Here is a 219,650-nt window from a genome sequence, read left to right as displayed (position 1 = left end):
ACAGCGATACCTTTGATTTGGCGGCCCAGCAGGGCGCAGAAGCCTTGCCCGCGGCCTGGCAGGGCTGGCTGGCCACACAACATGACTTGCCGGTGCTGGACGGCGGCAGCGCCATGAGCTGGGACCAGGCTTTGCAAGGCGATGTCGACACCTTGCCGGCGCATACCGCCACGCCTCAGGATCTGGCCGTGTTGCCTTACACCAGCGGCACCACCGGTTTGCCCAAGGGCTGTATGCACACCCATGCCAGCATCATGCACAACGCCGTTGGCAGTTGCCTGTGGGGCAACGCCACCTTTGAAAACGTGGTGTTGTCGGTGGTGCCCATGTTTCATATCACCGGCATGGTGTCGGTGTTGCATGCGTCGATTTACGGCGGGGCCACCCTGGTCATCATGCCGCGCTGGGACCGCGAGCTGGCCGGGCGGCTGATCTCGCGCTGGCGCGTGACCCACTGGACCAACATTCCGACCATGGTGATAGACCTGCTGGCCAGCCCGAACTTTGCGAGTTTTGACCTGAGCAGCCTGGTAGCCATCGGTGGCGGCGGTGCGGCCATGCCGCAGGCCGTGGCCCAGCGCCTCTGGGAGCAGTACGGCCTGCGTTTTGCGGAAGGGTATGGCCTGACGGAAACCGCCGCGCCGTCCCACAGCAACCCGGCTGATGCGACCAAGCAGCAGTGCCTGGGCATTCCTTTTGTCAGCACGGATTCCCGCGTGATCGACCCGCTGACCCAGCAGGAAATGCCGCAGGGCGAGCAGGGCGAAATCATCATGTGTGGGCCGCAGAATTTTTCGGGCTACTGGAAACAACCTGAAGCCACGGCGGCGGCGTTTATCGAGTTCGAGGGTAAACGCTTTTTCCGTTCGGGCGATTTGGGGCGGGTGGACGAGGACGGCTATTTCTTCATCACCGACCGGCTCAAACGCATGATCAATGCGTCGGGCTTCAAGGTCTGGCCGGCCGAGGTGGAGTCCCTGATGTTCAAACACCCGGCGGTCCAGGAGGCCTGCGTCATCTCGACAAGTGACGCCTACCGTGGCGAAACCGTCAAGGCCGTGGTGGTGTTGCGCGCCGCAGCCAAAGGCCAGACCAGCGAAGACGACATCATCAACTGGTGCAAGGACAACATGGCGGCCTACAAATACCCGCGTGTTGTGCAGTTTGTCGATGCATTGCCGAAAAGCGGCTCGGGCAAGGTGATGTGGCGCACCTTGCAGGAAGCGGAAGAGGTTCAGGGTTAAGTCGTTTTTGCAGTTGCAGCTTTCGAAATCTTGTCTTTGATCTTGTTCCTGTTGTTGGCCAGCAAGCCGGGTCTCGCCCCGGCGGGCGACTTACTTTTCTTTGCTTCGCCAAAGAAACCTAAGGAAAAGAAAGGCGACCCGACTGTCCGGGTCCCTTCGCTGCGCTGCGGGCAGCCTGCGGTTCTCGCCAAAAGCGGGGTCTCGCTCGAACTCGGCTTCGCCTCAGACAATCGCGAGCCCTGATCCGCTTTTGCCTGCGCTCCTCGGCCCGGCCAAACGGGGTGACAAAGAATCAGAATACCAATACGGGGAGACATGACGCGCTAAGCGCGTCATGTCGACACACAAGTGGCCGTCATTCATGCACGCGCTTGCAGCACACAAGACCAAATGAAGTCCCCCTCCATCGCCCAGCGGGGCGAGGGAGGGGCTAGGGGTGGGAGTGGGGAGTCAGGCCTACTGTCCAGAACAAGCCACAGGTGCAGCGTGACGCTTGAAGCTAGGCACATCAAATTCTTAAGCAAAAAAAAGCCTCTAGCCCTTATCTGGAAAGCGCAAGCAGCTATCCAATTCATAGCGAATGGTGAGGGTGATTGTTTTCCTGCAGGCCGCAGACGGCCCGCCAATTCCTGTAGGGGGCGGAACTCGGGTAAGGTGTGCCTCCAACAAATTCAACAACTGCGTCGCCTTCCCGCGCGTCCCGGCAAACATGGCCAAACCACTTCCTCCCCCCCATTTGCCCTCGATCGACAAGCCGCTGGACGGCTGGCGCTTGCATTTGTACACGATTATTTTCGAGGCGGACACCCGCGCCGGGCGCCTGTTTGACCTGAGCCTGATCGGGCTCATCCTGCTCAGCATTGCCGTGGTCATGGCCGATAGCGTGCAGTCTTTGCATCTGGCCTATGGCCGGGTGTTCACGGTGCTGGAATGGATGTTCACGCTGCTGTTCACGGCCGAGTACGTGGTGCGTCTGCTGTGTGTGCGCAGGCCGCGTCAGTATGCGGGCAGCTTCTTCGGCGTCATCGACCTGATTGCCGTGTTGCCGACTTACCTGGCGCTATTTTTTCCGGGGCTGCATGCACTCATCGACGTGCGGGTCTTGCGCCTGCTGCGCGTGTTCCGGGTGTTCAAACTCGCCGCTTATGTGGCCGAGTACCAGTTTTTGGGCCGTGCGCTGGCGGCCAGCGGCCGGAAAATCCTGGTGTTTTTATCGGCGGTGCTGATGGTGGTGCTGGTCATGGGCACGGTGATGTACGTAATCGAAGGCCAGACCAACGGCTTCACCAGCATTCCCACCTCGGTGTATTGGGCCATCAGCACGGTGACAACGGTAGGTTATGGCGACATCACACCCCAGACCGACCTGGGGCGGCTGATTGCGTCTTTCATGATGTTAATGGGCTGGGGCATTCTGGCCGTGCCCACCGGCATCGTGACGGCGGAGATGGCGGCGCAGCGGCAGATGCAGGTCTCACAGGCGCCGACCACACGCACCTGCCATGAATGCCTGACCGAAGGCCATGGCCCGGGCGCTGATTTTTGCTTTAACTGCGGCGCGCGCCTGCCGCCTTACCAGCAGCAGACCGGCCCAGCGTCCTGACGGTTTAGCTGCCGGCCGTCAGCCGGCGCGGTGTGATTTCGACGGAACCAAGCGCCGTGCTCATCCACACCGTTCCGTCCTGCACCGTCACCTGTAATTGCATGCTGCGCTCGGCCAGTTTGGCCAGCGCCTGGCTTTCGGCGGCCTCGATCTGCCAGACCACCAGGTTGGAGGCTCGGGTGAGTTTGGTTTCGATGTTTTTCCACCAGACCGGCGTGCTGCTCGCAAAGCTGTATACGCTGACCCGCTCGGCGCGGCCAGCCGCACGCATCAGGCGTTTGTCATCGGGCTGGCCCACGTCTACCCAGTGCAGGATCTGCTCGGTGTAGTCCTTGTGCCAAAGCGCGGGTTCGTCCACGTCCCACAAGTCCTTGGCGAAGTCGAGTTTGCCCTTGTTGTCGTCGGCGGGCACATTGAGCGCAAAGGCCAGCAGGCGGATCATCATGCGTTCATCGGCCTCGGACGGGTGGCGGGCAATGATGACGTTGTGATCCGCATAGACGCCGCGGTCCATGTCGGAGAGTTGCAACTGGGCTTTGTAGATGGTGGCTTTGAGTGCCATGGTGATTTTTCTGGTTGGTGGCTGGCGTGAACCCTCTATTGGAACAGACCGGCGCTGGCGCTGTACTCTGGCTATAGTCAGGCCATGATCCGACTCTCTGTTCTTGACCAATCCATCGCCGTGACCGGCCGCAGCGCCGACACCGCCATCCGCGAAACCCTGTCCCTGGCCCAACACTGCGAGGCCCTGGGTTACGAGCGCTTCTGGCTCAGCGAGCACCACAGCCACCCCAGCATTGTCGGCAGCGCCCCCGAGGTGCTGATGGCCGCCATCGCTGCGACCACGCAGCGTATCCGCATCGGCAGCGCCGGCGTGATGTTGCCGCATTATTCGGCGCTGAAAGTGGCCGAGCAGTTCCGTGTGCTGGAGGCGCTGGCGCCCGGGCGTATCGACCTGGGTGTGGGCCGCGCGCCGGGTTCGGACGGGCGCACGGCGCAGCTGCTCAATCCCCAGGCCCACCATGCGGCCGATCGTTTTCCCTTGCAGGTGCGCGAGTTGCAGGCCTGGGTGGGCGGCAGCGAGCTGCCTGAAGGCCATCCGGGCCGTGGTGTGGTCGCCCAGCCCACAGGCCCCAGCACGCCCACCTTGTGGATGTTGGGCAGTTCCAACTACGGCGCACAACTGGCGGCCCACTACGGCCTGCCTTATGCGTTTGCCTATTTCATCACCGATGGGCAGGGCGCCGAAGAAGCGCTGGCCACCTACCGTGAGCTGTACCGTCCCAGCCCGCAACACCCGACGCCGCAAGCCGCGCTGTGTGTCTGGGCGCTGGCCGCCGACAGCGAAGACGAGGCCTGGCAGCATTTTTCAAGCCGTGAACGCTGGAAAATAGACCGCAACCAGGGCGTGTTGGGCCCACTGCAGTCGCCGGCCGAAGTGGCTGCCAGGCCCTACACCGCAGCGGAACAACAGGCGGCCGACAAGCTCAGAAACACGGCACTGGTGGGCAGCGGGCCGCAGGTGGCGCACAAATTACGGGCGCTGGCCGAAACCTTGGCGGTAGAAGACATGGTGGTAATCACCTGGACACACGATGCGGCGGCGCGGCGGCGCTCTTACGAATTGCTGGCGGCCGAGTTGTGTGTCGCGACAGCCCAAGCGGAAAAGGTTTAGCCTTCGCTGATCAGCGCCAGGCAAAGGCGCTCCATTTGCAAGGCCCACTGCGCGGCTTCCGCCTCACTCAAGCCGATCAGCAAACCGTAACGCCGACCGCCCCAGACCGACAGATGCATGGCCTGGATGGCCTCGGCGCTGGGTTGTGTGGACAGGTCGTGGCAGGCTGTAAACACCTGGACCCACGCGGCGAGCAATTCCTCGTACACACGCCTGTGGTGTTTGGCCTTGGCAATGCCGGCTTCCTGGGCCAACATGCCGGCGTCAAACCAGGGCAGCTCTGGCGTATGCACCCCGCAGCTCAGGCGCACCAGCGTCTGCAGGCGCGCCTGCCAGGGCAGCTCAGTCGGCGCCACCGCCTGCTGTTCAATTGCCTGCAACAACTGTTCCATGCAATGCCGCACATAACCGGACAGCAACGCTGACTTGTTGGGGAAATAGTCGTACAAGGTGCCGACAGCGACACCGGTTTCCAGCGCCACGGCGCGGGTGCTCACGCCACCCCAGCCGTCGCGGCGCCAAATCCGAACAAACGCGTCGTAAATGGCTTGCACAGTGAACACCGCGCGGGCCTGTGTGGGGCGTTTCAGGGGTTTGGCGGCGGCGGGGCTGGGGGCTGCCGCAGCGGCTGGTTTTCCGAACCCGGAGGGCGTGCGGCGGCTATACATTGGTGCTGACCTGTTCGACTAACTTTCATAGGAAGACGCACCATGAACTCTCCGTCCCCATGGACACGGCTGCTGACGCGCAAAGATGCATTGAATCACACCCGCATTGCTGTTGAGCAGTCCGGCGACACAGCGCTTTCCAGCGGTGAGGTGTTGCTGAAAATCAGGCGTGTGGCCCTCACCACCAACAACATCACTTATGCGGCTTTTGGCGAGGCCATGCAGTACTGGGATTTTTTCCCCACCGGGGAAGACGGTTTCGGCCACATGCCGGTCTGGGGTTTTGCCGATGTGATCGCCTCCACGGTGGATGGGGTGGCGGTGGGCGAACGTTTTTACGGTTATTTCCCCATCGCCAGCCAGTTGCGGGTGTGGCCGGAACGTGTGACGCCGCGCGGTTTTTACGATGGTGCGGCCCACCGCAAAACACTGACCTCGGCCTACAACCAGTACATGCGTTGCAGTGCCGATGCGGCTTACCGCGAAGCCGATGAAAACTACCAGATGCTGGTGCGCCCGTTGTTCATCACCTCTTTCATGCTGGCTGATTTTTTGCAGGACAAAGCATTTTTCGGCGCGCAGCAACTGGTGTTTTCAAGCGCCTCCAGCAAAACCGCGTACGGCACGGCTTTTTGCCTGGAGGCGTATCCGCAGATCCAACGTATCGCGCTGACATCGGCACGCAACAAGGGTTTTGTGGAAGGGCTGGGTTGTTATAGCGCTGTGGCCGCGTATGACGAACTGCCGCAGATTAATCCCGGCAAGCCCACGGTGTATGTCGATTTTTCAGGCGACGAAAACTTGCGCCGCGCCGTGCACCAGCATTTCGGCGTATCGCTGGCCTATGACTGTTATGCCGGCTCGGCGCAAAACACGCAGTTCTTGCGCCAGCTCGACATGCCGGGGCCCGCGCCCGAGTTCTATTTTGCGCCGGTGCAAATCCGTAAACGCAATGCCGACTGGGGCCATGCTGTGGTGAACCAACGTTTCAACGATGCACAACTGGCGTTTATCCGGCGTGTGAGTGATGTGTCAGACCCGTGGATGCAGGTGCGTGAACACCAAGGTTTTGAAGCGGCGCAACTACTGATCGATGACTTGCATGGCGGGCGCTTGGACCCGCAACAAGGGCATGTGGTGGTGCTGGACTGAGCACCTTGCGATGGTGTAGGCTGAGGTCTGCTTCACCTCACCTGCAGGCACCCACGACATGAGCACAGCCCCTTCCCACGATCACAATCACGACGAGCCTTGGAAACATGATGGCGTTCGTGTGATTGCCGGCAACCAGCTGGACGGCAACACCGCGCAAACGCCGGGCATGGACCGCAAGGCGGCCATCAACTTTGCCCGTGTTGGCGCGCAAAAACTCTGGGCCGGCACCGTCACCATCCATGCCAATGCCAAAACCGGCGCGCACCACCACGGCCCGCTGGAGAGTGTGATCTACGTGGTCAGAGGCCGGGCCCGTTTGCGTTGGGGCGAACAGCTGCAGTTCACTGCCGAGGCCGGCCCCGGCGACTTCATCTATGTGCCGCCGTATGTGCCGCACCAGGAAATCAACGCCAGCCCGACCGAATTGCTGGAGTGTGTGCTTTGCCGCAGTGACGGCGAGGCCGTGGCCATCAATCTGGACATCGAGCCGGTTGAAAAGCCCGAACAGGTCTTGTGGGTCGATCCCACCCACCCACACGGCGGCGTCTAGGGCGGTCCACAGCGGGGAGCGGCCCTCGGGGACAAGCAACAAGCCTGTTCCTCACGTACTTCTTGCGCAAACCTTCCCTTACGACTGTCACCTCGTCCTACAAATGCCGGGCCATTTGCTGGTTACAACTGGGGGGTCTTACAAGGATCTCTCTTTCATCATGGATACAAACACCTCCACCCCCTCGGTCAGCCCCGTTAACCCCGTTAGCCAGCCCGATTTGTCACAACGCCTGCAGCACAGCAAGGCCTTGATTGCCATTGTGGCCGTCCTCGGCGTCACCGTGTTGGCGCTGGCCGCCGCGCTGGTGGTCAACCGCTCCGAAGCGCAGCCGGATGCGGCCGAACGCATGGCGCTCGCCAGCCCGGGCGACAAAACCCCTCCGGTCAACAAACTTGCCGACACCGGCAAAGCCGTCAGCACACCGACCACCCGGCCGGCGGCCCAGCCCCGGCCCGTGGCGCAAGCGCCCCGGCCTGAAGTCTGCGCCGCTTGCGGCACGGTGGAAGCCGTGACGGCGGTGCAGCGCCAGGGCCAAGTCAACGGTGTGGACGTCGGCAATACCACCGTCGGTCTGGGCACGGTGGCCGGTGGCGTGCTGGGCGGCCTGCTGGGTCACCAGGTGGGTGGCGGCAGCGGTAAAACAGCCATGACCGTGCTGGGTGCGGCGGGCGGCGCTTATGCAGGCAACACCATCGAGAAAAACATGAAGAAGGTCACGGTCTACCAGGTGCGTGTGCGTATGCAGGACGGCTCGGCCCGCACCGTGGAAGTGTCCAGCGCCGTGCCGGTGGGTTCGCGCGTGATTGTGGAAGGCAACAATCTGCGCATGGCTTGAAAAAAGGCCCCCACGCTCCCCACTGCGTGTGGTTCGCTGCCCCCCGAGGGGGCGCTGCGCCTGCGGCCCGGCAAAGCCGGTTCCGCGGCCCCGGCTGGATTAATCGCATTCAGCGCAGCGTCGCTTACGGCTTACCCTGTTTACAAGAAATAAACCCCTCTATGAAACCTCTCAAAATTCCTTTGATCGCGGCTGGCTTTTTCGCGTTGTCCGCGATGTGGGCTGGCGCGGCCATGGCTGCCGGCCCCTACGCGACGGCCACCGTTGAAGGCGCGCTGGCGCCGGGCGTCTACGGGCGCATCGAAATCGGTAACGCATCGCCCCCGCCGCTGATTTATGCGCAGCCTGTCATCATCCAGCGCCCGGCGGTGGTAGTGCACCAGCAGCCGATGTATCTGCATGTGCCGCCTGGCCATGCCAAAAAATGGTCCAAGCATTGTGCCAAATACAACGCCTGCGGCCAGCCGGTGTATTTTGTGAAAGTCAACGGCGACGATGACTATGAGCGCGGCAAAGACAAGCACAAGGACAAACATAAACACAAAGGTGATAGGGATGACCAGGGGCGAGGCGAGAAGCACGGCCGGGGCCGCGACTGAGTGGCTCATGTCGCTGTCTCGCCAAAAAGCGCCGGTGCCCGTCACCGGCTTTTTTTGACTGTTATTCTTGTCGGGAAGGCTTCATAAACCCCCGGGCTGGCGCGGCCCATGCCAGGGGGCGTAGCATGGAGCCCTATTCCCATATTCCCCGATCAACACAGCAGCCTCAACATCAGCATTGAGCGGAAAGAAAGACTTCATGAAAGCCATCTGGAACGGCGCAGTGATTGCGCAAAGCGACGACATCGTGACCATCGAAGGCAACCATTATTTCCCCGAAAGCGCGCTGAACCGCGATTACGTGACCTTTAGCAACCACCACACCATGTGTGCCTGGAAAGGGCAGGCGAGTTATTACTCGCTGCTGGTCAACGGTGAAATGAACACCGACGCCGCCTGGTATTACCCCGATCCCAAACGCGAAGCGGAAGACATCAAGGGCCGCGTCGCGTTCTGGAAGGGTGTGAAGATCGAAGCCTGATTTTTAAGGAGTTCGTGATCATGTTCAAACGCATCCTGTTGCCGGTGGATGGCTCGTCGACATCGCGCACCGCGATCGGCAAAGCCAGCGGCCTGGCACAAGCCTTTCAAAGCACAGTGACGGTGATTTACGTGATCAATCCTTATGCCTTCAGCGGCGTGGGCACCGACTTTTCTTATGGCCAGGCGCAATACCTCGATGCCGCCACGGCCGAGGCCCATGACGCACTGGCCGGGGCCACGCTGGTGCTGGAGGCGGCCGGTGTCCCGGTCGAAACCTCTGTCGTCGAAAACCACGTCATTTACCGCGGCATCCTGGAGGCCGCGAGTGCGGCCGGGGCCGACCTGATCGTGATGGGCTCGCACGGGCGCCGCGGGCTGGACAAGTTGGTGCTGGGCAGCGTGGCCGCGCAAGTGTTGTCCCACGCCCATCTGCCTATCCTGGTGGTGCGCGATTGAAATCTTGACCCGGCAGTGCAGCCAGGTTAGGCATAAAATCGACCTCCACCCCACATCCCACGGGCGCAAGCAGCTATAAAAACAGTAGCGGAAAGCTGGCGGAGCCACGTAATTTTCCGACGGGCTGCCCCTAGGAAAATTAGCCCCCTTGGGGGGCAGCGCAGTACGCGAAGCGACAAGCGTGGGGGCTTTATTTTTCCGACGGGCTGCCCCTAGGAAAATTAGCCCCCTTGGGGGGCAGCGCAGTACGCGAAGCGACAAGCGTGGGGGCGACTCAATCCCGGACGTCGGCCACCGGCTGGCTGCCAAAATCCGGCCTGGCCAGATAGGCCAGCACCTGGCTGGCCGCGTCTTCCGGTGAGCTGAGCAGGCCCTTGCTTTTGAGCTGGAGGAAATTGCCCTGATCCGGAAACACGGATGTGTCGGCGCTGCGAAGCTGGACCTGCATGTCGGTGTCGATGATGCCGGGCGCGAGCGAACAGACGGCCGCGCCGTTGGGCTTGAGCGCTTCTTCCAGCGCCAGGCAGCGCGTGAAGTGGTCCATGCCGGCCTTGGCCGCGCAATAGGCGGTTTGCGAGGCCATGGGCTTGCGGCCCAGTCCCGATGAGATGTTCAGCACCTTGCGCTTGGCCGACCAGCTTTCGGTGGCGCGCAAAAAGGCCGAGCTGAGCTGCATGGGGGCTTCCAGGCCAACACTCAGGGCCTGGCGCAAATCGTCGGCGTCCGCATCGCTCAAGGGGCTGATGCGCGGCACCACGCCGGCGTTGTTGATCAACACGGCGCTGGAAAAACCGGCGTTGACCTGCTCACGCAGCCATTGCTCCAGCCGCGCACTGAGGTTGACGCTGTTGGCCAGGTCTTCCGACCATTGCAGCAGGGCCGTGCCGGCCATCTGGGCCTGCGCCGCCAGTGTGTCGTTGGTTTTGCGGGAGATACACAGCAGGGTGTTGCCCGGTATGAGCAACTTTCTGGCCATGGCCAGGCCCATGCCGCGCGAGGCACCGGTCAGGATAAAAAGATGTTGGGTCATGGCTGCCGATATTAACCGCCATGCCAGGGTCTTGTCAGGTCGCGACCACGATAGCAAAACTGGCCCGCAAGCCGTCGCTGCCCGGCGCAAATGACACGGTCAGGGCGGCACGCTCGTCGGCACTCAGGTTGCGCCACAGGAAGTCGCGCGTATTGCCCGGGTCGTCCGCGACATACAGCTGGGTGGTCAGCAGCTCGCGCTGGTCGAGTTTGACCTTGACATGGATATGCGGCGTGCGGCCGCTGTAGGCGACCGGACGGATGGTGCGAAAGCGGTAGTGGCCGTCGGCAGCCACCGTCACGCGGCCAAACCCTTGAAACCGGCTGTCGGCCCTGGCCCCGTCTCCGGGGTGGTGGTAGTGGCCGGCGTGGTCGCATTGCCAGATCTCCACCTGCGCGCCGGCCACCGGCCGGCCGGCGAGGTCGCTGACACTGCCGTCGAGCCAGGTGCTTTGGCCGTCCGAATAATTCAGCGCGCCGTTGCGCAGCAGGTCATAGTCAGTGTCTTTCGGAAAAACCACCGGGTAAAACGGGCCTTCGGTTTGCGCCGGTGTGGCGCGGCGGCTCGGGGCTGGTTGGGCGCGTGGACCCAGCCACAAGGCAGGCGCGGCCACCAGGGCCGCCGCCACGGTGCGGCGGCGCAGCAGCGGCGGGGAGCTTGCTGAAAAACGCGGTGTTGGAGAGCGCATCAAAATCCTCCGGTGGTTTGCGTGGGACGCAGCCGGTGCGGCGAAGTTCCCCGGGTTTTCCCTCAAAAAGGCACGGCACTTTCAAACTGCAACAGCACGCCGCTCACGGGATGGGTCAGGCGTAGCGCGCAGGCATGCAACAGCAGGCGGTCGGCGCGGGCCTGCACCAGGGCCGGGGCGTACAACTGGTCGCCGAGGATGGGATGGCCCAGCGCCTGCAGATGCACACGCAGCTGGTGCGAGCGGCCGGTGATGGGCTCCAGCCGCAGCCGGGTGCAGTCGGCCGCATCGTCGTAATGTTGAACCTGCCAGCGTGTTTTGCTGGGTTTTCCCAGCAGCGTATCAATCACACGCAAGGGTCGCCGCGGCCAGTCCACCGCAATCGGCAGGTCGATCAGGCCCCAGCCATCTTCGAGGGGCAGGGACGGGTCAAGCCGGCCTTGCACCACCGCTTCATAGGCCTTGTGCACCTGGCGTTCGGCAAAGGCGTGGCTCAGGCTGCGTTGTGCGGTGCGGCTGCGCGCCATCAGCAGCAGGCCAGAGGTCGCCATGTCGAGACGGTGCACCACCAGCGCGTCGGGATAAAGCCGCTGGACCCGGGTACTCAGGCAGTCCTGTTTGTCTTCGCCCCGGCCCGGTACCGAGAGCAGGCCGGCGGGTTTGTTCAACACCAGCAGGCTGTCGTCGGCATGTAGCACCTCCACACCTTCAGGCGCTGCGCCATGACCTGTGAGGTCATTGTTTTGCAATACACCGGCCATCATGATTCAGTCATCAGCAAGTTGGAAACCCAAGGAGAAAAAAGCATGACAGATGCAGGCGCCATTGCCATGGCATGTGGTTTGATCATCGGCCTGGGCGCCATTGGCGCCTGCCTGGCCCTGGGCCAGATGGGCGGCCGATTTCTGGAAGCCTCTGTGCGCCAGCCCGAATTGATGGAGCCGCTGCAGGGCAAGATGTTTTTGCTGGCCGGCCTGATTGACGCCAACTTGCCTGTAGGGGTCGGCGTGGCCATGATGATGCTGTTCGCCAACCCGCTGGGCGTTTAGAGCCGTTTAACCCTTGCTTTTCGGCGGCGGAAAGTTGTGGACAGTCGGGCCGGCGCGCCGGACCTCGCGCAGCATGAAGAGGTAAAGGCCTTCGACTTTTTCGCGGGCCCACGGGGTTTTGCGCAAAAACTTCAGGCTGGACGCCACGCTGGGATCGCTGGTGAAGCAGCGGATATCTATGCGCTGGCCGAGTTCTTCCCAGCCATAATGCGCCGCCAGCGCGGTGACCATGGCCTCCAGCGTGACGCCGTGCAACGGATTGTCCGGCTGGGCCGGGCCCGCTGCTGGCGTATCGGGCTGCGTCATGCCGCCCGCTTACTTATTTTTCAGCTTGCCGCGCAAGGGGACTTGCGTGACAACGGTCGGACGCACCGCGTCAGGCGACACCGCTTTCGGGGGCGAGGTGTCTTTCTTCGGTTTTTTGACCATCTTGTCTTTGTTCTGTTGACCTTTAGCCATGCTGTGCTCCTGTGGGGTTGCCTTGCGGCAAGGGGTGAGTGGGTGGGTAGGGATAGATTATCAATGCAACTTGATACGCGGGCGATGGGTGCGGTCAATCATTTCGGACAGCGTGATCAGCATGGTTTTTTTCCAGCCGCCCAGCGCCAGCTGATGCTGCTTGTGTAATCCCCAATACATCAGTTTGGCCAACTGCCCTTCGATGAAGAAGCTGCCCTTGGTCAGGCTGCCCATCAGGCTGCCGACCGAGGAATATTCGGACAGTGACACCAGCGAGCCCTGGTCCTTGAAGACAAAAGGCGAGACCGCCTCGCCGCGCTGCAGCCGCGGCAAAGCCTGCACCAGGTACATGGCCTGCTGGTAGGCGGCTTGCGCGCGCGGCGGCACCCAGGTGCCGTCCGGCTGCTGGCAGGCGGCGCAGTCGCCAAAAGCAAAAATGCTGGGGTCCAGCGTGCTTTGCAGGTTGCCGTTGACCACCAGCTGATTCAGCTTGTTGGTCTCCAGCGGTGCGCCATCGCCCAGGGTGCGCAGGAAATCCCCGGCCTTGACACCGGCGGCCCAGACCGTGAGGCTGGAAGAAATCACCTTGCCGCTGGCCATCTTCAGGCTGTCGGCAGTGACTTCCACCACTTTTTCATTGGTGTGAACCTCAATCGCCAGCTTGCGCAATTCGCGCATGGCCGACTCGCTCAGGCGTTCGGGCAGCTGCGCCAGCAGACGCGGCGAGGCTTCGATCAGCACGATCTGCAAATCCTTTTCCGGGTGAATGTGGTCAAAGCCGTAACTGGCCAACACCCGGGCCGCGGCATGGAGTTCGGCCGCCAGTTCAACCCCGGTGGCGCCACCGCCGACTATCGCCACCGTCAGGCGGCCGCTGCCGGCGCTGCGCGGCACGGTTTGCGCACGTATGCAGGCGTTGATCAGACGGTCGTTGAAACGTTTGGCGGCTTGCGGGCTGTCCAGCTTGATGGTGTGTTCGGCCGCGCCCGGCGTGCCGAAGTCGTTGGTCTGGCTGCCCACGGCAATCACCAGCGTGTCGTAGGACAGTTGCTGCGCCGGGGTGATCTCGCGCCCGGCCTCGTCATGGCTGGCGGCCAGTTGCAGGGTTTTGTTGTGGCGGTCCAGGCCCACCAGACGGCCGAGACGAAACTTGAAATGGTTCCAGCGCGCCTGCGCCAGGTATTCGATCTCCTCCGCATGGGTGTCGAAACTGCCGGCGGCCAGCTGGTGCAGCAACGGTTTCCACACATGGGTACGCGCCGCATCGACCAGCGTGATCTCGGCCAGGCTTTTTTTGCCCAGGCGTTTGCCCAGTTGGGTGGCCAGTGCCAGACCGCCTGCGCCTCCCCCGACGATGACGATGCGTTGCATGAACTTTCTTCCTTGGCGCCAGCGCCAGCAGTGGTGTGAGGGTGTCCATGTTAACTGCCGCCGGAACAGCACCCCGCCGGCGTGAACTGGCGGAGATGGGCATAATCCGGCCATTTTCACCACGCTAGGGAAGCCTCCAACATGCCGCAACTCCATTTCATCCAGCAAGGCCAGGGGCCTACCGTCGTCTTGAGTCACGCCCTGGGCTGTGACCTGCAGATGTGGGACGAGGTCGCCACGGCCCTGCAAGACCGCTACACCGTGCTGCGTTACGACCACCGCGGCCATGGCCAGTCGCCCGCCAGCAGCGGCGCCTTCAACATGGACGACCTGGCCGATGATGCGGCTGCGCTGATCCAGCAACAGGTCCAGGGCCCGGTGCATTTTGTCGGTCTGTCCATGGGCGGCATGACGGCGCAAGCGCTGGCCGCCCGCCATCCGGCGCTGGTGCGCAGCATCACCGTGGCCAACTCAGCCAGCAGCTACGATGCGGCTGCAAAGGCCGGCTGGCAAACCCGCGTGGATACCGTGCTGGCCCAGGACATGGCGGCCATCGCCGACGGCGCCTTGCTGCGCTGGTTCACGCCTGAATTCCGTGCCGATGCCCAGGGCAGCGTCCGTGTGGCCGCCTTGCGTGCCGTGTTGCTGGGCACGGCCCCCGTGCCTTACGCCGCCAGTTGCACGGCCGTGGCCGGCATTGCGCTGGACGAGAGCAACCGCCGCATCAGCTGTCCGGCGCTGGTGATTGCCGGCACGCGCGACGAGGCCACCCCGCCCGCGCTGTCCGAAGCCATCGCGCGCAACATTGCCGGTGCGCAACTCGCCAGTCTGGAGGCTTCCCACTTGAGCGCGGTGGAGCAACCGGCGCAATTTGCGCAGCTTGTCAGCGCTTTTTTTGCGGCCCACTGAGACAGAGGGTTGCTATCAAGTAGATAGCTGTCTGCGCTTGCAGGATACGGGCTGGAGCGCTATTTTCTTATGAACTCACGCGCTCGCCGCAGCTTTTCAGCGTAGCGCGCCGCCCTATCGCAACAGCGGGCCGGACGGCCGGCCCGCGGGTCGGAGCAGGGCGGCAAACTCCTGTGCCGCCAGGCTGCGCGAGGCCCCGCGGCGCCACAGGATGCCCGCGTGCCGCACGATTTGCGGCGACGTCAGGGGGATGGCATGCAGGTCTGGGGCCAGCCGCGCCGACCGGTCGGGCACGATGCAGGCCAGGTCCCCCCAGCGGCAGACATCGATCAGGCCTTCCACCGACTCCATCTCGACCCGCACCAGCGGCACCACCCCGGCCCCGCGCAGGCTGTCGTCGATGAGGCGGCGCGTGGCGAAGACCCGCGGCAGCATGGCCAGCGGCACGTTCGCCAGGCCTTTCAGTGTCAGCGTGCGCCGGCGGGCCAGCGGGTGCTGGCGGTTGACGACCAGTTGCATGCGCTCCTCGAACAGACGCTCGGTCTCGATTTCCTCGCGTTCGGTCGGGTAGAAGGCGATGCCGACGTCGAGCTGGCCTGCGACCAGCAGTTCCTCGATGGGACCGGCGCGCAGGTCGCGCACCACGATGCTGACCTTGGGGTAGGCCATGCTGAAGGCCGCCACCGCGGCCGGCACCAGATTGTGGAGAAAGGTCGGGATGACCCCCACCGTCAAGGACCCCGATTGCAGCCCGGTCATGTCGGACAGCGCCATGCGGCCGGCCTCGATTTCCTTCAGCGCGCGTGCGGCATAGACGCGAAACGCCGCGCCCGCCTGCGACAGCTTGAGGCCCCGGCCCAGGCGGTCAAACAGCTGGATATTCAGTTCCTGCTCCAGCTGGCGCAGGCCGTGCGAGAGCGTGGACTGCGTGACAAACAGGTTTTGCGCCGACAGCGTCAGGTGTTCGGTCTGCGCGATGTCCAGAAAGTAGCGGAGTTGGCGTATCTCCATGGGGAGCCCCTTGTTCGTTCGAAGTTATCGAATGATAAGTCCCAAATAAATCATTTGAACGTGATGCGGAATAAATCTAACCTCACGTTTCATGGACTCCTGCATGGAGTCATCGCCTCTTTCCCGGATTCAGAAAAAAGGTACTCAACGATGCACAGTCGTTTCACAGTAGAACGCATGCAGGCGCGGATTCTCGACATCCCGACCATCCGCCCGCACAAGCTCTCGTTTGGCTCCATCAGCCGCCAAAGCCCGGTGATCGTGCAGGTGTGGCTGGCCAATGGCGCCAGCGGCTTCGGCGAGGCGGCCACCATAGGCGGGCCTTCGTGGAACGAAGAGTCACCCGAAAGCATTCAGCATGCCATCGGCAACTACCTGGCGCCGGCCCTCATCGGCCAGGATGCCGGTGGTTTTGAAGCCGCGCTGGCACGCATGGACAAGGCCTGCAAAGGCAATGCCTTCGCCAAGAGTGCTGTCGAGATGGCGCTGATCGACGCCGTGGCCCGCACGCTGGACCTGCCGGCCTGGCAGCTGCTGGGTGGCAAGGTGCACCAGAGTTTGCCCCTGGCCTGGACGCTGGCCAGCGGCAACGTCGAGCGCGACCTGGAAGAGGCCCACCGCCGCCTCGAGGAAAAACGCCACCGCATTTTCAAGATGAAGATAGGCGCGCGCGCACCCGCCGATGACGTGGCCCACGTCACACAGATCGCGCTTGGCCTGCAAGGCAAGGCCACTCTCACCGTGGACGTGAACCAGGCCTGGGACCACAACACCGCCCGCCGTTACCTGCCGCAGCTCATTGACGCCGGTGTGTCGCTGATCGAGCAGCCCGTGGCCCGCTGGAATGTGGAAGCCCTCAAGGACCTCACTGCCACCTTGCAAGGCGCGCTCGTGATGGCCGACGAAACCGTCTGTACCCCGCATGACGCCATGATGCTGGCGCGCGCCAAGGCCAGCCACGTGTTCTCCCTCAAGGTCGCCAAACACGGGGGCCTGCTGCGTACGCGCCAGGTGGCCGCGGTGGCCGCGGCAGCCGACATCGGCTGGTACGGCGGCACCATGCTGGAGACCTCGTTGGGCAGCGCGGCTTCGGCCCATGTGTTTTCCACACTGACCGGTGCACACCACGGCTGCGAGTTGTTCGGCCCCCAATTGCTGGTGGACGACATCGTCGACAGACAAATGCCCATTGTTGACTTCGAGCTGCAGCTGCCAGACGGCCCAGGCTTCGGCGTCAACATCGTTCCGGCCCAACTGGAGCGCTTTGACCGCGCCCGCCAGGGCCTCACTCCCGTGCATGTCGACATGGCAGCACACATTACCCCAGCCTGAGGAAATCAAGCATGTTGTTTCTGGTTCGTATGGATGTGAACATCCCGCGTGATCTTCCCGCCGATGAGGCCAACGAGATCAAGGCCCGCGAAAAGGCCTATTCACAAGACTTGCAGCGCGATGGCCGCTGGAAAAGCATCTGGCGCGTGGTGGGCGAATATGCCAACTACAGCATCTTCGATGTGTCGTCGAACGACGAACTGCACCAGTTGCTGCAAGGCCTGCCGCTGTTCCCGTTCATGAAGATCGACGTCACGCCCCTGGCCGCGCATCCCTCGGCCATCTAAGCTTTTTCACTTTTTTCAAGAGACACTCTTATCATGATGAAACGACACATGCTGGCACTGCTGGCCTCCGGCCTGGCCATGACCGCTTTGCCCGCCGCACACGCCCAGGCCCCGAGCGCCGACTGGCCCAACAAACCCATCCGCTGGATTGTTCCTTTCCCACCCGGCGGTGCCATGGACGCGATCGCCCGTACCCTGGGTGAAAAAGCCGGCAAGGCGCTGGGCCAGCCTTTTGTCATCGAAAACCGCGCTGGCGCAGGCGGCAACATCGGTGCCGACTACGTCGCCAAACAGCCCGGCGACGGCTACACCCTGATGATCACCTCCATCGGCATGGCCACCAACAAGCCGCTGTACGGCAAGCTCAGCTACGACCCGATCAAGGACTTCGCGCCCGTGAGCCTGTTGGCCGTGGTGCCCAATGTGCTGGTCACCAACGCCACGCAGCCCAATGTCAAAAACGTCGCCGACGTGATTGCCGCCGCACGCAAGGCGCCCGGCAAGCTGACCTACGCCTCGGCCGGCAATGGCACCTCCATCCACCTGGCCGGTGAAGTGTTCACCTCGCTGGCGAAGATCAACATGCTGCACGTGCCTTACAAAGGCAGCGGCCCGGCCGTGTCCGATCTGCTGGGCGGCCAGACCAACTACATGTTCGACAGCATCACCTCGGCGCGTCCCCACATCCAGTCGGGCAAGCTGCGCGCCCTGGGCGTGACCACCGCCAAGCGTTCCAGCTCGCTGCCGGATGTGCCCACGCTGGCCGAAGCCGGCTTGCCTGGCTACGAGGTCTCGCCCTGGTTTGCCGCGTTCATGCCGGCGTCCACGCCCCCCGCCATCGTCAACAAGCTCAATGCCGCCTTGCTGGATGCCATGAAGCAGCCCGATGTCGTGGCTCGTTTTGAAGCCATTGGCGCCGAAGCCGTGGGTTCCAGCCCGGACGAACTGGCCAAACACCTGGCCAAGGAATCTGCGCGCTGGAGCAAGCTGATCACCGAACGCGGCATCAAGCTCGATTAAGTCCCGGGGGGCGCAAGCCCCTGTTTTTTCAGTCAGAACATCGTCTGCAGGAGACCCCACCATGGCCGAATTCACCAAAGAACAACTGCTCGAACTGGTCAACACCCACAAAACCGCCGAAGGCAATGCCCGCGTGCGCGCCATCACCCAGCGCGTCGTGAGTGACCTGTTCCACACCATCGACGCGCTTGACGTGACGCCCGATGAGTTCTGGAAGTCCATCGAGTGGCTCACCCGCATGGGCCAGACCGGCCAATTCGGCCTGCTCACGGCCGGACTCGGGTTCGACCGGCTGCTGGACATCCGCCAGGACGAAGCCGACGCCAAGGCCGGGCGTGTCGGCGGCACGCCGCGTGCCATCGAAGGCCCGCTTTTTGTGGCCGGCGCACCGCAGTCCAAAGCTGAAGTGCGCCTGGACGAAGGCGAACCCAAGGGCGAGGTGTTTGTGATGGAAGGCCAGGTGCTGGACCTGGCTGGCAAGCCCGTGGCCCATGCCTTGGTCGACGTCTGGCATGCCAATGAGCAGGGCGGTTACTCGCACTTCTTCCCCGGCATGAAGCCCTACGAGCTGCGCCGCCGCATCGAGACGGATGCCGAAGGCCAGTACCGTTTCCGCACCTTCCTGCCGCCTGGTTACGCCATTCCGCCGAACAGCCCGATTGCCGAGTTGTTCACGGCGCTGGGTCGCCACGGCAACCGTCCCGCGCACATCCACTTCCTGGTGGTGGCGCCTGGCCTGCGTACGCTGACCACGCAGGTCAACATTCCGGGCGACACCTACATTGACGATGACTTTGCCTTCGCCACGCGTGATGGCCTGATCGTTGAGCTGGAAAAGAACGTGGCGCCGGACGGGTATGAATCGCTGGGAATCGATGCGCCGTTCACCCGCTCGCGTTTCAACTTCGTGATGCAAAAAGCCGTCGACAAGAACGAAGCGCTGCCGCTGACCCGCATGGAGCGCGTGGCCACCTGACAGGTACAGGTACGCGCGCCCGTGAAACCCGACAGGGTTTTGCCCAGCACACGGCTTCCATCGCATGATGGAGGCCGTTTTTCTTTGGGCGCCCAGCCAGGGTGAACACTTGCGGGGGCAGGGCCCACCGCGAAGGGATGACCGCAAGTGGCAGGCACCTGGACGGATCGCGCTGCGCTGTCTGGCGCAAGTTTATTGATGAAATATGTCTGTAGCCCAACAACAGTGGGCGCAGATAGCTATAAAAAACAGAGCAAGCTGTGGGCCGGCAGAAAGTCGGACCCGCTGTTAAGCTTCAGGCCCCCATGCCCATCCCCACTTTCAAAGACCTGACCCGCCAGCGCGCTTTTATGCGTTTCTGGTTCGCACGCCTGTTCGGCACCACCGGCAACCAGATGCTGATGGTGGCCGTGGGCTGGCAGATGTATGAGCTGACCGGCAGCGCCTGGGACCTGGGCCTGGTCGGGCTCTACCAGTTTGCGCCGGCGCTGCTGCTCACGCTGGTGGCCGGCCATGTCGCCGACCGGGTACACCGCGGCCGCATCATTGCCGCCTGCCTGCTCGCCCAGACCGCCGTGGCGCTGAGCCTGGTCGCTGCTACGCAGGGTTGGGGCGGGTCCGCAAGCTGGGCTTCGCGCGACTTGTTGCTGGGCCTGTCGGTGGTGCTGGGTGTGGGGCGCGCCTTTCAGATGCCGGCGCAGCAGGCCCTCACCCCCATGCTGGTGCCGCAAGCTTTGTTTCCGCGTGCCATGGCCTTCAGCTCGGCCGGCATGCAGGCTGCCGTGATCGGTGGACCGGCCCTGGGCGGCGTGATTTTTGTGGCCGGTGCCTCGGCGGTTTACGCCACCTGTGCTTTTCTTTTTGCCACCGGCTGCGTGCTGGTCGCCTTGCTGCGTTACGACCATGTACCCCTGCCGCGCGAGCCGGTGTCGCTGCGCACCTTGCTGGCTGGTGCGGCCTTTGTCTGGCGGCGCAAGGCCTTGCTTGGGGCCGTGTCACTGGACCTGTTTGCCGTGTTGCTGGGCGGCGCCGTTGCCCTGCTGCCGATTTACGCCAAGGACATCCTGCATGTCGGGCCTTGGGGCCTGGGGCTGCTGCGTGCGGCGCCGGCGGCCGGTGCCTTGCTGGCCTCGGTGTTGTTGACACGCTGGCCGCTGAACCGGCGCGTCGGGCCGACCATGCTGGCCGCCGTGGCGCTGTACGGCCTGTGCATGGTGGTCTTTGGCCTGTCCACCAGCTTTGTGTTGTCCCTGGGCGTGTTGGCCATCTCGGGCGGCGCCGACATGGTCAGCGTGGTGGTGCGCCAGACGCTGGTGCAGATCGAAACCCCCGATGCCATGCGTGGCCGGGTCAGCGCGATCAACTCGGTGTTTATCGGTGCTTCCAACCAGCTCGGCGAATTTGAATCCGGTGCGACGGCGGCCTTGCTGGGGCCGGTCGGCTCGGTGGTGCTGGGCGGGATAGGGACCGTGCTGGTGGCGGCCTTGTGGTTCAAGGCTTTCCCGCAACTGGCGCAGCGTGACCGCATGGTGGACTGAATATCGCCCACACGTTCGTTCTACTAACGTGTAACTCTCTGCCCCCAAGGGGGCTCATTTCCCTTGGGGCGGCCCGGCGGGAAATGGCGGGCGCTGATTTGGCTTATTTATTCTGATTGGCGCGTATGCGGTTGACTTCCAGCGTTGTGACTTCGCTGGCCTGGTTGCGCCAGGACTGGCGGATATGGGTGAGCACGGCGGCGATGTCGCTGTCGTTCAGCACCAGCACAAAAGGTGGCATGCCAAAGGGTCGCGGGTTGCCTTCGGTGGCCGGTGCAAAGCCGCCGTTCAGCACGATCTGCACAAGATTGGCAGTCGAAGGCATGGTCACGGCGCGGTTGCCCGACAGCGCCGGGTAGGCATTGGGCACACCCTGGCCCTTGTCGCCGTGGCACTGGGCGCATTGTTGTTCGTAGAGCTTGGCGCCGCGTACCGCCACGTTGGCGGCGGCGGGCAGGGCCATCGGTTTGGCCGCGCTGTCTGATGCTGGCGCCAGTTCTTTCAAAAACTGCGCCATCGCGCCCAGGTCGGCATCGTTCAGGTATTGGGTGCTGCGCAGCACCACCTCGGCCATGGGGCCTGAGGTCGAGGCACGGGGGGAGACGCCGGTTTTCAGCAGGCTGACGATGTGTTGCCGGTCCCAGTCACCGACACCGGCTTCAAAGGGCGAGGTCAGCGCCGGGGCGTACCAGTTTTGCATGGGGATCAGGCCACCGGCCAGGTCCAGCCCTTGGTCGCTGGCGCCCATGGCGTTGCGCGCCGTGTGGCAGGCGGCGCAATGGCCCAGGCCTTTGACCAGATAGGCGCCGCGGTTCCACTCGGCGCTGCGGCTGGTATCGGGCTGGTAGACGCCGGGGCTGAAAAACAATGCGCGCCACACCGCCAGTGCCGCTTGCGACTGGTAGGGAAAACGCAGCCCGTGCGGCGGGTTGCTTTGCGCCACGGCGGGCAGGCTGCCCAGGTAGGCAAACAAGGCGTCCGAATCCTCGCGTGTGACCTGGGTGTAGCTCGGGTAGGGGAAAGCCGGGTAGAGCAGGCGGCCGTCTTTGGAGCGGCCGTTGTGCATGGCGCGCCAGAAGTGTGCGGGCGACCAGCTGCCGATGCCGGTTTTTTCGTCGGGGGTGAGGTTGGAGGTGTAGACGGTGCCAAACGGCGTGGCGATGCCGCGCCCGCCCGCATAACTGGCGCCGCCGCGTGACGTGTGGCAGGTCATGCAGTTGCCGGCGCGCGCCAGGTAGGCACCGCGCGCGATCAGGGTGTCGCTGGGCGCGGCCGCAGCCACCGGTGTTTTGACATTCACTTCGTCGCGCACATTGAGCGACCAGACCAGCGCGGTGAGGGCGGCGAGCAGCAGAAGGGCGCCCAGCGCCCATTTCAAAAGTTTGTTCATGGCTGGGTTTTTAATGCGGCGGCGGGCGCGCTGCCGCAGGTCATGGCGATGGTGCCCGGCACAGGCGCGGGCAGGCTGGTGGCGGGATGGGTATTGGCCGGCAGGGGCTGGGCCGACAGCCAGTGGGAGACGGCGTTGATGTCGTCCAGGCTCAAGCGCTCCACCACCTCTTTCATACAGTCCGGTGCGTGGGCGCGGCGCTGGCCAGCTTTCCAGGCACCCAACTGGGCATTGAGGTAGTCACGCGGCAAACCCAGCAGGCCGGGGATGTTGGGCACCACGCCGGTCATGGCCTGGCCGTGGCATTGCACGCAGGCCGGAACGCGGCGCGCGGCATCACCTTCCAGCACCAGTCGTTGGCCCTGGCTCAGCACGTCAGTCGAGGTCTTGCCGGGCACGGGCGCCGGGTAGGGCACATCCAGCCGCGAAAAATACGTGGCCATTTCCATCAGGTAGGTATCGCTGAGGGGTTCCAGCAACTGGGTCATCAGCCCGTAGTGGCGCCGGCCATCGCGGAAGTTGAGCAACTGGTTGTACAGATAACCCGCGGGTTTGCCGGCCAGGCGCGGGTAATAACCGTCCGGTGCGGCGCGGCCTTGCGGGCCATGGCAGGCGGTGCAGGCCATGGCGCGTTGGGCGATGGTGTTTTCAAAAGGGGCTGGGGTAGCCGCGGCAGCCGGGCTGGGGCCCCAAGCCATCAGGCAGGCCAGCAAGCCGGGCACGGCCGAACGGCGTGCAAAAGAAAAGATTGTTGCCATAAGCCTGAATCATGCGCCACAAGTGCCGCCAAGGTAAGACTCAGATGCGATGTAAAAAACCATATCAGATGCGTAAATTCTGAAAATTACAATATCAGATTTTGCCCAGCCTGGCGGGCTGGCGGGACAGCACATGGCGGAAGCTCAATGAAACGTTACGAACAACTGGTGGAACTGCTGGCCACCGACATCCGCAACGGGCGCCTGGCCCCGGGCACCCGTTTGCCCTCGATCCGCACCATCACGGCCCAGCACGGCCTGAGTGCGTCCACGGCCTTCAAGGCTTATTACCGGCTGGAAGAAAAAGGCCTGGTGCGGGCCCGTCCACGTTCCGGTTATTACGTCATTGGTCCGGCCAGCCAGCCGCTGGCCGCCTTGGTCGCGGCGGCCAAAACGTCGGCCCGCGTCGCGCCCCGGCTGGACATCAGCGAGCTGGTGTTTTCGGTGCTGGGCGCGGTGCAGGACGCCGACATCGTGCCGCTGGGTTCGGCTTTTCCGGCGACCGAGCTGTTTCCCCTGCAGCGGCTGGGCAAGTCGCTGGCGCGCACGGCACCCCGCATGTTTGGTCAGGACATGGTGACACACCTGCCGCAAGGCCACCCGGCTTTGCGCCAGCAAATTGCGCTGCGTTACCTGGCCATGGGTTTGTCCCAGCCGGCGGATGACTTGATCATCACCAGCGGCGCACTGGAAGCGCTCAACCTGTGCCTGGCGGCGGTGGCCCAACCGGGCGATTTGGTGGCGATCGAGTCGCCGGGTTTTTACGCGGGTTTGCAGGCGCTGGAACGCCTGAAGATGAAAGCGCTGGAGATCCCCGTGCATCCGCAGGACGGGCTGGACCTGGCCGCATTGGAAGCCGCGCTCAAGCAGCATCCAGTCAAGGCCTGCTGGTTCATGACCTCGTTCCAGAACCCGACAGGTGCCAGCCTGCCGCTGGAGAAAAAGCAGGCGCTGGTGGCGCTGCTGGCCAGCCATGGCATTCCGCTGATCGAAGACGATGTGTATGGCGAGTTGTATTTCGGCCATCGCGCGCCGCTGCCCGCCAAGGCTTTTGACCGCAAGGGCCTGGTGATGCATTGCAGCTCTTTCAGCAAGACGCTGGCGCCGGGTTACCGCGTGGGCTGGGTGTCGCCAGGGCGTTTTGGCCAGCAAATCGAAAGGCTCAAACTCATGACCACCTTGTCGGCCAGCCTGCCGACGCAACTGGCCCTGGCCGATTACCTGCAGCATGGCGGTTACGACAAACACCTGCGCAAATTGCGCCACGCCATGGAGTCGCAACTGTCCAGCCTGCTGGCGGCGATTGCGCGTTATTTTCCGGCGGGGGTGCGTGTCTCGCGGCCGGCCGGCAGTTATTTTGTCTGGGTGGCGTTTGATCCTGGTTTTGATGCGCTGGCCCTGCACCAAGCGGCGCTGTTGCACGGTATCAGCGTGGCGCCCGGGCCGATATTTTCAGCACGCCGCAACTACCGGCATTGCCTGCGCCTGAACTGCGGCCACCCCTGGAGCCCGCGTTTTGAAGCGGCGATGCAAACCCTGGGCACCTTGGCCGCGCAGCAAAGCCCGTACGCTGCGGCGGGCTGAACTCAGGCGGTACGGCCAGGGCGCTCCGGCCGCCAGTGCGCGGTGGCCTGTTGCAGCAAGCGCTCACGCTGCTCGGCCTGCGGCAACCAGCCGGGCGCGGCAAAGGCGACGCGGGTGAGGAAATCCAACAGGTCGGCATGACGGCGCAACACCCGTTGGGTGCGGTGCGTCTTGATGGGGTTGAAAATGCCGTGTTTGGACAAAAGCTGGCGCGGATTTTTGCGTATCCACAACCACGAGCCCAGCTCCAGCGTCATCGGCAAAAACACATGGCCGGCCGGCGTGTGCTCGTAAGCATGGTCCCAGAGGTCGCCGTGTAACAGGTATTGTTTGCTCTGAGGCTCGAAGCGGTAGTCGTGGTGCGGATGTGACTGTTTCAGCATCGTTTTGAGCCGCCACATCTCGGCCAGGTGCGGCATCAGGCGGCGGGTTTTGGCATAGGGAAACCAGAGGCTGTCACTGAAGCCGTAACCCGAATGGCAATCCAGCGCCAGGCTGAAAGGCCGACAGGCCAGTTGTTCGCGCACCACTTGCAGCAGGGCCGCACTTTCGGTTTCCAGGGGCGCACCGGGCCGGCCGCAATACCAGGGCAGCCATGGACTCCAGGTTTGGCCGCCGGCCAGAAAAGGCACGGGGTATTCGGCCCGGTGCGGCGCATTGCGCATCAGGTCCACGCCGCGCGGGTTGGCACGTTGCTGCGCCCACATGCCACCGGGGTTGACGATGGGCATGAAGATCAGCCGGATTTTTTGCAACTGCTGCTGCAGCAGCGTGTCCCAGGCCAGGCGGAACAGCAGGGCGCGCAGGTAATGCAGGATCAGTTGTGTGCCTATACGTTCCAGGCCGTGGATGCCGCCGAAAAAACCAAGCGCCGGCGCGTCTGGGGCGCTTGAGCCGATGCTGGCGGTATAGACCGGAAACGAGGGGCCGGCGGTGTGTACCTCGGCCACTTCATGCACCTCCAGATGCGCCGCGCCGGCCAGCAGCAGGGCCTTGAAGTCTTCGTGTTCGGCAAACGTTGCCCCAGCGTCGGGGGTGCGGGACAAGCGGTGCGCATCGGCAAGGGGCGGCGAATCATGCATGGGGCCATCCTTGCAGGCTTGTGTGACAAATCACTGCACAGCCTCAGACGCTATGAAAAGAAGAGCTGCTTGCGACCGTCCTTCCTGGTCTGGAGCCTGTTTTTGCTCGTAACTAAAGGGCCGGCAACTCTATCACCAGATCCGACAGCGGGTAGGCGACGCAGGGCAGGATGTAGCCCTCGCGTTTTTCGTCGGCGCTCAGACCCGGCCACGCGATCCGGTAGTTCACCTGCCCGCTCTCCAAGCGACAGATACAGCTGCGGCAGGTGCCATTGCGGCAGGAACTGCCGAGTTCTATGCCGGCTTGTTGCGCCGACAACAACAGCGGCTGGGACGCCGGCGCGTCAAATCGTTGCCCCTGCGGCTCCAGCCGGGCCTGAAAAGTGGGGTCGAGGGGCGCTGCGGACATGGTTCGAGTTTAGGTGCGCCTGGCGGGGGCGACATCAAGCCAGCAAGCTGCGTGCGCCATGTCGTGACGCCCCATTCCAGCGGCCCAAGAACGACGTTACATATCAATAAGACGCCAATCCGGTTCATTTATCGACCAATTGTCGGTAGAACTAAAGGATTAAATTTAAATGCCCGTCTTTCCTGGCGCCTGAACCCATTGAACAAGAGCCGTGGTGGTGATGTTGCTGGAGGACGGCGCTAGTCATCTGGCTAGAGGAAAAGCAGGTCCAGGCCGGATGCCGGCAGGACCCTCATTATTGAAACTTCAAACGGGAGTGCATATGCACACGACAACAAGCCACCCCCACCCCGCAACCGCGGCGGTGACGCCTGTGGGCGCTGCGGCGACCCGGGCGCTGGAGTTCCTGGCCTTCAAGCTGGGCCAGGAAGAGTACGGCATCGATATCCAGAAGGTGCAGGAGCTGCGCGGCTACGACGCGGTCACGCGTATTGCCAATGCGCCGGAACACATCAAAGGGGTGGTGAACCTGCGCGGCATCATCGTGCCGATCATCGACATGCGTATCAAGTTCAAGCTGGGCACACCAACCTACGACCCCTTCACGGTGGTGATCATCCTGAACATCGCCAGCCGGGTCATGGGCATGGTAGTGGACAGCGTCTCGGACGTGATTACCTTGACGCCCGAACAAGTCAAACCGGCACCCGAGATGGGGGCTGTGCTGGACACCGAGTACCTGATTGGTCTGGGCACGCTGGACGAACGCATGCTGATCCTGGTCGATCTCGACAAGCTCATGACCAGTGACGAGATGGGCCTGCTTGCCCAACCAATTCAATGAAGAAACCACGGAAAACAACATCATGAACAATCTCAAAATATCCACCCGCCTGATGATTTTGATCGGCATCCTGTCCGCATTGCTGGTGGCTATTGGCGGCGTGGGCCTGCTTGGCATTAGCCAGTCCAACGAAGCGCTTAAAACGGTGTACGAAGACCGCACCGTGGCCACGGGGCAGATTGCTGAGATCAACCGGCTGCTGCTGCGCAACCGGCTGGCCATTGCCAGCAGCATCGCCATCCCGAGCCCCGAGAGCTTCACCAAGAACCTCAACGAGGTCGAAGTCAACCTGACGGCCATGGCCAAGGTGTGGGAGAGCTACGTGGCGACCACTCTCACGCCGGAAGAAAACAGTATCGCCAAGAAATTTGCCGACGACCGTGCCAAGTTCGTGCAGGAAGGCCTCATGCCCGCCGTGGCCGCCCTGCGCGCCAACGATTTGGAGCGCGCCAAACAGATCGTGATCGAAAAGATTAGCCCACTCTTTCCACCTGTGCGTGACGGCGTCGATGCCCTGATGAAGATGCAGCTCGACGTCGCCAAGGTGGAGTACGACGCTGCCGTGGCCCGGTATCAAACCATCCGCATGCTGGCCATCAGCGCCATCGTGGCCGGCGTACTGTTTGCCGTGCTGTTCGGCCTGACCCTGATTCGCGGCATTTCACGCGCACTGCGTCAAGCCATCGACGCGTCCAATGCCGTGGCCCAGGGCGACCTGACCCATTCCATCCGGGTTGAAGGCAAGGACGAAGTGGCCCAGTTGCTGACCTCTCTCTCGGCCATGCAGTCCAGCCTTTCCACCATTGTGGGGAATGTGCGCCAGGGATCGGACACCATCGCCACCGCCTCAGGCCAAATCGCCTCCGGCAACCAGGACTTGTCTTCCCGTACCGAAGAACAAGCCAGCTCCCTGGAAGAAACCGCAGCCTCCATGGAAGAACTGACCTCCACGGTCAAACAAAACGCCGACAACGCCAGGCAGGCGAACCAGTTGGCGGTGTCTGCCTCCAGCGTTGCCGTGCGCGGCGGCAGCGTGGTCGCCGAAGTGGTGGGCACCATGGGTGCGATCAATGCGTCTTCCCGCAAGATTGTCGACATCATCGGTGTGATTGATGGGATTGCTTTCCAGACCAACATCCTGGCTTTGAATGCCGCGGTCGAAGCCGCGCGCGCTGGTGAACAGGGTCGAGGGTTTGCCGTGGTCGCGGCCGAAGTGCGCAACCTGGCCCAAAGAAGTGCTGCCGCCGCCAAAGAGATCAAAACCCTGATCGGTGATTCGGTCGACAAAGTCGAAGAAGGCAGCAAACAAGTGGCCGAAGCCGGCAAAACCATGGACGAGATTGTCGACAGCGTCAAACGGGTGACCGACATCATGGCCGAGATCACCGCCGCCAGCCAGGAGCAAACCTCGGGCATCGAACAAATCAACCAGGCCATCACCCAGATGGACCAGGTGACCCAGCAAAACGCCGCTTTGGTCGAAGAGGCTGCTGCTGCCGCTGCTTCGCTGCAGGAACAGGCCAGTGGGCTGTCGCAGGTGGTGAGCGTGTTCAGACTGGACCGCGATCAGCGCCACTCCATGGCCCAGGCCGGGCGCGCGGACCCCGCTGCCCAGAGTCGCGTCCCGACACCGTCGCCCACACCCAGGCTTGCCGGACGAGGCGCCAAATCCCAGCCTTCATTGAAGCTGGCTGCTGCTTCCTCGGGGGACTGGGAAACGTTCTAAGGAGAGTCGGGAAAACCCCAGGGCGAAGGCCCTTGAGTTTCTCCAGCTTTGGCCGTTAGACAGAGGTAGGTCTCGGTTATCGGCATTGCCTTTCAGGTCCAAGTCATGCGGACGATTGGTCGGGCGTGCCATTCCTTCAAGGAGTGCTTATGCACGCGACAGAAAGCAAACATCATCCCACGGCGCTGGCCGTGTCGTCTCATGGCCTATCAGGCGCCAGGGCACTGGAATTCCTGGCCTTCACACTGGGCCAGGAAGAGTACGGCATCGATATCCAGAAGGTGCAGGAGCTGCGCGGCTACGACGCGGTCACGCGTATTGCCAATGCGCCGGAACACATCAAAGGGGTGGTGAACCTGCGCGGCATCATCGTGCCGATCATCGACATGCGTATCAAGTTCAAGCTGGGCACACCAACCTACGACCCCTTCACGGTGGTGATCATCCTGAACATCGCCAGCCGGGTCATGGGCATGGTAGTGGACAGCGTCTCGGACGTGATCACCCTGACGCCGGAACAAGTCAAACCGGCACCCGAGATGGGGGCTGTGCTGGACACCGACTACCTGATTGGCCTGGGCACGCTCGATGAGCGGATGTTGATCCTGGTCGATCTCGATCGCCTCATGACCAGCGATGACATGGGCCTGGCCGAGATGGCGTCCGCCTGAAAACCTCCAACACCTTATCTGCCCAACTCTTCAAGAAACCAACATGTCATTCGCAAATTTAAAAATAGGCACACGCCTGGGCCTCGCCTTCGCCCTGATCCTGCTGATTCTGGCCGCCATCGTGGGCCTGGGCTTGAACTCCATGAGCCGCATCGAAGCCCGCTTGAACCTGATCGTGGATGAATACAACGTCAAGAGTTTTGCGGCCAATGAGATGGTGGACAACTTCAGGGACATCGCCCTGATCGCCAACACCATCGTGCTGCTGGAAGACGCAGCCGGCATGCGTGAGCAAAATGACAAGCTGAAGCTTGCCCGTCAAAAATACGGCAAGGCCAAGGAGATCCTGCTCAGCATCCGCATGGATGCCAAAGAAAAAGAATTCATGGAAAAGCTGGACCAGTCCATCAAGGTGGCTGCGCCCTTTGTGAACAAAGTGGTCGAGTTGGGCCTGCAGAACAAGGGTGCCGAGGCGACGGAGATATTCATGAGGGACTCCGCGCCGGCCACGCGCCGGGCCATTGCGGTCATTGACGAGCTGGTGGCCTATGAGCGCGTGATGATCCATGAGGCCTCAGCACAGAGCAAAACCGAATATGCCCAGGCACGCCTGCTGATGCTGGTGATGGGTGGTCTGGCGATTGCCTTGGGCGTGTTTGTGGCCTGGTTCATCACCCGCTCCATCACGCGGCCCATCAATGACGCCGTGAGAGTGGCGCAAACCGTCGCCGCCGGCGACCTGACGAGCCAGATCGAAGTCAGCAGCCGGGACGAAACCGGCCAACTGATGCAAGCCTTGAAAGCCATGAATAACAGCCTGGCCAAGGTGGTGGGTGAAGTGCGTCAAGGCACAGACACCATCGCAACCGCCTCGGGCCAGATCGCCTCCGGCAACCAGGACTTGTCCTCGCGCACCGAAGAACAAGCCAGTTCCCTCGAAGAGACGGCGGCGTCGATGGAAGAGTTGACCTCCACGGTCAAACAAAACGCCGACAACGCCAGGCAGGCGAACCAGTTGGCGGTGTCTGCCTCCAGCGTTGCCGTGCGCGGCGGCAGTGTGGTCGCCGAAGTGGTCGGCACCATGGGTGCCATCAATGCATCGTCCCGCAAGATTGTCGACATCATCGGTGTGATTGATGGGATTGCTTTCCAGACCAACATCCTGGCCCTGAATGCCGCGGTCGAAGCCGCGCGCGCTGGTGAACAGGGTCGAGGGTTTGCCGTGGTCGCGGCCGAAGTGCGCAACCTGGCCCAGCGCAGCGCTGCCGCCGCCAAAGAGATCAAAACCCTGATTGGTGACTCCGTCGACAAAGTCGAAGAAGGCAGCAAACAGGTGGCCGAAGCCGGCAAAACCATGGACGAGATTGTCGACAGCGTCAAACGGGTGACCGACATCATGGCCGAGATCACCGCGGCCAGCCAGGAACAGACCTCGGGCATCGAACAAATCAACCAGGCCATCACCCAGATGGACCAGGTGACGCAGCAAAACGCCGCGCTGGTGGAAGAAGCGGCCGCCGCTGCGGCTTCGCTGCAGGAGCAGGCCAGCGGGCTGTCCCAGGTGGTGAGTATCTTCAAGCTGGACAACGAACAGCAAATCCATGTGGCTCAGGCCAGACGTCCGGCGAGCAGTCAGCGAAAAAAATCCCCGATGCAGCCACCCGCTGCCAAACAGGCGATTGCCGCTCCGGCGGCCGCTGGGGATTGGGAAACGTTTTAAGCCGGACTTGTCCGTCTAGGGCTTGATATTTTGAGGGTCGGCCTCCGCAATGGGTGTGGGGGCCTTCCCACGTATAAACCAAATGAAAGATGCACGTGAAACTTAGAACCAAGATGATTGTCGTGATGGTGCTGGTCTGCGCCTGTTTCACATTCGCCATCGGTGTGGCGCTTGTCGGAATGCAAAACGCCAAAAGTCGATTCGAAAGTTTTTTGGCGCAAGACCAGGCCTTGCTGCAGGCCGGCAGCAACCTCTACGCGCAAGGTTTGCAAATGGGCCAGGCTTTGCGAAACATCGTGCTGGACCCCGCCAATAAAAAAGCCCATGAAAACCTCAGGGTCGCCAGCAGCGAATTCAAGGATTCCCACGACGCCGCCTTAAAGCTGGCCAGCGCCGATGCACCGGCCCTGGCGATCTTGCAGAAGGTGGGGGCCTTGCGCGAGAAACAGGCCTTGCTGCAAACCAGGATTGCCGAACTTTCCGTCGGGGACTTGAATGCGGCCATGACCCTTTTGAACACCGAAGAAACGCCGGCCTGGCGCGAAATGCGCGCGCAGTTGCAGATATTCATCAAGGACAAAAATGCGGCCGCCGACAACGCCGAATCGGAGCTGCGCGCTGCTACCCAAAAAATGCTGATCATCAGCCTGGTGATGGCTTTGGTGGCCATTCTGCTGGGCGCTGGTGTCACCTTCTGGTTGACCCGCAACGTGATGAAACAACTTGGCGGCGAGCCGGATTACGCGGCCGAGATTGCCACCAGCATAGCCGCCGGCAATTTGTCGGTGAATGTCAACATCCAGACGAACGACAGGTCCAGCCTCTTGTTCGCCATCAAAAGCATGCGCGACAGCTTGGCCAAAGTGGTCGGCGAAGTGCGTAGCGGCACAGACACGATCGCCACGGCCTCCAGCCAGATCGCCTCCGGCAACCAGGACTTGTCCTCGCGCACCGAAGAACAAGCCAGTTCCCTGGAAGAAACCGCAGCCTCGATGGAAGAGCTGACCTCGACCGTCAAACAGAATGCCGACAACGCTCGCCAGGCCAATCAGTTGGCTGTTTCTGCCTCCAGCGTCGCCGTGCGCGGCGGCAGCGTGGTCGCCGAAGTGGTGGGCACCATGGGCGCCATCAATGCGTCGTCAAGAAAGATCGTTGACATCATTGGCGTGATCGACGGTATTGCTTTTCAGACCAACATCCTGGCCCTCAACGCCGCGGTCGAAGCCGCCCGGGCCGGCGAACAGGGCCGAGGCTTTGCCGTGGTGGCTGCCGAAGTGCGCAACCTGGCTCAAAGAAGTGCTGCCGCCGCCAAAGAGATCAAAACGCTGATCGGTGATTCGGTAGACAAAGTCGAAGAAGGCAGCAAACAGGTGGCCGAAGCCGGCAAGACCATGGATGAGATCGTGGACAGCGTCAAACGCGTGACCGACATCATGGCCGAGATCACCGCGGCCAGCCAGGAACAGACCTCGGGCATTGAACAAATCAACCAGGCCATCACCCAGATGGACCAGGTGACCCAGCAAAACGCCGCGCTGGTGGAAGAAGCCGCAGCGGCTGCGGCTTCCTTGCAGGAGCAGGCCAGTGGTTTGTCGCAAGTGGTCAGTGTCTTCAAGCTGGACCATGCGCAGGCGACGGTGTCGGTGCCGGTACGTGCCACACAAGCCCGGGTGGCACCGACCTTGAAGCCGCAGCCGCGTCAACGGGTGATGGGCGCTTTGCCGGTCAGGTCCATGGCGGTGGCCAGGTCTTCAGTCGCGGGGGACTGGAAAGAGTTCTGATTTTTTACACTTGAAACCGCCGATGTTTGGGGTGGGCCGGCGGCCAGGGAATTGTTGGGACCGGGGCGTGGTTGAACCCCGGCCCGCATTTGCTGCGACAATCCCAGTCCCCCCATCAACGATTCCTCAGAGCGTCTTTTCCTTCATGTCCAGCTACCTAGTCCGCCCCGCCACCGTGCGCGATGCCAAAGCCATCGCCGAAATCAATGCCGCCTCTTCGCGGGCCGCTTACCAGGGACTGGTGCCCGACGAACATCTGGGCACCCTGTCGATCGACAAGCGCCAGCAGTTCTGGCGCGATGCCATCGAATACATGGAGCCACAAGTGCATGTGGCGACGATAGACGGGCAGGTGATTGGTTTTGTCGGCTTTGACCGCTCGCGCGACAAGGGCACGCCTTCCACCTGCGGTGAAATCTGGGCCCTTTACGTGGATCCGGCGCACTGGAACAACGGTGTCGGCGTGGCCTTGTGGGATGCCGGCAACGACGGCCTGAAAGAAGAAGGCTGCACCAAGGTCACCGTCTGGGTGCCGGTACGCAATGAACGCGCCATGCGTTTCTTCGAACTGGCCGGTTTCAAACGCGAGATGACCACGCTGAAAACCGTGCTGGTCGGCCCGGTCAAACTCGAAGAAATCCGACTCAAGCGCGACGTCGGTTAAAGCGTCCGGCGCGCCAGCGCTTCAGGACGGCATGTCGATGACTCTTTCTTCGTCCGGAATCACCGAGAAATCATCTTCCGGCGCAAGCGGTAAGTCTTCGGTTTCTTCCGGCCCGGGGATGTCGTCCGGGTTGTCCTGGCGGCGACGGCCACCGCTGTGGCTGGCGAAAAGAGGGTTCATGGTCATGCTCCGGTTAGAGCGCCATGCTGCACCGCTCGCCTCCGGCCGTCCCTAGGAAAATCCGCCCAGTTCTTGTCAGCGCCGGCTGACAGCCGGTTTATCCATTGTTTTTGGCCTCCCGCTCAGTGGATACGGGCGCAAGCAGCTATACATTTGGTAGCGAAAACCGGCCAAGTCGCCGCTGCGCGCCGGCAGCCGCTGTATTACGATAAGCCCCACCATGCGTCCCGCCAGCCCGACTGTTTTTTTCACCTTGTTTGATACCGCCATCGGTCCTTGTTGCCTGGCCTGGGGCGAGGCAGGCCTACGCGGTGTGCAACTGCCCGAGGCGGATGCACGGCAGACGCAGCAACGGATGCGCCAGCGTTTTCCCGGCGCGCCCGAAGCGCCGCCGCCGGCCGATGTGCAGGCCGCGATCGCCGGCATCACGGCCATGTTGCGCGGCGAAGCCCACGACTTCAGCACACTGGTGCTGGACATGCGGGGAGTACCGGCCTTCCACCAGCGGGTGTATGCGGTGGCGCTGGGCATACCGCCTGGTCAGACCCTGACGTATGGCGAAGTCGCGGCGCAACTGGGCGAACCCGGCGCCGCACGTGCGGTCGGCCAGGCCTTGGGGCGCAACCCGTTTGCACCCGTGGTGCCCTGTCACCGCGTGTTGGCGGCTGGGGACAAGCCGGGCGGATTTTCGGCAAGCGGTGGTATCCGCGCCAAACTCCGGCTGTTGATCATCGAAGGCGCCATGCGCGGCACACCTGGCTTGTTCGACGAGGCTTGAGTTCGGGTCCCTTGTCCTACAGGCAGGCCATCTCCTCGCGCACAGGCGTGAGCGGCCTGTCGCATAACAGTGGGGTGTGTGCCCCAGTCATGCCTTTTGGCGACGCGGGCACGCTTGCTATCCCACTTACTTTGAAGGAATCCACCATGGACAAATCGAACGGCACCCAGTACCCAGACCCAAGCACAACGTCCTCCGGCGAAAACGCCTTGCTGCGTGGCGTCAGCCAGGCGGGCAGCACGCTGCACGAGACGATTGACAAGGTCGCCGACCCGGCGCGCAGCACGGTGGACCGAGCTGCGACTGCCGCGCACAACACGGTGGACAAACTGGCCAGCGGCGCCAGCAGCGTGGCCGGCAAGGTCAGCGACCAGGCGCACCGCTTGAGTGATGCACCGCTGCAGGCGGCGGATTATTCCAAGGCCTACATCAAGGAGCATCCGCTGCAGGCCGTCGGTACCGCCTTGCTGATAGGCCTGTTGATCGGTCGCCTGACCGCCAGTCGTTACTGACCAGGCTCTCAGGCCGGCACCAGCCGCAAATGCGTGATCTCCGACGGTGCGCCAAAACGTTTGGGCGGTCCCCAATAACCGGTGCCGCGGCTGGTGTAAATCCAGAGTTTGTGCAGACGGTGCAAGCCAGCCGTGAAAGGTTGCTGGAAACGCACGAAAAAATTCCAGGGCCAGAACTGCCCGCCGTGGGTATGGCCGGACAACTGCAGGTCGAAGCCGGCTTTTTCCGCTTCGGTCGCGCTGCGTGGCTGATGCGCCAGCAGCAGCTTGACCGCCGCCTGCACCGGCGCGCCGGCCATGGCCGCATGCGGGTCGCTGCGGTGGCTGTGGTCGAAATGTCCGGCGCTCCAGTCGGCCACCCCGGCCAGCACCAGCGCCTGTTGCGGATGGCCGTGTTGCAGCACCACGTGTTCGTTCATCAGCACACGTATGCCCAGGCGTTGCAATTCGGCAATCCAGGCGTGGGCGCCTGAATAATATTCATGGTTGCCGGTGACAAAGTAGGTGCCGTGGGTGGACGACAAGTCCGCCAGCGGCGCCACATGGGGCGCCAGATCGGCCACCGTGCCGTCCACCAGGTCGCCGGTCACGGCCACCATGTCCACCTGCAATTGGTTGACCACATCCACGATGGCCTGCAGATAGCCGCGCTTGATGGTAGGCCCGACGTGGATGTCGCTGATCTGCGCGATCGCAAAGCCGTGCAGGGCCGGCGGCAGCCCTTGAATCGGTACATCGACCCGCACCACGGCGGCGGTGCGCCTGGCGTTGACAAAACCCAGCAAGGTCATGAGCAGCCCCAGCAGCGGCACCGCGGCGGCCGTCCAGGCGCTGAAGGTGTCCAGTGACAAAGCCGTGGGCACCAGGGCCTGCAGCAGCCAGGCGAGCAGCAGGGCGGCGTCGCGCAGCAAGCTCAGCACAAACAGCGAAGAAAACAAACCCATGAACAACATGCCGGCCCAGGCCACGCGGTCCGCCAGCACCGGCGACTTGAAACGCCGCGCCGTCAGCCCCAGCGGCGTGACCACCATGGACGCCAGCAGGACCAGGCCCAGCAACCCTTGCGCCATGGGCCAAGCACCCAGGCCGGGCAACAGGCGAGCGCCCACATAGGCGTGGAGCAGGGCGGAAAAAATCAGAAGTGGCATGGACAGGGCTGACGGGTGCGCCAGAGGGTGTCACAGGGATGTGGCAACGAAGCGGCCAAATGCAAGGGCTGGCGCGCGTCGCCTGGGTTCAGCCCGCGGGCGCTGCGGTGACAATGCCTGTTTGTCGACTTCACTTTCCGGGACACTCCTTTATGGCCAGCAGCCTCTTTGCACTGATTGATGACATCGCCACCGTGCTTGACGATGTCGCGCTGCTGACCAAGGTGGCGGCTAAAAAAACCGCCGGTGTGCTGGGCGACGACCTGGCCCTGAACGCCCAGCAGGTGTCGGGCGTGCGGGCCGACCGCGAGTTGCCGGTGGTCTGGGCGGTGGCCAAAGGTTCTGCACTGAACAAGGTCATCCTGGTGCCCGCGGCCCTGGCGATCAGCGCCTTTGCACCTTGGGCCGTCACGCCGTTGCTGATGCTGGGCGGCGCTTTTCTTTGTTACGAAGGTTTCGAGAAACTGGCGCACAAATTCCTGCACAGCCGGGCCGAAGATGCTGCGCATGAACAAAAGCTGATGCAGGCGCTGCTGGACCCGGCGGTGGACATGGTGGCGCTTGAAAAAGACAAGATCAAAGGTGCGGTGCGTACCGACTTCATTTTGTCGGCCGAAATCATCGCGATCACACTGGGCACCGTGCAGGCCAGTCCTCTTGTCACGCAGTTCAGCGTGCTCAGCAGCATTGCGGTTGTCATGACCGTGGGGGTGTACGGCCTGGTGGCGGCCATCGTCAAGCTGGATGACGGCGGCTTGTACCTGAGCCAAAAAACCGGTGAGCAAGCCGCCGCACGGCTACAGCGCAGCGTGGGCCGTGGCATTTTGTGGACCGCCCCTTGGTTGATGAAAGCTTTGTCGGTGTTGGGCACGGCCGCGATGTTCCTGGTCGGCGGCGGCATTTTGACGCATGGCATTGCAGCCCTGCACCACGCCATCGAAGCGCTGGCGGTGCGGGCCGGCCCCGTGCTGGGCGCCGTCGTTCCCCTGTTGGCGGATGCGCTCGTGGGTATGTTGGCTGGCGCGCTGGTGCTGGCCGTGGTGAGCGGGGTCCAGCGGCTGCGGCGTTAGCCCGCCCACCGCCTCCTGCAAACAGGGGTGGCCGGTTTCGCCGCCCGTGGCTAGACTGCAGTTCAGCGCTTTGATCACAGATCACGGGGCGACGCGTGGTCGTTCACCAACGTAGCGAGGCTTTCATGAAAAAGAATGACGCCAAGGGGGTGGTGCCGGCGGCCCTGCCGCAAACCATGGCCGTGATTGCCAAGGCCGCGCCATGAGCGTCGCGGCGGCACCGCCGTCGGAGGCCGAACGCCGGCAGGCGGTCCTGGCCCAGTGCCACGCCAGCCAGCTGGCCTGGGGCGACAAACCCGGGCGCACCTTGATGTTGTTTCTGGATGGCACCGGCAACATCCTGGGTGACAGCCGGGACACCAATGTCGTCAAGTTGTTTCGTGCCGTGGACAAATCCGATGCCGCGCGGCAAATTGCGTTTTACGACCCCGGTGTCGGCACACCCAACGAGTTCCCGGCCGTCAATCCGATAGAACGCGGGTTGCGCGCCAGCTCCCAATGGGTGGGCCTGGCCCTGGGCCGCGGTGTGTTCGACAACATCGCCGAAGCCTACCGTTTCCTGGTCGAGCAATACCAGGACGGAGACCGCATCTGCCTCTTCGGTTTTTCGCGCGGGGCCTTCACCGCCCGCGCCGTGGCCGGCATGCTCAATATGTACGGCCTGGTGCATGCGTCTGGCCTGGCCATCCTGCCTTTGCTGGTGCGCAGCTATTTTTCACCCCAGGGGCGGATCAACCGGGCCGGCCGGGTCCGCGAGGATTTCGCCCGCGAGGTGGGGGTTCATTTTTCGCTGAACCGCCGGCCGTTGATTCATTTCATCGGTGTCTGGGACACGGTCGAAAGTGTCGGCATCGACCTGTTCGGCAAGGGCTTGAAAATTTCCAATGCACCTACCGTGGCCGACAAACGTTTTGTGCACGTGCGGCATGCACTGGCACTGCACGAAACCCGGCGCAAATACACACCGCGAAACTACACCCCGCCGGGTTTCACAGCGGAAGAGGGCCTGTGCCGTTCGTTCGACGAACGCTGGTTTCGCGGCAACCACAGCGACATTGGTGGCTCGTATGTCCAGGACGGCCTGTCCAGCATCACGCTGCAGTGGATGCGGGAGCAGGCGGCCGGCTGCGGGATGCGCTTTGTGCCAGATCGCCCCGGCACGCCCCATGCGCTGCAAGCCCGGCATGACGAAACGGTGCAGTCGCCGTTCTGGGCCTGGACCGGCCTGAGTTCGCGGTGGCGTGATCCCGACGCATTGCTGGACCCCTCGGCCTTGCCCATAGAGGAGGCCAAGCCGGCGCTGAGCATGCGGCGTGCGGCGCCAGCCGTCTTCTGGCTGGGGTGGGTCTTGGCGCTCGCGGCGGTGGTCCTGGGCTGGCAAGCGTGGGGCTTGGCGGCGGCCGCCTGCAGCCGGGGCGGTGCGGCTTTTTCCTTGCTGGGCACACAACTGCTGGCGCCTTGGGTTGCGGACCTGAGCATCAGTTGCCGTGCCGAGGCGCTACAGCGGGCGCTGCGTTGGGACTGGTATTTTTTGGCAGCGTATGGACTGTTGTTGGCCTGGCTGGTGGCCTGGGGCGCCAGGCGCGCCGCGCCGGCGGCGATTGCCGCGGGCCGGCCCTTTGGTCGTCTGGCCCGGCAGATGCCCTGGTTGATGCTGGGGCTGGTGGGCGCAGACGCCGTGGAAAACCTGTTGAGCCGTGGCCTGGGCGGCAGCGAGTCCGGCCACTTTTATCTCCCCGCCGGTGACAGCCCTTGGCCGGCGGTGTTGTTGATCGTTCTGGCCCTGAGCAGCGTGTTGAAGTTTGCCTGTCTGGCCTTGCTGGCCAAGGTGATTCTCAAGCCGGTTTAAATCGCTGTCGGCCTGCGCCGCTATACTGAAATTCAGCGCGCGTTCCCGCCGGACCCCTGGTGCGGCGCGATGATAGCGTCTGTTGCCCATCCTCAGATTCGATACAAGCCCAGCGCTTGTCGGACTTGCCCGATGGGCCCGCTGAACCGGTTTTTTTCTTTTATTCACCCACGCCCAGGATTCCCCATGACACTTTCCATGTACCAAGCTTCCGTTCCCGTTTTCAAACAAATGCTGGGCGGCCTGAGCGCTGTGCTGGCCAAAGCCGAGGCCCACGCCACGGCCAAAAAAATCGACCCCAACGCTTTGCTGCAGGCCCGTCTTTACCCCGATATGTTTGCCATGCTGCGCCAGGTGCAAGTGGCTTGTGACTTCGCCAAAAGTGTGTCGGCGCGTATTGCCGGCGTGGACGTGCCCAGCTTTGAAGACAAGGAAGAGACGTTTGCCGACCTGCAAGCGCGTATCGCCAAAACCCTGGCATTTGTCGAGAGCCTGAGCGCAGCGCAAATCGACGGCAGCGAAGAACGCAAGATCGTCACACAAGCCGGCACGCCCAAAGAAAAAATCTTCAGCGGCCAGTCTTACCTGCTCAACTACGGCCTGCCGCATTTCTTCTTCCACACCACCACGGCGTATGCCATCCTGCGCCACAACGGTGTGGAAGTGGGCAAGAAGGATTACATCGGCAGCTACTGATCGGGCTTGGGCCGGACCGGTGTTGAAACCGGCCGCGGCCAGGGCGCCGCGGTGTCGTCTCTGTGGTTTTGCGAACCTGCCGCAAAAGGCCAGCCCTTGTTGGGGGCTGGCGCGGGCGGCTCCATCGGCACCGGGTCGGTTTTTCGTTTGTCCGTGCTGCGGGGGCCGGTCAGCCTTGCCATGAAGTCTCCTGGGGTGAAGGTTTGACTGTAGGCTGGCTAGCTGCCGCCGTCTGTCAGACGTGCCCGCTTGTGTTGTAGGACGGCTTTTTTCATCATGCACTTTTGCTATAAAAAATAGAGCTTATTGCGCCCGTGCTTAAAGGGCTAGAGGCCTTTTTTGCTTATAAACCTCGCTGCCAGCGACAGAGCGCGCTAGCATCATCACCTCATGACCATCCTGCTTGCGCCCATGGAAGGGCTTCTGGACTTTGTGCTGCGCGACATTCTGACGCGGGCCGGCGGCATTGACCGCTGCGTGTCCGAGTTCATCCGTATCACCGACCAGTTGTTGCCCGAACGTGTGTTCACCCGCATCGTGCCCGAGCTGCACAACGGCGGCCGCACCCTGGCCGGTGTGCCGGTGCGGGCGCAGTTGCTGGGGTCGGATCCGGTCTGCCTGGCGGAAAACGCCGCGCGACTGGCGGAACTGGGCCCGGCCGGCATCGACCTGAATTTCGGCTGCCCGGCCAAGGTGGTGAACCGCCATGGCGGTGGCGCGGCCTTGCTGCAAGAGCCCGAGACCATCGCGGCGATTGTGGCGGCCGTGCGGCGCGCCGTGCCGGCCCATATGCCGGTGTCGGCCAAGATGCGCCTGGGGTTCAACGACGACAGCCAGGCCGTGGAATGTGCGCTGGCCATGGCCGAGAACGGCGCCGATGAACTGGTGGTGCATGCGCGCACCAAGCTGCAGGCTTACCGGCCGCCGGCGTATTGGGAACGTATCGCCGACATACGCGCCGCAGTGGCCATTCCCGTGGTGGCCAATGGCGAAATCTGGACCGTGGACGATGCGCGCCGCTGCCGCGAGGCCTCGGGCTGCGACATGTTGATGATTGGCCGGGGCGCGGTGGCGGACCCGGGCCTGGGCCTGGCGATCAAGGCCTCGCAGCGCGGGGCGCAGGACGGCATGACTTGGACCGCCCTGGTGCCGCTGCTGGCGGAGTTCTGGCAGGTGGTGTGTACGCGGCTGGATGCGCGCTCGCGTCCAGGCCGGCTCAAGCAGTGGCTCAACTTTTTGCGCCGCCGTTTCCCCGAAGCCGAAACCGCCTACCAGGCGCTCAAGACCATCAACGACCCGGCGCAGATTGACCGCTGGCTGGCCGGTGTGGTGCAGGCGCAGCTGGCGTCAAACGCTGTCGTGGCCTCTCCAGCGCTTCTGGCGGCTTGAGTTTTTAGCGGAACAAAGCCTCAAAGCCGTCCAGCGGTTCAAACCGTTTGTTGTGATACCGCAGCCGCGTCGGGCCGGGCAGGGCTTGTTCACGCACCGAGTGGCGCTCGTCGCCGGGGTAACAAATCACCCGGTTGCCTTCATGTTCAAACGGCTCGGGCTGGATCACAGGCGGCAGTCGCGCCCGCGCTGCGGCCAACACGCTGTCCACGGTGGAATGGCGCGCCAGGTGGGCCAGGCTCATGATTTGTGGCGGTGCCAGCTCGATGTCGCCTGCCCAATATTGTTGCAGGGCGGCGCGTGGGCTGAGCCAGGTACTTTCGGTGGTTTCAAAATCATCGTGGCGCGCGATCTGGCCGGCCGGCACGGCCGCGACAAAAAAACGCGTGTCGAAACGTTTGTTTGTCACCGAAGGTACAAGCGGTGTGATCCAGCGTGACCAGGGCACGACGCTGCGTGTCAACAGGCGCAGCGCCATCTGCGCCAGCACTGCATTAAAACCCTGGCCTTCGCGCAGCAGTGCCGCCGCCTGCGTGGCCGGCTCGGGTGATGCGGCGCTGTGCGCAAACAACACGCCGGATTCTTCAAAGGCTTCGCGCAAGGCCGCCACATACAGGGCGGCGGCGGTACGTTCGTCAATGTCGGCTTCATTCAGGCCGGCGTGCAGGACAGGCAGCGGCTGGTCCAGGTGTACCGCCATGTCGAGCTCGGCATCCGCCGCATCGACCTTGCCGCCGGGAAATACATAAGCGCCGCCCAGCACATCGGACAGGCCGTGGCGTTTCATCAGAAAAACTTCGAGCCCAGCCGGGACATCGCGCAGCAACACAATGGTGGCGGCGGGGCGCGGCGGGGTGGTGACGGTTTCGCGGTTCAGTTCCATGGTGGCTTTCAGGGGGCAGGGCCCGGTCAATTACAGTAGGGTTTGCATGGCTAGGCTACCAGAGCCCAAGCTGGCTGCGAATCACCAACAAGACAGGACATAGACATGGGTATTGACTTCAAAGGCCGCGTGGCCATCGTGACCGGGGCCGGCGGCGGGCTGGGCCGGCAACATGCGCTGGCGCTGGCCAGGCGCGGCGCCAAGGTGCTGGTCAATGACCTGGGCGGCGCACGTGACGGGTCCGGCGGCTCGGTCAGTGCGGCCGAAGCCGTGGTCAATGAAATCCGTGCGGCCGGCGGCGAAGCCATCGCCAATGGCGCCTCGGTCACCGACTTTGCCGCGGTGCAGGCCATGGTGCAACAGGCCATGGATACCTGGGGCCGGGTCGATATCCTGGTCAACAACGCCGGCATCCTGCGCGACAAGAGTTTTGCCAAGATGGAGCTGGCCGACTTTGCGCTGGTGATGGACGTGCATTTGATGGGTGCCGTGCATTGCAGCAAGGCGGTCTGGGACATCATGAGTGCGCAAAAATACGGCCGCATCGTGATGACAACCTCGTCCTCGGGCCTGTACGGCAACTTTGGCCAGTCCAACTACGGCGCGGCCAAGATGGCGCTGGTCGGTTTGATGCAGACCTTGTCGATCGAAGGTGTGAAAAACGACATTCGTGTCAATTGCCTGGCGCCCACCGCCGCCACCCGCATGACCGAAGGCCTGATGCCCGAAGAAGTGTTGCAGGCCCTGCAGCCCGAAGCCGTGGTGCCCGCGATGCTGGTGCTGGCCGCGCAGGACGCGCCGACACGAACCATTTTGTGCGCCGGTGCCGGTACTTTTGAAGCCGCACACATCACCCTGACGCAGGGTGTGTGGTTAGGCACGGGGGATGAGGTGCCGGAAGCGCTGGCGGCGCGTCTGGCGGAAGTGACCGCACGCGGCGGCGAAACCGTGCCGCAAAGTGGTGCGGCACAAGGCCACAACGAGGTGAGTCAGGCCCTGGCCCAGGCCCGCCAACTGCAAGCCGCAGGCTGAGCAAAAAAAAGCAGCCGGGTCCGCTGGGCAATGTTCCGACGTTTCGCTGTGGGGCGGAGGTCAGATACCTGTCTTTGTAGCGCGGCACCCGGCTTGCACGTTCACAGTGTCTGAGGCTCGGCCCGCCGCGCTTGCAGGCCGGCACCCTTGGCTGGTGTAGGCCCAGTCTGGCGTGGCGCCAACAGCCGGCGCCAAAATTTATGGAAGAAAAATGGCTGTAGCCCTGATCGGTCGGGCGCAATAAGCTATAAAAAACATAGCGATTGACACAAGGCACAGGCTGGTCTGCAACCGGTCGTAACGTTGTGCAAGCATTTTCCGGTAGACAGGACCTGTCCTACAAACACCTGGGTATGACACCGACCTGGACTGCACGGCTGCCGTTCTAAATTGAAAGCAGTCGGTCACCCGATCGGCATTCACATCACCGCCCGTCACCGGGCTTTACACAGGAGTGATCCATGAAAGTTAATCCATCCCTGACCGCGGCCATCACCGCTGCCGCACTGCTTGTCGGCGCCGGTTTCGCTTATGCGCAATCGACAGCCCCCAGCCCCGCGGCTGAGCCCATGGCACCGGGAAGCACCATGCAGCAGGCACCGTCCACGGACAGCAGCACGATGCAGGCGCAGCCGCCGTCCAGTTCCGGCACATCGCTGGACAACAGCGCGACGCAAAGCGGCATGGCAACCACCATGCCTGAGCCCCGTGCTGACCGCAACTAAAAGCGGTGTGTCCTGTCCGTAAGTCCGCAGGGAAGCCAATGAATATCATCATTTGCCTTCCCTGCATTCTTGCGCTGCATTGACGGTTGATGGCCATGGCAAGCGCCAGCATGTCACCCTCTTCACAAATCGATGCTGTCCTCAAGGGGCTGGGCATGGGTTGCGCCGCACTGGCACTGATGCTTCCGGGCCAGGTCACGCTCAAGCAGCCGCAGTACCCCGCTGCAAGGCCGCAGGTCGCGGCGCAGTGGCCGCGGGTGGCGGATTTTTCCGAGGAAGAGGCCTCACCCGAAGCGCGCCAGATCGCCAACTGGGTGATGGCTTCAGGCGATCACCGTGGCATGCCGTTTGTTATTGTCGACAAACCACATGTCAGGGTGTTTGTCTTCCAGCCGGACGGAAAATTGGTCGGCGCCGCGGCGGCGCTGATGGGTTCGGCGGTTGGCGACGACTCCGTCCACGGCATTGGCGAGCGGGAAATGTCCGCCATCCTGCCGCAGGAACGCACCACGCCGGCAGGCCGGTTTGTGACGCGGCCCGGCATCAACTCTTTCGGTGAGGACATTGTCTGGGTGGACTACGAGGCCGCAGTGTCCATGCACCGCGTGCGCGCCAAGGAGCCCCGCGAACGCCGGCTGGAACGGCTGGCCTCCGCCACGCCGGACGACAACCGCATTTCTTTCGGCTGTATCAACCTGCCTGCCGCGTTTTACGACGCCGTGGTCAAACCCGCTCTGGGTTCGGCCAGTGGTGTGGTTTACGTCCTGCCTGAAACGCGGCCCCTGCAAGCCGTTTTTGCGTCGTACAAGGCAGCAGGCAGCCCCTGACCGCCTTGCATCGGGCGGTTGGCTGTAGGAAAAAACCTACAATGAGGCCAGCCTGGTGAAATTCTGGATACTTCTAAAAATGTCGGCGTAGCCTTTTTCTGTCTCGCATAGATGCTATCAAAAAGAGAGTAATTTCAGCCTAAAAATACCCCCAGACTTGCCAAAGCCCGCCCCCGATCGATAGGATATGTCCTACACGTCCGGGGCTTCCCGGTTCTGTACGAAAAAATTTCTACCAAATCGGGAACCTGGATGAGTCTGCAAAGCAAGACGCTGTGCGCCGTGGCTGCTGTGAGTGTGTTTGTCTGGCTGTCTGCGCCGGCGGCCGCCATGGACGCTCCGGTGCTCGCCCGGCCTGCCTTGCTGGCCAACTTTGCCGAGGAAGCCGCTTCCGCCGACGTTCGTTATGCCGCTGCCCGGGTGTTGGCCTCGGCCGACAACCAGGGTTTGCCTTTTGTCATCGTCGACAAGATAGATGCGAGGATTTTTGTGTTCGAGGCGAATGGCCAGCTGCGCGGCGCCTCGGCCGCCTTGCTGGGACTGGCCAGCGGCGACCACTCGGTCCCCGGCATCGGCCAGCGCGCCTTGTCCCGCATCCTGCCGGAAGAACGCACCACGCCGGCCGGACGTTTCCTGTCCCAGCCGGGGCGCAACCTGCAGGGGGAGGAAGTCATCTGGGTCAACTACCACGAAGGCCTGGCGATTCACCGGCTGCGCCCAGGCAACAGCCAGGAGCAGCGGCTGCAGCGCCTGGCCTCCAGCACACCCGGGGACAACCGCATTTCCTTGGGCTGCGTGGTGGTGCCAGTGGCGTTTTACGAGAGCGTGGTCAGCCCCATGCTGGGCAAACACCACAGCGTGGTGTATGTGTTGCCCGAAACCCGGCCGGTCCAGGCCTTGTTCGACGGCGAGCCGGTCGGTATCAGTCAGCTCAGCCAGCCCTGAGGCCGGGCGCACCAGCCGCGTCTGGCATCATGGCCGTCCCAAGCTCAGACCCTGAATCCGCGACATGACATCACCCCAGACCATAGACACCCCACGCCTGCGGTTGCGCCAATGGCGTGCCGAAGACCGGGCGCCGTTCGCGGCACTGAACGCCGACCCTCGGGTCATGGAGTTTTTTCCGGCGCTGCTGAGCCGGTCAGCCAGCGACGCCATGGTGGACGCTTGCAGCACGTTGATCGCCGAGCGGGGCTGGGGTTTTTGGGCGGCTGAAATCAAGGCATCCGGGCAGTTCATCGGTTTTGTCGGTGTGAACGTGCCGACGACGGAACTGCCGTTTTCCCCCTGTGTCGAAATCGGCTGGCGGCTGGTCGCCAACGCCTGGGGACAAGGGTTGGCGACGGAGGCTGAGACGGCGGCGCTGGCGTTTGCTTTCGACACGCTGGAACTCCCCGAGATTGTGTCTTTCACGGCGCTCAGCAATCGGCGTTCCCAGGCGGTGATGGAGCGCCTGGGCATGTTGCGTTCAGCGGCGACGTTTGAACATCCGAAGGTGCCTGTCGGCCATCCCTTGCGTGAACATTGCCTGTACCGTTTGTCGCATGAGCAGTGGGCCCTGCGGCCGGCCGACGGCGGGTGATTCTCGGGGTTTGAGCATCAAAACAGGCGTCAGCCCTTGAGGGACGGGCGCAAGCAGCTATCAAAAAAAGAGCGACCGATTCAGGCCATACGCCGTTTGTCTTCGACCACCACGCAGCCGCTGATACGCCACGCATTGCCGTGCCGCTCCAGGCCGTAAATCGCCAGCCACGAGGCGCCGCCGGCGTCCAGCACTTGCACGCGCTGGATCACCTGGCCGTCCCGGCTTTCGGGCTTGAGAAAAGCCACCGAGGCCGGGCGGTACACCATGGGGTAGGCCTTGCGCACCAGGGCCAGGAAGCTGGCCGCGTTGCCCATGGTTTCGCGCACATGGGGGGTGGCATAAGAAAACGCCTTGTTGGCGTCGTCCGCGGCAAAGGCCGCCAACTGCCCCTGCACCGTCTCCCGCACCCCTTGTTCTTCAGCCGCCGTCAGGGACGCCGCGTTTGCCGACACCAGCCCTGCCCACACCCAGGCGGCCAGGACCAGCAGCCTGGCCAGGCGGGCAAACAGGGTCGGTGGGCGGCTTGTCATCAGGGGCTCCGGGGCTGACGGGATGGTTAAGGACGGTACGCACCTTGAGGGTTATCGGATGTTGTGGTTGGGGCTCAGACCATTGTTTACGGACGCCGGAAGGGCTCGGTGTCCTGGAACATGGGCCGGGCCGGTTCGGTATCCTGAAAATCGACGGGCGGGATGCCGGCGGCGGTTTGCTGCTCGATGTCGGCATCACGGATGGCAAACATGCGCTGCAGGTCCAGCAAGACCTCGGCGTCGCTATCGTTGCCGGCTGCCACCGCTGCAACGGCGACCACGGGCGCAACAGCGGCCACCACCACCGGGGCTGGCACAGGCGCGGAGGCGATCGTCGGCACGTCCGCTTCCAGCCACAGCGCCGGGTCCGGCATGTCGTGGTAGGGGGCCGGGCAGGTGCTGCCGACCTCCAGCTCCCAGGAGATGCCGTGCAGCCAGGTTGCGGCATTCGGCTCGAACTGGGTGATGGCGGACTTGAGCTGCTCCTGGAAGGCGTGGGCATAAGTCAGCAGGCGCTGGTCCCAGCGGCGCATGATCAGGTTCAGGTACATGCCCGAGCCGCGGCTGCGGCTGTTAACCAGCAGCATCCGGTATTCCACCCAGCCCGGCGGAATGCCATGCTGGCGCAGGCCGTCGCGCAACAACATCTGCACCAGCTGGCGCCGCGTGCCGTTGTCGGAGTGTTCTTCAATGGTGTGCTGGCTGTCCCGGTGGCCGGCAGGCGACCCCCGGCCGGCTTGATGCGCGGCGTGAGACCGTGTGTCCGTGCCACCCTCGTTTTTCAGGCCGAACAGTCGGCGAATCGCTTGTCTCATGGTTGGATACATCCCTTGCCTTGTGGCACACCAGCGACCCGTAAGCGTCCGCCAGCATGGTTGCTGTTATGGGAAGGATGGTCGTCCAAGTGTGCGGCCAAGTCAAGCTGCAGCGGGGTCGCGCAGCTTGTCCAGGGCCTGCTGCTGCCAGTAAGCCACAGCGGCGTAATAGCCTTCCCAGACACAGCCGTTGCAGCCCCGGCCGCAACAGCCGGTGGGCTCGGGCGGCGGCGCACGCAGCCGCAGCCCCTGGGCGCCGGCGCGCTCGTGCAAGCGCGCAAACATCGCCAGGGCCGAGTCCCGGTCAGAGGGCGGAACAGGCACGGGCGAGCCGACTGTCACAGCGTCAGATGCCCAGCAGCTTTTTGGCGCTGCCCAGGGCTTTCATGGAATCGTCGTGTTTGCCTTCCTTGTGAAACTTCTCGCCCTCGGCGCGCAAGGCCTTGACCTGGCTCATGTCGGCGGCCGACAGTTTGGGACTGCTGGCCAGCTTGGCGTCAATGGCTTTCATCTCGTTAGGACAGTTGTGCGCCAGGGCCAGGGACGACATCGCCATCGCCAGAGCTGCAATGATGAGTTTCATGAGAGTCTCCAGAACGCGTCAGAAAATACTGACCGCGAAATGCTAACAAAAACCGGCCTGGCTAAGAAGAGGGGCGGCCGCAGGCACAATTCGGCGCTAGTCATCACTTTTTTTTGCCCACACCATGTCCCTCGAAGTCATTGAAGTTGAAACCGCTGCCAACCCGAGCGCCACGGTCTTGCTGATGCATGGCCTGGGCGCCGACGGCCGGGACTTTGTGCCCCTGGCCCAGGAACTGGACCTGTCGGCCATCGGGCCGGCTCGTTTTGTGTTTCCCAATGCGCCCGTGATGCCCGTCACCATCAACGGCGGCTACCAGATGCCCGCCTGGTACGACATCCTGGGCGCCGACCTGACCCAGCGCCAGGACGAAACCGGCCTGCGCCAGACCCAGGCCGCCATCAACACCCTGATCGCGCGCGAGATCGAACGCGGCATTCCGGCCAGCCGGATTGTGATTGCCGGTTTTTCTCAGGGCTGCGCCATGTCGCTGATGACGGGCTTGCGTTACCCCGAGCGACTGGCCGGCATCATGGGCTTGTCCGGTTATTTGCCCCTGGCCGACAAGCTGGCGGCCGAGCGCAGCCCGGCCAGCCACGGCCTGCCCATCTTTCTGGCCCATGGCCGCCACGACGGCGTGGTGCCGCTGGTCGCCGCCACCGCCACCCGCGACGCACTGACTGCGCTGGCTTACCCGGTAGAGTGGCACGAGTACGCCATGGAGCATTCCTTGTGCCAGGAAGAGGTCGCCGATATAAACGCCTGGCTGCTGCGCGTGCTGGCGTAGGGTCTTTCACGCCGTTTCCGGGTCTGAAAACGAGGCTTGATCCGTTTTCAAGCCTTGTTTATAGAGGCAAATAGGGCCCCAGCCCAGGAAAGGCGGTCGCAGGAAGCTATAAAAAATATAGCAAATCGGCGCCGCCCAAAAAATGTGCATGATGCAGCCGGCCCTTACCCGGCGCTGGGGCGATGCCGCCGCCTGCAAGCAAGACCGGCCTGTGATACCTTGCACGCCACGAAAGATAAAGAAGAGGGACAACCGATGATGAGCAGCTTGCACGCGCGCCAGGACGCGCTTTTGGGTGACCGCCTCCAGGCGCTCGGCCCTGCCAGGCTGAAAGGCATGCGCCGCGGCATTGAGAAAGAAAGCCTGCGCGCCCAGCCCGGCGGCGGTCTGGCGCTGACACCGCACCCGGCGGCGCTGGGCTCGGCCCTGACCCATCCCAGCATCACCACCGATTTCAGCGAGTCACAGATCGAACTGGTCACCGGCGCCCACAAGGAAGTGACCAGCACGCTGGAAGAACTCACACACATCCACCAGTTCACCTACCGCAGCATGCAGGCGCTGGGTGACGAGATGTTGTGGGTGTCCAGCATGCCTTGCGATTTGCCGACAGATGAAACCATTCCGATCGCGCGTTTTGGTTCGTCCAATGTCGGGCGCGCCAAAAGTGTTTACCGCATGGGGCTGAGCCACCGTTATGGCCGGCGCATGCAGACGATTTCGGGCATCCACTACAACTGGTCGCTACCCGGGGTGACCAATGAGCAGTACTTTGCGCTGATCCGCAACTTCCGCCGCCAGGCGTTTTTGCTGCTGTATCTGTTTGGCGCCTCGCCGGCCGTCTGTTCGAGTTTTGTGGCGGGCCGCCAGCATGAGCTGCAGCCCCTCAACGGCGGCACCATGTACATGCCGCACGGCACCTCGCTGCGTATGGGTCGGCTGGGTTACCAAAGTGATGCCCAGGCCTCGCTGGCCGTCAGCTACAACAGCCTGGAAGGTTACGGCGCTTCCTTGCAGGACGCGTTGACGCGGCCTTATCCAGCTTATGAGGCGGTCGGCATCCGGAATCCGGGCGGTGACTACAACCAGCTCGCCACAACCTTGCTGCAGATTGAAAACGAGTTCTACGGCACCATCCGCCCCAAACGCGTGATTTTCCCTGGCGAGCGTCCGCTGCATGCCTTGCGTGAACGCGGTGTCGAATATGTCGAGGTCCGTTTGATGGACCTGGACCCCTTCGAGACCGTGGGCATCAACGCGCAGACCATGCGTTTTCTCGATGTGTTTTTGCTGCATTGCCTGTTGGCCGACAGCCCGCCCGACACGCCCGAAGAAATTGCCGAACTCAAGTACAACCAGCACCACACGGCGGCACGCGGGCGCGAGCCCGGGCTCACGCTCAAGCGCGCTGGAAAAGAAGTGCTGCTGACGGGCTGGGGCGCCGAGGTGCTCGCGCAATGCCAGCCGATTGCCGACGCACTGGATGCGGCGCAGGGCGGTAGCGACTACCGCGACGCGCTGCAAAGCGCCACGGACCGACTGGCTCGGCCCGACACCACACCTTCCGCCCGCGTGCTGGCGGCCATGGCCCAGGACTTTGACAACTCCTTCAACCGCTTCGTGCGCGCGCAGTCTTTGCAGACCCGGAGCCAGCTGCTAGCGCTGCCTTTTTCGGCCGAGCAGCAGGCGCATTTTGCTGCGCTGACGCAGCAGTCGGTGCAGGCGCAAAAAGACATCGAAGCGGCCGACACCATGCCCTTCGAGATCTATCGCGAGCAGTATGTGTCCGCCGACCGGCTGGGACTGTCTGCCGGTACGCTGGCTGCGGCCTGAAGCTGTCCCACTGGCTCGGACCGTCTATTGATTTTCGTCCGGCGCTGGAGGCGGCTTTTTCCTGAGGCTTTGAAGCATGCCGGCGCCAGCGTCGAAGCCTTGGCAAACCCCAGTGGCGACCACGCCGGTAACCGCCAGCATTGCCGCAGTGTGAACACCGACGGCTGAGAGCGCCAGCGTCAATGAGCCGGATGTGCTGATTTCGCGGGTCGGTACGTCGCCCATGCAAAGTGGAATCAGCGCCGGCACCAGCATCAAGCCCGCACCGTGCGCAGTGGACATCATGAAGGACCAGAGTACCAGCCCGGTATGCCCGGCTGGCACTCGCGCCCGCGTGGCTGAGCGGCCCCACAGGTGAACCATCGCGACGACGGCGAGCAGCCCGCCCGCCAGGGCCTGCAGCAGGAGGCGATTCATCGTCAGGCCAAATACCACCGCGGTGGCCACCAGCGCGACCGACGCGGCGTGACCAACGGCTATCGGCACCAGGGCCCGCAGTGCCTGCGACCGATCGCGCGCATGCACGCCCCAGGCGGCGGCCAACATCCAGCCGGTGGCGGGGTTCAGCCCGTGAAGGGCGCCTATCCCTGCGACCGCCAGCCAGGGCCAAAGGCTTGCCATGATGGGTTCGCGCGTTCAGGCCGCTCGCGTTTCAGGCGTGCCTCAACTGTGTGCTTCGCAGCACGAACCCGCCGCCGGAACCGTCTTCGCGGCTGGTGCCGGCGCGTAGCGGTCGTGGTGGCGTACCCACTCCATCTTGTTGGGCACGTCGCGCTCGGCGCGGCCCTTGGGCGTGAGGTCCAGCATCTTGTACGTGCCCATCATCACCTCCACGCCGCGCCCGAAGGTCGAGTAGGTGTGGAAGACCTCGCCGGCATCGTCCTTGCAGAACACGCTGATGCCGGGCATTTCCTCTGGCGCGAAGGCCATCGTGCCGTAGTTGTAGTAAACCTCGCCTTTGGCTTGTTGCTCCGGCGTGAAGCTGACGTGAAAGTCGTGGTTGAAGTCGCTGCCGTTCGAGGACACCCACTTGAATTGCCAGCCCATGCGCTGGCGAAAGCGCGCGATGTCGGCCAGCGGCGCGCGCGAGATGGCCACGAACGTGATGTCGCGCTGCGCCAGGTGCACGTTCATGCCGTCGGTGTGGTCCGCCATGAAGGAGCAGCTCGGGCAACCTTGCTCCCACCCCGGGCCGAACATGAAGTGCTGCACCAGCAACTGGCTACGGCCTTCGAAAAGATCGGCCAGCGTGCGTTTGCCGTCGGGTGTGTCGAAGACGTAGTTTTTTCCGACGCGCTCCCACGGCAGCGCACGGCGTTCGCGGGCGATCTGGTCGTGCAGATGCATCAACTCCTTTTCGCGCGCCAGCAGCGCCTTGCGTTCGGCGAGCCAGCGGTCGCTGGACACGATGGGATGGCTCTGGGTGTTGGCTTCGGTCATGGCGGTGTTCATGATTTTCTCCTTGCGAGATATGACATGTGTGGTCAGGACCGGACCGCTTTCGGACGGCGCACGGCGCGGACCTTTCCGCTCGCTCCGCCACCGCAATAGAAAAGGTCCGCACCGTCGGATTCGAGCCCGCTGACGCCGATGCCGCGCGGCATCTCCAGCCGCTCGAGCACGGCGCCGCTTTGCGGGTCGATCCGGCGGATGTCGCTCTCGTCTGCTTCCCAGGTGGCGTGCCACAACTCGCCGTCCACCCAGGTCACGCCGGTGACGAAACGGTTGGACTCGATGGTGCGCCTGACCGCGCCGGTCTCGGGATCAATCTGGTGGATCTTGCGATCGCGGTATTGCCCCACCCACAGGCTGCCCTCGGCCCAAGTGAGGCCCGAGTCGTGCCCGTGGCCGGGCGTCGGGATGGACGCCAGCACCTGGCCCGTGGCCGGGTCGATCTTGTCGATGCGCGACTCGGCGATCTGATAGAGGTGCGTGCCGTCGAAGGCGGTGCCTGCGTCGCAGGCGACATCGAGCGTGCGTGTTGGTTCGCCGGTGGCGGGGTCGAAGGCCACCAGCGCGGCGCCGGTGGCGGCCCAGACGTGCTGGCCGTCGTGGGTCACGCCGGCGACGCTGTCGGCACCGGCGAAGGGGCCGTACTCGCGCACGATCTCGGCCGCACGCACCGTGGCCTGGGGTTTGTCTTTGCTGGTCTTGCGGGTCATCGCGGGCTCCTTAAATCGACCGGCCGTCGAAGTGCGTGACGGCGATGGCCTGCAAGTCGATGCCCTCGATACAACGAATGTTGATGGCCGCCATCGCCTCGCCCGACGGGGCCGTGGCTTCGCCGTAAGGGTGGAGGCCGCAGTTGGGACAGAAGCGGTGCTTGATCAGGTGCTTGCTGAACAGGTAGGTGCTGGTGTCTTCTTCGGGCGTGAGCAAGCGCATGGCGCCGCGCGGCACAAACCACAGCAGCGAACCCTTGCGCAGGCAGATGGAGCAATTGCAAGACAGGGCCGAGGTGATGTCGCCCTCGACTTCAAACTTCACTCGGCCGCAGTGGCAGCTTCCTTGGTGCAACATGTCATACCTCCTTGGTGGTGCGCCGCGGATTGGCGCCGTAAGACAACTCTACTCAATCGGCAGCGCAGCGGGGAGTAACAAGATCGTCGTGAATTCCGCCAGCGGTGGCGACAGCCAGCGGCGTGCCCGCGCCTGCCCGATGGCGCGTACACGCCCCTCTGCCTCGAGCTCGGCGAGCGCGCGCTGCACGGTGCGCTGGCTGGTCCCCAGGGCCAGTGCCAAGGCCGACGTTGACCAGGCCGCCCCGTCGGAGAGCAGCGCCACCAGCGATGCCTGATCGCCGTCAATGGGCGGCGCCAGCACCACAAGCTCTTGCGCGCCGAGTGGCCTGAGGACGAAACCTCGCTCGGTGGCCTCGATCTGCGCCAGCGTCTTGACCAGCGCGCGCAGGCGGCCGATTTCCACCCGCAGGCGTGCCCGATGCGTCTCGTCGGGGTGGCGGGTGCGGAAGGCGGACAGGATCAGGGCTTCCCGATCGACATCGCCCGGCCACGCCTGCGTGAGCGCGAGGGCCAGGGCAAACAACACCGGCCGGCGCGCCAGCGGCTGCCACGCGGCGCCGGCGTTTGTCTGAGCACCTCCGTGCTGCGCACTACCGTGCGAGTTTGCTTGGGCGCGGCCCGGCGCTGCGCTCAGGCCCCGGCGGCAGGCGTCGAGCACCAGGGCACCCGAAGCCAGCAGCGCTTCGACCTCGGGCAGGCGCAGCGCCTGCTCGCCGCCGCCGGGCAACAGCCGCCGGGCGGCGGGGCGATCGAGCGTGGCGCGTGCCTGCGTCACCTCGGCCAGCAGCGCCGGCACGCCTGCGCGCTCGGCCGCTTCTTGCGCGCGGAGGAGCGCCGCCTGTGCCGGACCGGTGCGCAGCGAGCGCAACGCCAGCTCAGCCGCGGTCAACTCGGCTACTGCTGCCAGCGACGGCGGCAGGCCGCGCGCATCGAGTCGCGCGAGCGCGGCCGTGGCCTCGTCGAGGCGGCCGAGCAGCAAGAGCTTACGCACCGCGATCAGCCGTGCCTGCAGCGCGTTGGCGCGATCGGCGTGCGCGTCGAGCGTGGCCGAGGCCGCCGCCAGCGCACGCGGCGAGCCGCCGAGATCGCGCATGGCCAGCGCCACCTCGGCTTCGGCGACGACGCAGCGAGCGCGTGCCAGTGCCTCGTGGGCGCCGAAGCCCCGGGCGGCGCGCCGAAGGAGCTCGCGGGCGCGCGGGTGCTCGCCGAGCTGGGCCATGGCGATGCCGCGCAGGGCCAGCGCCGGCGGGTCGTCGCGCAAGGCGACCCGTTTGAGGGCGCCGAGTGCATCGCCGGCGGCGAGCGCACGTGCGGAGGCTGCGATCAGGGAATCCATGACGACAGGCTACACCACGCCGCTGATGTCGCGACATGGCGGCCGAATCGAGGTCTTGGATGAGGGTCCGGCAGAATACGGCCAGAAGCTGACTTTCGAGGACAGACATGAAAAAGAGCGCAACGCCCCAGGGCGAATCTCCTTCTCGGCTGATCGACGCGAGGATCCAGGAACTGGCGGGCTGGCGGGGCCAGACGCTCTCCCGTGTCCGCGCGCTGATCCAACAGGCGGACCCTGAGGTGGTCGAGGCGTGGAAGTGGCGCGTTCCGGTCTGGTCGCACGATGGCATCATCTGCACCGGCGAGGCCTACAAGAGCGCCGTGAAGCTGACTTTCGCCAAGGGCGCTTCGCTCAAGGACCCGGCAGGCCTGTTCAACGCCAGCCTGGTGGGCAACACCAGGCGCGCCATCGATCTCCATGCGGGTGATGACCTGGATGAGGAGGCTTTCAAGACACTCATACGCGCCGCTGCAGCGCTGAACAGCGCATCGGCCCGCTAGTCGAAACCGGCGCCTCATGTATTGGCGCGTATGAAAAACGATTCTGCGGGCATTCGGAAGACGACACTTGGCGAAGCCCACAGAGGACACCAGAGGCCGATTCATAAGCTAAATCGGCCTCTAGCCCATATCCCATGAGCGCAAGTGGCTATTGATTCAATAGCAAATCTCACCATCACGCCAAACCACCCAGCGTGCCGCGCCGCTTCCTGGGCGCGGCGCTGGGGCCGCATGCGCCATGCCTTGACGCAGCATGGACGCGCCCATTGACAACAAACCAATGCCGTCGCAGGGTCTATCTGGACTGTCCCACGGCCGTTTTCCCGGTTTTCGGCGGGGCGTCGATAATCGGGGGGCTGACTTGCAGGCGCGCACAAACACCGCCCGTCGGCTTTCCCGCTTTTCCGCCGCCATCCAGGCGCCCAACCAAGAAAGAACATCCCGATGGCCATCCAATGGTTTCCCGGTCACATGCACCTGACCAAAAAAGCCATCAGCGAGCGCATCAAGGAAATTGATGTGGTGATCGAGCTGCTCGACGCACGTCTGCCCGGCTCCAGTGCCAACCCCATGCTGGCCGAGCTCACCAGCGGCAAACCCGCGCTCAAGGTGCTCAACAAGCAGGATCTGGCCGACCCGACCCGCACGCCGCTTTGGCTGGACCACTACAACAGCCTGCCCGCCACCCGCGCGATTGCGCTGGACGCGAGTGAAACCACGCCCGCGCGGCGCCTGATTGAGGCCTGCCACACCCTGGCGCCCACACGCGGCAGCATGGTCAAACCCATGCGGGTGTTGATCTGCGGCATTCCCAACGTGGGCAAATCGACCCTCATCAACACCTTGACCGGCAAACGTGCGACCAAGACCGGCGACGAGGCCGGCATCACCAAGATCGAGCAGCGGATAGTGCTGGCCGACGGCTTTTATCTGTGGGACACGCCGGGCATGTTGTGGCCGCGCATCATCGTCGCCAAAAGTGGCTACAACCTCGCCGCCAGCGGCGCGATTGGCCGCAACGCCTTCAACGAAGAAGAAGTGGCGCTGGAGTTGCTGGACTACCTGATCAAAGATTACCCGGCCCTGCTGGAGGCGCGTTACAAGGTGACGGTCACGCCCGGCATCACCGACGAACAACTGCTGGAAGAAATCGGCCGCAAGCGCGGCGCCGTGCTGGGCAAGGGCCGTATCAACTTGCAAAAGGCCGCTGAAATTGTGATTTATGAGTTTCGTGGCTCGACCTTGGGGCGTATCACGCTGGAAACCCCGGACGAGTTTGCCGGCTGGCTGGCGGCCGGAAAAAAGCTGGATGCCGAGCGGCAGGTGAAAAAGGACAAGATCGAGACCAACCGCCTGATCAAGTTCAAGAAAATCCCCCGGCCCCCAGCCGAGTAGGCGTTTGTCCTGGATGCGTCCGGGCCGTTGCCGCTTGCCTTAATGCACCTGGGCGCAATATTCCAGAAAAATGTCCAACTCCGTGGACTTGTCAAAAACCGCATCTGCGCCCAGCGCCAGGCAGCGCGAGCGGATGTCGGCGGTGGCGTAGTTGGACAAGACAATCACCCGTTGCCCGCCGGCGTGACGGCCGCAATTTTTCAGCACACCCAGCCCGCTGCCCTGCATCAGAAACAGGTCCACGATCAGCAACTGCCAGTCCGCTGGATGTTGTGCCAGCCAGACGCAGGCATCCGCTTCGGTGGTTGCATAACCGATGGTCTGGATGCCGGCGAGTTCCGTCAAAGTCTCGACCAGGTTGTCCCGGATCAAAGCGTTGTCTTCGACGATGTAGGCCTTTGACGCCATCAGGCACCCAGTTTCTAGGAATGGAGCAGGTTCTTGCCAGGGGCTGCCGACAGTAGTTAGTGGGTTCACGTCACCAGTGTCCCGCCGCGGCGCAGGCACTGCCGCAGGGGATTGCGGTACAGCTGTGTAGGACGACGCCTCCTGGGGTGCGTCAGTGCCTGGTGATCTCAATCAAATTGCCCTTCAGCCCTTTCGGGATGGGCGCAAGCAGCTATGAAAAGAAGAGCGACTGGGCGTGGCCAGCGTCGCCGAAACAAGTCGGCTTGAAAAAAGCCGGAACGGCGGAACGTGTTGCACCATCTAATGGACAGAACACCATGAAAAACCTCCACGCCCTCCCATCCCCAGCGCTGGACAGCAGCACGGACACCGAGCTGGTGGCCCTGGCCGCTGCCGGCAACGAGCTGGCATTTGCGCAAATCATGCGGCGCCACAACCGCCTGCTGTTTCGCACCGCACGCAGCATCCTTAAAAACGACGATGAAACACAGGATGTGTTGCAGGAAGCCTATTTACACGCCTGGCGTGCCCTGGCGGGCTTTCGGGCCGACGCCCGGCTGTCGACCTGGCTGGTACGGATTGTGGTGAACGAGGCGCTGGGGCGGTTGCGGCGTGGTGGTGCGTTGGTGATGCCGCTACATGCGGTGGTGGATGCCGATGAAGAAACCGCGGAGATGAGCATGCCAGCCAACCCCGACGAGCAGCCGGAACGCGCGGCCATGCGGGCGCAGGTGCGCCAGCAGATCGAAGCCCGCATCGACACCTTGCCCGATGCTTTTCGCACCGTTTTCATGTTGCGCGGCGTCGAAGAACTCAGCGTGGAAGAAGTGGCGTTGGTGCTCAACATCCCCGAAGCGACGGTGCGCAGCCGCTTCTTTCGTGCCCGCGGCCTGCTGCGCGAAGGTTTGTCACGCGACATCGACCTAGGCATCGGTGATGTATTTTCATTTGCCGGCCCGCGTTGCGACGCCATCGTCGAACGCGTGTTGGCAAACATCGCTCGGGAGCGCGGCGCAGGCCGCTCCTGACACTCTCGCCCCACGTGTATGTTTAACCGGAGATTGCCATGTCCTTCTTGTTGATGCCCACCCCTGTCGCCGCAAGGCGTATGTTTCTTGGCCGCACGGGCGGCCTGGTGTTGTCGGGGGCGGCGGTGGCGCTGCTGGCCGGCCAGGAGGTGCTGGCCGCCAAGGCCGGCGGCTCCAAAGCCGGTGACATCCAGATTCTCAACACCGCGATCGCGGCCGAACTCGAAGCCATTGCCGCCTACCAGCTGGGCGCCGAAAGCAAGCTCCTCAGCAAACCCGTGCTGGACCTGGCGCTGACCTTCCAGGGCCACCACAAGCAACACGTGACCTTGCTTTCAAGCACAGTGGAAAAGCTGGGCGGCAAGGCCGTCATCGCCAAAAGCAAATACGACTTTCCGGTGGATCAGTTGAAAGCGGAGCTGGACGTGCTCAAATTTGCCGCCAAGCTGGAGCAGGGCGCGGTCAGCGCCTACCTGGGCGCCGTGCCCCTGTTTGAGAACCGTGACCTGTCCAAGGCCGCTGCCAGCATCCTGGGCGACGAAGCCATGCACTGGGCCGTTCTGCGCCAGGCCATCGGCGAGGTGCCGGTGCCCTCGGCCTTCATGGCGTGATGCCGCGCCGTTCTGGCGGGTTGGCGGCGCTGCTGGCGCTGTGTGCCGCCGCAACGGCTTCGGCACTGGCCGCCGCGCCCGAGGTGCTGCGTGGTGAGCAGCTGTATGCACGTTGCGCCGCTTGCCACGCACTGGCCAGCGACCGCGTCGGCCCCCGGCATTGCGGCCTGCTGGGCCGGCGTGCCGGCAGTGTTCCGGGCTTTGTGTATTCGCCAGCGATGAAAAAGTCGGGCCTGGTATGGGACGAAAAAACGCTGAGCCGGTTTTTGGCCAAACCGATGGCGGTAGTGCCCGGCACCCGCATGACGTACGACGGAGTGCCCGATGCCAAGGAGCGGGGTGAGCTGATCGCCTACCTGAAGGCGGCCAACGGCGAAGCACCCTGCAAGTAGAAAAAAGTGCCGCAACTCGTGTGACGGCATTTTTCAGGGGCGAAATTAGCCTCTAGCCCAGGCAGGACGGGCGCAAGAAGCTATTAAATTGGTAGCGATTCAGGCCCGCAAGCCTTACAGCGGACCCGAAGGGCCGGTTTTCCCGGCAATCTTGCGCCGCAGATAGATACCGATGAACGCGGCGCCCAGCACCAGCGCAAACCAGCCGACCAGCGAGGCGCTGGCCACAATGCCCTGCATGCCCGGGGACTTGATGAAATAAGGGGAGATCAGCACGGCCAGCCCGATCAGGGCGCACAAGACGCCTTTGAACAAAAGTTCGTTGTTGGCCTTGTTGCTGTGCCGGCGTATAGGGGGAGAAGGTAGGGGCATGGCCCGATTGTCTGCCAAATGCGCCGCCCTGCAGCGATTCAGGCTTGCCCGTATAGTGGTTTCTCGTCCTTGCCCGGCCCGCGCCTCCCGATGGGTTGCCGGCGAGGTCGCCACCAAGGGGTATTTCTTGACCACTCCCAGCCCAGATTCCCAGACCCCCGCCGCGCGTTTTGGCAGCGGACAAGCGGTGCGCCGTCTGGAAGACGATGCCTTGCTGGCCGGCGCCGGCCGTTTCACCGACGACGTGAACCTGCCGGGGCAGACCCATTTGTTTTTTGTGCGTTCGCCTTATCCGCATGCACGTATCGTGGCGCTGGACAGCGCGGCGGCGCGCGCCATGCCGGGTGTGTTGCAAGTGCTCACCGGCGCCGAGCTGGTGGCTGCCGGCGTGCTGCCGATTCCGGGTTCCATCGGTTTCAAACGCGCCGATGGTTCGCCCAGCGCATCGCCGCCGCGCCATGTACTGGCCCATGAACGTGTGCGTTTTGTCGGCGAGGCTGTGGCCGCCGTGGTGGCTGAAACAGGGCAACAAGCCCGCGATGCGGCCGAAGCCATCAGCGTCGACTATGACGAGTTGCCCATGGTGGTAGACGTGAATGACGCGCTGACGGCCGGTGCCCCGGCCTTGTGTCCCGAAGCGCCGGACAACATCGCCGCTGAAACCCGTTACGGCGATGCCGCCGCCACGACCGCCGCCTTTGCCAAGGCGTGTCACATCGTCAAGCTGGACATCGTCAACCAGCGGCTGGCGGCGTTGAGCCTGGAGCCGCGTTCGGTGCTGGCGGCGTATGACAACACCTCGCAGCGCCTGACCATACGCATGAGTACCCAGATGCCCTCGGGTGTGCGCAACTCGGTGTGTGAGGCGCTGGGCCTGGCCAAAGAAGCGGTGCGTGTGGTGGTCGGCGACGTGGGTGGCGGTTTCGGCATGAAAACCGGCGTGTACCCGGAAGACGTGGCCGTGGCTTTTTGCGCGCGCACGCTGCAGCGCCCGGTGAAATGGGTGGCCGAGCGCAGTGAAGAATTTGTTTCCAGCACCCATGGCCGCGACCTGCAAAGCCAGGCTGAACTGGCGCTGGACGAACACGGGAAAATCCTCGCCTTACGCCTGGCCTCGCTGGCCAATGTGGGGGCCTATGCGACCGGCGCGGGGGTGGCGATCCAGGTGCTGATTGGTCCCTGGGTGCAGACCAGCGTGTACGACATCCAGACCATTGATTTTCATTTCCGCACCGTGTTGACCAACACCGCCCCCACCAGCGCCTACCGCGGCGCGGGCCGGCCCGAAGCCATCTTCACCATGGAGCGGCTGATGGACGAAGCCGCGCGCCAGACCGGTATCGATCGTCTTGAACTGCGCCGCCGCAACTTTATCCAGCCCGCGCAAATGCCTTACAAAAATCCCATGGGCCAGGTGTATGACAGTGGGCGTTTCGAAGCGGTGATGGACCAGGCCTTGCTGCTGGCCGATTGGTCGGGTTTTGCGGCGCGTGCGGCGGCATCCAAACAACGCGGCTTGCTGCGTGGCCTGGGGATTTCGACCTTTCTGGAGTGGACAGGCGGCAATGCACTCGAAGAACGTGTGACGGTGGATGTTCTGGCCAACGGCGTGATTGAAGTTTTCTCGGCCGTCAACGCCATGGGGCAGGGTATTGCGACCTCGCTGGCGCAACTGGTGGGGGATACGTTTGGTGTGCCCATGGACCAGGTTCGCATCGTGCTGGGCGACACCGACCGCGGTGATGGTTTTGGCAGCGCCGGTTCACGCTCCTTGTTCACGGGCGGCTCGGCCGTGCGTATAGGCGCCGAACGTACGATCGACAAGGCCAGGCAGTTGGCGGCCAAAGAATTCGAGGCGGCCGAGCAGGACATCAGTTACAGCGACGGCCGCTTCCAGGTGGCGGGCACCGACCTGGCCATCGACTTGTTTGCGCTGGCGGCGCGCCAGCCGGAGCAGCGTATTTTCATGGACTCGACCACCGCCGTCGCCGGGCCGTCCTGGCCCAACGGCTGCCACATCAGCGAGGTTGAAGTTGACCCGCAGACCGGCCGCGTGGCGGTGGTGGCGTATGCCTCCGTCAACGACGTGGGCCGTGTCGTCAACCCGATGATTGTGCGCGGCCAGCTTGACGGCGGCGCCGTGCAGGGCATAGGCCAGGCCTTGTGTGAACACCTGGTCTACGACAGAGAAACCGGCCAGCCCGTGACCGGCAGCCTGATGGACTACGCCGCGCCGCGCGCCGACGACGCACCGCCGTTTAAAACCGAAATGGACGAGTCCACCCTCTGCCTGAACAACCCGCTGGGTGTCAAAGGGGTGGGTGAACTCGGCACCATAGGCGCCGGGCCCACGGTGGTGAATGCCGTGGCCGACGCGCTGGCGCGCAACGGTCTGGCGGCGCAGGCCAGCCAGTTGCAGATGCCGCTGTCGCCATCCCGGCTTTGGCATCTGTTGCAGGCTTCAAGGCCAAAAAATTAAATAAAAATGGCCTCTATCCCTGATGTGGCGGGCGCAAGCAGCTATGAATAATGTAGCGCCCCGCGCACGTTCTGTCATGGCGGGCTTGACCCGCCCTTCATGCCGCTAGCGCCACACATCGCGTAGGACGACATCCACGACCGAGGTTGGCGCGCTGCAACTTGCCTAAACTGACCGAATGACTGACATCCGCAAAGGCCAGGCGCCCGCCGTTTTGTCGCGCCAAGTGTTTCATGAACGTTTCATGCAGTCCTTCATGGACCCGGCCTTCCGGGCCGAAGATAGCGCGATTTCGCGGGTCGAACACATCGCCTGGGAGGCTTACCAGGAAGGCCGCAAGGCGCCCCTCACGCGCAAGGCCGGCCGGGGTTATGCCGACCCCGATTACGAGCTGTCGGCGGAGTGGCTGGAAACCAAAAGCCGCATCAAAAAAGCCCAGGCCGCCTGGAAAGACCCGGCCTCCCAATCCCGGGTGCTGGTGATCTGCGGCTCGGCACGCAACGACGGCACCTGTCCCGGCGAAATCTCCAAAACATTCCGCATGGTCCAGTGGGCTGAAAAGGTTTTGAAGAAGGCCAAGTGTGAGACCGATGTGCTCGACTTGAGCCTGCTGACGTCCAGCTACCACCTGAACATTCACCCGTGCAAGGGCTGTGTGTCCACCGCCATGCCGCTGTGCCACTGGCCCTGCAGTTGTTACCCCAACCATGCCTTAGGCCAGACCAGCGACTGGATGGCCGACATCTATGAACGCTGGACCGCCGCGCACGCCGTCATCCTCATGACACCGGTGTACTGGTACCAGTCGCCCAGCCCGCTCAAATTGATGATAGACCGCCTGGTGTGTGCCGATGGCGGCAACCCCGACCCGACCAGCACCCATGGCAAACGGCCGGCCGAGGCCAAGGCGCTGGAAATGAAAGGCTGGGACTACCCCAAACACCTGGCCGGGCGTGTCTACGGCCTGGTGGTGCATGGCGACGTGGCCGGCATCGAGGGCGTGCGGCGCGGTTTGTCAGACTGGCTCGACTGGATGGGCCTGATCGATGCAGGCAGCCAGGCGCGGCTGGACCGTTACGTGGGTTATTACGAACCTTATGCCACCAGCCACGAAGCGCTGGATGCCGACAAGGCCATGCAGGGCGAGGTGCGCAACGTGGCCAGCGCGGTGGCCCATGCGGTGCAGGCCTTGCGGGCCGGCACCTTGTCGCAGCCCGACAAGGGTTTGACGCGGCCGCGCCCCAAATAAACCGCGACAAACGGGGGCGGGGCGGCGAAGCTCAGAGCCGCTTCACAGGTCCAGCACCAGCAGGGCGCTTTTGGAGCGCGAGCAACATGGCAAAAACTGGTCGTTGGCGTCCTGTTCCTCGGTCGTGAGAAACATGTCCCAGTGCTCGGGCTCACCTTCCAGCACACGGGTCAGGCAGGTGCCGCAGACGCCTTGTTCACACGAGGTGGCGAGGGCCACGCCGCCCTCGCGGAGCGCATCCAGCACCGACTGCTCCTTGCCCACGGTGATAACCCGGCCCGAGCGGGCCAGCCTGACCTCGAAATCGGGCGTCATCAGTCTTCCAGAAAGTTGCCGGCGGAGAAAAACACAGGCGGCGCCTCGGGATCGAAGTTCACACCGGCCGGGTCCTGGCCATCTTTGATGGCCTCCAGTTGTTTTTGCAACAGGCGGCGCAACATCACGATGCCGCGGTCGCTGGTGGCCAGGTGTTCTTCCGAATGCCGGGCGATGGGGCCCTGGCTGGTCATGGCTTCGTAGTCGCCGGGGAACTGCTGGTGTTCTTCTTCGGTCAGATCTTCCCAGAGCTTGCCGCCCAGGCGCGAGCGCATCTTGGCCAGCTCGCCGGCCTCGCGGACACGCCCAACCACATAGATGCGAAAGCTGTGGTCATCGATAGGCAGAATCCAGCCCAGCGACTCGACCCGGCCGTAACGGCCTATGCGCGGGCTGGGGATCACCCGCAGCGTCGGCAGGCCGGCCTCGCTGATGCGACGCAAGGTCTTGCCGTCCGGCAGCTTGCGCAGAGAGACGGTGCGCACACTTTGTTCGGCCAGGTCCCACGTCACCTCGGGCATCACCGCCATCTGTTCGACGAACTGGGTGCCGCTGAACGAGGAATGCAGGATGACAACATGAAAAGGATCGACCAGGTTCTCGTAATGTTGCAGCCAGTTGCAGGGAATGACTGGCGGGCCGCCGCCGCCTATGCTGTTGTTATTGCTTTCGAGAAACTCGCCCTCGTCCAGGGTCTCCAGGCATTCGTAACGCGGCAGCACCGGTTTTTTCTCGGGTGGACCCATGTAGGTCCAGACCAGGCCATACAGCTCCTGCACCGGGTACCAGGGCTGGCGCACCTTGCCCTTGGCGCGTCCGCCCTCAGGCTCGCAAGGTTGCTCGACGCAGTGGCCCTCCACATCAAACAGCCAGCCGTGGTAACAGCAGCGGATGCCGGCTTCTTCCACCTTGCCGTAATACAGCGAGGCGCCGCGGTGGGCGCAGTTTGGATGCACCAGGCCAGGCCGGCCGGTCTTGTCGCGAAACAGGATCAGGTCTTCACCGAGTACGCGCACCTGGCGCGGTGTGTCGCTGGCATCGGCCGTGAGGCCCACCGGGTGCCAGTAGCGGCGCAGCAACTCGCCCATGGGCGTGCCGGGGCCGACCTCGGTCAGCTCCTTTTTGTGGGTGGGTGGCGGGCGGCCGTAGGCCGTGCCGGTGTCCACGGCGATGGGGATCACACGTGCTGGTACTGTGGAGGCGATGTCGGTCATGCTGACGGATGCTTTCTGTTTATTGCAAGGTGACGCCGGCCGACTTGATCAGCTCGCTCACGCGCGGAAAGTCGGCCTTGAACACTTCCATGAACTGCGCCGGCGTGTTGCCCAGGGGCTCGAAACCGTAACCGGTCAGGCGCGCTTGTACATCGGGCATGGCCGTGATATCCCGCAGCGCCGTGACCCAGGCGTCCTGGATGGTGGTCGGCAATTTCGCGGGGGCGTACACACCTATCCAGCTGTCGACGTCGAAGCCCTGGAAGCCTTGCTCGGCGAAGGTGGGCACATTCGGCAGTGTGGACACACGACGCGTACCGGCAATGCCCAGCACCTTCATCTTGCCGCCTTGCACCTGGGCGCGCGCGGTGGACGGGTTGGACCAGGCAAAGTCCAGGGCTTCGCCAAACAAGTCGTTGTGCGCGGCGGCTTCGGACTTGTAGGCGACATGGGTCAGGTTGGCACCGCTCTGGCGTTTGAGCAGTTCGCCGAACAGGTGGGCGGCCGAGCCGTTGCCCCAGGTGCCGTAGTTCAAGACCTTTTGCTTCTTCGCAAATTCGACAAACTCCTTGAGGTTGTTGTAAGGCGCGTTGCTGCGCGCCACCAGCATGGGGCCGCCGGTGGCCAGCATCGACAGCGGGGTGAAATCCTTCACCGGGTCATAAGGCAGCTTGGGCATCAGGATGGCACTGTTCACATGCGACAGCGGCAGGGTGAACATCACCGTGTGGCCGTCGGGCGGCGCTTTGGCCACAAAGTCAGCCGCGATGATGCCGCTGGCCCCGGGCTTGGCGTCGATGATCACAGCCTGGCCCCAGCGCTGCTGCAGCTTGTCGGCATAGACCCGCGCCAGCGTGTCGATGGGGCCACCCGCCGTGCCAAAAGGCACAATGCGGATGACCCGGCTGGGGAAGGGCGGCGTTTGCGCCAGCAGCGGCGCGCCGGCCAGGGCCGCCAGGCCGGCGACGAAAGTTCTTCGGTTCTGCCCCATGATCTTGTCTCCTGATTTTTGTTTTAACGCAAACGATGATGCAATACCTGCGGTGTTCAAGGCAATTCGAATGTTTGGATATGAGATATGAACCCGCGTGATATCCGCGGCCTGGAGCTGGGCATGTTGCGCACCTTTGATGCGCTGATGCGCGAGCGCAGTGTCTCGCGCGCCGCAGCCCGCCTGTTTCTGAGCCAGCCCGCCGTGAGTGCGTCATTGAACCGCTTGCGCGAAACCTTTGCCGACCCGCTGTTTACCCGCACCGCGCATGGCGTGGTGCCCACCGGGCGGGCACTGGCGCTGGCGGCGCAGGTGGAAAAAGTGCTGGCCGATGTGGCGACGCTGCTGGAGGCCGACCTGCCTTTTGATCCTGCGACCTCGTCCAGAATCTTCCGCATCGCCGGCTCAGACCACGCCAGCCAGCTGATCCTGCTGGCCTTGAGCCAGCGGCTTGCCGCTTGCGGTTCGGCCATCCGCCTGGTCTGGGAGCCGCCCGGCACCTGGCCGCTGGCCGACCGCTTGCGCAAGGGGGAACTGGACCTGGCTGTGGTGGCGCGTATCCACACACCGCGCGACATCGAGCACGTGGCGCTGTATGAAGACCACTATGTCTACGTCACGCGCCACGATCATCCACACAGCGGCCAGCCGCTCACACTCGACAGTTTTTGCGCGACGCCGCAGGTTTTTCTGGGCTACGGCACATCGACGCTGGAAGACGTGATCGACGAAACCCTGGCCAAAAGCGGCCGCCAGCGCCTGCCCCAGATCGCCGTGAGCAGCATAGGCCAGATCGTGAACCTGCTGGAACACAGCAACCACGGTGCGGTGATAGGTGCACGTGTGGCGCAGGCCCATGCCGGCAAGTTGCATGCGCAGCCGCTGCCGTTTGTGCTGCCGGGCTACAAGGTGCTGGTGTGCTGGGACGCCAGGGCCAGCGCCGACACCGGCATCGACTGGCTCAAGCGGCAGATACTGGAGATCATGGGGCCGGACCCCACGCCCCTGGCTTGACACGCGCAGGCGCTCAGGCCTGGCCCGTGCTTTCCTTGGCGCGCAGCTTGGCGGCGATGTATTCGCCGTGTGTCACATGCAACAGCCCGGCGATCTTGCTGATCAGGTGGTTCTCATGCGCATCCAGGTGGGCGTCGGCGTAAGCCACCTGCCACATGTTTTCAACGACTTGAATCTTCTGCGCGTGTGTAAAGTGTTCGTTCAGACTGGCTGTGAATCGGTGGTAGTCGTAAGCGGTTTGGGCGGTCTGCTCCGCCAGTTCCACCAGCCGGGCCAGTTCGTCATCGGCGAGTGCGAATCGCGTGCGCAACGTGGCAAGCACCGCATCTCTTTCGGCCGGACGGATGTCCGGGTCGGCGCGCATGACCTCCACCAGCAGCACGGCCGTGGCCAGTTGCAGCGCGTGTTCGCGCTCGCGCGGCGACGGCATTCCGGCAGAAGCCGCGAAGGTATCGAACAGGTCTTTGAGGGTTTGCAGCATGGGTGTTGCTAAGGTCCGGGTGTTGGCCAAGGGGTCGCCGTCATAAGGGAACAGTGGGGCCCGATCTGAGGTTTTGCAAGACACCGCGTCTGCGCAAGAGCCACTTATCCAGTCGCGTGCTTGAGCGCAGGTAAAGATGACTTTAGCCTACATCTCGCCAACCAGCGGGGGATAAAAAAGGAAATCTCAATCGCCAACATGAGCAGAGGAAATTTATGAAAAACAACACTTGCGTAGCGGCTCTTGCTGCTATGACCCTGGCCCTGAGTGGCCTTGCCCCGGCGCAAGGCCGTGACGAGCGTCCGAGGCAGGACAACCGACCCAACGAGGCGCAACGTGCCGGCCCTCATCAGGGCAGGCCCGGCATGCATCGTGGCGAACAGCGGGGCCAAGAACGCCGCGCCCCGGAACACGCCGAGGGGCGCGGTGCGGGCCCGGATCACAATTTCCACAAAGGCGGTCGTTTACTCGCGGGCTACCGCGGCCATCAGTATGTGGTTGATGACTGGCGGGCTCACAGGTTGAGCGCACCGCCACGCGGTTACCGCTGGGTGCAAACCGGCGCGGACTATGTGCTGGTGGCCATTGCGACCGGCATCATCGCCGACATCCTGCTGGGTCAATAAGGCTGGCAGCGACAACAGGCGCTGGCGGCCCGGCGGCTGTCCCTTCATGCGTGGCCAACATGGGCCACCGGGCCAGGACTTCGCTTGTTGATTCTTGTCGTGGTTGACATGTATCAACGCCGTTGAGGGCCGGCGGGTCTAGAGTGGTGCTTCATCTTTTTGAGCCTTCACCCACGCCATGCCCATTGAACTTTACCGAGATGCCCACCATGCCTGCCTGATGTTCACAGACCTGATTGAAGAAGACGGGCAGGCCGTCCAGGCGAATCAGTTTTTGATCATCGACAACGGCACAGGCGCCATCATCGACCCCGGCGGTAACCTGGCTTTCAACGAGTTGTTTCTGGGCATGTCGCGGCATTTCAGCCCGCAAAAACTGTCTTACATCATCGCCTCCCATGCCGACCCCGACATCATCGCGTCGCTGGACCGCTGGCTGACCTCCACATCGGCCAAGCTGGTGATCTCGCGCGTGTGGGAGCGTTTTGTGCCGCATTTCACCAAGGTCGGAAAAACCGACCAGCGCATGATCCCCGTGGCCGACGGCGGTGGGCGCTTGCCGCTGGGCAAAAGCGAGTTGTGGGTGCTGCCCGCGCACTTTCTGCACTCGGAGGGCAACTTCCATTTTTACGACCCGGTCAGCCGCATCCTGTTCACGGGTGATCTCGGCGTGTCAATGACCTCGGGCCAACAGGCGCAAGTGCCGGTGACAGACCTGACACACCACATCGCGCGCATGGAAGGGTTTCACAAACGTTACATGGTGGCCAACAAGATTCTGCGCCTGTGGGCCCACATGGCGCGGCAACTCGACATCACCATGCTGGTGCCGCAACACGGCGCGCCGCTGACGGGTGCGGCGATTGGGCAATTTTTCGACTGGATTGAATCGCTGGCGTGTGGGGTTGATCTGTTTGATGCGCGCAACTACCAGTTGCCCACGAACAAAATCAATCCCTGGCCTGCTGGAGAAAACCGTCGGGCGCTGGGCGCTGTTGCCTGAGCGCCTCCGGAAAAACGGTTTGCGAAGAAGTGGTGGAGAGGAGGAGGATCGAACTCCCGACCTCTGCATTGCGAACGCAGCGCTCTCCCAGCTGAGCTACCCCCCCCACTGTCTGCTTATCTTAGCGATATGTGGACCTGCTTGCCAGTGTTTGCCACGCAGCCTGCCTGCGCAGTACCATGGGTGCGCCAACGACCCAGCCACCCTTCGCCAAGGAGACAGGTATGCATTACGTTCTTGCCCGCATCACCGTTCAGCCCGCTGCCGCCGACAGCGCGCGGCAGTTGCTCAGCACCTTGGTGGCGCAGTCGCGCCAGGAGGCGGGCTGTGTGTCGTATGCGCTGTACCAGCAGGCCGCCGCGCCGCATGTGTTTCAAACCGTGGAGGAATGGAAAGACGAAGCCGCTGCCCAGGCCCACATGGGTACGCCGCATGTGGCTGCGGCCATTGCTGCCGCTGGTCCCTTGTTTGCCGCGCCGCCGGAAATTCTGGCTTACACCAAGCTGGCCTGAAGCTGCCGGGCGGGGATCGCCATTTGAGCATCAAATAGACCTACAGCCCATAGCCATAGGGCGCAGGCAGCTATTGAAAGTATAGCGATTCTGCTGTGGAAGCTAGCCAGCACGCTGGGCCGGCAGCAGCTTTTGCACCAGCGGGTGCAACAGCTTTTTATGCGCTGCGATGGCGTAAAAATGTTCCTCAACGCCTTCGCAGGGCCCGACACGACGGACTTTGTAGCGCTCTATCATTTCCTCCTGCATCAGCTCTGCCGCCGGAAACACCCCCATGCCTGCCGCGCCAAAGGTCTTGAGCAGGGCGCTGTCCTCGAATTCGCCGACCAGCCTGGGCGTGATGCCCAGCCGGTCAAACCACTGGTCGATCGGTACACGCACGGCGCCGTGGGGGGTGGGCAGCAACACGGGCACACTCGCCAGCGACCGCGGAAAATCCTTTCGCGCCGCTGCGTACAGGGCGGGCGGCGCATACCAAGCCAGCGTCGACGAGGCGAGGGGGTGGCTGTAGAGCTTGACGTTGGGATTGGGCGGCGCGGGACGGTCGGCCAGGATCACGTCGAGCCGATGCAGTGCCAGGTCGCCGAGCAGGTCTTCGAACTCGTCTTCGTGGCACACCAGCCGCAGCCGGGGTTCGTGCATGACGGGCTGCAGCAGGCGCCGCACCGCGAGCTTGGGCAGCCCGTCGGAGATGCCAACCGCCAGCCGGACCGCCGGCGCGCTGGTGGCGTCGCGCACCAGCGCCGGCAGTTGTTCGCCGAGCTGGAAGATTTGCTCGGCCTGCCGCAGCGCCGCGCTGCCCGCGTCTGTCAGCGCCAGGCCACGGCCCTCGGGCTTGAGGAGGGCATAACCGAGCGAGCGTTCGAGCTCGCGGACCTGGGTGCTGACCGTCTGCACTGCCATGCCCAGGCGCTCGGCGGCGCGGGTCATGCCGCCTTCCTTGGCGACAACCCAGAAGTAATACAGGTGGTGGTAGCTGAAGTTTTTACTCATGGTTCTGTTTTTTAGAAGAATTTTATCTGAATTATCTGCTTTTAAAGAAGTGCTTGCAACGTTATCGTCGAGGCTTCCAACGCGAAGGAGATCAACATGCAGGTTATTGCTGAATCCCGCGGATCCCTGGATAAGTGAAATTTTGACTGATCAGTTTTATCGTTTCAAGGAGAGAAAATCATTCGCCCCTTCCCCGTTAACAGCGCGCAAGCGGCCGCGCGCATTGTCGCCCTGGCCGCTGTGGCCGACGGCACCATTTGTAGAGCCGAGTTCAATGTGCTGGATCGCTTGCGCACCTACCGGCAGCTCGGGCTGACCCGGAGCGCGTTTCACGACCTGATCCACACTTTGTGCGTTGACTTGCTCACGCCTGCACATCTGAGCCGCTCTGACGTGTGCCGCGTGGACGACCGCGCACTTGCCGGATTGATGGCTGAGATTGACGAGTCCGGGCTGCGCCTCAAAGTCTTGCGCCTGTGCATCTCGGTGATTGAAGCGGACGGACTCATTGCCGATGGTGAGTCCCTGGTGCTGGCAGCGGCCGCCAAACACTGGGGTTTGTTCCCCGAGATGTTGGGCAGCGAGCCAGCGGCTCAGGCCATCGAACATGTCTGACTACGCGCTGCCCTTCGTGGCACTGGGCGCCTTGATCTTGTTCTGTGCCTGGCGTGAGCAGGCGAGCGACAACCGGCGCGATGCCCGGCTGATCGCTGCCTGCGGTGCGGGCAGCATGCTGGCGGGAGCCGCAGTGTGGCTGGTTTGAGCCCGCACGCCCTTCTTGCGCTGCCTTGTATTCAAAAAGAACCTGCTAGCCAACCCTTCAACCTTTCAACCTTTCAATCATGACCTCCCCACCACGCCCCTTTCCTGACCTGCTGCCGCAGCGTGTCTTATGACCAACATCGAATCTTTTGCCACTGGCCCCATGTGGGCCGGTTTTATCGTCTTTGTGTTGGTCATGCTTGCGCTGGACCTCTTTGTCCTCGGCGGGAACAAGGCGCACCGTGTCTCGGTGAAGGAAGCCGGGAGCTGGGTCGTTGCCTGGATGCTGCTGGCCGTCAGCTTTGGTGCCCTGTTGTGGTGGTACCTGGACGGAACCGCCGGCCGTGAGATCGCCAACCGCAAGGCGCTGGAGTTCTTTACCGGTTATCTCATTGAACAGACTTTGTCGGTAGACAACATGTTTGTGTTCGTCATGATCTTCACCTACTTCGCGGTGCCGCCCGAACTGCAGCGCCGCGTTCTGCTGTACGGAGTGATCGGTGCGATTGTCATGCGCGCCGGCATGATCATGGCCGGCGTCTGGCTGGTGTCGGAGTTCGCCTGGATTTTGTACGTGTTCGGCCTGTTCCTGGTCGTCACGGGTATCAAAATGCTGGTCATGGCTGACCAGAAGCCCGATCTGGAGAAAAATCCCTTCCTCCGCTGGCTGCGCGGTCATATGCGAATCACGCCGGGTTTTCATGGGGAAAAGTTCTTTGTCCGCATCAACGGCCTGCGTTATGCCACGCCGATGTTTCTGGTGCTGATGATGATAGAGGCCAGCGACCTGGTCTTTGCGGTTGACAGCATCCCCGCCATTTTTGCGGTGACCACCGATCCGTTCATCGTTTTCACTTCCAACATCTTTGCCATCATGGGCTTGCGAGCGCTGTACTTTCTGCTGGCTGACATGGCTGAACGCTTTCATCTGCTGAAGTACGGCCTGGCGCTGGTGCTGGTTTTCATTGGCGGAAAAATGCTGGTGATGCCGTGGTTCCATATGCCCGTGCAGTGGTCCCTGGCGATCGTTGGTTCGATCATTCTGATCTCTGTCGTCCTCAGTCTGAAGTTTTCGAGTCGCCATCTTTCGAGGAGCAAATCATGAGTGATATCGCATTGCAGGACCCTATGCCGGTGCCTGTTATTGAACAGCGCGACGACATGGAAAGGCTTGTTGCCGTCACCTGGGAGGGCAGCGGCGCCGGTGACGCTACGCGCAGCGATCGCTGGCTGGTGGCAGTGGACGGCTCAGCGGGCTCCCTGCGCGCAGTCGGGGCGGTGGCGCGCATGGCTGCGGTGGAGCAGGGCGCCGGGGTCGATCTGGTCCATGTCCAGTCCTGGCTGAACAAGGAAGCTGCAGAGACCGAACTGGCGCGGCGCGGCTGGGCAGCCACGGCACAGGCGCGTCAGGTCCTTGACGCGGCGGGCGTCAGCTGGCGTCTGATGTCCCGCATGGGGGAAGAGGCGCCGGAGATTGTCCGCCTGGCGGAGGCGCTCGGCAGTCGCGGTATTGCCCTGGGCTCGCGCGGGCTGACGGCTACCGAATCCATGTTGCTCGGGTCGGTGGCTTACAAGGTGGTGCATCTGGCCCAGGCATCCGTCCTGTTGGTGCGCTGATGCGTGCGCCTGTACGGAGCCCGTGATGTCCAGCTTTGAACCGGTCATCCTGTTCTTCGTGCTGGGCGCGTTGGCTGGGTTCGTGCGTTCGGATCTGAAGATCCCGGGCGTCCTTTACGAGTCCTTGAGTATCTTCTTGCTGCTCGCCATCGGCCTTAAAGGCGGTGTCGAGCTCGCGCGTTATCCACTGTCAGAGCTGGCGCTGCCGGTGCTGGTGGTGGTCGCGGCGGGCGCCCTGATTCCACTGATCGCCTATCCGTTGCTGCGCCAGATGGGCCGCCTTCCCCGCGCCGATGCAGGATCGATCGCTGCGCACTACGGGTCTGTGAGTGTGGTGACCTTCGCGGTGGGTGCGACCTACCTCGCACGGCTGGGTGAGACGACAGAAGGCTACATGGTGGTCTTTCTCGTGCTGCTCGAATTTCCTGCGCTGGTCATCGGCGTACTCCTCGCGCGGCGTGGTGAAAAGAACACGCCATGGAAGCACGTGCTGCACGAGGTGTTTGTCGGTAAAAGCATCGTCTTGCTGCTGGGCGGCTTGGTGATTGGCTGGATCGCCGGAGCCGGCGGCATCGCCCCGCTGGACCGCCTCTTCTTCGACCTCTTCAAAGGTGTGCTTGCATTCTTTCTGCTGGAGATGGGTCTGGTGGTCGCCCGGCGTTTCGGTGAATTGCGCCGTGCGGGCCTTTTCCTGATCGCATTTGCTGTCTTCATGCCCCTGGCGGCGGCGGGCCTGGGCCTTCTCACTGGCTGGTGGCTCGGCCTGTCGGTGGGCGGCATCACACTGCTGGCCACGCTGTACGCCAGCGCCTCCTACATCGCCGCACCCGCAGCGATGCGGATCGCCGTGCCGCAGGCCAACCCGGCGTTGTCGATAGGCGCGGCCCTCGGCATCACCTTTCCGTTCAACCTGATCGTGGGCATTCCGCTGTACCACCGGCTTGCCCAGTCCCTCCACCCTTTGGGAGTGTGAAACCATGGAAATGACCACCCGCAAACTCCTGACGATAGTGACCGAAGCCGCGATCGAGGACACCCTCGTTCGTGATCTCGAACACCTTGGCGCACGCGGCTACACCATCACCGATGCACGCGGCAAGGGCAGCGGCGGCAAGCGCGACGCCACCTGGGGGCCGCACGCGAACATCCGGCTGGAAGTGCTGTGTGATGTTGCGACGGCCCAGGCCATTTGCGCCGCGCTGCGCGAGCGTTACTCCGACAACTACTCGATGGTGATATATGTCGGCGATGTCGACGTTTTGCGCCCTTTGAAGTTTTGAGCATAACCACAGCCGAAAGCACATCATGAAACTTATTACCAGGGGACGTATGGCTGTCGCGGCCATGCTGGATCTGGCCCTGTGCACCGACCGCAGGCCGGTTGCGTTGGCCCATATCAGTGCCAGACAGAAAATCTCCTTGTCGTATCTGGAGCTTCTGTTTGCGCGGCTGCGTCAGCGAGGTCTTGTGCGCAGTGTCCGCGGACCGGGTGGCGGTTACAGCCTGGCGCGCAGCGCGCTGGATATCACTATGGCCGACATCGTGCTCGCGGTCGATGATTCCGGCACCGTCGCAACAGTTCCTTTAACCAGCTTTGGTCGCCCCCGCGATCAACGCGTTGCCAGTGACTGGCATGCCGAGCTTGAAAGCACCATGGTGGCGTTTCTGCGGTCGGTGTCTCTGCATGATTTGGCTGAGGCGCGGTGCCAGCATGGCCAGCGCTGCGACCCTGCACAGGTGATAGCCGGCCCATGCGTGTCGCGCTTGATCAGTGCGTAACCCAGGGATCGCCCGAGCTCGCGCACCTGGGTGCTGACAGTCTGCACCGCCATGCCCAGTCGGTCGGCGGCGCGGGTCATGCCGCCTTCCTTGGCAGCCACCCAGAAGTAAAACAGGTGGTGGTCGCTGAGGTTTTTGCTTATTGTCAGTTTTATCCGAGGGATAGTTTCTTCATTGTCTGCTTTTTCAGAAACCCATACCGATGTATGGTGGAACCTTTCCAACTCGAAGGAGTGACGCCATGCAAATCATCTTTGAATCGCGCGAACCGTGGCTGGAGCAATTGCGCGACCTGGCTGTGCGCCGCGTGCGCCAAGCCACCCGGCACCTTGGCTGGCTCTCGCCGCGTGCACGGATCCGGGTCTCGGACGTGCACGAGGCCCATGACGGTATCGACAAGCGTTGCGAGGTCGAACTGACGGCCGAAGGCGCAGGCTCGGTGGTGGTGACCTCGGTCACCCGTGACTGGGGCGCTTCGCTGCAAAGTGCGCTGGCGCGTGCAGTGCGTGCCTTGCTGCGCAATCTGCAGCCGCCGCGCGCCCCCCGGCGTGCCATCCGCCACCAACGCTGACGCTGCTGCCTGCGGCATCTCTTTCCATTTTTTTCCGGAGAACCCTTGATGAAATGTCCCCATTGCCCCGATGCCACCCTGCTGATGTCCGAACGCCAGGGTGTTGAAATTGACTACTGCCCCCAGTGCCGCGGCGTCTGGCTGGACCGCGGTGAACTCGACAAACTGATCAACCTGTCCGCAGCGCCTGCCGCGCCTGCGCCACCCCCGGACCGGCAGGCGCCGCAAGCCAGGCAACCCGATTTCGTGGATTCCGATTACCGCCACCAGCAGCGCGGCTATCCGCGCAAACAGAAATCCTGGCTCAGCGAGATCTTCGACTGAGGCCGGACGTTTGCGCCACAGGCATGTCCTGTGCCGGCGAATTCTTAAGAGAAGTAAGCCTTTAGCCCTTGCCTGGCGGGCGCAGGCAGCTATGAAAAGAGGAGCGATCGCCGGTGCGGCTCAGGCCACGTACCTGCGCTTGCGCAGCCACTCGGCCAGGCGTTCGGCAAACACCTGGTAGCCTTCGGCGTTGGCGTGAATCTGGTCCGAGCGCAACTCGGCGCGTGACAGCACATGCGACCAGCCGTCGGCGAACAGCGCCACGCCGGTGTCGCCGGCCACTTCGGCATACACCTCGTGGTCTTTCAGTGAACCGGTGGCGGCCGCCAGCAGCACCGGTTTGGGTTGGGCGATCAGCACCACCTGTGTGTTGGCGTTGGCGGTTTGCACGATTTGTTGGAGGGTCAGCTTGGTGCGGTCCAGCGGCAGGCCGCGCAAAAAATCATTGCCACCTATGGACACCAGCACCAGGCCCGGTGTGTTGGCTTGCAGCAAGCCCGGCAAACGCGCCAATGCACCGTCTGTGGTGTCGCCGTTTACGCCGGCGTTCTGCGTGACATGGCCGGTCAATTGTTCCAACCGCTGCGGGTAGGCGGTGTCCGGCGTGGCGCCATACCCAAAGGTCAGTGAATCGCCCAGGCAAAGCAAGGTGGCGTCCTTGTCCAGGGTCTGGCCCTTGGGCTTGGCGGTTTTGGAGCAGCCGGCGGCCAGCAGCAGGGTGGCGCCCAGGCTGCCTAGCAGCAACTGGCGGCGAAGTGGAGCGGGTGAGAAGGACATAGGTCGCGGGTGAAACAAGGTTGAACAGGCGCAAGGCCAGCGCCGGCATAGCTGTCCGGCGCGGCCCGCAGGGAAGGGTGCTTATTTGGCGGCTGTGAGCTGGGCCTTGGCGCGCGCGCGTTGGGCCTTGGCTTCTTTTTCGCAGGCGGTTTCTGCGGCACCGGTCAGGGCGTCGCATTTTTCCTTGGCGACTTCAAACTGGGCGTCGATTTTGGCCATGGCCACTTGGCGGGCGTTGCGGGGGCTGGGTTGGTAACGCTGCTCCAGTTCGGCCAGGGCGATTTTTTCCCGGCCTTCGGCCTCTTCTTCACACACGTCTTTGGCATTGCCCCGCAAGCTGGCGGCACACCGGGCTTCCTCTGCTGCGCCATCCGCTGTAATGCGCGCCCTGGCGGCATGGTATTCCTCGCGGGTCATGGGGGTGGACTGCGCCAGGGCCAGGGTCGAAACGGCAAAGAGGCTTAACAGCAGATACTTTTTCATGCAGAACGCCGAAGGTTGAGGCAGGCAAGCGACCCGGTTGAGATGCAGGAACATACTAAGTGAATTGCCCCAGCGCCGCCAGTGCAGGAGCACAGCGCGCGGCCCGGCAGATTTTTTTGCGACATGCGGCTGTGTTAGGCTGGTTACAGCAGCGGCCTCATGCCAAGGTGTGCCTGCAACCCACTTGCAGGCTACTGCAATCCATTTTTTTTAGTGCCTGAAGGAGTGCCTGGTTTTGAAGTTGTCCTGGATGCCTAGACTATCCATTGCCCGCTGCCTGGGCCTATGCAGCCTGCTGGCCTTGCTGGCAGCTTGTGGGACCCCGGTCAAACAGTTTCCCCTGCAAGAGCAATTTGACTCCACCGCGACCTATTCGCGGCTGTTCGACGCCACCGCCACACAAACCTGCGAGGCGGCCAGGCGCGCGTTGCTGAGCCAGGGCTACATCATCAACACCGCCAGGGACGACCTGGTGGAAGGTCACAAGAGTTTCCAGCCCGAGCCGGAGTCGCATCTGCAAATGGCGATACGGGTGGTGTGTGTGCCGGACACCAGCGACGGCAAAGTCAGCCTGGGTTTTGTCACCGCCCTGCAAGACAGTTACGCGCTGAAGAAGAGCAACAACTCGGCCAGCGTGGGTGTAGGTGCGATTGGTTCGGTCTCGCTGCCTTTCAGTTCGGGCAGCGATGCCATGGTCAAGGTCGGCAGCGAAACCATCACCGCCGACGCTTTTTACGACCGCTTCTTTGACCTGGTGCGGCGTTATTTGCTGGCCAGCGACTGGATAGAACCCGAACCGAGGCCCTGATCCACCGCACTTTCGCGCAAGGTTCCCGGTGCCAGTCCATCGAGCGTGTAGGGACCGATGGCGGCGCGTATCAGCCGCAACGTTGGAAAACCCACCGCCGCCGTCATGCGCCGCACCTGCCGGTTGCGGCCTTCACGAATGCCGAGTTCTATCCAGGTGGTCGGGATGGACTGGCGAAACCGCACGGGCGGATCGCGCGCCCACAAGGCTGGCGGCGCCGCCATCAAGCGGGCGCGGGCCGGTCGGGTGGGGCCATCGTTGAGCAACACGCCGCGGCGCAAAACCTCAAGCGCCGCTTCGTCGGGCTGGCCTTCCACCTGCACCCAGTAAATTTTTTCCATCTTGAAACGCGGGTCGGCAATCCGCGCCTGCAACTGGCCGTTATTGGTCAGCAGCAGCAGGCCTTCACTGTCGGCATCCAGCCGCCCGGCCACATAAATGCCCGGAATATCAATAAAGTCTTTCAGTCCGCGCCAGCGGCCCTCGGGCGTGAACTGGCTCAACACGCCGTAGGGCTTGTTGAAGAGAATCAGACGGGCGGCAGGTGGCAAAGGCATGGCGGCGAAGCATAACATTCACCCGAATTCTCCTCATGCAGGGGTGGCCACACCAGGCATTGTCATCGATAAAAAGTGCCTCCAGCCCAATAACAACGGGCGCAAGCAGCTAGCAAACTGATAGCGACTCTGCACTCAAGCCGCAGGCGGTTTGCCCGGGCCTGCGGGGGGCTCACCGTCGCCGGCATGTAGCTGCCGGCGCACATAGTCCACATGCTGGCGCAAGGTGTAGACGCGGTCTGAAAAGTCCAGCGAGATTTTCATGTGGCTCACGTCGTGTTCGATCTTGTCGAGTTGGGCCGTGGCCCGCGCGATCTCGCTGGCGCTGAGTTGGCGTGACTGGATGTCGCGTTCCATCTCCAGCAACACGCCGTAGCGGCGGTAAAGCCGGCTTTTTTCCCGGTACTCGAAAAGCTTGGGCACCACTCTGAACAACGGAATCGCAATCGCGATCAGCGGCACCAGCACCAGCAGCAGGCGCTGCAAGGCATTGGCCGCCCAGTAGGGCAGGTAGCGCTGCAAAAACGGCCGGCCGTCCTTGTAATAACGCGTGGCTTCGTCGGCCAGCGGGTAGTCCGTGGCGCGCGGGTTGGGAAACTCGCCGGGCTTGTTCAGCAAGGTGCCGCCGCGGTGAATGTCATGCGCGGCCTCCAGCAGCAAATAGGCCAAGGCCGGATGTAGGTCTTGCTGCACCACCAGGTTGGCGGTGGTGCTCAAGAGCGTGATGTCTTCCCGCGGCAGGTCTTGCGCCGGATCCACCGCGCCGGCCGGGAGTGTGATCAGCGACAGGTAAGGCAGGCGCCGCGTCAGGCCTTCGGCATGGGTGAGCGACACCAGTTGCACGCCGGGCTGCGCCAGCAGCAGTTGCACAGCAGGGGTTTGCGGCGCACCGATCAGGATCAGCGCGTCCAGCTCTTTGGCCATCAAGGCCTTGGCGGCCAGCAGGCCACCGCTGGGCAGCAGCGTGGCATTGGCCGGCGTCACGCCGTAATTTTGCAAAACCTCCAGCCCGACCTTGCGTGTGCCGCTGCCCTCGGCGCCAATCGCAATTTTTTTGCCAGCCAGCGGCCCCAGGCCTTTGGCCAGCGACGTGGCCAGCGCGTTGGCGGTAAAAAGCCACACAGGCTCGTAGCCGATCACACCCAGCGAGCGCAGCGGTGTGTCGGCATCGACATCCGCCGTGTCCAGCGTCAATTGGCCCAGCCCGCCTTGCATAAAACCAATCGCGGTGCCGGCCTTGAGTCGCTCCAGGTTTTGTACCGCGCCGGTCGAGGGCAAGAGCTTGAGGTTCACGCCATTGGCCTTCAGGTAACTTTGGTAGCGGAGCGCAAACTGGTGCACCGCGCCATCGACCGCACCCGTTGTCATCTCCGCCGTGCGCGGCGGCGCCGGACTGATGGAGCGCGACAACAGGGACAGCAAGACCGCCAGCCCGGCAATGGCAACCACCATGATGAGCAGGGTTTGTTTGCGGGTCAGGAAGGGGATGAAAAGCATGGGGGCAGTCTAACCAGAGTGACGGAAGTGCGGCGTTTGGATGGTTTGAAAAACGCTGCGCCTGCCAAAAGCGCATTTCGACACCATTGCAGTCGAGCGGTAAATGCCCGGTAAATCTCTGTTTGGATTACACGGCGTTCACAAAGGCAGGCCCACAATGAATGCACTGAATCGCGAACAGCCCTAGAAAAGCAGCGATGCAGGAGCCGCTCCAGCAGATGTTTGGAGTTGCTGCCCACCCACTTGAAAAGGAGAACGCCATGACATCGAAACTCTTCACCGCCACGGCTTTGGCTGCGGCCTTGTTTGCCGGTCTGGCCGCAGCGCCCGCCATGGCCCAAAACACCCACACGCCCAGCATTGACAATGCCCAGCAGGCCGTCCATGCCCGCATTCAGCAAGGCTTGCAGTCCGGGCATATCACCCCCTCAGAGGCGCAAGCCCTGTACCGCCGTGACCGCGATATCCAAAACCGTGAGGCTTTCTTCAAGTCAGACGGCCGCGCCACGCCGCAAGAGCGCCAGCAGTTGCGCGCCGACATGGCAAATTTGAGTGCGGAAGTTGAACGCATGATGAACAACCGCGACGTGGTGGGCCAGCACGGGCAGGGCAGTGCCACCCCCGGCATCGACAACAGCCAGCGCGAGATCAGCCAGCGTATAAACGACGGCCTGCGCAGCGGCCGCATCAGCCAGCGCGAAGCCCGCATGTTGCACGGCCGCGAGCGCGCCATTGAACGCCGTGAAGCCGCTTTCAAGTCCGACGGCGTTGTGACCCCGCAAGAGCGCCGCCAGCTTCGCGATGAGCTGAGTGCATTGCGCAATCAGGTGGAACGCTTGATCAACCCGCGCGGCTAAACACAGGCCCGCAAGCTCCGCCAGGCATTCAGTTTCGAAAGAGCTGAGTGGCCTGGCCTTTTTTCGTGGGTCTGACGCTGGTGTTCTGGGTGGACGGGCGGATCAAGTACTTGCAGGCAGCCGCAACAGGCTGGGCGTGGTGGCGCTGCTCTTGGTTCGGCGCTGCGGCGGGTGACTGTAAAATCGGCCCCCGGCGCATAGTGCGTATGCGCTACCAGCTATTTATTTGGTAGCAAGCCCGGATAGGCAAGTGTTGCCTGAACCCCATCCAAGGAAACACCGTCGTGATCATCATCCAGCTCGATATCGCCCAAACCGTCGGCATGGCCGCCGTGTTGCTGGTGGTGGGGGAGTTCATCAAGAAAAAGGTCGGGCTGCTCGCACGTTATTTCATTCCCGGTCCCATCATTGGCGGTGTGCTGTTTTCGCTGGTCGCGCTGGTCGGTCATGAGACGGGGACCTTTCTGCTGCACTTTGACGACAACATGCGCACCCTGATGCTGCTGGTGTTTTTCACCACCATCGGCTTTTCCGCGAGTTTTGAGCTGCTGAAAAAAGGTGGCGTGGGGGTGGCGCTGTTTCTGGCGGCGGCCATCGGGCTGGTGCTGATGCAGAACACGTTGGGCGCGCTGCTGGCCTCGGCCCTGGGTGTGCATCCGCTCATCGGTGTGGCGGCGGGGTCGATTGCACTCACAGGCGGGCATGGCACGGCGGCCGCTTTTGGTCCGCTGCTGGAGCAGGCCGGCGTCGTGGGCGCCTTGCCGGCGGCCATCGCCGCCGCCACCTTCGGGCTGGTGGCCGGCTGTGTGATTGGCGGGCCGGTCGGCAAGTTGTTGATGCGGCGCAAAGGCCTGCGTGGGCCGGACGAATCCACCGTTGCCGAAGTGTCTCAGGCCGCGCAAATACAAGATGCCGGTGCGAGCAGCAAGGGGGCCCTCATGCACGCCGCCATCCTGATTGCCGTGGCGATTGGTGTGGGTACCGTGCTGGTGAATTGGCTCAGTGCCCGGGGTGTTGTTGTGCCGGCCTACCTCGGCCCCATGGTGCTGGCGGCCCTGATGCGCAACCTCATCGACTGGCGCCAGGGGCAGTTGCCGACGCGCCAGTTCGAAGCGGTGGGCCAGGTGTCGCTGGCTTTTTTCCTGGCCATGGCGCTGATGTCCATGAAACTCTGGGAACTGGCCGAGGTGGCCGGCCCGCTGCTGCTGATCTTGCTGGCGCAGACGGCGCTGATGTTTTCCTACGCCTACTGGGTCACCTTCCGCATCATGGGCCGCGACTACGATGCCGCTGTGATCGCCGCTGGCCATTGCGGTTTCAGCATGGGCGCCACGCCCAATGCCATGGCCAATATGCAGGCCTTCACCAGTGCCAACGGCCCGTCGGCCAAGGCGTTTTTTGTGATCCCGCTGGTGGGCTCGCTGTTTATTGACTTCTTCAACGCCGTGATCATCACGGGCTTTGTGAATTACCTGAAATAAACAGGCGTTTAGCGCAGGTACACCGCCTCAAAACGCGCCAGCACCTGGGTGCCGTTCAGCAGGCTCAACTGCTGCCCCTCAATACGTTGCCCCGTGGTGGTGGCCAGCATTTCAAGCACCTTGGTCTCAAGCGCAGCAATCGGCGGCTCACAGGCCATCAGGGTGCCGGCTATCTGTGTGAACCCCAGGGCTTGGTCGTTTTGCTGCCAGGAGCCCATCACCTGGTTGCAGCCGCTAAAACCCGTCACGCGCGAACCGTCGCTACTCAGCGTGATACGGACTTCACGCTGCTGCTGGGGCAGCATGGTCACGGCCTGGCCGTCCAGCTCGATCAGCTTCCAGTAGGTGTTTTGCAAGGTGGCCGTAGGTGTGTCCGGGCTCACCGCCTGGCCGGACGCTGCCGCCGCCGCGCCGCAGTTTTCACCCGCCTGGGCACCGCCGAATTTGTCCACCACCAGGTGCTCACGCGGCGGGCCTTCCATGGCGGGCATCTCTACCAGCCGGCCTTCCAGGCTGACCAGCAAAGGCGCGCCTGCTGCGCTGCGAAGCTGGTGGTACTGGCGCTCCAGCGTGAGGTAGTCCGCGCTCATGGACACGGGCCAGCGCAGGCCGCTGGCGCAGTCGGTGAAGGTGGCCGCGTCGGCCATGTAGCAGAATTCGCCGCGCAAACGCAGGAAGTCGTTGACCGGGTCCAGCTGGGCCGTGCGGCGCAGTGCGAGGTTGGCCGACGAGGGGATGGGCTGGCCGGTGCGGTCCAGCAGGCGCAGTGCGTCCTTGCCTTGCAGCGCAAAAAGCTGGGTGGCCTGGCCGCTGGACAGCGTCAACTTTTGGCCTTGGCTATCCGCCGTCCAGCGCCCGGTTTCGGCAAACGGGCCATCGGGCTTGCCCAGGTAGGTGCGACGCAAGCGGTACAGGCCGTCGGCGCGCAGGGTCAGGGTATGGGCGATACCGGCGCAGTCAGCGCAGGGCAACACGCCGGCAAAGGTGGCGGGCAGGGTCAAGCCGAGTGCGCTGCCTGGCGCTATCGGCGCTGCCGGCTCCGGTGGGGTTAGCGAGGCGGGCATGGCTGACGCGACGGACCTCCCCACGGCGGCCAGCAACAAATCCACCTGCTTGGGCGCACCCTGCGTCAACACCGGGTAGTGGCGCGTGGTGGTAAAGAGCAGCTCTGCGCCCACGGTAATCGTGGCCCGCAGGGCATAGCGCATGCGCATATCGATGGTGGCGCGCGGCACTTGCAGTGTGTAGGCCAGCGGAACCTGGCGCCGGCCGAAGGGCTCACGTGTCTCGGCCAGCACCCGCGCACTGGTGTCGGCGCGCGAGACATCTTCAACCCTGACCGTCAGCACCGCCTCCGGCGGCATGGCGATGCGCTGAAGGTAGCTGGCCTTGCCGCTGACCGTGACGAAGTCTGCGGCAGGCTGGGCGTGCAGCGTGGGGACCAGGCCAACAGCCAGCGCTGTGGCCAGGCCAGCGGCAAGGGCCGGTAGATTTTTCATGGGATGTGTGCTCTTGGGCTAGGGGTTTGTTTTTTGTTCAGAATCACCAGCGCGATGCCGCCCAGGATGGTGATAGATGCCAGCACCGCGGGCCAGGTCAGGGGTTCGCCAATAAAAACGATAGCGCCCAGCGCTGCAATGACAGGAACGCTCAGTTGCACAGAGGCCGCTTGTGTTGCGGGCAACACGGGCAGGGCCTGGTACCACAGCGCATAACCCAGTCCGGAGGCCAGCGCCCCCGACAAGACAGCCAGTGCCAGGCCGGCAACGTCCAGCGACAGGTGTTTGCTCATCAGCAGGCTTAACACCAGCGCCATGGGCAAGGTGCGTAAAAAATTGCCGGCCGTCACGCGGGTTGGGTCGCCTGCACCCTTGCCGCGCAGCGAATAAATCCCCCATGCTGCCCCCGCACTCATCATCGAGACCGAGCCGAGCAAGGACGGGGCCGCCAGCCCTGGCAGCATCAACATCACCAGCCCGGCCACGGCCAGGCCGAGACCGACAAGCTGCCATCTGCGCAAACGCTCGCCTTGCCACACGCCATACCCCACCATGGTGGCCTGCACGGTGCCAAACAGCAGCAGGGCGCCGGTGGCTGCCGACATGCTGACATAGGCATAAGAAAAAGCCGCCGCATAAACAAACAGCGCACAGGCTGACAGCCAGTTGCCGCCATCCTGTGCCGCTGCACGGGCGTTTGACGCCTTGCCATGTCGGAGCCACACCACGCACCACAACATACACGCCCCAGAGAACAAACGCATGGCGGTGAAACTGGCCGGGTCGACGTTGGTGTGTTTGAGCGCCATGCGGCACAGCAGCGAATTACCTGCAAATGCCACCATGGCCAGCACGACCAGAATGACCAAACGAAGTCGGGACATGGTCTGCTCAGTCAAGAGGGGTGGCGGGCTCAGGCCGCAAGAAACAGGGCTGGGTCCACCATGGTCCGGTTCAGCATCACGCCCCAATGCAGATGCGGCCCGGTCACGCGGCCGGTGGCGCCCACCGCGCCCAGGCGCTCGCCGGTTTTTAGTTCATCGCCGGGCTTCACATCGGTAGCGCTCAGGTGGCAATACATGGTCAGCAAGCCGCCGCCGTGGTCCAGCCACACCGTGTTGCCGTTGAAAAAATAGTCACCAATGTCAATCACCCGGCCCGGCAGCGGCGCCGCCACGGGTGTGCCCGTGCCGGCCGCGATGTCCATGCCGCTGTGCGGATTGCGCGCCTGACCGTTGAACACGCGCCGTAGCCCGAAGGAACTCGAGCGCCGTCCCGGCACCGGCACACGCATGCGCAAGGCCTGCGGCCAGGGCTCGCTGAAGGTCGCCATCACCAGCGCCTGGTGGTCGCGCTCACGTTCGTAACGCGCCTGATCCTGGGGCGACAAGTCCACGGTTTTGGGCGAGACCTTCAGGCGCTGCGCGCTGTAACGTTTGGGCGCGATGGTGTAAGCCATCTGACGCTGGCCCTTGCCTTCGGTTTGCACCGTGACGCTTGCCTCGCCGGGCACGGCCGCCAGCGGAATACCCACCAGCGCCGTCCACTCGATCACGTCACCCAGCACCAGCAAGGGCACATCACCCGCATGGGCCTCAGGCCGCAGCGCCGCCGGGCCCAGCGACAGGCGGGCAATACCGCCGGGGACTTGCAAGGCCTGCGGCCAGACACCTGCCGGCTGGGGCGTGGCTGCGGCAGCATGGTGGGAGGCGGGCAAGGCCAGCAGGCCCACGGCGCCCAGCAGGGCAGAGCGGCGGGTCAGTGGCGGAGGGGTGAGGTGGAAGCAGTCAATCAACATGACACCGATTATTACGGTGTCAGGGTGATCTTGCCGTCACGCACATAGTCCTCAAACTGGCTCAGTGGGATGGCGGTGACGCCGGCAATGCCAGGGGCGGCTTCCCAGCTCAGGGTGGCGCTGTCAAAGGACAGGGCGATTTCCACACGCCCGCGGGGGATGTCGATGGGCGCACCGTCACCCGGCGTGTAGGTCACGTCACCGGTAATCATGGCGAACTGGGGCATGGCGATCTCCTGGAGGGTGGGGTTGTGGGCTTCATCATGCACTCCTTCCATTTAAGCCGCATTCGTGCCCCAGCCTTGTAGGTCAAGAACCCTTGTGTGTGGCGACCTGGCGCAGCCGCCTGCGCGGCTGCTGCCGTTGTTTGCAATTTGTTTCATTTGTGGTTGAAAATCATGCAATCAAATGGTTGCCTTAGCTGAGGTGTTGATTCAAAATAAATGCAACCAGGAGATTGCGTATGACTTCATCAACGGATCGTATTGAACGCAGCGCCTTGATCGAGGCCCCCGTGTCACGGGTCTGGCGCGCGCTTGCCGATGCCGAAGAATTTGGCGGCTGGTTCGGTGTGGCGCTGAAAGGCAAACACTTTGTCGCCGGCCAGCAGGTACAGGGCCACATCACCATTCCCGGTTTTGAACACGTGGTGTTCGACGTGCTGATCGAACGTGTGGAGCCGGAAACACTGTTCTCCTACCGCTGGCACCCGTATGCGGTCGACCCGGCCATCGACTATGCCAAAGAGCCGACCACGCTGGTGGTGTTTACGCTCAAAGAGGCGGAGGGCGGCACTTTGCTGAGCGTGGTCGAATCCGGCTTTGACAATATTCCGCTGGCGCGCCGCGCAGAAGCTATTCGCATGAACAGCGGTGGTTGGGAAGGGCAGATGAGGAACATCGAGAAACATGTCAGCACGCCCTAAAGCTTCCGAGCCCCAATCACCGCAGACCGGCCCCGCAGGCGTGTTTGCCGCGCTGGGCGACGAAACCCGCTTGCGCCTGGTGGCTGTCTTGTGTGTGGGCGGCGCCGTGTCGATTGCACAGCTCACCTCCACCACCGACGTCACCCGCCAGGCTGTGACCAAACACCTGCATGTGCTGGCCGATGCGGGGCTGGTGCAACATATCAAGGTCGGGCGCGAGCGCCTGTGGCAGTTTGCGCCGCAGCAACTGGACGAAGCGCGCCGCTCACTCGACCTGATTGCGCAGCAGTGGGATGAAGCGCTGGGCCGCTTGAAGCGGGCGGTGGAGAAAGCTTGACGCCGGCGGGGTTGCCGGCTCGTCGCTGCAAGGTGCTATGTTTTTGATAGCTGCTTGCGCCCGAACTACCTGGGCTACAGGCACTTTTTTCTTAAGAATGGGCTCAGACCGCCTCGGCGATGCGGCGCTGACCATCTTGCTGGCCGTACCGCAGGTCATGGTACGAGCGTCATCGCCACGCGAAAGCCGATATCCGATGCACGCCTGTCTTCGCCGTTGAACACGCGGTAAGCCGAGCTGGCTTTTAGCGGCCCCGAGACCCATGAGCCACCCCGCAGCATCCGGTCAGCGCTGGTGCAATCTCGCGTCCAGGCGCTGCCATCAACGGGCGCGCCGGTGTAGCGGTCGTGATAACAGTCTGCAACCCACTCCCACACATTGCCGTGCACGTTGTAAAGCCCAAACGGGTTGGGTTTGAAGCTGTTCACAGGCAAGGTTGATTGACGTCCCAGCGGGCTGCCGTTCATCGCGGGGTTGTTGTTGATGTTGGCCTGGTGGAGGGTGATTTTTTCGCCAAACCAGTAGGCCATGCCTGAACCTCCACGCGTGGCGTATTCGCGTTCGGCTTCGCTCGGAAGGCGGTAGGGTTTCCCTGTTTCCTGGCTCAGCCATTGAACATAAGCCTGCGCGTCATTCCAGCTCACGCACACCACAGGGTGGTCATCTGCCTGAATGTTGCCCGGTTGGCGCCAGTTGTTGGACGGCTCATATAAACCATTCGAATTGAGGCAGCCATCGTCGCTGTTCTCGGCATTGGTTTTGTAGCGGGTGGCTTTTACAAAAGCTGCAAACTCGCCGCGTGTGACCGCATGGCTGCCTGCGGCAAAGCTGTTGACATGTACCCTGTGTTGCGGGCCTTCAGGGCTGCGCGATGGCGGCAGGCCACCCGCGGCCCGGATGCGGGCCAACTCCGCCGGTGCGGCGCCCATGGTGAAGCTGCCAGCGGGGATGATCACCATCTCCGGGCACCCATGGCAGCGTTGAAAAGTCTCGACGGCGGCAGAGGGGGGGCCTGCGACGGCGGCCAGGGTCGCCGAAAGAAAAACCATGGCGAAAAAGAACGGCAAGGCGTGCTGGCGAGTCATGGCGGTGCGCATGGATTCAGTCTAACCGTCGCTGGGGAGGCGCCGGGCCGCTTGCATCGGGCCTTGGAGAAAGACTGAAGCCGGCGGGGTGCCGGCTTGCTGGTTTAAAGCGCTATACCTTTGATAGCTGGTTGCGCTTGTGTCACCTGGGCTACAGCCTCTTTTTTCTTAAGAAGTGCCTCAAGCCGCCTTGGAAGCGCGGCGCTGGCTGAAAGCCGATGAACGTTTGGCGCTGACGGTGGTCACATCGTCGCCGGCGATTTTGCTGGCCAGGTCCGCCGTCTTTTGCTCGATCTGTGCGGCCAGCTTGCTCAGCGCCAAGGCGCCGGGTGTGGTGGCTTGCGCCAGTGTCTGCAGGGCGGTCACGCCGGTTTTTTCTTCAAACAGGGCTGCGTTGGCGGCAGCACGCTCGACACCGGCTTCGGCCACCTTGAGCAACTGGTTGACCACTTGCTGGGCGCCGTCGGTGCTCAAGCTCAAGCCCTTGACGTAATACGCGCTGAAAGCCAGTTGGGCGGCCGAGGCGTTTTTGGCCACTTCCGCCGTCAGCTCCGAGCGCGACTCGTTCAGCGCGCGGTTCCAGCGCTGCTCCAGTACGTGAACCACACGCTCGCCGCCAGCGCGGTAGGCGTCAATGACGTTTTTGGCGGTGTTGCCGTAAGACGCGATCAGCTCGCTGGCCACGGTGGAAAGATGCTTGGCGCTCATGGGGTTTCCTTGGGGTGAGAGGGGGGATCGCCGATGATCCGGGTTTTTGCTAGTGATGACGACCTAAAACGCTAGAGCGACACCTCCAGACTCAAGGGGCGAGCGCTCAGGATCAAACACGGTGCTACGTTTGTCGTAGCTGCTTGCGTACTATCGGTCAGGGCTGGAATCATTTTTGGCTTAAAACGCGCGGAAGACTGCGCGACATGGCCGCTGCCGCACCGGCCTGCGCAAGACCGGGGACTTGGGGCACAGGCGGGCGTTTGTAAACCCGACCTGGAGGGGGTGGTTAGCGTCACGCGATAAAATCGCTCTCCAGCGCCTATCGCGCACGCAAAAAGCAGCTATTTGCCTGCTGGCACGCACAACCGGCTCATCAGCCCTTTTTCTCCCCCAAGGACACCCCTTTCGTGATTACCTTTCAGCTCGATATCGCCGAGACCGTCGGCATTGCCGCCGCTTTGCTGGTGGTGGGCGAATTCGTCAAAAAACACATCCCCCTGCTGCAGCGTTATTTCATTCCCGGACCGGTGATAGGCGGCTTGCTGTTTTCGCTGTTTGCGCTGGTCGGCCACCAGACCGGCATTTTCACCTTCGAGTTCTACGACAACATGCGCGCCTTCCTGATGATGGTGTTTTTCACCACCATCGGGTTTTCAGCCAGCTTTGAGCTGCTGAAAAAAGGCGGTGTGGCCGTGGCGATCTTTCTGCTGGTGGCCATCGGGCTGGTCGTGATCCAGAACATCACGGGCGCAGCCATCGCCAGCCTGCTGGGGGTGCATCCGCTGATCGGTGTGGCCGCGGGCTCCATCTCGCTCACCGGCGGGGTGGGCACTTCGGCCGCGTTCGGTCCCTTGCTGGAGCAGGCCGGCGCGGCCGGTGCCTTACCGGCCGCCATTGCCGCCGCCACCTATGGCCTGGTGGCCGGCTGCGTGATTGGCGGGCCGCTGGGCACGCTGCTGATGCGGCGCCACCGCTTGCAGGGGCCGCCCGCCCAGTCGGTGGAAGCCCAACCCCACCTTTCGGCCGGGCCTGAAACCATAGAGACCAATGACCGCACGGTGATGTACGCCATCGTCCTGGTCAGCCTGGCGATTGGCGCCGGCACGGTGCTGGTGAACTGGCTCAAGGAGGTTGGCATCACCTTGCCGGCCTACCTGGGCCCCATGCTGGTGGCGGCGCTGCTGCGCAACGTCATCGACTGGCGCAACTGGGTGTTGCCGGTGCGTCAGTTCGAGGTGGTGGGCAATGTGTCGCTGGCCTTTTTCCTGACCATGGCGCTGATGTCCATGCGGCTGTGGGAAATGGCCAATGTGGCGGGGCCGCTGCTGGTGATTTTGCTGGTGCAGACGGCGGTGATGTTTGCCTATGCCTACTGGGTCACCTTCCGTGTCATGGGCAGCGATTACGACGCGGCCGTCATGGCCGCCGGCCACTGCGGCTTCGGCATGGGCGCCACGCCCAATGCCATGGCCAATATGCAGGCCTTCACCAGCGCCAACGGGCCGTCGGTCAAGGCGTTTTTTGTGATTCCGCTGGTGGGCTCGCTGTTCATCGACTTTTTCAACGCCGTGATCATCACCGGCTTCCTGAACCTCCTGAAATAGCGTGTCCCGGGTTTTTGCGTGATCGAACGCAAAAAATTAAGTAAAAAAGGCCTGTAGCCCTTGATGGTTGGGCGCAAGCAGCTATTGAAAAAAATAGCGAGTCGAGCACCGTCTCAGGCTGCCATCCCAACGTGGCGCTGTCTGGCGTCAGCACCGCCGCGCCGACTGCCTAAATGGCAGGCATTCGAGTGCAAGCCAATGGCGGCGCGGCCTGGCGGACTTGTCCCTCAAGTTTTCCACAGGGTGGCCCACAGCGGCCGGGCATAAGTTCAGGCGCCCGCCAGGCCGTTTGGGTTTTTGATCAAAGGGCTTTGGGCACAACCGTGGTCAGCGGTTGCCCGCCTTTCCAGCGGCGCACCACACGCTGGAAAATCAGCGAATTGGGAATTTGCAGCAAGGTGCTGACGTGTTCGGCGTCGCTGTCTTCGAGTGTGGTGTAGAGCAGGTTGATGTCCACCACGCGGCCCCGGGCGCCGGGCTTTTCGGCGGTGTCCAGCACCTCAATGGTGTCGCCCAGTCGAAACGGCCGCACCGTGAAGATCAGAAACGCGCAAAAGAGGTTGGATAACACGCTCCAGGCGGCAAAAAAGGCCACGGCGCCGACGGTGGCAAAGCCGGTGAAAGCGGTCCACAACACGGTGGCCGACACACCCATGCGCTCCAGCACCAGCAGCATGGCCGCGGTCATGATGGTCCAGCGCAGAAAACCCTTGAGCGGCATCGTCAGCTCCATCGGCAACTGGTAATGGTCACTCAGACGGTTCACCAGGCGGCGCAGCAGGTATTGCAACACCCAGGCGACCAGCAGGATCAGCAGGATCTGCAGGCCCGGCACAATGATTTCGAGCCAGTCGCGAGTCCATTCGGGCAGGTAGGTGGTCAGGGGTCGGCGCATGTCGGTGTGGTCGGGTGGGGTCGGCGTTGGGAAGAAGAGGGCGGGCGCGAAGCCCCAAATTTTAGGGGGCCAGGATGTTTGATACGTGTGGCGGGTGGCCGGGGCACACGGTGAAGGGACAGCCCTGCGGCGGTTGGTGGCGCCACTGCGATAGCATAGCCGCATGAGTACCCAATACGAGAGCCTTCACCCCGCCACCCTTTACCCCGAGGTCTTCCATGTGGCCGCCCCGGATTCCCCCCTGGGGCGCAATGTGTGGCCGCGCCAGCCGGGCGTTTTTATCCGTGCCGTCAAAGCCGAGGGAACTGCGGAGCCCGAAGAAACCCAAGTGGTCCCAGAGGCCGCAGACGCTGAAAAACCCCCGCGTGCGCCGCTGTCACGCGAGCTGGTGGCCGGCCAGTTTGGCCTGGTGCCGCGCTGGGTCAAGTCGGCGTCTGACGCCAAGCTGCGTTCGACCAAGCTGGTCAATGCCCGCTCGGAAACCGTGAGCACATCCAACAACTTCCGCGAGGCCTGGCTGGCCGGGCAGCGCTGCATTGTGCCGATGACGGCGTTTTTTGAAGACGACTTGCGCAGCGGCAAGGCCGTGTCCACCCGCATTGCCCGGGTCGATGGCCAGCCCATGGGTGTGGCGGGCGTGTGGGAAAGCTGGACCGGCGCAGACGGGCAGGTCATCACCAGCTATGCCTTGCTCACGGTGAACGCCAACAACCACGCCCTGATCAGCCGCTACCAGCAGCCCGGCAACGAAAAACGCATGCTGGCCATCTTGAACGAGGGCGCTTACGACGCCTGGCTCACTGCCCGACCGGAGAAGGCCAAGGAGTTCATGCGGGCTTATGCGGCGAATTGGCTGTTGGCTAATCCGGTTGAAAAGAAAAGTTGATCAGGGCTTGCGGCGGCCATTTGGGGTCACTTGAACCTTGACGCATAGCTTTCTAGTGTCGCGGCAAAAATAGCGCCCTGCAGACCGCCGCGCCGGTTGCTCAAATGATGAGCACTCCAGTGCAAGCCAACAGCGGCGCGGCCTGGCGGACTTGTCCCTCAAGTTTTCCACAGGGTGACCCACAGCGGCCGGGCATAAGTCCCGCTCGGTCGGCTGACCTCTTGGTTTTGCATAAAAAGAGCCTCTAGCCCCCGTGGAGTATGCGCAAATAGCTATTGTTCTGATAGCGAATTTGCACTCTAGCTCGATGGCGCGGACGGCTTGCTCGGGGCGTGGGTTTAGAGGCGGGATCAGCCAGGACTTAAGGCTTGCAAAGGACTGCTTTGGGCCCGTTGCTGCCGGTAGGGCTCAGGAGAAGCGGACCTTCCTGAACTTCGGTTGACGGCCACAACCGAACCTTCCTGCCTGACCTCCAGTATCGCCAAAAGCGGACTTTTGGGCCGTCGGTGTCTCGTCACTTTTAAAACTAATGCCGAGCCCGAGACATGGCAATGACCGGTGGGAAGTGGTGATGCCGTCGAAGGCAATGAAAGCAGCCTTGAAACGTTGGGACGATGAAGTCATTTTTTCCATCTCCAGATATATTGAATATATCTATTTGCGCCAATTTGCTTTCGACTTTCTAGGCTACTTTTTGGAAGATTGCCCTGCGCTGGGGCCGTTGCGCAGGGCTTGCTCGAACTCGATAACGCGCAGTGATTGGTTCTACCCCACGTTGCATCGAGCGCTCAGACCTTGCAAGGCCAGGTCGCTCAAGGCTTTGGCGGGGGTAGCCCGCTTCTCGCGAGCTGGGTAGTGCCACTGCGAAAGCGCCGCCAGACGTTGCCAGAGCGTATCGGTCAATAGTGTGGTCGCATGGGCCACCAGGGACGCGGCGCAGCGCGAAAACATTGCATGCCGGGATGGCTCATTCTCGGCGCTGTCGACGCGATTGGGTAGAGGAAAGTCCGACAGACTCCTGGTTAGACGGGATCTACCGGGGACTTGTTCAGAGTTTCCCTATTTGGCGAGCATGCCGTAGTGGTCCGCGATCAGTTCCACTGTGCGCGCCTGGGCACGGCGCGAATGGCCCTGAACAACCAGCATCATCTCGTCGACACCTGTCTGTCTGTGAAGCTGTTCCAGGCCCTGTGCCACCTCGGCGGCGGTTCCATGAAGTGTCCGATCGGTGTACTCATCAATGATCTGTTGCTCTTGCGCGTTGCTCTGGCAAGCTTCCACCTCCTCGGGAGGAAGTAGCGCGAAGGGCTTGCGCTGGAACATTCTCAGCATTGCCATGGCGGAGGAAGTCGACTGGCGCCGCGCTTCTGCAGAATCCTCGTCAGCAATCGCCCCAATGCTGACCAAGCTGTACGGCTTCGCCAGAAACCGGGACGGACGGAAGTTTTCGCGGTAGATCCGCATGGCATTCAGGATATCGGCACTGCCAAACTGCAGAGCGAACGCATATGGCCGACCAAGCCGGGCGGCGAGCTGCGCCGAGTAAGTCGAGGACCCCAGAATCCAGATATCCGCGCTGGTCTGCGACCGCGGAACCCGGTTTTGCTCAGCCTGCCACGGCCCCGGCACGGCGGGAACATCTCGATAGGGATGGTTTTGCGGGAAGTCATTTTCGAGGAAGCCCAGCAGTTCCGCGACTTGCTCGGGAAATTCATCGTTCGCCGTGTGGTGACGGCGCAGGGCCGCGGCGGTTGCTCCGTCGGTGCCCGGAGCCCGCCCCAGGCCGATATCGATCCGCCCCGGGGCGAGCGCGTCGAGCATGCCGACTTGCTCGGCGATGACCAAGGGCACGTGGTTCGGCAACATGATCCCGCCCGCGCCGAGCCTGATGCGCTTGGTCTCGCCGGTGAGTCGAGCCACCATGAGCTGCGGAGAAGGGATCGCGGCGCCGGGCATGGCGTGGTGTTCGGACATCCAGAATCGCTGGAAACCCCGCCGGTCAGCCAGCTGCGCGAGTGCGACCACTTCTTTGTAGGTTTCCTCTACCGAGTGGCCAACCCCGGTCAAAGCGTTATCGAGCACCGAAAGGACAAAGGGGGCGCTGCCGAAAGAAACTGGAATATTCATGACTAGATTACCTATTTCATAATAATGTTTTTGACGTGAAACCCACCAGGAGATTACCGCGTCAAAATACCAATGCTAATTTTTTAGCATTAGCAAAGGCGTTGAACAGATGAAGTAATCAAGTCTGTCAGAACGTCAGCGCTTCGCCGTCTGCTGGAATGCGTCCGAGCACCATCAACAATGCGGAGGCCGTTGCGCAGGGCTTGCTCGAACTCGATAACGCGCAGTGATTGGTTCTACCCCACGTTGCATCGAGCGCTCAGACCTTGCAGGGCCAAGTCACTCAAAGCTTGGGCGGGGGCGGCACAGCCTTTGGCGATGATGTGGATGTTCATGCCCTGCGCTTGCGGGGACAGGGCGGTGTGGGTGACGCAATGCTGCGTCATCATGCCAGTGAGATAAATGTCGGTGATGCCTGCATCGCGCACGATTTGCTCTAAATTTGTTTCGAAGAAGCTGTCGGCTTCATTTTTCACAACGATGGGCGCATCACCCAATGCGGCGACAATGGCGCTGTGGATTTTCACGCCTTCGGTATCGGGCTTGAAAGCGGGTGCATCCGGAGAATTGACGTGCTGCACCCCCACAACCAGCCATCCATCGCGCTTCGCTTGTTCAATGGCCTCCACGGCACCTTTGCAAGCTTCGTCGGCATTTTCCAGTGTGAATGCGCCGCCAGGAAAGTAATCATTCTGAATATCGATAACGATAAGTGCTTTTTTCATTGGGTTTCCTTTTGTAGGGTTAGAGAAACTGCCTAAACTTTAGGCAGCTTTATGTCATCAGAACTTCATGGACTCACCATCCTCAGGAATCATCACCCGATCCTGAATTTTTTTCTCCTGCACAAATTCACGCAGTTCCTTGCGGCTGAGCGACATGTGGTTCACGACATCCATGTGTACAGCCACGATTGCCGCCTTCGGTGCTGCCTTGGTGGCCTGCAGTGTGTCCTGCTTGCCCATGATGATGGGATGCTCCTCAAAACCACTCATGAGAGCGCTCCCCGTGTTCAGGATTACCACGTCTGGCTTGTGCTGCTTCAATGCTTGATCCACTTCCGGGCGCCATACGGTGTCGCCGGCTACATAGACAGTTTTGGCTTTGGGCGCAGAAAAAACGACGCCCATGACTGGGCCCATCGCTTCAGCACGTTCAGAGTCAGCAAACCACAAATCACTGCCGTGCTGGCCGCCGGTCCTGCTCAGCTTCACGCCGTTGAAAGTAGTCGTGCCCTTGAGGACACGCACATCCTTGAAGCCTTGACCACGAATTGTTTTGGCATCACCTTCGTTTTGCACAAACACGGGCATGTTCTTGGGAATCTGCTTTTGCGCAGCTTCGTCCCAGTGATCCGTGTGGGTGTGGGTCACCACGACGGCTTCGACGCTTTTCAACACCTCATCAACCGAGAAAGGCAGTTCTACCAAGGGGTTGCGCAACTCGCTGCGGTAGGTGCCTGGAAAGCCTGGGAACGCATCCTTGGGCGAGAGCATGGGATCGACCAGAAACGTTGTGCCAGAGAAGTCGATCTTGACGGTCGCGTTTCGAATTTGCTGGACCGTGACGCCGCTCGCCACAGCAGTGGGCGCTGTCGAGTCGCTTGTGCCGGCGTAGGCCGTGCCGCAGGCGACGAGCATGGCAATGCCACTCAGGGCGAAGGCGCTGCGCAAAGGGTTCAAGACTTTCATGGGATTTTTCCTTTTCAATAATTTACTGATAGCGCGCAATGGAGATTGCGTTGGTGCGTTGGGGTCAATTTTGCGGATAGGCTGGCTTTTGCACCATTGGCCCAAATGACATTTATAGATATAATTGGGCCATTCTTTCTTTATTGAAGCTTGCTTCTGGAGACTCCATGCAGCCCGTCCGTGTCGCAGTCCTTGCTTTCGAAGGCGTCAGCCTTTTTCATCTTTCGGTGCCAGGCATCGTGTTCGGCGTGACGCCGGCACCTAGTGGACTTCCTCCATACGAAGTGCGTTACTGTGCGCCGACGCCCGGCCGTGTTCGCTGCGACCAAGGCATGGAGATTGAAGTACCGGGCGGCCTCGACGCCATGGACGATGCCGACCTGGTCATCGTTCCCGCGTGGAACCATCCCGAAAACCTTGCCCCCCCTCTCCTGACAGACGCCCTTCGCAAGGCCCACGCTCGCGGTGCCCAGGTGGTCGGCCTGTGCCTGGGCGCCTTCGTGCTGGGGGATGCAGGCTTGTTGGACGGTCGCCGCGCGACGACCCATTGGGCCAATCGTGAACTCTTCGCCGAGCGCTTTCCGCTGGCTAACTTTCTGCCTGACGTGCTGTATGTGGACGACGCCAACGTCATTACGTCTGCCGGGACGGTCGCGGCGATTGACTGCTGCCTGAACCTTGTGCGTCAGCGTCATGGCGCCGACGTTGCGAACCGTGTGGCGAGGCTGCTGGTGACACCGCCGCACCGCCAGGGCGGACAGGCGCAATACATCGAGCAGCCGGTGCCTGCACTGCCCAGCGAGAACCGCTTACCGGGCGTGCTGGAGTGGGCACGCGAGCATTTGTCGGAGCCGCTGTCGCTGGATGTACTGGCCGACATAGCGCGCATGAGCCGGCGAACCTTCACCCGCCGTTTTCGTGAGGCCACGGGCACCACCTTCGTCAAATGGCTGGCTGCCGAGCGTATTGCGAGGGCGCAGCAGTTGCTGGAAACCACAGATTTGTCGATTGAGCGCGTTGCGACCGAGGTGGGCTTTGGCACCGCGCTGTCCCTGCGTCAGCACTTTGCAAGCCAGTTGCACACATCGCCATCTGCATACAGGCGACTCTTCTGTGAAGGCCAACAAGGCGCTTTGGACGCCTCAATCACAAGAAAGAATTGACAGCCCATCCATGCCTGGAACAGGCCGTAATCAATGTCGTCTATGGATGCGTATGGCAGCTTTGGAGCAAGGCGTATGTCTCTTGTGGGTCGAGAGCGGCGCCGAGCGGCCGCTATCTGGGAGCCACATCGACCGGCCGGAATTGGCCGATTCGCGTCACTCAAATTCAAGGTCGGTACTGATCGCTAAAAGCTTGCTTACCGACGCCGGCTTTCTTCTTGTCGCATGAGAGAAAACAGCCAGCAAACCATTTCGGTTTGCTGACTGTTTTGTTGATGCCGTGAGCCTTACTTACTCCAACTATCCTTCAACCCCACCGCCAAGTTAAACACCGGCTTGCCCGCCGCATGATCCACCCGGTCCGCCACAAAGTAGCCGTGGCGTTCAAACTGGAAGTTGTCATCCGGCTTGGCATTGGCCAGTGACTGCTCAACATTCGCCGTCACCAGCTTCAGGCTGTTCGGGTTCAGGCTTTCGATGAAGTCTTTGCCGCCGGCCGCGGGTTGGATGTCGATGAGGACCTGATCCTACATGCACATCTGGGCCTGCAATGCATCACTCATGTGCCGCTCTCTAACTGGGTTCGCTACAAAGCTCATGCAGCAGGCGTTCCAGCCAAATCCTTGAACACCTGCAGCAGCACTTTGGGCTTCAACTCGGCAATCGTGATCAGCGTGCGCGCCGCGCCGGACGGTTGCCGGCGGCCTTGCTCCCAGTCTTGCAGGGTGCGTACCGAGACGCCCAGCAGTTCGGCAAACTGGGCCTGCGACAGGCCAGATTTCATACGTGCATGCGTCACTGGGGGAACTTCGACCCGTGCCACCACCTTGCCTTTGCCGGCTTTCATTTCGAGCACGGACTGCAACAGTTCAGCGCCGAGGTCGCGCTTGGCGTCACGCTTGCTCAGTTGTTTGTCAGTCATGGGCATTTTCAATCTCCTGTTTCAGTTCCCGCAGAATGGCTGCGGGAATGTTGTCATGCACGCTCTTGGCATAGATCAAGAGCAACCAGATTTCCCCGTTCGCGAGGCGGTTGAAATACACCACACGTACTCCGCCGCGCTTGCCGCTTCCTCTGCGTGACCACCGTACCTTGCGCACGCCGCCAGAACCGGGGACCACGTCCCCTGCATCGGGCGCCAGGGCCAGCCAGGTGGCGAATTCACCTCGCTCTTCTTCGGTCCAGTAATCCGGCCACAAGCGCTGGAATGTCGGTGTCTCGACAATGGTCAACATACCTGCCCCCCTCTTGTTTTTCTTGAATTGTACGGCATTGCCGTATTTTTCGGCTTGACTCAATTGTGGGGAATGTTGCCAGGCGAAAAAAAAGCGGCTCATCGAGCCGCTGTGTCTAAGGCTTACTTGCCCCAACTGTCCTTCAACCCCACCGCCAAGTTAAACACCGGCTTGCTGCCCGCCGCGTGATCCACCCGGTCCGCCACAAAGTAGCCATGGCGCTCAAACTGGAACTTGTCATCGGGCATCGCATTGGCCAGTGATGGTTCCACAATCGCGGTCACCACCTTCAGGCTGTTCGGGTTCAAGCTCTCGATGAAGTCTTTGCCGCCGGCGTCGGGCTGGGCGTCGAGGAAGAGGCGGTCGTACATGCGCACCTCGGCTTGCACGCCGTCGGCCACGCCGACCCAGGTGATGGCGGCCTTGACCTTGACGCTGTCGGCGCCGGGGGTGCCGCTCTTGGTGTCGGGCACCACGGTGGCCAGCACTTCGGTGATGTGTCCGTCAGCGTCCTTGGTGCAGCCGGTGCACTCGATGACGTAGCCGCCTTTGAGGCGCACCTTGTTGCCGGGGAACAAACGCTTGTAGCCCTTGGGCGGCACTTCTTCAAAGTCTTCGCGCTCGATCCACACTTCTTTGCCAATGGTGAAGTGGCGGGGGGCGGGCTCTGGCGTGCCTTCAGGCGCTGCATCAGAGGACGCGCCTTGCGGCGCGTGGGGCAGGGCGGGCAGGGTGCAGGGCTCCAGGTGACCGGCGCCCATAACCTCGTCCCAGTTGGTCAGCACCAATTTGACGGGGTTGAGCACGGCCATGCCGCGGTGGGCCTTGGCTTCCAGGTCTTCGCGCAGGCAGCCTTCGAGCGTGCTGTAGTCAATCCAGCTGTCGCTTTTGGTGACACCAATGCGTTCGGCAAACATCTGAATGGCAGCGGCTGTGTAGCCGCGCCGGCGCAGGCCGACGATGGTGGGCAGGCGCGGGTCGTCCCAGCCGTTGACCTTGTTGTCGTACACCAGTTGGGCCAGCTTGCGTTTGCTGGTGATGACGTAGGTGAGGTTGAGGCGGGCAAACTCGTACTGATGCGGGTGCGGCGTGGCAACCAGACCGCCTTCGCACAGGCGGTCCAGCAGCCAGTCGTAAAACGGGCGCTGGTCTTCAAACTCCAGCGTGCACAGGCTGTGGGTGATCTGCTCCAGCGCGTCTTCAATCGGGTGGGCGAAGGTGTACATCGGGTAGATGCACCAGGTGTCGCCGGTGTTGTGGTGGGTGGCGCGGCGTATGCGGTAAATGGCCGGGTCGCGCAGGTTGATGTTGGGGCTGGCCATGTCGATCTTTGCGCGCAGCACCATGGAGCCGTCTTCATGCAGGCCGTCTTTCATTTCGCGAAAGCGCGCCAGGTTCTCGGCGGGCGTGCGGCTGCGGAAAGGGCTGTTGATACCGGGCTTGCTGAAGTCGCCCCGGTTCAGGCGCATCTGCTCGGAGGTCTGCTCGTCCACATAGGCGTGGCCGGCGGTGATCAGGTACTCGGCGGCGCGGTACATGAAACCAAAGTAGTCGCTGGCCTGGTAGAGGTTGGTTTCACCGTTGTTTTCCCAGCCAAAACCCAGCCATTTCACCGCATCAATGATGCTGTTGACGTATTCGGCGTCTTCTTTTTCGGGGTTGGTGTCGTCGAAACGCAGGTGGCACACACCGCCATAGTCACGCGCCAGGCCGAAATTGATGCAGATGCTTTTGGCGTGGCCGATGTGCAGGTAGCCATTGGGCTCGGGCGGAAAGCGCAGGCGGACCTGGGCCGGGTCGGGCTGGCCGGCGGCGTGGTGGGCGGCGTCACCGGGGCTGCCGCCCCATTTGCGGTCGGTATAAGTGCCTTGGGCCAGGTCGTGCTCGATGATCTGGCGCAAAAAGTTGCTGGGCTTGTGGATTTCTTTGTCGGCAGGGGAGGTCATGGCCTTGATTCTAGGGGCTTGGCGCCTCCAGAGCCGGTGTGGACGTTACGTTTGGCTACTCACTTCACTGTGCATACGGTAAGCCGATCGGTCATTCGCGCGTTTAATACTGACATGGGCACTTAACGCCCCTTCCAAGGAGAATTCAATGTTGAAGTCAAAAATCCAGTCTCTGTCACCCCTGAGGGCTTTGCTGATGGCCGGTGCCACCGCGGCCCTGGCCGTGGCGGCCATGGGTTTTTCCGGGGGTGCCCATGCCCGTAGCGACGTGTCGTTTTCTGTAGGCGTCGTGGTGCCGGGCGTGCAAGTGGGTGTGAGCAATGCCTACCCGGTCTACAACGCACCGCCGGTTTACGGCTATCCGCAGCCGGTGTATGTGCAGCCGCAACCGGTTTATGTGCAGCCCCAACCTGTGTATATGCAGCCGCGCCCGGTGTATGTGCAGCAAGCGCCCGTGTATTACGGTCCCCCGCCCATGTATTACGGCGGTGGTTACTACCGCCATGGTCACCGTGATCACGACCATGGTCATGGCGGCCACGGAAACGGTCATCGCGGTGACCGGGGTGACCGGGGTGGTCATCGTTAAAACGACCTGATCATTTCCTCAAGCGGGCATTGCCCGCAAAAAAGCCCGCAAACGCAAGGTCTGCGGGCTTTTTATCGTGTGACAGGGGCTGGCCCTAACCCAGGGTGATACACACGATGTCGTACACCCGGGGCCGGCTGCAATTTCTCATGGCCTTGTTCAGGCCGGCCGGTTTGGCCCGCAGGGTGTAGCTGACAGGGGTCGGGCCACCGGCGTAGATCGATGGGCCGGTATGGGCTGGTCGAGCATCGGGTTCGGTGATCAGCACCCATTGGTGGCCGCCATCGCTGCCGGCGATACGTTCGTAGAACAGGGTGTCGTCGCCCTGGGCTAGCTGCGCCGGGTGCAAAGCCGGGGTGGCCGTGGCCGGGCGGTACAGGTTGGCGGCGGGCGCCGCGCTGGACAAAGCGGCCATCAAGGTGGCCGTGCCGGTGACCATCAACAGGGCCAGGCCCATGCCCAAACCCAGCGCGCGAAACTTGTTGTGTATGCTTTTCATGGCCACTCACTCCTTCCAGCGTTTGTTGTCTGTCCCGTAGACCGCGGCGCCCGCGTGGGCCATGTAGGAATCCGCCCACAAGGCCTGCGGGCGCGCACCCTGTGGTGCCCGCTTGCAGGCTCTTAAACCGGGCGCCAGAAAATGTAGTCAGCCTGGTAGGGCAGGGTCAATTTTTCACCGGTGTTGAGCGCGGCGCAAGGTTTGGTTTTTTCAACGCCGCCTTTGGTCTTGATGCGCTGGATGAAACTGATGTTTTGCAAGACACCGCTTCCCATGGACGGTTCGGCCCGGGCCAGTTGCAGCGGCAGGGTGTATTCACCGTTGGGCGAGACGGCGACCTGGGTGCCGACCACGCTGGAGCCGTCGATATGGGTCCACTTGGCAGGCGGTCCGGTGTAGGCGACCACGTCCTTGCCGGTGCGGTCCAGCAAATTGGCCTGCGGGCTCATCAGGACCCAGGCGTAGGGGCCGGTGGCGGTCGGTCGGCACTCGTAGTTGAGCAGGCCGGTCGCCGTGGTTTCCAGTACCACCTGATGACCCGCAGGGACCAGGACGGATTGCGGCAGGGTGTCCTGGCTGTAGGGCTTGGGCGGCGGCTTGACGCTGGAACACGCGGCCATGAGCAGCACGGTGCCGCCGGCCAGGCAGGTGGTGTACAGCAGGCGTTTGCCGACGGTGCGTGTTTGGGTATGGCTGCTTGTCATGGTGATCCCCCTGGTTGGTTTGTTGATGTGCCAGTAGAGCCGCAAGGCATGTAAACGCTTGTAGGACGCTGGGCACGGGGCCTGCGAGTGAAGCGCGCATTCGCGGCATCGCTGCCGGCGGCAAGAACGCCCACAGACCTCGCTCGGCCTATGGGCTGCCAACCAGCGTCGCCTGACTTCAGTGCTGGCTGCGCGCTACCTGGATCAGTTCCAGGGCGCATGAACGCCACGCCTACATAGTCTTGTAGAAGATGTAGTCGGCCTGGTAGTTGACGGTTTGTTTGGCGTTCATGTTGCCGGCGCTGCAAGCGGCGGCCGGTGCCACGCCGCCCCGGGTGTCCACGCGCTGGATGTAGGTCACGCCCTGCATGGCGCCAGTACCCATGGCCGGGTTGCCCTTGACCAGTTGCAGCGGGATGCTGCCCGCCATATGGGGCGCAACGGCGACTTGCACGGCGGTCAGTTTGGAGCCGTCCATGGCTTCCCAGGTGGCGGGGGGGCCGTAATATTTGCCGACCTGCTGGCCGCCCCGGCTCATCAGTTTGGCGTCGGGACCGACAAACACCCATTCGTACTGGCCGGCCACGTCTTTTTTGGCGCTGCACAGGTAGGTGATCTCGCCCACGCCCACGGTTTCCATGGCGACCTTGTGGCCGGCCGGCACCTGCACGGTGGCCGGCAAGGCGGCCTGCGAGTAGGTGGGCATGTTGGGTGACATGCTGCCGCAGGCGGCGATCAGCGAAACGGCGGCAGTGGCGATGGCGGTACGGATCATCATTTGGGTTCTCCTGGTTTTACGTTGAGCTGGCTTGGCGCCAGCCTGTTATTGACGCCTGTGCGGGCTGTTTTTGGGCAGCCCTACACAGACGTCCTGCCGGGAGTACGCAGCAGATGCGGCGCTGGATTCAGGCGTTTTTCAGGCGCTTACTGCCCGAAGCGCGGGCCGTTTTGCAGGAACTCGATTTCCTGGGCCGTGCTGCTGCGTCCCAGCGCGGTATTGCGGTAGGGAAAGCGGCCCAGTCGGGCGATGATGTCGCGGTGTTGCTCGGCAAAACGCAGGCTGCTGGTGATGGTGGCGCGTAGTTCCGCAGGCACGGCTGCGGCCAGACGGGCGAAGCGGCGCACACATTCCTCCTGCAAGGCCAGGTCTTCGGCGTGCATCAAGGGCATGTATAAAAACATGCGGCCGACCCAGGGCAAATGTTCGTCCAGGCCTTGTGCCAGGGCTTCATTTACCAGTTGCTGCGCCCGCGTATCGCCGGCAAATGCCTTGGCCTGACCGCGAAAGATGTTGCGGGGGAACTGGTCGAGCAAGATGACCAGCGCCAGGCGATGCAGCGGGGCAGCCTCCCAATCCACCAGCCCGCCGTCCAGCGCCAGCGCGACCTGTGTGCCAAACAGCTGGCGGATTTGTTCGTCCAGTTCGGGCCCGCCGGTGAACCAGTATTTGCCCATGTCCCGGCTGGGCCAGCCCAGCGCCAGGCCGTCGCCTAGCCAGAAGTCGAGGACGGATTCGGGGGGAGAGGAAAAGGAAGACGTCATAAGTGTTTACATCGCTCGAAATTGTTGGCTATAAAGCCGGCTGACAGCCAGCTTCTCAGTCCGGCCGCGCAGGCTCAGCGCGAGTTTGCCGGATTCGTCGCGAGTGACTGCCTCGATCGCCGCAGCCTGCACCACCGTGCCGCGGTGGATTTGCCAGAAGTTTTGCGCATCGAGCTGGGGCAACAAGTCCTTGAGCGGCGTGCGTATCAGGTACTCGTGGCTGGCCGTTAACACGCGGATATATTTGTCGGCCGCTTCAAAATAAAGCACCTCGTTTATGGGCACCATACGAATGCTGCTGCCGACGCTGACCTGGAGTACCTTGAGCGGGCCGCTGCCGGCGGCGGCCGGCCGGGTGGCGGCCAGCAGGTGACGCAACTGCTCCAGCGTAGGCTCCAGCGAGAGCGCGTGATCTGCTCCTGAATGGATAGCTGCTTGCGCCCGCCCCATCAGGGCTAACTTCACTTTTGACACTGTTTTTTGCAGGCGCTCGGGCTGCACGGGTTTAAGCAGGTAGTCCACCGCTTGGGCTTCAAAGGCTTGCACCGCGTACTGGTCGTAGGCGGTGACAAACACCAGCGCGGGAAAGGCCTGGCCTTCCGGCCATTCGTCGGCTAGTTCAGCCGCCGCTTCCAGCCCGCCCAGGCCCGGCATACGGATGTCGAAAAACAGCACCTCTGGCAGCAACTGCAGCGCCTGCGCCACGGCCGAGGCGCCGTCGCCCACGGTGGCCAGCACCTGCAGCTCGGGCCAGGCGCGCGCCAGTTCGGCCTGCAGGGCCTGGGCCAGCAGCGGTTCGTCTTCGGCGATCAGGGCGGTAGGGGCGGTGGCGGGGCGATTGGGGCTCATGATTGATAAGGGAATGTGATGCTAGCCCTTGTCCCACCTGCGTGAATAGCTAGCAAATCAATAGCGGCTTGGGGGCCGTAGGCGGTTTGCAGGCGCTCGCGCACCTGGACCAGGCCAAAACCCTGGCCGCTCTCGGCTTGGGGGGGCAGCCCCACGCCACTGTCCACAACCTCCAGCACCAGCAACTGGCCCTCGCGCCGTGCGTTGACGGTGATGTTGCCGCCTTCGACTTGCGGCTCCAACCCGTGTTTGATGCTGTTTTCCACCAGCGGCTGCAGCAGCAACGGCGGCACCGGCTGGCCGGCCAACTCGGGTGGCAAGTCCAGCGTGTAGCTCAGGCGCGGGCCCATACGCACGGCCATCAATTCCAGATAATCGCGCAGCCGGGCAAACTCGGCCTGCAAGCTGTGGCTGCTGGCGAGTGAGCCGCTGAGGGTGGCGCGCAGGTAATTATTCAGGCGGTCCAGCATGGCGATGGCGCGCTCGGGGTCGCTGCCGATCAACACGCGCAAGTTGGCCAGGGTGTTGAACAACATGTGGGGCTCGAGCTGCGTCTCCAGCAGTTTCAGGCGCGCCTCGGCGGCATCACGCTGCGCCAGGGCCATGCCGGCCTGCAGGAATTTGCTTTTGCCCCGGCTGAAAAAATAATACGAACCCGCGACCCCGGCGGACACAGTCACGGCGATGGAGGCCCACAGCCGCTTTGGCGCAGTGCTGTCAAAGCCCCAGGTCGAGCAGCCGCAGTAGAGGTCGCCTACCAGCGTGCCCACGCCAAAACCGCAGAGAATGCCGCCCGCTACAAGCAGCGGGCCACGCAGGCCTGATGGCCAAGGGATGTGCGGGTCGGTTCGCAGCAGGTGGCGGCCTATGTCGATCACCAGCCAGGTGGTCGTGCCGATGGCCAGCGAGTAGACCAGTTGCTGGTCCCAGGGCTGCTGGGTGGACACCGTCAGGCCCAGTGCCACCAGGCAGCAAAACACCAGCGTGATCAGGCCGTGGCGCAGCAGGGCGACCAGGCTGAAGCTGCCGGGGTCAGGGGAAGCAGGGAAGGAGTCGGGCATGTTGGCAGCAGATGGTTGAGGAGGCCATTTTGCGGCATGGGCGGAAAGGCGGCTTCGCCTCACCACGGGTCCTGGCCGGGCCGGGTGTTTGGCTGGGAGGCTTGCAGGGCCGTACGCTCGCGTGCCAGCAGCCAGGCATGCAGGCCGCCGCCAGGCAGGGCGACGAAGGTGACCAGGCCATGGATCAGCAAGGCCAGGCCCCAGCCCAGCGCCGGAAAAACCGCCCAATTCCGGCCCGTCATGCCGGCCAGGGTGGCCAGGCCGATGTTGACCGCGACATAGACCCCGGCATGGATGTACCAGCCCAGCTTGCGGCCGGCGCGTCGGCGTGCGAGTTTGTCCATGGCCTTGTTTTGCCGTTCGGGTGAGGTGTTCATGGAAAGCTCCTTGGGTCAGGTATTGAAAGCCGTGGCGGCTGGGCGGCCACCGGGGCGGCGGGCCAGGCGCCAGAGGCGCACGGCGCGGCCGGCGAAGATGCCGCTAAACAAGCCGTATAGGCTGCCGACGATCAGCGTGTATTGGCCGTCGCGTGCCAAGGTCGGCTGCATGCTGAGTTCGATGCCGACGATGTATTTGGTCAGGAAGATGCCCAGGATCAGCGCCAGTGGCACCCAGCTGCCAGGCATATGGAAGCGGCGGCTGGTCGCGTCGTAAACGGTGCCGGCCGGTGGCGCCAGGGGCGCCATCAGACCCAGCATCAGCGCCGCACAGACGGCCCAGGCCAGCAAGACATAGGCAAACAAGGGCGAACTGCCGAAGGCCGAGGCCGTGCCCCATAAGGACAGGCCGGCCATGGCCGCGGGCATCAGCGCCATGCGCAGGGCGCTGATGCTGCGCGTGCGCACTTGGCTCAGGCCCAGGGCCAGCAGGGCGGCCAGCAGGCCCCAGACCCACACGGGGGTTTTGTGAAGAACGGATCCCAGGGCTTGGGGGTGTTGGATGAGAAGCTGGATCAGCATGGTGGTTTCTCCTTCGGTGTGTGAAGAGCGTGAATGTGGGGTTCGAGAAGGCCTGCCCGGCGCCGGGCCGCCCCAAGGCGGGCACGCCCCCTTGGGGGCAGCGAGGACACGCAGTGCCGAGCGTGGGGGCCAGGTCAGCCCCAGAGCTGTTGGCCCAGGTAGCGGTTGGGCAGCAGCGTGAAGGCGCCAGCGACGAGGCAGGTGGCGACATAGGTGATCACCATGCGTTGGCGGTGCCGGCGGATGTTGCCCTGGGCCAGTGCCCGGAAAGCGCCGAACAGCCCGAGCAAGGCGGCCGGCACCAGCAGGTGGATGGGGGTGTAGCCGGCGAGGTTGGGCAGCTTGAAGTCGCGGATAAAAATGGCCGACAGGGCGGTGATCAGGATCAGCGTGACCCAGGCGTAGCCAAAAGCGCGGTGTAGGCGCGGACGCTGGCTGTGGCCGCGGCGTGCCCACAAGGCGATCGGACCGATCACCAGGGCGGTGATGGCGGCGGTCATGTGCACGGCGATGAGGGGCGTGAGTTGCATGGCGGGCTCCGGTTGCGTTCGATGAAGCGAACTATGCCGGCCGCCTCGCTAAGGCGCGAGCGGGATGCGATGAAATGCGAAAAAACGGGTGCGAGATGCAGCGGCTTGGCGCGAAGCGCAGGCCCAGGGGCTGGCTATTTGACGCCGGCGCCCTTGAAGATGAAGGTACTGACCTCGGCTATCAGGTGTTTGCGCAAGTCCGCGTCGATGTGGGTGATGGCGCGAAAGTACAGCACCTGGTCCGCATGGTCGGCATAAAACTGGGTCATGGCCCAGATGTGGAACAGCAGGGCCAGCGGGTCGAGCGGGTCCATCAGCCCGTGGTCTATCCAGTTCTGGATCACGGCGGCGGCCTGCTCGGTGCGCTGCTTGCTGGTGCCCAACATGGCGCGCAACACGGGTGCGCCGCGCATCATCTCGGCCGCAAAAATCCGCGAACGCAGCGGTTGTTCGAAGGAAAACACCATCTTGCGCTGGATCAGGTCGCCGAGCACCTTGCGTGGCCCGAAGGCTTCGTCGCTGAAACCGAAGACACCTATCCAGTCGTCCACGATGTCTTGCAAGACCTGGCGGTACAGGTCTTCCTTGCCGGCAATGTAGTAATGCAGCTGGGCCTTGGACAGGCCGGCCTTGTCGGCAATCGCCTGGGTCGATGCACCGTTCAGGCCTTCGGCCGCAAAAACTTCTATCGCGGCCTGGTTGATGGCCGCCAGGGTCTGGCTTCTGCGCCGCGACGGCCGCCGCGTGGCCTGGGCTGGTGTGCCCTCGTCAATGGGGGATTCGTTCAGGGCGCCGGTCTTGCTCATGGCGTGGCTGTGGTTCAGAGATCAAGCACGAGTGGTCCGACCTTGGCGCGTGAGCAACACAAGGCGACCTGGTGTTTGCGTTCACCGGAGCTCAGGCAGAAGTCGCGGTGTTCGGCTTCGCCTTCGATGCAGCCGACCACGCAGGTGCCGCACAGGCCTTGTTCACACGAGGTCGGAATGTCTATGCCGACGTCATGCAAGGCGTCCACCGCGGTCTGGTCGGCCGCCACCTTGACCGTGATGCCGCGACGCGCCAGCACAAGTTCAAACGGGCTGTCGCTGCCGCTGCCTGCACCGGTGCTGGGCGGCGCGAAATATTCGCTGTGGATGTTTTCTTCGGCCCATGACGCGGCCGCAGAACGCGCCGCCTGCATAAAGCCGGCCGGCCCGCAGACGTAGAGGTGGGTATCGGCCGCGGGTTCGGACAACAATTGCTGGAGGTCGATTTTTTCTTCGGCCGCGGCATCGTCGAAATGCAGGCGCACGTGCGGCGCCAGGCTTGGCTCGCGCAACACATCGGCAAACGCGAGGTGCGCCTGGCTGCGGGCGAAGCAGCAGAACTCGAAGTCGGCGCCTTGTTGGGCGAGTGATTGCGCCATGGCCAGCAGCGGCGTCATGCCGATGCCGCCAGCCAGCAGGATGTGTTTACGGGCTTGTGGCACCAGCGCAAAGGTGTTGCGCGGCGCGCTGACCGGCAACAGGTCGCCTTCGCACACACGTTCGTGCAGGGCGGCCGAGCCGCCGCGGCTTTCTGCTTCGCGCTTGACGGCAATCACATAAGGCGCTGCCAGTGCGCCGTCCGTACCGGGCGCGCGGGCCAGCGAATACTGGCGCATGAAACCGCCCGGCATGTGCACATCAAGATGCGCACCGGCGCTGTAGGCGGGCAGTGCGCGGCCCCAGGGATGGGACAGCTCAAAAGCCAGGATGTCCGGCGTCTGGCGGATGATGCGGGTGACCCGGACGGTCAGAATGCGGTCGAGCACGGAAAATCCTTCAGGAAGACGACAACGCTTTGGCGCCAGGGCGCGTCAGCGGAATATAGGCCGTGGCCTCGACCTCGATGCGCACTGCGCGCGAGGGCAACATGCCGCTGACCTCAACCACGGTGGACACCGGAGGTTCACCCGGATAAAACATGCGGCGCACGCGGTTGTAAAGCGGGTAATCGCGCAGGTCGGTGAAATACTGCACCAGCTTGAACACGTCGTCCATGGAGCCGCCGGCCTCTTCGGCCAGTTGGCGGATGCGGTCCAGCACAAACCAGCTTTGCACCAGCGCCGGCGCCTGGAAGATATCCACCGACAGCTCGCCGGTCTCGCCGAGTTCGCGGCGCACCGGGTCCGGCAGATCGTCAAAACGCTCGATCACCCGGCCGGCCTGCGGGTCGACCGCGATCACGCCCGACATATAAACCATATCACCCACCCGTTTCCAGGCGGCGTAACGGGCCAGGGGCTGGCCAGTGCTTTTGTTCATCGAATCATCCTTATTTGACGAGTGTCTTGCGCAACTCCAGGCCCGGGCCCTTGTTGGCGAACTGCGTGGTGTAAGTCGAGGCCAGGTTGAAGTCCGTCGGCTTGTACAGGCCGGCGGCGATGGTTTTGTCGTAGAAATCTTTCATGCGTGCATCGGTCATGGCGCCTATGCCCAGCTTCTGTGCGTCACCGGCATCGATCAAGGCGCGGATCACACCTATGGATTTTTCGATGTACTCGTCGCTGATGTCGGGGTTGATTTTCTTGATCAACTGGTCGGCGGCCTTGCGGTCACCGTAGAGATAGTTGTACCAACCGATTTGCGAGGCTTCGATAAAACGGCGCACGGTCTCGGGTTTGTTTTTCACGAGGTCCTGGCGGGTCTCGATCACCATGCCGTAGGTGGACCAGCCGGCATCGGCCAGCAGGTGGACCACGGGTTTGAAGCCGGCTTGTTTTTCCACCGCCATGGGTTCCGAGGTGGCATAGGCCTGCTGCACCGACTGCTTGTCGGCCAGGAACTGGGACAGGCTGTAGTTGTAGGGTTTGACTTGTTCGTCGCGAAAGCCATGCGAGGCTTTCATCCATTGCCAGAAGCTGAATTGACCGTCCTTGGACAGCAACACGGTTTTGGCTTTGTTCAGGTCAGACCATTTGTCCAGGCCCTGGCCGGGGTGGGCAATGATGGCCTGAGGGTCTTTCTGGAAGTAGCCCGCGACCACCACCGTGGGGATTTTTTGCTTGGCATTGTCGAATGCCATCAGCATATTGCCCGCCATCAGGAAGTCGACCTTGCCTGCCGGCAACATGGGCCGGTTGTTGACCTGTGGGCCGCCTTGCTGAATGTCCACGTCCAGGCCGTATTTCTTGTAGGTGCCGTCCGCCAGCGCCTGGTAAAAGCCGCCATGGCCGGGCTGGGCCCGCCAGTTGGTGGCGAAAGCCACTTTTTCCTGCGCCTGCGCAGCGAAGGCCGAGCCGGCGAGGGCGGCGATTAGCAGGGCGCGGAGAGTCATTGAGCCAAAGGGTTTCATGGGAGAGCTTCCTTTTGTGGGTGGGCTGGGGTGGGATGGGATGGGATGGGAGAACGGCAGGACGGGTTCAGGCTTCACGCGCCATGGACGGCTGCCAGCCGCGCGTTTTGCCGGGATTCATCAGGCCCAGGGGGTCGCTGAGTTTCTTGAAGTCGATTTGCATCGAGTCTATGGTTTTCATGCCGCCGTCTTCGATGGTGACCACATGCGGGTTGAAGATCACGCAGCCGCCTTGCGACTCGATTTCGCGGATCACCTCGTACTGGTGGGCTTCGCCTTTCCAGCGTACCAGCAGGATGGCAAAGGTGGCGTAGTCGCCATGCATACGTGCGAACTCGTGGTGCTGGTAGACGTCGTCACCGAAGATCGCGATGTGTCTGTCCACCACGGCCGGATCGAAAGGCTGGGCATACGCCACCTGCAGATAGGTCCAGGAGCGGTCGACCTTGAGCACCTGCAGGGTGGTGTGGTTGTAGGCACATTCGGCGGCCGACGGCAGGCCTTCGGCATCGAGTTCAGCCTCGGTGCGGGCCAGCGAGATGCTGCCGCCGTGGGTGTGTACCAACTTTTCGAAGGCCGCCATCGACGAAGGTGCGACCATGGCAAACATGGCGTGGCAATTGGCCGGGAAATAGGACTTGAGGTTTGTGTAATACGGCGCAAAACGCGCGTCAACAGCCGACAGCAGGAACAGTTCCAGCTCGGGAGTGCTCGCGGCCACGCCAAAATCCATGACCTTGCGGTAGCTGTCGAACAGCGCGATGCAATGCACCCATTCGACGGCCGGGCTCAGGGCCACTTCGACTTCGGTGAGGATGCCGTTGGTGCCGTAGGCGTGGTGCACTTTTTGGATGTCATCGCCAAACAGTTCAATCACCTGGGGTTCGCTCTCCACGGTCACGATACGTGCGCGTATCAGGTTGCCCGGGTCGCGCAACACGCCATGGCGCGTGGACCCAATGCCGCCGAAACCGCCGGCGATGAAACCGCCTATGGTCGCCACGCGCCAGGTCGAGGGCCACATGCGCAAGGCCTGCCCGGTTTCCCGCACTGCCATTTCAATGTCGTGCATGCGTGCGCCGGCCTGTACCATGACGCGGCCGGGCGCGACGTCGAGCACGCGGCTCATGGGCGTGACGTCCATCACCAGGCCACCGGCCATGGGCACACACTGGCCGTAGTTGCCGGTGCCGCCCGCACGGACCGTGAGCGGCAGTTTCCAGCGTGCGGCCACGGCGGCCACCTGCTTGACGTCGGCTTCGGTGCTGACCTTGACCACGAGGTCGGCCACGCAGCCGGCCAGCTGCTCGGTCAGGATGGGGCTGTACCAGTAAAAGTCCTTGGAGAGCTGTTTGCGCTGGCGCAATTCGCCGATCACATTCAGGCCGTCCAGGTCACGTTGCACGGCGGCCCAGTCGATGGCGGGACGGGTTTCTTCTGTAGCGGGCAGGGGGGCAGAGGAGATCAAAACGCGGGTCTCAGGTGGATACAGGGCGCAGACCGTCGAGGCTGCGAAAGTCGGGTCGCTCGGCATGGATGCGCTGGCCGGCGCGTATGACCTGGCGGCCCAGTTCGGGCCGGCTCAGGACCTCGGCGCTGGTACGGCCAGGGTGTAACACCAGGTCGGCGGGTGCGCCAGGGCGCAACACGCCGTCCCAGGCCAGACCCAGGGCGCCGGCTGCGGTGCGGGTGATGGCATGCGCCCATTGCGGCACGGCATCGTCGAGCTGGGCAGCGCAGGCGGCTAGCGCCAGGGTGCGCAGCGGATCGAGGTCGCCGAAGGGTGAAAAACAGTCACGGTGGTTGTCCGAGCCAAAGGCCACGGGAATGCCCAGGGCGCGCGCTTCGTGCACGGGCGTGATGCCGCGCCAGCGTGGCGTGTGGCGCGGGGCTTGCTGGCTGCTGTCCTGCAAATACAGGTTGGTCAACGGCAAGGACACCAGGCTTATCCCGGACGCGGCCACGACTTCCAGCACCTCGGACAGTTGCTGTGGCGCCAGGCGTGACAAGGCGCAGGCGTGGCCGCAGACGGTGCGGGCGCCGTAAGCACGTTCCAGCGCGAGGCGGGCCACCGGCAGGGTATGCACGTGGCTGGTGTCCAGGTGTTCGTCGATATGGAAATCGAGTCGCAAATCAAAACGTTCTGCCAGGTCGAAAGCGCGTGGCAGCAGGGCGGCAATATGCGGTGCGGCGTAGGCAAACAGGCCCAGGATGCCGCCGGCCTGCGCGACGTGGCGGGCCAGACGATCCGCGGCGTCCGCGTCGGCGAGTACATCGACCGGGGCCAGCGAGGTCAGCACCAACTCGATGCGGCCACGCCAACGTTCGCGTGCTTCGAGCAAGGCCTGCCAGGCCAGCGGGCTGTTGGGGTCGGACCAGTCGCAATAGGAATTGAGGGCTCGCGTGCCGTGGGCCCAGGCTTCCTGCAGGCCGAAGTCGATACGCGCCGCCAGTTCTGCGGCTGTCCAGCGGGCGTAGTCGGCCTGCACCGCTTCAATCGCGCCGAACAGGCTGCGCGCGGGTTCCATTCCCACAGCGAGCAGGTCGCCCTTGTCCAGGTGGGTGTGCGGATCAACAAAGGCCGGCAACACGGTGGCGCCGTCAAGGTCGAACACCGGCAGCGCGCCCTGGGCTTGGGGCTCGATCGCGGTGATCTGCCCGTCGGTGATTTGCAGCGCCACCGGGTCCACGGGCCGGGCGGGGGCCGCACGCTCCAGCAGATCGGCGGGCACGCGGGCATTGTTCAGCCAGTAGCTGGGCGGCAGTTGCTGGGGCCAGTGGGCAGTGGCGAAGGGATGGCGTGCGGGCATGGGTGATCAGTTTTCGCGCCGCATTTCGCTTTCGTGCCAGTGGCCCAGCACCCAGCGCGAGAGCGCCGCGAACACGATAAAAATCGCGATGCCCAGCAGGGACACCAGCAGCAGCGCCGCGAACATCATGGGGATTTCGGTGCGAAAGCTGGATTCGAGAATACGTGAGGCCAGCCCGGTTTCGCGGCCCGCCGTGCCGGCCGTGAATTCCGCCACCACGGCACCGATCAGGCTCAGGCCACCGGCGACCTTCAGACCGGCCATGAAGTAGGGCAGGGCGCTGGGCATCAGGAGGTAACGAAAACGCTGCCAGGGTGTGGTCTGGTACAGCGTGAACAGGTCGCGCAGGTTGCTGTCGGCGCTTTTGAGGCCGATCACGGTGTTGGAGAGGATGGGAAAAAAAGCGACGATCCAGGCGCACAGCAGCAGCGCGGCCGTGGTGCTGGAGACGTAGATCAGGATCAGCGGCGCGATGGCGACGATGGGCGTGACCTGCAGGATCACGGCAATCGGGAAAAAACCGATCTCCACCCATTTGGACATCGAGAACGCAATCGCCAGCAACACACCACCGGCGATCGCGGCGGCCAGCGCCAGCAAGGTGAGCTTGACCGTGAACCACAAGGCCGGCGATAACGAGTCCCAGTTGTCAAACAGCGTGCTCAAAATGAGTGAGGGCGCAGGCAGGATGTAGTGCGGGATGTTGTTGACACGCACCATGGCTTCCCAGAGCAGAAACAGGAAAGTGACAACGGCGATTGGCAGGACGATGCGCAGCAGCGTCTCGCGTCGCTGCGCGCGCGCCAGCCGGTCCTGGTTGCTGCCGACAGTCAGGCTGTCATCGGGCGAAGCCGGAGAAACGAGTGAAGCGGGCGCAGGCACGGCCATGCGGTCAGTGGTCGATGCTGAGGCCATGAAGGGCTCCGTGAAGCGAACGCGACACTGCAATGCAGTGTTCGTTGTAGCGGGTTGAGGTGCGGAAAGCGTCGCCGCGCGGATAGGGTTCGTCGATGCGGATCTCGTCGATCACCCGGCCCGGCCGGGCCGCCATCACGACGATGCGGTCGGACAGATAGACCGACTCGTAGACGCTGTGGGTCACAAAAATGACACTGAAGCGGTGTTCCTTCCAGATCGCCAGCAAGTCATTGTTGAGCTTGATACGTGTCATTTCGTCGAGCGCGGCGAAAGGCTCGTCCATCAGCAGCAGGCGCGGCCGGGTCACGAGTGCACGTGCAATCGAGACCCGCATCTTCATGCCGCCCGAAAGTTCACGCGGGTAGACGTCGGCAAAACGTGACAGGCCCACCATCTCCAGCACATGCTGCACCACCGGTGCGGCTTCGTCACGCTTCATGCCGCTGAGTTTGAGCGGCAGGTACACGTTGTCAAACACCTTGGCCCAGGGCATCAGCGTGGGCTCCTGGAACACAAAACCCAGGTCGCGGTTGATGCCGCTGCTGGCTGTGGGTGCGCTGCCCCAGACGACCTCGCCCGACGTGATGCTGGTGAGTCCGGCGATCAGGCGCAGTGCCGTGCTTTTGCCGCAGCCCGAAGGGCCGAGGAAGCTGACAAAGTCGTGCTCGCCGATGTCGAGGTTCATGCCCTCCAGCGCCAGCGTGCCGTTGGCAAAACGTTTGCCGACGTTGCGCAGGCTGACCAGCGGCTGCTTTGATGAAGCGTTGGTGTCCATGACCATCCTTGGTGGGGCTTATGTCCAGGCGGGGGCGTTGTCTAGGCGCGCTATCGGGAAACGGTCGATTTCTTGCAGCAGCTCGACAAAACGCTGGCCCACGTGGTCGAGCACGGCTTCGCCCTTGTCGGCGGTCGCGCGCGTGGCATCGCCGGCCGCACCTTCGGGGTTGATGTCCTGGGTCTGCCAGCCGAGCTTGCCGCTGGGGCTGATGGACAGGAAGCGGCCTTCCTTGGCGAGTTTTTCGGTTAAGGATGGGAAATTCTTGAAATTCTCGCGGCGCACATGGTCGGGCGTGAGCTTGAGCATGATCGAGCTTTCGAGATCGCCGGCATGGATGCCGTGTTTCATCTCATGCTCTTCAAACATGCCGCCGGGCAGGCCCAACGTGTACCAGTTGGCCGCGACGGTCATCATGGAATATTTCTCGCGCAGGTCGCGCGCCACGATGTCCATCACCGACATTTGGCCGCCGTGGCTGTTGAATAACACCAGTTTGCGCACGCCGGCCGCAGCCACGCAGGCGCCGATTTCGCTCCACAACGCGATCAGGGTCGAGGCCGACACCGTGAGTGTGCCCGGGTAGCGTGAATGTTCGTTGCTCTTGCCGTAGGCCATGGTGGGCAGGAACAAGGCCGGCAGTTCCGGCGGCAGGTGCCGGATCGCCGCTTGCACCATGCCGTCTATGGTCGCGGTGTCGGTGGACATGGGCAGGTGCGGACCGTGCTGCTCGGTGGCGCCCACGGGCAACACAGCGATCAGGCGAGACCGGTCTAGCCGGGAAAAGGCCTCGCTGGTCCAGTCGGACCAGTAGCGGCTGTGAAAAGGCGACGAATTCATGGGCGCTCCAGAACAGGATGTATTGCAAGTTTAGAAAATTATTTGACCTAATGGTCAAATATTATTGAAGAATTACCCGTAGTTGCCGTGTTTCATCTCATGTTCTTCAACCATGCCGTCGGGCAAACCCAGCGTGTACCAGTTGGTGGCGCTGGTCATCATCAGATGTCTCTCATGCAAGTCGCGTGCCACGAGTTTGGATTCTTGTGCGGCATAGGCTTGATTTTCTTATGCTTTTTTGAAAATTGTCGAATAGATCCAAAAAAATATATGACCAATTGGATAATTTATATACCGCCATTGTCTGCGGGTGCGGGTGACTGGCCCCAGGCTGAATGGGGATGGCCTGCGGGCCTTGTGCGGGCGCTTGCGTTTTTGCCCGCGGGTCGGGGAGCGGGGTATCGTTTGTGACGGTGGCCGTTTGACGCGTTGCCGTGCTGCTGCCGTGTAGGGGCCAGCGATAATCGCTTTTTCGAATCTCTTGAGGACAGCGCTGGCCGATGTGTGGCGGCGGCCTGTCCCGCCAACTTCAGAAAGCTAAGCGTGGACATTGTGTTGCTGATCAAGGCTGCCGTCATGGGCCTCGTCGAGGGCCTGACCGAGTTCCTGCCTATTTCTTCCACCGGTCACCTGATCCTGGCCGGCTCGTTGCTGGGTTTTGACGACGACAAGGCCAAGGTGTTTGACATCGCGATCCAGACTGGCGCCATCTTTGCCGTGATCCTGGTGTATTGGCAAAAAATCCGCGACACGCTGGTGGCGCTGCCGACCGAGAAGCAGGCACAACAATTTGCGCTGAATGTGCTGGTGGCCTTTTTCCCGGCAGTGCTGCTGGGCCTGCTGTTCGGCAAGGCCATCAAGGCCAATCTGTTCACGCCGACGGTGGTGGCCAGTACCTTCATCATTGGCGGCTTCATCATCTTGTGGGCCGAACGGCGGCAACAAAACAACCCAGCCGTGGCGCGTATCCAGGAAGTGGAAACCATGACCGTGATGGACGCGCTCAAGGTGGGTCTGGTGCAATGCCTAGCCATGATCCCGGGCACCAGCCGCAGCGGCGCCACCATCATTGGTGGCATGTTGTTAGGCCTGTCGCGCAAGGCAGCGACGGATTTTTCCTTCTACCTGGCGATCCCGACCCTGATAGGCGCGGGTGTCTACAGCCTGTACAAGGACCGCGCCTTGCTGTCGATGGCCGACCTGCCGATGTTTGGCGTGGGCCTGCTGTTTTCATTCATCAGCGCCTGGCTGTGTATTCGCTGGTTGCTGCGCTACATCGCCACCCACAGCTTTGTGATTTTTGCCTGGTACCGCATCGTGTTCGGCATTGTGGTGCTGGTGACGGCACACATGGGCTGGGTTACCTGGTCGGCTTGAGCCGACCACCTTATTCAGTCCATCAGGTTGCGCAAGGCGGCTTCGACGGCGGCCGCGGTGGCGATGGGTTTTTCCATGGGGAACAGGTGGCTGCCGTCCAGCATCATGATGCGGCCTTTGGTGACTTTTTCGGTCATGGTCATGCCCACTTGTTTCATCTCGGTTGACTGACGCCCGCCTATAAAAGCCACCGGGCATTTGAGCGGGTGCCGCTTGAGCAGGCCTTCCAGGTTGTGGGGCAAGGTGTTGTAGATGGCGGTTTCCACGTCGCGGTCAAAACTCAGCAGGCGCTGGTTGTCGCCTTCACCCTGCGCATCATGGGTGCCGTGTTCGATGTAGTCCAGCAACACCTGTTCGTCCCATTGCGCAAAAGCCTTTTTACTGCGGAAATGCGCCAGCACTTCGGCTTGGCCCAGCCACTGGTGCCGGCGTTTGCGGCTGATGGCGCCGGGGGAAATCGAACCCACCAGTTGCGCGCGTTTGGCGACGCTGAGCGCCGCGGCGCGCCAGCCGCCGAGGATGGGCGAGTCGATCAGCAACACGCCGCGCACCGGCAGGCCGCCCAGCACGGGGTTGCGCGCGGCACACATCAGGCTTAAAAAACCGCCCAACGAATGGCCAACCAAAAACACCGGCTGGCCGGTTTTTTCAACGGCTTCGGTGCTGAAGTCGGCCAGTTGCTGCACCAGGTGCGGCCAGTTGCTGGTGACGGGGTAACGCGGGTCATGGCCAAATTTTTCAATCGCCTTGATCTGGAAACCACGCGTTTTCAGGCTTTGGAACAAGACGCCATAGGTACTCGCGGGAAAGCTGTTGCCGTGGGAAAAAACGATGAGGGGTTTGGTGGTGGTGGGCACGAGGTCGTTCAGGAAGGTCAGTGCGGACGGGGTCCGCCATCCGGGGCTCCCGGATGGTGTCCGGAAGGACAGGCTCGGACGGGGATGAGTCCGCCCGGTCCGGGCTTAAATCAGTTTTTCTTCAGGCGAGGTAATTTTCTTCAGCGGCTGGTTGCGCGACAAGGGTGTCAGCAGCGGCACCTGGGTTTCACCGCCGCTCCACATCGGGTCTTCGATGCTGTCAAAGACCTCACGCAGCTTTTTGCCCCAGTTGTCGTGCAACATGCGGAAATAAGGGTTGTCGTAGTCGATGCAAACCACCTTGTCGGAGTGGAAGCTGTTGGACTCGTACACCACCATGTCCAGCGGCAGGCCGACCGACAGGTTGGATTTGAGTGTCGAGTCCATCGACACCAGCGCACATTTGGCGGCTTCGTCCAGCGGGGTGTCGGGGGTGAGCACGCGGTCCAGCACCGGTTTGCCGTATTTGGATTCACCGATCTGGAAATAAGGCGTCTCGGGTGTGGCTTCGATGAAGTTGCCGGCTGAATACACCTGAAACAGACGCATGGCTTCGCCCTTGATCTGCCCGCCGAAAATCAGCGAGACATTGAATTCCACGCCGTTGTGTTTCAGGTCATCGGCATCACGCTCATGCACACGGCGGATCGCCGAGCCCAGCACACGCGCCGCATCAAACATGCTTTTGGCGTTCCAGATGGTGATGGGCGGGCCGCCATCGGCGTCCTTGAGTTGTTCGACCTGCAGGATCTCGCGCACCGACTGCGAAACCGACAGGTTGCCGGCCGATAGCAACACCATGAAACGATCATCGACCTTTTCATAAATGATCATCTTGCGGAAAGTGCTGATCTGGTCCAGCCCGGCATTGGTCCGGGAGTCCGATAAAAACACCAGGCCGGCGTTCAGTTTGATGGCGACGCAATAAGTCATGGGGAAACCATAGTCTGTCGCTTAGCTGGCCGCAAGCTTTTTCAACTGGTACAAGGCGTCCAGCGCTTCGCGCGGGCTGAGCGCATCGGGGTCTATGCCGTTCAGCGCTTTTTCCACGACGCTGAGTTCGGCGGCCGGCGCCTCGGGCGGCGCGGCAAACAGGTCGACCTGGGCGCGTGAGGCGTTTTGCTGGGTTTCCAGCGCCGCCAGCGCATGCCGCGCATGGTTAACCACACCGGCCGGCACGCCGGCCAGCTTGGCCACGGCAATACCGTAACTCTTGCTGGCGGGGCCGGGTTCGATGTGGTGCAGGAACACGATGTCGGTGCCGGACTCGACCGCGCTGACATGCACATTGACAGCCGCATGGTGGCGCACCGGAAACTCGGTCAGCTCAAAATAATGCGTGGCAAACAGCGTGAAGGCCTGGGTTTTGTTGTGCAGGTGGGCGGCAATGCCGCCGGCCAGCGCCAGGCCGTCGAAGGTGGAGGTGCCGCGGCCGATTTCGTCCATCAGCACCAGCGAATGCGGGGTGGCCGCGTGCAGGATTTGCGCGGCCTCCAGCATTTCCAGCATGAAGGTGGACTGGGCGTTGGCCACGTCGTCGGCCGCACCTATACGGGTGAGGATGGCGTCGATGGGCCCAAGCCGGCACGCGCTGGCCGGCACGTAAGAGCCCATGCTGGCCAGCAACACAATGATGGCGACCTGGCGCATATAGGTGGATTTACCACCCATGTTGGGGCCGGTGATGACCTGCATGCGGCTTTTGCCGCCCAGATTGCAATCGTTGGCGATAAAGGCGCCGCCGCTGGTTTCGCCGAGTCGGGCTTCGACGACCGGGTGCCGGCCCTGGCTGATGTCGATGCAGGGTTCCCGGACAAACACCGGCGCGGTCCAGTTCAGCGTCAAGGAACGTTCGGCCAGCGTACACAAGGCGTCCAGGCTGGCCAGCGCCCGTGCCAGCCGGCTCAGGGTCGGGACAAAATTCTGCAACTGGTCGAGCAGTTGTTCGTACAGCCATTTCTCGCGGGCCAGCGCACGTTCTTGCGCCGACAAGGCCTTGTCTTCAAAAGCCTTGAGTTCGGGCGTGATGTAACGCTCGGCGTTTTTCAGGGTCTGGCGGCGCCGGTAGTCGTCGGGCACCTTGTCGAGCTGGCCTTGCGTGACTTCGATGTAAAAGCCGTGCACCTTGTTGAACTGCACCCGCAGGTTGGCAATGCCGGTGCGGGCTTTTTCGCGGCCTTCCAGGTCGAGCAGAAAGTCGTCGCAGTTGGTCTGGATGCCGCGCAACTCGTCGAGGTCGGCGTCGCAGCCGTGGTTGATCACGCCGCCGTCGCGGATCAGCGCGGCGGGTTCGTCCAGCACATAACGATGCAACAAGGCGGCGCAGGCCGGCGGCGCCTGCAAATCCTCGAAAATAGTGGTCAAAAGTGCCGGTAGCCCTTGCTGGACGGGCGCAAACAGCTCTGTTTTTTGTAGCGTATCGCGCAGAGCCACCAATTCGCGCGGGCGTACCTGGCGCAGCGCGATGCGGGCGGTGATCCGTTCCACGTCGCTGCAGCCCTTGAGTCCGGCGCGTAATTGTTGTTGCAGGCCGCCGCGCAGGACGGCAATCGCATCCAGGCGGGCCTGGGCCTGGCTGCGGTCGCGCCGCGGGCTCAGCAGCCAGCTTTTCAGCGCGCGGCTGCCCATGCCGGTGCTGCAGCTGTCCAGCAGCGAAAACAGGGTGGGCGAATCTTCACCGCGCAGGTTTTGCGTCAGTTCCAGGTTGCGCCGCGTGGTTTGCGGCAGCTCGATCAGCTCGCCGGAGCGCACGACCTGCAGGCTGTGTACATGGGGCAAGCTCCGGCCCTGCGTGTGTTCGGCGTAACCGAGCAGGGCAGAGGCGGCCGCATGGGCTTCGGGCAAGGCTTCGGCATGCCACGAGGCCAGCGAGGCGACCTGCAACTGGGCCAGCAGGCGGCGTGCCCCCAGCGTGGCGTCAAACTGCCAGGCGGGTCGGGCGCTGACCGCACAACGCTGGGTTTTCAGGCGCTGCTCGAAAGTCGGGGTGACATCCACGTTGTACAGCAACTCGCTGGGCGCAATCCGCGCAATCCAGGCTTCCAGCTCGTCGCTGGCGCAATGCGCCAGGTGAATCTCGCCCTGCGTGACGCTGAGCCAGGCCAGGCCGCAGGTGTTGCGGCTGCCCTGGTGTACCGCGAGCAAAATCGATTCGGTTTTGTCGTTCAGCAGCTCGGTGTCGGTCAAGGTGCCGGGTGTGACCACCCGCACCACCTTGCGTTCGACCGGGCCTTTGCTGGTGGCCACGTCGCCGACCTGCTCGCAGATCGCGACGGATTCGCCGAGCTTGATCAGTTTGGCGAGGTACCCTTCCAGCGAGTGAAAGGGCACGCCGGCCATGACCACCGGTTCGCCGGCAGACTGGCCACGCCGCGTCAGCGTGATGTCGAGCAGGCGTGCGGCTTTTTCGGCATCGGCATAAAACAACTCGTAAAAGTCGCCCATGCGGTACAGCAGCAGGGTGTCGGGATAGTCCGCTTTCAGGCCCAGGTACTGGACCATCATCGGTGTGTGTTTTCCGGCCGCGGCGGCGGGCGCCAGATCGGCAGGGGAGAGAGGTGGGGTGGGAAGGTTCACAGGGGGTTCAGGCGGTGTCGGTCAAAGGCTGAATACACGGGTGAACTCAGAGCGGGTGCGCGGGTGCAACATGACCGGCAAAATAATAGCACTTGCCGGAGAGCTGATCGGAGCGGCCAGCCAAGCCATGGCTGAGTTGCGCCTTGCCGCGCATAAACCACAGCGGCGGGCGCCGGGATTGCGAGGATTTGTAACGCTGTCACTGGCCAAGACGTGGTTTATCCGTGGGACGGCGCCAAACACCACGCCGTGGCGGGAAAATTCAGCACAAAAGTGGGGCACGGCCCAGCGTAAACTCCTTGAATTGACGCATCCAGCGCACAACTGCACTTCCCACGCCCTAGACCTAAGCGAAGGTTAGGCGGCAGGCTCCAAAAACTCTCTACCAAGGACCCGTGATGACCGAGCAGAGTTCAGCGACCACCCCATCCTCCGCCATCCTTCGTGACTGTGATGTCCTGGTGATTGGCGGCGGCCCGGCTGGCGCCACGGCTGGGGCGCTGCTGGCGCAAAAGGGCCACAAAGTGGTGGTTCTGGAGAAAGAACACCACCCGCGTTTTCACATCGGCGAGTCGCTGTTGCCGGCCAACCTGGCGCTGTTTGAAAAACTCGGGGTCGCCGATGCCGTGAAAGCCATAGGCATGGAGAAGTGGGGCGCCGAATTTGTCTCGCCCTGGCATGACAGCAAAAGCCAGACCTTTCAGTTTGCCGACGCCTGGGACAAAACCATGCCGTTTTCCTACCAGGTGCGGCGTTCCGAGTTTGACGAAATCCTGATCCGCAACGCCACCCGGCTGGGCGCCGAGGTGATTGAAGGCTGCAAGGTCAAAGGCGTGGATTTTGCGCCTGATCGCAGCGGTGCCACGGTGCAGGCGCAGCACGACGATGGCCGCGTCGAGCACTGGCGCGCGCGTTTTGTGGTTGACGCGTCGGGCCGCGACACGGTGCTGGGCAAGCAGTTCGACATCAAACGCCGCAACCCCAAACACAATAGCTCCGCGCTGTATGGCCACTTCACCGGCGCCACGCGGCATGCGGGCCAGGACGAAGGCAACATCACCATTTTCTGGTTCGACCATGGCTGGTTCTGGTTTATTCCGCTGGCCGATGGTTTTACCAGCGTTGGCGCGGTCGTCTGGCCGCATTACCTGAAAAGCCGGACCAAACCGGTCAAGGACTTTTTCCTCGACACGATTGCCATGTGCCCGGCGCTCGGCGAGCGGCTGGCCCAGGCGACTTTGTCGTCCGAGGTCGAGGCGACCGGTAATTTTTCCTATGCCTGCGAGCGCACACACGGACCCAACTACCTGATGATCGGTGATGCCTTCACCTTCATCGACCCGGTGTTTTCGTCAGGCGTCATGCTGGCCATGCAGGGCGGTTTTGTTGGCGCCGACACGGTGGACACCTGCCTGCGCGAACCGGCGAAAGCCGCATCGGCATTGGCCCGTTTTGACAAACAGGTGCGCCTGGGTCCCAAGGAGTTCTCGTGGTTTATCTACCGCGTGACGAACCCGACCATGCGCGACATGTTCATGGGTCCCAGCAATATCTGGCGTGTGAAAGAAGCTCTGCTGTCGATGCTGGCTGGCGATATTTTTGGCAAAACGCCGATCTGGCCTTCGCTGCTGATACTCAAGGGATTTTTCTACATTGGTTCTGCCCTGAACTTCAAACGCTCGTGGCAGGCCATGCGCCTGCGCAAGGCCAATATTCGTGTCGTCGAGGGTGTGGAGCCGGCCGCGCGTTAAGCGCCGGCTTAAGCACTGATTTATGGACTACAAACCACATGCCTTGCTGAAAAAATCGCTGAAGCTACACGCCAGGCACAAAAGCCTGCACGACACGCTGCGCATGCACCTGGGTTTTGTGGTGCTGGGCGTGATCTGCCTGGCGGTCACGCTGCTGGCTTTTCCGATGCGTGCAATCCTGCCGCGTGTGCTGAGCAAACGCCTGGGCCGCAAGCTGGTCACCGCCACGACCCGGGCTTATCTGCGTTTTCTGGTGTTGATGGGGGCTTGCCGGTTTGACCTGAGCGAACTCGATACCTTGCGGGATGGCCCGCCCATGGTGATTGCGCCCAACCATCCTTCCTTGCTCGACGCGGTCATGATTTTGTCGCGGCTGCCGAATGCGACCTGCATCATGAAGGCCGAACTCGTCAACAGCGTGTTTTATGGGGCCGGCGCCCGGCTGGCCGGTTATATCCGCAACACGCCGCTGCGCACCATGGTGCAACTGGGGGTGGATGATTTGCGCAAGGGCAGCCATTTGTTGCTGTTTCCCGAAGGTACACGCACCACGCGTTTTCCGGTGGGGCCCATGCAGGGCACGACCGGACTGATCGCCAAAAATGCAGGCGTGCCGGTGCAGACCGTGTTTATTGAAACCGACTCGGGTTTCCTGGGCAAAGGCTGGTCGCTGCTCTGGACACCGGCCATGCCCATCACCTACAAGCTCAGGCTGGGCAAACGTTTTGATCCGCCCCGGCATACCGCGCAGTTTGTCAGCGAGCTGGAGCAATACTTCGAATCCGAACTCGCGCATGCCCAGTTGCCCGACTTCCCCATCAAGCCGCCGCCGGCCTGAACACTGGCCTGCTGACGTTTCCCCTATTTTTTCGCCCACTTGCCATGCCGATGAATGTTGATTGTCCCCGCGTGTCCCGCACCCATCTTGTCCTGATTCCCAGCTACAACCCCGGTCCCAAAGTCTATGAAACCGTGCGTTCGGCACGTGCGCAGTGGACACCGGTCTGGGTGGTGGTGGATGGCAGCACCGACGACAGTGCCGCGGGCCTGTTGGCCATGGCGGCGCAGGATGACGGCCTGCGTGTGATTGTGTTGCCGCATAACGTCGGCAAGGGCGCCGCCGTGTTGCACGGGGTTGATTTGGCGGCGGCACAAGGCTTCACCCATGTGTTGACCATGGACTCGGACGGTCAACATCCGGCGCCGCTGATTCCCGACTTCATGGCCGCGTCCAGCGCCCAGCCGGCCGTCATGGTGCTGGGTGTGCCGGTGTTCGCGGCCGACGCGCCGCGTCTGCGCGTCAATGGCCGCAAGTTGTCCAACGGCTGGGCTGACCTGGAAACCCTGTGGGCCGGTATTGGGGACTCGCTGTTTGGTTTTCGCGTCTACCCGATCGCGCCACTGCGGCGCGTGATGCACGGGCAGCGCTGGATGCGCCGCTTCGACTTCGACCCCGAAGCCGTGGTGCGCATGTGCTGGTTGGGTGTCAAGCCGATCAACCTGCCGGCCACCGTCAAATACTTCCGCCCCGACGAAGGCGGCGTGTCGCACTTCAATTACCTGCGCGACAACCTCTTGTTGAGCTGGATGCACTCGCGCTTGTTGCTCGGTTTTGTCCTGCGTTTGCCGGTGCTGCTGTGGCGGCGCGTCAAAGGCGTATAGCAGTCAGCGAGCGAGCCTGGGTTTGCCCGCATTGCAAGCCGGGGCCGCGGATCTGGCTTTGCCAGTCCGCAGGCGCAGCGCCCCCTAGGGGGGCAGAGAGCTACGCGAAGCGAGCGAACGTGGGGGCCATATTCCTAGATCATTCCGCCGTTGATCGAGATGATCTGGCCGCTGATGTAGGCGGCCTGTTCGGAAGCCAGGAAAGCAACCAGGTCGGCGACTTCCTCGGCCTTGCCGGCGCGTTTCATGGGCACCAGCGTGGCAATCTGCTCCGGGCTGAATCTGTCCTTGGTCATGGCGGTGGCGATGATGCCAGGCGCCACGGCGTTGACGGTGATGCCGCGGCTGGCCACTTCGAGGGCCAGCGATTTGGTGGCAGCATGTAACGCACCTTTGGCGGCCGAATAGTTGACCTGGCCCCGGTTGCCGGCCACGGCCGCGACCGAGGTGATGGTGATGATGCGGCCCCAGCGCGTGCGGATCATGGGCAGGGTCAGCGGCTGGGTGACATGGAAAAATCCATTGAGGGACACATCCAGCACACGTTGCCACTGAGCCAGTTGCATGCCCGGAAAAACGGCGTCGTCATGGATGCCGGCGTTGTTGACCAGCACCTGGATAGCGCCGTCTTCCAGCAGCGCTTGCAAGGCCGCGGCCGTGGCGGCCGCATCGGTCACGTCAAACGCCACGGCCTGTGCCTGGCCGCCCTGAGCCACGATGTCCGCCGCGACGGCTTGTGCCGTGGCCAGATTGATGTTGGCATGCACGATCACGCTGAAGCCGTCGGCCGCCAGACGCCGGCAGATGGCCGAGCCGATGCCGCCGCTGCCGCCTGTGACCAGTGCGCGTTTGAGAGGCTTGTTCATCAACATATATTTCGTGGCGGGGTGATTCAGGCCGGGTGCGCGCCAGCAGGCGCCAGCGGCGAGAGTGCTGCGGCATCCAGCACCACCACGGCACGGCCGCTGAGCAGGGTTTGCGCGCCGGCCTGCACCTTGAAGTTATAAAGCACGGTGTTGTCATCCCCCGTGATGCGTTCTGCAGACACCGTCAAGGGGCCGGTCACCGTGTCCAGTCGGTCCACATGCAGGGTGACGCTACGCATGCTGGCCAGGTAGCCGACGCGAGGAGGGATGTTGGCGCTGCCTTCGGTCAGACTTTCAGCCACCAGCGCGCCGTGTACCGCCATGGCTTGCGCCGCATATTCCACGCCGCAGGCTGCGCCCAACCGGCCATACGCACGCAGCGGGTGATAGTGGGCGTTGTGGCTGTTGGCTTGGCATTGGATGTGGCTGTGGTCCCAACTTGTGACCGCGTCCAGCAGGCACATATTGCCCTGGTGTGGGATGCGCCTGGCGATCTCGTCGTGTTGCAAGGTGGCGGGCATGTGCGAAGGCATAAGTGTCATCGTGCCGCAGCGTCAGGGCGCCACCTGTACGGCCAGTTGCAGGCCTTCCAGGTAGTCCAGCACCACCGCACCAGCATGTTGTGTCACCACACTGCGTAGCAGCGGCAGGCAACGTGCGGCGGGAATTTTTTGGCGGACTTGTTCAAGAGCGGGGTCGTCCAGGCGATCCGACATAACACTCGTGAAGCAGGTGTCGGGTGCCAGCGTCCATTGCGCCAGGCTGCGTTCGCTGCGCTGTGGCGCCAGCACCAAGCCCACGCCCAGGGTGTCGGGCACGGGCCGCACACTGTGTAATGGCTCGGGATAGTCGGTGTCGTAGGCCATCAGCAAAACCGCGGTTTGCGCCACGACCACCTGCGTCATGGCTTCCAGCAGACCGGCGGCAAAACTGGCATCACGCGCACAGAGCACCGATGAAGACGCCATGGCGCCACTCGAAATACTCCAGTAACCTGAGGCAGCGTTGTGCACCGAATTGTGAAAACGCGTTGGCGAGATCAATCGGTCGCTGGATGCCAGGGCGCTGCAGATTTCGTGGCAGTTCACGGCGTCGCCGCTGGACGATGAAAAAACCGACGGCAGGGTGGCGGCTTGCAAACCAGAAGCTGTCACGGCCTCCTGACCCACCGCCAAGGAGACTTTCACGACGGCGCCGGCGCGGCGGCGCTCAGCCGGCGGCAAGGCCATGGGCAGGGGCAAAACACAGCGCACGGCCTGGTAGGGTGACTTGCCCTGAAGCAGTTCGCGGCCTTGTGCCCAGTTGTTCAGGCCGGGGCCCAGCAGGCCTATGCCTTCAACAAAAACGGTGAGAGGCCGGGCGGCCTTGGCAGCATGCAGCATCATTTTTTTCTGCCCTCAGCGGCGAGGCCAAAAACCAGGCTGCAGTTGGTGCCGCCGAAACCGAAAGAATTGCTCAGCACGTGACGTAGGGATTGTTCACGGTTGGCCAGCAGGTAGTTCAGGGGCAGGGTCGAGTCCAGTTGCTGCGTATTCAAGCCGCCTGGCAACAAGCCGTGTTGCAGGGCCAAGGCGCAGATCACGGCCTCGACACCACCTGCCGCACCCAGGGTGTGCCCGGTCGCGCCCTTGGTGGAACTGCAAGGCGTCGCCGACCCGAACAATGTGGCAACGGCCTTGGTTTCGGCCGCATCGTTGCTGGGTGTGGCCGTGCCGTGCAAGTTGATGTAGTCGATGTCGGCGGCGCCAAGACCGGCCATGTTCAGCGCGTCTTGCATCGCCAAACGTGCGCCCAGGCCCTCGGGGTGGGGGGAGGACATGTGGTGGGCGTCGCTCGATTCACCCACCCCCAGCAGCAACACGGCACTTTTGTCGAGCTGCTCGGGCACACGCTCGAGCAACGCAAAAGCCGCGGCCTCACCAATGGAAATACCGTCGCGTGTGGTGTCGAAGGGGCGGCAGGCTTGGGTGGAGGTCAGGCCCAGGGAGTGAAAACCGTACAAGGTGGTCAGGCACAAGGAGTCCACGCCGCCCACCACCGCCGCGTCTATCAATCCCGCTGCCATCATGCGGCGGGCCGAGGCAAACACCTTGGCGCTGGAGGAACAGGCCGAGGACACCACGGCAGCCGGACCGCGCAAGCCCAAATACTGGCGCGTGAAATCAGCCACGGAAAAGGTGTTGTGTGTGCTGCCGTACACAAAATCGGCAGGCAAAGCGCCGCTCACCGGGTCCAGCCGGCGATAGGCCAGTTCGGTTTGCAAAATACCGGAGGTGCTGGTGCCTATGAACACGCCCACACGTTGCGCGCCATATTTTTGGCTGGCGGCGCTCACGGCATCGGCAAAACCGTCTTGCATCAAGCCCAGTAAAGCGAGCCGGTTGTTGCGGCAATCAAAGTCGGCCAGGTGTGCGGGAAGCCGTATCTCATCCACACCCGCGACTTCACCCACATAGGTGCTCAGATCAACGGTATCGAATGCGCACGGTGCCAATCCGCCGTGTTGCTGTTGCAGCGCGGAGAGGGTTTGCTGGAGACCATGGCCGATGGCGCTGGTCGCGGTGAAATGGGAAAGCCAGAGCGAGTTCAGAGAAAACCAGCCTATCTAGATAAGGTGAGATGGTAGCAAATTCAGAGGGCAGATTGAGGTCAACACGCCTTCAGGAATGGGTTTGCGGACGGACTGAAACGGTGTACAGGCGAGGATGCAAGGACAGCCAGGCGCCCAGGCCTCCGAGCGCGAGACCAGCCCAGACATCGACTGCCACATGTTGGCGTGTGGCCAGGGTGGAATAGACGATCCCGACACACCAGAGCCAGTTCAATATCCGCAACCACGTCGGCCCGCCAAAGCGGCGTAAGGAGTGATGCAGCCAGGCCCCGGAAAAAAGAGCCGTGGCGACATGCAGGGAGGGGCTGGCATTGCCGGCCGCGTCCAGATTTTTGAGAAAATCCACGCCGGGGTAGAGGGCCCAGTCGATATCTGGCGTTGGCACTGCCGTCGGCCAGAAGTAGAAGATGACCAGGCCCGTGAGGCAGGTGGCCGTCATGGCCAGGCCGTAACGCTGAAGCTCGGACCGCGTCGCGAGTAACAAGGGCGGCAGCGACACATACACCCACAAGGAGAGGTACAGCGGCATCGCGAGCGGCTCAAAGGCGATCCACTGGTCTGGCCAGGTGATAGGCATCACCGTCACCGGGTAGGCCGGGTGTTTGAGCAGGTAAAAATAAGCCGCAAAAAATACGCCGATGAAAAGCATGGTCCCGCCGCCCTTCAGCAGTAAATGCTGAGGGATGACCGTGGCCATTTGACGGTACCAGGGGCGCTGTTGCGGTTGGCTCATGCCAGGGCCTGACGCAGGGTGACCACCCGCAGGCCGGCGGAAGCGGCAGATACCAGCACGGCGGGCAAGACCTCGAGAATGACCGGTGTGCCACTGGGCGTACGTGCGGCGTTGCCGTCATGCAGCAACAGAATGGCACCGGCTTGCAGGCCCTGCACCAGTTTGTGGCTGACACGGTCTGCGTCGCCGACACGGGTGTCGAAGCCGCGTACCGACCAGGTCGCCAGCTTCAACCCGAGCCGGGCCAGCACCGGTTCCAGAAACGGGTTGCGCAAGCCGGCCGGGGCACGAAAAAACAGGGGACGCTGGCCGGAAATGTGGGTGAGTGTGTCCTGCGCGGCCTGGATTTCTCGCGTCAGGCCGCGTGGCCCCATCAGTGAAAAATGATGGCGATGCTGCTGGCTGTGGTTTTCGACGGTATGGCCGCGCTTGACAATTTCGCGGCACAGTTCCGGGTAACGCGCGGCTTTTTCGCCTATGCAAAAAAACGTGGCCTGAACCGCAAAACGGTCGAGCAAGTCCAGCACCAGAGGCGTGACCTCCGGGTCGGGGCCGTCATCTATGGTCAGGGCGATTTCATGCCTGGCGATGGCAGCAGCGGGCAGCCGGGTCCAGTTCGGTCCCAGCCAGTGGCTGCGTGGCCACAGGCCGGCGCCGGCAATCAGCAGGTGATTCAGCACGAGGGCGGCCAGCACCCAGGGCCATAAGTCGGGGGCGGCGATGAGCACCACCAGGGCCAGCCCATGCACGGCAATGGAGGCGCGCATCAGAGGCGTGGAATGCCAGCGTGGCTCAGGCATGGGTGGGCTTCGCAAAAATCGCGGCATACACCAGCGCCAGGATCACACCCGGGGCGACGGTAGACCCCATGGCCTGCAGGATGGAGACATTGGAAAACGCCAGCAGGCCAAAACCCGCGACCGTGGTGAGGTTGGCGAGCAACATCGAGGCCAGGGTGCGGTGGGGGATGGGCGTGAGCGGTTCGGGCCGGTCAAAAAACAGCGCGTAATTCGAGCCCACCGCCACCACCAGCAGCAAACCCACCAGATGCAAAATCACCAGGGATTGTCCAAACAACGCCAGCCCCGCCGTGACGGTGATGACGGAGGCGACCAGCGGCGCGATGATGTGTAACACCCGCCGCGGTGAGCGGAAGATCACAAGCAAAAGCAGGACGATGGCCACCAGCCCGCCCAGCGACAGCAAGGTGGCTTCACGCAGGTAGCCGGAATACAGGCGATCGGATTCGGCTTTCATGTCCACGAACAGCACATTCGACAAACCGGTGGTGACCAGGGTCGCACGAATTTTGTCGGCCTGGATGCCGCTCCCTTCGGGCGCCTTGAGCGGCAGCAAGGCCGTCCAGCCACCGCGGGATTGCTGGAGCAGCAAGGCATCGACCGCCATGGCCATGGAGGTCCGCTCCAGGTCGCTGGCCTGTAGCAAAGGCCGGTTGCGGCTGCTTTCCACATCGGCCAGAAAAGGGGTGAACAGTGGCGCACGCACCGGCAGGCCTTGTACCGCTTGTGCCAGTCGTACTTGTAATTCATCGGGCGGTGGCAGGCTGGACTGACGGGCGCGTTGTGTGGCTATGCTGGGCAGATAACGGCTGGGGCTTTCAAAGCCGGCGAGTTCGCCCTGATCGACTTGTGTCTGCAACAGCGCCGAGACTTTTTCGGAGGCGGTCAGCACGGTTTCCCGGCTGGGGCCGGAGATCACCACCAGGTAACGCACGTCGGGCGCGCCCATGTCGCCGCGCAGGCTTTCATCCAGCGCGATATCGGCCCGCGACACCGGGCTTAGCGAAGAAATTTTCTCATCGAGCAAGCTGTCGTGGTGGAGGACCAGGATGGCGCAAGCGGCCAGCAAGACGATGATGGCCGACCAGCGCAAGGCGGCCGCACGTTCGGTCAGGCGGCTCAACACGCGGCCTATGGCCGAGACATCATGGATGCGAAACGTCGCCGGCAACAGGTGCGGCAACACAAAACGTGTCATGGCGGCTGCGGCCACCAGCCCGGCAATCGCATACAGGCCGAGTTGCGCCAAGCCGGGAAAGCCCGAGAACAACAGCGAGGCAAAACCGCAGATCGAGGTCAAGACGCCCAGACGTATGGTGGGCCAGAAGCGTTTCACCCATTGCTGCTGGTCCGCCTTGGCCTGTTCGGACTGCACAAACAGGTAGATGGAATAGTCCACGGCTTCGCCAATCAAGGCGGTGCCGAAGCCCAGGGTAATGCCGTGTACCGAGCCAAAACCCAGGCTGACGGCGGCCACCCCGGCCAGTACACCGCTGATCACAGGCAAAAAACCCAGGGCCAGCGCGGTCGGGGAACGGTAGACCAGCAAAAGCAAGGTGGCGATGATCAGGATGCTGATGAGGGACAGGCGGCTGACCTGGCTCTGGATGGTTTCGCGCGAGGTCACCGAAAACACACCGGGCCCGGTCATCACCAGCTTGGCCGTGGGGCTGGCCTGGGACGCGGTGTCAAACGCCTGCCGGATGGCGGCCATGGCGTGTTGCTGGGCATCGGTGTCCGAGCCCAGGGCACGTGTTTGCATCAGCAGCAAGGCGCGTGCGCCGTCACGCGAGGCCCAGGCGCCATCGACCAGGGGCGGGTGGGTGCCGCTGTCGAGCTGCCCCAGCAATTCCACCATTTCACCGGTCGGGTCATTGGGCAGCAGGGACTTGACCATCAGGCCGGCGGGCGAGGCCAGCAGGTCTATGCTTTCACCCAGGGCGGCATGCAGGCCGTCGGTGCTGAAACGTTGCGGCGTGACGGCCGGGCTGAGCAGGTAGCGGTTGTTGAACAGGTAGGCCCGGTCGCGTTCGGTGTTGACGGGTTCACCATTGTTGACGGAGACAAAAACCGGGTCGGCGCGCAGGCGCTGGGCGACCTGTTTGGAAAGCTGGGCGCGGGTGGGCGCATCGGCGCCTTCAATGCCGACTAGGATCAGGCGTGAGGCCAGGCCGTCACGCAACTGGTCCATCAGCAGTTGTTGCTCGGGTGTCGGGTTGCGCGGCAAAAACGCCGACAGGTCGGTGGTGAACTGGGTGCGGCTGATGATGGCGCCGCAGGCCAGCAAAAACGCCAGCCAGAGCCAGACCGGCAGAAAGGCGCGCCGAAAAATCTTGCCCCTCATGGTGCGGCCATGGGGGTGATGACCATGACCGAGCGGTCTTTGTCGGTTTGCTCGATGTCTATGGTTTTCACCTCGGCGCGGCTGCCACCGATACGGATGCGTTGCACCACGTCCAGCATCTTGGTTTCAATGGGGCGCAGGGTCAAGGTCCAGCGCTCTTCGTTGCCTTCCAGGTCCAGGTTGTAAATACGTTTGAGCGCGGCGGTGTCGCCGGCCAGAGTGCCGCGTATGCTTTCGGTGAAAGCGACCAGCTCCGGGTAGTCCTGCAGGCGCAGCACCATGCGGCGTTTGCCGCGTTCGACGGTGAGGTTGCCGCCGTCAATCACCAGGGATTCGGGTTTGGGTTTGAGCGTGCGTTTTTCCAGGCGGTCGGGTGCGGTGTACAGCAGTTCGCCGGAGGACTCCACCGGTGCGTCCAACACGGCGATGTATTTCTTTTCAACAAAACTGGCACGGCCCGATTTGTTCTGGGCCAGGCCTTGCATGAGTTGCTGGATGTCCCAGGCGGCCAGGGCCGGTGTGCTGCACAGGCTGAGCAAGAGGCCGGCACCAGCCAGCCAGGTTTTCAGGCCACGGGTCATCAGGGAGGGGAGCACATTGTTCATGGGGCAAGGCCGGGGGTTGCGGCAGACGGCGCTTTGCTAGTCCGCCAGAAGTCAAAAAAGTTGAACCAGTTGTAGGGGGCTGCGCGGCAATGTTGCGCCAGCAGTTCGGCATAACGCGCCATCGCGGCTTGCACGGCCGCTTCACGTCCGCCCGCTGGAATCGCAGAAAAATCGGCCAGCGTTTCAAAATGAATATCGTAGCGATTGCCGCCCGCATACAGCCCGACCATGAACAGCACCGGGCGCCGCATGAGGGCCGCCATGCGAAACGGGCCGACAGGAAACTCGGCCGCTTCACCGAGGAAAGGGATGGGGCGGGTACTGTCCCGGTTCAGGCCACGGTCGGCCAGCATGCCGACGACACAACCGCTTTCGAGCAACTCGTGGACCTTGAGCATGGAGTCGGCGTGGCCCAGGGCCACGATGTCCTGCTGGGCCGCGGGGTTGATGGCGCTCAGGGCTGCGTTGATTTTGCGCGCGTTTTCTTCGTACATCACCATGGCCACACGCAGGCCGGGTTGGCGCCGGCCCACCGCGCGCAAAACCTCGAAGCTGCCGAGGTGGGCGCCCATCAAAAAAACACCTTGGCGCGTGGCCGTCAACTCGGCCACCAGATGCTCCTGGTGAATTCGGATATCGAAGCGATGAAAGTGGTCGTTGATCAGGTAGATCCGGTCATGGGTGCAGGAGGCAAAACTCAGGAAATGCCGGAACATCTGGCGCCAGCCGATTTGCGGCAAATTCAACACGCGGCGCAGGTAATCGCGCGAGGCGCGGCGTGCGCCGCCATTGGTGATGAAAAAATAAGCGGCAATGCCATACAGCACACCGCGGCCCGCGCTGCGGCCCAGGCGCAGCGAAATCCAGGTCATGATCCGCAACATCAACATGTTGCTGCGTTCCGGCCGCTGCTGCCAGGTGGTTGCCGTGTCCGGCTTGGGATGTGGCGTGTTCATGCGGCGGTCCCGAACACCAGCAGGCCGGTCGCCACGGGGCGGTCGCTGCCGGCAATGTCAAAACGGGTCTGGCCCGTGCCGCTGCTGCGCCAGGACAGGCTCAGTGTTTCGCCGGGCAAAACCGGGCTGAGAAATTTGGCCGAGCTGATTTGGCAGGTCGGGGGCGGGCTGCCGTCGGGGGCAGGATATGCCTGCATGAGGGCATGGATCGCCGCGTCCAGCAGCAACACTCCCGGCACGATGGGGCGTCCCGGAAAGTGCCCGGCAAACGCCGGGTGATCAGGGGCAAAGCTCAGGCTGGATTCACCCTGCATGGGGCTGGCCTTCCTGGCTGGTCCGAGCCTGGTGTTCCCTGGCCAGGGCCTGCAGGGTCTCGCGTGGCAATTTTCCGGTGCTATTGCGCGGCAAAGCGGCTAGCAATACCAGCGGACGCGGCAGGAAGGTGGTGTCTATGCGCTCCTTCAGTGCCGCGTGCAATGCTGCCGCCGTCATGCCGGGCGCCACCACAAAAGCCATCACGCGCACCACGCTGTCCTGGCCGCTGTCCTCGGGCATAAAAAACGCACCGTCCAGCACGCCGGGGATGCTGCCCAACTGGTGGTTCAGGTAATCCAGCGAGCTGCGTTTGCCGGCGATGTTGATGAGGTCGCTCAGTCGGCCATGCAGCAAAAAACGCCGGCTGTCGAGGGCTTCCAGCACATCGTTCATGGGCACGACCTGCTCGACGTGGCCGCCGCTGGCCCACATGCGGTCATCGTGAGGTGTCAGTGTGATGCGGGGGAACAGCTCCCACTCGGCCGTTTGGGCACTGCGCCGCGAGGCGATCTGGCCGGTTTCGGTGGAGCCATAAATCTCAAACAACGGGGCGCCAAAACGGGTTTCGCAGTCTTGCGCCAGTTGCGGCGGCAGGGGCGCCGTGGCCGATAACACCGCGTCTACGGCCGGCAGTTCCAAGCCGGACGCCAGGAGCACGCGCAAATGCACGGGCGTGCTGACCAGCAGCCGCGGGCGGGGGACGGCCTCGAGGGCGCTGACGATATCGGCCGGATAAAACGGTTGGCCGGCGTGGATCACCGCGCCGCTGTGCAGCGGCAGCAACACGGTGGATTCAAAGCCGTACATGTGTTGCGGCGGCACCGTGCCGATGATGCTGTAGGGCTGCCCTTCCCCCAGGCCGAGCCGTTCGGCCTCGGCGCGGGCGCCCTGCACCAGGGCGCCCCAGGTTTTGCGGTGCGGCAAGGGCAGGCCGGTTGAGCCGGAGGTGAATACATCGGCCACCGGCTGGTTGCCGGACAGATGCGGGATGTCGCAGGGCGCGTCCGGGTCCACATTGGCTGGGCCGCGCGCAAACGCGTCCTGGTAAGCAAAACCGGGCAGGTCAATGGTGTGGGGTGCGTCGGACAGGCAAAAAACATCCGGCGCCAGGGTTTGCAACTGGCGCACCATTTCCGGCGTGTGGGTGGGCGGCAGCAGGCTGATTTTTTGGGTCAGCAGCGCCGCGCCCAGACCTACCGTGAAGTGATAACGGTCATGGCAGGCATTGAGCATGTGCTGGCGGCCGGCCGGCAGCGACGCTGCCAGTTGCCGGACATCGGCGAGAAACTGGCGCACCGTGATGCGTTCGCCGTAACGCCAGGCCAGGGTGTCGTCGCCACTGTGGTGGGCAGTCAGTGCATAAGTGGTCATGGGCGGCTTCTCAAGGGGACGGCGGCACCGTGCCCGAGCTGGCTTGCCGGTAGGCGCGAATCGCCTCCAGCGGCCCGGCCCGGTCGGACGGTGCCAGCAGGCACAGGCGGGCGATGTATTCGGCGGCAAACATCAGGACCAGCAGCGGCAGGTTCAGCAGGTTGGCAAAAACCGACCAGACCGCGACCGGCGCCAGCCAGAACAGCAGCAGCGACACACCGGTGATGGCGGCGAAATACAGGGTCCAGGCCCAAGTGGCCTGGCGCGTGTAACGGGCCAGCGCGGGGGACAGGCCGCCATGCACGATGGCGGCAAAGCGCGAGATCATGGGCACCTGGCCGGCGCGCAGGCTGCGGCCGAAGGTCAGGCCCAGCAAGGCCTGGAAGCCGGCGTGTTGCAGCAGAAACACCCAGTTGTAATGCTGCACCAGCCAGCCGCTCAGGCCGTAGAGCGCGGCACAACCCACCAGGCAGAGCAACAACATCCAGGGCCGCTGCGGCGAACGCCAGGCCAGCAGGCCGGCCAGCGCCAGCAGCGGGGCGATGGCCACGGCCGCATCCAGCAGGTCCGGGTGGGTGTCGGCGGCCGCGAAATGGGACAGCACCGAGTAGGCGATGCATAAGCCGGCAATGGCTGCCCAGCGAGCGCCGCGCAGCAGTGTTGCCGTCAAGCCGGGTTTCACTTCGTTCTTTGTTGAGCGATGTGCGCGCTCAGGCTGCGCAGCGACTGGAAGATCGCGGTGTTGTCTTCATGGTCTGCGCGCAGCTGCAGGCCGTAACGTTTGGAGACCACCAGCGCGATCTCCAGGATGTCGATGGAGTCCAGGCCCAGGCCGTCGCCATACAGGGCGTCGTCGGGCTGGATGTCGGCCGGGGCGGTTTCGAGGTTGAGGGAAGAAACCACCAGTTCGGCGACTTCAAGCAGCAGGGCGGCGTCGGCGACGGCAGGCAGGGCGGAAGTGGGGGAAGAGGACTCAGGGATCGTGGACATGAATAGGGTGTTTTGATGATTTCCAGGGGAGGCGTCAGGGGCGCTCAAGGCCCGCTGCGGGGGATGGTTTGATGGTAACTGACATTGTTGGCCCACCCGCGCCGCGCTGTAGGCTCACCCCTCAGGAACGCGTCATCCAGTAGCGAAACAAGACGTAAAAAACAGCAACAACCGGGCGTGGTTTTTCGCCTGCCTGGGTGCGTGTGAGGCTGGGTTTCTCCTGCGTTAAGTATCAAACAGGCCTCCAGCCCAGAGGGAGCGGGCGCAAGCAGCTCTGCTTTTGATAGCGACTGTGTCGTTGCCGGTTCAGGCCAGCGCACGCGCTGCTGCCAGCCGCAGTTCCCTGGCCATGGCGCAGGCCAGGTCCAGCCGGCGCAGCAGCCAGGGTGTCAGGTCGGCCGCCATCAGCGGGTCGGGTCGGGGCTGGTAGGGCTGACCGGCCACCGGATGTGTGGCGGTTTGCGGCGGCGTTGCGGTGTCGGACAGTTCGGCGGCAATACGTTCGGCGGCCGCCGCCAGCGCCGGGGTGGCTACTGCCAGATCCAGTTGTGGTCGGTGCAGCAAAAGCAGCGACTTGACCGCCGTGAGCTGTGCCAGCAACTGGTAGCTGCGTGCCTGCAGGGCTTCCAGGGGTTCGAGCGGCGGGCGCACCTGGCGCGGTTCGGCCAGGGTGCGCTGGGTTGCCAGGGTCAGGTCCGAGAGGCTGTTGTAGGCCTCGCGGCGCGCCAGCCGCCAGCGCAAATCCGAGGTTTGCGGCCCGCCCAGCAAGGCCAGCGCCAGTTGTGCATGTTTGACCTGTGCCTGCACGCTGCGCCGTACCAGCCCCGGGATCTGGTTGCGCTCCCAGGCCGGCAAGACATAACTGAAGAGCCAGGCGATCAGCGCGCCCAACACGGTGTCGGCCAGGCGTTCGCCCACCGCAAACGTGGCTTGCACGCCGACCAGCAACAGGTGGGCCTGCAGCAGGCCGGACACCGTTGCCGCAATCGAGGTGTAGAGGTAGCGCCGCAGGGCAAAGGCATGCGCCAGGCCCATGCTCAACGCCACCACCAGAAAGAGGGTGCGGGCGCCGGGGTGGGTGGCCAGCAGGGCCATGACCAGGCCACAACCGAGCAGGGTGCCGGCCACGCGGGCATTGCGGCGCTGCAGTGTTTGCGCCAGGTTGCCACGCATCACCACCACGATGGTGAGCAAAATCCAGTAGTCATGGGCCACCCAGGGCAGGTGCAGGGAGATCACGTAACCTGCGGCGACCGCCAGCGTGGCGCGCAGGGCGTAGCGCAGCATGGGGGCGCGCCAGGCCAGTTGCCCCAGCAGCGGTTTCCACGACCAGGTGGTGGTGCTGACAAACAGCTGCCACTGCGTGCGCACCGCCGCCAGTTCGGGCGCCAGCTCGCCGCGTGCCAGGGCCGCCATTTTGACGGCTTCGTCGTTGATGTGGCCGATGCGATCAGCCATGTTGTGCAGCAAGGCCACGCTGTCGGGCGCTTCTAGTTTCAGGGCTTCGGGCGCCAGATTGTTCACCACAGCGGTGCGTGGCGGCAACAGGCCGGCCAGCGGCAGGCGCAGGTCGGCAATGGGCGCAATCGCCTGACCGGTTCGGCCCAGCAGCAGTGACATGCCCAGCGCGTCCAGGCGGTCGGCCGTGGCCTCCAACGTGTGTTGCAACGCCGGCAGGGTGGTGACGCCGGCGCCTTGTTCCAGCAAAAAGTCCAGGTCCAGGTCGCAGGCCAGCTGGTGGTCGCGGGCTTCAAGCAGGCTCAGCAACATGGCCGCCAGGCGCTGACGCGCTGGCGTGGTGGGCGACTCCAGCACCACGTCACGCGTGTTCTGCAGGTGGTCGGCGAACGTGGCTTGTTGCTGCAACATGCTGGCCAGCAGCGCCTGGTGATCGGGTTGCGCGGCAAAACGCTGGGCCTGGGTGCGCAGGATGTGCGCAAAACTGCTCAGGCATTCGGCCAGCAACTGGGTGCGAAAACGCTGGTTCAGCAGATGGGTGGTGAGCACGGCCCAGAGCAAATACAGCACCGATCCGGCCAGGAACCAGCCGGCATGTTGCGCGATGTGTTCCAGCGTGCCGGCGGGCGGCGCGGCCATGGAAAACAGCAGCGAAAACAGCAAGGAAAAGCAGATCGGTCCGCCGCGTTTGCCCCAGGCCATCATCATCACCGCCAGGAAGGTGCCGGCCACCAGCACCACACCCAGCAACACCACGTCCTGGCGCACCAGTTGCACCAGCGCAAACAGCGGCGCGCCCAGCAAGGGGGCGGGCAACATCTGCATGATTTTGCGTTTGCGCGGGGACGGCACGTCCGGCAGGCTGGTGATCAGCACACCGACCGCGGCGGTGGCGGCAGCCGCCAGGCCGGCGGCCTCGAAGATGGCCAGCATGATCAGCACCAGGCCGACCGCGACGCTCAGGCCGTTGGTCACATACTGGCTGAGGACGACACGCAAGGCGTTTTGCCACCTGCCTTGTGCCCAGCCATGTATCCGGGTAAGCAGCTGGGGCGTGGTGGTCATTTCAAGCGTTTGGCGGGGCTACACATCAACCACACTGTACCGAATGAATCGGCGCTCAGCCGCGGGGAGCGCTGGCCCCCGGGTTTAAAGGGCTTAAAGGGCTTAAACCGGCGCGTCTGGCGCTTGGTCGTCGCTCACGACGGGCGACGGCGTGTTGCCGGCCCGGATACGTTTGGCTTGTAGCCTGGGTTTGGGCGCCGGGGCATCAGCAGCAGGGACGTCCGCATCGGTCTCGCCAAAGGTCGAATCCAGCGTGGCGTGGCGCACCTTGGCCTTGTCGCCGGCGCCGGCAAACTTGCTGTATTTGGCGAGGGTGGTCACTAGTTGGCCGTAAATGCGCGGGTTGCCGGCCACACATTCGCCTTGCTCCAGGAATTCGCTTTCGCCGGTGAAATTACCGATCAGGCCACCGGCTTCGGTGACCAGCAGCGAGCCGGCCGCCACGTCCCAGGGCTGCAGGCCGGTCTCAAAAAAGCCGTCGGTGAAACCCGCGGCCACATAGGCCAGGTCCAGCGCGGCCGCGCCCGGGCGACGCACGCCGGCGCACTGGCTCATGACTTCGCCAAGCATGTTGAGATAGGGTTTGAGTTTGTCGCCGGGGCGGTAGGGAAAGCCGGTGGAGATCAGGCTTTCCTGCAGGCGGGTGCGTTTGGCCACACGGATGCGGCGGTCGTTCACGTAAGCGCCGCGGCCTTTGGTGGCGCAATAAATGTCGTTGCGGGTGGGGTCGTAAACCACCGCCTGCTCGACTTTGCCCTTGACGGCCAGCGCAATGCTGACGCAGTAAAAGGGAAAGCCGTGGATGAAGTTGGTGGTGCCGTCCAGCGGATCGATGATCCACACGAACTCGGAGTCTTTCGCGCCGTGTTCGCTGCCCGACTCTTCGGCCAGGATGCCGTGGCCGGGGTAGGCCGTGAGCAGGGTTTCGATGATCACGGTTTCCGCCGCGTGATCGACCTCGGTGACGAAGTCGTTGGTCTGTTTGGCCGAGATGCGGACCGATTCCACATCAAGCGCAGCACGGTTGATGATGGCGCCGGCGGCGCGCGCAGCCTTGATGGCCACGTTGAGCATGGGGTGGAGATTGCTGGACATATAGGACTAAGAAAGAGCGTAAGGGCTGCGCTCCGGTAACCGGAGGGCAGGCGACAATAGCGCCATTTTACCGGCTTGGCCCGCTTTTTCCGCACTTATCCATGAAAACCCGATTTATCCTGATCAACACCAGCCACGCCGGCAACGTCGGCGCCACCGCGCGCGCCATGAAAGTCATGGGTTTTGGCGATCTGGTGCTGGTGGCGCCGCGCTGGGCCAATGTGCTGAACCGCGAAGAAACCATACAACGCGCCAGCGGCGCGCTGGACGTGCTGAAAAATGCCCGCATCGTGGCCACGCTGGACGAGGCGCTGGATGGCATGACCCATTTGTGCGCCACCGCCATGACGCCGCGCGACTTTGGCCCGCCCACGCTGGCGCCACGTGTGCATTTCGCCAATTTGCTATCAAAAAACGAGCTGCTTGCGCCCACCACGCCTGGGCTGGAGGCCGATTTGGCTTCAAAACCCGAAGGCGTGGCCTTTTTGTTCGGCTCCGAGCGCTTCGGCATGCAAAACGAGGATGTTTACCGCTGCCATGTGGCGCTGAGTATTCCGACCGATCCGAAGTTCGGCTCGCTCAACCTGGCGGCGGCGGTGCAACTGATCGCCTATGACTGGCGCGAGGCGCTGGGTGGTTTTGCGGTACAGGCCGCCACCACCGAGCCCGTGCTGGCCGACGCGGCTGCGGTGGCCGGCATGCTGGGCCACTGGGAGCAGGCCCTGGCCGAGATCGGTTTTCTGGACCCGGCTTCGCCGAAAAAATTGATGCCGCGCCTGAACCAGTTGTTCAATCGGGCGCAACTGAGTCCCGAGGAGATTCACATCCTGCGCGGCATTGCCAAGGCCATGTCGCAGGCGGCTGCCAAAACCACGGCGCCAGCGGACACGCCCGCCAAGCCATAAACTCGCAGCATGTTTTCTCGACTCCGCTCCGACATCCAGTGCATCCTCGACCGTGACCCCGCCGCCCGCAGTGGCTGGGAGGTGCTGACCTGTTACCCCGGCCTGCACGCCATCTTGCTGCACCGGCTGGCGCACGCCTGCTGGACCCATGGGTTCAAATGGCTGGGACGTTTTATCTCGCAGATCGCACGCTGGCTCACGGGCATTGAAATCCATCCCGGCGCGGTCATCGGCGAGCGCGTGTTTTTCGACCACGCCATGGGGGTGGTGGTTGGTGAAACCGCCGAAATCGGCGACGGCTGCACGATTTACCAGGGCGTGACCTTGGGTGGCACCTCGCTTTACAAGGGCACCAAACGCCATCCGACCCTGGGCAAAAACGTGGTGGTCAGCGCCGGCGCCAAGGTGCTGGGCGGCTTTTTGGTGGGCGACGATGCCAAGATCGGCAGTAATGCCGTGGTCATCAAGCCGGTGCCCGCCGGCGCCACGGCGGTGGGTATCCCGGCACGCATCATCCCGTCCAAAACCGGTGAAAGCGCCGATGTCACGACCGCGCAGAACAAGTTCTCGGCCTATGGCATCACGCTGGACGACGACCCGGTGTCCCAGGCCATGAAGGGCCTGATCGACAACGCCTCCTCGCAGGAGCACCAGATCGCCCTGCTCTGGCAGGCGATCGAGAAGTTGTCGGACAGCGGCAGAGCGCACCGGGACTGTGTGCCGGATGATGCGGCTCGGCAGGAGACGTTTGAGGCTGAGAAGCTTAATCAGTTGATGGGGAAGTAGGGCGGTTGACGTCCTCTTTGATTCGGCGGCCTGTAGCTCGCCAGCAAGCCGGGTCTCGCCCCGGCGGCCGCCTCACTTTCTTTTGCTTCGCCAAAAGAAAGTAAGCAAAGAAAAGGCGACCCCACTGTCTGCGACCCTTCGCTTTCGCTACGGGTAACCTGCGGTGCTCGGTTCAGTCGGGGTCGAGCTCGAACTCGCCTTCGGCTCAGACAATCGCTCGCCCTGATCCGACTGAACCTCCGCTCCTCGGCGCAGCCAGAAGGGGTGGGGGAACGCAAATACCAATTCGGGGAGACATGACGCGCGAGCGCGTCATGTCGACGCACAAACGGCGGTCATTCATGCACGCGCTTGCAGCACACGCGGCCAAATGAAATCCCCCTCCATCGCCCAGCGGGGCGAGGGAGGGGTTAGGGGTGGGAGTGGGGAGTCCGGCCTACTGTCCAAAAGCAGACCGCAGGCGCAGCGTGATGCTATTAAATAAATAGCTGTCTGCGCCCAAGAACTAAGGGCTAGACCCAAATTTGATGCCTGAAAATCAGGCCTGTGGTGCCCGAATTGCCGATTTCGGCCGAAACGCCTTGCACACGGCGTCGTCGGTTTCCAGATAAGGCCCGCCTATCAGGTCGATGCAATACGGCACGGCGGCAAAAATGCCGGCGACGGCTTGGGAGCCGTCGGGGTTTTTCAGGCCTTCCAGCGTTTCGGCGATGGACTTGGGCTGACCGGGCAGGTTCAGGATCAGGCTTTGGCCGCGAATCACCGCGCATTGGCGCGACAAAATCGCCGTCGGCACAAACTTCAGGCTGATTTGCCGCATTTGTTCGCCAAAACCTGGCATTTCCTTGTGTGCCACCGCCAGCGTGGCTTCCGGCGTCACGTCGCGCAAGGCCGGGCCGGTGCCGCCTGTGGTCAACACCAGTGAGCAGCCGGCCTCGACCAGCTCGATCAAGGTGGCGCTGATACGCGCCTGCTCGTCGGGGATCAGGCGTTCTTCGAAGGTGATGGGGTTGCGCAGGGCGCGGCCCAGCCACTCTTTCAGCGCGGGCAGGCCCTTGTCTTCGTAGATACCGCTGGAGGCGCGGTCGCTGACCGAGACAATGCCGATCTTGACCGCGTCGTGTTGCTCGCTCATGGCGTCGCTGGCATCAGCGCTTGCCGCACCAACTGGAAAATTTCGCGGTAGGACTTGCCGTGGCGTGGCGCTTCGCCGGGTTTTTCGGGCTTGGCGTCCTTGCGGGCCTGGCGGATCAGGGCGCGCAATTGTTGCGAGTCGGTGTCCGGGTGTTCGGTCAGCCAGGTGCCCAGGGCCTCGTCGTCGGCGATGAGTTTGTCACGCCATTGTTCGGCCAGGTGCAGGATCAGCGTCAGGTCGGCCGAGCCATTGGCCTGTTCGTCGATGGCCGCACGGATCGGTTCGGGGTCGAGCGGACGCATCAGCTTGCCGATAAATTGCATCTGGCGGCGTCTGCCCTCGAAATTGCTGATACGTTTGGCCTCTTTCAAGGCGTCCAGCAGTTTTTCGGGCAGGTCTAGCCTGGCCATCAGGTCGGCACGCAGGGTCAGCAGCGCTTCGCCGAGCGCCTGTTTTTCATCGGCCTCGGCCTTGAGTTGGGTCTTGCTGGGCGGGCCGACTTCTTCCAAAGCAATTTCTTCGGGTTTGACGAATCGGCCGTTGGACCAGTAGCCCTTAATAGGCTTGGGAGTCTTGTTGTTCATAGCAGTCAGTATCATAGCTACCCATATGACCCTAAAGACCTCCAAGACATCCTCCCGTCCGAAACAATTGGCTCAACCTGAGTCAGGTTTCAGCTACCACCGTGATTTTTTCGAAGAATTGGTGGACAGCGCGCTGGCGCACGCCAAGAAAATCGGCGCCACCGATGCCGCTGCGGAAGCCTCCGAAGGCTGCGGTCTGAGTGTCAGCGTGCGCAAGGGTGAGCTGGAAAACGTCGAGCGTAACCGCGACAAGTCGTTGGGCATCACGGTCTACGTCGGGCAAAAACGCGGCAATGCGTCCACCAGCGATTTCTCCAAGGCGGCGATCGAGCAGACCGTGCAGGCGGCTTACGACATTGCTCGTTTCACGGCCGAAGACAAAACCTCCGGCCTGCCGGCGGACCGCGACATTGCCAGAACCCACCGCGAGCTGGATTTGTTCCACCCCTGGGCCATCGACTCCGAAGGCGCGGCCAAACTGGCGCTGGAATGTGAAGCCGCGGCTTTTGCGACCAGCAAACTCATCACCAACAGCGAAGGCGCGGGTGTGTCGGCCCAGCAAAGCCATTTCTTCAGCGCCCACAGCAAGGGCTTTCGCGGCGGTTACGCCAGCTCGCGCCACAGCATTTCGGCCGCGGCGATTGCCGGCAAGGGCAGCCAGATGCAGCGTGACGCCTGGTACAGCTCCATGCGGGACGCCGGTGATCTCGCCAGCCCGGAGGCCGTGGGCCGTTACGCTGCTGAACGTGCTTTGTCGCGCCTGAAAAGCCGCAAGATCAAGACCACGCAATGCCCGGTCTTGTTCGAGTCGCCGCTGGCCGCTGGCTTGCTGGGCGGTTTTGTGCAGGCCATCAGCGGTGGTGCCTTGTACCGCAAAAGCACCTTCTTGTTGGACAGCCTGGGCAAGCCGGCGTTTCCCGACCACATCGACATCAGCGAAGACCCGTTTGTGCTCAAAGGCAAGGGCAGCGCCCCGTTTGATGAAGAAGGTGTGAAAACCCGTGCGCGACAGGTGGTTGAGGCCGGCATCGTGCTCGGCTACTTCTTGAGCACTTACTCGGCGCGCAAGCTGGGCATGCGCACCACGGGCAATGCTGGCGGTTCGCACAACCTGGTGCTGACCAGCCGCAAAACCGCTGCTGGCGACGACCTGGACGCCATGCTGAAGAAACTGGGCACCGGCCTGTTTGTGACCGAGCTGATGGGGCAGGGCGTGAACTACGTGACCGGCGATTATTCGCGCGGTGCCTCCGGTTTCTGGGTAGAAAAAGGCCAGATCGCTTTCCCTGTGGAGGAAATCACGATTGCCGGCAACCTGAAAGACATGCTGATGGGCATCCAGGCGGTGGGCGCGGACATGTACAACTATGGCGCGAAAAGTGTGGGGTCGATTTTGATCAACCGCATGAAAATAGCCGGCTCCTGATTTTCAGGCGATGCTCGTGAAAAAGCCCGAAATCAGCAATGATTTCGGGCTCCAGCCCAATTGGCACGGGCGCAAGCAGCTACTGATTTTGTAGCGAATGAAGCCTCAGGGAGCCAGCGCGGCCTTGACTGCTGCCGATACCTGGCCCATGTCGGCCTTGCCGGCCAGCTTGGCTTTCACTGCGCCCATGACCTTGCCCATGTCGCCGGGGCCCGAAGCGCCCAGTTCGGCCACGATGGCCTTGACTTCGGCCAAGACCTCTTCGGCGCTCAGGCGCGCCGGCAGGTAGGCCTGCAGCACGGTCAGTTCGGCCGCTTCCTTGTCTGCCAGGTCGGTGCGTGCGGCCTTCTGGAAGGCTTCGATCGAGTCCTTGCGCTGCTTGATCAGCTTGTCGACGATGGCGACCACGGCGGCATCGTCGAGCACCACACGTTCATCCACTTCTTTTTGCTTGACGGCGGCCAGCAGCAGTCGGATGGTGCCCAGGCGCTCGCTGTCCTTGGCGCGCATGGCGGTTTTCATGTCTTCGGTGATTTGGTCTTTGAGTGACATGGCGATCTCCAGGAAACGGGTTGAATAGGCATCAAAAACACAAAAGCCCGCAGAGCGTCCTCGTGCGGGCTTGGAGTTGCCGTGAGGCAATACCGGAACTGCTGGTTTAGAACAGTTTCTTGGGCAACTGCATGGCGCGGATGCGTTTGTAGTTACGCTTGACGGCGGCTGCCTTCTTGCGTTTACGCTCGGCCGTTGGTTTTTCGTAAAACTCGCGGGCGCGCAGGTCGGTCAGCAGGCCGAGTTTTTCGATGGTGCGTTTGAAGCGGCGCAGGGCGACGTCAAAGGGCTCGTTATCTTTTACGCGAATGGTCGTCATTGATGAATTGATCCAAAAGGTGCGCCTTAATTGATCTGATCAGGATCAGGCCAGGCGCGGGTTTGCTAGCAAAGCCTAAGATTATAGCGGGAATTTAGCGTCACTTTGTGACAACTGGATGGGCGGCACGCTCAATGGTCGGCCAAGGCAGTTTGCCTGGCGACCAGCGCCTGTGCGCAGGCATAAGCCGAAGCCCAGGCCCACTGGAAATTGTAACCTCCCAGCCAACCGGTCACGTCGACCACTTCGCCAATGAAAAACAGGCCGGGCTGCTTCGATTCCATCGTTTGCGAGGAGAGGTCGCGCGTGTCCACACCGCCCAGTGTCACCTCGGCTTTTTTGTAACCTTCGGTGCCGGTGGGCACCAGTTGCCAATCCGCGAGTTGGGCGGCCAGTGTTTCCAGGGCCTTGTCGGTGGCGTCACCCACGGGTTTTTGCCAGGCGGCGTCGCGGCTGACCCAGGCGTCAGCCAGCCGGCTGGGCACCAGGGTGGCGAGTTCATTGGCGATGAGTTTGCGCGAGACCGCTTTGGCGCGCAGCAACTGGCCGGCGAGGTCGGTGCCGGGGGCCAGGTTGATACGGATGGCCTGGCCTTCGCGCCAGAAGCTGGAGATCTGCAACACCGCCGGACCGCTGAGACCGCGGTGGGTAAACAACAGGTCTTCGGCGAAAACTGTGGCTTTTTTGCGTTGTTTGGGCGTGGCGTCCAGTGTCCCGGCTTCGATCAGCACCGGCAAGGCCAGGCCGCTCAGCCCGGCATAAGGCGCCCAGCCTTCACCGTCAAAGGTCATAGGCACCAGGCCGGGGCGCACCGGCACCAGGCGCAGGCCAAACTGCTGGGCCAGCCGATAGCCAAAGTCGGTCGCGCCTATCTTGGGAATCGACAGGCCGCCGGTGGCGATGACCACCTGGCCGGCGCTGACCGGGCCGCGGTCGGTTTGCAGGTGATAGCTGCCGTCCGCCTCCACCGCCACGTCCTTGACGCTGCAGGGCTGCCAGCGTGTGACACCGCCCAGGTCACATTCGGCCACCAGCATGTTGATCACGTCTTCGGCCGAGCGGTCACAAAACAGCTGACCTTTGTGTTTTTCGTGGAAAGCGATGTTGTAACGCTGCAGCAGGGCGATGAAATCCTGCGGCGTGTAACGCGACAGCGCCGAGCGGCAAAAATGCGGGTTCTCGCTGAGGAATTGCGCCGGCGTGGCGTCACGGTTGGTGAAATTGCAGCGGCCGCCGCCTGAGATACGGATTTTTTCGGCGATTTTTTCGCTGTGATCCAGCAATAACACCTTCAGCCCCCGTTGCCCGGCCACACCCGCACAGAACAAGCCGGCTGCGCCGGCACCCACCATCACCACGTCGAAATTTTGCATGGACAGCAGTGTAGGTGCTGCCGCGCGGCGGCGGGACGGCCGTTCAGGCGCTTGGTTGGTTGCGCACCGCCAGGTCCATGGCCTTGCGGGACAGGCCGTCTATTTCGCCGGTGATGCCGGACAACACATTGGCAACGACTGAAAACTCGCGTCCGTGTTCGCCGGCGCGCGCTGCCATGATCTGGGCATTGAAACTCACCATCTTGGCTTCGCGGGCCACGGTCTGGATGTCGGACACGATGCCTGTGAGTTCTTTCATCAACAACTCGGCCTTGCCTTTGGTGATCCGGTCAAAGGTGGTGGTGGCGGTGTTCAGGGCTTCCAGCACCGTGTCGGTGCTGGCGACCAGGGTGTCCAGCGCACCTTGTGCCAGACTGGCCGCGCCGGTTTCGATGTATTGCAGGGTGGTGCGCATTTGCCGCATGAACTGTTCGATGATGCTTCCCACCCCGCGCGGACCGTCGTAGGTGTCGCGTATCAGGCGGGCGCTGGCTTCATCCACGGAGGCCGGATCCAGCAGCACTTGCTGGCTCTCGCAAAACAACTGAAATGATTTTTGCGCCGCCTGCAGCTTGCCGCTGGCGCCGGAAGCGGCCAGCACCGTCTGCAAAATCATGCGCTGGGACAACATGCGCTGGCGTGCGGCCAGGTTGACGATGGACATCGATTCGGTGGCGGTTGCTGCGGTCATGAGGCCTTCTCCAGGAGTTTTTCCTGGAGAGTGATGTGCAATAAGCGGGCCAGTGATGGCCGACATCGACCTCAGGCGGCCTGCACGGCCTGGGGTGTTTGTTGCAAGGCGAGCAGACCCTGCAACACGTCGCCGACCACAATCACACTGGGGCTCGCCAGGTGTTCATGCTCGACGCTGGCCCGCAGTTCCGCGAGTGTGCAGACGATGTGGCGCTGCGTGGGCAAACTGGCGCTCTGGATCACGGCCACCGGCGTCGTGGCGGGCAAGGCGGTCAACAATTCGTCCTGGATATGCCGCGACCCGCTCACGCCCATGTAAATCACCAGGGTGAGTTTGGCTTTGTGCGCGGTGTCGGCCAGGGCGCGCCAGTCGGTGCCGCTATCGCCGGGTTTGGCGTGGCCGGTGATAAACACCACGCCGTGTGCATGCTGGCGGTGTGTCAAGGGCACACCCAGCGAGGTCACGGCGGCCAGGCCGGCGGTGATGCCGTTGATGACGGTCACTTTGATACCGGCAGCTTGCAGGTGTTCGACCTCCTCGCCGCCGCGCCCGAAGATGAAAGGGTCGCCGCCTTTGAGGCGCACCACGTTTTCGCCTTCGCGCACGGCCATGATCATCAGTTTTTCAATAAATTCCTGCGGCGTGGACTTGCAGCCGCCACGTTTGCCGACATGCACGATGCGTGCGCCTGGCTTGGCGAAGGCCACGATCTCGTCGCTGACCAGGTCATCGACCAGCAACACGGTGGCCGCCTGGATGGCCTTGAGCGCCTTGAGCGTCAGCAGTTCCGGGTCGCCCGGGCCTGCGCCGACCAGGGTGCAGAGTCCGGTGGGATGGAGGTGGTGGGTGTTGCTTGTCATAGGTGTGAAGCCAGTTGCAAGATATGTTCCACCTGGCTGGCAATCGAGGCCGGCACCGCATGTTGGCCCGACAACACCGCGCGGATATACGCGGCGGTGCTTTCGCTGTCAATGTCCTTGGGCAGATCCGGCACGCTAGCCAGAGTGCCGGGCTGCGCGGCCTGCAGCAAGCGGCGCTGGCCGGCGATAAAAGCCTCCATCTGCGGCGTGCGGCGCGCGTCGGCCACCACCTCGCCTTCGGTGCCGCGCAGCAGCAAGGCATTGGCCTGGATCAGCTCAAAGGTCTGGCCCATGGAGATGGCGTATTCAGGGTGGGTATAGCTGCTGACCACCAGCGCTTTGCCCAGGCAGGGGTTCATGAGCTTGACCAGGCTGTGCGCGGGGTTGCGCAGGCCGACGGCGCGCCGCACATCCAGCAGGCGTTTGAGCCCCGGACACAGCAGCTCGGTGGCGGCAAAAACCACCTCGCCAGATGCTATGGTTCTGATAGCTGTCAGCGCATGTATATCCAGGGCTGAGAGCACTTTTGATGCAAAAATCCGGCTGGACTCCGTAGCCGTGCCATGCACCAGCACCGGCAGGCCTTCACGTGCCAGCAACAGTGCCAGCAAGGGTGTGAGCACCGGCAGCTTGCGCGCGCCGTTGTAGCTGGGCAGCACCACCGTGGGTTGGTCCGTGGCGGGGAAACGCTGCATGCGCTGGTAGGTGGCATCGAGGAAACCCGCCATCTCTTCGGGCGTTTCGCCCTTGATACGCATGGCCAGGCAAAAGCCGCCTATCTCCAGATCGGTCACCGTGCCGTCCAGCACCTGGCCAAATAGGTCGCAAGCCTGTTCACGCGACAGCGGCCGTGCGCCGTCTTTGCCGCGGCCTATGACTTTGATGTAGTGAGCGATGGACATTGATCAATTGTCCGCTAAGGCAGATAACTTTTTCTTATGAGCTTAGAGCCTGCTCACGGCCTACACGGGGTCGCGTTGGGGTGCAATCGGGATGAGTGGGTCGCCCGGGCACGCCGCATGGGCTGATGCCCATGCAAGGGCTTGGGTGGCTCAATCGCCCGATTTCACCCCAACCCGTAGGGCAAGTGCCTTTTCGGGCAGTCTGCGGCGTTGCGCTACTTGCCAATAGCCGGGCTATTGGCGGCGTACCGCGCCTTGCATCCCCTCCCGGAAAGGTACTTGCGCGACCCCGTGTAGGCTGTGAGCAGGCTCTCAAGCCAACACCTTGATCGGAATCACCGTGCGTTTGACCACTGCGTGGCTCCGGATCAAACGTTTGATTTCGGGCACACAGGAGCCGCAGTTGGTGCCGCATTTCAGTTGCTCTTGCAGCCCCAGCAGGCGTTCATCGGCGCTGGCCAGAAAGGCAGCGCCACCCAGGGCTTGGTCCATGTCGCTCAGGCAAGTATTGATCTGCTCATCACTCACGCTGAAGCAGGTGCACACCGGTTTGCCGCGTGAAGGCAGGGCGACCGGCGCCTTGGCGCCTGACAGTAAAAGCAGGCGGCCGTAAGTTTGCGCCGGCAACTCGTCCTGCAGCAGGGTTTTGATCCAGGCCTGGGCACTGACATCGCCGGCCAGCACAAAGCCGGCCAGCCTGGCCTGATCGCCGTCGCGTATCAGCCGCGCGGTGCGGCGCTGGCCTTTCTTTTTGTCGGCATAACGCAAGACATCCGCGCCGCCCAAGCCGAGAATGGTTTCAATTTTTTCCAGCATCCCGTCCGGCGGAGCTTCAAAACCGGCCGCACGAAACAAGACACCGGTGCGCTGGCGGCCCGGCTCGCTCAACGGCACTTCGTTGGAGAAAGGCACACAACTGCTGAAAGCAAAGGCCGCCATCAGCGGCTTGAGTTGTTCACGCGCGGTCAAGACCTGTTCATCGGGCAGCCAGGCCATGGCCAGCAGCGACCAGGGCAATTCAGCCTTGAGGATTTTGACCGCCGCGTGTTTGAGTTCGGGCTGTTTGGAACTCGGGCAATACGCCGAGGTGGTGAGGGCGTTGACCCCGGCCAGGCGTTCACCGGTGCTGGACAGGCCGCTCAGGTAGTCGTCGCCCCAATGCATGGCCATGAAGGCCTGGCTCACCGCCAGTTCGGGCGAGGCCTGCAAGGGCACAACGATGGAGCCGCGTTTGGACGTGACATGCACCAGGTCGCCATCTTTCAGCAGGCGCCGCGCCATGTCCTGCGCATTCATCTGGATGGATGGCTCGGCGACATGGCCGAAGAGCCGGCCCAGGGTGCCGGTGCGGCTCATGCCGTGCCACTGGTCGCGCAGGCGACCGGTGGTCAATGAGAAGGGGTAGCGCGATTCGCGTGGTTCGGCGACGGGTTTGTAAACCGTGTTGACGAATTTTGCCTTGCCGTCCTCGGTCGGGAAAACACCGTCTTCGTACAAGCGGACCTGGCCCGTGCTTTCACCTTCACGCAGCGGCCACTGCTGCGGCGCGTCTTCCAGCATTGCGTAACTCATGCCGGTGATGTCCAGGTCGCGGCCACGCGTGGATTCGCGGTGTTCGTTCCATATTTTTTCAGGACTGTCGTAGGCGAACAGGCCTTGCGGCGCAGGGGCGGGCAGAAGTTTTTCCAGGCGCTGTGCAAAAGCCACGGCGATGGCCCAGTCGTGCCTCGTTTCTCCGGGCGCGGCCACGGCCGGCCGCACGCGGCTGACGCGGCGTTCGCTGTTGGTCACGGTGCCGGTTTTTTCGCCCCAGGTGGTGGCCGGCAGCAAGAGGTCGGCGTAGTCGCAGGTGGACGGCGTGGCAAAAGCTTCCTGCACGATCACCAGTTCGGCGCGTTCCAGTGCCCGACGCACGGTGGCCTGGTCGGGCATGGACTGGGCCGGGTTGGTGCAGGCTATCCACAAGGCCTTGATGTCGCCGTCGGCCGCCGCCTGGAACATCTCGACGGCCGTCTTGCCGGGTTTCTCCGGCACCGAGGAGACGCCCCATAACGCGGCGACTTCAGCGCGGTGTTGCGGGTTCGCCAGGTCGCGGTGTGCACTCAACAGGTTGGCCAAGCCGCCGACTTCACGGCCACCCATGGCATTGGGCTGGCCGGTCAGTGAAAAAGGCCCGGCACCCGGCTTGCCGATCTGGGCGGTGGCCAGGTGCAGGTTGATCAGCGCGGCATTTTTGGCCGTGCCGCTGCTGGACTGGTTCAAGCCCTGGCAATACAGGCTCAGCGTCGCGGCCGAGGTGGCGAACAGCTTGGCTGCCGCGAACAGGTCTTCCTTCGTGATGCCGCAGGTTTGCGCCACCAGGTCGGGGGTGTAGTCGCGCACCGTGGTTTTGAGGGCTTCAAAACCGTTGGTGTGTGCGGCGATGTAAGCAGGCTGCGTCCAGCCCTCCCACAACATGATGTGCAACAGGCCGTTGAACAGTGCGACATCGGTGCCGGGCTGGATGGGCAAATACAAATCGGCGATGCCGGCCGTATCGGTGCGGCGTGGATCGCAAAATATGATCTTGAGCGCCGGGTTGGCCGCTTTGGCATCCTCGATGCGCCGAAACAAGATCGGGTGCGCGTAAGCCGTGTTGCTGCCGACGATAAAAATGCACTGTGCGTGATTCACGTCGTCATAACAGGTGGGCGGCGCGTCGGCGCCCAGGGTTTGTTTATAACCCGCGACCGCGCTGCTCATGCACAGACGCGAGTTGGTGTCGATGTTGTTGGTGCCTATCAAACCTTTGGCGAGTTTGTTGAAGACGTAATAGTCTTCGGTCAGCAATTGGCCCGAGACATAAAACCCTATGGCATCCGGCCCGTGTTCACGGATGATTTCCGCAAAGCGCCCGGAGGCGAAAGCCAGCGCCTTGTCCCAGGACACGCGTTGGGGTGCTTGATGCCGGTGTTCGCGGCGCATGGGGTACAGCAGCCGTGTCTGCCGGGTCACGGCCGCAGAGGCGGTCAGCGCCAGCGTGGAGCCCTTGGTGCAGAGCCGGCCGAAATTGGCCGGATGGTCCGGGTCGCCACGCACACCCGTGATCGTATCGCCCTGCGATTCGATGATCACACCACAGCCCACACCGCAGTAGGGACAGGTGGAGCGGGTTTCGTTGGCGACCACGTCAAGCTTCATGTGCTGGCCAGTTCTTTGCGGGCTGGCCCGGCCACGGGTCGCGTCAGTTCGGTGGCCAGGGTTGCCAGTTCGGTGCTATCCAGATGCACGGCGCCGTCCTCTACCCGAACGCTGAATTTGGGCGTGCAACCCTGGTCCGGCGCCCTGGCGCAGCCGCCCTCCAGGTCGATGGTCCAGTTGTGCAGCGGGCAGGCCACACTGGTACCGAACACAATGCCCTGGCTTAACGGGCCGCCCTTGTGCGGACAGCGGTCCAGCAGGGCAAACACGCCGTCTTCGTCGTTGCGGAACACGGCCACGTCGATGCCGTGTGCACGCGCCACCCGTCGCGAACCGAGCACCGGGATGTCGGTGACCAGGCAGATTTTTTTCCATTCACTCATGATTTTGTTCCTGTGTTTATCCGAGAACGCGCGCATACAGGCCGGTGACCCGGTCCATGACCTGGAGCAGGTTTTCGCTGCTCACAAAAACATCGGACGCCGCTTTGAGGCTGCTCACCCTGGCCTTGAGGGCGTTGTCAAAAAAAAGCCACTGGTTGTCGGCCAGGGCCAGTTCCTGTTTGATCTCTGTCGTGGCCTCGGGGGCGTTGCGCAGGAGTTCCAGCGCCGGCACAAACTCCTCACGCGCCTTGCCGATTTCCTTCTGGCTGGCGACGCTGTCCACGTTCCAGTGGCTGGCCAGGTAAAACTGCGCCATGCGTTGCGACAACATGCGTTGGCGGCCGGCGACGTTGACCAGCTTCGCGCCCGGCTTGCCCGCCTGCTGCTCGAACAAGCCGGTGCCCTTGTGCGCCAGCGCCAGCACTTTGCCGGCCTGGTCCAGCACCGACTTGGCCTTGTCCTGGGACGGCGCCGCACCGACCAGCAGCCCTTTGTAGTCCGACCAGGCGGACTCCAGTTGCACATAGGTGTCGCGGGTTTCTCCGGCCGGCGCAAAGGTCTTGAGCTCGACCTGTTGCCGGTCGAACATGGCCATGGACTGGTCCAGCACGCGGCGGGCTGACTCGGCCTGTATGCCCAGGCCCAGGCCGAACCAGGCCTTGGCCATGCGCTGCGACAACATGCGCTGGCGACCGGCCTTGTTGATGGCGTCGCCGAGTCCGGCGACCTGCGCATGAACCGGCGCCAGGGTGGCGAGCGCGAAGCCGCAGAAAACGCGGCGCTGAAGGGGGTAGGTCATGGCTGTCTTCATTCTGAAAAGTTGGTGATGACTCAGGCGCTGAGGGCGGAAAACTGCCGGGTATCCACCGCCGCTTCTTTCAGCTCAAACCAGGGATCCGGTTCGCCGTCGAGCGCAAACTGCAGGCGTTCCCACAAGGCCTGGCGGCCGGCGTGGTCCTCAAGAATGCGTTTCTTGACGTAGTCCAGGCCCACACGGTTCACGTAATGCACGGTGCGTTCCAGGTACCAGCCTTCCTGGCGATAGAGCTCGCAGAAAGCACCGGTGTACTCCAGCACTTCTTCGGCGGTTTTGAGTTTGGTGAAGAAGTGGGCCACTTCGGTCTTGATGCCGCCGTTGCCGGCGATATACATCTCCCAGCCGGAGTCGACGCCTATGATGCCCACGTCCTTGATGCCGGCCTCGGCGCAGTTGCGCGGGCAGCCGCTCACGGCAAATTTGACCTTGTGCGGCGCATACATGCGCCACATCGCGTGCTCCAGGTCTTTGCCCATTTGCGTGCTGTCCTGTGTGCCCATGCGGCACCATTCGCTGCCCACGCAAGTCTTCACCGTGCGCAAAGCCTTGGCGTAGGCGTGGCCGGACGGCATGCCGATGTCGTTCCAGACGTTTTGCAAGTCCTCTTTTTTGACACCCAGCAGATCTATGCGCTGGCCGCCCGTGACCTTGACAGTCGGAATTTTGTATTTGTCCACCGCGTCGGCAATACGGCGCAATTCGCTGGCCGTGGTTTCGCCGCCCCACATGCGTGGGATCACGCTGTAAGTGCCGTCTTTCTGGATGTTGGCGTGGCTGCGTTCATTGATGAAGCGGCTTTGCGGGTCGTCTTTGGCCTCCTTGGGCCAACTGCTGGTCACGTAGTAGTTGATAGCCGGGCGGCAGCTGGCGCAACCGTTGGGCGTTTTCCATTCCATGAATTGGTAGACGGCGGATATGCTGAGCAGCTTGTGTTCACGGATGGCGTCGCGCACCGCCTGATGGCCGTGGTCGGTGCAAGCGCACATGGCCTTGAGTTTGGGTGTGGCCGAGTAATCGCCGCCGGCGGTAAACATCAGGATTTGCTCCACCAGGCCGGTGCAGGAACCGCAGGAGGCGCTGGCCTTGGTGTGTTTGCGCACCTCGTCCAGCGTGAACAAACCTTTTTCCTTGATGGCCTTGCAGATCGTGCCCTTGTTGACACCGTTGCAGCCGCAGACCTCGGCTTCATCAGGCATGGACGCCGCCTTGCTGTGGCCCTCATGGCCGGCATCGCCGATGTTGGATTCGCCGAACATCAGCTTGTCGCGGATCCCGGCCACGCTGCGGCCGTCGCGCAAGAGTTTGAAGTAATAACTGCCGTCCACGGTGTCGCCGTACAGACAGGCACCTATCAGCTTGTCGTCCTTGAGGACCAGCTTTTTGTAGACGCCGCCAAACGGGTCGGACATGACGATTTCTTCCGTGCCTTCGCCGCCCATGAACTCGCCGGCCGAGAACAGGTCAATGCCCGTGACCTTGAGTTTGGTGGATGTGAGCGAACCGGTGTAACGGCCTATGCCGAACTGCGCGAGGTGATTCGCCGCGACCTTGGCCTGCTCAAACAGCGGCGCCACCAGGCCGTAGGCGATGCCGCGGTGGGCCGCGCATTCACCGACCGAATAAATACGCGCGTCGGTGGTGGTCTGCATGGTGTCGTTGACCACAATGCCCTTGTTGCAAAACAGGTGCATGGACTCGGCCAGCTCGGTGTTGGGGCGTATGCCCACTGCCATGACCACCAGGTCGGTGGCGACTTCGCTGCCGTCCTTGAAACGGATCGCGCTCACCCGGCCCTCAGCGCCACCGACCAGCTCCTGCGTTTGCGCACCCATGAGGAAGCTCAGGCCGCGTTCTTCCAGTGACTTTTGCAGCAGCTTGCCGGCCACGCTGTCGAGCTGGCGCTCCATCAGGGTCGGCATCACATGCACCACGCTGACGTTCATGCCGCGCAGCATCAGGCCGTTGGCCGCTTCCAGGCCCAGCAGGCCGCCGCCTATGACCACGGCTTTTTTGTATTTCTCCGACGCGGCAATCATGGCGTTGGTGTCGGCGATGTCGCGGTAGGCGATCACGCCTTGCAAGTCCTTGCCGGGCACCGGCAGGATGAAGGGGTTGGAGCCGGTGCACATCAGCAGGCGGTCGTAACTTTCTTCGGTGCCATCGTCGGCGCGCACCACCCGTTTGATGCGGTCGACTTCGACCACCTTTTTACCGGCGTGCAGGGTGATGTGGTTGTCGGTGTACCAGTCCCAGGAGTTCAGCACAATTTCGTCCAGCGTTTGTTCACCGGCCAGCACCGGCGACAGCAGGATGCGGTTGTAGTTGGGATGCGGCTCGGCGCCGAACACGGTGATGTCGTACAGATCGGGGGCGATCTTGAGCAGCTCTTCGAGGGTGCGCACGCCGGCCATGCCGTTGCCGACCATCACCAATTTCGATTTTTTCATGTGTTCACTCCAGAGGGATGGGAGGGGGTCGTCACCAGCGCCCACTCAGGGTGGCGTTCGCAGGCGGGCGTCTCGCGGCGGAGGCGCTGGACGCCGGATGGCTGGGGATGAAAAATGGCGGTAAAAAACATGAGGGTCCTTCCTGTCAAACAGGGACACGGCTGTGGAGCCGGTGTGAGGCACATCCTTGCGCACGCCCTTGTGCGCAGACCCGCAGTGCTTTCCTTCAGGTTGGGCGCTCCGTTACGCCCGCAGAGATCACAGCAAAACTTGTGCCATGTCACGGCAAACCGGCAGTGCCCCACCACATGGCGCGCGACTTGCATGCGCTAAGAGCCTGTTTACGATCTCAATGGGGTCGCGTTGGGGCGCAATCGGGATGAGTTGATCGCCAAGATCACGCAGCATGGGCTCATGCCCATGCAAAAGGTTTGGCGGGCAAATCGCCCGATTTCGCCCCAACCCGAAGGGCAGATGCCTTTTCGGGCGGTCTGCAGCGTTGCGGCGCTTGCCAATAGCCAGCTATTGGCGGCGCACCGCGCCTTGCAGCCCATCCCGAAAAGGCACCTGCGCGGCCCCATGGAGATCGTAAACAGGCTCTAAAGGCTGTTTTCCTTCTCACATAAGCGATGGTGATGACTTCCGCACTGGTTTTTTCAAACAACCCGACCGGCCCGCAGACGCTGGTCACAGACCTGGGCGCCGTGGGTATCCAGGTCCTGGCCTGTGTGGAAGAGCGCCAGAAACTGCTGCAGGCGGTGGTACGCCAGGCGCCGGACTTGCTGATTTGTGATGTTGCCGTGCCCGATGCGGCCTTGTTCACGGCCCTGGACATCGTGGGGAGCACCTCGGCGCTCCCCGTCATCGTTTTTACCCCCGATGGGGATGCCGGCAAGATCACACGCGCCACGGAGGTCGGTGTGCATGCCTACGTGGTGAACGGTTATGGCCAGCAGCGCCTGCGCCCGCTGATTCATCTGGCCCAGGCCCGCTTCGCGCGCGAGCAGGCCTTGCGTGCTGAACTGGCCGAGGTGTCCAGCCGGCTGGAAGAACGCAAGGTGGTGGAGCGTGCCAAGGGCATCCTGATGCGCGCCCGCCAGATGTCGGACGACGACGCTTTCCAGATGTTGCGAACCACCTCCATGCACAGCAACCAGCGCTTGGGCCAGGTCTCGCAACACATCATTCATTCGGCCCGTTTTGCCGAAGATGTGAACCGTTCCGGCCAGGTACGCATGTTGTCGCAGCGCCTGGTCAAGCTGGCGCTGCTGCAAGCGGCCGGTGTGCCGCTGCCTCAACTGTCAGAGCGCATGCACGAGTCCGTGGCACGCACAGATACCAACCTGGTCGCGCTGGGAAAAAGCCTGTCCCAGCCGACTTTTGGCGACCTGCTGGGCCAGGTGCAACACACCTGGGCGCAACTGAAGCAGGGCCTGGCGGATACACGCCAGCCGGGCCGCATGGCGCAGCTGGATGTGGTGGCCGAACAACTGCTGCAGGACGCCGAACGCCTGACCAGCAGCCTGGAAAACGCCGGCGCCATGCCGCCCTTGCAGGTGCTCAATCTCGCGGGCCGACAACGCATGTTGAGCCAGCGTTTTGCAAAATACGCCTTGATCGAGCGGCTGGGGGCCCAGGCCGCCATGCCGCGCAATACACCGGCCCTGGCCGAGGCCAGGACGGCGTTTGAGCAGGCGTTGTGTTATTTGAACGAGATTCCGCTGAGCAGCCCGGCGATTCGCGTTTCGCTGGACAACGCGGCCGTTGGCTGGGACGCCATGCTGGCCGGTGTGGCGGCCGGCGCGCCAGGGCTGGAACATGTGGCGGCCGCCAGCGAAGACCTGCTGGCGGTGTTCGAGACCTTGTCCGAGCAGTACGAACGCAGCCTGCAGATGCTGGTGGGTTAAGCCGGGCTTGTTGCACTGCACCAAAGACGGGCGCCGCATCGCCTGATTCTGGTGCATGGCTTGGATTTTGTGCTTTTTATACGTATTTTTGGCCTCCAGCCCTTTAGCCACGGGCGTAGGCAGCTATTTATTTGATAGCGAATGAGGGATCTTGCTGCTTACGAAGACAAACCCAGCAGCTCCACGCCATGCACTGCGCTGCTGCGCCCCGGCAGGGAAAACCGCCTGCGGCGCCCGGTTTTCACGCTGCCGCCCACTTCGTCCAGCAGCGCGGCGCTGGCGGCAATTTTCCAGCCGGCCTGGTAGGCATGTTTTTGCAGCAACAAACTGGTGCTGACGGTGTCGCCGACGGGCAAGACCTGGGATTTTCCGCGCAGCGGGTCCAGCAGTTTGGCCAGGGTGACGGCACCGCTGTTCAGACCCACGCAGACCTCAAAACGCGGCAGGGCGCGGTCAGCAAAATGGCTGGCCATAAACCCTTGCACCCGGTGCGCCGAGTTGATCAGGCCCAGGGCCGCCCGGGTGGCGCGCAGGCTGCAGTTGACGGTGTCGGTGTCCGAGCTGCCGGTAAACACCGCCAGCAGGCCTTCGCCGACAAATTGCATGTGGTGGGCGCCGAACAGGTAGACGGTATCGCCGGCATGGTTGTAGAACTGGCGCACGACCGTGCTCAGCTCGGTGTTGGAGAGTTTTTCGGACAGGGCCGGGAAGTTGACGACATCGACAAACAGCACCGTGGCATGCGCCAATTTGTTGTCGTCCTCAGCCGATTCGGCCGAGGGCCATTTGTCACTGAGTTCGGCCAGCAGCCGGTTCTCGTACAAACGGGTCAAACGTGCTTGCTGTTCCTGCAATGCGGCGCTGATGGCGGTGTCCACCGCACTGGCTTGGGCGAACTGGCGCATCAGCTGTTTGTTGAGCTGGGTGGCGGCGGCCTCGCGCAACTCGTCAAACACCAGGGGTTTGATCAGGTAGTCGTCGGCGCCGCTGCTCATGCCGCTGCGCACGTTTTCGCGTTCTTGCAGCGAGGTCAGCAAAATGACGGGCGTGGCCTGGATGGTCGGGTCGGCGCGCAAGGTCTGCAACATGGCAAACCCATTCATCACCGGCATGTTGACGTCGCTGACGACCAGGTCGGGCTGGCGGCTCCGCACCAGCGCCAGCCCGGTGGCGCCGTTGTCGGCCTCCACCACCTCGTAGCCTTCAAAACGCAGCGCCGCCGCGATCAACGTGCGTATTGTTTCGTCATCGTCGACCACCACAATCAGAGCCATCGTTTTTTTGTTCCCGTAAACGCAACAAGTTGCAGCTTTTGAGCTTACCAGTGCTTGTGTTGTTGACGGGTAAAAACCCTGCGCCGGCCTTGCTCTGGCCGAGGCGGGTCGATGGCGTGTTCGGTTGCTATTCAAACGATAGCTGCTCACGACCGCCACATCAGGGTTAGAGTCCTGATGTGGCGAAAAGCGACGAGTGCTGACGACTCAGGCGGCTTTTTCGACGTGGCCCTGGCGGGTGTAGAGAAAGTCGATCACGGCCTTGCGGTAACCCAGGTAACGAGCGTCTTCGGCCAGCGCCACCCGTGAGCGCGGCCGCGGCAAGTCCACATGTAACACTTCGCCGATGGTGGCGGACGGGCCGTTGCTCATCATCACGATGCGGTCGCTCAGCAGCACCGCTTCGTCCACATCGTGGGTCACCATCACCACCGTGCTCTGGGTGGTGCTGACAATTTGCAGCAACTCGTCCTGCAGCTTGGCGCGGGTCAGGGCGTCCAGGGCGCCGAAAGGTTCGTCCAGCAGCAAGACCTTGGGCTCCATACACAGGGCGCGGGCAATACCCACACGTTGCTTCATGCCGCCGGAAATTTCGCCGGGGCGTTTTTGCGCGGCAGCACTCAGACTGACCATGGCCAGGGCCGCGTCGGTGCGAGCCTTGAGTTGGGCCCGGGTTTCTGTGGCGGCGAAGACCCGCTCCACCGCCAGGTAGACGTTGTCAAAACAGGTGAGCCAGGGCAGCAGCGAGTGGTTTTGAAACACCACCGCGCGCTCCGGGCCGGGGCCGGCGATTTCGCGGTTGGCGCAAAGCAGGGCGCCTTGTGTCGGTGTGGTCAAGCCCGCGATCAGGTTGAGCAAGGTCGACTTGCCGCAGCCGGAGTGACCGATCAGCGCAACAAACTCGCCCTTGGCGACCGTCAGGTTGATGTCTTGCAGCGCGCAGAACGGACCTTTGCGGGTCTTGAAGCTTTGCGCCACACCCTGGATTTCGATGTATTTGCTGCTCAGTGACGGGTTCATGCTTTCACCTCTTCAAACGTAAATGCCGTGGCCAGCTTGATCAGCGCAAATTCCAGCAGCAGCCCGACGATGCCGATCACAAAAATCGCGATGATGATGTTTTTGACGTTGAGGTTGTTCCACTCGTCCCAGACCCAGAAGCCGATGCCGACGCCGCCAGTCAACATCTCGGCGGCCACAATCACCAGCCAGGCGGTGCCCACGGCCAGGCGCACGCCGGTCAAGGTGTAGGGCAAAACGGCGGGAAAAAGGATTTTGGTGAAAATTTTCCACTCGCTGAGATTGAGCACACGCGCCACATTCATATAGTCTTGCGGCACACGTTGCACACCCACCGCGGTGTTGATGATCATGGGCCAGATCGAGCAGATAAAAATCGTCCAGATCGCCGCCGGGTTGGCGCCCTTGAAGACCAGCAGGCCAATCGGCAACCAGGCCAGCGGCGAGACCGGCCGCATCAGGCTGATCAGCGGGTTGAACATGCGGCTTAAAAACGTGAAACGCCCGATCATGAACCCGGCCGGAATGCCCACCGCAGCCGCCAGGCCAAAACCGACCGCCACCCTTTGCAGCGAAGACAAGACATTCCAGCCCACGCCCTGGTCATTCGGCCCCTTGCTGTAGAAGGGGTCGCTGAACACATCGACCGCCTGGTGGAAGGTCGCCAGCGGCGAGGGAATGCTGTTGCCCGTGGACGCCGACACCAGCTCCCACAGGCCGACCAGCAAACCCAGGCCTAACAGCGGTGGCAACACCGCCATCCAGACGCCGCGCCAGTCGAACGGCGGTTTGGCGGTGCCGGCCGGGTCTGTGGTTTGCAAGCCTTTTGAGGCTGCAGCCCCCGTGGCTATTGCGCTGGCAGCTATGGAAGGAATAGCGGGCTTGGCGCTCTCCGGGGTGGCGGGCGACGCGGCCGGGGGCGCGTCGTCGAAAGGAGGATGAAAAACAGCGCTGACCATGATGAGTTCCTTAGACGGGCTGCCTCAGCAGCGTATGGGTGACTGGGCTGGAACGGTGTCGGCAGCCGAAAGCGTTTTCCGGGGCGGCTATCCGCAGCAAGCGGGAGCCCTTCGCCGTGCCGTTCATGCTTTCACCTTGAAACCGTCGGCGTATTTCTTCGGGTCCTTGCCGTCCCAGACCACGCCGTCGATCATCTTGCTGGTGCGCATCAGGTCCTTGGGCACCGGTGTTTTGCTGGCGCTGGCGGCATCCTTGTAGACGTCGATGTGGTTGATCTGTTTCGCCAGGGCCAGGTAGTCCGGGTGCTCCTTGATCAGGCCCCAGCGTTTGTGCTGGGTCAAAAACCACATGCCGTCGGACAGGTAGGGGAAGTTCACCGCGCCGTCGTTGTAAAACTTCATGTAGTTCGGGTCGTCCCAGGTTTTGCCCAGACCGTTCTGGTAACGCCCCAGGATGCGCTGGTTGATCGCGTCCACGCTGGTGTTGACGTAACTCTTGTCGGCCACGGTTTCGGCCATCTTCATCTTGTTGGACAGGTTGGCGTCAATCCACTTGCCGGCTTCCAGGATGGCTGCGGTCACCGCGCGTGCGGTGTTGGGATTTTTCTTGACGAAGTCGGCGGTGGTGCCCAGCACTTTTTCCGGGTGGTCTTTCCAGATGTCCTGGGTCGTCACGGCGGTGATGCCTATGCCGTCCATGATGGCGCGGTGGCCCCAGGGCTCACCCACACAAAAACCGTCCATGTTGCCGACGCGCATATTGGCCACCATTTGCGGCGGCGGCACGACGATGGCGCGTGCGTCCTGGAAGGGGTTGATGCCGGCACTGGCCAGCCAGTAATACAGCCACATGGCATGGGTACCTGTGGGGAAGGTCTGCGCGAAGGTGTATTCGCGTTTGTCGGTTTTCATCAGCTTGGCCAGCGAGGCGGCGTCCACCGCGCCTTTGTCGGCGATTTTTTTCGACAGCGTGATGGCCTGGCCGTTGTTGTTCAGGTTCATCAACACGGCCATGTCTTTTTTCGGGCCGGCCGTGCCCATGTGCACGCCGTAGACCAGGCCGTACAACACGTGGGCAAAGTCGAGTTCGCCATTGACCAGTTTGTCGCGCACGCCGGCCCAGCTGGCTTCCTTGGTCGGGATGATCTTCACGCCATATTTTTTGTCGATGCCCAGCACCGAGGCCATCACCACCGAGGCGCAGTCGGTCAACGGAATAAAACCAATCCTGACTTCTTTTTTCTCCGGCGCATCGGAGCCCTGGGCATAGACCACGGCACGCAGCGCCGGGCTGATGCCCGCGGCGCCGACCGCGGCGGCCTGTAAAACGGTACGGCGTGTCAGTGAAGATTTCAGCAGATCTGTCATGGTCTGGACTCCAGAAGTGAAAACAAAGAAGCAAAAACAAAAAAGGCGCTCGACCTCTGCCCACACACGTGGTGTGAAACTGGGTGCGAACGCCTTTGTTCTGTGAGGCTTGCCGCTTCGCCGTTGAAGCGGAAGGCCTGGTGTTTAGCTCAACGCAAAAGCTGTGCCAGTCTCCGATTTGGCTCTTTTAGCCTTCGATTCACGATGAAATTGGCCTTCAGCCCTTGATACATGGGCGAAATCAGCTATGGAATTCATAGCGTTTGCCGTGGCGGCTGCACCTGGTTCTGGATTTCGCCGGACCTGCACTGTATTTGTGCGCCGCACCATTTCGGCGTCAGACCCCGCGGGCCGCTTCAACCCAGCAGGTCGGCGGCGTCCAGCATGCGTTGTGCGACTTCGCCCAGGCGCAAGCCCTTGTCCATGGCGGCTTTGCGCAGTTTTTCGTAGGCCGCCTGTTCGCTGAGGTTTTGCCGCTGCATCAGCAGGCCTTTGGCGCGGTCTATGACTTTGCGGTCCTGCAGCTCGGTCCGGGCGTGCGCCAGTTCGCGCCGCAGACCTTGTTCGTGTTCAAAACGCGCCATCGCCACGTCCAGAATGGGGCGTATACGTTCCGGCGACAAACCGGCCACGATGTAGGCGGACACACCGGCCGCCACCGCGTCTTTCACGTGGCTGGTGTCCTTGTCATTGGTAAACAGCACAATCGGGCGCCGCGCGTCACGGGTGGCCATCACCACATGTTCGAGTGAATCGCGGGCTTCGCTTTCCGCGTCCACGATGATCATGTCGGGTTGCAGCTCGCTCAGGCGTTTGTCCAGGTAGGTATCGGCCGGCAAGACAGCCACCACGTTGTAGCCGTTTTCCAGCAGGCCGATACGCAACTGGCGCGAGCGTTCCGCCTGTAGCCGCGCATGGGGGTCCGTGGTCACGCCTTCCAGCAGATCTGGAGCAATGATCACAAGGCGCAAGGACTGGGACGGCGTCATGGGCATTTTTATGCAAGATTCGCGCCACGGGTGGCGCGCCCAGGATGCGCTGCCGGCGGTTTACCAGCGGGCCTTGAAGGTTTTGCGCAGTTCGCCGATGTGTGTATCGCTCAGGGGTTCGGGCAGCGAGGGACTGAGGCACAAAAGTTTGGCGGTTTCTTCGAGTTCTTCCAGCGTGGCCATGGCCGCGGCGGGCGAGTTGTGCCAGACATTGGGCCCCAAACGCGCCAGCATGACGGCGCGTATCGGTGTCCCCGCTTCGCCATAACGGCGAATGGTGTCGGCCACCTGCAGGGCGGCTTCGGGCGCGCCGGGCCGGTGGTAGCTGATCAGTGGCACGTGGCCGACCTTCATCACAAAGTAAGGGGTAAGGGCGGGCAACAGTTCCGGGCCGACGTCAGGCCTCAAGGTCAGCGCCACGCAGTGGCTGCTATGGGTGTGGATCACACACCGGGTTTCAGGGTCAAACTGGCTTGCAGCCCTATAGATATGGGTGTGAAGTGTTATGGTTTTACTGGCAGTGTCGCCGCTGACTTGTTGGGCTTGTGCATCCAGCCTGGCGAGCCGGGCCGGGTCCAGCGTGCCCAGGCAGGCATCGGTAGGGGTGATCAGAAAACCGCCGCCATCCGACTCTGGCAGCCGGACACTGATGTTGCCGGCCGTGGCATGAACATAACCGCGCTCGAACAGGCTGCGGCCGACACGGCAGATTTCCTCCCGGGCCTGGGTTTCCGTCATGCGAGCCTCGCAAAAGCTTTGCTGAAAAAGTCGTCCGTGCCGAAGTTGCCCGACTTCAAGGTCAGGTGTATGCCTTCTTCGTTGGCCGCCTCGGTTTGCGCATAACACCAGGGCACGCCAGGGTCGATTTGTGTGCCAATTTTCATGTGTTTGATGGCCAGGGCCTGCACACAGGCACCCGAGGTTTCGCCGCCCGCCACCACCAACTGGCGCACGCCGTGTTGCACCAGTACACGCGCGATGGCGGCCAGGGTGCGTTCCACCAGGGCGCCGGCTTCTTCGACCCCGAGCTGCGCCTGGACCGCCTTGACGACGGCCGGGTCCGCGGAGGAATAAATCAGCACCGGCCCCTGAGCGAGTTTTGGCGCGGCCCAGGCCAACACCTCGGCTGTCACGTCGATACCCACGGCTTCTTTCTGGATGATTTGCAAGGCATCCACAGCCAAGGCCGGATGCCCGGCCTGGATAAAAGCTTGCACCTGCCGGTTGGTGGCCAGCGAACAACTGCCCGACACCACCGCCTGCCAGCCCGTGGCCGGCGGCAAGGCGCTGGCCGTGGACGAAGGCGTGATGCCGAAGTTGGCTGGCAAACCGATGGCCAGACCGGAGCCTCCCGTGAGCAAGGGCATGGTTTTAAGCGCCGGCGCCAGGCGCAACAAGTCGTCGTTGGAAATCGCGTCCACGATGGCGATGCCCACACCCTGCTCGCGCAGCGTCGCCATGCGGGCTTGCACCGCGGCCGAGCCCTGCGCCACCACGGTGTAATCAATGAGGCCAACCTTGCGTTTGCATTGCGCCTGCAACACCCGCACCAGGTTGGCGTCCGTCATGGGGGTGAGCGGGTGGTTTTGCATGCCGCTTTCATGCAACAAGACCTCGCCCACAAACAGATGGCCCTTGAACACCGTGCGCTGGTTGTCGGGGAAGGCCGGCGTGGCGATGCTGAAGTCGCTGCCGGGCAGGGGCGCCAGCGCGTCCATCAGCGCTTCGGTGACCGGGCCGATGTTGCCTTGCGGCGTGCTGTCAAAGGTGGAGCAATACTTGAAATAAATCTGCTGCGCGCCCTGCGCCTGCAGCCAGTGCAGGGCGGCCAGCGACTGCGCAACCGCCTGGTCCACCGGCAAGGTGCGCGACTTGAGCGCGACGACCACGGCGTCGGTCTCGGCTGCCAGCGGCTGATCGGGCAGGCCTATGGTTTGCACCACACGCATGCCGGCACGCACCAGGTTGTTGGCGAGGTCGGTGGCCCCAGTGAAGTCGTCGGCGATACAGCCCAGCAGCAGTTTTTTCATGTTGCAGCGACTTTACCGTGTCTGAATGCCCGCAGCTTGCCGAGCAGCGCCAAGCACCATGGCGTGCAACGCGCGCTCCCGAGCGGAGCCTGAACCTGTTTGGCCTAAACTTCGGGCCTATGCAGGAAAACTTGTTGGTGTTGGGAATTGAGTCGTCATGCGACGAAACGGGTGTGGCCTTGACGGATGCGTCGGGGTCGGGTGTGCCGCGGTTGTTGTCGCACGCCTTGCACAGCCAGATTGAAATGCACCAGGCCTATGGGGGCGTGGTGCCCGAGCTGGCCAGCCGCGACCATATCCGGCGGGTGTTGCCGCTGATCAACGAGGTGATGAGCCAGGCGCAACGTTCACTGGCGGATGTTGATGTGATTGCCTATACCCGCGGGCCGGGCCTGGCCGGGGCCTTGCTGGTGGGGGCCGGTGTGGCCTGCTCGCTGGCCGCTAGCCTGGGCAAACCCGTGATGGGTGTGCACCACCTGGAAGGACATTTGTTGTCGCCTTTCTTGAGCGCCGATCCCCCTGAATTTGCTTTTGTGGCGCTGCTGGTGTCGGGCGGTCATACGCAATTGATGCGAGTGGACCGCGTCGGCAGTTACGAGTTGCTGGGCGAAACCATTGATGACGCGGCTGGCGAGGCCTTTGACAAATCGGCCAAATTGTTGGGGCTGCCTTATCCCGGCGGTCCGGCGCTGGCCAAGTTGGCAGGGCAGGGTGATGGCCAGGCCTTCAAGCTGCCCAGGCCTTTGCTGCACAGCGGCGACCTGGATTTTTCCTTCTCCGGCCTGAAAACAGCGGTGCTGACGCAGGCCAAAAAACTCGGCGAAACCATGAGCGATCAGGCACGCGCCGATCTGGCCGCCTCGACGCAGGCGGCGATTGTGGAAGTGCTGGTCAAGAAGTCGCTCAAAGCGCTGGAACAAACCGGCCTGAAGCGGCTGGTGGTGGCCGGTGGTGTGGGGGCAAACACCTTGCTGCGCGAGCAACTCAATGCGGCTTGCAAGAAACGCGGGATTCGTGTGCATTACCCCGAGCTGCATTTGTGCACAGACAACGGCGCGATGATTGCGCTGGCGGCCGGCATGCGTCTCCAGGCCGGGCTGGAAGACATACAGCGCAGCTACACCTTTGACGTGAAGCCGCGCTGGAGTCTGGCAGACATCGCGCTGTAAACCCCCGTGCTCTGTGGCGCACAGCCTTTTCCGACGGGCCGCCCCTAGGAAAAGACGGCCCCATCGGGGGGCAGGGCGCTACACGAAGTGAGCAACCGTGGGGGCCGGTTTGTTTATTGGATGGGGAGCTGAGCCACTTTGCTCTCAGGGATTTTTTTGCCCAGCGACAATGTCAACACGCCATTTTCCAGTTTGGCGGAGCTGCTAGCGGCATCAATTTCCAGCGGAAAACGGTAGGCGGCCTTGACTGAACGCGCCGCGTCGGTTTTGCTGTTGATACGCACAACGTCACCTTCGATGCCGATGTCCAGTTGCTCCTTGCTCAGGCCGGGCACATCGAGTTGCAGCGAATAGGCGGTGTCGCCGTCTTCCACCTTGGCCGTCTGGTTGGGTCGGGCGCCGGCCAGGTTGTTCAAGGTGTCGCTGAGAAAATTGTCGAGCGCGCCATTGTTCACCAGTGAGGGGGCGTGGCGTTGGGCGTTATGGGCAGGACGGCTGGCGAGTGAATAAAACATGGAGACTCCAAGGGGTTGGGCGGGGAAAATTTCCCCTACACTTCGCGGCTCTCAACCGTGATTGCCGCATGCAGAGCAGGTAGGCGTGTTGCGAAGAATTTCAAGGAAAATGTCGAATGTATTTTTTCATCCCCAAGCTCTTGAAACGCGCGGCCTTGGCCCTAGCGGCCGGCGCCTCCCTGTTGTCGCCAACTGTGTTTGCGCAGCCCGCGACGACGACTCAACCGCCTGTGCGCGTGGCTTTGATCGAAAGTCTATCCGGGCCTTTTGCCAACACCGGCGAGGCCGTTTTTCGCAATCTGGCATGGGCCGCCGAGCGCGTCAACGCGCGTGGCGGCATCAAGCTGCCCGGTGGAAACCGTCCGCTGGTTTTTGAGCGTTACGACAGCAAGGGACAGAACGAAGAGGCCTTGTCTGCCTTACGTTCGGCTATCGATGACGGCATGAGCTTGGTGACCCAGGGCAATTCGTCGTCGACGGCCGCGGTGCTGGTCGATGCGATCAACAAACACAATGAACGCGAGCCGTCCAAGCGGGTTCTCTTTTTGAACTATTCGGCGGTGGACCCCGTTTTGACCAATGAAAAATGCAGCTACTGGCATTTTCGGTTTGATGCCCACGCCGACATGCGTATGGCAGCGTTGATGGATGTGCTCAAGGATGACAAGGCGCTCAAGAGTGTTTACCTGATTGGCCAGGACTACAGTTTTGGCCAGGCTGTGTCGCGCGAGGCCCGCAAACAGCTGACGGCGCAGCGCCCCGATGTACAAATCGTCGGCGACGAGTTGCACCCCATGGGCCGCGTCAAGGACTTCCTGCCTTATGTTGCCAAGATCAAGGCCAGCGGCGCGCAGGCCGTGCTTACCGGTAACTGGGGCAACGATTTGACCTTGCTGGTCAAGGCCGCGAAAGAAGTTGGTTTCGAGGGACGTTTCTACACCTTCTACGGCAATGCGCTGGGTGTTCCGGCCGCGCTGGGTGATGCCGGTGTCGGCAAGGTGATTGCGGTGGCCGACTGGTTTCCCAATGAAGCCGGTGCCGCCTCCGAGACTTTTTACCAATCCTTTCGCCAGCGTTTCCCCAAGCCGCAGGACGACTACGTGCACATGCGCATGCAGTTGATGGTGGAGGGCCTGGTGCAGAGCATTGAAAAGGCCGGCACGGTCGAGTCCGCCGCGGTGGCCGCACAAATGGAAAAAATGAAGGTCGTGTTTGCGGGGCATCAGGGCGTGATGCGTGGTGCTGATCACCAGTTCCAGCAGCCTTTGCTGGTGGCCGTGATGGACAAGCAGGGCACACCTGGCGTCAAGTTCGACGTGGAGGGTTCGGGTTATGGTTTTCGCGTGATCAAGACCATTCCTGCGGCACGTTCCGAGCAGCCGCATTCCTGCAAAATGGTTCGCCCCTGAAAGGCCGTAGATGCGACAAGTTGTCCTTGATCTCGAAGAGTCCTTGATCCGTCAGGTGGCCAATGCGGGCATAGGCCGCAGCGACGTGCTCAAGTTCTGGTTTGGCGAAAGTGATGAAGTCACGCCCGCTTTTATCCGCGATGCGGCGGCCCAGTCCTTGAGCCAGGGCGAAACCTTTTACGCGCATAACCTCGGGCTGGCCGAGCTGCGCGAGGCCATCGCCGTGTATTGCAGCGCGCGGCGTCGTGAGGGTGCGGCGCCTGTGGGTGCGGACCGGATTGCCGTGACCTCGGGCGGCGTCAACGCGCTGATGCTGGCGGTGCAGGCGGTGGTGGATGCCGGCGACGAGGTGGTTGTCGTCACGCCGGTCTGGCCGAACCTGACCGCGCAGCCGGCCATCATGGGGGCGACGGTGCGCTGTGTCAGCCTGAAACCTGTGGTCGGCCAGTGGCAGCTAGATATGGAGGAATTGCTGGCGGCCATCACGCCTGCCACCCGGCTGCTGATTGTCAACTCGCCCAACAACCCGACCGGCTGGACCTTGAGCCGAGCCGAGCAGCAAACCCTGCTGGCGCATTGCCGCAAGACGGGCACCTGGATTCTGGCGGATGAGGTCTATGAGCGCCTGTATTACGCGGGCGACACGCCAAACGGCTGCGCTCCGAGTTTTCTCGATATCGCTGCGCCTGACGATCGGCTGATGGTGGCGCACAGCTTTTCGAAAAGTTTTCTGATGACAGGCTGGCGCCTGGGCTGGCTGGTGCTGCCGGCCACCGCCACGACCCACATGGGCAAGCTGATCGAGTTCAACACCTCCTGCGCGCCGGTTTTTGTCCAGCGCGCCGGTGTGGTGGCCTTGCAGCGTACGGAGGAGGTGACCCCGCAGGTGGTGGCCCATCTCAAAAGCTGCCGGGACACCCTGATTCCCTTGCTGCAGGCCTTGCCTGGTGTCGAAGTTTCGGCGGCGCCTGGCGGCATGTACGCGTTTTTCAGGCTGACCGGGCAGGGCGACTCTTTCGAGGTGGCCAAACGCCTGGTGGTCGAAGCCGGTCTGGGGCTGGCGCCGGGCAACGCTTTCAGTGCGGATCCTTCGCCGGCCATGCAGGGCTGGTTGCGCTGGTGTTTTGCCAGCCAGGACCCGGCCCGGCTGCAGGAAGGTGTGGGTCGCCTAGCCCGCTGGCTGGCGCAGCGATAAATCGGGCGGGATTCCTGGGCTATAATCCAAGGCTCTGCGTAAAGGCGGGTTGTTTCATTCGTGAAGCTGCCTGCCGCAGAACACGACGACGCCGGTCAACTCTCACTTTGGGAGCACTGGCTCGCTCGCAAGTTACACAAGGAAAACCCATGATTGCAAAATCCATCAAGGCTGAAATCGTTCAGTCCAACGCCCGCTCTGTCGGCGATACCGGCAGCCCGGAAGTTCAAGTTGGTCTGCTGACCGGCCGTATCAATGAACTGATGCCCCATTTCAAAACCCATGCCAAGGATCACCACGGTCGCCGTGGTCTGTTGCGCATGGTGAGCCGCCGCCGCAAGCTGCTGGACTACCTCAAGTCCAAAGATGCGGCCCGTTATGTTGCGCTGATCGCCAAGCTTGGCCTGCGTAAATAAGCGGTAAACCCAATAGGAAGCGCCTGAGTTAGTTCACTAGCTCAGGCGTTTTTTACTTCGGAGCAAGGCAAAACGAATACGCGCTGTGTCATTCCACAAGAAAAGCCCTGGAAATCAGGCGGTTTGTGGAATGGCATCGTGTTCGGCCAGCCGCCGCTCCGGGCCTCTCGCGCTGCCTCAAGTGCCTGAAACTAGTGGAGAAAAGAACATGAGCATTTTCAACAAAGTTACCAAATCCTTCCAATGGGGCCAGCACAAGGTCACGATGGAAACCGGCGAAGTCGCTCGCCAGTCCGGCGGCGCTGTGCTGCTGGACATGGACGGCACCGTGGTGCTTGCCACCGTGGTCGCCAAGACCGAAGCCAAGCCTGGCCAGGACTTCTTCCCGCTGACCGTTGACTACCTGGAAAAAACCTACGCCGCTGGCCGCATTCCAGGCAGCTTCTTCAAGCGCGAAGGCCGCCCCAGCGAATTTGAAACGCTGACCTCGCGCCTGATCGACCGCCCGATCCGCCCGCTCTTCCCTGAAGGTTTCTTCAACGAAGTGCAGGTCGTGATCCATGTGTTGTCGCTGAACCCTGAAGTCGAAGGTGACATTCCTGCGCTGATTGCCTCTAGCGCAGCGCTGGCGATCTCCGGCATCCCGTTCAACGGCCCTATCGGTGCGGCTCGTGTGGCTTACATCGACGGCCAGTACGTGCTGAACCCCGGCAAGACCCAGCTCAAGGATTCCGTCATGGATCTGGTTGTTGCTGGTACCGAAGCCGCTGTGCTGATGGTCGAGTCCGAAGCCAAGCAGTTGTCCGAAGAAATCATGCTGGGCGCCATCGTGTTTGGCCATGAGCAAGGCAACATCGCCATCAACGCGATCCATGAACTGGTGCGTGACGCCGGCAAGCCGGTCTGGGCCTGGGAAGCACCCGCTAAAGACCTGCCGCTGATCGCCAAGGTCAATGAACTGGCCGCCGCCAAGCTGCAAGCCGCATACCAGATCCGCGCCAAACAAGCCCGTACGCAAGCTTGCCGCGTGGTGACGACCGACGTCATGAGCGCGCTCAAGGCCGACGGTGTGGCGTTTGACGGCGTGGCCGTTGAAGGCATGTTGTTCGACATCGAAGCCAAAATCGTGCGTAGCCAGATCCTGGCCGGCGAGCCACGTATCGACGGTCGCGACACACGCACTGTGCGTGCGATTGAAATCCGCAACAGCGTGCTGCCGCGTACCCACGGTTCGGCCCTGTTCACCCGTGGTGAAACCCAGGCGCTGGTCGTGACCACGCTGGGCACCGAGCGTGATGCACAGCGCATCGACGCGCTGTCCGGCGACTACGAAGACCGCTTCATGCTGCACTACAACATGCCTCCGTTCGCCACTGGCGAAACCGGCCGTGTGGGCTCGCCAAAACGCCGCGAAATCGGCCACGGCCGTCTGGCCAAACGCGCGCTGATCGCCGTGTTGCCTTCGAAAGAGGAATTCCCCTACACCATGCGTGTGGTCAGCGAGATCACCGAGTCCAACGGCTCCTCCTCCATGGCTTCGGTCTGCGGCGGCTGCTTGTCGCTGATGGATGCTGGTGTGCCGATGAAAGCGCATGTGGCTGGTATCGCCATGGGTCTGATCAAGGAAGACAACCGCTTCGCCGTGTTGACCGACATCCTGGGTGACGAAGATCACCTGGGTGACATGGACTTCAAGGTGGCCGGTACCACCGCCGGTATCACCGCGCTGCAGATGGACATCAAAATCCAGGGCATCACCAAGGAAATCATGCAGGTCGCACTGGCTCAGGCCAAGGAAGCCCGCATGCACATCCTGGGGAAAATGCAGGAAGCCATGGGCCAGGCCAATGCCGAAGTGTCTGACTTTGCACCGCGCCTCTACGTGATGAAGATCAACCCCGAAAAAATCCGTGACGTGATCGGCAAGGGCGGCGCCGTGATCCGTGCGCTGACCGAAGAAACCGGCACGCAGATCAACATCGAGGAAGATGGCACCATCACCATCGCGTCGAACGACAGCGCCAAGGCAGACGAGGCCAAGCGCCGCATCGCCGAGATCACCGCTGAAGTCGAAATCGGCAAGGTCTACGAAGGTGCCATCACCAAGATTTTGGACTTCGGCGCCCTGGTCAACTTGATGCCCGGCAAGGATGGCCTGCTGCATATCAGCCAGATCGCCCACGAGCGTGTCGAGCGTGTCACCGATTACCTGAAGGAAGGCCAGATCATCAAGGTCAAGGTTCTGGAAACCGACGAAAAAGGCCGCGTCAAGCTGTCCATGAAGGCGCTGCTGGACCGTCCGGCACAAGGCCAGGACCAAGGTTGATTCGCTATTGATTTTGTAGCTGCTTGCGCCCGTCCCTTGGGGGCTGCAGCCGAAAATGATTGAAAATTCCATGCGAGCTGTTGAAATTACCTCCTACGGTCCGCCCGACGTTCTGCGTCTGGGCGACCGGCCAGCGCCGCTTGCCGGCGCTGGCGAATTGTTGATTCGTGTTGCCGCCTCCGGTGTGAACCGGCCTGACGTCTTGCAGCGCACTGGCAACTACCCGGTGCCACCGGGCGCTTCCGATATTCCCGGTCTGGAAGTGGCCGGCGAAATCGTCAGCGGCGATGCCGAGGCCATGGCCCAGGCAGGCCTGAAAGTTGGCGACCGCGTTTGCGCGCTGGTGGCTGGCGGCGGTTATGCCGAGCTGTGTGTGGCCCCGGTGGGTCAGTGTCTGCCGGTGCCTGCGGGCTTCAGTGATATCGAGGCCGCTTCGCTGCCTGAAACCTTCTTCACCGTATGGAGCAATGTGTTTGACCGCGGTCGCCTGCAAAAGGGCGAAACGCTGTTGATCCAGGGTGGCTCCAGCGGCATCGGCGTGACTGCCATCCAGCTCGCCAAAGCCATGGGCGCGACGGTGCTGGTGACGGCCGGTAGCGATGAAAAATGCGCGGCCTGCGTGGCGTTGGGTGCCGACCATGCCATCAACTACCGGACTACTGACTTTGCCGAAGAAGTCAAAAAGCTGACCGGCGGTAAAGGCGTGGATGTGATCCTGGACATGGTGGCTGGCAACTACGTTGCGCGCGAGGTCGAGTGCCTGGCCGAAGACGGCCGTATGGTGTTCATTGGCGTGCAGGGTGGCATCAAGGCCGAAATCAATGCCGGCCTGGTGCTGCGCAAACGTCTGACCATTACCGGTTCGACCTTGCGTCCGCGGCCGCTGGCGTTCAAGACGGCGATTGCCAACGCGCTCAAGGACAAGGTCTGGCCGCTGCTGGCGAATGGCAGTGTCAAGCCTGTGATCCACAGCACCTTTCCGGCAGCCGATGCCGCGAAAGCGCATGTGCTGATGGAGTCCAACCAGCACATCGGCAAAATCGTTTTGAGCTGGTAAACATCCAAGGCCATGAAAAAGCTGATTGCGGGAAACTGGAAGATGAATGGCAGCCTGGCTGCCAACGAGGCTTTGCTGCGCGACATGCTGGCAGCTTTGCCGGCGCCACTGCCTTGTGAGGTCGCGCTGTGCATTCCTGCACCCTATCTGGCGCAATTTCAGGCCTTGGCTGGGGCTTTGCCGGGGCTGTCTTCGATTGGTTTGGGCGCGCAGGACGTGTCGAGCCAGGTCGCGGGTGCGTTCACCGGTGAAGTCAGTGCGTCCATGCTCAAGGAGTTCGGCTGCCGTTATGTCATCGTGGGCCATTCCGAGCGTCGCCAATACCACGGGGAAACCGATGGGGTGGTGGCGCAGAAGGCCCAGCAAGCCTTGGCCGCAGGGGTGACGCCAATTGTGTGTGTCGGCGAAACGCTGGCCGAGCGTGAGGCCGGGCAGACGCAAGCCGTCGTCAAGCGTCAGCTGGCGGCTGTGATTCATGCCAACGGTCATTGCATCAGCGAAATCGTGGTGGCGTATGAACCGGTCTGGGCCATAGGCACGGGCAAAACCGCGACGCCCGAAGAGGCGCAGGCGGTGCATGCCGTGTTGCGGCTCCAGCTCAAGGCGGCGACCGATCAGGCCGCGCGCGTGAAAATTTTGTACGGCGGCAGCATGAATGCGTCCAACGCCGCTGCGCTGCTGGGTCAAGCCGATATCGATGGAGGCCTGATTGGCGGCGCGTCGCTCAAGGCCCCGGACTTTTTGAAAATTATTGCTGCAACCGCCATTTGACGGGCGCGGACCGCTATTAAATTAGGAGTTGATATGAATGTTTGGTTAACCGTTGTTTTGGTGATTCAGATGCTTTCCGCACTGGGCATGATTGGTTTGATCCTGGTGCAGCACGGCAAGGGCGCCGACATGGGTGCAGCCTTTGGCAGTGGCGGCTCGGGCAGCCTGTTCGGCGCCAGTGGTAGTGCCAACTTCCTGTCGCGCACAACGGCGGTGCTGGCTGCGGTGTTTTTTGTCTGCACCCTGGCGCTGGCCTACTTCAGCAACGCACGTCCGCAAACCGGCTCCAGCGTGCTGGAAGGCTCTGCCTTGACCGCCCCTGCACCCGCATCCGCCGCTTCTGGTGCTGCGCAAATTCCGGGGACCGCTGTCCCAGCGACCGGCACCGGTGCCTCAACCGTGCCGGTTGCACCCGCAACCCCAGGCGCAGGTCAAATCCCGACGAAATAGCGCGAGAAAGACTTCGCGCCGCACTGGGCGCAGTGCAATTTCAGGGTAAACTCTAAGACTGTCCGGAAAGCTAAAAATCGCAAGATTTCCTCATGCCATCCGGACACAACTTAAAACCGCGGACGTGGTGAAATTGGTAGACACGCTATCTTGAGGGGGTAGTGGCGAAAGCTGTGCGAGTTCGAGTCTCGCCGTCCGCACCATTTATGGTGATCTGTCTTGCGCACGCAAGAGTGGGTTGCCTGAAGCAGCAAACTGGCCCAACTGCAAAGGCGGCTTCCAGAAGTTGAATCGACAATGAACCTCGACCAATACCTTCCTGTCCTGTTGTTTATTCTGGTGGGCGTTGCTGTCGGCGTTGTACCCCAGGTTTTGGGTCGTCTGCTGGGTCCGCACAAGCCGGACAGCGAAAAAAATTCCCCTTACGAGTGCGGCTTCGAGGCGTTTGAAGATGCCCGCATGAAATTCGATGTGCGCTACTACCTGGTCGCCATCCTGTTTATTCTTTTTGACCTTGAAATTGCCTTCCTGTTTCCATGGGCCGTGGCGCTCAAGGAAGTTGGTGCGGTGGGTTTTTGGTCCGTGATGGTTTTCCTGGGCATTCTGGTCGTGGGTTTTGTCTACGAGTGGAAAAAAGGTGCGCTGGACTGGGAATAGATAGCCACGATTCAGCGGCAGCGCAAGCTTCCGCCACAAAGGTACGGGTATGTCACTAGAAGGTGTTTTTAACGAAGGCTTCATGACCACGAGTTACGACTCGGTGGTCAATTGGGCCAAGACGGGTTCGCTCTGGCCCATGACATTTGGTCTGGCCTGTTGTGCCGTCGAGATGATGCATGCCGGTGCTGCACGTTATGACCTCGACCGTTTCGGCATGTTGTTCCGTCCCAGCCCGCGCCAGTCCGACCTGATGATCGTGGCCGGTACGCTGTGCAACAAGATGGGGCCAGCCCTGCGCAAGGTCTACGACCAGATGTCCGAGCCACGTTGGGTCTTGTCCATGGGTTCGTGCGCCAACGGCGGTGGTTATTACCACTACAGTTATTCGGTCGTGCGCGGCTGTGACCGCATTGTCCCGGTCGATGTTTATGTGCCAGGTTGCCCGCCCACGGCCGAAGCGCTGATGTACGGCATTATTCAACTGCAGCAAAAAATTCGCCGCACCAACACCATTGCGAGGGCGTAATGGGGCCTTTGCATCCCGCTTCTGCTGAACAGCTCGCAGACATTGTTGCTGCTGCCCTGGGTGAAAAAGCCAAACGCACCACGGTGGCGCTCGGTGAGCTGACCGTGGTGGTGGCCGCAGCCGACTACCATGCTGCCGCCCTGATCTTGCGCGACACCCCAGGTTGCCAGTTCGAGCAAATGATTGACCTGTGCGGTGTGGATTATTCCGAATACGCCGAAGGGCGTTACGACGGCCGGCGTTTTTGTGTGGTCTCCCACTTGTTGTCCATCAGCCTGAACCAGCGCGTGCGGCTCAAGGTTTTCTGTGACGACGACGATTTCCCGGTGGTGGCGTCGATCAACGATGTGTGGAATGCCGCCAACTGGTTCGAACGCGAGGCCTTTGACCTGTTCGGTATCATTTTTGAAGGTCACAACGACCTGCGTCGCATCCTGACTGACTACGGTTTTATCGGTCATCCTTTCCGCAAGGACTTCCCGACAACGGGTTATGTCGAAATGCGTTACGACCCCGAGCAGAAACGTGTGATTTACCAGCCGGTGACGATTGAGCCCCGCGAAATCACGCCGCGCGTGATTCGTGAAGACAACTACGGTGGCCTGCAGTAAGCGGCGCCGGCAAGAGATACGACATGGCTGAAATCAAAAACTACACGCTCAACTTCGGGCCGCAACACCCTGCGGCCCACGGTGTGCTGCGCCTTGTGCTCGAACTCGACGGCGAAGTGATCCAGCGCGCCGACCCGCACATCGGCCTGTTGCACCGCGCCACGGAAAAACTGGCTGAAAGCAAAACCTACATCCAGTCGCTGCCTTACATGGATCGGCTCGATTACGTGTCCATGATGTCCAACGAGCATGCGTATTGCCTGGCCATCGAAAAACTCATCGGTGTGGACGTGCCGGTGCGCGCGCAATACATCCGTGTGATGTTCTCCGAAATCACGCGTCTGCTCAATCACCTGTTGTGGCTGGGCGCGCACGGTTTCGACTGCGGTGCGATGAACATCCTGATTTATTGCTTCCGCGAACGTGAGGCCTTGTTCGACATGTATGAAGCCGTCTCCGGCGCGCGTATGCATGCCGCGTATTTTCGGCCGGGCGGTGTGTACCGCGACCTGCCGGAAACCATGCCGCAGTACAAGGTCAGCAAAGTCAAGAACGCCAAGGCGATTGCCGCGCTCAACGAGAACCGCCAGGGTTCGCTGCTCGACTTCATTGACGACTTCAGCACCAAGTTCCCCAAGCTGGTCGACGAATACGAAACCCTGTTGACAGACAACCGCATCTGGAAGCAGCGCACCGTTGGTGTCGGTGTGGTGTCGCCCGAACGCGCACTGAACCTGGGCTTTACCGGGCCCATGTTGCGCGGCTCTGGTTTTGCCTGGGACTTGCGCAAGCAGCAGCCGTATGACGTGTACGCGCAGATGGATTTTGACGTGCCGGTTGGAAAAACAGGCGACTGTTATGACCGCTACTTGGTGCGTATTGAAGAAATGCGCCAGTCGAATCGCATCATCAAACAATGTGTGGACTGGCTGCGCGTCAATCCCGGCCCGGTGATCACCAGCAACCACAAAGTGGCTGCGCCCGATCGCGAGTCGATGAAATCCAATATGGAAGAGTTGATCCACCACTTCAAGTTGTTCACCGAAGGCTTTCATGTGCCTGAAGGTGAGGCTTATGCGGCGGTGGAACATCCCAAGGGGGAGTTCGGCATCTACATCGTCAGCGATGGTGCCAACAAACCTTATCGCCTGAAGATCCGTCCACCGGGTTTTCCGCACCTGGCCGCCATGGATGAAATGTCGCGTGGGCACATGATTGCCGACGCCGTTGCCGTGATCGGCACGATGGACATTGTGTTTGGTGAAATTGACCGATGAAAAGCTGTTGCGCAGCTCGCTACGCTGTTGGGAGCATGGAGTGATATTGTCTGAACAAACCATAACGCGCTTCGACCGCGAAGTCGTCAAGTACCCGGCCGACCAGAAGCAGTCTGCCGTCATGGCCTGCCTGGCCATCGTCCAGCAGGAGCAGGGTTTTGTCAGCGCCGAGAGTGAAAAGCTGGTCGCCGACTACCTCGGCATGGCGCCGATCGCCGTGCACGAAGTCACGACCTTCTACAACATGTACAACCAGAAGCCGATGGGCAAGTACAAGCTCAACGTCTGCACCAACCTGCCTTGCCAGTTGCGCGACGGCACCAAGGCGCTGGCCTACCTGGAGCACAAGCTCGGGGTCACCATGGGCGGCACGACCGACGACGGTTTGTTCACCCTGCAGCAGTCCGAGTGCCTGGGTGCCTGTGCTGATTCTCCGGTGATGCTGGTCAACGACCTGACCATGTGCAGCTTCATGAGCAATGAAAAGCTTGACCAATTGATCGATGGCCTTAAATCCGCCGAGGCGAAATAACCATGTCCGCTTCTGCATCCACAGCTGCTTCCAGCCTTCTTGCCCAGTTTGAGGCCACCGGCGTTCAGACCTCCTTCCATGGCCGGCACATCAACCCGCAAATCATGGCGGGCCTGGATGGCACCAACTGGCGCCTGAAAGACTACGAGGCGCGCGGCGGCTACCAGGCCTTGCGCAAGATTTTGGGCAAGGACGGCGGCGAGCCCATGACGCAGGACCAGGTGATCGCCGAGGTCAAGGCCGGCAGCTTGCGCGGCCGCGGCGGCGCCGGTTTTCCGACCGGCCTGAAGTGGAGTTTCATGCCGCGCCAGTTTCCCGGCCAGAAGTACCTGGTTTGCAACTCGGACGAAGGCGAGCCGGGCACGGCCAAAGACCGCGACATCATGCAGTACAACCCGCACATCGTCATCGAAGGCATGGCGATTGCGGCGTATGCGATGGGCATCAGCGTCGGCTACAACTACATCCACGGCGAAATTTTTGCAACCTACCGGCGTTTCGAAGAAGCGCTGGAAGAAGCGCGTGCCGCCGGTTTGTTGGGCGACAACATCCTGGGCAGCAACTACAGCTTCCAGTTGCATGCGGCCCATGGCTTCGGTGCCTACATCTGCGGCGAAGAAACCGCCTTGCTCGAATCGCTGGAAGGCAAAAAAGGCCAGCCGCGTTTCAAACCGCCATTCCCGGCAAGTTTTGGTTTGTACGGCAAGCCGACGACCATCAACAACACCGAAACCTTTGCCGCTGTGCCCTGGATCATCCGCAATGGTGGTCAGGCTTATCTGGAATGCGGCAAGCCCAACAATGGCGGCACCAAGATTTTCACCATCAGCGGTGATGTCGAGCGCCCCGGCAATTACGAAATCCCCATGGGCACGCCGTTTGCCAAGCTGCTGGAACTTGCCGGCGGCATGCGCGGCGGGCGCAAGCTCAAGGCCGTGATTCCCGGCGGCTCCTCCATGCCGGTGTTACCTGCCGACATCATGATGGCCACCGACATGGACTATGACTCGATAGCCAAGGCCGGCTCCATGCTGGGCTCAGGCGCTGTCATCGTGATGGACGAAACCCGCTGCATGGTGAAAAGCCTGCTGCGTCTGTCTTATTTCTACATGCACGAAAGCTGCGGCCAGTGCACACCCTGCCGCGAAGGCACGGGCTGGCTCTGGCGCATGGTGAATCGCATCGAAAACGGGCAGGGCCGCGAAAGCGACCTCGAGATGCTGAATTCGATTTCAGACAATATCCAGGGACGCACGATTTGCGCCCTCGGCGATGCCGCCGCGATGCCGGTGCGCGCGATGATCAAGCACTTCCGTGCCGAGTTTGAGCACCACATCACCCACAAGACCTGTCTGGTCCCGGTTTACGCCTGACACGCGCCCCCTCTAAAAGCAATTCACCATGGTTGAAATCCAACTCGACGGTCAGAAAGTGGAAGTGCTCGAAGGCAGCACGGTCATGCACGCGGCTGAAAAAGCCGGCACTTACATTCCGCATTTTTGTTATCACAAGAAACTCAGCATCGCGGCCAATTGCCGCATGTGCCTGGTCGATGTCGAAAAAGCGCCCAAGCCCATGCCGGCCTGCGCCACGCCCGTGACGCAGGGCATGGTTGTGCACACCAAGAGCGACAAAGCCATCAAGGCCCAAAAAGGCGTGATGGAGTTTTTGCTGATCAACCACCCGCTGGATTGCCCGATCTGCGACCAGGGCGGCGAATGCCAATTGCAGGACTTGGCCGTGGGTTATGGCGGCAGCGGTTCGCGTTACGAAGAAGAAAAACGCGTGGTTTTCCACAAGGACGTGGGCCCGCTGATCTCGATGGAAGAGATGAGCCGTTGCATTCACTGCACCCGCTGCGTGCGTTTCGGCCAGGAAGTGGCCGGCGTGATGGAGCTGGGCATGTCGCACCGCGGCGAACATGCAGAGATTGAAACCTTTGTCGGCATGTCGGTGGACTCTGAACTGTCCGGCAACATGATCGACATTTGCCCGGTGGGCGCGTTGACCAGCAAACCTTTCCGCTACAGCGCCCGCACTTGGGAGCTGTCACGCCGCAAGTCGGTCAGCCCGCATGACTCCACGGGTGCCAACCTGGTGATCCAGGTCAAGAACAACCAGGTCATGCGTGTGGTGCCGCTGGAAAACGAAGATATCAACGAGTGCTGGATTGCCGACCGTGACCGTTTCTCCTACGAAGCCCTGAACAGCGACGAACGCCTGAAGACACCCATGCTCAAGCAGGGCGGTGAGTGGAAAGCCGTTGACTGGCAGACCGCGCTTGAATATGTGGCCAACGGCCTGAAACAAATCAAGGCCGACCACGGCGCTGAAAGTATTGGCACCTTGGCCAGCCCACACAGCACGCTGGAAGAGTTGTACCTGGCGGCTTCGTTGATGCGCGGCCTGGGCAGTGACAACATCGACTACCGCCTGCGCAGCGCCGAGTTTGCCCCCGCGCAGACCGTGCGCTGGCTGGGCACATCGATTGCTTCGCTGTCGCAACTGCAGCGTGTGCTGGTTGTCGGCTCGAACCTGCGCAAGGACCATCCGCTGTTTGCACAACGAATTCGGCAGTCTGTCCGCAAGGGATGTGCGCTGAGTGCTATTAATTCCGTAGCGGAACTGGCGTCGGTCGACGCCTGGGCCATGCCCGTCGCCAACAGCCTGCAGGTCGATCCGGCCGCCTGGGTGCAAGCGCTGGCCGATGTGGCTGCGGCCATAGCGGCAGAGAAGGGTGTTGCGGCGCCAGCCTCCGGACAGGCCAGCGAGTCCGCCAAGGCGATTGCCCAATCCCTGCTGGGTGGCGAACGCAAAGCTATTTTGCTGGGTAACGCGGCTGCACATCACGCCAACGCGAGCAGCCTCCTGAATCTGGCCAACTGGATCGCCGAACAAACCGGCGCCAGCGTGGGTTATCTGACGGAAGCCGCCAACACCGTGGGTGCGCAGCTGGCCGGTGCCTTACCGGCTGACAAAGGTCTGGATGCGGGTCAAATGCTGGCTGGCAAACTCAAGGCCGTGCTCCTGCTGGGCAATGAACCTGAATTTGATTCGGCCGCCGGTGTATCCGCCAAGGCTTCGCTCAATGCCTCCCACATGGTGGTGACCCTGAGCCCGTTCAAGGCCAATATGGCGTTCAGCGACGTGTTGCTGCCGATTGCGCCTTTCACGGAAACACCAGGCACGTTTGTGAACGCCGAAGGCCGCGTGCAGAGTTTTCATGCGGTGGTCAAGCCTTTGGGCGAAACACGCCCCGCCTGGAAAGTCTTGCGTGTGTTGGCGAATTTGCTTGATTTGCCCGGCTTTGATTTCGAGTCCGCGCAGGATGTGCTCAAGCAGATCCCGGGTGCCGAAGGCGCACAAGTGCCTGCAGACCGCCTGGGTAACAAGACCGAAGCTGGTATTCAACTGGCCGCAGGCGGCGCAGCCCCTGCCGTTGCCAGTATTTACCAGCTCGACAGTTTGGTCCGGCGCGCGACATCGCTGCAGCTGACCGCCGATGCGCGGCAGGCTGTCCATGTTGAAGGAGTGGCCGCATGATTGACGCGATTTTTGCCTTTGGCCAGGGTTTGATGGGCGGCATTTGGCCGGGCACGGTCTGGCCGGTTGTGTGGGCGCTGATCAAGATCGTCTGTGTGCTCCTGCCCCTGATGGGCTGTGTCGCCTACCTGACCTTGTGGGAGCGCAAGGCGATTGGTTTCACCCAGATCCGTCTGGGCCCAAACCGTGTCGGCCCATTTGGCCTGCTGCAGCCGATTGCCGATGCACTCAAGCTGCTGACCAAAGAAATCATCATGCCGACGGCGGCCAGCAAAGGCTTGTTTGTGCTGGGTCCCATCATGACCATCATGCCGGCGCTGGCGGCCTGGGCCGTGATTCCTTTCGGGCCCGAGATCGCGCTGGCCAACATCAATGCCGGCCTCTTGTTCCTGATGGCCATCACCTCGCTGGAGGTCTATGGCGTGATCATTGCGGGCTGGGCTTCCAACTCCAAATACGCGTTCCTGGGTGCCATGCGCGCTTCGGCGCAAATGATCAGCTACGAAATTGCGATGGGCTTCTGCCTGGTGGTGGTGCTCATGGTGTCGGGCAGCCTCAACATGACTGACATTGTGATGAGCCAAGGCAAGGGCAGCATGGCCAGCCAGGGCTGGACCTTCCTGTCGTGGAACTGGTTGCCGCTGTTGCCGATTTTTGTCGTGTATTTCATCTCCGGCCTGGCCGAGACCAACCGCCACCCGTTCGACGTGGTGGAAGGCGAGTCCGAAATCGTGGCGGGCCATATGGTCGAGTATTCGGGCATGGCTTTCGCAATGTTCTTCCTCGCCGAATACGCGAACATGTGGCTGGTCGCCATCCTGGCCGTGCTGCTGTTCCTGGGCGGCTGGTTGCCGCCTGTCGAAGCCCTGAGCTTCATTCCGGGCTGGATCTGGCTGGGTGCCAAGACCTTTGTCGTGGTCACCATGTTCTTGTGGGTGCGCGCCACCTTCCCGCGCTTCCGTTATGACCAGATCATGCGTCTGGGCTGGAAAATCTTCATTCCTGTGACCCTGGTCTGGCTGGTGGTCGTTGGGGCCTGGATGCAGACCCCTTACAACATCTGGAAATAGAGTTATGTCTGCAATCGCGTCCGTCAAGGATTTTGTGTCGAGCTTCATGCTCACCGAGCTGTTCAAGGGCATGGCCCTGACCGGCAAGTACATGTTCAGCCGGAAAATCACAATCCAGTTTCCGGAAGAAAAAACGCCGTTGAGCCCGCGTTTTCGCGGCCTGCATGCGCTGCGCCGTTATGACAACGGTGAAGAGCGTTGCATCGCCTGCAAGTTGTGCGAGGCGGTGTGTCCGGCCATGGCCATCACGATTGAGTCGGATGTGCGCGACGACGGCAGCCGTCGCACCTCGCGTTACGACATCGACCTGACCAAATGCATTTTTTGCGGCTTCTGCGAAGAAAGCTGCCCGGTGGACTCCATTGTTGAAACCCATATCTTTGAATACCACGGGGAAAAACGAGGCGACCTGTACTTCACCAAAGACATGTTGCTGGCGGTCGGTGACCGTTACGAAAAAGAAATTGCGGCCAACCGTGCCGCTGATGCCAAGTACCGCTGAACAAGACCAATAAGTAGTTGGCTCAAGAAAGATTCGCAGAACATGGACGCTAAAACAGGTCTCTTTTATGTCTTCGCCCTGGTGTTGCTGTTTGCCGCATTCAAGGTGATCACCGCCCGCAATCCGGTGCATGCCGCGCTGTATTTGGTCTTGGCCTTTTTCCAGGCGGCCGCCGTCTGGATTTTGCTGAAAGCCGAATTCCTCGCCATTACCCTGGTGCTGGTGTATGTCGGCGCCGTCATGGTGCTGTTCCTCTTTGTGGTGATGATGCTGGATGTCAATCTGGACGGTGTGCGCAAGGGCTTCTGGAAACATTTCCCCCTGGCCGCCACCGTGGGCGCCTTGATTGCACTGGAAATGGCCGCCGTCCTGATGGGTGGTTTTCGTCCCAGCCAGGAACCCAAGCCGGTGCTAGCGGTGGCCGGTGAGGTGGTCGCCCAGGTGTCGAACACCAAAGAGCTTGGCAAGGTGCTTTATTCGGAATACATCTACCCGCTGGAAATCGCGGCGGTGATTTTGCTGGTGGCCATCATTGCGGCCATTGCCTTGACCCTGCGCGAGCGCAAGGACTCCAAATACATCAATCCGGCCGACCAGATTCGCGTTAAACCCGGCGATCGGGTCCGTCTGGTCAAGATCAAGCCCACTGTTGCCGCACCTGTAGCGGCCGCTAACGAGGAGAAGGCATGATGGTCACGCTTGGACATTTCCTGACATTGGGCGCGATGTTGTTCGCGCTGTCGGTGATCGGCATTTTCCTGAACCGCAAGAACCTGATCGTGTTGCTGATGGCGATCGAGCTGATGCTGCTGGCGGTCAACATGAATTTCGTGGCGTTCTCCTACTACCTGAACGACATGGCCGGCCAGATCTTTGTCTTCTTCATCCTGACGGTTGCGGCTGCCGAATCGGCCATTGGTCTGGCGATTCTGGTGCTGCTGTTCCGTAACAAGTCCAGCATCAACGTGGACGAACTCAACACGCTCAAGGGTTAACTGAATGAACCCCCACGCTTTTCACTTCGTGTACACGCTGCCCCCCGAGGGGGCACAAACCGCCCTTGGGGCGCCCCTACGGACGGTTCAACAATGAGTCAAACCCTTTCCGCAGCCACGCTGTTGGTTGTTCCACTGGCGCCGCTGGCGGGCGCTTTGCTGGCCGGTATTTTTGGCACCACCTTTGGCGGCAACTGGATAGGCCGTCGCCTGTCGCATACGCTGACCATTCTGGGCGTGCTGGTTGCTTTCATCATCTCGGCCATGACGCTCAAAAGCGTGGCCATGGACGGCGCGCGTTTTAATGAAACGCTTTACACCTGGATGGTCGTCGGCAATCTGAAGATGGAAATCGGCTTTCTGGTCGACGGCCTGACGGCCATGATGATGTGTGTCGTGACCTTTGTCTCGCTGATGGTGCACATCTACACCATCGGCTATATGGAAGAGGACGAAGGTTACAACCGTTTCTTTGCCTACATCTCGCTGTTCACCTTCTCCATGCTGATGCTCGTCATGAGCAACAACATGCTGCAGCTTTTCTTCGGTTGGGAAGCCGTGGGCCTGGTGTCTTACCTGCTGATCGGCTTCTGGTTCAACAAACCCACTGCCATCTTCGCCAACATGAAGGCCTTCCTGGTCAACCGCGTTGGTGACTTCGGTTTTATCCTGGGCATTGGCCTGCTCGCGGCCTACGCCGGTTCGCTCAATTACACCGAGGTGTTTGCCAAATCCGGTGAGATCGCCAAGATCGGTTTCCCCGGAACCGACTGGATGTTGATCACCGTGATTTGCATCTGCCTGTTTATCGGCGCCATGGGCAAATCGGCCCAGTTCCCCTTGCATGTCTGGCTGCCAGATTCGATGGAAGGCCCGACACCTATCTCTGCGCTGATCCACGCCGCCACCATGGTGACGGCCGGTATCTTCATGGTGGCGCGTATGTCGCCGCTGTTCGAGCTGAGCGACACCGCCTTGAGTTTCATCATGGTGATTGGGGCGATCACGGCGTTGTTCATGGGTTTCCTGGGCATCATCCAGAACGACATCAAGCGCGTGGTGGCTTATTCGACCTTGTCGCAACTCGGCTACATGACGGTTGCCTTGGGCGCGTCCGCGTATTCCGTGGCGGTTTTCCACCTGATGACCCATGCGTTCTTCAAGGCCTTGCTGTTTCTGGCGGCAGGCTCGGTCATCATGGGTGTGCACCACAACCAGGACATCCGCTGGATGGGTGGTTTGCGCAAGTACATGCCCATCACCTGGATCACAGCCTTACTGGGCTCGCTGGCGCTGATCGGTACGCCGCTGTTTGCCGGCTTTTATTCGAAAGACAGCATCATTGAAGCGGTGCATGCCAGCCACTTGGCGGGTGCAGGCTTTGCCCATTTTGCGGTGCTGGCCGGTGTCTTTGTGACGGCGTTTTATTCCTTCCGCATGTATTTCCTGGTCTTCCACGGCAAGGAACGGTTCGATCAGAATCCCGACGCGCATCACCATGCTGCGGACGAGGAGCCTGATCCGCATCATCATCACGATGACCACCATGCACCGCATGAGTCGCCCTGGGTGGTGACCGCGCCGCTGATCCTGCTGGCCATTCCTTCGGTGGTGATCGGTTTCATCACCATCCAGCCCATGTTGTTTGGTGACTTCTTCAAAGACGCGATTGTGGTTGACGCGAGCAAACACCCGGCCATGGCCGAGCTGGCGGAAATGTTCCATGGGCCGGCCCAGATGGCGCTGCACGGCCTGATGACCGCGCCGTTCTGGCTGGCATTGGCCGGTGTGGTCGCGGCCTGGTATATGTACCTGATCAACCCGGCCTTGCCGGCAGCGATCAAGCGCCGTGTCGAACCCCTCTACACCTTGCTCGAGAACAAGTACTACATGGACTGGTTCAACGAAAACGTGGTGGCCCGCGGCACACGCGCCCTGGGTACCGGCCTCTGGAAGGGCGGTGACGAGAAGATCATCGACGGCGCCCTGGTTAACGGCTCCTGGAAGCTGGTGAGTTGGATATCGGGGGTGGTGCGCAAGGTGCAGACCGGTTACATCTACCACTACGCCTTGGCCATGATTCTTGGCATCTTTATTTTGATCAGCTATTTCGCGACCTGGCCGATGATCAAAGAACTGCTCAACAAATAAGCGACAAGGAGAAGAATAAAAATGGGATTGTTGAGCCTTGCCATCTGGACGCCGATCATTTTCGGCGTCGTCTTGCTGGCACTCGGACGTGACGACCAGGCGCGCAGTGTGCGCTGGATCGCACTGATTGGTGCCCTTGTCAGTTTTCTGGTGACCCTTCCGCTGTATGGCGGGTTTGAGCTGGGCACGCCGGCGATGCAGTTTGTCGAAAAGGCAGTCTGGATCGAGCGTTTTGATGTCAATTACCACCTCGGCGTGGACGGCATTTCGCTGTGGTTTGTGTTGTTGACGGCGTTTATCAACGTGGTGGTCATCATCGCCAGTTGGGAATCCATCACGACCCGCGTCAACCAGTACATGGCGTCCTTTCTGGTGCTCAGTGGATTGATGATCGGCGTTTTCTCGGCGCTGGATGGCATGCTGTTTTATGTGTTTTTCGAGGCGACGCTGATACCGATGTACCTGATCATCGGCATCTGGGGCGGCCCGAAAAAGATCTACGCGGCGTTCAAGTTTTTTCTCTACACACTGCTCGGCTCCTTGTTGATGCTGATCGCGCTGATTTTTCTGTACGTCAAGTCGATTGGCAGTTTTGACCTCGCGACCTGGTACACGCTGCCTTTGAGCGGCAAGGAGCAAACCTTTCTTTTCTTCGCCTTCTTTGCGGCTTTTGCGGTGAAGGTGCCGATGTGGCCAGTCCATACCTGGCTGCCCGATGTGCACGTTGAAGCGCCTACCGGTGGTTCCGCAGTGCTGGCAGCCATCATGCTCAAGCTGGGTGCTTACGGCTTTCTGCGTTTTTCGATGCCGATTGCGCCCGACGCCGCGCGTGAGTGGGCCTGGCTGATGATTGCGCTGTCGCTGATTGCTGTGATCTACGTCGGCCTGGTGGCCATGGTCCAGCAGGACATGAAAAAGCTGGTGGCCTATTCGTCCGTCGCGCACATGGGTTTTGTGACCCTGGGCTTCTTTATCTTCAATGACATCGGTGTTTCCGGCGGCATTGTGCAGATGATTGCCCACGGTTTTGTGTCAGGGGCGATGTTCCTGTGCATCGGCGTGTTGTACGACCGGGTGCATTCGCGCGAAATTGCGAGTTACGGCGGGGTGGTCAACACCATGCCCAAGTTCGCCGCCTTTGCGCTGCTGTTCGCCATGGCCAACTGCGGCTTGCCTGCCACGGCTGGTTTTGTGGGTGAGTGGATGGTCATCCTGGGCGCGATCAAGTACAACTTCTGGATTGGCCTGGCTGCGTCCACGGCACTGATCTTTGGCGCTGCCTACACCTTGTGGATGTACAAACGTGTGTACCTCGGTCCCGTCGTCAATGACGATGTCAAAGGACTGAGCGACATCAATGCCCGCGAGTTCCTGATGTTGTCCCTGCTGGCGATTGCCGTGATGGTCATGGGCATCTATCCCAAGCCCTTCACCGATGTGATGGACAGTTCGGTTGCCGGCCTGCTCAAGCACGTCGCGATCTCCAAACTGCAATAAGCAACCCTTCCAAAGAATTCAGATGATTGACAAACTCAGTTGGATCGCGGTTTACCCGGAAATCGTCCTTTTGGTCATGGCCTGTGTGGTCATGCTGGTGGACCTGGGCGTCAAAAGCCCGCAACGCACGCTGACCTATGTGCTGACCCTGCTGACGCTGGCGGTGGTGGCGACGCTGGAAGCGGTGTACGCCCTCAACGGCCACACGATCCACGGCTTCGGCAACATGGTCGTGAGCGACCCCATGGGCAACTGGCTCAAGTGTTTTGCAGCGGTGGCCATGATGGTCACACTGGTGTACGGCCGGCCGTATGCGGCCGACCGGCAGATGCTGCGCGGCGGGGAGTTTTTCACGCTGGGTCTGTTTGTGCTGCTCGGCATCTTTGTGATGATTTCCGGCAACAACTTCCTCGTGATCTACATGGGGCTGGAGTTGATGACCTTGTGCAGCTACGCCCTGGTGGCGCTGCGCCGCGACAACGGGACGGCTACCGAAGCCGCCATGAAGTATTTTGTGCTGGGCGCCCTGGCATCGGGCTTCCTGCTCTACGGCATGTCGATGATGTACGGTGCCACCGGCTCGCTCGACATCAACGAAGTCTACAAAGCCATCGCCAGCCGCCAGGTCAAGCATTCGGTGCTGGTGTTCGGCCTGGTCTTTATCGTGGCCGGCCTGGCCTTCAAGCTGGGTGCCGTGCCCTTCCATATGTGGCTGCCTGACGTCTACCAGGGCGCGCCCACGGCCATCACCTTGCTGATTGGTGCTGCGCCGCAACTGGCCGCGTTTGCCATCTGTATTCGCTTGCTGGTGCAAGGCATGTTGCCGCTGGCCATCGACTGGCAGCAGATGCTCGCCTTGCTGGCGATAGGCTCCTTGCTGATAGGTAATCTGGCGGCGATCGCGCAGACCAACCTCAAGCGCATGCTGGCGTTTTCGACGATCTCCCAAATGGGTTTTCTGCTGCTGGCCTTGCTGGCGGGTGTCGTCAACGGCAACCAGCTCAATGCCGAATACGCCTATGGCTCGGCCATGTTCTATGTCATCACCTATGTGCTGACCACCTTGGCCGTGTTCGGCATCATTTTGCTGCTGGCCCGTGTGGGCCATGAGTCGGAGGAAATCTCCGACCTGGCCGGCCTGAACCAGCGCAGCCCGCTGTTTGCCGGTGTCATGGCCATTTGCATGTTCTCGCTGGCCGGCGTGCCGCCGGTGGTCGGCTTTTATGCCAAGCTGGGCGTGTTGCAGGCGCTGGTGTCGTCGCAGCAGACCTCTTATATTGTGTTGGCCGTGTTTGCCGTGGTGATGTCGCTGATAGGCGCCTTCTACTACCTGCGCGTCGTCAAGGTGATGTATTTTGATGCGCCCAACCCTGGCATGCCCACGGCCATTGAGGCCCCGGCCGATGCCCGCGTGGTCTTGTCGATCAATGGCGCGTTGGTCCTGTTGCTGGGGATCATGCCCGGCGGCTTGATGACCTTGTGTTCGCAGGCGATTGCCAGCGTTGTCAAATCGCTCGGTTCTTGAGTAGTTAAGGTATGAGCCAAACGGTTTCGGTATGGCTGGTGGTGGCGATCGCTTTCTTGGCCGCCAATCTGCCTTTCCTCAACAACCGCCTGCTAGCGGTTTACCCCTTGGCCAAACCCAAAATGCTGGCCGTGCGTGTGGCCGAGCTGGTGATCTGGTATTTTGTCGTGGGGGCCGTGGCGCTGTTCCTGGAACAGCGGGCCGGACAAATCGCGCCGCAGGGCTGGGAGTTTTACGCGATCACAGCGACCCTGTTCATCACCTTTGCCTTCCCAGGCTTTGTGTACCGCTACCTGTTCAAACACCGCTGACCATGGCATTGGCCGGCACGCCCGCACATCTTGCTGATCCGGCGGCGGATCGCCATCTGCGCGAAGAAAAAATCGAGAGCCTGGAATTGCTGAAGAGCAGTTTTCTGCACGCCTTTCGTGACACCGTTCGTTTGCCGGACGGGCGCGAAGCCTCCCGTGAATATGTGCGCCATCCGGGCGCGGTGATGATCATTGCCCAGCTCGACGACGGTAACCTGGTGCTGGAGCGGCAATACCGCTACCCGGTGCAGGCCGTGATGTTGGAGTTTCCGGCCGGCAAGCTCGATGCGGGCGAAAGTTCGCTGGCCTGCGCGCAACGCGAACTGCTGGAAGAAACGGGTTACACCGCCAATTCCTGGGCCAAAGCCGGTGTGATGCACCCGGTGATTTCCTATTCCACCGAGTTCATCGATATCTGGTTCGCAAAAGACCTGACAGCCGGGCAGCGGCAACTCGACGAGGGCGAGTTTCTGGACGTGTTCACAGCCAGTCCGGCCGACTTGCTGCAAGGGTGCCAGGATGGCAGCGTCACCGACGGCAAGACATTGGCCGGCGCCTTGTGGTTGCAGAACGTGTTGTCGGGCGCGTGGGTTTTGGACTGGCAAAAACACGCAGCTTGAGGCGCGGCCTGATAATCCGCACATGAAAGTTCTCAACCTCCAGTGTTCGCACCAGCATGCCTTTGAAGGCTGGTTTGCGTCGGAAGACGATTTTCAAAGCCAGCTGATACGTGGCCTGATCAGCTGCCCTTTGTGCGCAGATCCTGCGATCCAGAAAATGCCCAGCGCACCCCGGCTCAATTTCGGCGCCAGCGCACAAGCCGATGCGCAGGTGCAGCCCTCGCGCGAAGTGTCGGTGCCAGCTAGCGCTGCACCGGCTAGCAGCCCCACGCAAGACGTCGTGGCGACCAACCATCCAGCAGGGCAGGCGGCTTTTTTAAAAGCGCTGCGGCATGTGATGGCCAACACCGAAGATGTGGGCCAACGTTTTGCCGACGAAGCACGCGCCATGCATTACGGCGATGCCGAGCAGCGCAACATCCGCGGTCAGGCCAGCCGGTCTGAAGCCATGGAGCTGCTGGAAGAAGGCATAGATGTGATGCCTTTGCCGCTGCCGGCAGCGGTCAAGGAAACACTTCAATGACCCCCACGGTCGCTCACTGCGTGTAGCTCCCTGCCCCCAGAGGGGGCCGCTGCGCCTGCGGGCTGGCGAAGCCAGTCCCGCGGCCCCTGCTTGAAATGTCAAGGCGCTAACGCTGTTCTCTGCTCAGGGATACAAACCGCGCAACTCACGCGTATGCAGAATGCGTTTGCACGCGACGATAAAGGTCGCGGTGCGCAGGCTGACCTTGTGGTCTTGCGAGACTTGCCAGACGCCGGCAAAAGCTTCTTTCATGATGCGCACCAGGCGGGCATTGATTTCGGCTTCGTCCCAGAAAAAGCTGGAGAAATCCTGCACCCATTCAAAGTAGCTGACCGTCACGCCGCCGGCGTTGGCGATCACGTCGGGCAGTACCAGCACATTGCGTTCCTGCAGGATGTCGTCGGCCTCGGGCGTGGTTGGCCCGTTGGCGCCTTCAATGATCATGCGCGCCTTGATGCGGCCGGCGTTGTCCTTGGTGATTTGTTGCTCCAGCGCAGCGGGAATCAAAATGTCGCAATCCACTTCCCAGAAGAGATCGTTGGCTATTTTTTCAGCCTCGGCAAACCCCCCCACGCTGCCGGTCTCGGCCACATGTTTGAGCAGGGAGGGCACGTCCAGCCCGGCTTCGCGGTAAATCGTGCCGCCGTGGTCTTGCACCGCGACCACGCGCGCGCCAGCCTCGGCAAACAGCTTGCCGGCCACGCCGCCCACATTGCCAAAACCCTGCACCGCGACCCGCGCCGTACTGATGTCCATGCCGATGTGCTTGGCCGCTTCAACGCCTACCGTGAAAACGCCGCGGCCTGTGGCTTCGCGCCGTCCCAGCGAACCGCCCAGGTCGACCGGCTTGCCGGTCACCACGCCCGTGGAGGTCGAGCCGGTGTTCATGGAGTAGGTGTCCATCATCCACGCCATGATTTGCTCATTGGTGTTCACGTCGGGCGCGGGGATGTCCTTGTTCGGGCCGATGATGATGCCGATTTCGCTGGTGTAGCGGCGTGTCATACGCTCCAGCTCGCCGCGTGACAATGTTTTCGGATCAACCCGAATGCCGCCCTTGGCGCCGCCGTAGGGCACGTTCACCGCTGCGTTCTTGATCGACATCCAGGCCGACAGCGCCATGACTTCCGACAAGGTCACGTCCTGGTGAAAACGCACGCCACCCTTGCCGGGCCCACGCGAGACGTTGTGCTGCACGCGGTAACCCTCGAAGTGCGCCACCGTGCCGTCGTCCATGTGGATGGGCACGTCCACAATCAGAATACGTTTGGGGCGTTTGAGGGTTTCAGCCCAGCGCGCCAGACTGCCCAGGTGCGGAATGACACGGTCCACCTGCTGCAGGTAGTTGCCCCAGGGGCCGAGCTGGTCGGCTTGCAGGTAAGAGGGCAGGCGATGGGTGCCGGGGGCGGCGACGGGACCGGAGGCGTGCGACATGGAAAACTCCTTGTGGATAATCAATGGGCACAGCTTAGGCCTGCCGCGCTCAACTGTCCAAGGCCGGCTTTATCTTGCGTTATGTGAATAATGCATAACCAAGAGTTTGACGATAGGTCAGGCGACTGCCGCAGTCCGACACTCAGTCCATGAACTGCAGTGCCGCCAGCCGCGCATAAACACCGTTGGCCGCGACCAGCGAGTCATGGGTGCCTTGTTCGACCAGCTTGCCATGGTCGAGCACGATGATGCGGTCGGCCTGCTGCACGGTCGCCAGGCGGTGTGCAATCACCAGCGTGGTGCGGCCCTTCATGGCCGATTCCAGCGCGGCCTGCACCATGCGTTCGCTTTCGGCATCCAGCGCGCTGGTGGCTTCGTCGAGCAGCAGCAGCGGCGAGTTTTTCAGCATGGCGCGGGCAATCGCAATCCGCTGGCGCTGTCCGCCTGACAGGCGCACGCCGCGCTCGCCCAGGAAGGTGTCATAACCTTCGGGCAGGGCGCTGATGAACTCGTGCGCAAAAGCCGCCTGGGCCGCGGCCTTGGTTTCTTCGTCGCTGGCGCCGGGTTTGCCGTAGCGGATGTTCTCCAGTGCACTGGTCGAAAAAATCACCGCGTCCTGCGGCACGATGCCGACGCGGTGGCGCAAGTCTTCCAGGGTCATGTCCGCAGTCCGCACGCCGTCGAGTTCGATGCGGCCCGAGACCGGGTCGTAAAAACGCAGCAGCAACTGGAACACCGTGCTTTTGCCGGCGCCGCTGGGCCCGACCAGCGCCACGGTTTCGCCCGGTGCGACGCTCATGCTGAAATTGCTCAAAGCCGCCTGCGCCGGTCTTGAGGGGTAGTGAAACGTCACTGCTTCGAATTTGATAGCGCTTCCCGACCGTAACTCGGGGGCTGGAGCCGGATTGGAGGGTGAAAGAACGGGTGAGCGGGTGGCCAGCAACTCCATCAGGCGTTCGGTGGCGCCGGCGGCGCGCAGCAGGTCGCCGTAGACCTCGCCCAGCACCGCAGCCGCGCTGGCCAGGATGATCACATACACGACGGTCTGGCCCAGGTGGCCGGCCGTGATGTCACCGCGCATGACGGCTTGTGTGCCCTGGTACAAGCCCCACAGCAGGGCGGCCGAGGTGGCGATGATGATGAAGGCCACCAGTACCGAACGCGCGCGGGTGCGGCGCACCGCCACGTTGAAGGCATTGGTCGTCGAGACATTAAAACGGGTGGCTTCGCGGCCTTCGGCGGTATAACTTTGCACCACGGGAATTGCATTGAGCACCTCGGCGGCGATGGCGCTTGAATCCGCCACGCGGTCCTGGCTGGCGCGTGAGAGTTTGCGCACACGCCGGCCAAACCAGACCGAAGGCGCGACGATCAGCACCAGCCCGCCCAACACCTGCACCATCAAATAAGGGTTGGTGTAGACCAGCATGGCCAGGGCGCCTACACCCATCACGGCGTTGCGCAGGCCCATGCTCAGCGACGAACCCACGACGGTTTGTACCAGCGTGGTGTCGCCGGTCAGGCGGCTCAACACTTCGCCGGTTTGTGTGGTTTCAAAAAACTCCGGGCTTTGCCTGAGCACATGCGAATACACCGCGTTGCGCAGGTCGGCCGTGACGCGTTCGCCCAGCCAACTGACCATGTAAAAACGGCCGGCCGAAAAAAGCCCCAGCGCCGCGGCGACGGCGAAAAGTTCGAAAAAGTGGGTGCGCAGCCCCATCAGTTGCGCACCTTTGTCCGACGCATTCAGGCCGCCGTCGATCAGGCTGCGCAAGGCCAGCGGAAACACCAGCGTGGCCACCGCCGCCATCACCAGAAAAAGTATCGCCAAGCCAATCCGGCCGCGGTAAGGGCGCAAAAACGGCAACAGGCCGGACAGCGAGCGGGGAGAGCCCTTGCTTGCGGCGCGGGAGGCGGACAGAGAGGAGGGTGTGGCCATCTGGCGAGTTTAGCGACAAAGTTGCCCCTACAAACATAGCCTTGACAATGGTTGCCTAAGCAAGTAATATTCTGAGATGGCATCTACTGATAAATCCAACCCGTTCATCGACGCGATGTCCTGTTCGCTGGTCGATTTTTACCGCGCCGAAGGTTATGCACCGAATGAAAGCATTGGTTACCTGATGCGCCGCATCCTGGTCCTGATCGCCAATGAGGTGGAGCGCGAGCTCGAACCCAGAGGCCTGACCAATGCCCAATGGGTGCCTTTGCTCAAGCTGTACATGGGCCGCGCCTCCACCGCCGCCGAACTGGCGCGGGAGTGTGAGCTGGATGCCGGTTCCATGACCCGCATGCTGGACCGCCTGGAGGCCAAGGCCTTGTGCCGCCGTACCCGCTCGTCGGAAGACCGGCGCGTGGTCAAGCTCGAACTGACAGAGGCCGGGCGTGCGGCGGCCAAAGATATTCCGGCCATTCTCTGCCGGGTCCAGAACGCCCATCTGGCCGGTTTCACTATCGAAGAATGGCAAACCCTCAAGAGTTATTTGCGCCGCATTTTAGAAACGGCACAAACCCTGCAAGCGTCGGCTGATAAAAAATGAAAAACATAACAAATCCCTTTCCCCTTGCCTTACCCGCGTCCATGCCGCGCACCTTGCCGGTGTGGCACGCCTCCTTTCGCATGGTCGCGGTGGCCTCGGCCAGCGTGGTGGCTGCGGGCCTGATCGCTGGCGGCCTCGCCGGTTGCGCCGACATGTCCGGCATCCAGTCGCAGTCCAGCCTGCGCGAGGCGCCCTCGCTGGGCTTGCCGACCGTATCCGCAACACCTGCAGCCCAGCCCATCGCCGCCGAATGGTGGCGCGACTTCGGCGACGAACAACTCAATGGCCTGGTCACCCAGGCCTTGCAAAACAACCCCAGCCTCAAGTTGGCGCAAACCCGGCTGGCGCGTGCGCAGGCCGTGACCGAGGTGGCCGATGCCGCCAAGATGCCGCAACTCAGCGGCGGCATCGACCTGACGCGCCAGAAATACACGGCCAATGGTGCCGTGCCCGCGCCGCTGGCCGGTTCCATCCGCGAAAGTGGCACGGTCCAGCTCAGCGGCAGCTGGGAGCTCGACTTCTTCGGCAAATACAGCGCCGCGCTGGAGTCCGCCCTGGGCAGCGTGCGCGCCGCGCAGGCCGACACCGAGGCCGCGCGTGTGCTGCTGGCCAGCAATGTGGCGCGCAGCTATTTCCAGATCGCCCGGCTCAATGACCAACTGGGCGTGGCGCGCCGCACGCTGGCGCAGCGCCAGGAGACCTTGGGCCTGGTGAAAGACCGCGTCAACGCCGGGCTGGACACCCAGCTGGAATTGCGCCAAAGCGAAGGCGGCCTGCCGGAAGCCCGCCTGCAAATCGAAACCCTGCAAGAACAGCTGAGCCTGGCCCGAAATGCCATGGGCGCCCTGGTGGGTCAGCCCAATGTGGCCCTGGCCCTGACGCCACCAGCGCTATCAGCTATTAAAAATGCAGCGCGTGCGGACAACATTCCTGCCGACCTGTTGGGCAGGCGCGCCGATATTGCCGCCGCCCGCTGGCGTGTGGAGGCCGCATCCAAAGACGTGGTGAATGCGAAGACGCAGTTTTACCCCAACATCAACCTGGTGGCTTTCGCCGGTTTTTCCAGCATCGGCCTGAGTCGTCTGCTTGACGCCGGCAGCCAGCAGTGGGGCGTGGGCCCGGCGCTGCGCCTGCCGATTTTTGACGCCGGTCGTTTGCGTGCCAATCTGCGCGGCAAGACGGCCGACCTGGATGGCGCGGTGGAAAGTTACAACGCCGCCGTGATTGACGCGGTGCGCGACGTGGCCGACCAGGTCGCGTCCAGCCAGGCCATCACGCGCCAGCAAACCGAGCAGCGCGCCGCGCAAACCTCGGCCGAAGGTGCGTACGACATTGCCGTGCAGCGTTACCGGGCGGGTCTGGGCAATTACCTGAATGTGCTGACGGCAGAAACCAGCGTGCTGAACCAGCGCCGGCAAGCCGTGGACCTGGCCGCCCGTGCGCTCGACACACAAGTGGCGCTGATGCGCGCCCTGGGCGGCGGTTATACGCCGGAGGCCACAACGGCGCGACTAGATGCTCCTGAAAAAGTAGCTGGTAGCGCGGATGCAGAAAGGGCTGCAGGCCTTTTTTCCTTAAATTCTGGCATGGCAAGCCAATAAACCACGCCCACCCCCGAATTCAATACCGACCACAACAAACACATCACAGTCATCATGAATACCCCTCAAACCTCTGACACCCAACCCGCTGGCAACCCCAAACGCAAGAAGGCGCTGACGGCGCTGGCCAGCGTGGTGGTGGTCGCCGGCCTGGGCTGGGCCGCTTACAACTACCTGGTGTCCAGCCATTACGAGACCACCGACAACGCCTATGTGCAGGGCAATGTGATCCAGATCACGCCGCAAATCGGCGGCACCGTCACGGCCGTGCTGGCCGACGACACCGACTTCGTGAAGGCCGGCCAGCCGCTGGTGCAACTGGACCCGGCCGATGCCAGGGTTGCGCTGGACCAGGCCGAAGCCGCGCTGGCTCAGGCCGTGCGCCAGGTGCGCACCCTGTACGCCAACAACGGCTCGCTCGCCGCCCAGATCACGCTGCGTGAGTCCGATGTGGCGCGCGCCCAAAGCGAGATCGCTCGCGCCAATGAAGACTTGAACCGGCGCCAGGCCCTGACCGGCAACGGCGCGGTGTCCCGCGAAGAACTCGGCCACGCCCAGACACAGCTGGCCAATGCCAGAAGTGCGATGGCCGCTGCCCAGGCCGGTGTGGCCGCGGCGCGTGAACAACTCGCCAGCAACCAGGCGCTGACCGAAGGCACCAGTGTCGAGCAACACCCCAGCGTGCAGGTCGCGGCCGCCAAGGTGCGCGAGGCTTACCTGGCCACGCAACGTGTGGCCATGCCGGCGCCGGTGGACGGCTACGTCGCCAAACGCACGGTGCAACTGGGCCAGCGCGTGGCCGCCGGCACACCCATGATGTCCATCATCCCGCTCAAGCAGGTCTGGGTGGATGCCAATTTCAAGGAAGTGCAGCTGCGCAACATCCGTATCGGCCAGCCGGTCAAACTGACGGCCGACCTGTACGGCAACAAGATTGAATACAAAGGCATGGTCGCCGGTCTGGGTGTGGGCACGGGCGCTGCCTTTGCCTTGCTGCCGGCGCAAAACGCCACCGGCAACTGGATCAAGGTGGTGCAGCGTGTGCCGGTGCGTGTGGCGCTGGACCCGGAACAGATTGCGAAGAACCCGCTGCGCGTGGGCCTGTCGATGGACGCCCAGGTGGACATTCGCAACCGTGACGGCAAGACGCTGGCCGATGCGCCGGGCGCCGCCGCGGCGCAGAGCCAGGCCCTGCCGACTCCGGATGACGGGGCCGAGGCCCAGGTGCGTCGTGTGATCGCGGCCAACCTTGGCCGTGGCCGGGTTGGCAACGGCAAGGCGGGCAGCGTCGCTGCGGCTGCGCCTGCCATCATGGTGGCCCCCGCCGTCACTGCCAGCGCGAAATAAGCATGGCCAGCGCCGCCATGCCTGTCGTGCACCAGCCGCTCGAAGGATCGGCGCGCACCTGGGGCACGATTGCCCTGTCCGCCGCCACGTTCATGAACGTGCTGGACACCTCTATTGCCAACGTCTCCTTGCCTGCCATCGCCGGCGACCTGGGCGTCAGCCCGAACCAGGGCACCTGGGTCATCACCAGTTTTGCCGTGGCCAACGCGATTGCCGTGCCGCTCACCGGCTGGCTGTCGCAACGTTTCGGCCAGGTCCGCCTGTTTGTCGGCAGTGTCATCCTGTTTGTCATCGCTTCGTGGTTGTGTGGCCTGGCGCCCAACATGACCACCTTGATCGCTTTTCGCGCGCTGCAGGGTTTTGTCGCCGGGCCGATGATTCCGTTGTCGCAGTCGCTGCTGCTGGCCAGTTACCCGCGCGCGCTGGCGGGGCTGGCCATGGCGATGTGGGCCATGACCACCCTGGTCGCGCCGGTGATGGGGCCGCTGCTGGGCGGCTGGATCACCGACAACATCTCCTGGCCCTGGATTTTTTACATCAACATTCCCGTGGGCATTGTGGCTGCGCTGGCAGCCTGGAGCATTTACCACAAGCGGGAAAGTGTCACGAAAAAGCTGCCCATCGACACGGTCGGTTTATCGCTGCTGGTGATCTGGATCGGCGCATTGCAGATGATGCTGGACCTGGGCAAGGAGCACGACTGGTTCCATTCGCCCTTGATCATTGGCCTGGCCGTCACGGCGGTGGTGGGTTTTGCCTTTTTCCTGATCTGGGAGCTCACGGATGAACACCCGGTGGTGGAGTTGCGCCTGTTTGCCCGCCGCAATTTCTGGGCGGGCACCATTACCACCTCGGTGGCTTATGGTCTGTTCTTCGGCAACGTGGTCTTGCTGCCGCTGTGGCTGCAGCAGTTCATGGGTTACACCGCGACCAACGCCGGCATGATCATGGCGCCTGTGGGGCTGCTGGCATTGGTGTTGTCGCCGCTGGTGGGCAAAACCGTGGGCAAGGTGGACCCGCGGCGTTATGCGACCTTTGCCTTCCTGGTGTTCGGGCTGGTGCTCTGGATGCGTTCGCAGTTCAACACCCAGGCCGACTTCAACACCATCCTGATTCCCACCGTGATCCAGGGTGTGGCCATGGCGTTTTTCTTCATCCCGCTGATGACCATCACGATGTCCGGCCTGACGCCGGACCGCATGCCGGCCGCCTCGGGTTTGACGAACTTTGTACGTATCACGGCGGGCGCCATGGGGACCTCGATCTCGACCACGGTGTGGGAAAGCCGCGCCGCGATGCACCATGCCCATCTGGCGGAGGCCGTCAATGTTGGCAACCCGGCGGCACAGGCTGCGTTATCGGGCCTGACCGCTTCCGGTCTGTCGCCCGAGCAGGCGCTGTCGCAGATCAACCGCCTGGTAGACCAGCAGGCCTTCATGCTGGCGGCCAACGACATCTTCTACATCTCGGCCTTGCTGTTCCTGGCCTTGATTCCGCTGGTGTGGCTGACCCGTCCGCAAAAAATCACGGCCGACGGACTGGACGCGGCCGCCGGAGCGCACTAAGGCGAAGAAACCCCAGCCTTGCCGGCCTTGCGGGGCCGGCGATGCGGGGTGCCACCCACCACTTGCCGCAAGCCGGCCAGGGCGGGCGCCAGGACGGCCATGTCGGCGTTGTCTGCATACACGGCGTAAGCCGGGTACAAAAATTCAGGCGCGCCCAGCACCCGGTGCAAGCGTCCCTCCGCCAGCAGGTCGCGCACGACGTTTTGCCGGAAATAACCGGCGCCGCCCACGGCCAGCAGGTACGCCAGCCCCAGCGGGCCCAAACTGGAAGACACGCCGACACTGGAAAGTTCAGGAAACGCCAGACTGTGTTGCGCCGAGAACTCGCGGCCCCAATCCACATACACATAGTTGGCCGCCTGCGGCGCTTCCAGGCTGGACGCGGTGGTGACCATCACCAGTTTTTCCTCGATCAGCAACTCGATGCGCAAGCCGGTGCGGTGACGCGGCGCATAAGCAATCACAATGTCCAGCGTGCCATTGGCCACGCGTTCCAGCAGGTCTTCCGCCACGCCGACTTCGGTGCGTAATGCCAGGTCTGGCGCGTTGGGGCGCATCCAGAGCAGCCAGTCCAGCATCAAGGGGTCCCAGAGGCTGGTCTCACAAGCCACGGTGACCACCGCCCGACGCCCGGGCGGTACGGCCACCTGGTGGCGGGCGCGCTCCCAGACCTGCACCAAAGCCTGTGCATGGCGCACAAACTGCTCGCCAGCCGCCGTCAACGAGGCGCCGGCCTTGTTCCGCACAAAAAGCTGGCGCCCCAGCAAGTCCTCCAGCGTTTTCACGCGTGCGCTGATCGCGGTCTGTGTGACATGCAGCCGCTCCGCGGCCTGGGCAAAACTGTGGCTGGAGACGATTTCCAGAAAGGTCCGGGCGAGGGTGATGTCCATGGCCGACTCCAGTTCATCAAGGCTGATTTTTAAAGCAATTTAATTGCATTTAAGCGAAATATAAGTCGTTTTGTTGATATCGGCGTAAACCCTATAATTTTGACGTGACCCCTGTTTCGGCAATCTTCTTCTGCCGTTCAAGTCCGTTTGAAAGGAAACCTCATGACACGCACCGTACTTTTTGCTGGCCAAGCCTCAAGCACCACGAGCAGCAAGCGCGCCGCGCCGGCGGCCTCCCGGGTCCGCAAGACGCTGGACGCCGTGTACTTCCTGATGTTCGGCGCCTCGCCCCGCGTGTTTGCCAAGGTCGCGCAACCCTACCCCTGGTTGCCGGCGCATATCCGCAGCAACATGAGCCCTCGCGCCCAGCGTTTGATGCGTTCGGATTATTGAGGCCAGGCGCCCAGCCGCTGCCTGATCGCCATGGACCGCTTATCTACCGTGTCCGACGGCCCGCTGGCCATCATTTCCGATGGCCACGCACACACCTTGCACCAGTGCACCGCTGTGCGACGCCTGGTGCTTCTTCTCTGCGAACACGGCTGCGATGCCGAGGCGCAGCGGCTTGGCCTGCAAATCCTGCGGCACTTCGATTCGGCCGCTTTTCAGAACCATGCCGAAGAAGAGGAATTCCTGTTTCCGACGCTGCTGGAGTCCATGGCCGGATCGGACGCCGTCTGCCTGCGCGAAATGACCTCGGGCCTGACCCAGCAACACCGGTTGCTGGAGCACATGTGGGCAGGCTTGCGCATGCAGGTGAGCGCCATTGCAACAGCCCAGTCGGCCGCCCTGGATGCCAGCGCCGTCGAGGCATTTATTGAAGCGAACCAGCAACACATTGAGCGTGAAGCCTCAGAAATGTTGCCGATGGCATCACGCCTGTTCACCGACAACGAACTGGCCTATCTCCGTCACGCCTTGGACGGGCGTCGCCAGCCGGCCATGCAGGCGGGCGTCTGCTGACGCCGTATTCCGTGAGTTAAGACGAAGCGCGTCGGTCAGCCTTCGTGCTGACGGACGCTGAACGCTTGACGAAGCGAACCTGTCCATCTTCCTGGATGCCGTCATCCACCCAGCCAAGATGTCGGTAAAACCCGTTTGCACGGACTGAGCGACGGCTGTCCGTGACAAGCCAGATTTCTTCGCAGCCGTGCGAGAAGAGCCATTGTTCGGCTTCATCCATGAGCCGTCGGCCCAAGCCTCTGTCGTCGCTTCCTGGCCGCACAAACATGGCGAAGACCGTTGCCTCTGCAGCATCTGCCATCGCAAACGCCAGGATGCTGCTGTCTTCTTCTGCAACCCAGCCGCGGCCCTCGCCGTCAAGCATGCTCGCGAGTGTGTCTGGCGTGACGCCGATGGCTGCCAGTTCCTCCATGGACATGTGATTTTCAAGAACACGGGTTCGAACTTCAAACATGGCGAGGATGTCGGAAGGGGTGGCGATGCGAATTTGCATGAATAAATGGTTGGAGGTGTTAGGTTGGATGCGCCATGAACATGATTCACAGTGAAGCTTGCCCCTGGCGGTCCGCTGATATCAAGGACCGGCGTGCTGCAAGAAGCCTCAGGAGCTGGTCGTCCGTAGATAGCTCGCCTTCCAGGCAAAGCACCGGGCACGTTCGACTTTTCAGCCAGTGCCGATGCCGTGCAAGGCTGCGACCTTCTGCCGTGCCTGCGTCATACTGCGCCGCCCACGCCAGGAAGGCCGGATCCGCTTTGCCGAATCGGCGTTCTTCCCGTAGTTGGAGGCGCGCCACCCGGATGGCGGTCGGAAGATAGAGAAAAACCACCAGATCGAAAGTATCTTCGAGGGTTTCGCCCCAAGCGATCAAGGAGCCCGCGACAACCGCGCTGGGACTGGTGCGCAAATCCTTCAGCAAGGCCGAGCAGCGCTCAGCTTCATCGTACTTGTCCCGGTAAGGCGGATCACTGGGGCGCCAGAAGTAGTCGTCCGTTTCAAGGTGTCGCGAGGGGGTCGCGTCAGAAAACGCTGCGGCCAAGGTTGAGGTGCCGGAGCCGGCGGCGCCCGTGATCAGGATATGCATGGCCTGCAGGAAGAGTTGGGATGGAGGGTTGAAGAATCGCCGCGGGCTTGAGTGTCCGCAGTTGAACGTATTCTGCCGGAGCCGCATTCTGCGCAGCCTCCAGTGTCTGCAAAGCAGGGCGAATCTTTCCCGCGGCATGGGGTTTGTATTACCCATACAAAGCGCGTAAGCTTTTGCTGGACAAGCGGATCAACTCTTTGGAGCAATGCGATGAGCAATCATGTCTATAAGCTGCTTGAACTGACCGGTTCCTCCAGCGTCAGTATTGAAGAGGCTGTGAGTACCGCCATCGCCAAGGCGCATGAGACGGTGCGGAGCATCCAGTGGTTCACCATCACCGAGACCCGGGGCCATGTGGTTGATGGCAAGGTGGCGCATTGGCAGGTTTCCCTGAAGATTGGATTTACGCTGGAATAGCCGCGACGGTCGTTCCTCCCGGCTTCTGGGAAGCTGGAAGCCGGCAAAGTTTTCGCAGACCTCTTCAGCATGAAAATCAAGTCATGTTGTTTCGAATTTTTGCGCGCTAAATCGCATTGTGCACCCTGGTGCTGCAACCCGAAAATAGCGAGACATGAAAACGCGCCTTCGCACCCATGGCGGCGTTGCCATCCTTGTGAAGGCGGCATGGTCTTCACCGCATCACAAGCTCAAAACCGCGGTATAGCCCGTCATCTCCACCTAGCTGCGCACGACGCGCTTGCCATTGCTGTCAATCAGCTCGCTCAGGCCTTCCCCGTAAATCGCGCAGGTGGACTGGCGGCATCGGATGTGTTTTGTGCCTTGGCGCTGATTATTTTTGCTGCTGATTCTGCTGGTGTTCTTGACGAAACACAGCAGCGGCGAGGCGGGCAGTACGGATGCGGCGGCCGGGGCGCATTGAGGCCGGGCACGCAGCGCAATGGTTGACTACGCGGCCTCGGTTCGGTCAAGGTTTAAAGCTTGGGAATACGCAGCGTCTTGCTGATCATCAGGCTGCCCGACAGCACGAAGAGCAGGGCCACCGGATGCAGCAGCCAGGGCCCGATCAGGAAGGCGCCGCCGTAAAGCGCGTCGCCGACGCGCCCCTGCCAGGCGGCTAGGGCCAGCAGGGCCGTCAGCAGCACGCTGGTTGGAATCGGCGTGCCTTCAAAATGCGACACCTTGCCGCTGCCCGCGTCCAGCGTTTCGGCCGTGACGTTGTAGCGCGCCAGCCGGCTCACGCCGCAGCAGACAAAGTAGATCAGCGCCGCTGCGTCCCAGCCTCCCTGCAGGCCGGCGGCAAAGCCCAGCGCAGCCGGCGCCACGCCAAACGAAACAATGTCAGCCAGCGAATCCAGCTCGCGGCCCAGCGCCGAGTGCTGGTGCCGCGCCCGCGCAATGCGGCCGTCCAGCACATCAAAGGCAAACGCAGCAGGCGCCAGCGCCGCCGCGGCAAAGAAATGAAACGGCAACTGGCTGCGCATGTAGAGCATGGCAAACAACACGGCGCCCACGCCGCAGGCGGCATTGCCAAGCGTGAAGAAATCGGCGAGGTGAAAATCCCGCAACATGGAGAAGTGCCGGGGCTGGGTGCGTTGCATAAGATCCTTTGAGCTTGTTCCGAAGCCGTTTTTTTTCTGCGTCGGCGAATTGTCAAGTCTAGGGCGCGCCACCCGGATCAAAGGTCAGACCCGGCCAGGGGCGCCTGTCGGCGGCTTCCCACGTGGGCTTTTCGTTGTTTTTAAGAAAAATAGGCGCTTTGCCCATAAGACACGGGCGAGAGTAGCTATCAAAAGCGTAGCGATTCTGGCGCGAGACGCGCTCGCTCACAGGGTCAATCGTGCGGCGTAGCCCGTCATCTCCAAATAACCACGTCCGACACGTTTGCCATTGCTGTCCATCAACTCACTCAGGCCTTCCCAATAAATCGCGCCGGTGGACTGGCGGCTGTCGAGTTCCTGGTTGTCGACGACGGCGCGCACGGTGTAAAAATCGGCGGGGGTGCGCACCATCCATTCGACCGGGTAGCTGGCCTGGCTGAGCGGGCTTTTCCAGCGCCGTAGCGGTTTGAAAACCACCTCGCCGCGGCTGAAGGTGTAGAGCTCGCCCTGGGCCGAACGGAAGGAGCCGCCGTCCCACAGCGTGTTGCCCTGTTTGTCGCGCAGCCGAAAAGCGGTGAGGGCAAAGTCCGGCGTCGCGTGTTGCATCGCAGGTATTGGCATCGGTACCGTATCGAGTCCGGCGGCTCGGGATCCATGGAGCGCACGGCCCTAAAATCCAGCGATGTCCAATGAAATCTACGAAGCCAATCGCCGCTCCTGGAACGCGGCAACCGTCGCACACAACAGCCACAAGGGCGACCAGGCGGCTTTTTTCCGCGAGGGCGGCTCGACCCTGTTTCCCGAGGAACTGACGCTGCTCGGCGATGTCAATGGTTTGCGCTTGCTGCATCTGCAGTGCAATGCCGGCCAGGACAGCCTGAGCCTGGCGCGGCATGGCGCGCAAGTGACCGGGGTCGACATTTCCGACGAGGCCATCGCGTTCGCGCGGCGCTTGTCGGCTGAGGCCGCTCTGCCGGCCAGTTTCGAGCGCGCCGAGGTGGTGCAATGGCTGGGCCTGGCGGCAGCGCAGGGCCAGCGTTTCGACCGGGTCTTCGCCTCCTATGGTGCGCTGTGCTGGCTGGCCGACCTGGGCGCCTGGGCACGCGGCATCGCCGGGGTGCTTGCTCCCGGTGGGTGTTTCGTCCTGGTCGAGTTCCACCCGTTCGCCATGCACCTCGACGAGAACTGGCAGCCGCGCTACGACTATTTCGACAAGGCGCCGGTCGGCGAAAGCGGCGTCGGTGACTACGTGGCCGACTCGCTCGACGGTCTTGCACCGGACGGCGACCGCGAGGGGGTGCAGGATTTCGTCAATCCTCATCCGAGCTTCGAGTTTTTCTGGGGGCTGGGCGACGTGGTCACCGCGCTGGCTTCGGCGGGACTGGCGGTGGAGCAACTGCGCGAGTACCCCTATGCCAACGGCTGGCGCGGCTTTGAAGGCATGCGGGACATCGGCGGGCGGCGCATGGCGCAGTCGGCGGGCGTGGCCCGCATGCCCTTGATGTACGGGCTGAGCGCGCGTCAGCTCAGCCGCCCATGACGGTCGTTACGCCGGCCTCCACCGTGTCCCGCCAGCATGCCCAGTCGTCATCGACGGAAACCGCTTGTTCGCGGCGCTACAAGCGCAGCGGCGCCGCATACCCCGTCATCTCCAGATAGCCGCGTCCCACGCGCTTGCCATTGCTGTCTATCAACTCGCTCAGGCCTTCCCAGTAAATCGCGCCTGTGGATGGGCGGCTGTCGAGCTCCTGGTTGTCGATGACGGCGCGCACGGTGTAAAAATCGGCCGGTGTGCGCACCCTCCATTCGACCGGGTAGCTGGCCTGGCTGAGCGGGCTTTTCCAGTGCCGCATTGGTTTGAAAACCACCTCGCTGCGGCTGAAGGTGTAGAGCTCGCCCTGGGCCGAACGGAAGGAGCCACCGTCCCACAAGGTGTTGCCTTGTTTGTCGCGCAGGCGAAAAGCGGTGAGGGCGCTGCCGTCGTCCAGGTTCATGCCTATCCAGTCCCAACCCACGGCATCGGGGTGCATCAAGGCTTCGCTCCATTCGTGGTCAAGCCAGGCTTTGCCGCTCACCTCGAAGTTCTGGTCCTTGATACGCAGGCGGCCATTGGTGGCCAGTTGCGGCTGGCTGTAGTAATAACTTGCCTGCTGAGGATCTGGGCCTTTGCGTGACAAGCCTTTGTTGCCCTGCAGCAAGATCGCCTGTGTTTCGCTCAGTTGCAGAGCTAGCGCGAAATCCGTCGCCGGCAGGGTGGCGAGGTATTGGCCCCGCTCGTGTTTCAAGGACCAGTCGCGCAAGCGGATGTGCGTGTCTTGTTCACTCGCGCTGGCCAGCTCGAATCCTTCACGCGCAATACGCTGGTCGTGCCAGAGTTTTTTGCCCTGTACGTCGGTAACAGCGGCATGCGCGAAGATCAATTGTTTGGCGGCGAAGCGGGAGCGCATGGCTTGTGTGGCATCGACCCGTGAGCGGAAAAAAGTCAGCTGAAAACCAAACTCCCGCGCACCCGACATCAGATGGCCGGTGATGTACCACCACTCGGTGCGAAAGTCAGGATGCGCGCCCAGGTCGCGCGGAAACTGCTGCGTCTTGGCCGGCAGCGCCAGCACGGGGCGGTTGCCGACCATGCCCGCGAGGCCGGCGGCCAACAGGAAGTGGCGCCGGTGCAGGCCGGGCATCAAGGAGGGACTCATCGCCTGATTCTCGCAGCAAGGGATGACCTGCCTTGCAGCGCACCAAGGGAAGGTCTATGCTCGAAACTGTTCATGGGCACCATGGACTTCAGGTCTATACAGGAGGTTCATCATGTACAAACGAATTTTGTTGGCTTATGACGGTTCCAAATCCGGACAAAAGGCTTTGCTGGACTGCCGGGACATCGCGCAGTGGAGCAACGCCACCCTGAATCTGATCGCCGTGACGCCGCTTTATATGGACCTGATCGGCGTGGAAGGTGGCGTCTACGACCGCAGCCTGGCAGACAGCGAAAAAGAAAAATACAAAGGCATTCTTGACGAAGGCCTGCGCCAGTTGGCCGATTCTGGCCATCAGGCGCGTGGTGAAGTTCTGGTGGGCGAAACCGTCGACGAAATCAGCAAATACGCGAGCAAGATAGAGGCTGATCTGATCGTCGTCGGGCATAAACACCTGGACGGATGGGCGGCGCGCTGGTGGCGCGGATCGGTGTCCAAATCGCTGATTGAAAACGCGCCCTGCAGCGTGTTGGTGGTCATCACGCATTGAGTTGCCGAAAGACCGAGATATTTAACGTCCCCGCGCCTGGTGCGGTACCACGGTGTGGCGTTTACCGGTTTGCTTGTGTGCCGGCGCATCGGCATGTGACTGTTTGCGGCTACGTCGCGGTGTTGCGGTCTGGCTAGGTACCGAGTCGGTTTCTACTGCTGGTGTTTTTGAAAAATAAGAACCCAGTTGCGCGCTCAGCGCGCTCCAGCTTGGCAGCAGCCAGATGATCAGCAGACAAACCAGTGCCAGCACAATGGCGGCAAACAGGATGTTCATTGCGTACCTCCTAAAAGAGGGCTTCCCGTACCCACTCCCACCATGCTACGCCTCTTGAGCGCACCGTGCACGGGAATTTTTGATCTGTGTCAACGCCTGTCCTGGCGCCATGAAGCGGGTGCATCCAGCAGCGCGGGGATGTCGCCGCGGCCCAGACCCAGGTCCTTGAGTTCGCAGGTGCTCATTTGCCGAAGCAAGGCCAGATCCTGCTTGCGCTGCCGGTGTTGCCGGGCCCATCGGCGCAGGGGCACAAGCAACGGCAAGCCCAGCCGACCGGCCAATCTATTCGGCAACGCGCCGAAAAAAATGCTCCATGCTTTGAGCAACATCACGCGACTCCTGAAACGGAAAGGTTCTGATGGTGCGATGGATCATGGTATTGTGGAAGTTGAATTTACTGATGTCATCTATCAGGAAAACTAATGCGTGAACTCAATCTGGATCAATTAAGAACCCTGGTCGCCATCACCGACCTGGGCACTTTTTCAGCGGCGGCGCGGGCGCTGCACCTGGCCCAACCCACGGTGAGCCTGCATGTCAGCGAGCTGGAGAGCCGCCTGGGCACGCCGCTGGTGGTGCGCGGCGGCAGGCATGTGCAGCCGACGCCTGCGGGTGAGGTGCTGGTGGAGCGCGCCAGACGGCTGCTGCGGGCTGCCGACGATGCGGTGGATGCGGTGCAGCGCCACGTCGAAGGCCGGACCGGCCGGGTGCGCCTGGGCACCTCCACTGGCGTGCTGGTCTACCTGTTGCCGCAGGTGCTCAAAGCCATGGAGCACGCACATCCGGGCATTGATGTCGAGGTGAACATTCTTGGCTCAGCCGACACCGTGGAGCGCCTGGGCCAGGGCACGCTTGATGTGGGGCTGGTCGCCACGCCGCGGCCCCCGCAGCGCGGGCTGGTCATGACGCACTGGCGCAGCGACCCGATGATGGCCTTTGTGCCGCAGAGCTGGCCCGCGCCCAAACGCATCACGCCGCAATGGCTGGCCAGCCGGCCGCTGATTTTTAACGACGCGACCACCCACATGCACCGCCTCACCATGCAATGGTTTGCCGAGGCGGGGTTGACGCCGCGCGCCCGCATCGAACTCAATTTCACCGAGGCCATGAAAAGCCTGGTGGCGGCTGGTTATGGCGCGGCCCTGCTGCCGCTGGAGCAAACCGGCAAACCGCTGATTCCGCAGGGCGTGCAGGTGATTCCCCTGAGGCCGACGCTGACGCGTCACACCGCGGTGGTGCATAGACCCGCTGCGATGGTGGACGGCGCCACACGCAAGCTGCTGCAGACCTTGATGCAATTCCGCCAGGCCTAGTCAATGGCCAGCCGAAATCTGGAAAACAATTTCACCGCTGGGAATATGCACCACGCGGATTTCCTGGCGCGTCGGGTCGGCCAGGCTTTTGACCGCCACGGCAACGGCCAGTGAACGATCCGCGTAACACTCCTTGAAGGTGGCGTTCGGTAACAGGCTGCCCAGCAACGGGTCCCTGCTTTCAATGCGGAATTGAGCGAACGCCATGGTGAATGCCCCTTTGAAGTGAGGCCTCCATCGTAGGGGGGCCTTGGGGCGCGGTGATGACAATACGACGACTAAAACGTGACGAAGGTAAGCAAACGAAAGAGTCAATGGCGATGCGCCGTCGCATAGTGCGCGACAGGAAGGCGCAGACTCACCAGTCTTCCTTGACCGCCAGCACCGCATCCTTGCCGGCCGCCGCGCGACCAGCCAGCCAGGCGGTGACGGTGCCGGCCAGCACCACCGCCGCACACAGCAAGAACAAGCGGGGCCAGGGCAGGGCCAGGTCCATGGTCCAGTGAAAACTTTGCGGGTTGACCACATGCACCAGCACCAAGGACACCGCCAGGCCCAGGCCCAAGCCGGCAATGGCGCCGGCCAGTGTCCACGCCGCGCCTTCACCGGCCACCAGGGCCAGGATTTGCCGCCGCGTCAGGCCCAGGTGTGCGAGCAGGCCAAACTCCTTGCGCCGCGCCAGCACCTGCGCGCTGAAGCTCGCCGCCACGCCGAACAGGCCGATCGCAATCGCCACCGCCTGCAGCCAATAGGTCACGGCAAAGCTGCGGTCAAAAATCCGGAGTGAGGTCGCTCGAATCTGGCTGCTGGACGCAAACTCGATCAGTTCGCCCGCGCCGGACTGCGCTTGCGCCAATTGCCGCACGGCCTGCTGCAATGGCGCAACGTCGGTACCGGGCGCCAGCCACAGCGCGAGGTCGTTGATACGCCGGTCGCCGGTCAGGGCTTCAAAATCGCGCTGGTTCATGGCGATGGCACCGAACTGGCGTGCATAGTCGCGCCAGACGCCGGCCACGTAAAACGTCGGGTTGGCTTGATTCGCTCCTGAATCAATAGCTGCGTGCGCCCGTCCATCAAGGGCCAGAGCCTTAAAAGATGCTGATAAAGGCGTAAAAATCGTGCCCGGACGGGCGCCGTATAAATCAAGCATGGGTTCGCTGACGTAAATGCCGACGTGGCCCGCAGGCACCGGCAGCGGGCTGCCGACCAAAGGCAGGCTGCGCGCCGGGTCCTGCAGCTCACGCGCGATCAGCGCCACGGTGGGCTGGCCGGGGTCCAGCAGCAAGGGGGTGAGTCGCAGGGTGGTAACACGTGTCACGCCCGGCAACTGCGCCACCGCCTGTACCAGGGCCGGCGTGAAATACACGGTGTCGCTGGCCGCGCTGGCCAGGCCGGTACGCACGTAGAGGTCGGCTGGTAACACCACATCCAGCCAATGCGTGACCGAGCCGCGAAAACTCGCCACCATCACCGTCAGCGCCACCGCCAAGCTCAGCGAAGCCACCACGCCGCTGACCGCCACCGCCGCGCTGCCACGCACGCGACGTGCCCGTTCGACCGCCAGCAACGGCAGCAGGCGCCGCGCCACGTGTGGGCTGAGGTGGTTGTACAGCAGGGCGATCAGCCAGGGCAAGGCGCTGATGCCACCCACCAGCAGCAAGCCGACCGAGAGGTAAGCGCCCAGCGGAATGCCGAAGACCGGTGGCAGCAGGGCCAGCAACCCACCGGCCGCCATCAGCACCAAGCCTACGCGTTGCGACTGGCCGCTGTTGGGCGCCAGGCCCAGGCCTTTGAGGGTTTGCGCAGGCGGCAGTTTTTGCGCCTCACGCGCCGGCCACCAGCCGCCCACCAGCGCTGCGGCGATACCCAGCAGACCATAGACCACGGCCGCGCTCGTGCTCCACTGCAAGGCGGGTGCCACGCCGGAGAAATACCCACCGCCCAGGTCACCGCCCAACAGCCGCAGCGCCAACGCGGCCAGCGCCGTGCCGAGTACGATGCCGGCGATGCTGCCAACCGCGCCCAGCAGCGCCGACTCCCAGAGCACCAGCCGCAGGCGCTCGCGGCCGGTCAGGCCCAACACGCCTAACAAGGCAAACTGCTGCGCACGTTTGGCCACGCTGAGCGACAGCACTGAAAACACCAGGAAGGCGCCGGTGAACAGCGCCACCAGCGCCAGCACCGTGAGGTTGACGCGGTAGGCGCGCGACAGGTTGCTGATACGTTGGGCCGCATCACCGGGTTCGGTGGCTGTGATGTCTGGTGACCGCAGCGCGGCGATAAAAGCTACGCGGTCGGCGCCGGCCCGCAAACGCACATCAATGCGCGAGAGCTGGCCGATGCGGCCAAACAGTTCTTGCGCCGCACCGATGTCCATCACCGCCAGCGGTGCGCCGCCGGCGGCCACGCTGCCCGCCACTTGCACGTCCAGCAACTGCAGGCCGCTTTGCAGCCGCAGGCCGGGGCCAGGCAAGGCTTGTCGCGCGGCCGGGTTCAAAAACACCCTACCGGGCGCGAACAGTGACAGACGGTCGGCGTCGGGCGCCGGCACGGGCATCAGGGCCGGCGCCAGCGCGGCCACCACCAGCGCATCCACACCCACCACACGCAGCGCGATACGTTGGCCGTCTGCGCTGAGGGCATAGGTGGCGAGCTCCAGCACCGGGCTGGCGGCGGCGACCTGCGGATCCTGAGCTACACGCTGGTACAGCGCTTCGTCAAATCCGCCGCGCACGGCGCGCAACTCCAGGTCGGGCTGGCCGTTGACGGAACGCACCGCCTGGGAAAATTCGCTGAGGGCCGAGGCATTGATCAGTTGCACCGAAAACGCCAGCGCCACGCCCAGCATCACGGCCAGTACCGCAGCGGCATTGCGCCAGCGGTGATGATTCAGTTCCTGCCAGGAAAAAGTGCTCAGCAGGCGCAACATGCGCGTGGCCTCAAAGCGTGCGCCAGAAGCGCAGCGGTACGCAGGTTTGCAGGCGTTTCACGGCCTGGTCCATCAGCGCCGGGTGAAGTTCGTGGCCGATGCGGGAGGCGATGTCGCAGGTGGCGTCGGCCTTCAGGGCCATCAGCTGCGCATAGTCTTGTTGCACCTCTTGCACGGGCACCACGGCATCGGTCCGGCCATGCAAGAAGTGCAAGGTGGTCAGAGCCGGCGCCTTGTCGGGCAGGGCGGCGAAGCGGCCGCAAAAAGCCAGCACCCGGCCGACCAGGCCGTCGTGCAGCTCGCTGAGTGCCAGCGCCAGGGTCGCGCCTTCGGCAAACCCGGCCAGCGCGGTGTCGGACTGCAGGATGCCAAAACGCTCCTGCTGTTCGCGAATAAAACCGGCCAGCGCGGGCACGGCGGCGGCCACACGCTGGGGCCGGTTGTCGTCGTTCAGCCCCAGGACGGGGAACCACTGCCGCTCGGTCTTGCCGAGGTGGATGGATTCAAAACCTTCGGGGATCACGATGGCCGCTTCCGCAAACGCGTCGCCCAGCACCGAAGCCAGGCCCAGCATGTCGACCGCCGCACCGCCGCCGCCATGGAGCAGCACAAACAATTGCCGTGGCGTGCCGACAGGGAGCAGGTCGATGGAGGCGATGTCGCTGTTGGTCATATCGGTATTTTTGCGCGGCGTGGGGTGTTTGTCAGCCGCTGATGCCGTCGCTGCGCAGGTGCAACACACGGTCGGCCCGTGCCGCGGCCGCTTCCGAATGGGTCACCAGCACCAGCGCTGCGCCGTGTTCGCGCGCCTGACCGGCCAGGGCGTCCATCACCTTGGTGGCGGTGGCCGGGTCCAGGTTGCCGGTGGGTTCGTCGGCCAGCAGCAGGCTGGGGCGGTGCACCAGGGCGCGGGCGATGGCCACACGCTGCAGTTGCCCGCCCGAGAGTTGTTGCGGCAGGCGGCCACCCAGACCGCCCAGGCCCACGGCCTCCAGCATGGCCAACACCCGCTGGTCGTCATGCTGGCCCAGCAGCAGCAAGGGCAGCGCCACGTTTTGCGCCACGTCCAGATGCGGCAACACATGAAAAGCCTGGAACACAAAGCCGACTTTTTCGCGGCGCAGCAGCGAGCGCTGGTCGTTGCTCAAGGCGCCCAGGTCTGTGCCTTCCAGCAGCACCGAGCCCGCGTCCCAGCTGTCCAGCCCGGCCAGGCAGTTGAGCAAGGTGGATTTGCCGACGCCGGACTCGCCGACGATGGCGACAAACTCGCCGCGTGCCACCTGCAGCGAGACATTGCGAAACACCGCGACTTCGCCGTAGTGTTTGCTCAGGTCGCGAACCTGCAGGCTCAGCACGCTCATAAGATTTGACGCACCAGCGCCAGCACCTGTGGCAGCGTCGACTGCCCATCGCAGGCCACGACCTGGCGCTCGGGCATGGAGCGCAGCCAGGTGATTTGCCGCTTGGCGAGCTGGCGTGTGGCGGCAATGCCTTTGTCGCGCAACTCGGTCATGGGCCAGTCGCCATCGAGCGCTTCCCAGGCCTGGCGGTAACCGACGCAGCGCATGGAAGGCAAGTCGGTATGCAGGTCGCCGCGTGTTCGCAGGGTACGCACCTCGTCGAGAAAACCCGCTGCCAGCATGGTGTCAAAACGCAGGGCGATACGTGTATGTAACCACGCCCTGTCTTGCGGTTCAAGAGAAATAAGGGTTGCAGCTCCCGTGGATTGGGCGCCAGCAGCTCCCTTTTCGATAGCGTTTTTCTTCTGGAAAAACGACAGCGGTTGGCCCGATGCCCGGAACACTTCGAGTGCGCGCGAAATACGCTGCGAGTCGTTGGGCGCCAGCCGCGCCGCCGTGACGGCATCGACCAGCGCCAGTTCCGCATGCAGGGCCGGCCAGCCTTTCTCGGCGGCTTCGGCCTCCAGCGCGGCGCGCAGGGCCGGGTCGGCTTTGGGCATGTCGTCCAGCCCGTCGCGCAAGGCCTTGAAATAAAGCATGGTGCCGCCGACCAGCAAGGGCAGCTTGCCGCGTGTACTGATCTCTTCAATCAGCCGCCCGGCATCACTCACAAACTCGGCCGCGCTGTAGGCATGCAGGGGGTCGCGGATATTGATCAGGTGGTGCGGCACGGTGGCCAGTTCGGCACGGCTGGGTTTGGCCGTGCCTATGTCCATGCCGCGGTAGACCAAGGCCGAATCGACGCTGATGATTTCGACCGGATGCTGCTCGGCAATGGCCAGGGCCGCTGCGGTTTTGCCCGAGGCCGTGGGCCCGGCCAGACCTATCCAGCGGGGTGTGGTCATGGTTGGGCGGGCGGCGCGATCACGATCGGCTCGCCATATTTATGCACCAGAATCCAGGCGGTGGCGGCGATGCAGACACTCCAGAACAACACGCCATAAGCCAACGGAAACACCGTGCCGTCCATGTGTGCGCCCAGCCAGCCGCCCATGGCAAAAGCGGCCAGCATGGTCAGGCAACCGCTGAGTGCCGACGCCGCGCCGGCCGCCCCCGGAAAAGGCCCGACCGCGCCGCTTTGGCTGCAGGGCTGGTGCACGCCGTGCGCCAGGATGAAGAGGTAAAAAGGCAGCAACAAGGCCCAGACCGAGACCACCCCGGCCCAGGCCAGCGCGGCCATGCTCACGCCGCCGCTCAGAGTCAGGACGGCGGCCATGGCCACGGATCGGCGCACGCCAAAACGCGGCAACATGCGCCGGCACAAAAAAGTGCCCAGCAGGTAGACGAAAGACATGGAAAACATCAGCAGGCCGTACTGCGTTTTACCCAGGCCCAGGACCTTGATGAAGATAAAAGACGAAGATGCCAGAAAAGTAAACAGGCCACCATACGACGCGGTGGACAGGGCCGAATAAGCGATAAAGGTCGGGTTGCGGACAATCGCCCACCAGGTATGCGCCAACATGCGCGGCTCCAGCGCACGTGGATTTTTATGCGCCAGGGTTTCTTCAAAACGCAGCACAATCACGGCCAGCGCGGCCGCGCCAAACACGGCCAGCGCCAGCAGCGCTACGCGCCAGTTAAAAAGGTCTGAAAGCAGGCCGCCCAGCGGTGCGCTGAGGCAGGCGATCACGCCCAGGCCGCTCAGGCCGCGCGACATGGCGCGGGCGCCGGCCACGGGGCTGTAGAGGTCACGCACGATGGCGCGTGCGCACATCACGGCCGCACCCATGGCCGCGCCCTGCACAATGCGCCAGACCACCAGCAGCGCCATCGACGGCGCCAGCGCGCTGCCGATGGCCGCCACCACATAAGCGGCCAGGCCCAGCAACAAAATCGGCCGGCGCCCGAAACGGTCAGACAGCGGGCCCCAGAACAGTTGCGAGATGCCGAAGGCCAGCAGCAGCGCGCTGAGTGTGAGCTGGGCTTGCGCCACCGGGGCGCCAAAACCTTCGGTCAGCGCGGGCAGGGCCGGCAGGTAGAGGTCGGTGGTGACGGGCTGGATGCCCAGCAACAAGGACAAGACCAGCACCACCAGGGCGGGTGACATGGCGGAGGGGGCGGTAGCCAGGGAGAGGGACGCAGGAGGTGTGGAAGACATTCATCTGAGCGTATCAGATCGCCTGCGTAAATATTGCTTCCAGCAGGGCTCAGTGTGTGCCCATCAAGGCGTGCAAACGCGCAAAGTCGGGGTGCTGGCGCAGGCCGGCATTTTCGGGGGCGTTGATGATCAGCGGCAACTGGCCACAACCCTGGCGCGCGGCGGCCAGGGCGAGTGCCATGGCCTGGTCCAGCTCGCCCAGGCACAGCAGGACGGCGAGGTGGTTGGCGCGCATGCTCACGCCCTCGTCGGCAGATTGGGCCATCAGCCCGCGCGCCCGGTCGGGTGCTCCGCAGCGGGCAAAGAGGTAGGCCAAGGTCGAGGCAGCAAAGGGCCAGCTGCCGGGCCCCAGGGTGATTTGTTCGGCCTGGGCCAGCAGTGCTGTGCGCGGCTCCAGAAAGGCCTGGTAGCCCAGCAGGTAGACCTGCGCGGCCAGGTTGTCCGGGGCCATGTGGGCCACCTGCTCGGCCTGCGTCAGCCCGGCCTGCAACTCGCCACTGGCGGTCAGGCAACGCGCCCGCAACACACCCAAGGTCACCGAAAACGGGTTCAGCTCCAGCGCCAGCTGCAGCGACTCGGCGGCCTCCCGCGCCTGGCCGGTGCACAACTGGTGCCAGCCCAGGTAGTGCAGGGCCTGATCGTCCAGCGCTGCGCCGGCAGCAGCCCGTTCGTGCATGTCGCGGGCTTCGGAAAAGCGCCACTGGCAATCCAGCAGGTGGGCCATCTCGGCGTGCAGGCCGGGCAGGTCCGGGGCCTGGGCTTCAATCAGCCGCAATTGCGCCAGCGACTCGCGCAGGCTGTCGCTTTGCACGGTGAGGCCACAGCTCACCGCGCTGCTCATACATTCGGCCAGCGCCAGTTTGGCGGCCAGGTAGTCCGGGGCTTGTGTGATCAACTCGCGCAGCAAGGCTTGCGCCCGCACCAAGCCGGCGCCGGTACGCTGGTGGGTCAGTTGCCGCGCATGCAAGAGGGTGGCCACCTGCCGGGGCTGGGCCATGGCTTCGTGGTGCAGCCGGGACAAGGGCGGAATGGCCGCTGCCACGGGGACGCCTGCGGTCGTGGTAGCCAGGGTCAGGCGGTAACCGGTCCGGTAGACGGCGCTGATCCCCAGGCCGCCTTGCGCGCTCAAGGCCGGCCGCAGCTGCGCCACGCAGCGGGCCAGGCTTTCGTCGGACATGGGCTGGTTGCGCCAGATGCGGTTGGCAAACACTTCTTTGGGCACCACGTCCGGCCAGCAGGACAGCAGCAAATGCAGCACCGCCCGCTCCTTGGGCGGCAGCTGCAGCGGCAGGCCGCGCAGGCAGACAAAACCGTCGTCCCGCGCGGTGTAGCCGTGTTCGGCCGGGCTGTGAAGGGCGGGTGGCTTGTCCGGAAAGTGACGTCTCATCATGTTTTCATCAAGATTGCCCTTGATTGTGCGGGTAACTTGAGCCGCACGACATCAGGTTTGCCCGAGGGTGTCTCAACAAAATGATCAGGAGACGATTTGCCATGAAATTTTTTAACCCCTTCCCCTTTAACCCGCTGCGCCTTGTCTCAAGCCGGCGTGTGGTGTCGGCCCTGGCGGCCTGCGCCTGCGTGGCCGCCCACGCGCAAGCGCCGCAGTTGCCGCCACCCGATTCGGTGCTGCTGGACAAGTTGGGCTACATGAACGCCTTCCCGCCCGCGCCTGACAAGCTGGTGGATGATGGCAATCGTGGGCGTTATCCGCAAATGAGCTGGGCGCTACAGAACGCGCGCCAACTGACCTCGACACGCAATATCCGCCGCGGCACCCAGCCGCCGTCCGAGCTGCCGCGCTGGGAAAAGAATCTGGACGACTGGGCGTTTGCCGACGACAAGGGCCAACGCACCACCTTGGCCGAATGGCAACGCAACACCTATACGGACGCCTTGGTGGTCTTGCACCGCGGCCGCATTGTTTATGAGCGTTATCGCAACACCAAGCCCGAGACGCCGCACTTGCTGTTTTCCATCACCAAAAGTTTCACCGGCCTGCTGGCCGCACAACTGGCCCACGAAGGCAAGATAGACCCGAATGCGTTGGTGACCCAGTATGTGCCTGAGCTGGCCGGCAGCGCCTGGGGCGACATGAAGGTGCGCGAGGTGATGGACATGACGGGCGCGGTGCGCTTTCGCGAGGTCTACACCGACCCCACGACTGAAATTTTCCCCTATCTGTTTGCCAGCAACATGATTCCTAAACCGCCCAATTACGCCGGGCCCAAGACCATCTACGATTTCCTCAAGACGCTGAAGAAAGAGGGTGAACACGGCGCTGGTTTTGTGTACCGCACCGTGCATTCGGAGGTGTTGGGCTGGATTGTTTCGCGTGTGAGCGGCCAGCATTTTGCGGACCTGATGAGTGAACGCATCTGGAGCAAGCTGGGCATGGAAGAAGACGCCTATGTCATGGTGGACCCCGCCGGTACGCCGCTGCAGGGCGCCGGGCTCAATGCCACGGCCCGCGACCTGGCGCGTTTTGGTGAAATGCTGCGCCGGGGCGGCGAGTTCAACGGCCAGCGTGTGTTCGACAAGGCCGTGATCGACGACACCCTCAAGGGCGGCGACCGCGAAAAGTTCAAGGCCTCGGGCCTCGCGTTTCGCGCGGGCTATTCGTACCGCAACCAGTGGTGGATGCTGCACAATGCCGACGGCGCGTTCGAGGCCTCGGGCGTGCATGGCCAGATGGTGCACATCAACCCGGCGGCCGAGATGGTGGTGGTCAAGCTGTCGTCGCACCCGGTGGCCGGCGCGGGTTTCACACACCCGCTGACGCTCAAGGCCTGGGCGGCGCTGGCGGAAGCCGTGCGCCGATAAGGCTTATTGCAGGCCGAACAGCTGCGCCAGCGCTTGCCGGTACTGCGTCTGGCCGACCGCGTTGGTGTTGTGGTGCGAACCGCCTTCCACCAGTACAAACAGCTTGGGCTGGGCCGCGGCGTCATAGAGCTTGCGCCCCAGGCTGGGCAGGATCAGGCGGTCATCGCTGCCATGCACCACCAGCAGCGGCGAGCCGATGGCCGCGACCTGGCGGATGGCTTCAAAACGCTGGGTGATCAGTAGCGAGACCGGCAGCCAGCCCCAGGAGGTGGTGTCCACCACGTCGGCAATCGAGGTGAACGTGCCCTCCACCAAGGTGCCGCGTTCGTCATGGACTTGCGCGGCCAGCTGGATGGCAATCGGGCCACCCAGCGAATGGCCAAAAATATAACGTGGCCGGTCCGGGTATTTTTGCGCCAGCCAGTCCCAGGCGGCGCGGGCATCTTCATAAGCGCTGTCTTCCGAGGGCAAGGCCTGCGTACTTTTGCCGAAGCCGCGGTAGTCCACGGCCAGCACCGAAAAGCCCAGCTCCTGCATGCGGCGCATGCGCGGGGCCGAACCGGTCACGTTGTAACGCGCGCCGTGCAGGTAGAGCAGGACCGGGGCATTCGGCTGTTCAGCGGCTAACCACAGGCCATGCAGGGTGGCGGGGGGCTCACTGGACGCGGTCTTGAGCTTGATCCAGACCTCGTCCATGCCGTCGGCCGCCGCCAAGCCGCCGCTCCAGCTGCGGTCGCTGGGCTGGAAGATCCAGCCACGTTGTTTTTCGTCAAGCACCGCGCAACTGGCCGTGATGGCTGCCACCAGCGCCAGGCAGACAAGGAGGGGCCAGCGTTTCATCGGTTGATGGAGTGCGGCAGCAGGCAAAAAGTTCGCAGGCGGGGCCCGACCCAGCTGAGGCGGCTAAGGCAGCAGCGGTTTTTGCGCCTCGGCCAGCGCCTGACGCGCTTCGTCGAGCTTGCGCTGCCGCTGGGCGATTTTGTCGGGATCACCCTTGCGTTGGGCCTCGGCCAGATCCTTTTCACGTTCCGCCACTTTTTTTGTCGCCTTGCGGATGTTGCGCTCACGCTCGGCGGCTAAGGAAGCATCGCTGCAATGGGCCTTGTTGGCGCGCAAGGCCTTTTGCAGACCTGCAACTTCCCGACTGTTGCCTGCGGCTTGCGCCCGCTCGATTTGGGCTTCAATACGTGCACGTTGAGCCTCACAGGCGGCGGATGGCTGCTGCGCCCACAGGGGGGCCACGGCGAGGACCAGCACGCTGGCGAGGATGAGTTGTTTCATGGAGACTCCGGCAAGTTGATGGGGGGACGGTCCATGGTAATGCCAGTTTTTAGACGGCGCCAGCCCAAAGAAAAAGGGGCCTCATGGCCAATGCCGCTCAGTTAAGCAAAGGTCTTTCGAGGCCTTTGTTGTTTGTACAGTTCAGGGCTAACAAGAAGACTGCGCGATGAGCCAGTCAATGGCCCATGCTGTACGAAGATCTGAACGAAAC

Annotated in this window: 231 protein-coding genes, 2 tRNA genes and 5 pseudogenes (1 of these 238 running past the window's edge); 111 read left to right on the top strand and 127 right to left on the bottom strand. The window is 62.5% G+C overall.

All coding sequences use genetic code 11. From position 1 onward, the window contains the following. Both R6254_RS13265 and R6254_RS13260 read left to right on the top strand, forming a co-directional pair. On the top strand, positions 1-1,244 hold the 3' portion of the coding sequence (locus R6254_RS13265; RefSeq protein WP_318407432.1) for a long-chain fatty acid--CoA ligase. It extends 460 nt beyond the left edge of the window; only the last 1,244 of its 1,704 coding nucleotides appear in the window; its start codon lies off the left edge, out of view; it ends in the stop codon at positions 1,242-1,244. A 709-nt stretch (positions 1,245-1,953) separates the two neighbouring features. Then, positions 1,954-2,847 carry an ion transporter gene (locus R6254_RS13260; protein WP_318407431.1) on the top strand — a complete coding sequence of 298 codons (894 nt, stop codon included), beginning with the start codon at positions 1,954-1,956 and terminating at the stop codon, positions 2,845-2,847. A gap of 4 nt (positions 2,848-2,851) precedes the next feature. On the opposite strand, the gene R6254_RS13255 is transcribed toward R6254_RS13260, so the two are convergent. Continuing rightward, on the bottom strand, positions 2,852-3,409 hold the full coding sequence (locus R6254_RS13255) for a YaeQ family protein (RefSeq protein ID WP_318407430.1): 558 nt from the start codon (positions 3,407-3,409) through the stop codon (positions 2,852-2,854). An 87-nt stretch (positions 3,410-3,496) separates the two neighbouring features. On the opposite strand from R6254_RS13255, the gene R6254_RS13250 reads away from it, so the two are divergent. Beyond that, entirely contained in the window at positions 3,497-4,522 is a 1,026-nt protein-coding gene (locus R6254_RS13250; RefSeq protein ID WP_318407537.1) for an LLM class flavin-dependent oxidoreductase, read from the top strand. Here R6254_RS13250 and R6254_RS13245 read toward each other — a convergent pair. Beyond that, complete coding sequence (locus R6254_RS13245; RefSeq protein ID WP_318407428.1) at positions 4,519-5,190, bottom strand: TetR/AcrR family transcriptional regulator; 672 nt, start codon at positions 5,188-5,190, stop codon at positions 4,519-4,521. The genes R6254_RS13250 and R6254_RS13245 overlap by 4 nt on opposite strands. 42 nt (positions 5,191-5,232) lie before the next feature. Here R6254_RS13245 and R6254_RS13240 point away from each other — a divergent pair, with 42 nt between their 5' ends. From R6254_RS13240 to R6254_RS13215, 6 genes are all read left to right on the top strand, one after another. Continuing rightward, a complete protein-coding gene (locus tag R6254_RS13240) occupies positions 5,233-6,342 on the top strand; it encodes a DUF2855 family protein (RefSeq protein WP_318407426.1) in 1,110 nt (369 codons plus the stop codon). 58 nt (positions 6,343-6,400) lie between these two features. Then, the gene (locus tag R6254_RS13235; protein ID WP_318407425.1) at positions 6,401-6,895 is read left to right on the top strand and encodes a cupin domain-containing protein; all 495 of its coding nucleotides are present in this window, start codon (positions 6,401-6,403) and stop codon (positions 6,893-6,895) included. 160 nt (positions 6,896-7,055) lie between these two features. Then, positions 7,056-7,733, top strand: coding sequence for a glycine zipper 2TM domain-containing protein (locus R6254_RS13230; protein WP_318407423.1), 678 nt, complete (start codon positions 7,056-7,058; stop codon positions 7,731-7,733). Between the two features lie 161 nt (positions 7,734-7,894). Then, positions 7,895-8,332, top strand: coding sequence for a hypothetical protein (locus R6254_RS13225; protein WP_318407422.1), 438 nt, complete (start codon positions 7,895-7,897; stop codon positions 8,330-8,332). Between the two features lie 199 nt (positions 8,333-8,531). Continuing rightward, positions 8,532-8,813, top strand: coding sequence for a DUF427 domain-containing protein (locus tag R6254_RS13220; protein WP_318407421.1), 282 nt, complete (start codon positions 8,532-8,534; stop codon positions 8,811-8,813). A 20-nt stretch (positions 8,814-8,833) separates the two neighbouring features. Then, positions 8,834-9,271, top strand: a complete 438-nt coding sequence (locus R6254_RS13215) for a universal stress protein (protein WP_318407420.1) — start codon at positions 8,834-8,836, stop codon at positions 9,269-9,271. 274 nt (positions 9,272-9,545) lie between these two features. Here the strand turns inward: R6254_RS13215 and R6254_RS13210 are convergent, their stop codons facing one another. From R6254_RS13210 to R6254_RS13200, 3 genes are all read right to left on the bottom strand, one after another. Beyond that, positions 9,546-10,301 carry an SDR family NAD(P)-dependent oxidoreductase gene (locus R6254_RS13210; RefSeq protein ID WP_318407419.1) on the bottom strand — a complete coding sequence of 252 codons (756 nt, stop codon included), beginning with the start codon at positions 10,299-10,301 and terminating at the stop codon, positions 9,546-9,548. Positions 10,302-10,335: 34 nt separating this feature from the next. Continuing rightward, positions 10,336-10,989 carry a protocatechuate 3,4-dioxygenase gene (locus R6254_RS13205; RefSeq protein ID WP_318407418.1) on the bottom strand — a complete coding sequence of 218 codons (654 nt, stop codon included), beginning with the start codon at positions 10,987-10,989 and terminating at the stop codon, positions 10,336-10,338. A 62-nt stretch (positions 10,990-11,051) separates the two neighbouring features. After that, positions 11,052-11,753 (bottom strand): RluA family pseudouridine synthase, encoded by a 702-nt coding sequence (locus R6254_RS13200; protein ID WP_412103167.1) that lies wholly within the window; start codon positions 11,751-11,753, stop codon positions 11,052-11,054. A gap of 42 nt (positions 11,754-11,795) precedes the next feature. Between R6254_RS13200 and atpE the strand changes: the two genes are divergently transcribed. Next, positions 11,796-12,038, top strand: coding sequence for a F0F1 ATP synthase subunit C (gene atpE, locus R6254_RS13195; RefSeq protein ID WP_318407416.1), 243 nt, complete (start codon positions 11,796-11,798; stop codon positions 12,036-12,038). Positions 12,039-12,044: 6 nt separating this feature from the next. Here atpE and R6254_RS13190 read toward each other — a convergent pair whose 3' ends face one another. Genes R6254_RS13190 through R6254_RS13180 form a run of 3 tightly spaced genes read right to left on the bottom strand, consistent with a single transcriptional unit; the run spans position 12,045 to position 13,868 of the window. Beyond that, on the bottom strand, positions 12,045-12,344 hold the full coding sequence (locus R6254_RS13190) for a VF530 family protein (protein ID WP_318407414.1): 300 nt from the start codon (positions 12,342-12,344) through the stop codon (positions 12,045-12,047). A gap of 9 nt (positions 12,345-12,353) precedes the next feature. Further along, a complete protein-coding gene (locus R6254_RS13185; RefSeq protein WP_318407412.1) occupies positions 12,354-12,497 on the bottom strand; it encodes a hypothetical protein in 144 nt (47 codons plus the stop codon). Between the two features lie 60 nt (positions 12,498-12,557). Continuing rightward, the gene (locus R6254_RS13180) at positions 12,558-13,868 is read right to left on the bottom strand and encodes an NAD(P)/FAD-dependent oxidoreductase (RefSeq protein ID WP_318407411.1); all 1,311 of its coding nucleotides are present in this window, start codon (positions 13,866-13,868) and stop codon (positions 12,558-12,560) included. A gap of 141 nt (positions 13,869-14,009) precedes the next feature. Between R6254_RS13180 and R6254_RS13175 the strand changes: the two genes are divergently transcribed. Then, a complete protein-coding gene (locus R6254_RS13175; protein ID WP_318407410.1) occupies positions 14,010-14,777 on the top strand; it encodes an alpha/beta fold hydrolase in 768 nt (255 codons plus the stop codon). Between the two features lie 114 nt (positions 14,778-14,891). Here the strand turns inward: R6254_RS13175 and cynR are convergent, their stop codons facing one another. Further along, on the bottom strand, positions 14,892-15,788 hold the full coding sequence (gene cynR, locus R6254_RS13170; protein ID WP_318407409.1) for a transcriptional regulator CynR: 897 nt from the start codon (positions 15,786-15,788) through the stop codon (positions 14,892-14,894). 150 nt (positions 15,789-15,938) lie between these two features. On the opposite strand from cynR, the gene R6254_RS13165 reads away from it, so the two are divergent. From R6254_RS13165 to R6254_RS13145, 5 genes are all read left to right on the top strand, one after another. Beyond that, a complete protein-coding gene (locus R6254_RS13165; RefSeq protein ID WP_318407407.1) occupies positions 15,939-17,120 on the top strand; it encodes a muconate/chloromuconate family cycloisomerase in 1,182 nt (393 codons plus the stop codon). A gap of 11 nt (positions 17,121-17,131) precedes the next feature. After that, positions 17,132-17,407 carry a muconolactone Delta-isomerase gene (gene catC / locus R6254_RS13160; RefSeq protein WP_318407405.1) on the top strand — a complete coding sequence of 92 codons (276 nt, stop codon included), beginning with the start codon at positions 17,132-17,134 and terminating at the stop codon, positions 17,405-17,407. Between the two features lie 33 nt (positions 17,408-17,440). Further along, the gene (locus R6254_RS13155) at positions 17,441-18,427 is read left to right on the top strand and encodes a Bug family tripartite tricarboxylate transporter substrate binding protein (RefSeq protein ID WP_412103166.1); all 987 of its coding nucleotides are present in this window, start codon (positions 17,441-17,443) and stop codon (positions 18,425-18,427) included. A gap of 61 nt (positions 18,428-18,488) precedes the next feature. Next, complete coding sequence (locus tag R6254_RS13150) at positions 18,489-19,403, top strand: dioxygenase family protein (protein ID WP_318407404.1); 915 nt, start codon at positions 18,489-18,491, stop codon at positions 19,401-19,403. A gap of 305 nt (positions 19,404-19,708) precedes the next feature. Continuing rightward, positions 19,709-20,941 carry an MFS transporter gene (locus R6254_RS13145; RefSeq protein ID WP_318407403.1) on the top strand — a complete coding sequence of 411 codons (1,233 nt, stop codon included), beginning with the start codon at positions 19,709-19,711 and terminating at the stop codon, positions 20,939-20,941. A 103-nt stretch (positions 20,942-21,044) separates the two neighbouring features. On the opposite strand, the gene R6254_RS13140 is transcribed toward R6254_RS13145, so the two are convergent. After that, positions 21,045-22,331 (bottom strand): c-type cytochrome, encoded by a 1,287-nt coding sequence (locus R6254_RS13140; RefSeq protein WP_318407402.1) that lies wholly within the window; start codon positions 22,329-22,331, stop codon positions 21,045-21,047. After that, the gene (locus R6254_RS13135) at positions 22,328-23,089 is read right to left on the bottom strand and encodes a c-type cytochrome (RefSeq protein WP_412103165.1); all 762 of its coding nucleotides are present in this window, start codon (positions 23,087-23,089) and stop codon (positions 22,328-22,330) included. Before R6254_RS13135 ends, R6254_RS13140 begins: the two co-directional genes overlap by 4 nt. 147 nt (positions 23,090-23,236) lie before the next feature. Between R6254_RS13135 and R6254_RS13130 the strand changes: the two genes are divergently transcribed. Next, entirely contained in the window at positions 23,237-24,673 is a 1,437-nt protein-coding gene (locus tag R6254_RS13130) for an aminotransferase-like domain-containing protein (protein ID WP_318407401.1), read from the top strand. A gap of 2 nt (positions 24,674-24,675) precedes the next feature. On the opposite strand, the gene R6254_RS13125 is transcribed toward R6254_RS13130, so the two are convergent. Together R6254_RS13125 and R6254_RS13120 are read right to left on the bottom strand one after the other, a co-directional pair. After that, positions 24,676-25,755, bottom strand: a complete 1,080-nt coding sequence (locus R6254_RS13125; RefSeq protein WP_318407400.1) for a M14 family zinc carboxypeptidase — start codon at positions 25,753-25,755, stop codon at positions 24,676-24,678. A 112-nt stretch (positions 25,756-25,867) separates the two neighbouring features. Next, positions 25,868-26,164, bottom strand: coding sequence for a 2Fe-2S iron-sulfur cluster-binding protein (locus tag R6254_RS13120; protein ID WP_318407399.1), 297 nt, complete (start codon positions 26,162-26,164; stop codon positions 25,868-25,870). Between the two features lie 322 nt (positions 26,165-26,486). On the opposite strand from R6254_RS13120, the gene R6254_RS13115 reads away from it, so the two are divergent. The 6 genes from R6254_RS13115 (at position 26,487) to R6254_RS13090 (ending at position 33,570) form a co-directional block, all read left to right on the top strand. Next, positions 26,487-27,008, top strand: a complete 522-nt coding sequence (locus R6254_RS13115) for a chemotaxis protein CheW (protein WP_318407398.1) — start codon at positions 26,487-26,489, stop codon at positions 27,006-27,008. 22 nt (positions 27,009-27,030) lie between these two features. Next, positions 27,031-28,734 (top strand): methyl-accepting chemotaxis protein, encoded by a 1,704-nt coding sequence (locus R6254_RS13110; RefSeq protein WP_318407397.1) that lies wholly within the window; start codon positions 27,031-27,033, stop codon positions 28,732-28,734. A gap of 149 nt (positions 28,735-28,883) precedes the next feature. Then, a complete protein-coding gene (locus tag R6254_RS13105; RefSeq protein ID WP_318407395.1) occupies positions 28,884-29,405 on the top strand; it encodes a chemotaxis protein CheW in 522 nt (173 codons plus the stop codon). A 43-nt stretch (positions 29,406-29,448) separates the two neighbouring features. Continuing rightward, on the top strand, positions 29,449-31,125 hold the full coding sequence (locus R6254_RS13100; protein ID WP_318407394.1) for a methyl-accepting chemotaxis protein: 1,677 nt from the start codon (positions 29,449-29,451) through the stop codon (positions 31,123-31,125). 95 nt (positions 31,126-31,220) lie between these two features. After that, positions 31,221-32,906: a methyl-accepting chemotaxis protein gene (locus R6254_RS13095; protein ID WP_412103164.1), complete on the top strand. Its 1,686-nt coding sequence runs from the start codon at positions 31,221-31,223 to the stop codon at positions 32,904-32,906. 145 nt (positions 32,907-33,051) lie between these two features. Further along, the gene (locus tag R6254_RS13090; RefSeq protein WP_318407391.1) at positions 33,052-33,570 is read left to right on the top strand and encodes a GNAT family N-acetyltransferase; all 519 of its coding nucleotides are present in this window, start codon (positions 33,052-33,054) and stop codon (positions 33,568-33,570) included. 21 nt (positions 33,571-33,591) lie between these two features. On the opposite strand, the gene R6254_RS13085 is transcribed toward R6254_RS13090, so the two are convergent. Beyond that, positions 33,592-33,750, bottom strand: coding sequence for a hypothetical protein (locus R6254_RS13085; protein ID WP_318407389.1), 159 nt, complete (start codon positions 33,748-33,750; stop codon positions 33,592-33,594). Between the two features lie 220 nt (positions 33,751-33,970). On the opposite strand from R6254_RS13085, the gene R6254_RS13080 reads away from it, so the two are divergent. Both R6254_RS13080 and R6254_RS13075 read left to right on the top strand, forming a co-directional pair. Beyond that, on the top strand, positions 33,971-34,528 hold the full coding sequence (locus R6254_RS13080; RefSeq protein WP_318407387.1) for a methylated-DNA--[protein]-cysteine S-methyltransferase: 558 nt from the start codon (positions 33,971-33,973) through the stop codon (positions 34,526-34,528). Positions 34,529-34,674: 146 nt separating this feature from the next. Beyond that, entirely contained in the window at positions 34,675-35,040 is a 366-nt protein-coding gene (locus tag R6254_RS13075; protein WP_318407386.1) for a hypothetical protein, read from the top strand. Between the two features lie 8 nt (positions 35,041-35,048). Here the strand turns inward: R6254_RS13075 and R6254_RS13070 are convergent, their stop codons facing one another. Continuing rightward, complete coding sequence (locus R6254_RS13070; protein WP_412103171.1) at positions 35,049-36,212, bottom strand: metallophosphoesterase; 1,164 nt, start codon at positions 36,210-36,212, stop codon at positions 35,049-35,051. A 128-nt stretch (positions 36,213-36,340) separates the two neighbouring features. Here R6254_RS13070 and R6254_RS13065 point away from each other — a divergent pair, with 128 nt between their 5' ends. From R6254_RS13065 to R6254_RS13055, 3 genes are all read left to right on the top strand, one after another. Continuing rightward, on the top strand, positions 36,341-37,258 hold the full coding sequence (locus R6254_RS13065) for a DUF808 domain-containing protein (RefSeq protein WP_318407383.1): 918 nt from the start codon (positions 36,341-36,343) through the stop codon (positions 37,256-37,258). A 202-nt stretch (positions 37,259-37,460) separates the two neighbouring features. After that, on the top strand, positions 37,461-39,107 hold the full coding sequence (locus R6254_RS13060) for a T6SS phospholipase effector Tle1-like catalytic domain-containing protein (protein ID WP_318407382.1): 1,647 nt from the start codon (positions 37,461-37,463) through the stop codon (positions 39,105-39,107). A gap of 186 nt (positions 39,108-39,293) precedes the next feature. Then, the gene (locus R6254_RS13055; RefSeq protein ID WP_318407380.1) at positions 39,294-39,803 is read left to right on the top strand and encodes a DUF1993 domain-containing protein; all 510 of its coding nucleotides are present in this window, start codon (positions 39,294-39,296) and stop codon (positions 39,801-39,803) included. Here the strand turns inward: R6254_RS13055 and R6254_RS13050 are convergent. Next, the gene (locus tag R6254_RS13050) at positions 39,797-39,985 is read right to left on the bottom strand and encodes a hypothetical protein (RefSeq protein WP_318407379.1); all 189 of its coding nucleotides are present in this window, start codon (positions 39,983-39,985) and stop codon (positions 39,797-39,799) included. The two genes, R6254_RS13055 and R6254_RS13050, sit on opposite strands and share 7 nt — an antisense overlap. A gap of 208 nt (positions 39,986-40,193) precedes the next feature. Here R6254_RS13050 and R6254_RS13045 point away from each other — a divergent pair, with 208 nt between their 5' ends. Beyond that, entirely contained in the window at positions 40,194-41,192 is a 999-nt protein-coding gene (locus R6254_RS13045; RefSeq protein WP_318407377.1) for a tRNA dihydrouridine synthase, read from the top strand. Between the two features lie 4 nt (positions 41,193-41,196). Here the strand turns inward: R6254_RS13045 and R6254_RS13040 are convergent, their stop codons facing one another. Next, positions 41,197-42,075, bottom strand: coding sequence for an NUDIX hydrolase (locus tag R6254_RS13040; RefSeq protein WP_318407376.1), 879 nt, complete (start codon positions 42,073-42,075; stop codon positions 41,197-41,199). A gap of 105 nt (positions 42,076-42,180) precedes the next feature. On the opposite strand from R6254_RS13040, the gene R6254_RS13035 reads away from it, so the two are divergent. The 5 genes from R6254_RS13035 to R6254_RS13015 all read left to right on the top strand — a co-directional run bounded on the left by R6254_RS13035 (position 42,181) and on the right by R6254_RS13015 (position 46,241). After that, positions 42,181-43,107, top strand: coding sequence for an SDR family NAD(P)-dependent oxidoreductase (locus tag R6254_RS13035; RefSeq protein ID WP_318407375.1), 927 nt, complete (start codon positions 42,181-42,183; stop codon positions 43,105-43,107). A gap of 461 nt (positions 43,108-43,568) precedes the next feature. Next, positions 43,569-43,832: a hypothetical protein gene (locus R6254_RS13030; protein WP_318407374.1), complete on the top strand. Its 264-nt coding sequence runs from the start codon at positions 43,569-43,571 to the stop codon at positions 43,830-43,832. Positions 43,833-43,942: 110 nt separating this feature from the next. Next, positions 43,943-44,659, top strand: a complete 717-nt coding sequence (locus R6254_RS13025) for a hypothetical protein (protein ID WP_318407372.1) — start codon at positions 43,943-43,945, stop codon at positions 44,657-44,659. Between the two features lie 252 nt (positions 44,660-44,911). Then, on the top strand, positions 44,912-45,604 hold the full coding sequence (locus R6254_RS13020) for a hypothetical protein (protein ID WP_318407370.1): 693 nt from the start codon (positions 44,912-44,914) through the stop codon (positions 45,602-45,604). A 64-nt stretch (positions 45,605-45,668) separates the two neighbouring features. Continuing rightward, on the top strand, positions 45,669-46,241 hold the full coding sequence (locus R6254_RS13015; protein WP_318407369.1) for a GNAT family N-acetyltransferase: 573 nt from the start codon (positions 45,669-45,671) through the stop codon (positions 46,239-46,241). 80 nt (positions 46,242-46,321) lie between these two features. Here the strand turns inward: R6254_RS13015 and R6254_RS13010 are convergent, their stop codons facing one another. The 4 genes from R6254_RS13010 to R6254_RS12995 form a co-directional block, all read right to left on the bottom strand. Further along, the gene (locus R6254_RS13010) at positions 46,322-46,774 is read right to left on the bottom strand and encodes a DUF4864 domain-containing protein (protein WP_318407368.1); all 453 of its coding nucleotides are present in this window, start codon (positions 46,772-46,774) and stop codon (positions 46,322-46,324) included. A gap of 86 nt (positions 46,775-46,860) precedes the next feature. Next, positions 46,861-47,589 carry a hypothetical protein gene (locus tag R6254_RS13005; RefSeq protein ID WP_318407366.1) on the bottom strand — a complete coding sequence of 243 codons (729 nt, stop codon included), beginning with the start codon at positions 47,587-47,589 and terminating at the stop codon, positions 46,861-46,863. A 102-nt stretch (positions 47,590-47,691) separates the two neighbouring features. Further along, positions 47,692-47,913, bottom strand: coding sequence for an oxidoreductase-like domain-containing protein (locus R6254_RS13000; RefSeq protein ID WP_412103163.1), 222 nt, complete (start codon positions 47,911-47,913; stop codon positions 47,692-47,694). A 22-nt stretch (positions 47,914-47,935) separates the two neighbouring features. Beyond that, positions 47,936-48,172, bottom strand: coding sequence for a hypothetical protein (locus R6254_RS12995; protein WP_318407364.1), 237 nt, complete (start codon positions 48,170-48,172; stop codon positions 47,936-47,938). Positions 48,173-48,296: 124 nt separating this feature from the next. Here R6254_RS12995 and R6254_RS12990 point away from each other — a divergent pair, with 124 nt between their 5' ends. Both R6254_RS12990 and gshA read left to right on the top strand, forming a co-directional pair. After that, positions 48,297-48,959 carry an alpha/beta hydrolase gene (locus R6254_RS12990; RefSeq protein WP_318407362.1) on the top strand — a complete coding sequence of 221 codons (663 nt, stop codon included), beginning with the start codon at positions 48,297-48,299 and terminating at the stop codon, positions 48,957-48,959. Positions 48,960-49,217: 258 nt separating this feature from the next. Next, positions 49,218-50,792: a glutamate--cysteine ligase gene (gshA, locus tag R6254_RS12985; RefSeq protein ID WP_318407526.1), complete on the top strand. Its 1,575-nt coding sequence runs from the start codon at positions 49,218-49,220 to the stop codon at positions 50,790-50,792. Between the two features lie 24 nt (positions 50,793-50,816). Here the strand turns inward: gshA and R6254_RS12980 are convergent, their stop codons facing one another. Genes R6254_RS12980 through R6254_RS12960 form a run of 5 tightly spaced genes read right to left on the bottom strand, consistent with a single transcriptional unit; the run spans position 50,817 to position 54,650 of the window. Next, entirely contained in the window at positions 50,817-51,413 is a 597-nt protein-coding gene (locus R6254_RS12980; protein ID WP_318407361.1) for a hypothetical protein, read from the bottom strand. A gap of 42 nt (positions 51,414-51,455) precedes the next feature. Continuing rightward, complete coding sequence (locus tag R6254_RS12975) at positions 51,456-52,244, bottom strand: DUF899 domain-containing protein (RefSeq protein ID WP_318407360.1); 789 nt, start codon at positions 52,242-52,244, stop codon at positions 51,456-51,458. 32 nt (positions 52,245-52,276) lie between these two features. After that, positions 52,277-52,954 carry a Vgb family protein gene (locus tag R6254_RS12970; protein ID WP_318407358.1) on the bottom strand — a complete coding sequence of 226 codons (678 nt, stop codon included), beginning with the start codon at positions 52,952-52,954 and terminating at the stop codon, positions 52,277-52,279. Positions 52,955-52,964: 10 nt separating this feature from the next. Further along, positions 52,965-53,312, bottom strand: coding sequence for a GFA family protein (locus tag R6254_RS12965; RefSeq protein WP_318407356.1), 348 nt, complete (start codon positions 53,310-53,312; stop codon positions 52,965-52,967). A gap of 48 nt (positions 53,313-53,360) precedes the next feature. Then, positions 53,361-54,650, bottom strand: a complete 1,290-nt coding sequence (locus R6254_RS12960) for a helix-turn-helix domain-containing protein (protein WP_318407354.1) — start codon at positions 54,648-54,650, stop codon at positions 53,361-53,363. Positions 54,651-54,757: 107 nt separating this feature from the next. Between R6254_RS12960 and R6254_RS12955 the strand changes: the two genes are divergently transcribed. Beyond that, the gene (locus R6254_RS12955; protein WP_318407352.1) at positions 54,758-55,150 is read left to right on the top strand and encodes a DUF1801 domain-containing protein; all 393 of its coding nucleotides are present in this window, start codon (positions 54,758-54,760) and stop codon (positions 55,148-55,150) included. 444 nt (positions 55,151-55,594) lie between these two features. Beyond that, entirely contained in the window at positions 55,595-56,545 is a 951-nt protein-coding gene (gene ylqF, locus R6254_RS12950) for a ribosome biogenesis GTPase YlqF (RefSeq protein ID WP_318407350.1), read from the top strand. Between the two features lie 39 nt (positions 56,546-56,584). On the opposite strand, the gene R6254_RS12945 is transcribed toward ylqF, so the two are convergent. Further along, on the bottom strand, positions 56,585-56,953 hold the full coding sequence (locus R6254_RS12945) for a response regulator (protein WP_318407349.1): 369 nt from the start codon (positions 56,951-56,953) through the stop codon (positions 56,585-56,587). Positions 56,954-57,270: 317 nt separating this feature from the next. Here R6254_RS12945 and R6254_RS12940 point away from each other — a divergent pair, with 317 nt between their 5' ends. The 3 genes from R6254_RS12940 to R6254_RS12930 are packed head-to-tail and all read left to right on the top strand — an operon-like array spanning position 57,271 to position 58,984. Next, positions 57,271-57,981: an RNA polymerase sigma factor gene (locus tag R6254_RS12940; protein WP_318407347.1), complete on the top strand. Its 711-nt coding sequence runs from the start codon at positions 57,271-57,273 to the stop codon at positions 57,979-57,981. Between the two features lie 38 nt (positions 57,982-58,019). Further along, positions 58,020-58,592 carry a ferritin-like domain-containing protein gene (locus R6254_RS12935; protein WP_318407345.1) on the top strand — a complete coding sequence of 191 codons (573 nt, stop codon included), beginning with the start codon at positions 58,020-58,022 and terminating at the stop codon, positions 58,590-58,592. Then, the gene (locus R6254_RS12930; protein WP_318407343.1) at positions 58,592-58,984 is read left to right on the top strand and encodes a c-type cytochrome; all 393 of its coding nucleotides are present in this window, start codon (positions 58,592-58,594) and stop codon (positions 58,982-58,984) included. The genes R6254_RS12935 and R6254_RS12930 overlap by 1 nt, the downstream gene beginning before the upstream one ends. A gap of 114 nt (positions 58,985-59,098) precedes the next feature. Here R6254_RS12930 and R6254_RS12925 read toward each other — a convergent pair whose 3' ends face one another. Further along, entirely contained in the window at positions 59,099-59,356 is a 258-nt protein-coding gene (locus R6254_RS12925) for a hypothetical protein (protein ID WP_318407342.1), read from the bottom strand. A 127-nt stretch (positions 59,357-59,483) separates the two neighbouring features. Between R6254_RS12925 and R6254_RS12920 the strand changes: the two genes are divergently transcribed. Together R6254_RS12920 and R6254_RS12915 are read left to right on the top strand one after the other, a co-directional pair. Further along, positions 59,484-61,835 carry a xanthine dehydrogenase family protein molybdopterin-binding subunit gene (locus R6254_RS12920; RefSeq protein ID WP_318407341.1) on the top strand — a complete coding sequence of 784 codons (2,352 nt, stop codon included), beginning with the start codon at positions 59,484-59,486 and terminating at the stop codon, positions 61,833-61,835. Positions 61,836-62,013: 178 nt separating this feature from the next. Beyond that, positions 62,014-63,084, top strand: coding sequence for a flavodoxin family protein (locus R6254_RS12915; RefSeq protein WP_318407340.1), 1,071 nt, complete (start codon positions 62,014-62,016; stop codon positions 63,082-63,084). A gap of 42 nt (positions 63,085-63,126) precedes the next feature. Here the strand turns inward: R6254_RS12915 and R6254_RS12910 are convergent. From R6254_RS12910 to R6254_RS12900, 3 genes and pseudogenes are all read right to left on the bottom strand, one after another. Further along, positions 63,127-63,387 (bottom strand): annotated as a pseudogene (locus R6254_RS12910) (2Fe-2S iron-sulfur cluster-binding protein); the annotation flags it as partial. An 11-nt stretch (positions 63,388-63,398) separates the two neighbouring features. Further along, positions 63,399-64,613 (bottom strand): aromatic ring-hydroxylating dioxygenase subunit alpha, encoded by a 1,215-nt coding sequence (locus R6254_RS12905; RefSeq protein ID WP_318407338.1) that lies wholly within the window; start codon positions 64,611-64,613, stop codon positions 63,399-63,401. 19 nt (positions 64,614-64,632) lie between these two features. Next, complete coding sequence (locus R6254_RS12900; protein ID WP_318407336.1) at positions 64,633-65,604, bottom strand: Bug family tripartite tricarboxylate transporter substrate binding protein; 972 nt, start codon at positions 65,602-65,604, stop codon at positions 64,633-64,635. 87 nt (positions 65,605-65,691) lie between these two features. On the opposite strand from R6254_RS12900, the gene R6254_RS12895 reads away from it, so the two are divergent. Beyond that, positions 65,692-66,618 (top strand): LysR family transcriptional regulator, encoded by a 927-nt coding sequence (locus R6254_RS12895; protein ID WP_318407334.1) that lies wholly within the window; start codon positions 65,692-65,694, stop codon positions 66,616-66,618. Positions 66,619-66,631: 13 nt separating this feature from the next. Here the strand turns inward: R6254_RS12895 and R6254_RS12890 are convergent, their stop codons facing one another. Beyond that, positions 66,632-67,099 (bottom strand): tellurite resistance TerB family protein, encoded by a 468-nt coding sequence (locus R6254_RS12890; protein ID WP_318407333.1) that lies wholly within the window; start codon positions 67,097-67,099, stop codon positions 66,632-66,634. A 215-nt stretch (positions 67,100-67,314) separates the two neighbouring features. Between R6254_RS12890 and R6254_RS12885 the strand changes: the two genes are divergently transcribed. Continuing rightward, entirely contained in the window at positions 67,315-67,725 is a 411-nt protein-coding gene (locus R6254_RS12885; protein WP_318407331.1) for an RcnB family protein, read from the top strand. Positions 67,726-67,903: 178 nt separating this feature from the next. Continuing rightward, entirely contained in the window at positions 67,904-68,728 is an 825-nt protein-coding gene (locus R6254_RS12880; protein WP_318407330.1) for an oxygen-binding di-iron domain-containing protein, read from the top strand. 30 nt (positions 68,729-68,758) lie between these two features. On the opposite strand, the gene R6254_RS12875 is transcribed toward R6254_RS12880, so the two are convergent. Further along, positions 68,759-68,834 (bottom strand) — tRNA-Ala (locus R6254_RS12875). Between the two features lie 118 nt (positions 68,835-68,952). Here R6254_RS12875 and R6254_RS12870 point away from each other — a divergent pair. After that, a complete protein-coding gene (locus R6254_RS12870) occupies positions 68,953-69,240 on the top strand; it encodes a putative quinol monooxygenase (RefSeq protein WP_318407328.1) in 288 nt (95 codons plus the stop codon). Positions 69,241-69,342: 102 nt separating this feature from the next. Here the strand turns inward: R6254_RS12870 and R6254_RS12865 are convergent, their stop codons facing one another. Then, a complete protein-coding gene (locus R6254_RS12865) occupies positions 69,343-70,233 on the bottom strand; it encodes a LysR family transcriptional regulator (protein ID WP_318407327.1) in 891 nt (296 codons plus the stop codon). A gap of 240 nt (positions 70,234-70,473) precedes the next feature. On the opposite strand from R6254_RS12865, the gene R6254_RS12860 reads away from it, so the two are divergent. The 7 genes from R6254_RS12860 to R6254_RS12830 all read left to right on the top strand — a co-directional run bounded on the left by R6254_RS12860 (position 70,474) and on the right by R6254_RS12830 (position 74,391). Next, positions 70,474-70,848 (top strand): TerB family tellurite resistance protein, encoded by a 375-nt coding sequence (locus R6254_RS12860; RefSeq protein ID WP_318407325.1) that lies wholly within the window; start codon positions 70,474-70,476, stop codon positions 70,846-70,848. Further along, the gene (locus R6254_RS12855; protein ID WP_318407323.1) at positions 70,841-70,996 is read left to right on the top strand and encodes a hypothetical protein; all 156 of its coding nucleotides are present in this window, start codon (positions 70,841-70,843) and stop codon (positions 70,994-70,996) included. The genes R6254_RS12860 and R6254_RS12855 overlap by 8 nt, the downstream gene beginning before the upstream one ends. A gap of 129 nt (positions 70,997-71,125) precedes the next feature. Continuing rightward, positions 71,126-72,100 carry a TerC family protein gene (locus R6254_RS12850; protein ID WP_318407321.1) on the top strand — a complete coding sequence of 325 codons (975 nt, stop codon included), beginning with the start codon at positions 71,126-71,128 and terminating at the stop codon, positions 72,098-72,100. Beyond that, complete coding sequence (locus R6254_RS12845) at positions 72,097-72,612, top strand: universal stress protein (protein WP_318407319.1); 516 nt, start codon at positions 72,097-72,099, stop codon at positions 72,610-72,612. Before R6254_RS12850 ends, R6254_RS12845 begins: the two co-directional genes overlap by 4 nt. A gap of 25 nt (positions 72,613-72,637) precedes the next feature. Next, the gene (locus tag R6254_RS12840) at positions 72,638-73,585 is read left to right on the top strand and encodes a sodium-dependent bicarbonate transport family permease (protein WP_318407317.1); all 948 of its coding nucleotides are present in this window, start codon (positions 72,638-72,640) and stop codon (positions 73,583-73,585) included. 4 nt (positions 73,586-73,589) lie between these two features. Further along, entirely contained in the window at positions 73,590-73,892 is a 303-nt protein-coding gene (locus R6254_RS12835) for a P-II family nitrogen regulator (RefSeq protein WP_318407316.1), read from the top strand. 25 nt (positions 73,893-73,917) lie between these two features. Next, entirely contained in the window at positions 73,918-74,391 is a 474-nt protein-coding gene (locus R6254_RS12830; RefSeq protein WP_318407314.1) for an Rrf2 family transcriptional regulator, read from the top strand. On the opposite strand, the pseudogene R6254_RS21965 reads toward R6254_RS12830, so the two are convergent. Next, positions 74,340-74,534 (bottom strand): annotated as a pseudogene (locus R6254_RS21965) (helix-turn-helix domain-containing protein); the annotation flags it as partial. The gene R6254_RS12830 and the pseudogene R6254_RS21965 sit on opposite strands and share 52 nt — an antisense overlap. Before the next feature lie 98 nt (positions 74,535-74,632). On the opposite strand from R6254_RS21965, the gene R6254_RS12820 reads away from it, so the two are divergent. Next, entirely contained in the window at positions 74,633-74,962 is a 330-nt protein-coding gene (locus tag R6254_RS12820) for an HPF/RaiA family ribosome-associated protein (RefSeq protein WP_318407312.1), read from the top strand. Positions 74,963-75,010: 48 nt separating this feature from the next. Then, positions 75,011-75,286: a TFIIB-type zinc ribbon-containing protein gene (locus tag R6254_RS12815; RefSeq protein WP_318407310.1), complete on the top strand. Its 276-nt coding sequence runs from the start codon at positions 75,011-75,013 to the stop codon at positions 75,284-75,286. Between the two features lie 120 nt (positions 75,287-75,406). Here the strand turns inward: R6254_RS12815 and R6254_RS12810 are convergent, their stop codons facing one another. Both R6254_RS12810 and R6254_RS12805 read right to left on the bottom strand, forming a co-directional pair. Next, entirely contained in the window at positions 75,407-76,063 is a 657-nt protein-coding gene (locus R6254_RS12810; protein WP_318407309.1) for a GDSL-type esterase/lipase family protein, read from the bottom strand. Positions 76,064-76,144: 81 nt separating this feature from the next. Next, on the bottom strand, positions 76,145-76,546 hold the full coding sequence (locus R6254_RS12805; protein ID WP_318407307.1) for a hypothetical protein: 402 nt from the start codon (positions 76,544-76,546) through the stop codon (positions 76,145-76,147). Positions 76,547-76,796: 250 nt separating this feature from the next. Between R6254_RS12805 and R6254_RS12800 the strand changes: the two genes are divergently transcribed. Continuing rightward, positions 76,797-77,354: a DUF2242 domain-containing protein gene (locus tag R6254_RS12800; RefSeq protein WP_318407306.1), complete on the top strand. Its 558-nt coding sequence runs from the start codon at positions 76,797-76,799 to the stop codon at positions 77,352-77,354. On the opposite strand, the gene R6254_RS12795 is transcribed toward R6254_RS12800, so the two are convergent. Then, entirely contained in the window at positions 77,309-77,929 is a 621-nt protein-coding gene (locus tag R6254_RS12795; RefSeq protein ID WP_318407304.1) for a pseudouridine synthase, read from the bottom strand. The two genes, R6254_RS12800 and R6254_RS12795, sit on opposite strands and share 46 nt — an antisense overlap. A 117-nt stretch (positions 77,930-78,046) precedes the next feature. Next, positions 78,047-79,408 (bottom strand): TAXI family TRAP transporter solute-binding subunit, encoded by a 1,362-nt coding sequence (locus R6254_RS12790; protein WP_318407303.1) that lies wholly within the window; start codon positions 79,406-79,408, stop codon positions 78,047-78,049. A 260-nt stretch (positions 79,409-79,668) separates the two neighbouring features. Here R6254_RS12790 and R6254_RS12785 point away from each other — a divergent pair, with 260 nt between their 5' ends. Further along, on the top strand, positions 79,669-80,265 hold the full coding sequence (locus R6254_RS12785; protein WP_318407301.1) for a hypothetical protein: 597 nt from the start codon (positions 79,669-79,671) through the stop codon (positions 80,263-80,265). A gap of 284 nt (positions 80,266-80,549) precedes the next feature. Beyond that, positions 80,550-81,746 carry a sodium/glutamate symporter gene (gene gltS, locus R6254_RS12780; protein ID WP_318407299.1) on the top strand — a complete coding sequence of 399 codons (1,197 nt, stop codon included), beginning with the start codon at positions 80,550-80,552 and terminating at the stop codon, positions 81,744-81,746. A gap of 8 nt (positions 81,747-81,754) precedes the next feature. On the opposite strand, the gene R6254_RS12775 is transcribed toward gltS (R6254_RS12780), so the two are convergent. The 4 genes from R6254_RS12775 to R6254_RS12760 are packed head-to-tail and all read right to left on the bottom strand — an operon-like array spanning position 81,755 to position 85,270. Continuing rightward, positions 81,755-83,245, bottom strand: coding sequence for a YbaY family lipoprotein (locus R6254_RS12775; protein WP_318407298.1), 1,491 nt, complete (start codon positions 83,243-83,245; stop codon positions 81,755-81,757). Beyond that, the gene (locus R6254_RS12770; protein ID WP_318407297.1) at positions 83,242-84,129 is read right to left on the bottom strand and encodes a DMT family transporter; all 888 of its coding nucleotides are present in this window, start codon (positions 84,127-84,129) and stop codon (positions 83,242-83,244) included. The genes R6254_RS12775 and R6254_RS12770 overlap by 4 nt, the downstream gene beginning before the upstream one ends. A gap of 29 nt (positions 84,130-84,158) precedes the next feature. After that, positions 84,159-85,043: a peptidoglycan DD-metalloendopeptidase family protein gene (locus tag R6254_RS12765; RefSeq protein WP_318407295.1), complete on the bottom strand. Its 885-nt coding sequence runs from the start codon at positions 85,041-85,043 to the stop codon at positions 84,159-84,161. 11 nt (positions 85,044-85,054) lie between these two features. Next, positions 85,055-85,270, bottom strand: coding sequence for a hypothetical protein (locus R6254_RS12760; RefSeq protein ID WP_318407293.1), 216 nt, complete (start codon positions 85,268-85,270; stop codon positions 85,055-85,057). A 236-nt stretch (positions 85,271-85,506) separates the two neighbouring features. Here R6254_RS12760 and R6254_RS12755 point away from each other — a divergent pair, with 236 nt between their 5' ends. Further along, positions 85,507-85,968, top strand: coding sequence for an SRPBCC family protein (locus tag R6254_RS12755; protein ID WP_318407291.1), 462 nt, complete (start codon positions 85,507-85,509; stop codon positions 85,966-85,968). Next, on the top strand, positions 85,952-86,305 hold the full coding sequence (locus R6254_RS12750) for an ArsR/SmtB family transcription factor (RefSeq protein WP_318407289.1): 354 nt from the start codon (positions 85,952-85,954) through the stop codon (positions 86,303-86,305). The genes R6254_RS12755 and R6254_RS12750 overlap by 17 nt, the downstream gene beginning before the upstream one ends. A gap of 155 nt (positions 86,306-86,460) precedes the next feature. Here R6254_RS12750 and R6254_RS12745 read toward each other — a convergent pair whose 3' ends face one another. Together R6254_RS12745 and R6254_RS12740 are read right to left on the bottom strand one after the other, a co-directional pair. After that, positions 86,461-87,402, bottom strand: a complete 942-nt coding sequence (locus R6254_RS12745; RefSeq protein WP_318407288.1) for a formylglycine-generating enzyme family protein — start codon at positions 87,400-87,402, stop codon at positions 86,461-86,463. 168 nt (positions 87,403-87,570) lie between these two features. Further along, positions 87,571-88,098, bottom strand: coding sequence for a hypothetical protein (locus R6254_RS12740; RefSeq protein WP_318407287.1), 528 nt, complete (start codon positions 88,096-88,098; stop codon positions 87,571-87,573). A gap of 410 nt (positions 88,099-88,508) precedes the next feature. Between R6254_RS12740 and gltS (R6254_RS12735) the strand changes: the two genes are divergently transcribed. Beyond that, positions 88,509-89,705, top strand: coding sequence for a sodium/glutamate symporter (gene gltS / locus R6254_RS12735; protein WP_318407285.1), 1,197 nt, complete (start codon positions 88,509-88,511; stop codon positions 89,703-89,705). 301 nt (positions 89,706-90,006) lie between these two features. On the opposite strand, the gene R6254_RS12730 is transcribed toward gltS (R6254_RS12735), so the two are convergent. Beyond that, entirely contained in the window at positions 90,007-90,600 is a 594-nt protein-coding gene (locus R6254_RS12730; protein WP_318407283.1) for a mechanosensitive ion channel family protein, read from the bottom strand. Positions 90,601-90,763: 163 nt separating this feature from the next. On the opposite strand from R6254_RS12730, the gene R6254_RS12725 reads away from it, so the two are divergent. Continuing rightward, positions 90,764-91,486, top strand: a complete 723-nt coding sequence (locus tag R6254_RS12725) for an SOS response-associated peptidase (RefSeq protein WP_318407282.1) — start codon at positions 90,764-90,766, stop codon at positions 91,484-91,486. A gap of 1,059 nt (positions 91,487-92,545) precedes the next feature. On the opposite strand, the gene R6254_RS12720 is transcribed toward R6254_RS12725, so the two are convergent. The 3 genes from R6254_RS12720 to R6254_RS12710 form a co-directional block, all read right to left on the bottom strand. Next, positions 92,546-93,613, bottom strand: a complete 1,068-nt coding sequence (locus R6254_RS12720) for an LLM class flavin-dependent oxidoreductase (protein WP_318407280.1) — start codon at positions 93,611-93,613, stop codon at positions 92,546-92,548. 236 nt (positions 93,614-93,849) lie between these two features. Further along, positions 93,850-94,338 (bottom strand): isochorismatase family protein, encoded by a 489-nt coding sequence (locus R6254_RS12715; protein ID WP_318407278.1) that lies wholly within the window; start codon positions 94,336-94,338, stop codon positions 93,850-93,852. A 57-nt stretch (positions 94,339-94,395) separates the two neighbouring features. Beyond that, positions 94,396-95,304: an MBL fold metallo-hydrolase gene (locus R6254_RS12710; protein WP_318407277.1), complete on the bottom strand. Its 909-nt coding sequence runs from the start codon at positions 95,302-95,304 to the stop codon at positions 94,396-94,398. 167 nt (positions 95,305-95,471) lie between these two features. Between R6254_RS12710 and R6254_RS12705 the strand changes: the two genes are divergently transcribed. Further along, entirely contained in the window at positions 95,472-96,467 is a 996-nt protein-coding gene (locus tag R6254_RS12705) for a GlxA family transcriptional regulator (RefSeq protein WP_318407276.1), read from the top strand. A gap of 287 nt (positions 96,468-96,754) precedes the next feature. Here the strand turns inward: R6254_RS12705 and R6254_RS12700 are convergent. From R6254_RS12700 to R6254_RS12685, 4 genes and pseudogenes are all read right to left on the bottom strand, one after another. Further along, a pseudogene (locus tag R6254_RS12700) lies at positions 96,755-96,979 on the bottom strand (glutamine--tRNA ligase); the annotation flags it as partial. A gap of 83 nt (positions 96,980-97,062) precedes the next feature. Further along, on the bottom strand, positions 97,063-97,389 hold the full coding sequence (locus R6254_RS12695) for a helix-turn-helix domain-containing protein (RefSeq protein WP_318407274.1): 327 nt from the start codon (positions 97,387-97,389) through the stop codon (positions 97,063-97,065). Further along, a complete protein-coding gene (locus tag R6254_RS12690; protein WP_318407272.1) occupies positions 97,382-97,804 on the bottom strand; it encodes a transcriptional regulator in 423 nt (140 codons plus the stop codon). Before R6254_RS12690 ends, R6254_RS12695 begins: the two co-directional genes overlap by 8 nt. A gap of 20 nt (positions 97,805-97,824) precedes the next feature. Next, entirely contained in the window at positions 97,825-99,648 is a 1,824-nt protein-coding gene (locus R6254_RS12685) for a glutamine--tRNA ligase/YqeY domain fusion protein (protein ID WP_318407270.1), read from the bottom strand. A gap of 148 nt (positions 99,649-99,796) precedes the next feature. On the opposite strand from R6254_RS12685, the gene R6254_RS12680 reads away from it, so the two are divergent. Further along, positions 99,797-100,237, top strand: coding sequence for a hypothetical protein (locus tag R6254_RS12680; protein WP_318407269.1), 441 nt, complete (start codon positions 99,797-99,799; stop codon positions 100,235-100,237). A gap of 94 nt (positions 100,238-100,331) precedes the next feature. On the opposite strand, the gene R6254_RS12675 is transcribed toward R6254_RS12680, so the two are convergent. The 18 genes from R6254_RS12675 to R6254_RS12590 all read right to left on the bottom strand — a co-directional run bounded on the left by R6254_RS12675 (position 100,332) and on the right by R6254_RS12590 (position 115,039). Next, positions 100,332-100,736 (bottom strand): hypothetical protein, encoded by a 405-nt coding sequence (locus R6254_RS12675; RefSeq protein ID WP_318407267.1) that lies wholly within the window; start codon positions 100,734-100,736, stop codon positions 100,332-100,334. A 122-nt stretch (positions 100,737-100,858) separates the two neighbouring features. Then, complete coding sequence (locus R6254_RS12670; RefSeq protein WP_318407265.1) at positions 100,859-101,440, bottom strand: DUF3455 domain-containing protein; 582 nt, start codon at positions 101,438-101,440, stop codon at positions 100,859-100,861. A gap of 232 nt (positions 101,441-101,672) precedes the next feature. Beyond that, the gene (locus R6254_RS12665; protein ID WP_318407263.1) at positions 101,673-102,218 is read right to left on the bottom strand and encodes a DUF3455 domain-containing protein; all 546 of its coding nucleotides are present in this window, start codon (positions 102,216-102,218) and stop codon (positions 101,673-101,675) included. A 146-nt stretch (positions 102,219-102,364) separates the two neighbouring features. Then, positions 102,365-102,982: a DUF924 family protein gene (locus R6254_RS12660; RefSeq protein ID WP_318407261.1), complete on the bottom strand. Its 618-nt coding sequence runs from the start codon at positions 102,980-102,982 to the stop codon at positions 102,365-102,367. Between the two features lie 6 nt (positions 102,983-102,988). After that, positions 102,989-103,831, bottom strand: coding sequence for a LytR/AlgR family response regulator transcription factor (locus tag R6254_RS12655; RefSeq protein ID WP_318407259.1), 843 nt, complete (start codon positions 103,829-103,831; stop codon positions 102,989-102,991). Beyond that, positions 103,828-104,892: a sensor histidine kinase gene (locus R6254_RS12650; protein ID WP_318407258.1), complete on the bottom strand. Its 1,065-nt coding sequence runs from the start codon at positions 104,890-104,892 to the stop codon at positions 103,828-103,830. Before R6254_RS12650 ends, R6254_RS12655 begins: the two co-directional genes overlap by 4 nt. A 59-nt stretch (positions 104,893-104,951) precedes the next feature. Then, a complete protein-coding gene (locus R6254_RS12645) occupies positions 104,952-105,269 on the bottom strand; it encodes a 2TM domain-containing protein (RefSeq protein ID WP_318407256.1) in 318 nt (105 codons plus the stop codon). A 15-nt stretch (positions 105,270-105,284) separates the two neighbouring features. Next, positions 105,285-105,851, bottom strand: a complete 567-nt coding sequence (locus R6254_RS12640; RefSeq protein WP_318407255.1) for a DUF6622 family protein — start codon at positions 105,849-105,851, stop codon at positions 105,285-105,287. Positions 105,852-105,985: 134 nt separating this feature from the next. Further along, complete coding sequence (locus R6254_RS12635) at positions 105,986-106,381, bottom strand: DUF2306 domain-containing protein (protein WP_318407254.1); 396 nt, start codon at positions 106,379-106,381, stop codon at positions 105,986-105,988. A gap of 134 nt (positions 106,382-106,515) precedes the next feature. Then, a complete protein-coding gene (locus tag R6254_RS12630) occupies positions 106,516-107,187 on the bottom strand; it encodes a TetR family transcriptional regulator C-terminal domain-containing protein (protein WP_318407252.1) in 672 nt (223 codons plus the stop codon). Positions 107,188-107,201: 14 nt separating this feature from the next. Continuing rightward, positions 107,202-108,173: a PDR/VanB family oxidoreductase gene (locus R6254_RS12625; RefSeq protein ID WP_318407250.1), complete on the bottom strand. Its 972-nt coding sequence runs from the start codon at positions 108,171-108,173 to the stop codon at positions 107,202-107,204. Between the two features lie 10 nt (positions 108,174-108,183). After that, a complete protein-coding gene (locus R6254_RS12620) occupies positions 108,184-108,666 on the bottom strand; it encodes a RidA family protein (RefSeq protein WP_318407249.1) in 483 nt (160 codons plus the stop codon). Between the two features lie 10 nt (positions 108,667-108,676). Beyond that, a complete protein-coding gene (locus tag R6254_RS12615; protein WP_318407247.1) occupies positions 108,677-109,678 on the bottom strand; it encodes an ABC transporter substrate-binding protein in 1,002 nt (333 codons plus the stop codon). 85 nt (positions 109,679-109,763) lie between these two features. Further along, entirely contained in the window at positions 109,764-111,164 is a 1,401-nt protein-coding gene (locus R6254_RS12610) for an FAD-binding oxidoreductase (RefSeq protein ID WP_318407246.1), read from the bottom strand. Between the two features lie 10 nt (positions 111,165-111,174). Continuing rightward, on the bottom strand, positions 111,175-112,506 hold the full coding sequence (locus R6254_RS12605) for an amidohydrolase family protein (RefSeq protein WP_318407245.1): 1,332 nt from the start codon (positions 112,504-112,506) through the stop codon (positions 111,175-111,177). Positions 112,507-112,512: 6 nt separating this feature from the next. Next, positions 112,513-113,421, bottom strand: coding sequence for an ABC transporter permease (locus tag R6254_RS12600; RefSeq protein ID WP_318407244.1), 909 nt, complete (start codon positions 113,419-113,421; stop codon positions 112,513-112,515). Beyond that, entirely contained in the window at positions 113,399-114,199 is an 801-nt protein-coding gene (locus R6254_RS12595) for an ABC transporter ATP-binding protein (RefSeq protein WP_318407242.1), read from the bottom strand. The genes R6254_RS12600 and R6254_RS12595 overlap by 23 nt, the downstream gene beginning before the upstream one ends. A gap of 18 nt (positions 114,200-114,217) precedes the next feature. Next, positions 114,218-115,039, bottom strand: coding sequence for a creatininase family protein (locus R6254_RS12590; protein ID WP_318407241.1), 822 nt, complete (start codon positions 115,037-115,039; stop codon positions 114,218-114,220). A gap of 543 nt (positions 115,040-115,582) precedes the next feature. Here R6254_RS12590 and R6254_RS12585 point away from each other — a divergent pair. Continuing rightward, a complete protein-coding gene (locus R6254_RS12585; RefSeq protein WP_318407239.1) occupies positions 115,583-116,416 on the top strand; it encodes an undecaprenyl-diphosphate phosphatase in 834 nt (277 codons plus the stop codon). 14 nt (positions 116,417-116,430) lie between these two features. On the opposite strand, the gene R6254_RS12580 is transcribed toward R6254_RS12585, so the two are convergent. The 3 genes from R6254_RS12580 to mutS form a co-directional block, all read right to left on the bottom strand. Next, positions 116,431-117,273 carry an alpha/beta hydrolase gene (locus tag R6254_RS12580; protein WP_318407237.1) on the bottom strand — a complete coding sequence of 281 codons (843 nt, stop codon included), beginning with the start codon at positions 117,271-117,273 and terminating at the stop codon, positions 116,431-116,433. Between the two features lie 105 nt (positions 117,274-117,378). Continuing rightward, positions 117,379-118,206, bottom strand: a complete 828-nt coding sequence (locus R6254_RS12575; RefSeq protein WP_318407236.1) for a proteasome-type protease — start codon at positions 118,204-118,206, stop codon at positions 117,379-117,381. 21 nt (positions 118,207-118,227) lie between these two features. Then, positions 118,228-120,777 carry a DNA mismatch repair protein MutS gene (gene mutS, locus R6254_RS12570; RefSeq protein ID WP_318407524.1) on the bottom strand — a complete coding sequence of 850 codons (2,550 nt, stop codon included), beginning with the start codon at positions 120,775-120,777 and terminating at the stop codon, positions 118,228-118,230. Positions 120,778-121,247: 470 nt separating this feature from the next. Here mutS and R6254_RS12565 point away from each other — a divergent pair, with 470 nt between their 5' ends. The 3 genes from R6254_RS12565 to R6254_RS12555 are packed head-to-tail and all read left to right on the top strand — an operon-like array spanning position 121,248 to position 124,262. Next, entirely contained in the window at positions 121,248-122,600 is a 1,353-nt protein-coding gene (locus tag R6254_RS12565) for an NAD(P)/FAD-dependent oxidoreductase (protein WP_318407234.1), read from the top strand. A 22-nt stretch (positions 122,601-122,622) separates the two neighbouring features. Next, positions 122,623-123,438 (top strand): lysophospholipid acyltransferase family protein, encoded by an 816-nt coding sequence (locus R6254_RS12560; protein WP_318407232.1) that lies wholly within the window; start codon positions 122,623-122,625, stop codon positions 123,436-123,438. A gap of 50 nt (positions 123,439-123,488) precedes the next feature. Next, complete coding sequence (locus R6254_RS12555) at positions 123,489-124,262, top strand: glycosyltransferase family 2 protein (protein WP_318407522.1); 774 nt, start codon at positions 123,489-123,491, stop codon at positions 124,260-124,262. A 134-nt stretch (positions 124,263-124,396) separates the two neighbouring features. Here the strand turns inward: R6254_RS12555 and fabG are convergent, their stop codons facing one another. The 14 genes and pseudogenes from fabG to R6254_RS12485 form a co-directional block, all read right to left on the bottom strand. Then, on the bottom strand, positions 124,397-125,128 hold the full coding sequence (gene fabG / locus R6254_RS12550; RefSeq protein ID WP_318407231.1) for a 3-oxoacyl-ACP reductase FabG: 732 nt from the start codon (positions 125,126-125,128) through the stop codon (positions 124,397-124,399). A 26-nt stretch (positions 125,129-125,154) separates the two neighbouring features. Then, entirely contained in the window at positions 125,155-125,670 is a 516-nt protein-coding gene (locus R6254_RS12545; RefSeq protein WP_412103162.1) for an ApeP family dehydratase, read from the bottom strand. Positions 125,671-125,682: 12 nt separating this feature from the next. Continuing rightward, entirely contained in the window at positions 125,683-126,510 is an 828-nt protein-coding gene (locus R6254_RS12540) for a beta-ketoacyl synthase chain length factor (RefSeq protein WP_318407227.1), read from the bottom strand. Beyond that, the gene (locus R6254_RS12535) at positions 126,510-127,718 is read right to left on the bottom strand and encodes a beta-ketoacyl-[acyl-carrier-protein] synthase family protein (RefSeq protein WP_318407520.1); all 1,209 of its coding nucleotides are present in this window, start codon (positions 127,716-127,718) and stop codon (positions 126,510-126,512) included. Before R6254_RS12535 ends, R6254_RS12540 begins: the two co-directional genes overlap by 1 nt. A 70-nt stretch (positions 127,719-127,788) precedes the next feature. Then, entirely contained in the window at positions 127,789-128,472 is a 684-nt protein-coding gene (locus R6254_RS12530) for a phosphatase PAP2 family protein (protein WP_318407225.1), read from the bottom strand. Continuing rightward, positions 128,469-129,272, bottom strand: a complete 804-nt coding sequence (locus R6254_RS12525) for a polysaccharide deacetylase family protein (protein ID WP_318407224.1) — start codon at positions 129,270-129,272, stop codon at positions 128,469-128,471. The genes R6254_RS12530 and R6254_RS12525 overlap by 4 nt, the downstream gene beginning before the upstream one ends. Next, positions 129,265-131,616 (bottom strand): MMPL family transporter, encoded by a 2,352-nt coding sequence (locus R6254_RS12520; RefSeq protein WP_318407223.1) that lies wholly within the window; start codon positions 131,614-131,616, stop codon positions 129,265-129,267. Before R6254_RS12520 ends, R6254_RS12525 begins: the two co-directional genes overlap by 8 nt. After that, positions 131,613-132,221: a LolA-related protein gene (locus R6254_RS12515; protein WP_318407222.1), complete on the bottom strand. Its 609-nt coding sequence runs from the start codon at positions 132,219-132,221 to the stop codon at positions 131,613-131,615. Before R6254_RS12515 ends, R6254_RS12520 begins: the two co-directional genes overlap by 4 nt. Then, the gene (locus R6254_RS12510) at positions 132,218-133,177 is read right to left on the bottom strand and encodes a lysophospholipid acyltransferase family protein (protein WP_318407221.1); all 960 of its coding nucleotides are present in this window, start codon (positions 133,175-133,177) and stop codon (positions 132,218-132,220) included. Before R6254_RS12510 ends, R6254_RS12515 begins: the two co-directional genes overlap by 4 nt. Next, positions 133,174-134,863, bottom strand: a pseudogene (locus tag R6254_RS12505) (AMP-binding protein). Before R6254_RS12505 ends, R6254_RS12510 begins: the two are co-directional and overlap by 4 nt. Before the next feature lie 10 nt (positions 134,864-134,873). Then, entirely contained in the window at positions 134,874-135,533 is a 660-nt protein-coding gene (locus R6254_RS12500; RefSeq protein WP_318407220.1) for a COG4648 family protein, read from the bottom strand. An 8-nt stretch (positions 135,534-135,541) separates the two neighbouring features. Further along, on the bottom strand, positions 135,542-135,853 hold the full coding sequence (locus tag R6254_RS12495) for a phosphopantetheine-binding protein (protein WP_318407219.1): 312 nt from the start codon (positions 135,851-135,853) through the stop codon (positions 135,542-135,544). Positions 135,854-136,159: 306 nt separating this feature from the next. Then, positions 136,160-138,310, bottom strand: coding sequence for an FUSC family protein (locus R6254_RS12490; RefSeq protein WP_412103161.1), 2,151 nt, complete (start codon positions 138,308-138,310; stop codon positions 136,160-136,162). 168 nt (positions 138,311-138,478) lie between these two features. Next, positions 138,479-139,471: an inositol monophosphatase family protein gene (locus tag R6254_RS12485; RefSeq protein ID WP_318407216.1), complete on the bottom strand. Its 993-nt coding sequence runs from the start codon at positions 139,469-139,471 to the stop codon at positions 138,479-138,481. A gap of 101 nt (positions 139,472-139,572) precedes the next feature. Here R6254_RS12485 and R6254_RS12480 point away from each other — a divergent pair, with 101 nt between their 5' ends. After that, positions 139,573-140,376, top strand: a complete 804-nt coding sequence (locus tag R6254_RS12480) for an RNA methyltransferase (RefSeq protein ID WP_318407214.1) — start codon at positions 139,573-139,575, stop codon at positions 140,374-140,376. Between the two features lie 9 nt (positions 140,377-140,385). After that, the gene (gene cysE, locus R6254_RS12475; RefSeq protein ID WP_318407213.1) at positions 140,386-141,162 is read left to right on the top strand and encodes a serine O-acetyltransferase; all 777 of its coding nucleotides are present in this window, start codon (positions 140,386-140,388) and stop codon (positions 141,160-141,162) included. 538 nt (positions 141,163-141,700) lie between these two features. On the opposite strand, the gene mog is transcribed toward cysE, so the two are convergent. Beyond that, positions 141,701-142,297 (bottom strand): molybdopterin adenylyltransferase, encoded by a 597-nt coding sequence (mog, locus tag R6254_RS12470; protein ID WP_318407211.1) that lies wholly within the window; start codon positions 142,295-142,297, stop codon positions 141,701-141,703. Next, on the bottom strand, positions 142,294-142,881 hold the full coding sequence (gene yjgA, locus R6254_RS12465; RefSeq protein ID WP_318407210.1) for a ribosome biogenesis factor YjgA: 588 nt from the start codon (positions 142,879-142,881) through the stop codon (positions 142,294-142,296). Before yjgA ends, mog begins: the two co-directional genes overlap by 4 nt. 25 nt (positions 142,882-142,906) lie before the next feature. Between yjgA and pmbA the strand changes: the two genes are divergently transcribed. After that, the gene (pmbA, locus tag R6254_RS12460) at positions 142,907-144,307 is read left to right on the top strand and encodes a metalloprotease PmbA (protein WP_318407208.1); all 1,401 of its coding nucleotides are present in this window, start codon (positions 142,907-142,909) and stop codon (positions 144,305-144,307) included. A 105-nt stretch (positions 144,308-144,412) separates the two neighbouring features. Here pmbA and R6254_RS12455 read toward each other — a convergent pair whose 3' ends face one another. The 10 genes from R6254_RS12455 to nirB all read right to left on the bottom strand — a co-directional run bounded on the left by R6254_RS12455 (position 144,413) and on the right by nirB (position 155,834). Further along, the gene (locus R6254_RS12455; RefSeq protein ID WP_318407206.1) at positions 144,413-144,859 is read right to left on the bottom strand and encodes a GatB/YqeY domain-containing protein; all 447 of its coding nucleotides are present in this window, start codon (positions 144,857-144,859) and stop codon (positions 144,413-144,415) included. Between the two features lie 106 nt (positions 144,860-144,965). Further along, positions 144,966-145,178, bottom strand: a complete 213-nt coding sequence (gene rpsU, locus R6254_RS12450) for a 30S ribosomal protein S21 (RefSeq protein WP_318407205.1) — start codon at positions 145,176-145,178, stop codon at positions 144,966-144,968. A gap of 131 nt (positions 145,179-145,309) precedes the next feature. After that, entirely contained in the window at positions 145,310-146,551 is a 1,242-nt protein-coding gene (locus tag R6254_RS12445) for a BaiN/RdsA family NAD(P)/FAD-dependent oxidoreductase (RefSeq protein WP_318407203.1), read from the bottom strand. A gap of 43 nt (positions 146,552-146,594) precedes the next feature. Further along, positions 146,595-147,242, bottom strand: coding sequence for a methyl-accepting chemotaxis protein (locus R6254_RS12440; RefSeq protein ID WP_318407201.1), 648 nt, complete (start codon positions 147,240-147,242; stop codon positions 146,595-146,597). A 71-nt stretch (positions 147,243-147,313) separates the two neighbouring features. Beyond that, a complete protein-coding gene (cobA, locus tag R6254_RS12435; protein WP_318407199.1) occupies positions 147,314-148,105 on the bottom strand; it encodes a uroporphyrinogen-III C-methyltransferase in 792 nt (263 codons plus the stop codon). Beyond that, positions 148,102-149,007 carry a DNA-binding protein YbiB gene (ybiB, locus tag R6254_RS12430; protein ID WP_318407198.1) on the bottom strand — a complete coding sequence of 302 codons (906 nt, stop codon included), beginning with the start codon at positions 149,005-149,007 and terminating at the stop codon, positions 148,102-148,104. Before ybiB ends, cobA begins: the two co-directional genes overlap by 4 nt. A 312-nt stretch (positions 149,008-149,319) precedes the next feature. Continuing rightward, the gene (locus tag R6254_RS12425; RefSeq protein WP_318407196.1) at positions 149,320-152,187 is read right to left on the bottom strand and encodes a nitrate reductase; all 2,868 of its coding nucleotides are present in this window, start codon (positions 152,185-152,187) and stop codon (positions 149,320-149,322) included. After that, positions 152,184-152,570: a nitrite reductase small subunit NirD gene (nirD, locus tag R6254_RS12420; protein ID WP_318407194.1), complete on the bottom strand. Its 387-nt coding sequence runs from the start codon at positions 152,568-152,570 to the stop codon at positions 152,184-152,186. The genes R6254_RS12425 and nirD overlap by 4 nt, the downstream gene beginning before the upstream one ends. Before the next feature lie 16 nt (positions 152,571-152,586). After that, on the bottom strand, positions 152,587-153,369 hold the full coding sequence (locus R6254_RS12415) for a type IV pili methyl-accepting chemotaxis transducer N-terminal domain-containing protein (protein WP_318407192.1): 783 nt from the start codon (positions 153,367-153,369) through the stop codon (positions 152,587-152,589). A gap of 32 nt (positions 153,370-153,401) precedes the next feature. Further along, positions 153,402-155,834, bottom strand: a complete 2,433-nt coding sequence (gene nirB / locus R6254_RS12410; RefSeq protein WP_318407191.1) for a nitrite reductase large subunit NirB — start codon at positions 155,832-155,834, stop codon at positions 153,402-153,404. Between the two features lie 635 nt (positions 155,835-156,469). Here nirB and R6254_RS12405 point away from each other — a divergent pair. After that, positions 156,470-157,741: a type IV pili methyl-accepting chemotaxis transducer N-terminal domain-containing protein gene (locus R6254_RS12405; protein ID WP_318407190.1), complete on the top strand. Its 1,272-nt coding sequence runs from the start codon at positions 156,470-156,472 to the stop codon at positions 157,739-157,741. A 158-nt stretch (positions 157,742-157,899) separates the two neighbouring features. On the opposite strand, the gene R6254_RS12400 is transcribed toward R6254_RS12405, so the two are convergent. From R6254_RS12400 to otnK, 7 genes are all read right to left on the bottom strand, one after another. After that, positions 157,900-159,015: a response regulator gene (locus R6254_RS12400; RefSeq protein ID WP_318407188.1), complete on the bottom strand. Its 1,116-nt coding sequence runs from the start codon at positions 159,013-159,015 to the stop codon at positions 157,900-157,902. 207 nt (positions 159,016-159,222) lie between these two features. Next, complete coding sequence (locus R6254_RS12395) at positions 159,223-160,035, bottom strand: ABC transporter ATP-binding protein (RefSeq protein WP_318407186.1); 813 nt, start codon at positions 160,033-160,035, stop codon at positions 159,223-159,225. Next, positions 160,032-160,994, bottom strand: coding sequence for a nitrate ABC transporter permease (ntrB, locus tag R6254_RS12390; RefSeq protein ID WP_318407184.1), 963 nt, complete (start codon positions 160,992-160,994; stop codon positions 160,032-160,034). The genes R6254_RS12395 and ntrB overlap by 4 nt, the downstream gene beginning before the upstream one ends. A gap of 123 nt (positions 160,995-161,117) precedes the next feature. Next, positions 161,118-162,362, bottom strand: coding sequence for a CmpA/NrtA family ABC transporter substrate-binding protein (locus R6254_RS12385; protein ID WP_318407182.1), 1,245 nt, complete (start codon positions 162,360-162,362; stop codon positions 161,118-161,120). A gap of 356 nt (positions 162,363-162,718) precedes the next feature. Further along, the gene (locus R6254_RS12380; protein ID WP_318407181.1) at positions 162,719-163,351 is read right to left on the bottom strand and encodes an ANTAR domain-containing response regulator; all 633 of its coding nucleotides are present in this window, start codon (positions 163,349-163,351) and stop codon (positions 162,719-162,721) included. 60 nt (positions 163,352-163,411) lie between these two features. Continuing rightward, entirely contained in the window at positions 163,412-164,089 is a 678-nt protein-coding gene (locus tag R6254_RS12375) for a class II aldolase/adducin family protein (protein ID WP_318407180.1), read from the bottom strand. Continuing rightward, on the bottom strand, positions 164,086-165,381 hold the full coding sequence (gene otnK / locus R6254_RS12370; protein ID WP_318407179.1) for a 3-oxo-tetronate kinase: 1,296 nt from the start codon (positions 165,379-165,381) through the stop codon (positions 164,086-164,088). Before otnK ends, R6254_RS12375 begins: the two co-directional genes overlap by 4 nt. A 131-nt stretch (positions 165,382-165,512) precedes the next feature. Between otnK and tsaD the strand changes: the two genes are divergently transcribed. Next, on the top strand, positions 165,513-166,550 hold the full coding sequence (gene tsaD / locus R6254_RS12365) for a tRNA (adenosine(37)-N6)-threonylcarbamoyltransferase complex transferase subunit TsaD (protein ID WP_318407178.1): 1,038 nt from the start codon (positions 165,513-165,515) through the stop codon (positions 166,548-166,550). Positions 166,551-166,663: 113 nt separating this feature from the next. On the opposite strand, the gene R6254_RS12360 is transcribed toward tsaD, so the two are convergent. Further along, a complete protein-coding gene (locus R6254_RS12360; protein ID WP_318407177.1) occupies positions 166,664-167,065 on the bottom strand; it encodes an Hsp20 family protein in 402 nt (133 codons plus the stop codon). 116 nt (positions 167,066-167,181) lie between these two features. Between R6254_RS12360 and R6254_RS12355 the strand changes: the two genes are divergently transcribed. From R6254_RS12355 to R6254_RS12235, 25 genes are all read left to right on the top strand, one after another. After that, entirely contained in the window at positions 167,182-168,474 is a 1,293-nt protein-coding gene (locus R6254_RS12355; protein WP_318407176.1) for a branched-chain amino acid ABC transporter substrate-binding protein, read from the top strand. Between the two features lie 10 nt (positions 168,475-168,484). Next, positions 168,485-169,669, top strand: coding sequence for a pyridoxal phosphate-dependent aminotransferase (locus R6254_RS12350; protein WP_318407174.1), 1,185 nt, complete (start codon positions 168,485-168,487; stop codon positions 169,667-169,669). 149 nt (positions 169,670-169,818) lie between these two features. Then, complete coding sequence (gene rpsO, locus R6254_RS12345; RefSeq protein ID WP_318407172.1) at positions 169,819-170,085, top strand: 30S ribosomal protein S15; 267 nt, start codon at positions 169,819-169,821, stop codon at positions 170,083-170,085. A 208-nt stretch (positions 170,086-170,293) separates the two neighbouring features. Then, complete coding sequence (gene pnp / locus R6254_RS12340) at positions 170,294-172,411, top strand: polyribonucleotide nucleotidyltransferase (protein ID WP_318407171.1); 2,118 nt, start codon at positions 170,294-170,296, stop codon at positions 172,409-172,411. 70 nt (positions 172,412-172,481) lie between these two features. Next, entirely contained in the window at positions 172,482-173,468 is a 987-nt protein-coding gene (locus tag R6254_RS12335; RefSeq protein ID WP_318407169.1) for an NAD(P)H-quinone oxidoreductase, read from the top strand. 12 nt (positions 173,469-173,480) lie between these two features. After that, entirely contained in the window at positions 173,481-174,239 is a 759-nt protein-coding gene (gene tpiA, locus R6254_RS12330; RefSeq protein ID WP_318407167.1) for a triose-phosphate isomerase, read from the top strand. 33 nt (positions 174,240-174,272) lie between these two features. Continuing rightward, a complete protein-coding gene (gene secG / locus R6254_RS12325) occupies positions 174,273-174,689 on the top strand; it encodes a preprotein translocase subunit SecG (RefSeq protein WP_318407165.1) in 417 nt (138 codons plus the stop codon). A 118-nt stretch (positions 174,690-174,807) separates the two neighbouring features. Beyond that, positions 174,808-174,892: transfer RNA gene (locus tag R6254_RS12320), tRNA-Leu, on the top strand. A 94-nt stretch (positions 174,893-174,986) separates the two neighbouring features. Next, positions 174,987-175,346, top strand: coding sequence for an NADH-quinone oxidoreductase subunit A (locus R6254_RS12315; protein WP_318407163.1), 360 nt, complete (start codon positions 174,987-174,989; stop codon positions 175,344-175,346). Between the two features lie 49 nt (positions 175,347-175,395). Further along, positions 175,396-175,875 carry a NuoB/complex I 20 kDa subunit family protein gene (locus R6254_RS12310; RefSeq protein WP_007864469.1) on the top strand — a complete coding sequence of 160 codons (480 nt, stop codon included), beginning with the start codon at positions 175,396-175,398 and terminating at the stop codon, positions 175,873-175,875. Beyond that, positions 175,875-176,486 carry an NADH-quinone oxidoreductase subunit C gene (locus tag R6254_RS12305; protein ID WP_318407160.1) on the top strand — a complete coding sequence of 204 codons (612 nt, stop codon included), beginning with the start codon at positions 175,875-175,877 and terminating at the stop codon, positions 176,484-176,486. The genes R6254_RS12310 and R6254_RS12305 overlap by 1 nt, the downstream gene beginning before the upstream one ends. A gap of 23 nt (positions 176,487-176,509) precedes the next feature. Further along, positions 176,510-177,763 (top strand): NADH-quinone oxidoreductase subunit D, encoded by a 1,254-nt coding sequence (locus R6254_RS12300; RefSeq protein ID WP_318407159.1) that lies wholly within the window; start codon positions 176,510-176,512, stop codon positions 177,761-177,763. 43 nt (positions 177,764-177,806) lie between these two features. Beyond that, complete coding sequence (nuoE, locus tag R6254_RS12295; protein WP_318407518.1) at positions 177,807-178,295, top strand: NADH-quinone oxidoreductase subunit NuoE; 489 nt, start codon at positions 177,807-177,809, stop codon at positions 178,293-178,295. Between the two features lie 2 nt (positions 178,296-178,297). Next, entirely contained in the window at positions 178,298-179,668 is a 1,371-nt protein-coding gene (gene nuoF / locus R6254_RS12290; protein ID WP_318407157.1) for an NADH-quinone oxidoreductase subunit NuoF, read from the top strand. 28 nt (positions 179,669-179,696) lie between these two features. Then, the gene (gene nuoG, locus R6254_RS12285; protein ID WP_318407155.1) at positions 179,697-181,838 is read left to right on the top strand and encodes an NADH-quinone oxidoreductase subunit NuoG; all 2,142 of its coding nucleotides are present in this window, start codon (positions 179,697-179,699) and stop codon (positions 181,836-181,838) included. Continuing rightward, positions 181,835-182,908, top strand: a complete 1,074-nt coding sequence (nuoH, locus tag R6254_RS12280; RefSeq protein ID WP_318407154.1) for an NADH-quinone oxidoreductase subunit NuoH — start codon at positions 181,835-181,837, stop codon at positions 182,906-182,908. Before nuoG ends, nuoH begins: the two co-directional genes overlap by 4 nt. Positions 182,909-182,912: 4 nt before the next feature. Beyond that, positions 182,913-183,410, top strand: a complete 498-nt coding sequence (nuoI, locus tag R6254_RS12275; protein WP_318407152.1) for an NADH-quinone oxidoreductase subunit NuoI — start codon at positions 182,913-182,915, stop codon at positions 183,408-183,410. 42 nt (positions 183,411-183,452) lie between these two features. Beyond that, positions 183,453-184,100 carry an NADH-quinone oxidoreductase subunit J gene (locus R6254_RS12270; RefSeq protein ID WP_318407150.1) on the top strand — a complete coding sequence of 216 codons (648 nt, stop codon included), beginning with the start codon at positions 183,453-183,455 and terminating at the stop codon, positions 184,098-184,100. After that, complete coding sequence (gene nuoK / locus R6254_RS12265; protein WP_318407148.1) at positions 184,097-184,405, top strand: NADH-quinone oxidoreductase subunit NuoK; 309 nt, start codon at positions 184,097-184,099, stop codon at positions 184,403-184,405. The genes R6254_RS12270 and nuoK overlap by 4 nt, the downstream gene beginning before the upstream one ends. 93 nt (positions 184,406-184,498) lie before the next feature. Further along, positions 184,499-186,556, top strand: a complete 2,058-nt coding sequence (nuoL, locus tag R6254_RS12260) for an NADH-quinone oxidoreductase subunit L (RefSeq protein WP_318407146.1) — start codon at positions 184,499-184,501, stop codon at positions 186,554-186,556. 21 nt (positions 186,557-186,577) lie between these two features. Beyond that, on the top strand, positions 186,578-188,053 hold the full coding sequence (locus R6254_RS12255) for an NADH-quinone oxidoreductase subunit M (protein WP_318407144.1): 1,476 nt from the start codon (positions 186,578-186,580) through the stop codon (positions 188,051-188,053). Positions 188,054-188,075: 22 nt separating this feature from the next. Then, positions 188,076-189,578 (top strand): NADH-quinone oxidoreductase subunit NuoN, encoded by a 1,503-nt coding sequence (nuoN, locus tag R6254_RS12250; protein WP_318407142.1) that lies wholly within the window; start codon positions 188,076-188,078, stop codon positions 189,576-189,578. 11 nt (positions 189,579-189,589) lie between these two features. Next, positions 189,590-189,889 (top strand): DUF2818 family protein, encoded by a 300-nt coding sequence (locus tag R6254_RS12245; RefSeq protein ID WP_318407140.1) that lies wholly within the window; start codon positions 189,590-189,592, stop codon positions 189,887-189,889. Between the two features lie 2 nt (positions 189,890-189,891). Beyond that, positions 189,892-190,509 (top strand): NUDIX hydrolase, encoded by a 618-nt coding sequence (locus R6254_RS12240; protein ID WP_318407139.1) that lies wholly within the window; start codon positions 189,892-189,894, stop codon positions 190,507-190,509. A gap of 22 nt (positions 190,510-190,531) precedes the next feature. Continuing rightward, on the top strand, positions 190,532-191,032 hold the full coding sequence (locus tag R6254_RS12235) for a DUF1178 family protein (protein WP_318407137.1): 501 nt from the start codon (positions 190,532-190,534) through the stop codon (positions 191,030-191,032). Between the two features lie 123 nt (positions 191,033-191,155). Here R6254_RS12235 and R6254_RS12230 read toward each other — a convergent pair whose 3' ends face one another. Together R6254_RS12230 and R6254_RS12225 are read right to left on the bottom strand one after the other, a co-directional pair. Further along, positions 191,156-192,466, bottom strand: coding sequence for a Glu/Leu/Phe/Val family dehydrogenase (locus R6254_RS12230; RefSeq protein ID WP_318407136.1), 1,311 nt, complete (start codon positions 192,464-192,466; stop codon positions 191,156-191,158). Positions 192,467-192,608: 142 nt separating this feature from the next. Beyond that, complete coding sequence (locus R6254_RS12225; protein WP_318407134.1) at positions 192,609-194,405, bottom strand: ABC transporter transmembrane domain-containing protein; 1,797 nt, start codon at positions 194,403-194,405, stop codon at positions 192,609-192,611. 76 nt (positions 194,406-194,481) lie between these two features. On the opposite strand from R6254_RS12225, the gene R6254_RS12220 reads away from it, so the two are divergent. Genes R6254_RS12220 through R6254_RS12205 form a run of 4 tightly spaced genes read left to right on the top strand, consistent with a single transcriptional unit; the run spans position 194,482 to position 199,519 of the window. After that, positions 194,482-195,006, top strand: coding sequence for a MarR family winged helix-turn-helix transcriptional regulator (locus R6254_RS12220; RefSeq protein WP_318407133.1), 525 nt, complete (start codon positions 194,482-194,484; stop codon positions 195,004-195,006). A 41-nt stretch (positions 195,007-195,047) separates the two neighbouring features. Further along, the gene (locus R6254_RS12215; RefSeq protein WP_412103170.1) at positions 195,048-196,607 is read left to right on the top strand and encodes an efflux transporter outer membrane subunit; all 1,560 of its coding nucleotides are present in this window, start codon (positions 195,048-195,050) and stop codon (positions 196,605-196,607) included. Between the two features lie 54 nt (positions 196,608-196,661). Then, positions 196,662-197,954, top strand: a complete 1,293-nt coding sequence (locus R6254_RS12210; RefSeq protein WP_318407132.1) for an efflux RND transporter periplasmic adaptor subunit — start codon at positions 196,662-196,664, stop codon at positions 197,952-197,954. Positions 197,955-197,956: 2 nt separating this feature from the next. Further along, complete coding sequence (locus R6254_RS12205) at positions 197,957-199,519, top strand: DHA2 family efflux MFS transporter permease subunit (RefSeq protein ID WP_318407130.1); 1,563 nt, start codon at positions 197,957-197,959, stop codon at positions 199,517-199,519. Here the strand turns inward: R6254_RS12205 and R6254_RS12200 are convergent. Beyond that, complete coding sequence (locus R6254_RS12200) at positions 199,516-200,409, bottom strand: LysR family transcriptional regulator (protein ID WP_318407129.1); 894 nt, start codon at positions 200,407-200,409, stop codon at positions 199,516-199,518. The two genes, R6254_RS12205 and R6254_RS12200, sit on opposite strands and share 4 nt — an antisense overlap. Before the next feature lie 162 nt (positions 200,410-200,571). Between R6254_RS12200 and R6254_RS12195 the strand changes: the two genes are divergently transcribed. Then, positions 200,572-200,802 carry a hypothetical protein gene (locus R6254_RS12195; RefSeq protein WP_318407128.1) on the top strand — a complete coding sequence of 77 codons (231 nt, stop codon included), beginning with the start codon at positions 200,572-200,574 and terminating at the stop codon, positions 200,800-200,802. A 30-nt stretch (positions 200,803-200,832) separates the two neighbouring features. Then, positions 200,833-201,372, top strand: coding sequence for a hemerythrin domain-containing protein (locus R6254_RS12190; protein ID WP_318407127.1), 540 nt, complete (start codon positions 200,833-200,835; stop codon positions 201,370-201,372). A gap of 16 nt (positions 201,373-201,388) precedes the next feature. On the opposite strand, the gene R6254_RS12185 is transcribed toward R6254_RS12190, so the two are convergent. Then, the gene (locus tag R6254_RS12185; RefSeq protein ID WP_318407126.1) at positions 201,389-201,865 is read right to left on the bottom strand and encodes a GNAT family N-acetyltransferase; all 477 of its coding nucleotides are present in this window, start codon (positions 201,863-201,865) and stop codon (positions 201,389-201,391) included. 46 nt (positions 201,866-201,911) lie between these two features. Next, the gene (locus R6254_RS12180) at positions 201,912-202,454 is read right to left on the bottom strand and encodes a P-loop NTPase family protein (RefSeq protein ID WP_318407125.1); all 543 of its coding nucleotides are present in this window, start codon (positions 202,452-202,454) and stop codon (positions 201,912-201,914) included. 210 nt (positions 202,455-202,664) lie between these two features. Here R6254_RS12180 and R6254_RS12175 point away from each other — a divergent pair, with 210 nt between their 5' ends. Together R6254_RS12175 and R6254_RS12170 are read left to right on the top strand one after the other, a co-directional pair. Continuing rightward, positions 202,665-202,871 (top strand): dodecin, encoded by a 207-nt coding sequence (locus tag R6254_RS12175; RefSeq protein ID WP_318407124.1) that lies wholly within the window; start codon positions 202,665-202,667, stop codon positions 202,869-202,871. A 207-nt stretch (positions 202,872-203,078) separates the two neighbouring features. After that, complete coding sequence (locus tag R6254_RS12170; protein ID WP_318407123.1) at positions 203,079-203,360, top strand: hypothetical protein; 282 nt, start codon at positions 203,079-203,081, stop codon at positions 203,358-203,360. Positions 203,361-203,386: 26 nt separating this feature from the next. On the opposite strand, the gene R6254_RS12165 is transcribed toward R6254_RS12170, so the two are convergent. Next, positions 203,387-204,013 carry a CDP-alcohol phosphatidyltransferase family protein gene (locus tag R6254_RS12165; RefSeq protein ID WP_318407121.1) on the bottom strand — a complete coding sequence of 209 codons (627 nt, stop codon included), beginning with the start codon at positions 204,011-204,013 and terminating at the stop codon, positions 203,387-203,389. 225 nt (positions 204,014-204,238) lie between these two features. Beyond that, a pseudogene (locus R6254_RS12160) lies at positions 204,239-204,595 on the bottom strand (lipocalin-like domain-containing protein); the annotation flags it as partial. Between the two features lie 100 nt (positions 204,596-204,695). Between R6254_RS12160 and R6254_RS12155 the strand changes: the two are divergent. Continuing rightward, complete coding sequence (locus tag R6254_RS12155; RefSeq protein ID WP_318407119.1) at positions 204,696-205,553, top strand: class I SAM-dependent methyltransferase; 858 nt, start codon at positions 204,696-204,698, stop codon at positions 205,551-205,553. Positions 205,554-205,629: 76 nt separating this feature from the next. On the opposite strand, the gene R6254_RS12150 is transcribed toward R6254_RS12155, so the two are convergent. Then, positions 205,630-206,709 carry a lipocalin-like domain-containing protein gene (locus tag R6254_RS12150; RefSeq protein WP_318407118.1) on the bottom strand — a complete coding sequence of 360 codons (1,080 nt, stop codon included), beginning with the start codon at positions 206,707-206,709 and terminating at the stop codon, positions 205,630-205,632. A gap of 112 nt (positions 206,710-206,821) precedes the next feature. Between R6254_RS12150 and R6254_RS12145 the strand changes: the two genes are divergently transcribed. Continuing rightward, complete coding sequence (locus R6254_RS12145) at positions 206,822-207,259, top strand: universal stress protein (protein WP_318407116.1); 438 nt, start codon at positions 206,822-206,824, stop codon at positions 207,257-207,259. Between the two features lie 21 nt (positions 207,260-207,280). On the opposite strand, the gene R6254_RS12140 is transcribed toward R6254_RS12145, so the two are convergent. Further along, positions 207,281-207,535, bottom strand: coding sequence for a hypothetical protein (locus R6254_RS12140; RefSeq protein WP_318407114.1), 255 nt, complete (start codon positions 207,533-207,535; stop codon positions 207,281-207,283). An 89-nt stretch (positions 207,536-207,624) separates the two neighbouring features. Continuing rightward, the gene (locus tag R6254_RS12135) at positions 207,625-207,864 is read right to left on the bottom strand and encodes a DUF1127 domain-containing protein (protein ID WP_318407113.1); all 240 of its coding nucleotides are present in this window, start codon (positions 207,862-207,864) and stop codon (positions 207,625-207,627) included. Positions 207,865-207,957: 93 nt separating this feature from the next. Here R6254_RS12135 and R6254_RS12130 point away from each other — a divergent pair, with 93 nt between their 5' ends. After that, complete coding sequence (locus R6254_RS12130) at positions 207,958-208,848, top strand: LysR family transcriptional regulator (RefSeq protein ID WP_318407111.1); 891 nt, start codon at positions 207,958-207,960, stop codon at positions 208,846-208,848. Here the strand turns inward: R6254_RS12130 and R6254_RS12125 are convergent, their stop codons facing one another. From R6254_RS12125 to R6254_RS12095, 7 genes are all read right to left on the bottom strand, one after another. Further along, complete coding sequence (locus R6254_RS12125) at positions 208,849-209,055, bottom strand: hypothetical protein (RefSeq protein ID WP_318407110.1); 207 nt, start codon at positions 209,053-209,055, stop codon at positions 208,849-208,851. Positions 209,056-209,206: 151 nt separating this feature from the next. Next, on the bottom strand, positions 209,207-211,777 hold the full coding sequence (locus R6254_RS12120) for an FtsX-like permease family protein (RefSeq protein WP_318407108.1): 2,571 nt from the start codon (positions 211,775-211,777) through the stop codon (positions 209,207-209,209). Positions 211,778-211,787: 10 nt separating this feature from the next. After that, positions 211,788-212,450: an esterase gene (gene ypfH / locus R6254_RS12115; protein ID WP_318407107.1), complete on the bottom strand. Its 663-nt coding sequence runs from the start codon at positions 212,448-212,450 to the stop codon at positions 211,788-211,790. 31 nt (positions 212,451-212,481) lie between these two features. Continuing rightward, on the bottom strand, positions 212,482-213,138 hold the full coding sequence (locus tag R6254_RS12110) for an ABC transporter ATP-binding protein (RefSeq protein WP_412103160.1): 657 nt from the start codon (positions 213,136-213,138) through the stop codon (positions 212,482-212,484). After that, entirely contained in the window at positions 213,135-214,082 is a 948-nt protein-coding gene (gene miaA / locus R6254_RS12105; protein WP_318407106.1) for a tRNA (adenosine(37)-N6)-dimethylallyltransferase MiaA, read from the bottom strand. Before miaA ends, R6254_RS12110 begins: the two co-directional genes overlap by 4 nt. After that, positions 214,079-215,287 (bottom strand): multidrug effflux MFS transporter, encoded by a 1,209-nt coding sequence (locus R6254_RS12100; protein ID WP_318407105.1) that lies wholly within the window; start codon positions 215,285-215,287, stop codon positions 214,079-214,081. Before R6254_RS12100 ends, miaA begins: the two co-directional genes overlap by 4 nt. A gap of 100 nt (positions 215,288-215,387) precedes the next feature. Next, positions 215,388-216,728, bottom strand: a complete 1,341-nt coding sequence (locus R6254_RS12095; RefSeq protein WP_318407103.1) for a winged helix-turn-helix domain-containing protein — start codon at positions 216,726-216,728, stop codon at positions 215,388-215,390. Between the two features lie 101 nt (positions 216,729-216,829). On the opposite strand from R6254_RS12095, the gene R6254_RS12090 reads away from it, so the two are divergent. Beyond that, positions 216,830-218,158: a serine hydrolase domain-containing protein gene (locus tag R6254_RS12090; protein ID WP_318407101.1), complete on the top strand. Its 1,329-nt coding sequence runs from the start codon at positions 216,830-216,832 to the stop codon at positions 218,156-218,158. A 3-nt stretch (positions 218,159-218,161) separates the two neighbouring features. On the opposite strand, the gene R6254_RS12085 is transcribed toward R6254_RS12090, so the two are convergent. Both R6254_RS12085 and R6254_RS12080 read right to left on the bottom strand, forming a co-directional pair. Continuing rightward, positions 218,162-218,998 carry an alpha/beta hydrolase gene (locus tag R6254_RS12085; protein ID WP_318407099.1) on the bottom strand — a complete coding sequence of 279 codons (837 nt, stop codon included), beginning with the start codon at positions 218,996-218,998 and terminating at the stop codon, positions 218,162-218,164. 63 nt (positions 218,999-219,061) lie between these two features. Next, the gene (locus tag R6254_RS12080) at positions 219,062-219,439 is read right to left on the bottom strand and encodes a DUF1090 domain-containing protein (RefSeq protein WP_318407098.1); all 378 of its coding nucleotides are present in this window, start codon (positions 219,437-219,439) and stop codon (positions 219,062-219,064) included. Positions 219,440-219,650 lie beyond the last annotated feature (211 nt).

Origin of the sequence: Polaromonas potterensis, from assembly GCF_033446725.1 — a bacterium.
GTDB lineage: Bacteria > Pseudomonadota > Gammaproteobacteria > Burkholderiales > Burkholderiaceae_C > Polaromonas.
Note: the sequence above shows the minus strand (reverse complement) of the source record. Positions and strands in the feature narration are given on the sequence as shown.

What these genes read in the sequence shown, in the direction of transcription:
- R6254_RS12840 (WP_318407317.1), top strand. Translation starts at nt 72,638, where the DNA reads ATGTCCAGCTTTGAACCGGTCATCCTGTTCTTCGTGCTGGGCGCGTTG.
- nirB (WP_318407191.1), bottom strand. Translation starts at nt 155,834, where the DNA reads ATGAAAAAATCGAAATTGGTGATGGTCGGCAACGGCATGGCCGGCGTG.
- R6254_RS12305 (WP_318407160.1), top strand. Translation starts at nt 175,875, where the DNA reads ATGGGGCCTTTGCATCCCGCTTCTGCTGAACAGCTCGCAGACATTGTT.
- R6254_RS12930 (WP_318407343.1), top strand. Translation starts at nt 58,592, where the DNA reads ATGCCGCGCCGTTCTGGCGGGTTGGCGGCGCTGCTGGCGCTGTGTGCC.
- fabG (WP_318407231.1), bottom strand. Translation starts at nt 125,128, where the DNA reads ATGAACAAGCCTCTCAAACGCGCACTGGTCACAGGCGGCAGCGGCGGC.
- mutS (WP_318407524.1), bottom strand. Translation starts at nt 120,777, where the DNA reads ATGATGGTCCAGTACCTGGGCCTGAAAGCGGACTATCCCGACACCCTG.
- R6254_RS12380 (WP_318407181.1), bottom strand. Translation starts at nt 163,351, where the DNA reads ATGACGCCGTCCCAGTCCTTGCGCCTTGTGATCATTGCTCCAGATCTG.
- R6254_RS12725 (WP_318407282.1), top strand. Translation starts at nt 90,764, where the DNA reads ATGAGTACCCAATACGAGAGCCTTCACCCCGCCACCCTTTACCCCGAG.
- R6254_RS13165 (WP_318407407.1), top strand. Translation starts at nt 15,939, where the DNA reads ATGCACAGTCGTTTCACAGTAGAACGCATGCAGGCGCGGATTCTCGAC.
- nuoI (WP_318407152.1), top strand. Translation starts at nt 182,913, where the DNA reads ATGTCTGCAATCGCGTCCGTCAAGGATTTTGTGTCGAGCTTCATGCTC.
- R6254_RS13255 (WP_318407430.1), bottom strand. Translation starts at nt 3,409, where the DNA reads ATGGCACTCAAAGCCACCATCTACAAAGCCCAGTTGCAACTCTCCGAC.
- R6254_RS12090 (WP_318407101.1), top strand. Translation starts at nt 216,830, where the DNA reads ATGAAATTTTTTAACCCCTTCCCCTTTAACCCGCTGCGCCTTGTCTCA.
- R6254_RS12545 (WP_412103162.1), bottom strand. Translation starts at nt 125,670, where the DNA reads ATGACACTTATGCCTTCGCACATGCCCGCCACCTTGCAACACGACGAG.
- mog (WP_318407211.1), bottom strand. Translation starts at nt 142,297, where the DNA reads ATGAGCGAGCAACACGACGCGGTCAAGATCGGCATTGTCTCGGTCAGC.
- R6254_RS13085 (WP_318407389.1), bottom strand. Translation starts at nt 33,750, where the DNA reads ATGAACCCTCTTTTCGCCAGCCACAGCGGTGGCCGTCGCCGCCAGGAC.
- R6254_RS13055 (WP_318407380.1), top strand. Translation starts at nt 39,294, where the DNA reads ATGACACTTTCCATGTACCAAGCTTCCGTTCCCGTTTTCAAACAAATG.
- R6254_RS13120 (WP_318407399.1), bottom strand. Translation starts at nt 26,164, where the DNA reads ATGTCCGCAGCGCCCCTCGACCCCACTTTTCAGGCCCGGCTGGAGCCG.
- R6254_RS12335 (WP_318407169.1), top strand. Translation starts at nt 172,482, where the DNA reads ATGCGAGCTGTTGAAATTACCTCCTACGGTCCGCCCGACGTTCTGCGT.
- ylqF (WP_318407350.1), top strand. Translation starts at nt 55,595, where the DNA reads ATGGCCATCCAATGGTTTCCCGGTCACATGCACCTGACCAAAAAAGCC.
- R6254_RS12710 (WP_318407277.1), bottom strand. Translation starts at nt 95,304, where the DNA reads ATGAAAGTCTTGAACCCTTTGCGCAGCGCCTTCGCCCTGAGTGGCATT.
- R6254_RS12760 (WP_318407293.1), bottom strand. Translation starts at nt 85,270, where the DNA reads ATGCCCCAGTTCGCCATGATTACCGGTGACGTGACCTACACGCCGGGT.
- R6254_RS12660 (WP_318407261.1), bottom strand. Translation starts at nt 102,982, where the DNA reads ATGACGTCTTCCTTTTCCTCTCCCCCCGAATCCGTCCTCGACTTCTGG.
- R6254_RS12395 (WP_318407186.1), bottom strand. Translation starts at nt 160,035, where the DNA reads ATGAACCCGTCACTGAGCAGCAAATACATCGAAATCCAGGGTGTGGCG.
- R6254_RS13075 (WP_318407386.1), top strand. Translation starts at nt 34,675, where the DNA reads ATGGACAAATCGAACGGCACCCAGTACCCAGACCCAAGCACAACGTCC.
- R6254_RS12180 (WP_318407125.1), bottom strand. Translation starts at nt 202,454, where the DNA reads ATGCATATCCTGATCACGGGCGCCGCCGGCTCCGGCACCTCAACCTTG.
- catC (WP_318407405.1), top strand. Translation starts at nt 17,132, where the DNA reads ATGTTGTTTCTGGTTCGTATGGATGTGAACATCCCGCGTGATCTTCCC.
- R6254_RS12080 (WP_318407098.1), bottom strand. Translation starts at nt 219,439, where the DNA reads ATGAAACAACTCATCCTCGCCAGCGTGCTGGTCCTCGCCGTGGCCCCC.
- R6254_RS12855 (WP_318407323.1), top strand. Translation starts at nt 70,841, where the DNA reads ATGTCTGACTACGCGCTGCCCTTCGTGGCACTGGGCGCCTTGATCTTG.
- miaA (WP_318407106.1), bottom strand. Translation starts at nt 214,082, where the DNA reads ATGACCACACCCCGCTGGATAGGTCTGGCCGGGCCCACGGCCTCGGGC.
- R6254_RS12440 (WP_318407201.1), bottom strand. Translation starts at nt 147,242, where the DNA reads ATGACCGCAGCAACCGCCACCGAATCGATGTCCATCGTCAACCTGGCC.
- R6254_RS13060 (WP_318407382.1), top strand. Translation starts at nt 37,461, where the DNA reads ATGAGCGTCGCGGCGGCACCGCCGTCGGAGGCCGAACGCCGGCAGGCG.
- R6254_RS12750 (WP_318407289.1), top strand. Translation starts at nt 85,952, where the DNA reads ATGTCAGCACGCCCTAAAGCTTCCGAGCCCCAATCACCGCAGACCGGC.
- nuoH (WP_318407154.1), top strand. Translation starts at nt 181,835, where the DNA reads ATGATTGACGCGATTTTTGCCTTTGGCCAGGGTTTGATGGGCGGCATT.
- R6254_RS12620 (WP_318407249.1), bottom strand. Translation starts at nt 108,666, where the DNA reads ATGAACAAAAGCACTGGCCAGCCCCTGGCCCGTTACGCCGCCTGGAAA.
- R6254_RS12630 (WP_318407252.1), bottom strand. Translation starts at nt 107,187, where the DNA reads ATGAGCAAGACCGGCGCCCTGAACGAATCCCCCATTGACGAGGGCACA.
- cysE (WP_318407213.1), top strand. Translation starts at nt 140,386, where the DNA reads ATGTTTTCTCGACTCCGCTCCGACATCCAGTGCATCCTCGACCGTGAC.
- R6254_RS12400 (WP_318407188.1), bottom strand. Translation starts at nt 159,015, where the DNA reads ATGGCTCTGATTGTGGTGGTCGACGATGACGAAACAATACGCACGTTG.
- R6254_RS12415 (WP_318407192.1), bottom strand. Translation starts at nt 153,369, where the DNA reads ATGACCTACCCCCTTCAGCGCCGCGTTTTCTGCGGCTTCGCGCTCGCC.
- R6254_RS12805 (WP_318407307.1), bottom strand. Translation starts at nt 76,546, where the DNA reads ATGAAAAAGTATCTGCTGTTAAGCCTCTTTGCCGTTTCGACCCTGGCC.
- R6254_RS13245 (WP_318407428.1), bottom strand. Translation starts at nt 5,190, where the DNA reads ATGTATAGCCGCCGCACGCCCTCCGGGTTCGGAAAACCAGCCGCTGCG.
- R6254_RS13150 (WP_318407404.1), top strand. Translation starts at nt 18,489, where the DNA reads ATGGCCGAATTCACCAAAGAACAACTGCTCGAACTGGTCAACACCCAC.
- R6254_RS13080 (WP_318407387.1), top strand. Translation starts at nt 33,971, where the DNA reads ATGCGTCCCGCCAGCCCGACTGTTTTTTTCACCTTGTTTGATACCGCC.
- R6254_RS12195 (WP_318407128.1), top strand. Translation starts at nt 200,572, where the DNA reads ATGACACGCACCGTACTTTTTGCTGGCCAAGCCTCAAGCACCACGAGC.
- R6254_RS13020 (WP_318407370.1), top strand. Translation starts at nt 44,912, where the DNA reads ATGAGTCTGCAAAGCAAGACGCTGTGCGCCGTGGCTGCTGTGAGTGTG.
- R6254_RS13200 (WP_412103167.1), bottom strand. Translation starts at nt 11,753, where the DNA reads ATGATGGCCGGTGTATTGCAAAACAATGACCTCACAGGTCATGGCGCA.
- R6254_RS12085 (WP_318407099.1), bottom strand. Translation starts at nt 218,998, where the DNA reads ATGAAACGCTGGCCCCTCCTTGTCTGCCTGGCGCTGGTGGCAGCCATC.
- R6254_RS12830 (WP_318407314.1), top strand. Translation starts at nt 73,918, where the DNA reads ATGAAACTTATTACCAGGGGACGTATGGCTGTCGCGGCCATGCTGGAT.
- pnp (WP_318407171.1), top strand. Translation starts at nt 170,294, where the DNA reads ATGAGCATTTTCAACAAAGTTACCAAATCCTTCCAATGGGGCCAGCAC.
- R6254_RS12785 (WP_318407301.1), top strand. Translation starts at nt 79,669, where the DNA reads ATGACATCGAAACTCTTCACCGCCACGGCTTTGGCTGCGGCCTTGTTT.
- R6254_RS13135 (WP_412103165.1), bottom strand. Translation starts at nt 23,089, where the DNA reads ATGGCAACAATCTTTTCTTTTGCACGCCGTTCGGCCGTGCCCGGCTTG.
- R6254_RS13240 (WP_318407426.1), top strand. Translation starts at nt 5,233, where the DNA reads ATGAACTCTCCGTCCCCATGGACACGGCTGCTGACGCGCAAAGATGCA.
- R6254_RS12170 (WP_318407123.1), top strand. Translation starts at nt 203,079, where the DNA reads ATGGTCTTCACCGCATCACAAGCTCAAAACCGCGGTATAGCCCGTCAT.
- R6254_RS12140 (WP_318407114.1), bottom strand. Translation starts at nt 207,535, where the DNA reads ATGAACATCCTGTTTGCCGCCATTGTGCTGGCACTGGTTTGTCTGCTG.
- R6254_RS12480 (WP_318407214.1), top strand. Translation starts at nt 139,573, where the DNA reads ATGAAAACCCGATTTATCCTGATCAACACCAGCCACGCCGGCAACGTC.
- yjgA (WP_318407210.1), bottom strand. Translation starts at nt 142,881, where the DNA reads ATGAACAACAAGACTCCCAAGCCTATTAAGGGCTACTGGTCCAACGGC.
- R6254_RS12125 (WP_318407110.1), bottom strand. Translation starts at nt 209,055, where the DNA reads ATGGCGTTCGCTCAATTCCGCATTGAAAGCAGGGACCCGTTGCTGGGC.
- R6254_RS12955 (WP_318407352.1), top strand. Translation starts at nt 54,758, where the DNA reads ATGAAAAAGAGCGCAACGCCCCAGGGCGAATCTCCTTCTCGGCTGATC.
- R6254_RS12590 (WP_318407241.1), bottom strand. Translation starts at nt 115,039, where the DNA reads ATGAATTCGTCGCCTTTTCACAGCCGCTACTGGTCCGACTGGACCAGC.
- R6254_RS12945 (WP_318407349.1), bottom strand. Translation starts at nt 56,953, where the DNA reads ATGGCGTCAAAGGCCTACATCGTCGAAGACAACGCTTTGATCCGGGAC.
- R6254_RS12155 (WP_318407119.1), top strand. Translation starts at nt 204,696, where the DNA reads ATGTCCAATGAAATCTACGAAGCCAATCGCCGCTCCTGGAACGCGGCA.
- R6254_RS12715 (WP_318407278.1), bottom strand. Translation starts at nt 94,338, where the DNA reads ATGAAAAAAGCACTTATCGTTATCGATATTCAGAATGATTACTTTCCT.
- R6254_RS12510 (WP_318407221.1), bottom strand. Translation starts at nt 133,177, where the DNA reads ATGAACACGCCACATCCCAAGCCGGACACGGCAACCACCTGGCAGCAG.
- R6254_RS13260 (WP_318407431.1), top strand. Translation starts at nt 1,954, where the DNA reads ATGGCCAAACCACTTCCTCCCCCCCATTTGCCCTCGATCGACAAGCCG.
- R6254_RS13145 (WP_318407403.1), top strand. Translation starts at nt 19,709, where the DNA reads ATGCCCATCCCCACTTTCAAAGACCTGACCCGCCAGCGCGCTTTTATG.
- R6254_RS13180 (WP_318407411.1), bottom strand. Translation starts at nt 13,868, where the DNA reads ATGCAACGCATCGTCATCGTCGGGGGAGGCGCAGGCGGTCTGGCACTG.
- R6254_RS12615 (WP_318407247.1), bottom strand. Translation starts at nt 109,678, where the DNA reads ATGACTCTCCGCGCCCTGCTAATCGCCGCCCTCGCCGGCTCGGCCTTC.
- R6254_RS12900 (WP_318407336.1), bottom strand. Translation starts at nt 65,604, where the DNA reads ATGGGGCAGAACCGAAGAACTTTCGTCGCCGGCCTGGCGGCCCTGGCC.
- R6254_RS12815 (WP_318407310.1), top strand. Translation starts at nt 75,011, where the DNA reads ATGAAATGTCCCCATTGCCCCGATGCCACCCTGCTGATGTCCGAACGC.
- R6254_RS12360 (WP_318407177.1), bottom strand. Translation starts at nt 167,065, where the DNA reads ATGTTTTATTCACTCGCCAGCCGTCCTGCCCATAACGCCCAACGCCAC.
- R6254_RS13140 (WP_318407402.1), bottom strand. Translation starts at nt 22,331, where the DNA reads ATGAACAAACTTTTGAAATGGGCGCTGGGCGCCCTTCTGCTGCTCGCC.
- R6254_RS12655 (WP_318407259.1), bottom strand. Translation starts at nt 103,831, where the DNA reads ATGAGCCCCAATCGCCCCGCCACCGCCCCTACCGCCCTGATCGCCGAA.
- R6254_RS12110 (WP_412103160.1), bottom strand. Translation starts at nt 213,138, where the DNA reads ATGAGCGTGCTGAGCCTGCAGGTTCGCGACCTGAGCAAACACTACGGC.
- R6254_RS12705 (WP_318407276.1), top strand. Translation starts at nt 95,472, where the DNA reads ATGCAGCCCGTCCGTGTCGCAGTCCTTGCTTTCGAAGGCGTCAGCCTT.
- R6254_RS13125 (WP_318407400.1), bottom strand. Translation starts at nt 25,755, where the DNA reads ATGCATGATTCGCCGCCCCTTGCCGATGCGCACCGCTTGTCCCGCACC.
- R6254_RS12130 (WP_318407111.1), top strand. Translation starts at nt 207,958, where the DNA reads ATGCGTGAACTCAATCTGGATCAATTAAGAACCCTGGTCGCCATCACC.
- nuoN (WP_318407142.1), top strand. Translation starts at nt 188,076, where the DNA reads ATGATTGACAAACTCAGTTGGATCGCGGTTTACCCGGAAATCGTCCTT.
- R6254_RS12205 (WP_318407130.1), top strand. Translation starts at nt 197,957, where the DNA reads ATGGCCAGCGCCGCCATGCCTGTCGTGCACCAGCCGCTCGAAGGATCG.
- R6254_RS12925 (WP_318407342.1), bottom strand. Translation starts at nt 59,356, where the DNA reads ATGCCCCTACCTTCTCCCCCTATACGCCGGCACAGCAACAAGGCCAAC.
- R6254_RS12210 (WP_318407132.1), top strand. Translation starts at nt 196,662, where the DNA reads ATGAATACCCCTCAAACCTCTGACACCCAACCCGCTGGCAACCCCAAA.
- R6254_RS12235 (WP_318407137.1), top strand. Translation starts at nt 190,532, where the DNA reads ATGAAAGTTCTCAACCTCCAGTGTTCGCACCAGCATGCCTTTGAAGGC.
- ntrB (WP_318407184.1), bottom strand. Translation starts at nt 160,994, where the DNA reads ATGGTCAGCGCTGTTTTTCATCCTCCTTTCGACGACGCGCCCCCGGCC.
- R6254_RS12635 (WP_318407254.1), bottom strand. Translation starts at nt 106,381, where the DNA reads ATGCAACTCACGCCCCTCATCGCCGTGCACATGACCGCCGCCATCACC.
- R6254_RS13225 (WP_318407422.1), top strand. Translation starts at nt 7,895, where the DNA reads ATGAAACCTCTCAAAATTCCTTTGATCGCGGCTGGCTTTTTCGCGTTG.
- R6254_RS12775 (WP_318407298.1), bottom strand. Translation starts at nt 83,245, where the DNA reads ATGAAAAATCTACCGGCCCTTGCCGCTGGCCTGGCCACAGCGCTGGCT.
- R6254_RS12800 (WP_318407306.1), top strand. Translation starts at nt 76,797, where the DNA reads ATGCCTAGACTATCCATTGCCCGCTGCCTGGGCCTATGCAGCCTGCTG.
- R6254_RS12375 (WP_318407180.1), bottom strand. Translation starts at nt 164,089, where the DNA reads ATGACGGAAACCCAGGCCCGGGAGGAAATCTGCCGTGTCGGCCGCAGC.
- otnK (WP_318407179.1), bottom strand. Translation starts at nt 165,381, where the DNA reads ATGAAAAAACTGCTGCTGGGCTGTATCGCCGACGACTTCACTGGGGCC.
- nuoK (WP_318407148.1), top strand. Translation starts at nt 184,097, where the DNA reads ATGATGGTCACGCTTGGACATTTCCTGACATTGGGCGCGATGTTGTTC.
- R6254_RS12790 (WP_318407303.1), bottom strand. Translation starts at nt 79,408, where the DNA reads ATGCTTTTCATCCCCTTCCTGACCCGCAAACAAACCCTGCTCATCATG.
- R6254_RS12215 (WP_412103170.1), top strand. Translation starts at nt 195,048, where the DNA reads ATGCCGCGCACCTTGCCGGTGTGGCACGCCTCCTTTCGCATGGTCGCG.
- R6254_RS12185 (WP_318407126.1), bottom strand. Translation starts at nt 201,865, where the DNA reads ATGCAAATTCGCATCGCCACCCCTTCCGACATCCTCGCCATGTTTGAA.
- R6254_RS12150 (WP_318407118.1), bottom strand. Translation starts at nt 206,709, where the DNA reads ATGAGTCCCTCCTTGATGCCCGGCCTGCACCGGCGCCACTTCCTGTTG.
- R6254_RS12190 (WP_318407127.1), top strand. Translation starts at nt 200,833, where the DNA reads ATGGACCGCTTATCTACCGTGTCCGACGGCCCGCTGGCCATCATTTCC.
- R6254_RS12200 (WP_318407129.1), bottom strand. Translation starts at nt 200,409, where the DNA reads ATGGACATCACCCTCGCCCGGACCTTTCTGGAAATCGTCTCCAGCCAC.
- R6254_RS12745 (WP_318407288.1), bottom strand. Translation starts at nt 87,402, where the DNA reads ATGCGCACCGCCATGACTCGCCAGCACGCCTTGCCGTTCTTTTTCGCC.
- R6254_RS12385 (WP_318407182.1), bottom strand. Translation starts at nt 162,362, where the DNA reads ATGACAGATCTGCTGAAATCTTCACTGACACGCCGTACCGTTTTACAG.
- R6254_RS13190 (WP_318407414.1), bottom strand. Translation starts at nt 12,344, where the DNA reads ATGACGCAGCCCGATACGCCAGCAGCGGGCCCGGCCCAGCCGGACAAT.
- R6254_RS12850 (WP_318407321.1), top strand. Translation starts at nt 71,126, where the DNA reads ATGACCAACATCGAATCTTTTGCCACTGGCCCCATGTGGGCCGGTTTT.
- rpsO (WP_318407172.1), top strand. Translation starts at nt 169,819, where the DNA reads ATGATTGCAAAATCCATCAAGGCTGAAATCGTTCAGTCCAACGCCCGC.
- R6254_RS12405 (WP_318407190.1), top strand. Translation starts at nt 156,470, where the DNA reads ATGACTTCCGCACTGGTTTTTTCAAACAACCCGACCGGCCCGCAGACG.
- pmbA (WP_318407208.1), top strand. Translation starts at nt 142,907, where the DNA reads ATGACCCTAAAGACCTCCAAGACATCCTCCCGTCCGAAACAATTGGCT.
- R6254_RS12555 (WP_318407522.1), top strand. Translation starts at nt 123,489, where the DNA reads ATGAATGTTGATTGTCCCCGCGTGTCCCGCACCCATCTTGTCCTGATT.
- R6254_RS12270 (WP_318407150.1), top strand. Translation starts at nt 183,453, where the DNA reads ATGGACGCTAAAACAGGTCTCTTTTATGTCTTCGCCCTGGTGTTGCTG.
- R6254_RS13175 (WP_318407410.1), top strand. Translation starts at nt 14,010, where the DNA reads ATGCCGCAACTCCATTTCATCCAGCAAGGCCAGGGGCCTACCGTCGTC.
- R6254_RS12120 (WP_318407108.1), bottom strand. Translation starts at nt 211,777, where the DNA reads ATGTTGCGCCTGCTGAGCACTTTTTCCTGGCAGGAACTGAATCATCAC.
- R6254_RS12530 (WP_318407225.1), bottom strand. Translation starts at nt 128,472, where the DNA reads ATGAGCCAACCGCAACAGCGCCCCTGGTACCGTCAAATGGCCACGGTC.
- R6254_RS12145 (WP_318407116.1), top strand. Translation starts at nt 206,822, where the DNA reads ATGTACAAACGAATTTTGTTGGCTTATGACGGTTCCAAATCCGGACAA.
- R6254_RS12990 (WP_318407362.1), top strand. Translation starts at nt 48,297, where the DNA reads ATGTCCCTCGAAGTCATTGAAGTTGAAACCGCTGCCAACCCGAGCGCC.
- R6254_RS12525 (WP_318407224.1), bottom strand. Translation starts at nt 129,272, where the DNA reads ATGCCTGAGCCACGCTGGCATTCCACGCCTCTGATGCGCGCCTCCATT.
- R6254_RS12165 (WP_318407121.1), bottom strand. Translation starts at nt 204,013, where the DNA reads ATGCAACGCACCCAGCCCCGGCACTTCTCCATGTTGCGGGATTTTCAC.
- R6254_RS12765 (WP_318407295.1), bottom strand. Translation starts at nt 85,043, where the DNA reads ATGTTGATTGACTGCTTCCACCTCACCCCTCCGCCACTGACCCGCCGC.
- nuoG (WP_318407155.1), top strand. Translation starts at nt 179,697, where the DNA reads ATGGTTGAAATCCAACTCGACGGTCAGAAAGTGGAAGTGCTCGAAGGC.
- R6254_RS13030 (WP_318407374.1), top strand. Translation starts at nt 43,569, where the DNA reads ATGAAAGTTAATCCATCCCTGACCGCGGCCATCACCGCTGCCGCACTG.
- R6254_RS12895 (WP_318407334.1), top strand. Translation starts at nt 65,692, where the DNA reads ATGAACCCGCGTGATATCCGCGGCCTGGAGCTGGGCATGTTGCGCACC.
- R6254_RS12300 (WP_318407159.1), top strand. Translation starts at nt 176,510, where the DNA reads ATGGCTGAAATCAAAAACTACACGCTCAACTTCGGGCCGCAACACCCT.
- R6254_RS12740 (WP_318407287.1), bottom strand. Translation starts at nt 88,098, where the DNA reads ATGAGCGCCAAGCATCTTTCCACCGTGGCCAGCGAGCTGATCGCGTCT.
- R6254_RS13065 (WP_318407383.1), top strand. Translation starts at nt 36,341, where the DNA reads ATGGCCAGCAGCCTCTTTGCACTGATTGATGACATCGCCACCGTGCTT.
- R6254_RS12520 (WP_318407223.1), bottom strand. Translation starts at nt 131,616, where the DNA reads ATGAGGGGCAAGATTTTTCGGCGCGCCTTTCTGCCGGTCTGGCTCTGG.
- R6254_RS12645 (WP_318407256.1), bottom strand. Translation starts at nt 105,269, where the DNA reads ATGAACACCTCACCCGAACGGCAAAACAAGGCCATGGACAAACTCGCA.
- R6254_RS13035 (WP_318407375.1), top strand. Translation starts at nt 42,181, where the DNA reads ATGGGTATTGACTTCAAAGGCCGCGTGGCCATCGTGACCGGGGCCGGC.
- R6254_RS12640 (WP_318407255.1), bottom strand. Translation starts at nt 105,851, where the DNA reads ATGCTGATCCAGCTTCTCATCCAACACCCCCAAGCCCTGGGATCCGTT.
- R6254_RS13235 (WP_318407425.1), top strand. Translation starts at nt 6,401, where the DNA reads ATGAGCACAGCCCCTTCCCACGATCACAATCACGACGAGCCTTGGAAA.
- R6254_RS13205 (WP_318407418.1), bottom strand. Translation starts at nt 10,989, where the DNA reads ATGCGCTCTCCAACACCGCGTTTTTCAGCAAGCTCCCCGCCGCTGCTG.
- R6254_RS12355 (WP_318407176.1), top strand. Translation starts at nt 167,182, where the DNA reads ATGTATTTTTTCATCCCCAAGCTCTTGAAACGCGCGGCCTTGGCCCTA.
- R6254_RS12795 (WP_318407304.1), bottom strand. Translation starts at nt 77,929, where the DNA reads ATGTTATGCTTCGCCGCCATGCCTTTGCCACCTGCCGCCCGTCTGATT.
- R6254_RS12755 (WP_318407291.1), top strand. Translation starts at nt 85,507, where the DNA reads ATGACTTCATCAACGGATCGTATTGAACGCAGCGCCTTGATCGAGGCC.
- R6254_RS12310 (WP_007864469.1), top strand. Translation starts at nt 175,396, where the DNA reads ATGTCACTAGAAGGTGTTTTTAACGAAGGCTTCATGACCACGAGTTAC.
- R6254_RS12820 (WP_318407312.1), top strand. Translation starts at nt 74,633, where the DNA reads ATGCAAATCATCTTTGAATCGCGCGAACCGTGGCTGGAGCAATTGCGC.
- R6254_RS12650 (WP_318407258.1), bottom strand. Translation starts at nt 104,892, where the DNA reads ATGCCCGACTCCTTCCCTGCTTCCCCTGACCCCGGCAGCTTCAGCCTG.
- R6254_RS13110 (WP_318407397.1), top strand. Translation starts at nt 27,031, where the DNA reads ATGAACAATCTCAAAATATCCACCCGCCTGATGATTTTGATCGGCATC.
- R6254_RS12970 (WP_318407358.1), bottom strand. Translation starts at nt 52,954, where the DNA reads ATGACCCGCAAGACCAGCAAAGACAAACCCCAGGCCACGGTGCGTGCG.
- R6254_RS13045 (WP_318407377.1), top strand. Translation starts at nt 40,194, where the DNA reads ATGACCATCCTGCTTGCGCCCATGGAAGGGCTTCTGGACTTTGTGCTG.
- R6254_RS12890 (WP_318407333.1), bottom strand. Translation starts at nt 67,099, where the DNA reads ATGCTGCAAACCCTCAAAGACCTGTTCGATACCTTCGCGGCTTCTGCC.
- R6254_RS12835 (WP_318407316.1), top strand. Translation starts at nt 73,590, where the DNA reads ATGGAAATGACCACCCGCAAACTCCTGACGATAGTGACCGAAGCCGCG.
- atpE (WP_318407416.1), top strand. Translation starts at nt 11,796, where the DNA reads ATGACAGATGCAGGCGCCATTGCCATGGCATGTGGTTTGATCATCGGC.
- R6254_RS12935 (WP_318407345.1), top strand. Translation starts at nt 58,020, where the DNA reads ATGTCCTTCTTGTTGATGCCCACCCCTGTCGCCGCAAGGCGTATGTTT.
- R6254_RS12255 (WP_318407144.1), top strand. Translation starts at nt 186,578, where the DNA reads ATGGGATTGTTGAGCCTTGCCATCTGGACGCCGATCATTTTCGGCGTC.
- R6254_RS12665 (WP_318407263.1), bottom strand. Translation starts at nt 102,218, where the DNA reads ATGATGATCCGTACCGCCATCGCCACTGCCGCCGTTTCGCTGATCGCC.
- secG (WP_318407165.1), top strand. Translation starts at nt 174,273, where the DNA reads ATGAATGTTTGGTTAACCGTTGTTTTGGTGATTCAGATGCTTTCCGCA.
- R6254_RS12720 (WP_318407280.1), bottom strand. Translation starts at nt 93,613, where the DNA reads ATGAATATTCCAGTTTCTTTCGGCAGCGCCCCCTTTGTCCTTTCGGTG.
- R6254_RS12905 (WP_318407338.1), bottom strand. Translation starts at nt 64,613, where the DNA reads ATGACCGACATCGCCTCCACAGTACCAGCACGTGTGATCCCCATCGCC.
- R6254_RS12980 (WP_318407361.1), bottom strand. Translation starts at nt 51,413, where the DNA reads ATGGCAAGCCTTTGGCCCTGGCTGGCGGTCGCAGGGATAGGCGCCCTT.
- R6254_RS13005 (WP_318407366.1), bottom strand. Translation starts at nt 47,589, where the DNA reads ATGAGACAAGCGATTCGCCGACTGTTCGGCCTGAAAAACGAGGGTGGC.
- R6254_RS13220 (WP_318407421.1), top strand. Translation starts at nt 8,532, where the DNA reads ATGAAAGCCATCTGGAACGGCGCAGTGATTGCGCAAAGCGACGACATC.
- R6254_RS12485 (WP_318407216.1), bottom strand. Translation starts at nt 139,471, where the DNA reads ATGTCCAGCAATCTCCACCCCATGCTCAACGTGGCCATCAAGGCTGCG.
- R6254_RS12670 (WP_318407265.1), bottom strand. Translation starts at nt 101,440, where the DNA reads ATGACAAGCAGCCATACCCAAACACGCACCGTCGGCAAACGCCTGCTG.
- R6254_RS12245 (WP_318407140.1), top strand. Translation starts at nt 189,590, where the DNA reads ATGAGCCAAACGGTTTCGGTATGGCTGGTGGTGGCGATCGCTTTCTTG.
- R6254_RS12600 (WP_318407244.1), bottom strand. Translation starts at nt 113,421, where the DNA reads ATGGCCTCAGCATCGACCACTGACCGCATGGCCGTGCCTGCGCCCGCT.
- nirD (WP_318407194.1), bottom strand. Translation starts at nt 152,570, where the DNA reads ATGAGTGAATGGAAAAAAATCTGCCTGGTCACCGACATCCCGGTGCTC.
- R6254_RS12575 (WP_318407236.1), bottom strand. Translation starts at nt 118,206, where the DNA reads ATGACTTATTGCGTCGCCATCAAACTGAACGCCGGCCTGGTGTTTTTA.
- R6254_RS12230 (WP_318407136.1), bottom strand. Translation starts at nt 192,466, where the DNA reads ATGTCGCACGCCTCCGGTCCCGTCGCCGCCCCCGGCACCCATCGCCTG.
- R6254_RS13025 (WP_318407372.1), top strand. Translation starts at nt 43,943, where the DNA reads ATGTCACCCTCTTCACAAATCGATGCTGTCCTCAAGGGGCTGGGCATG.
- R6254_RS12965 (WP_318407356.1), bottom strand. Translation starts at nt 53,312, where the DNA reads ATGTTGCACCAAGGAAGCTGCCACTGCGGCCGAGTGAAGTTTGAAGTC.
- R6254_RS13100 (WP_318407394.1), top strand. Translation starts at nt 29,449, where the DNA reads ATGTCATTCGCAAATTTAAAAATAGGCACACGCCTGGGCCTCGCCTTC.
- R6254_RS12865 (WP_318407327.1), bottom strand. Translation starts at nt 70,233, where the DNA reads ATGAGTAAAAACTTCAGCTACCACCACCTGTATTACTTCTGGGTTGTC.
- R6254_RS12810 (WP_318407309.1), bottom strand. Translation starts at nt 76,063, where the DNA reads ATGTCCTTCTCACCCGCTCCACTTCGCCGCCAGTTGCTGCTAGGCAGC.
- R6254_RS12595 (WP_318407242.1), bottom strand. Translation starts at nt 114,199, where the DNA reads ATGGACACCAACGCTTCATCAAAGCAGCCGCTGGTCAGCCTGCGCAAC.
- R6254_RS12175 (WP_318407124.1), top strand. Translation starts at nt 202,665, where the DNA reads ATGAGCAATCATGTCTATAAGCTGCTTGAACTGACCGGTTCCTCCAGC.
- R6254_RS12690 (WP_318407272.1), bottom strand. Translation starts at nt 97,804, where the DNA reads ATGAGCCGCTTTTTTTTCGCCTGGCAACATTCCCCACAATTGAGTCAA.
- R6254_RS12135 (WP_318407113.1), bottom strand. Translation starts at nt 207,864, where the DNA reads ATGTTGCTCAAAGCATGGAGCATTTTTTTCGGCGCGTTGCCGAATAGA.
- R6254_RS12995 (WP_318407364.1), bottom strand. Translation starts at nt 48,172, where the DNA reads ATGAAACTCATCATTGCAGCTCTGGCGATGGCGATGTCGTCCCTGGCC.
- R6254_RS13215 (WP_318407420.1), top strand. Translation starts at nt 8,834, where the DNA reads ATGTTCAAACGCATCCTGTTGCCGGTGGATGGCTCGTCGACATCGCGC.
- R6254_RS13105 (WP_318407395.1), top strand. Translation starts at nt 28,884, where the DNA reads ATGCACGCGACAGAAAGCAAACATCATCCCACGGCGCTGGCCGTGTCG.
- R6254_RS13185 (WP_318407412.1), bottom strand. Translation starts at nt 12,497, where the DNA reads ATGGCTAAAGGTCAACAGAACAAAGACAAGATGGTCAAAAAACCGAAG.
- R6254_RS12770 (WP_318407297.1), bottom strand. Translation starts at nt 84,129, where the DNA reads ATGTCCCGACTTCGTTTGGTCATTCTGGTCGTGCTGGCCATGGTGGCA.
- R6254_RS12225 (WP_318407134.1), bottom strand. Translation starts at nt 194,405, where the DNA reads ATGGCCACACCCTCCTCTCTGTCCGCCTCCCGCGCCGCAAGCAAGGGC.
- R6254_RS12675 (WP_318407267.1), bottom strand. Translation starts at nt 100,736, where the DNA reads ATGAAAAGCATACACAACAAGTTTCGCGCGCTGGGTTTGGGCATGGGC.
- R6254_RS12220 (WP_318407133.1), top strand. Translation starts at nt 194,482, where the DNA reads ATGGCATCTACTGATAAATCCAACCCGTTCATCGACGCGATGTCCTGT.
- R6254_RS12915 (WP_318407340.1), top strand. Translation starts at nt 62,014, where the DNA reads ATGACTGACATCCGCAAAGGCCAGGCGCCCGCCGTTTTGTCGCGCCAA.
- R6254_RS12315 (WP_318407163.1), top strand. Translation starts at nt 174,987, where the DNA reads ATGAACCTCGACCAATACCTTCCTGTCCTGTTGTTTATTCTGGTGGGC.
- R6254_RS13015 (WP_318407369.1), top strand. Translation starts at nt 45,669, where the DNA reads ATGACATCACCCCAGACCATAGACACCCCACGCCTGCGGTTGCGCCAA.
- ybiB (WP_318407198.1), bottom strand. Translation starts at nt 149,007, where the DNA reads ATGTCCATCGCTCACTACATCAAAGTCATAGGCCGCGGCAAAGACGGC.
- R6254_RS12960 (WP_318407354.1), bottom strand. Translation starts at nt 54,650, where the DNA reads ATGGATTCCCTGATCGCAGCCTCCGCACGTGCGCTCGCCGCCGGCGAT.
- R6254_RS12350 (WP_318407174.1), top strand. Translation starts at nt 168,485, where the DNA reads ATGCGACAAGTTGTCCTTGATCTCGAAGAGTCCTTGATCCGTCAGGTG.
- R6254_RS12880 (WP_318407330.1), top strand. Translation starts at nt 67,904, where the DNA reads ATGCCCATTGAACTTTACCGAGATGCCCACCATGCCTGCCTGATGTTC.
- R6254_RS12845 (WP_318407319.1), top strand. Translation starts at nt 72,097, where the DNA reads ATGAGTGATATCGCATTGCAGGACCCTATGCCGGTGCCTGTTATTGAA.
- R6254_RS12560 (WP_318407232.1), top strand. Translation starts at nt 122,623, where the DNA reads ATGGACTACAAACCACATGCCTTGCTGAAAAAATCGCTGAAGCTACAC.
- R6254_RS13155 (WP_412103166.1), top strand. Translation starts at nt 17,441, where the DNA reads ATGATGAAACGACACATGCTGGCACTGCTGGCCTCCGGCCTGGCCATG.
- R6254_RS12425 (WP_318407196.1), bottom strand. Translation starts at nt 152,187, where the DNA reads ATGAAGCTTGACGTGGTCGCCAACGAAACCCGCTCCACCTGTCCCTAC.
- R6254_RS12680 (WP_318407269.1), top strand. Translation starts at nt 99,797, where the DNA reads ATGTTGAAGTCAAAAATCCAGTCTCTGTCACCCCTGAGGGCTTTGCTG.
- nuoF (WP_318407157.1), top strand. Translation starts at nt 178,298, where the DNA reads ATGTCCGCTTCTGCATCCACAGCTGCTTCCAGCCTTCTTGCCCAGTTT.
- R6254_RS13130 (WP_318407401.1), top strand. Translation starts at nt 23,237, where the DNA reads ATGAAACGTTACGAACAACTGGTGGAACTGCTGGCCACCGACATCCGC.
- R6254_RS12495 (WP_318407219.1), bottom strand. Translation starts at nt 135,853, where the DNA reads ATGTCCACGATCCCTGAGTCCTCTTCCCCCACTTCCGCCCTGCCTGCC.
- R6254_RS12540 (WP_318407227.1), bottom strand. Translation starts at nt 126,510, where the DNA reads ATGCTGCATGCTGCCAAGGCCGCCCGGCCTCTCACCGTTTTTGTTGAA.
- cobA (WP_318407199.1), bottom strand. Translation starts at nt 148,105, where the DNA reads ATGACAAGCAACACCCACCACCTCCATCCCACCGGACTCTGCACCCTG.
- tpiA (WP_318407167.1), top strand. Translation starts at nt 173,481, where the DNA reads ATGAAAAAGCTGATTGCGGGAAACTGGAAGATGAATGGCAGCCTGGCT.
- R6254_RS13010 (WP_318407368.1), bottom strand. Translation starts at nt 46,774, where the DNA reads ATGACAAGCCGCCCACCGACCCTGTTTGCCCGCCTGGCCAGGCTGCTG.
- R6254_RS12100 (WP_318407105.1), bottom strand. Translation starts at nt 215,287, where the DNA reads ATGTCACCCGCCCTGGTGGTGCTGGTCTTGTCCTTGTTGCTGGGCATC.
- R6254_RS12940 (WP_318407347.1), top strand. Translation starts at nt 57,271, where the DNA reads ATGAAAAACCTCCACGCCCTCCCATCCCCAGCGCTGGACAGCAGCACG.
- rpsU (WP_318407205.1), bottom strand. Translation starts at nt 145,178, where the DNA reads ATGACGACCATTCGCGTAAAAGATAACGAGCCCTTTGACGTCGCCCTG.
- cynR (WP_318407409.1), bottom strand. Translation starts at nt 15,788, where the DNA reads ATGGAGATACGCCAACTCCGCTACTTTCTGGACATCGCGCAGACCGAA.
- R6254_RS12685 (WP_318407270.1), bottom strand. Translation starts at nt 99,648, where the DNA reads ATGACCTCCCCTGCCGACAAAGAAATCCACAAGCCCAGCAACTTTTTG.
- R6254_RS12695 (WP_318407274.1), bottom strand. Translation starts at nt 97,389, where the DNA reads ATGACTGACAAACAACTGAGCAAGCGTGACGCCAAGCGCGACCTCGGC.
- R6254_RS12515 (WP_318407222.1), bottom strand. Translation starts at nt 132,221, where the DNA reads ATGAACAATGTGCTCCCCTCCCTGATGACCCGTGGCCTGAAAACCTGG.
- nuoL (WP_318407146.1), top strand. Translation starts at nt 184,499, where the DNA reads ATGAGTCAAACCCTTTCCGCAGCCACGCTGTTGGTTGTTCCACTGGCG.
- R6254_RS13230 (WP_318407423.1), top strand. Translation starts at nt 7,056, where the DNA reads ATGGATACAAACACCTCCACCCCCTCGGTCAGCCCCGTTAACCCCGTT.
- R6254_RS12445 (WP_318407203.1), bottom strand. Translation starts at nt 146,551, where the DNA reads ATGCAAAATTTCGACGTGGTGATGGTGGGTGCCGGCGCAGCCGGCTTG.
- R6254_RS12730 (WP_318407283.1), bottom strand. Translation starts at nt 90,600, where the DNA reads ATGCGCCGACCCCTGACCACCTACCTGCCCGAATGGACTCGCGACTGG.
- R6254_RS12870 (WP_318407328.1), top strand. Translation starts at nt 68,953, where the DNA reads ATGCATTACGTTCTTGCCCGCATCACCGTTCAGCCCGCTGCCGCCGAC.
- R6254_RS13090 (WP_318407391.1), top strand. Translation starts at nt 33,052, where the DNA reads ATGTCCAGCTACCTAGTCCGCCCCGCCACCGTGCGCGATGCCAAAGCC.
- R6254_RS12095 (WP_318407103.1), bottom strand. Translation starts at nt 216,728, where the DNA reads ATGATGAGACGTCACTTTCCGGACAAGCCACCCGCCCTTCACAGCCCG.
- gshA (WP_318407526.1), top strand. Translation starts at nt 49,218, where the DNA reads ATGAGCAGCTTGCACGCGCGCCAGGACGCGCTTTTGGGTGACCGCCTC.
- R6254_RS12605 (WP_318407245.1), bottom strand. Translation starts at nt 112,506, where the DNA reads ATGCCCGCACGCCATCCCTTCGCCACTGCCCACTGGCCCCAGCAACTG.
- R6254_RS12885 (WP_318407331.1), top strand. Translation starts at nt 67,315, where the DNA reads ATGAAAAACAACACTTGCGTAGCGGCTCTTGCTGCTATGACCCTGGCC.
- R6254_RS13040 (WP_318407376.1), bottom strand. Translation starts at nt 42,075, where the DNA reads ATGGAACTGAACCGCGAAACCGTCACCACCCCGCCGCGCCCCGCCGCC.
- ypfH (WP_318407107.1), bottom strand. Translation starts at nt 212,450, where the DNA reads ATGACCAACAGCGACATCGCCTCCATCGACCTGCTCCCTGTCGGCACG.
- R6254_RS12455 (WP_318407206.1), bottom strand. Translation starts at nt 144,859, where the DNA reads ATGTCACTCAAAGACCAAATCACCGAAGACATGAAAACCGCCATGCGC.
- R6254_RS13050 (WP_318407379.1), bottom strand. Translation starts at nt 39,985, where the DNA reads ATGGCAAGGCTGACCGGCCCCCGCAGCACGGACAAACGAAAAACCGAC.
- R6254_RS12975 (WP_318407360.1), bottom strand. Translation starts at nt 52,244, where the DNA reads ATGAACACCGCCATGACCGAAGCCAACACCCAGAGCCATCCCATCGTG.
- R6254_RS13210 (WP_318407419.1), bottom strand. Translation starts at nt 10,301, where the DNA reads ATGACCCAACATCTTTTTATCCTGACCGGTGCCTCGCGCGGCATGGGC.
- R6254_RS12565 (WP_318407234.1), top strand. Translation starts at nt 121,248, where the DNA reads ATGACCGAGCAGAGTTCAGCGACCACCCCATCCTCCGCCATCCTTCGT.
- R6254_RS12240 (WP_318407139.1), top strand. Translation starts at nt 189,892, where the DNA reads ATGGCATTGGCCGGCACGCCCGCACATCTTGCTGATCCGGCGGCGGAT.
- R6254_RS13115 (WP_318407398.1), top strand. Translation starts at nt 26,487, where the DNA reads ATGCACACGACAACAAGCCACCCCCACCCCGCAACCGCGGCGGTGACG.